The organism is Demequina sp. NBRC 110056 (assembly GCF_002090155.1).
GTDB lineage: Bacteria > Actinomycetota > Actinomycetes > Actinomycetales > Demequinaceae > Demequina.
Map to the genome: position 1 here is coordinate 111,186 of NZ_BBRM01000005.1, position 229,476 is coordinate 340,661.

At 71.2% G+C, this 229,476-nt stretch carries 204 protein-coding genes and 1 tRNA gene (2 of these 205 running past the window's edge); 84 read left to right on the top strand and 121 right to left on the bottom strand.

Annotated features, from left to right (window positions below; translation table 11 throughout):
* On the bottom strand, positions 1–2,108 hold the 5' portion of the coding sequence (locus B7K25_RS08695) for a DUF262 domain-containing protein (protein WP_234988168.1). 127 nt of this gene lie to the left of the window's left edge; only the first 2,108 of its 2,235 coding nucleotides appear in the window; the start codon lies at positions 2,106–2,108; its stop codon lies off the left edge, out of view.
* Between the two features lie 157 nt (positions 2,109–2,265).
* Here B7K25_RS08695 and B7K25_RS08700 point away from each other — a divergent pair, with 157 nt between their 5' ends.
* Positions 2,266–2,709 (top strand): very short patch repair endonuclease, encoded by a 444-nt coding sequence (locus tag B7K25_RS08700; RefSeq protein WP_255376137.1) that lies wholly within the window; start codon positions 2,266–2,268, stop codon positions 2,707–2,709.
* A 9-nt stretch (positions 2,710–2,718) separates the two neighbouring features.
* A complete protein-coding gene (locus tag B7K25_RS08705) occupies positions 2,719–3,282 on the top strand; it encodes a dihydrofolate reductase family protein (RefSeq protein ID WP_084105489.1) in 564 nt (187 codons plus the stop codon).
* Between the two features lie 118 nt (positions 3,283–3,400).
* On the opposite strand, the gene B7K25_RS08710 is transcribed toward B7K25_RS08705, so the two are convergent.
* The 11 genes from B7K25_RS08710 to ilvD all read right to left on the bottom strand — a co-directional run bounded on the left by B7K25_RS08710 (position 3,401) and on the right by ilvD (position 15,498).
* Positions 3,401–3,658, bottom strand: a complete 258-nt coding sequence (locus B7K25_RS08710; protein ID WP_084105490.1) for a hypothetical protein — start codon at positions 3,656–3,658, stop codon at positions 3,401–3,403.
* A gap of 328 nt (positions 3,659–3,986) precedes the next feature.
* On the bottom strand, positions 3,987–4,982 hold the full coding sequence (locus tag B7K25_RS08715; RefSeq protein ID WP_084105491.1) for an alpha/beta fold hydrolase: 996 nt from the start codon (positions 4,980–4,982) through the stop codon (positions 3,987–3,989).
* A gap of 2 nt (positions 4,983–4,984) precedes the next feature.
* Positions 4,985–5,428: a YbhB/YbcL family Raf kinase inhibitor-like protein gene (locus B7K25_RS08720; protein WP_084105493.1), complete on the bottom strand. Its 444-nt coding sequence runs from the start codon at positions 5,426–5,428 to the stop codon at positions 4,985–4,987.
* Between the two features lie 99 nt (positions 5,429–5,527).
* Positions 5,528–6,652, bottom strand: a complete 1,125-nt coding sequence (locus tag B7K25_RS08725) for a branched-chain amino acid aminotransferase (protein ID WP_084105495.1) — start codon at positions 6,650–6,652, stop codon at positions 5,528–5,530.
* An 83-nt stretch (positions 6,653–6,735) separates the two neighbouring features.
* Entirely contained in the window at positions 6,736–7,794 is a 1,059-nt protein-coding gene (locus B7K25_RS08730) for a 3-isopropylmalate dehydrogenase (RefSeq protein WP_084105497.1), read from the bottom strand.
* On the bottom strand, positions 7,791–8,819 hold the full coding sequence (gene ilvC / locus B7K25_RS08735) for a ketol-acid reductoisomerase (protein WP_084105499.1): 1,029 nt from the start codon (positions 8,817–8,819) through the stop codon (positions 7,791–7,793). The genes B7K25_RS08730 and ilvC overlap by 4 nt, the downstream gene beginning before the upstream one ends.
* Positions 8,820–8,927: 108 nt before the next feature.
* Positions 8,928–9,446 carry an acetolactate synthase small subunit gene (gene ilvN / locus B7K25_RS08740; protein ID WP_084105501.1) on the bottom strand — a complete coding sequence of 173 codons (519 nt, stop codon included), beginning with the start codon at positions 9,444–9,446 and terminating at the stop codon, positions 8,928–8,930.
* 3 nt (positions 9,447–9,449) lie between these two features.
* Positions 9,450–11,267, bottom strand: a complete 1,818-nt coding sequence (locus B7K25_RS08745; protein WP_234988144.1) for an acetolactate synthase large subunit — start codon at positions 11,265–11,267, stop codon at positions 9,450–9,452.
* Between the two features lie 442 nt (positions 11,268–11,709).
* On the bottom strand, positions 11,710–12,000 hold the full coding sequence (locus B7K25_RS08750) for a DUF1905 domain-containing protein (RefSeq protein ID WP_084105505.1): 291 nt from the start codon (positions 11,998–12,000) through the stop codon (positions 11,710–11,712).
* A gap of 117 nt (positions 12,001–12,117) precedes the next feature.
* Entirely contained in the window at positions 12,118–13,620 is a 1,503-nt protein-coding gene (locus B7K25_RS08755) for a hypothetical protein (protein WP_144018938.1), read from the bottom strand.
* Positions 13,621–13,800: 180 nt separating this feature from the next.
* Positions 13,801–15,498 carry a dihydroxy-acid dehydratase gene (gene ilvD, locus B7K25_RS08760; protein ID WP_084105509.1) on the bottom strand — a complete coding sequence of 566 codons (1,698 nt, stop codon included), beginning with the start codon at positions 15,496–15,498 and terminating at the stop codon, positions 13,801–13,803.
* Between the two features lie 95 nt (positions 15,499–15,593).
* Here ilvD and B7K25_RS08765 point away from each other — a divergent pair, with 95 nt between their 5' ends.
* From B7K25_RS08765 to B7K25_RS08785, 5 genes are all read left to right on the top strand, one after another.
* On the top strand, positions 15,594–16,361 hold the full coding sequence (locus B7K25_RS08765) for a MerR family transcriptional regulator (RefSeq protein WP_159450168.1): 768 nt from the start codon (positions 15,594–15,596) through the stop codon (positions 16,359–16,361).
* 285 nt (positions 16,362–16,646) lie between these two features.
* Complete coding sequence (locus B7K25_RS08770) at positions 16,647–17,204, top strand: NADPH-dependent FMN reductase (RefSeq protein ID WP_234988145.1); 558 nt, start codon at positions 16,647–16,649, stop codon at positions 17,202–17,204.
* 185 nt (positions 17,205–17,389) lie between these two features.
* Positions 17,390–17,695 carry a hypothetical protein gene (locus B7K25_RS08775; RefSeq protein WP_084105513.1) on the top strand — a complete coding sequence of 102 codons (306 nt, stop codon included), beginning with the start codon at positions 17,390–17,392 and terminating at the stop codon, positions 17,693–17,695.
* A 60-nt stretch (positions 17,696–17,755) separates the two neighbouring features.
* Positions 17,756–19,087, top strand: a complete 1,332-nt coding sequence (locus B7K25_RS08780; RefSeq protein ID WP_084105515.1) for a deoxyribodipyrimidine photo-lyase — start codon at positions 17,756–17,758, stop codon at positions 19,085–19,087.
* A gap of 16 nt (positions 19,088–19,103) precedes the next feature.
* On the top strand, positions 19,104–19,469 hold the full coding sequence (locus tag B7K25_RS08785; RefSeq protein ID WP_084105517.1) for a DUF1801 domain-containing protein: 366 nt from the start codon (positions 19,104–19,106) through the stop codon (positions 19,467–19,469).
* A gap of 27 nt (positions 19,470–19,496) precedes the next feature.
* Here the strand turns inward: B7K25_RS08785 and B7K25_RS08790 are convergent, their stop codons facing one another.
* Positions 19,497–20,447 carry a 2-hydroxyacid dehydrogenase gene (locus B7K25_RS08790; protein ID WP_084105519.1) on the bottom strand — a complete coding sequence of 317 codons (951 nt, stop codon included), beginning with the start codon at positions 20,445–20,447 and terminating at the stop codon, positions 19,497–19,499.
* Positions 20,448–20,597: 150 nt separating this feature from the next.
* On the opposite strand from B7K25_RS08790, the gene B7K25_RS08795 reads away from it, so the two are divergent.
* Positions 20,598–21,773: an AAA family ATPase gene (locus B7K25_RS08795; RefSeq protein WP_084105521.1), complete on the top strand. Its 1,176-nt coding sequence runs from the start codon at positions 20,598–20,600 to the stop codon at positions 21,771–21,773.
* 113 nt (positions 21,774–21,886) lie between these two features.
* Here B7K25_RS08795 and B7K25_RS08800 read toward each other — a convergent pair whose 3' ends face one another.
* Together B7K25_RS08800 and B7K25_RS08805 are read right to left on the bottom strand one after the other, a co-directional pair.
* A complete protein-coding gene (locus B7K25_RS08800; RefSeq protein WP_234988146.1) occupies positions 21,887–22,546 on the bottom strand; it encodes a polysaccharide deacetylase family protein in 660 nt (219 codons plus the stop codon).
* An 11-nt stretch (positions 22,547–22,557) separates the two neighbouring features.
* Positions 22,558–23,607 carry a LacI family DNA-binding transcriptional regulator gene (locus tag B7K25_RS08805; protein ID WP_084105880.1) on the bottom strand — a complete coding sequence of 350 codons (1,050 nt, stop codon included), beginning with the start codon at positions 23,605–23,607 and terminating at the stop codon, positions 22,558–22,560.
* A gap of 125 nt (positions 23,608–23,732) precedes the next feature.
* Between B7K25_RS08805 and B7K25_RS08810 the strand changes: the two genes are divergently transcribed.
* From B7K25_RS08810 to B7K25_RS08840, 7 genes are all read left to right on the top strand, one after another.
* Positions 23,733–25,091: an extracellular solute-binding protein gene (locus B7K25_RS08810; RefSeq protein ID WP_084105525.1), complete on the top strand. Its 1,359-nt coding sequence runs from the start codon at positions 23,733–23,735 to the stop codon at positions 25,089–25,091.
* Positions 25,092–25,134: 43 nt separating this feature from the next.
* Positions 25,135–26,205: a carbohydrate ABC transporter permease gene (locus B7K25_RS08815; protein WP_234988147.1), complete on the top strand. Its 1,071-nt coding sequence runs from the start codon at positions 25,135–25,137 to the stop codon at positions 26,203–26,205.
* Entirely contained in the window at positions 26,202–27,095 is an 894-nt protein-coding gene (locus tag B7K25_RS08820) for a carbohydrate ABC transporter permease (RefSeq protein WP_084105527.1), read from the top strand. The genes B7K25_RS08815 and B7K25_RS08820 overlap by 4 nt, the downstream gene beginning before the upstream one ends.
* Before the next feature lie 3 nt (positions 27,096–27,098).
* Positions 27,099–29,411, top strand: a complete 2,313-nt coding sequence (locus B7K25_RS08825; protein WP_084105529.1) for a glycoside hydrolase family 3 N-terminal domain-containing protein — start codon at positions 27,099–27,101, stop codon at positions 29,409–29,411.
* 65 nt (positions 29,412–29,476) lie between these two features.
* Positions 29,477–30,697 (top strand): endo-1,4-beta-xylanase, encoded by a 1,221-nt coding sequence (locus tag B7K25_RS08830; RefSeq protein WP_144018939.1) that lies wholly within the window; start codon positions 29,477–29,479, stop codon positions 30,695–30,697.
* Between the two features lie 181 nt (positions 30,698–30,878).
* The gene (locus B7K25_RS08835; RefSeq protein WP_084105531.1) at positions 30,879–32,222 is read left to right on the top strand and encodes an anaerobic C4-dicarboxylate transporter family protein; all 1,344 of its coding nucleotides are present in this window, start codon (positions 30,879–30,881) and stop codon (positions 32,220–32,222) included.
* 56 nt (positions 32,223–32,278) lie between these two features.
* Positions 32,279–33,622: a M20/M25/M40 family metallo-hydrolase gene (locus tag B7K25_RS08840; protein WP_084105533.1), complete on the top strand. Its 1,344-nt coding sequence runs from the start codon at positions 32,279–32,281 to the stop codon at positions 33,620–33,622.
* 197 nt (positions 33,623–33,819) lie between these two features.
* Here B7K25_RS08840 and B7K25_RS08845 read toward each other — a convergent pair whose 3' ends face one another.
* From B7K25_RS08845 to ligA, 7 genes are all read right to left on the bottom strand, one after another.
* The gene (locus B7K25_RS08845; protein WP_084105535.1) at positions 33,820–34,629 is read right to left on the bottom strand and encodes a hypothetical protein; all 810 of its coding nucleotides are present in this window, start codon (positions 34,627–34,629) and stop codon (positions 33,820–33,822) included.
* Positions 34,630–34,677: 48 nt separating this feature from the next.
* Positions 34,678–35,088 carry an SHOCT domain-containing protein gene (locus B7K25_RS08850; RefSeq protein ID WP_084105537.1) on the bottom strand — a complete coding sequence of 137 codons (411 nt, stop codon included), beginning with the start codon at positions 35,086–35,088 and terminating at the stop codon, positions 34,678–34,680.
* Between the two features lie 323 nt (positions 35,089–35,411).
* Complete coding sequence (gene gatB / locus B7K25_RS08855) at positions 35,412–36,929, bottom strand: Asp-tRNA(Asn)/Glu-tRNA(Gln) amidotransferase subunit GatB (RefSeq protein ID WP_200807910.1); 1,518 nt, start codon at positions 36,927–36,929, stop codon at positions 35,412–35,414.
* Entirely contained in the window at positions 36,926–38,431 is a 1,506-nt protein-coding gene (gene gatA / locus B7K25_RS08860) for an Asp-tRNA(Asn)/Glu-tRNA(Gln) amidotransferase subunit GatA (RefSeq protein ID WP_084105539.1), read from the bottom strand. The genes gatB and gatA overlap by 4 nt, the downstream gene beginning before the upstream one ends.
* Positions 38,431–38,730, bottom strand: a complete 300-nt coding sequence (gene gatC, locus B7K25_RS08865; protein WP_084105884.1) for an Asp-tRNA(Asn)/Glu-tRNA(Gln) amidotransferase subunit GatC — start codon at positions 38,728–38,730, stop codon at positions 38,431–38,433. The genes gatA and gatC overlap by 1 nt, the downstream gene beginning before the upstream one ends.
* A gap of 222 nt (positions 38,731–38,952) precedes the next feature.
* The gene (locus B7K25_RS08870; RefSeq protein WP_084105541.1) at positions 38,953–39,528 is read right to left on the bottom strand and encodes a GNAT family N-acetyltransferase; all 576 of its coding nucleotides are present in this window, start codon (positions 39,526–39,528) and stop codon (positions 38,953–38,955) included.
* A gap of 70 nt (positions 39,529–39,598) precedes the next feature.
* A complete protein-coding gene (gene ligA / locus B7K25_RS08875) occupies positions 39,599–41,740 on the bottom strand; it encodes an NAD-dependent DNA ligase LigA (RefSeq protein WP_084105543.1) in 2,142 nt (713 codons plus the stop codon).
* A 97-nt stretch (positions 41,741–41,837) separates the two neighbouring features.
* Between ligA and B7K25_RS08880 the strand changes: the two genes are divergently transcribed.
* Both B7K25_RS08880 and B7K25_RS08885 read left to right on the top strand, forming a co-directional pair.
* Positions 41,838–42,719 (top strand): M15 family metallopeptidase, encoded by an 882-nt coding sequence (locus B7K25_RS08880; protein ID WP_084105545.1) that lies wholly within the window; start codon positions 41,838–41,840, stop codon positions 42,717–42,719.
* A 105-nt stretch (positions 42,720–42,824) separates the two neighbouring features.
* Complete coding sequence (locus tag B7K25_RS08885; protein WP_084105547.1) at positions 42,825–44,186, top strand: 8-oxoguanine deaminase; 1,362 nt, start codon at positions 42,825–42,827, stop codon at positions 44,184–44,186.
* 15 nt (positions 44,187–44,201) lie between these two features.
* Here B7K25_RS08885 and B7K25_RS08890 read toward each other — a convergent pair whose 3' ends face one another.
* The 5 genes from B7K25_RS08890 to B7K25_RS08910 are packed head-to-tail and all read right to left on the bottom strand — an operon-like array spanning position 44,202 to position 49,138.
* Entirely contained in the window at positions 44,202–45,494 is a 1,293-nt protein-coding gene (locus B7K25_RS08890) for an aspartate aminotransferase family protein (RefSeq protein ID WP_084105549.1), read from the bottom strand.
* Positions 45,495–45,530: 36 nt separating this feature from the next.
* The gene (locus B7K25_RS08895; RefSeq protein ID WP_144018940.1) at positions 45,531–46,388 is read right to left on the bottom strand and encodes an ABC transporter permease; all 858 of its coding nucleotides are present in this window, start codon (positions 46,386–46,388) and stop codon (positions 45,531–45,533) included.
* A gap of 17 nt (positions 46,389–46,405) precedes the next feature.
* A complete protein-coding gene (locus B7K25_RS08900; protein WP_084105551.1) occupies positions 46,406–47,197 on the bottom strand; it encodes an ABC transporter permease in 792 nt (263 codons plus the stop codon).
* A complete protein-coding gene (locus B7K25_RS08905) occupies positions 47,197–48,018 on the bottom strand; it encodes an ABC transporter ATP-binding protein (protein WP_084105553.1) in 822 nt (273 codons plus the stop codon). The genes B7K25_RS08900 and B7K25_RS08905 overlap by 1 nt, the downstream gene beginning before the upstream one ends.
* Before the next feature lie 19 nt (positions 48,019–48,037).
* Entirely contained in the window at positions 48,038–49,138 is a 1,101-nt protein-coding gene (locus B7K25_RS08910) for an ABC transporter substrate-binding protein (RefSeq protein ID WP_084105555.1), read from the bottom strand.
* A gap of 211 nt (positions 49,139–49,349) precedes the next feature.
* Here B7K25_RS08910 and B7K25_RS08915 point away from each other — a divergent pair, with 211 nt between their 5' ends.
* Together B7K25_RS08915 and B7K25_RS08920 are read left to right on the top strand one after the other, a co-directional pair.
* Positions 49,350–50,216 carry an FAD binding domain-containing protein gene (locus B7K25_RS08915; RefSeq protein WP_234988148.1) on the top strand — a complete coding sequence of 289 codons (867 nt, stop codon included), beginning with the start codon at positions 49,350–49,352 and terminating at the stop codon, positions 50,214–50,216.
* Complete coding sequence (locus tag B7K25_RS08920) at positions 50,213–52,975, top strand: molybdopterin-dependent oxidoreductase (RefSeq protein WP_084105557.1); 2,763 nt, start codon at positions 50,213–50,215, stop codon at positions 52,973–52,975. The genes B7K25_RS08915 and B7K25_RS08920 overlap by 4 nt, the downstream gene beginning before the upstream one ends.
* 181 nt (positions 52,976–53,156) lie before the next feature.
* On the opposite strand, the gene B7K25_RS08925 is transcribed toward B7K25_RS08920, so the two are convergent.
* Positions 53,157–54,161: an XdhC family protein gene (locus tag B7K25_RS08925; RefSeq protein WP_084105559.1), complete on the bottom strand. Its 1,005-nt coding sequence runs from the start codon at positions 54,159–54,161 to the stop codon at positions 53,157–53,159.
* A 104-nt stretch (positions 54,162–54,265) separates the two neighbouring features.
* Here B7K25_RS08925 and allB point away from each other — a divergent pair, with 104 nt between their 5' ends.
* From allB to pgi, 6 genes are all read left to right on the top strand, one after another.
* Positions 54,266–55,627 carry an allantoinase AllB gene (gene allB, locus B7K25_RS08930; RefSeq protein WP_084105561.1) on the top strand — a complete coding sequence of 454 codons (1,362 nt, stop codon included), beginning with the start codon at positions 54,266–54,268 and terminating at the stop codon, positions 55,625–55,627.
* A gap of 64 nt (positions 55,628–55,691) precedes the next feature.
* Positions 55,692–56,627, top strand: coding sequence for a factor-independent urate hydroxylase (pucL, locus tag B7K25_RS08935; RefSeq protein WP_084105563.1), 936 nt, complete (start codon positions 55,692–55,694; stop codon positions 56,625–56,627).
* A 7-nt stretch (positions 56,628–56,634) separates the two neighbouring features.
* Positions 56,635–58,038 (top strand): amidohydrolase family protein, encoded by a 1,404-nt coding sequence (locus tag B7K25_RS08940; RefSeq protein WP_084105565.1) that lies wholly within the window; start codon positions 56,635–56,637, stop codon positions 58,036–58,038.
* 179 nt (positions 58,039–58,217) lie between these two features.
* Complete coding sequence (locus B7K25_RS08945) at positions 58,218–58,505, top strand: hypothetical protein (RefSeq protein WP_084105567.1); 288 nt, start codon at positions 58,218–58,220, stop codon at positions 58,503–58,505.
* A 74-nt stretch (positions 58,506–58,579) separates the two neighbouring features.
* Positions 58,580–58,855 (top strand): hypothetical protein, encoded by a 276-nt coding sequence (locus tag B7K25_RS08950; protein ID WP_084105569.1) that lies wholly within the window; start codon positions 58,580–58,582, stop codon positions 58,853–58,855.
* A 197-nt stretch (positions 58,856–59,052) separates the two neighbouring features.
* Positions 59,053–60,732, top strand: a complete 1,680-nt coding sequence (gene pgi / locus B7K25_RS08955) for a glucose-6-phosphate isomerase (protein ID WP_084105571.1) — start codon at positions 59,053–59,055, stop codon at positions 60,730–60,732.
* A 216-nt stretch (positions 60,733–60,948) separates the two neighbouring features.
* Here the strand turns inward: pgi and deoD are convergent, their stop codons facing one another.
* Genes deoD through B7K25_RS08970 form a run of 3 tightly spaced genes read right to left on the bottom strand, consistent with a single transcriptional unit; the run spans position 60,949 to position 63,171 of the window.
* The gene (gene deoD / locus B7K25_RS08960; RefSeq protein ID WP_084105573.1) at positions 60,949–61,656 is read right to left on the bottom strand and encodes a purine-nucleoside phosphorylase; all 708 of its coding nucleotides are present in this window, start codon (positions 61,654–61,656) and stop codon (positions 60,949–60,951) included.
* 24 nt (positions 61,657–61,680) lie between these two features.
* Positions 61,681–62,517 carry an aldo/keto reductase gene (locus B7K25_RS08965; RefSeq protein ID WP_084105575.1) on the bottom strand — a complete coding sequence of 279 codons (837 nt, stop codon included), beginning with the start codon at positions 62,515–62,517 and terminating at the stop codon, positions 61,681–61,683.
* A 54-nt stretch (positions 62,518–62,571) separates the two neighbouring features.
* Positions 62,572–63,171 (bottom strand): TetR/AcrR family transcriptional regulator, encoded by a 600-nt coding sequence (locus tag B7K25_RS08970; protein WP_084105577.1) that lies wholly within the window; start codon positions 63,169–63,171, stop codon positions 62,572–62,574.
* 90 nt (positions 63,172–63,261) lie between these two features.
* Between B7K25_RS08970 and B7K25_RS08975 the strand changes: the two genes are divergently transcribed.
* Positions 63,262–64,158, top strand: a complete 897-nt coding sequence (locus tag B7K25_RS08975; protein ID WP_084105579.1) for an ABC transporter ATP-binding protein — start codon at positions 63,262–63,264, stop codon at positions 64,156–64,158.
* A complete protein-coding gene (locus tag B7K25_RS08980; RefSeq protein ID WP_084105581.1) occupies positions 64,155–65,795 on the top strand; it encodes an ABC transporter permease in 1,641 nt (546 codons plus the stop codon). The genes B7K25_RS08975 and B7K25_RS08980 overlap by 4 nt, the downstream gene beginning before the upstream one ends.
* 37 nt (positions 65,796–65,832) lie before the next feature.
* On the opposite strand, the gene B7K25_RS08985 is transcribed toward B7K25_RS08980, so the two are convergent.
* Genes B7K25_RS08985 through uraD form a run of 3 tightly spaced genes read right to left on the bottom strand, consistent with a single transcriptional unit; the run spans position 65,833 to position 67,514 of the window.
* Positions 65,833–66,669, bottom strand: coding sequence for an aldo/keto reductase (locus B7K25_RS08985; RefSeq protein WP_084105583.1), 837 nt, complete (start codon positions 66,667–66,669; stop codon positions 65,833–65,835).
* Positions 66,670–66,717: 48 nt separating this feature from the next.
* Positions 66,718–67,050: a hydroxyisourate hydrolase gene (gene uraH, locus B7K25_RS08990; RefSeq protein WP_084105585.1), complete on the bottom strand. Its 333-nt coding sequence runs from the start codon at positions 67,048–67,050 to the stop codon at positions 66,718–66,720.
* Entirely contained in the window at positions 67,047–67,514 is a 468-nt protein-coding gene (uraD, locus tag B7K25_RS08995; RefSeq protein WP_084105586.1) for a 2-oxo-4-hydroxy-4-carboxy-5-ureidoimidazoline decarboxylase, read from the bottom strand. The genes uraH and uraD overlap by 4 nt, the downstream gene beginning before the upstream one ends.
* A 23-nt stretch (positions 67,515–67,537) precedes the next feature.
* On the opposite strand from uraD, the gene B7K25_RS09000 reads away from it, so the two are divergent.
* The gene (locus B7K25_RS09000; protein ID WP_084105587.1) at positions 67,538–68,095 is read left to right on the top strand and encodes an NTP transferase domain-containing protein; all 558 of its coding nucleotides are present in this window, start codon (positions 67,538–67,540) and stop codon (positions 68,093–68,095) included.
* Between the two features lie 115 nt (positions 68,096–68,210).
* Here the strand turns inward: B7K25_RS09000 and B7K25_RS09005 are convergent, their stop codons facing one another.
* The 6 genes from B7K25_RS09005 to B7K25_RS09030 all read right to left on the bottom strand — a co-directional run bounded on the left by B7K25_RS09005 (position 68,211) and on the right by B7K25_RS09030 (position 75,497).
* Positions 68,211–69,167 carry a diacylglycerol kinase family protein gene (locus B7K25_RS09005; protein ID WP_084105589.1) on the bottom strand — a complete coding sequence of 319 codons (957 nt, stop codon included), beginning with the start codon at positions 69,165–69,167 and terminating at the stop codon, positions 68,211–68,213.
* A gap of 103 nt (positions 69,168–69,270) precedes the next feature.
* Complete coding sequence (locus tag B7K25_RS09010; protein ID WP_084105591.1) at positions 69,271–70,110, bottom strand: PhzF family phenazine biosynthesis protein; 840 nt, start codon at positions 70,108–70,110, stop codon at positions 69,271–69,273.
* 128 nt (positions 70,111–70,238) lie between these two features.
* On the bottom strand, positions 70,239–71,474 hold the full coding sequence (locus tag B7K25_RS09015; RefSeq protein WP_084105593.1) for an allantoate amidohydrolase: 1,236 nt from the start codon (positions 71,472–71,474) through the stop codon (positions 70,239–70,241).
* Complete coding sequence (locus tag B7K25_RS09020; RefSeq protein WP_084105595.1) at positions 71,471–72,655, bottom strand: alanine--glyoxylate aminotransferase family protein; 1,185 nt, start codon at positions 72,653–72,655, stop codon at positions 71,471–71,473. The genes B7K25_RS09015 and B7K25_RS09020 overlap by 4 nt, the downstream gene beginning before the upstream one ends.
* A 111-nt stretch (positions 72,656–72,766) precedes the next feature.
* Complete coding sequence (locus B7K25_RS09025) at positions 72,767–74,404, bottom strand: AtzH-like domain-containing protein (protein WP_084105597.1); 1,638 nt, start codon at positions 74,402–74,404, stop codon at positions 72,767–72,769.
* Positions 74,391–75,497 (bottom strand): acetamidase/formamidase family protein, encoded by a 1,107-nt coding sequence (locus B7K25_RS09030; RefSeq protein WP_084105599.1) that lies wholly within the window; start codon positions 75,495–75,497, stop codon positions 74,391–74,393. Before B7K25_RS09030 ends, B7K25_RS09025 begins: the two co-directional genes overlap by 14 nt.
* A gap of 89 nt (positions 75,498–75,586) precedes the next feature.
* Between B7K25_RS09030 and B7K25_RS09035 the strand changes: the two genes are divergently transcribed.
* Positions 75,587–76,288 (top strand): YoaK family protein, encoded by a 702-nt coding sequence (locus B7K25_RS09035; protein WP_234988149.1) that lies wholly within the window; start codon positions 75,587–75,589, stop codon positions 76,286–76,288.
* A gap of 25 nt (positions 76,289–76,313) precedes the next feature.
* On the opposite strand, the gene B7K25_RS09040 is transcribed toward B7K25_RS09035, so the two are convergent.
* Positions 76,314–79,253: a BTAD domain-containing putative transcriptional regulator gene (locus tag B7K25_RS09040; RefSeq protein ID WP_159450169.1), complete on the bottom strand. Its 2,940-nt coding sequence runs from the start codon at positions 79,251–79,253 to the stop codon at positions 76,314–76,316.
* A gap of 159 nt (positions 79,254–79,412) precedes the next feature.
* Positions 79,413–82,541 carry a BTAD domain-containing putative transcriptional regulator gene (locus tag B7K25_RS09045; RefSeq protein ID WP_084105605.1) on the bottom strand — a complete coding sequence of 1,043 codons (3,129 nt, stop codon included), beginning with the start codon at positions 82,539–82,541 and terminating at the stop codon, positions 79,413–79,415.
* A gap of 298 nt (positions 82,542–82,839) precedes the next feature.
* Here B7K25_RS09045 and B7K25_RS13750 point away from each other — a divergent pair, with 298 nt between their 5' ends.
* Together B7K25_RS13750 and B7K25_RS09050 are read left to right on the top strand one after the other, a co-directional pair.
* A complete protein-coding gene (locus B7K25_RS13750; RefSeq protein ID WP_159450170.1) occupies positions 82,840–83,007 on the top strand; it encodes a hypothetical protein in 168 nt (55 codons plus the stop codon).
* Positions 83,008–83,161: 154 nt separating this feature from the next.
* Positions 83,162–83,563, top strand: coding sequence for a hypothetical protein (locus B7K25_RS09050; protein ID WP_084105607.1), 402 nt, complete (start codon positions 83,162–83,164; stop codon positions 83,561–83,563).
* Positions 83,564–83,644: 81 nt separating this feature from the next.
* Here B7K25_RS09050 and B7K25_RS09055 read toward each other — a convergent pair whose 3' ends face one another.
* Together B7K25_RS09055 and B7K25_RS09060 are read right to left on the bottom strand one after the other, a co-directional pair.
* Complete coding sequence (locus B7K25_RS09055) at positions 83,645–84,781, bottom strand: SDR family NAD(P)-dependent oxidoreductase (RefSeq protein WP_234988150.1); 1,137 nt, start codon at positions 84,779–84,781, stop codon at positions 83,645–83,647.
* 17 nt (positions 84,782–84,798) lie between these two features.
* On the bottom strand, positions 84,799–86,487 hold the full coding sequence (locus B7K25_RS09060; protein WP_084105609.1) for an FAD-binding protein: 1,689 nt from the start codon (positions 86,485–86,487) through the stop codon (positions 84,799–84,801).
* 61 nt (positions 86,488–86,548) lie between these two features.
* Here B7K25_RS09060 and B7K25_RS09065 point away from each other — a divergent pair, with 61 nt between their 5' ends.
* Both B7K25_RS09065 and B7K25_RS09070 read left to right on the top strand, forming a co-directional pair.
* Positions 86,549–87,115, top strand: a complete 567-nt coding sequence (locus B7K25_RS09065; protein WP_084105888.1) for a TetR/AcrR family transcriptional regulator — start codon at positions 86,549–86,551, stop codon at positions 87,113–87,115.
* 35 nt (positions 87,116–87,150) lie between these two features.
* Positions 87,151–87,588 carry a hypothetical protein gene (locus B7K25_RS09070; RefSeq protein WP_084105611.1) on the top strand — a complete coding sequence of 146 codons (438 nt, stop codon included), beginning with the start codon at positions 87,151–87,153 and terminating at the stop codon, positions 87,586–87,588.
* 32 nt (positions 87,589–87,620) lie between these two features.
* Here B7K25_RS09070 and mnmA read toward each other — a convergent pair whose 3' ends face one another.
* The 5 genes from mnmA to B7K25_RS09095 all read right to left on the bottom strand — a co-directional run bounded on the left by mnmA (position 87,621) and on the right by B7K25_RS09095 (position 94,533).
* The gene (gene mnmA / locus B7K25_RS09075; protein WP_084105613.1) at positions 87,621–88,706 is read right to left on the bottom strand and encodes a tRNA 2-thiouridine(34) synthase MnmA; all 1,086 of its coding nucleotides are present in this window, start codon (positions 88,704–88,706) and stop codon (positions 87,621–87,623) included.
* Positions 88,707–88,801: 95 nt separating this feature from the next.
* Positions 88,802–89,602 carry a tyrosine-protein phosphatase gene (locus tag B7K25_RS09080; RefSeq protein WP_084105615.1) on the bottom strand — a complete coding sequence of 267 codons (801 nt, stop codon included), beginning with the start codon at positions 89,600–89,602 and terminating at the stop codon, positions 88,802–88,804.
* A 25-nt stretch (positions 89,603–89,627) separates the two neighbouring features.
* A complete protein-coding gene (locus tag B7K25_RS09085) occupies positions 89,628–90,224 on the bottom strand; it encodes an NAD-dependent epimerase/dehydratase family protein (protein WP_084105617.1) in 597 nt (198 codons plus the stop codon).
* Between the two features lie 4 nt (positions 90,225–90,228).
* Complete coding sequence (locus B7K25_RS09090) at positions 90,229–91,425, bottom strand: cysteine desulfurase family protein (RefSeq protein WP_084105619.1); 1,197 nt, start codon at positions 91,423–91,425, stop codon at positions 90,229–90,231.
* Between the two features lie 114 nt (positions 91,426–91,539).
* Positions 91,540–94,533, bottom strand: a complete 2,994-nt coding sequence (locus B7K25_RS09095; protein ID WP_084105621.1) for an ExeM/NucH family extracellular endonuclease — start codon at positions 94,531–94,533, stop codon at positions 91,540–91,542.
* Between the two features lie 174 nt (positions 94,534–94,707).
* Here B7K25_RS09095 and B7K25_RS09100 point away from each other — a divergent pair, with 174 nt between their 5' ends.
* Positions 94,708–95,541, top strand: a complete 834-nt coding sequence (locus tag B7K25_RS09100; protein ID WP_084105623.1) for an oxidoreductase — start codon at positions 94,708–94,710, stop codon at positions 95,539–95,541.
* Positions 95,542–95,549: 8 nt separating this feature from the next.
* Here the strand turns inward: B7K25_RS09100 and B7K25_RS09105 are convergent, their stop codons facing one another.
* The gene (locus tag B7K25_RS09105) at positions 95,550–96,500 is read right to left on the bottom strand and encodes an electron transfer flavoprotein subunit alpha/FixB family protein (protein WP_084105625.1); all 951 of its coding nucleotides are present in this window, start codon (positions 96,498–96,500) and stop codon (positions 95,550–95,552) included.
* Complete coding sequence (locus B7K25_RS09110; protein ID WP_084105627.1) at positions 96,497–97,285, bottom strand: electron transfer flavoprotein subunit beta/FixA family protein; 789 nt, start codon at positions 97,283–97,285, stop codon at positions 96,497–96,499. Before B7K25_RS09110 ends, B7K25_RS09105 begins: the two co-directional genes overlap by 4 nt.
* A 106-nt stretch (positions 97,286–97,391) precedes the next feature.
* Between B7K25_RS09110 and B7K25_RS09115 the strand changes: the two genes are divergently transcribed.
* The gene (locus B7K25_RS09115; RefSeq protein ID WP_084105629.1) at positions 97,392–98,789 is read left to right on the top strand and encodes a glutamate decarboxylase; all 1,398 of its coding nucleotides are present in this window, start codon (positions 97,392–97,394) and stop codon (positions 98,787–98,789) included.
* Here B7K25_RS09115 and B7K25_RS09120 read toward each other — a convergent pair.
* On the bottom strand, positions 98,786–99,433 hold the full coding sequence (locus B7K25_RS09120; protein WP_084105631.1) for a hypothetical protein: 648 nt from the start codon (positions 99,431–99,433) through the stop codon (positions 98,786–98,788). The two genes, B7K25_RS09115 and B7K25_RS09120, sit on opposite strands and share 4 nt — an antisense overlap.
* A 69-nt stretch (positions 99,434–99,502) precedes the next feature.
* On the opposite strand from B7K25_RS09120, the gene B7K25_RS09125 reads away from it, so the two are divergent.
* Both B7K25_RS09125 and glgX read left to right on the top strand, forming a co-directional pair.
* Positions 99,503–100,135, top strand: coding sequence for a DUF5701 family protein (locus B7K25_RS09125; RefSeq protein WP_084105633.1), 633 nt, complete (start codon positions 99,503–99,505; stop codon positions 100,133–100,135).
* Positions 100,136–100,212: 77 nt separating this feature from the next.
* The gene (gene glgX / locus B7K25_RS09130) at positions 100,213–102,345 is read left to right on the top strand and encodes a glycogen debranching protein GlgX (protein WP_084105635.1); all 2,133 of its coding nucleotides are present in this window, start codon (positions 100,213–100,215) and stop codon (positions 102,343–102,345) included.
* Between the two features lie 282 nt (positions 102,346–102,627).
* On the opposite strand, the gene B7K25_RS09135 is transcribed toward glgX, so the two are convergent.
* From B7K25_RS09135 to B7K25_RS09160, 6 genes are all read right to left on the bottom strand, one after another.
* Positions 102,628–106,041, bottom strand: a complete 3,414-nt coding sequence (locus B7K25_RS09135) for a glycosyl hydrolase 53 family protein (protein ID WP_084105637.1) — start codon at positions 106,039–106,041, stop codon at positions 102,628–102,630.
* Positions 106,042–106,176: 135 nt separating this feature from the next.
* The gene (locus B7K25_RS09140; protein WP_159450171.1) at positions 106,177–108,069 is read right to left on the bottom strand and encodes a glycosyl hydrolase 53 family protein; all 1,893 of its coding nucleotides are present in this window, start codon (positions 108,067–108,069) and stop codon (positions 106,177–106,179) included.
* A gap of 66 nt (positions 108,070–108,135) precedes the next feature.
* The gene (locus tag B7K25_RS09145) at positions 108,136–109,029 is read right to left on the bottom strand and encodes a sugar ABC transporter permease (protein WP_084105641.1); all 894 of its coding nucleotides are present in this window, start codon (positions 109,027–109,029) and stop codon (positions 108,136–108,138) included.
* A 2-nt stretch (positions 109,030–109,031) separates the two neighbouring features.
* Complete coding sequence (locus B7K25_RS09150) at positions 109,032–110,651, bottom strand: ABC transporter permease subunit (protein ID WP_084105643.1); 1,620 nt, start codon at positions 110,649–110,651, stop codon at positions 109,032–109,034.
* Between the two features lie 111 nt (positions 110,652–110,762).
* The gene (locus B7K25_RS09155; protein ID WP_084105645.1) at positions 110,763–112,028 is read right to left on the bottom strand and encodes an extracellular solute-binding protein; all 1,266 of its coding nucleotides are present in this window, start codon (positions 112,026–112,028) and stop codon (positions 110,763–110,765) included.
* Positions 112,029–112,183: 155 nt separating this feature from the next.
* Complete coding sequence (locus B7K25_RS09160) at positions 112,184–114,208, bottom strand: beta-galactosidase (protein WP_084105647.1); 2,025 nt, start codon at positions 114,206–114,208, stop codon at positions 112,184–112,186.
* A 281-nt stretch (positions 114,209–114,489) separates the two neighbouring features.
* Between B7K25_RS09160 and B7K25_RS09165 the strand changes: the two genes are divergently transcribed.
* From B7K25_RS09165 to glgB, 3 genes are all read left to right on the top strand, one after another.
* A complete protein-coding gene (locus B7K25_RS09165; protein WP_144018941.1) occupies positions 114,490–115,500 on the top strand; it encodes a LacI family DNA-binding transcriptional regulator in 1,011 nt (336 codons plus the stop codon).
* A gap of 155 nt (positions 115,501–115,655) precedes the next feature.
* A complete protein-coding gene (locus B7K25_RS09170) occupies positions 115,656–117,656 on the top strand; it encodes an alpha-1,4-glucan--maltose-1-phosphate maltosyltransferase (RefSeq protein ID WP_084105649.1) in 2,001 nt (666 codons plus the stop codon).
* A gap of 206 nt (positions 117,657–117,862) precedes the next feature.
* Complete coding sequence (gene glgB, locus B7K25_RS09175) at positions 117,863–120,031, top strand: 1,4-alpha-glucan branching protein GlgB (protein WP_084105651.1); 2,169 nt, start codon at positions 117,863–117,865, stop codon at positions 120,029–120,031.
* Between the two features lie 171 nt (positions 120,032–120,202).
* Here the strand turns inward: glgB and B7K25_RS09180 are convergent, their stop codons facing one another.
* The 3 genes from B7K25_RS09180 to B7K25_RS09190 are packed head-to-tail and all read right to left on the bottom strand — an operon-like array spanning position 120,203 to position 123,147.
* Positions 120,203–121,132: a tetratricopeptide repeat protein gene (locus B7K25_RS09180; protein ID WP_084105653.1), complete on the bottom strand. Its 930-nt coding sequence runs from the start codon at positions 121,130–121,132 to the stop codon at positions 120,203–120,205.
* 6 nt (positions 121,133–121,138) lie between these two features.
* The gene (locus B7K25_RS09185) at positions 121,139–122,125 is read right to left on the bottom strand and encodes a hypothetical protein (RefSeq protein ID WP_084105655.1); all 987 of its coding nucleotides are present in this window, start codon (positions 122,123–122,125) and stop codon (positions 121,139–121,141) included.
* Positions 122,122–123,147: a hypothetical protein gene (locus B7K25_RS09190; protein ID WP_144018942.1), complete on the bottom strand. Its 1,026-nt coding sequence runs from the start codon at positions 123,145–123,147 to the stop codon at positions 122,122–122,124. The genes B7K25_RS09185 and B7K25_RS09190 overlap by 4 nt, the downstream gene beginning before the upstream one ends.
* 139 nt (positions 123,148–123,286) lie before the next feature.
* Here B7K25_RS09190 and B7K25_RS09195 point away from each other — a divergent pair, with 139 nt between their 5' ends.
* Positions 123,287–126,046 (top strand): hypothetical protein, encoded by a 2,760-nt coding sequence (locus B7K25_RS09195; RefSeq protein ID WP_144018943.1) that lies wholly within the window; start codon positions 123,287–123,289, stop codon positions 126,044–126,046.
* A 28-nt stretch (positions 126,047–126,074) separates the two neighbouring features.
* Positions 126,075–126,494 carry a hypothetical protein gene (locus B7K25_RS09200; protein WP_084105661.1) on the top strand — a complete coding sequence of 140 codons (420 nt, stop codon included), beginning with the start codon at positions 126,075–126,077 and terminating at the stop codon, positions 126,492–126,494.
* Positions 126,495–126,699: 205 nt separating this feature from the next.
* On the opposite strand, the gene B7K25_RS09205 is transcribed toward B7K25_RS09200, so the two are convergent.
* The 5 genes from B7K25_RS09205 to B7K25_RS09225 form a co-directional block, all read right to left on the bottom strand.
* Positions 126,700–127,503 (bottom strand): alpha/beta fold hydrolase, encoded by an 804-nt coding sequence (locus tag B7K25_RS09205; protein ID WP_234988152.1) that lies wholly within the window; start codon positions 127,501–127,503, stop codon positions 126,700–126,702.
* Between the two features lie 51 nt (positions 127,504–127,554).
* Positions 127,555–128,280 carry an alpha/beta hydrolase gene (locus B7K25_RS09210; RefSeq protein WP_084105662.1) on the bottom strand — a complete coding sequence of 242 codons (726 nt, stop codon included), beginning with the start codon at positions 128,278–128,280 and terminating at the stop codon, positions 127,555–127,557.
* Between the two features lies 1 nt (position 128,281).
* Positions 128,282–128,593, bottom strand: a complete 312-nt coding sequence (locus B7K25_RS09215; RefSeq protein WP_084105664.1) for a hypothetical protein — start codon at positions 128,591–128,593, stop codon at positions 128,282–128,284.
* Between the two features lie 201 nt (positions 128,594–128,794).
* On the bottom strand, positions 128,795–130,261 hold the full coding sequence (locus tag B7K25_RS09220) for a glycoside hydrolase family 1 protein (RefSeq protein ID WP_084105666.1): 1,467 nt from the start codon (positions 130,259–130,261) through the stop codon (positions 128,795–128,797).
* 101 nt (positions 130,262–130,362) lie between these two features.
* Positions 130,363–130,938, bottom strand: a complete 576-nt coding sequence (locus B7K25_RS09225) for a hypothetical protein (protein WP_084105668.1) — start codon at positions 130,936–130,938, stop codon at positions 130,363–130,365.
* A 37-nt stretch (positions 130,939–130,975) separates the two neighbouring features.
* On the opposite strand from B7K25_RS09225, the gene B7K25_RS09230 reads away from it, so the two are divergent.
* Entirely contained in the window at positions 130,976–131,746 is a 771-nt protein-coding gene (locus B7K25_RS09230) for an alpha/beta hydrolase family protein (RefSeq protein WP_084105670.1), read from the top strand.
* 128 nt (positions 131,747–131,874) lie between these two features.
* On the opposite strand, the gene nucS is transcribed toward B7K25_RS09230, so the two are convergent.
* The 15 genes from nucS to rpmE form a co-directional block, all read right to left on the bottom strand.
* A complete protein-coding gene (gene nucS, locus B7K25_RS09235; RefSeq protein ID WP_084105671.1) occupies positions 131,875–132,570 on the bottom strand; it encodes an endonuclease NucS in 696 nt (231 codons plus the stop codon).
* Positions 132,571–132,576: 6 nt separating this feature from the next.
* Positions 132,577–132,843 (bottom strand): F0F1 ATP synthase subunit epsilon, encoded by a 267-nt coding sequence (locus B7K25_RS09240; RefSeq protein ID WP_084105673.1) that lies wholly within the window; start codon positions 132,841–132,843, stop codon positions 132,577–132,579.
* Between the two features lie 2 nt (positions 132,844–132,845).
* Complete coding sequence (gene atpD / locus B7K25_RS09245) at positions 132,846–134,354, bottom strand: F0F1 ATP synthase subunit beta (protein WP_084105675.1); 1,509 nt, start codon at positions 134,352–134,354, stop codon at positions 132,846–132,848.
* Positions 134,355–134,371: 17 nt separating this feature from the next.
* Positions 134,372–135,265 (bottom strand): F0F1 ATP synthase subunit gamma, encoded by an 894-nt coding sequence (locus B7K25_RS09250; protein WP_084105677.1) that lies wholly within the window; start codon positions 135,263–135,265, stop codon positions 134,372–134,374.
* Between the two features lie 6 nt (positions 135,266–135,271).
* Positions 135,272–136,906 carry a F0F1 ATP synthase subunit alpha gene (gene atpA, locus B7K25_RS09255; RefSeq protein WP_084105679.1) on the bottom strand — a complete coding sequence of 545 codons (1,635 nt, stop codon included), beginning with the start codon at positions 136,904–136,906 and terminating at the stop codon, positions 135,272–135,274.
* A 48-nt stretch (positions 136,907–136,954) separates the two neighbouring features.
* Positions 136,955–137,767, bottom strand: a complete 813-nt coding sequence (locus tag B7K25_RS09260; RefSeq protein WP_084105681.1) for a F0F1 ATP synthase subunit delta — start codon at positions 137,765–137,767, stop codon at positions 136,955–136,957.
* Positions 137,768–137,772: 5 nt separating this feature from the next.
* Positions 137,773–138,348 carry a F0F1 ATP synthase subunit B gene (locus tag B7K25_RS09265; protein WP_084105683.1) on the bottom strand — a complete coding sequence of 192 codons (576 nt, stop codon included), beginning with the start codon at positions 138,346–138,348 and terminating at the stop codon, positions 137,773–137,775.
* Between the two features lie 6 nt (positions 138,349–138,354).
* Positions 138,355–138,585 (bottom strand): ATP synthase F0 subunit C, encoded by a 231-nt coding sequence (gene atpE, locus B7K25_RS09270; protein WP_084101823.1) that lies wholly within the window; start codon positions 138,583–138,585, stop codon positions 138,355–138,357.
* Between the two features lie 55 nt (positions 138,586–138,640).
* Positions 138,641–139,480: a F0F1 ATP synthase subunit A gene (atpB, locus tag B7K25_RS09275; protein ID WP_084105685.1), complete on the bottom strand. Its 840-nt coding sequence runs from the start codon at positions 139,478–139,480 to the stop codon at positions 138,641–138,643.
* Between the two features lie 142 nt (positions 139,481–139,622).
* The gene (locus B7K25_RS09280) at positions 139,623–140,045 is read right to left on the bottom strand and encodes a hypothetical protein (RefSeq protein ID WP_084105687.1); all 423 of its coding nucleotides are present in this window, start codon (positions 140,043–140,045) and stop codon (positions 139,623–139,625) included.
* Entirely contained in the window at positions 140,042–141,316 is a 1,275-nt protein-coding gene (locus B7K25_RS09285; RefSeq protein WP_084105689.1) for an MraY family glycosyltransferase, read from the bottom strand. The genes B7K25_RS09280 and B7K25_RS09285 overlap by 4 nt, the downstream gene beginning before the upstream one ends.
* A complete protein-coding gene (locus tag B7K25_RS09290) occupies positions 141,313–142,098 on the bottom strand; it encodes an L-threonylcarbamoyladenylate synthase (RefSeq protein ID WP_371328297.1) in 786 nt (261 codons plus the stop codon). Before B7K25_RS09290 ends, B7K25_RS09285 begins: the two co-directional genes overlap by 4 nt.
* A gap of 13 nt (positions 142,099–142,111) precedes the next feature.
* On the bottom strand, positions 142,112–143,023 hold the full coding sequence (gene prmC, locus B7K25_RS09295) for a peptide chain release factor N(5)-glutamine methyltransferase (RefSeq protein ID WP_234988153.1): 912 nt from the start codon (positions 143,021–143,023) through the stop codon (positions 142,112–142,114).
* Entirely contained in the window at positions 143,023–144,108 is a 1,086-nt protein-coding gene (gene prfA, locus B7K25_RS09300; RefSeq protein ID WP_084105691.1) for a peptide chain release factor 1, read from the bottom strand. The genes prmC and prfA overlap by 1 nt, the downstream gene beginning before the upstream one ends.
* Positions 144,109–144,138: 30 nt before the next feature.
* A complete protein-coding gene (gene rpmE, locus B7K25_RS09305; protein ID WP_084105693.1) occupies positions 144,139–144,348 on the bottom strand; it encodes a 50S ribosomal protein L31 in 210 nt (69 codons plus the stop codon).
* Positions 144,349–144,628: 280 nt separating this feature from the next.
* Between rpmE and B7K25_RS09310 the strand changes: the two genes are divergently transcribed.
* From B7K25_RS09310 to B7K25_RS13960, 3 genes are all read left to right on the top strand, one after another.
* Positions 144,629–145,561 (top strand): DUF559 domain-containing protein, encoded by a 933-nt coding sequence (locus B7K25_RS09310; RefSeq protein ID WP_159450172.1) that lies wholly within the window; start codon positions 144,629–144,631, stop codon positions 145,559–145,561.
* Between the two features lie 140 nt (positions 145,562–145,701).
* Positions 145,702–146,403: a hypothetical protein gene (locus tag B7K25_RS13955; RefSeq protein ID WP_234988154.1), complete on the top strand. Its 702-nt coding sequence runs from the start codon at positions 145,702–145,704 to the stop codon at positions 146,401–146,403.
* Positions 146,400–146,912 carry an RNA polymerase sigma factor gene (locus B7K25_RS13960; RefSeq protein WP_234988155.1) on the top strand — a complete coding sequence of 171 codons (513 nt, stop codon included), beginning with the start codon at positions 146,400–146,402 and terminating at the stop codon, positions 146,910–146,912. The genes B7K25_RS13955 and B7K25_RS13960 overlap by 4 nt, the downstream gene beginning before the upstream one ends.
* A gap of 177 nt (positions 146,913–147,089) precedes the next feature.
* On the opposite strand, the gene rho is transcribed toward B7K25_RS13960, so the two are convergent.
* Positions 147,090–149,018 carry a transcription termination factor Rho gene (rho, locus tag B7K25_RS09320; RefSeq protein ID WP_200807931.1) on the bottom strand — a complete coding sequence of 643 codons (1,929 nt, stop codon included), beginning with the start codon at positions 149,016–149,018 and terminating at the stop codon, positions 147,090–147,092.
* A 316-nt stretch (positions 149,019–149,334) separates the two neighbouring features.
* On the opposite strand from rho, the gene B7K25_RS09325 reads away from it, so the two are divergent.
* The 4 genes from B7K25_RS09325 (at position 149,335) to B7K25_RS09340 (ending at position 152,567) form a co-directional block, all read left to right on the top strand.
* Entirely contained in the window at positions 149,335–149,775 is a 441-nt protein-coding gene (locus B7K25_RS09325; protein ID WP_084105697.1) for a DUF6325 family protein, read from the top strand.
* A gap of 1 nt (position 149,776) precedes the next feature.
* Positions 149,777–150,133, top strand: a complete 357-nt coding sequence (locus B7K25_RS09330) for an SHOCT domain-containing protein (protein WP_084105699.1) — start codon at positions 149,777–149,779, stop codon at positions 150,131–150,133.
* Positions 150,130–151,170 (top strand): TIGR00341 family protein, encoded by a 1,041-nt coding sequence (locus B7K25_RS13860; RefSeq protein ID WP_084105701.1) that lies wholly within the window; start codon positions 150,130–150,132, stop codon positions 151,168–151,170. Before B7K25_RS09330 ends, B7K25_RS13860 begins: the two co-directional genes overlap by 4 nt.
* Positions 151,171–151,373: 203 nt before the next feature.
* Positions 151,374–152,567: an ROK family transcriptional regulator gene (locus B7K25_RS09340; protein ID WP_084105703.1), complete on the top strand. Its 1,194-nt coding sequence runs from the start codon at positions 151,374–151,376 to the stop codon at positions 152,565–152,567.
* A 237-nt stretch (positions 152,568–152,804) separates the two neighbouring features.
* On the opposite strand, the gene B7K25_RS09345 is transcribed toward B7K25_RS09340, so the two are convergent.
* The 3 genes from B7K25_RS09345 to B7K25_RS09355 all read right to left on the bottom strand — a co-directional run bounded on the left by B7K25_RS09345 (position 152,805) and on the right by B7K25_RS09355 (position 156,172).
* A complete protein-coding gene (locus B7K25_RS09345) occupies positions 152,805–153,806 on the bottom strand; it encodes a sugar phosphate isomerase/epimerase (protein WP_084105704.1) in 1,002 nt (333 codons plus the stop codon).
* Between the two features lie 40 nt (positions 153,807–153,846).
* Positions 153,847–155,013: a Gfo/Idh/MocA family protein gene (locus tag B7K25_RS09350; RefSeq protein WP_234988156.1), complete on the bottom strand. Its 1,167-nt coding sequence runs from the start codon at positions 155,011–155,013 to the stop codon at positions 153,847–153,849.
* A 97-nt stretch (positions 155,014–155,110) separates the two neighbouring features.
* Positions 155,111–156,172: a substrate-binding domain-containing protein gene (locus B7K25_RS09355; protein ID WP_084105706.1), complete on the bottom strand. Its 1,062-nt coding sequence runs from the start codon at positions 156,170–156,172 to the stop codon at positions 155,111–155,113.
* A gap of 273 nt (positions 156,173–156,445) precedes the next feature.
* Between B7K25_RS09355 and B7K25_RS09360 the strand changes: the two genes are divergently transcribed.
* Positions 156,446–157,966 carry a sugar ABC transporter ATP-binding protein gene (locus B7K25_RS09360; protein WP_234988157.1) on the top strand — a complete coding sequence of 507 codons (1,521 nt, stop codon included), beginning with the start codon at positions 156,446–156,448 and terminating at the stop codon, positions 157,964–157,966.
* Positions 157,963–159,024 (top strand): ABC transporter permease, encoded by a 1,062-nt coding sequence (locus tag B7K25_RS09365; protein WP_084105708.1) that lies wholly within the window; start codon positions 157,963–157,965, stop codon positions 159,022–159,024. Before B7K25_RS09360 ends, B7K25_RS09365 begins: the two co-directional genes overlap by 4 nt.
* A 137-nt stretch (positions 159,025–159,161) precedes the next feature.
* On the opposite strand, the gene B7K25_RS09370 is transcribed toward B7K25_RS09365, so the two are convergent.
* From B7K25_RS09370 to B7K25_RS09390, 5 genes are all read right to left on the bottom strand, one after another.
* Complete coding sequence (locus B7K25_RS09370; protein ID WP_084105710.1) at positions 159,162–161,174, bottom strand: ABC transporter ATP-binding protein; 2,013 nt, start codon at positions 161,172–161,174, stop codon at positions 159,162–159,164.
* Entirely contained in the window at positions 161,171–162,904 is a 1,734-nt protein-coding gene (locus tag B7K25_RS09375) for an ABC transporter ATP-binding protein (protein WP_084105712.1), read from the bottom strand. Before B7K25_RS09375 ends, B7K25_RS09370 begins: the two co-directional genes overlap by 4 nt.
* A gap of 2 nt (positions 162,905–162,906) precedes the next feature.
* A complete protein-coding gene (locus tag B7K25_RS09380) occupies positions 162,907–163,500 on the bottom strand; it encodes a TetR/AcrR family transcriptional regulator (RefSeq protein WP_084105714.1) in 594 nt (197 codons plus the stop codon).
* Between the two features lie 145 nt (positions 163,501–163,645).
* Positions 163,646–164,230: a GNAT family N-acetyltransferase gene (locus B7K25_RS09385; RefSeq protein WP_084105716.1), complete on the bottom strand. Its 585-nt coding sequence runs from the start codon at positions 164,228–164,230 to the stop codon at positions 163,646–163,648.
* Positions 164,231–164,246: 16 nt separating this feature from the next.
* Positions 164,247–164,930 carry a ThuA domain-containing protein gene (locus B7K25_RS09390; RefSeq protein WP_234988158.1) on the bottom strand — a complete coding sequence of 228 codons (684 nt, stop codon included), beginning with the start codon at positions 164,928–164,930 and terminating at the stop codon, positions 164,247–164,249.
* 319 nt (positions 164,931–165,249) lie between these two features.
* Here B7K25_RS09390 and B7K25_RS09395 point away from each other — a divergent pair, with 319 nt between their 5' ends.
* The gene (locus B7K25_RS09395) at positions 165,250–166,044 is read left to right on the top strand and encodes an endonuclease domain-containing protein (protein ID WP_159450173.1); all 795 of its coding nucleotides are present in this window, start codon (positions 165,250–165,252) and stop codon (positions 166,042–166,044) included.
* Positions 166,045–166,117: 73 nt separating this feature from the next.
* On the opposite strand, the gene thrB is transcribed toward B7K25_RS09395, so the two are convergent.
* From thrB to B7K25_RS09410, 3 genes are read right to left on the bottom strand one after another with little or no spacing between them, the layout of a single operon-like run.
* Positions 166,118–167,044 (bottom strand): homoserine kinase, encoded by a 927-nt coding sequence (gene thrB, locus B7K25_RS09400; RefSeq protein ID WP_084105720.1) that lies wholly within the window; start codon positions 167,042–167,044, stop codon positions 166,118–166,120.
* 2 nt (positions 167,045–167,046) lie between these two features.
* Entirely contained in the window at positions 167,047–168,105 is a 1,059-nt protein-coding gene (gene thrC / locus B7K25_RS09405) for a threonine synthase (protein WP_084105722.1), read from the bottom strand.
* A 3-nt stretch (positions 168,106–168,108) separates the two neighbouring features.
* Positions 168,109–169,398: a homoserine dehydrogenase gene (locus B7K25_RS09410; protein ID WP_234988159.1), complete on the bottom strand. Its 1,290-nt coding sequence runs from the start codon at positions 169,396–169,398 to the stop codon at positions 168,109–168,111.
* A gap of 76 nt (positions 169,399–169,474) precedes the next feature.
* Between B7K25_RS09410 and B7K25_RS09415 the strand changes: the two genes are divergently transcribed.
* Positions 169,475–170,332, top strand: coding sequence for a DUF817 domain-containing protein (locus B7K25_RS09415; protein ID WP_144018944.1), 858 nt, complete (start codon positions 169,475–169,477; stop codon positions 170,330–170,332).
* 16 nt (positions 170,333–170,348) lie between these two features.
* Positions 170,349–170,921 (top strand): hypothetical protein, encoded by a 573-nt coding sequence (locus B7K25_RS09420; RefSeq protein ID WP_084105724.1) that lies wholly within the window; start codon positions 170,349–170,351, stop codon positions 170,919–170,921.
* 13 nt (positions 170,922–170,934) lie between these two features.
* On the opposite strand, the gene B7K25_RS13755 is transcribed toward B7K25_RS09420, so the two are convergent.
* The 3 genes from B7K25_RS13755 to B7K25_RS09430 form a co-directional block, all read right to left on the bottom strand.
* A complete protein-coding gene (locus B7K25_RS13755; protein ID WP_159450174.1) occupies positions 170,935–171,111 on the bottom strand; it encodes a hypothetical protein in 177 nt (58 codons plus the stop codon).
* A gap of 178 nt (positions 171,112–171,289) precedes the next feature.
* Positions 171,290–171,514, bottom strand: coding sequence for a hypothetical protein (locus B7K25_RS09425; protein ID WP_084105726.1), 225 nt, complete (start codon positions 171,512–171,514; stop codon positions 171,290–171,292).
* Between the two features lie 136 nt (positions 171,515–171,650).
* A complete protein-coding gene (locus B7K25_RS09430; RefSeq protein ID WP_084105728.1) occupies positions 171,651–171,893 on the bottom strand; it encodes a hypothetical protein in 243 nt (80 codons plus the stop codon).
* A gap of 185 nt (positions 171,894–172,078) precedes the next feature.
* Here B7K25_RS09430 and B7K25_RS09435 point away from each other — a divergent pair, with 185 nt between their 5' ends.
* Complete coding sequence (locus tag B7K25_RS09435; RefSeq protein WP_084105730.1) at positions 172,079–173,110, top strand: metalloregulator ArsR/SmtB family transcription factor; 1,032 nt, start codon at positions 172,079–172,081, stop codon at positions 173,108–173,110.
* A 14-nt stretch (positions 173,111–173,124) separates the two neighbouring features.
* Here the strand turns inward: B7K25_RS09435 and lysA are convergent, their stop codons facing one another.
* The 3 genes from lysA to B7K25_RS09450 are packed head-to-tail and all read right to left on the bottom strand — an operon-like array spanning position 173,125 to position 176,561.
* Entirely contained in the window at positions 173,125–174,462 is a 1,338-nt protein-coding gene (gene lysA / locus B7K25_RS09440; RefSeq protein WP_234988160.1) for a diaminopimelate decarboxylase, read from the bottom strand.
* Positions 174,463–174,464: 2 nt separating this feature from the next.
* A complete protein-coding gene (gene argS, locus B7K25_RS09445; RefSeq protein WP_084105734.1) occupies positions 174,465–176,141 on the bottom strand; it encodes an arginine--tRNA ligase in 1,677 nt (558 codons plus the stop codon).
* 48 nt (positions 176,142–176,189) lie between these two features.
* The gene (locus B7K25_RS09450; protein WP_084105736.1) at positions 176,190–176,561 is read right to left on the bottom strand and encodes an MmcQ/YjbR family DNA-binding protein; all 372 of its coding nucleotides are present in this window, start codon (positions 176,559–176,561) and stop codon (positions 176,190–176,192) included.
* Between the two features lie 147 nt (positions 176,562–176,708).
* On the opposite strand from B7K25_RS09450, the gene B7K25_RS09455 reads away from it, so the two are divergent.
* The gene (locus B7K25_RS09455; protein WP_144018946.1) at positions 176,709–177,671 is read left to right on the top strand and encodes a serine hydrolase; all 963 of its coding nucleotides are present in this window, start codon (positions 176,709–176,711) and stop codon (positions 177,669–177,671) included.
* Here the strand turns inward: B7K25_RS09455 and B7K25_RS09460 are convergent, their stop codons facing one another.
* Genes B7K25_RS09460 through B7K25_RS09470 form a run of 3 tightly spaced genes read right to left on the bottom strand, consistent with a single transcriptional unit; the run spans position 177,672 to position 179,783 of the window.
* Positions 177,672–178,427 (bottom strand): MBL fold metallo-hydrolase, encoded by a 756-nt coding sequence (locus B7K25_RS09460; RefSeq protein WP_200807912.1) that lies wholly within the window; start codon positions 178,425–178,427, stop codon positions 177,672–177,674. It lies immediately after the preceding gene.
* Between the two features lie 4 nt (positions 178,428–178,431).
* Positions 178,432–178,764 (bottom strand): hypothetical protein, encoded by a 333-nt coding sequence (locus B7K25_RS09465; protein WP_084105740.1) that lies wholly within the window; start codon positions 178,762–178,764, stop codon positions 178,432–178,434.
* Between the two features lie 8 nt (positions 178,765–178,772).
* Positions 178,773–179,783: a LacI family DNA-binding transcriptional regulator gene (locus B7K25_RS09470; protein ID WP_084105742.1), complete on the bottom strand. Its 1,011-nt coding sequence runs from the start codon at positions 179,781–179,783 to the stop codon at positions 178,773–178,775.
* 248 nt (positions 179,784–180,031) lie between these two features.
* Here B7K25_RS09470 and B7K25_RS09475 point away from each other — a divergent pair, with 248 nt between their 5' ends.
* From B7K25_RS09475 to B7K25_RS09510, 8 genes are all read left to right on the top strand, one after another.
* Entirely contained in the window at positions 180,032–180,388 is a 357-nt protein-coding gene (locus B7K25_RS09475) for an L-rhamnose mutarotase (RefSeq protein ID WP_084105744.1), read from the top strand.
* Positions 180,389–180,564: 176 nt separating this feature from the next.
* Entirely contained in the window at positions 180,565–181,731 is a 1,167-nt protein-coding gene (gene rhaI, locus B7K25_RS09480) for an L-rhamnose isomerase (protein ID WP_084105746.1), read from the top strand.
* Positions 181,732–181,738: 7 nt separating this feature from the next.
* Positions 181,739–182,662, top strand: coding sequence for an alpha/beta hydrolase (locus B7K25_RS09485; protein WP_084105748.1), 924 nt, complete (start codon positions 181,739–181,741; stop codon positions 182,660–182,662).
* Positions 182,659–184,695, top strand: a complete 2,037-nt coding sequence (locus B7K25_RS09490) for a bifunctional rhamnulose-1-phosphate aldolase/short-chain dehydrogenase (RefSeq protein WP_084105749.1) — start codon at positions 182,659–182,661, stop codon at positions 184,693–184,695. Before B7K25_RS09485 ends, B7K25_RS09490 begins: the two co-directional genes overlap by 4 nt.
* Entirely contained in the window at positions 184,692–186,101 is a 1,410-nt protein-coding gene (locus tag B7K25_RS09495) for a rhamnulokinase family protein (RefSeq protein ID WP_084105751.1), read from the top strand. Before B7K25_RS09490 ends, B7K25_RS09495 begins: the two co-directional genes overlap by 4 nt.
* 72 nt (positions 186,102–186,173) lie before the next feature.
* Complete coding sequence (locus B7K25_RS09500) at positions 186,174–187,361, top strand: alpha-hydroxy acid oxidase (protein ID WP_084105900.1); 1,188 nt, start codon at positions 186,174–186,176, stop codon at positions 187,359–187,361.
* A gap of 216 nt (positions 187,362–187,577) precedes the next feature.
* The gene (locus B7K25_RS09505) at positions 187,578–187,865 is read left to right on the top strand and encodes a hypothetical protein (protein WP_084105753.1); all 288 of its coding nucleotides are present in this window, start codon (positions 187,578–187,580) and stop codon (positions 187,863–187,865) included.
* Between the two features lie 27 nt (positions 187,866–187,892).
* Positions 187,893–188,189 carry a type II toxin-antitoxin system PemK/MazF family toxin gene (locus B7K25_RS09510; RefSeq protein WP_255376143.1) on the top strand — a complete coding sequence of 99 codons (297 nt, stop codon included), beginning with the start codon at positions 187,893–187,895 and terminating at the stop codon, positions 188,187–188,189.
* A gap of 72 nt (positions 188,190–188,261) precedes the next feature.
* Here B7K25_RS09510 and B7K25_RS09515 read toward each other — a convergent pair whose 3' ends face one another.
* Positions 188,262–189,536: an NAD(P)-binding domain-containing protein gene (locus B7K25_RS09515; protein ID WP_084105757.1), complete on the bottom strand. Its 1,275-nt coding sequence runs from the start codon at positions 189,534–189,536 to the stop codon at positions 188,262–188,264.
* A gap of 59 nt (positions 189,537–189,595) precedes the next feature.
* Here B7K25_RS09515 and B7K25_RS09520 point away from each other — a divergent pair, with 59 nt between their 5' ends.
* Both B7K25_RS09520 and B7K25_RS09525 read left to right on the top strand, forming a co-directional pair.
* Complete coding sequence (locus tag B7K25_RS09520; RefSeq protein ID WP_084105759.1) at positions 189,596–189,958, top strand: helix-turn-helix transcriptional regulator; 363 nt, start codon at positions 189,596–189,598, stop codon at positions 189,956–189,958.
* Between the two features lie 106 nt (positions 189,959–190,064).
* Positions 190,065–190,478 carry a nitroreductase family deazaflavin-dependent oxidoreductase gene (locus B7K25_RS09525; RefSeq protein ID WP_084105761.1) on the top strand — a complete coding sequence of 138 codons (414 nt, stop codon included), beginning with the start codon at positions 190,065–190,067 and terminating at the stop codon, positions 190,476–190,478.
* Between the two features lie 167 nt (positions 190,479–190,645).
* Here B7K25_RS09525 and B7K25_RS09530 read toward each other — a convergent pair whose 3' ends face one another.
* Genes B7K25_RS09530 through uxaC form a run of 4 tightly spaced genes read right to left on the bottom strand, consistent with a single transcriptional unit; the run spans position 190,646 to position 195,373 of the window.
* A complete protein-coding gene (locus B7K25_RS09530; RefSeq protein WP_084105763.1) occupies positions 190,646–191,749 on the bottom strand; it encodes a sugar kinase in 1,104 nt (367 codons plus the stop codon).
* A gap of 1 nt (position 191,750) precedes the next feature.
* Positions 191,751–192,407, bottom strand: coding sequence for a bifunctional 4-hydroxy-2-oxoglutarate aldolase/2-dehydro-3-deoxy-phosphogluconate aldolase (gene eda, locus B7K25_RS09535; RefSeq protein ID WP_084105765.1), 657 nt, complete (start codon positions 192,405–192,407; stop codon positions 191,751–191,753).
* A complete protein-coding gene (locus B7K25_RS09540; RefSeq protein ID WP_371328298.1) occupies positions 192,404–193,873 on the bottom strand; it encodes a Gfo/Idh/MocA family protein in 1,470 nt (489 codons plus the stop codon). The genes eda and B7K25_RS09540 overlap by 4 nt, the downstream gene beginning before the upstream one ends.
* 60 nt (positions 193,874–193,933) lie before the next feature.
* Positions 193,934–195,373, bottom strand: coding sequence for a glucuronate isomerase (gene uxaC, locus B7K25_RS09545; protein WP_084105769.1), 1,440 nt, complete (start codon positions 195,371–195,373; stop codon positions 193,934–193,936).
* Positions 195,374–195,586: 213 nt separating this feature from the next.
* On the opposite strand from uxaC, the gene B7K25_RS09550 reads away from it, so the two are divergent.
* From B7K25_RS09550 to B7K25_RS09560, 3 genes are read left to right on the top strand one after another with little or no spacing between them, the layout of a single operon-like run.
* Complete coding sequence (locus B7K25_RS09550) at positions 195,587–196,561, top strand: LacI family DNA-binding transcriptional regulator (RefSeq protein ID WP_084105771.1); 975 nt, start codon at positions 195,587–195,589, stop codon at positions 196,559–196,561.
* Positions 196,562–196,578: 17 nt separating this feature from the next.
* Entirely contained in the window at positions 196,579–198,123 is a 1,545-nt protein-coding gene (locus B7K25_RS09555; protein WP_084105773.1) for a mannitol dehydrogenase family protein, read from the top strand.
* Positions 198,120–199,676 (top strand): UxaA family hydrolase, encoded by a 1,557-nt coding sequence (locus tag B7K25_RS09560; RefSeq protein WP_234988162.1) that lies wholly within the window; start codon positions 198,120–198,122, stop codon positions 199,674–199,676. The genes B7K25_RS09555 and B7K25_RS09560 overlap by 4 nt, the downstream gene beginning before the upstream one ends.
* Positions 199,677–199,679: 3 nt before the next feature.
* Here B7K25_RS09560 and B7K25_RS09565 read toward each other — a convergent pair whose 3' ends face one another.
* The 5 genes from B7K25_RS09565 to B7K25_RS09585 form a co-directional block, all read right to left on the bottom strand.
* Positions 199,680–200,183, bottom strand: coding sequence for an asparaginase domain-containing protein (locus B7K25_RS09565; protein WP_084105775.1), 504 nt, complete (start codon positions 200,181–200,183; stop codon positions 199,680–199,682).
* Between the two features lie 85 nt (positions 200,184–200,268).
* On the bottom strand, positions 200,269–201,075 hold the full coding sequence (locus B7K25_RS09570; protein ID WP_084105777.1) for an energy-coupling factor transporter transmembrane protein EcfT: 807 nt from the start codon (positions 201,073–201,075) through the stop codon (positions 200,269–200,271).
* The gene (locus tag B7K25_RS09575) at positions 201,072–202,826 is read right to left on the bottom strand and encodes an ABC transporter ATP-binding protein (protein WP_084105779.1); all 1,755 of its coding nucleotides are present in this window, start codon (positions 202,824–202,826) and stop codon (positions 201,072–201,074) included. Before B7K25_RS09575 ends, B7K25_RS09570 begins: the two co-directional genes overlap by 4 nt.
* A 66-nt stretch (positions 202,827–202,892) precedes the next feature.
* Positions 202,893–203,819, bottom strand: a complete 927-nt coding sequence (locus B7K25_RS09580) for a cell division protein FtsQ (protein WP_084105781.1) — start codon at positions 203,817–203,819, stop codon at positions 202,893–202,895.
* Positions 203,820–203,864: 45 nt separating this feature from the next.
* A complete protein-coding gene (locus tag B7K25_RS09585; RefSeq protein WP_159450175.1) occupies positions 203,865–205,490 on the bottom strand; it encodes an HAD family hydrolase in 1,626 nt (541 codons plus the stop codon).
* Between the two features lie 92 nt (positions 205,491–205,582).
* On the opposite strand from B7K25_RS09585, the gene B7K25_RS09590 reads away from it, so the two are divergent.
* The 5 genes from B7K25_RS09590 to B7K25_RS09610 all read left to right on the top strand — a co-directional run bounded on the left by B7K25_RS09590 (position 205,583) and on the right by B7K25_RS09610 (position 209,493).
* Complete coding sequence (locus B7K25_RS09590) at positions 205,583–206,581, top strand: LacI family DNA-binding transcriptional regulator (protein WP_200807914.1); 999 nt, start codon at positions 205,583–205,585, stop codon at positions 206,579–206,581.
* Positions 206,582–206,610: 29 nt separating this feature from the next.
* Positions 206,611–206,683 (top strand) — tRNA-Arg (locus B7K25_RS09595).
* Positions 206,684–207,037: 354 nt separating this feature from the next.
* A complete protein-coding gene (locus B7K25_RS09600) occupies positions 207,038–207,685 on the top strand; it encodes an NAD(P)-dependent oxidoreductase (RefSeq protein ID WP_084105785.1) in 648 nt (215 codons plus the stop codon).
* Positions 207,686–207,716: 31 nt separating this feature from the next.
* Positions 207,717–208,787 (top strand): hypothetical protein, encoded by a 1,071-nt coding sequence (locus B7K25_RS09605; protein WP_084105787.1) that lies wholly within the window; start codon positions 207,717–207,719, stop codon positions 208,785–208,787.
* A 130-nt stretch (positions 208,788–208,917) separates the two neighbouring features.
* Positions 208,918–209,493: a TetR/AcrR family transcriptional regulator gene (locus B7K25_RS09610; RefSeq protein WP_084105789.1), complete on the top strand. Its 576-nt coding sequence runs from the start codon at positions 208,918–208,920 to the stop codon at positions 209,491–209,493.
* Between the two features lie 65 nt (positions 209,494–209,558).
* On the opposite strand, the gene B7K25_RS09615 is transcribed toward B7K25_RS09610, so the two are convergent.
* The 3 genes from B7K25_RS09615 to B7K25_RS09625 all read right to left on the bottom strand — a co-directional run bounded on the left by B7K25_RS09615 (position 209,559) and on the right by B7K25_RS09625 (position 212,282).
* Positions 209,559–210,608, bottom strand: coding sequence for a family 43 glycosylhydrolase (locus B7K25_RS09615; RefSeq protein ID WP_234988163.1), 1,050 nt, complete (start codon positions 210,606–210,608; stop codon positions 209,559–209,561).
* A complete protein-coding gene (locus tag B7K25_RS09620; RefSeq protein ID WP_159450176.1) occupies positions 210,605–211,873 on the bottom strand; it encodes a Bcr/CflA family efflux MFS transporter in 1,269 nt (422 codons plus the stop codon). Before B7K25_RS09620 ends, B7K25_RS09615 begins: the two co-directional genes overlap by 4 nt.
* 163 nt (positions 211,874–212,036) lie before the next feature.
* On the bottom strand, positions 212,037–212,282 hold the full coding sequence (locus B7K25_RS09625; protein ID WP_084105792.1) for a hypothetical protein: 246 nt from the start codon (positions 212,280–212,282) through the stop codon (positions 212,037–212,039).
* Positions 212,283–212,365: 83 nt separating this feature from the next.
* Here B7K25_RS09625 and B7K25_RS09630 point away from each other — a divergent pair, with 83 nt between their 5' ends.
* A complete protein-coding gene (locus tag B7K25_RS09630) occupies positions 212,366–212,728 on the top strand; it encodes a biopolymer transporter Tol (RefSeq protein WP_144018950.1) in 363 nt (120 codons plus the stop codon).
* On the opposite strand, the gene B7K25_RS09635 is transcribed toward B7K25_RS09630, so the two are convergent.
* Positions 212,725–213,600, bottom strand: coding sequence for an aldo/keto reductase (locus tag B7K25_RS09635; protein WP_084105796.1), 876 nt, complete (start codon positions 213,598–213,600; stop codon positions 212,725–212,727). The two genes, B7K25_RS09630 and B7K25_RS09635, sit on opposite strands and share 4 nt — an antisense overlap.
* A gap of 135 nt (positions 213,601–213,735) precedes the next feature.
* Positions 213,736–214,212 carry a hypothetical protein gene (locus B7K25_RS09640; protein ID WP_084105798.1) on the bottom strand — a complete coding sequence of 159 codons (477 nt, stop codon included), beginning with the start codon at positions 214,210–214,212 and terminating at the stop codon, positions 213,736–213,738.
* A gap of 22 nt (positions 214,213–214,234) precedes the next feature.
* Here B7K25_RS09640 and B7K25_RS09645 point away from each other — a divergent pair, with 22 nt between their 5' ends.
* Positions 214,235–215,083 carry a patatin-like phospholipase family protein gene (locus tag B7K25_RS09645; RefSeq protein ID WP_159450177.1) on the top strand — a complete coding sequence of 283 codons (849 nt, stop codon included), beginning with the start codon at positions 214,235–214,237 and terminating at the stop codon, positions 215,081–215,083.
* Here the strand turns inward: B7K25_RS09645 and ald are convergent.
* Entirely contained in the window at positions 215,013–216,098 is a 1,086-nt protein-coding gene (gene ald / locus B7K25_RS09650; RefSeq protein ID WP_084105802.1) for an alanine dehydrogenase, read from the bottom strand. The two genes, B7K25_RS09645 and ald, sit on opposite strands and share 71 nt — an antisense overlap.
* A 350-nt stretch (positions 216,099–216,448) precedes the next feature.
* Between ald and B7K25_RS09655 the strand changes: the two genes are divergently transcribed.
* Positions 216,449–217,273 (top strand): class II aldolase/adducin family protein, encoded by an 825-nt coding sequence (locus B7K25_RS09655; RefSeq protein WP_084105804.1) that lies wholly within the window; start codon positions 216,449–216,451, stop codon positions 217,271–217,273.
* Here B7K25_RS09655 and B7K25_RS09660 read toward each other — a convergent pair.
* Positions 217,270–218,469 carry a multidrug effflux MFS transporter gene (locus tag B7K25_RS09660; RefSeq protein WP_234988164.1) on the bottom strand — a complete coding sequence of 400 codons (1,200 nt, stop codon included), beginning with the start codon at positions 218,467–218,469 and terminating at the stop codon, positions 217,270–217,272. The genes B7K25_RS09655 and B7K25_RS09660 overlap by 4 nt on opposite strands.
* Positions 218,470–218,766: 297 nt before the next feature.
* Between B7K25_RS09660 and B7K25_RS09665 the strand changes: the two genes are divergently transcribed.
* On the top strand, positions 218,767–219,672 hold the full coding sequence (locus B7K25_RS09665) for a helix-turn-helix transcriptional regulator (protein ID WP_084105808.1): 906 nt from the start codon (positions 218,767–218,769) through the stop codon (positions 219,670–219,672).
* Positions 219,673–220,698 (top strand): zinc-dependent alcohol dehydrogenase family protein, encoded by a 1,026-nt coding sequence (locus tag B7K25_RS09670; RefSeq protein ID WP_084105810.1) that lies wholly within the window; start codon positions 219,673–219,675, stop codon positions 220,696–220,698.
* Positions 220,699–220,713: 15 nt separating this feature from the next.
* Here B7K25_RS09670 and B7K25_RS09675 read toward each other — a convergent pair whose 3' ends face one another.
* Complete coding sequence (locus B7K25_RS09675) at positions 220,714–223,602, bottom strand: family 78 glycoside hydrolase catalytic domain (RefSeq protein WP_084105812.1); 2,889 nt, start codon at positions 223,600–223,602, stop codon at positions 220,714–220,716.
* Positions 223,603–223,674: 72 nt separating this feature from the next.
* A complete protein-coding gene (locus B7K25_RS09680; protein WP_084105813.1) occupies positions 223,675–224,280 on the bottom strand; it encodes a TetR/AcrR family transcriptional regulator in 606 nt (201 codons plus the stop codon).
* A 290-nt stretch (positions 224,281–224,570) separates the two neighbouring features.
* Between B7K25_RS09680 and B7K25_RS09685 the strand changes: the two genes are divergently transcribed.
* The 4 genes from B7K25_RS09685 to B7K25_RS09700 all read left to right on the top strand — a co-directional run.
* The gene (locus B7K25_RS09685; RefSeq protein WP_159450178.1) at positions 224,571–225,977 is read left to right on the top strand and encodes an ABC transporter substrate-binding protein; all 1,407 of its coding nucleotides are present in this window, start codon (positions 224,571–224,573) and stop codon (positions 225,975–225,977) included.
* Between the two features lie 81 nt (positions 225,978–226,058).
* Complete coding sequence (locus tag B7K25_RS09690) at positions 226,059–227,000, top strand: ABC transporter permease (RefSeq protein ID WP_084105817.1); 942 nt, start codon at positions 226,059–226,061, stop codon at positions 226,998–227,000.
* Positions 226,997–228,727: a dipeptide/oligopeptide/nickel ABC transporter permease/ATP-binding protein gene (locus B7K25_RS09695; protein ID WP_084105819.1), complete on the top strand. Its 1,731-nt coding sequence runs from the start codon at positions 226,997–226,999 to the stop codon at positions 228,725–228,727. The genes B7K25_RS09690 and B7K25_RS09695 overlap by 4 nt, the downstream gene beginning before the upstream one ends.
* Positions 228,724–229,476 carry the 5' portion of an ATP-binding cassette domain-containing protein gene (locus B7K25_RS09700; protein WP_084105821.1) on the top strand. 108 nt of this gene lie beyond the right edge of the window, so the window shows 753 of its 861 coding nt (coding positions 1–753); its start codon is at positions 228,724–228,726; its stop codon lies beyond the right edge, outside the window. The genes B7K25_RS09695 and B7K25_RS09700 overlap by 4 nt, the downstream gene beginning before the upstream one ends.

The window sequence follows — 229,476 nt, forward strand, 5'->3', positions numbered from 1 at the left end:
ACCCGTCCAGTGTGCTTCCACTGCTCCTTCGATTGCGTCTTCTTCGGACGCATCCACGCAGCGGAACCGCTGGTTTGCGCGATCTCGTCCAACTTGGCCTCTACAACATCGCTGAGCGACTCCTCGTAGATCGCACGTGCTGCAGCGAGCGCGATCAACGAGCCAACCAACTGCAGCTCCTGCCACTTGGCTTGCTGCTTGAACGAGAGAGACCATGTCTCCTCGGGAATCTCGGCGTGGGCGTCTACGGCGTGATCGAGGAGCAGCATGGCGTCGAGGACTGTCTGCTCCTCACGCAACGCGTGCGACCTGTTCTCGGCGACCCCCTTCAACATGCCACTGATGTGCGCGGCAGTCGACCGCGTGATCTCTGGCGCCTCGTCCTCGACCACGAGCCCCGCGAGGACCCACGACAGCAACTTGGTGCGCTTGTACCCAGCCTTTCCGAAGCCATACCCATCGAGGACCTCTGGCGTCGAGCTCAGGTCGTCCCAATGGGCCGCCAAGAACGGTGCTACTTGGTGGACGCTCGCACTGTCGCCAGCCGTCACCAGCAGCCCGCGCATCAGCGCGAGGTGGTGATAGAGCGCGTTCCTGATCTCCTCGGCATTGAGGTGCTTGCCCTGCTTGTTGTAGAGGCTGAAGACCTCGTGGACCTGCGCTGGCGTGACGGACTCGTAGACGATCACGGGCAACTTGTACTTCGACTGCTGCTCGAAGAGAGAGTCGACCTTCTTCCTCTCTCCCACGACCGTGATGGTGCTCTTGCGAATCTGCGAGTAGTACTTCCCTCTGAGCGCTTCCAGATCACCACTCAAGGACGGGACGTCGCCCTTGCGAAGAGCGAACGGGAAGTAGTGCAGTCGCTCCACCTGAGCGGTGAGACTATCCGGCTCGTACTTCTTCCAGAGTCTGCGGAATTCAGGATAGTCCTCGCGGAACGTGTGCTCGAGGTAGCGCTCGCCCCACTCCTCGGCCTTCGCGCGCACGGTCGCGAGCGCGACCGGGTGGTTGCCGGTGAAGCGGAGCACCGACGTGAGACGTTGCTTTCCATCGACGACCTCGTAAGTGGTTCCTTCGTCGTCCGCGTTCTGCAGGAGGATCACGGAGGGCAATGGGATGCCGCGAAGGACGGACTCGATGAGTTGCTGTGCGTCGGCCGTCGGCCAGACATCTGCACGCTGGTAGGAAGGACTGAGCTCGAGATCGTCATCCTTCGCGAGCTGGACGAACTCGGCGATCGGCCAAGTATCGGCCATCGCCTTGATCGGTCCCCCGCTTTCGCTCCCGTCCTCATCCTCGATGTCCTGCCAGGCGTCTTGCCACACTTGCGTGGCTGAGCCGAGCGTGGCGGCACCCTCGGATTCCGCTTCGAGAGACTCCTCGAACTTCGCGCGCAACGCCGTGGCCTTCTCGAGTCGTTCGAGCAGTCGCGCCGAGACCGTCTCGACGTCTGTGGTCGACGGCCCGAGGCCTAGAGCCACGACGAGACTTCGATCGAACGCATCGGGAGCACTTGTGTCGAGGTCCTCTGCGAAGTTGAGCCAGCCTTGCACTCCGCCGAGGTCGTCGCGCCAAGTGCCGTCGTCGAATCGGACCTCGCTTGCATCAAGCGACGCCGCAGCGAACTCGACGCCCTGCGGAGCCTCTCCCGACTGGCTCAGTGCCGCGAGCAGCTCGGCGATGCTCTTCTGAACATCAGGGGCGATCATCTCCATGCGGAGGTCCTTCCTTCTCTCACTATCGTGACGCGGTGCAGGCTCGAGACCCATCAGATCGACGATCAGCTCACGCTCACCCGAAGGGTTCCGAGAGACGAGGACATCGACCACACCGTCGACGAGACGGTTCATGCCGACGAGGGTGATCGTGTCTCCTGCACTGAAGCACGTCGAATCCCAGGGGACACGTACCGCCTCCGCCAGCGACCGGGCGCACTCGACCTTTCCCTTGGTCGCAGTCAAGTCCATCGCGATCGCACTGGCGAGCGACTCGAGCGCCGAGCGCTTCTCCTTGCTGCCCGGGCCCAGCGGTTCAGGCGTGACGCCGCCTAGCCGATACATGCGCGCGACTGCCTCAGGCTTGCTCGCCGCGCTGGCGTACTGCACCAACAGGTGCCCCCTCTCGCCACGAAGGTCGTTCTCCGCAGTCGTCTGATCCGTCGTTCCGAGGCTACCGGCAGCCGTGCACACCAGCCGCCCAACGCGACCGGGTGTGCTTCACCCCACACGATCCCGACGGACGTTTCGCGGATATGGTCACGGAGTGCGGCAACCACGTTCCTGGGCAAGCTCCCCCGCGGCGCGCGCCGTCATGCGCGGCAACCGGAAGCGTGACACGTCACCCGAGCTCGCCGTCCGGAGGATGGTCCACGCAGCAGGCCTGCGCTACCGTGTCGCGGCTGCGCCAATACCCGGACTGAGGAGGACCGCGGACCTGCTGTTTCGTCCGGCCAGGGTAGCGGTGCCCATCGACGGCTGCTTCTGGCACTCGTGTCCCGAGCATGCATCGAGTCCGAGGGCGAACAGCGAGTATTGGATCCCAAAGCTCGCACGAAACGTCGCGCGAGACGCAGAGACCAACCACCTTCTCGAACGGGCCGGCTGGACGGTTCTGCGCTTCTGGGAGCACGAGGACCCGCGCGACGTCGCAGACACCATCATCCGCACCGTTCGCGCTCGCCGCGCGCATCCGCGCCGAACGCCGTAGCGTCGCCTCATGGGCCGCATCGTCGTGGAGCAACATGTCACCGCTGACGGGTTCGCCGCCGGGCCGGGCGGCGAGCTCGACTGGGTCGACGGGTCGATAACGGACTCGGAGCCGATGGTCAGCCGCATGCTCGCCGAGTTCGAGGAGGCGAGCGCGATCCTGCTCGGCCGGGTGACGTACGAGCTGTTCATCGGCTACTGGCCGACGGCCTCTGCGGACCCGCTGGCGGCGCCCATCAACTCGTTCCCCCGCCACGTGGTGAGCACCACGCTGTCGATGGCGCCGTGGGGCGCACACGAACCGGCGACCCTCGAACCCGGAGACGCGTGCGAGACCGCGGACAGGCTCGCCGCGATGTACGACGGCGACGTCATCGTGTGGGGCAGCCTGACGCTAGCCTCGGCGCTCCTGGACGGCGGTTGCGTGGATCAGGTCCGGCTGCGGGTCGCGCCCGTGATGATTGGCGCCGGACTGCCGCTGTGGTCGGGCCGGTTCGAGCCTCGCGCCGCCCAGCTCGTCGAGAACCTCCGGCTCGAGACCGGCCAGGTGCTGCTCACGTACGACCTGCGCTGACCACGCTCGCCACGCCAAGGCGCGCTGCAGCGACTGACCCAGCACGCGCATCGGCCGCCCGCACCCGGCCGGAGGGGGAACCGGGGATGCGAACGGCCGATGTCTTCGTCAGGGACGTCTAGGTCTCGAGCGCCGTCAGGCGCTCGCGGTACTCGTCGATCTCGATCTCGCCGCGTGCGAGACGCTCGTCAAGGATGGTTCGTGCCGGTGCGACGGGCTCGGCGGCCGGGACACGGTGAGCGTCGCGGCGGTCGAGGATCTGGCGGGCGATGAGGTAGGCAAAGGCCGCGAGCGCGATGATTGCGGCGAGCCAGAACACTCCGGTCCAGATCGATGCTGACGTGTCGGCGCCGGGGCCGCGGGCGATGACGTCCATGCTTCTCCCATTCACGGCCACCCGGTGCGGGCCGCCTCGATGTCTCCACCCTCGTCGGCCGTGCTAAGAGAACCCTGGGACCGGCCCCCGAGTTCACCGTGAGCCCCGGCGAGGCCCCGAAGACCCCGCGAACGTGCGCCGGCCCGCGACATGGCAGGTGTCGCGGGCCGGAGACAGGGGCGACCTGTGGCACCGGTTGATGGGATTGGAGAGGACATCAGCCACCGGCCGCCCGTGATGCGGTGCGAGGGAACCCCTCGTGGTGCATCGGCTCTTCAGTTGTCCGGCGCCCGTGGTGTGGCGCCGAGTACCTCCTACTGTGCGGCCGCTACCTGGGAACTGGCTGAGAGTCGTGCGAGGACTCGCTGAGAGTTCTTCGCGGCTCGTCCCAGAACGCCTCGAGCAACCGAGCGTGCTGCTCCGGGCCGTCGAGCCACGGCTGGTGGCCGGCGCCCTCGATCACGTGCACCCGGGAGCCGGGCGCGTGCCGCGCCCACCGGCGCACGCGCTCGGGCGCAGCGAAGGGGTCCCTGTCCCCCACGACCCACAAGGACCGCACCGCCAGCGATCCCACCTCGCTGGGGCCGGGAACCCACGTGCGCTTGAGCCCGCGCCAGCTCGCGGCGAGGCGCAGCAGCGCGAGGTCGTTGCGCACGGTGTCGGTGTGCGCGGTGAGCGCCGCACGCCACGCGAGCTCGGGCTGTGACAGGCCGCCGGCGGCCAGCAGGCTGGTGTGGCCCATCGCGCGCAGGGACCGCCGCATGTCGGACGCGGTGACGGTGCGGCGCGCGGCGGCGCTGGCGACGACACGCGTGGTGGCAGCGCGCATCGACGCCGGCAGGCGCATGCCGCTGACGGCCGGCACGCCATCGAGCGTGAGGCTGCGGACCAGCTCGGGCCGCCTGGCAGCCATCATGATCGACGCCATCCCTCCTGCTGAGTTGCCCACGAGGTCGACCGGGCCTCCGCCAATCTGCTCGGCGACAGCGCCGAGCCACGCCGCATTGACCTCGCGCATCGACTCCGGCGTGAACCCGCCAAGGTCGAGCGGATCGCTCAGCCCGCAGCCCGGGCGGTCGACGACGATCACGCGCACTCCGCGGAGCCGCGCCACGAGGGGCGCCCACGCTCCCCCGGCGGTCGGCGTGCCGTGCACGAGCACCACGGCAGGCGCATCGGCCTCTCCCACGACCTGCGCCCGGACACGCATGCCATTCCCCGGCACCTCCGCCCAGCGCTCCGCGGGCTCCACCCCGAAGTGCTCCCACAGCGCCGCCTCCGCGGGGCGGTAGCGCGCCGCGTCCGTGCGTGAGCCCCTCGCCATCGCTACCTCGAGAACGTGGCCACCAGCCGCGCCTGCGCGACCACCGCATCGGCGTAGCGGGCGAGGAAGTCCGCGCGGCTCGGCTCACCCTCGACCGGGCGCGACAGGGCGTAGACCCAGAAGTAGTACCGGTGGTCGCCGTGGCCGTGCGGCGGGAACGGCCCCACGTACCCCACGCCGCCATCGTCGTTGGGGCCCGGACGGCCGGCCGATGCGGTCACCGGCCCGTCCGTCGCATCCAGTCCGTAGAGGGTCCAGTGGGTGAAGCCGTGCGGAAGGGGCGCGTCCGGGTCGTGGCACACGAGCGCAAGCTCGACCGCCTCGGGCGGTACGCCGGTCACGGCGAGCTCCGGCGTGGAAGCCCCGTGTTGCCCGGCGAACACATCGGCGATGCGCTCGCCATCGGCGAGGTCGGGGCTCGTGAGAGTGAGGTCCTTGACGGCCATGAGCGCTCCTGATCGACGATGGGACGGGATCCCCACCATCGTCGCGCGGGCGACATGCGAGCGCCACCCGGCCCGCGCATCGGCGCTGCGGACGCCTGCTCAGGCGATGCGGCGCATCCAGCCGTAGACGTCCTCGGCGCGGCCGTACTGGATGTCGGTGAGGCGCGTGCGGATGCCCATCGTGACGTCTCCGGGCTCGCCGCCGTTGATGGTGACGTCGAAGCTGGGCGAGGCGAGGCGGCCCACCGGCGTGACGACGGCGGCGGTGCCGCACGCGAAGACCTCGGCGATGTCGCCGGACTCGATGCCGGTGCGCACCTCGTCGAGGGTGATGTCCTTCTCGACCACCTTGCGGCCGTCGTCCTCGAGCAGCTGGATGACGCTGTAGCGCGTGATGCCCTCGAGGATGGTGCCGGTGAGGCGCGGGGTCTCGATGGTGCCGTCGGCGCGCACGACGAACACGTTCATGCCGCCGAGCTCCTCGAGGTATCGGTCGTCCTTGGCGTCGAGGAACAGCACCTGTTGGCAGCCGTTCTCGTACGCCTGCTGCTGCGGCAGGAGGCTCGCGGCGTAGTTGCCGCCGCACTTCGCGTCGCCGGTGCCGCCCGGTCCGGACCGGTGGTAGCCCTGCGCGACCCAGATGCTCACCGGCTTGACGCCGCCCGCGAAGTACGGGCCCACCGGCGAGGCGATGAGCAGGTAGTCGATGACGTGGGCCGGTCGCACGCCCAGGAACGCCTCGGAGGCGAACATGTAGGGGCGCAGGTACAGGCTCGACTCCTCGACGCCCGGCACCCACGCCTCGTCGACCGCGACGAGCGCCTCGATCGAGCCGATGAAGTCCTCGACCGGCAGCTGCGGCAGCGCGAGCCGGTGCGCGGAGCGGTTGAAGCGCTCGGCGTTGGCCTGCGGGCGGAACAGGTGCACCGAGCCGTCGGCCCAGCGGTAGGCCTTGAGCCCCTCGAAGATCTCCTGCGCGTAGTGGAGCACCGCGGCCGCGGGGTCCAACTGCAGCGGGCCGTACGCTTCGACGCGGCGGTCACCCCAGCCCTCGCCGCTCACCCACTGGGCGCGGGCCATGTGATCCGTGAACTGCGTGCCGAACTTGAGGTCCGCGAGGGCCTCGTCGCGCGCCTCGACGCTCAGCGGCGCCTGATTGGGGCGCACCTCGAACGCGGCGGCGTTGGAGGGGGCGTCGCTGGCCGGTGCGGTGGTGTCCGTCACGTCAGTTCCTTCTGTGTGTGCTTCCTGGAAGGCACTGAGTGTCGGAATCCGGGCGGATTCGGCACTCAGTGCCTTCCAGCGTGCTAGTTCTTGATGCGAGCCGCGAGGGCGTCGCCCACCTCGGACGTGGAGCGCTGGCCCCAGCCCTCGGCGGACTTGGCTGCCGCATCGGCCGCGACGGCGCCCTCGACCTTCGCCGCGAGCTCCGGGTATCCCAGGAAGTCGAGCATGAGGCCCACCGACAGGACGGTCGCGGACGGGTCCGCGATCCCCTGGCCGGCGATGTCGGGCGCCGAGCCGTGCACGGGCTCGAACATCGACGGAGCGGTCTTGTCAGGGTTGACGTTGCCGCTCGCCGCGAGGCCGATGCCTCCGGAGATCGCCGCCGCCTGGTCCGTGAGGATGTCACCGAACAGGTTGTCCGTCACGATGACGTCGAACCGCTGCGGGTTGGTCGTCATCACGATGGTCGCGGCGTCGATGTGCAGGTAGTCCCACGTCACGTCCGGGAACTCGGGCGCGACGGCCTCGACCGTACGGCGCCACAGGTGCCCCGCGTGCACCAGCACGTTGTGCTTGTGCACCAGCGTGAGCTGCTTGCGCTCGCGCTTCGACGCCACCTCGAACGCGTAGCGGACCACGCGCTCCACGCCGTGACGGGTGTTGACCGACACCTCGGTCGCGATCTCGTGAGGCGTGTCGACGCGCAGCGCGCCGCCGTTGCCCACGTACGGGCCCTCGGTGCCCTCGCGCACCACCACGAAGTCGACCTCGTCGACGTCGCGCAGCGGCGAGACCTCGCCCGGGTACAGCCGGGACGGGCGCAGGTTGACGTACTGGTCGAGCGCGAAGCGCAGCGGCAGCAGCACGCCGCGCTCGAGCACGCCGGACGGCACCGACGGGTCGCCGATCGCGCCCAGCAGGATGACGTCGTGGCCCTTGATGGCCGCGAGGTCGTCCTCGGTGAGCGTGTCGCCCGTGGCGTGCCAGCGCTGCGCACCCAGGTTGAACTCGGTGGTCTCGAACGCGATGCCGGTGCCCGCGGTCGCGGCGGCGAGGCACTTGAGCCCCTCCGCGACGACCTCGGGACCGATGCCGTCGCCCGCGACGACCGCGAGCTTGTAGGTGGCGCCCTCGGTCATCGCGCGGTCTGGCCGTCCACGTAGTCGGCGTCCACGTCGTCCTTCCAGGCGAACAGCTTGCGCAGCTCGCGACCGGTGGCCTCGATCGGGTGGCCCTCGCCCTTGGCGCGGAGCTCGGCGAACTCGGTGCCGCCGTTGTCCTGGTCGCCGATGAAGCGCTCGGCGAACGCGCCGGACTGGATGTCAGCGAGCACGGCCTTCATGTTCTCCTTGACGTCGGGCGTGATGACGCGGGGGCCGGACACGTAGTCGCCGTACTCGGCGGTGTCGGACACCGACCAACGCTGCTTGGTGATGCCGCCCTCCCACATGAGGTCGACGATGAGCTTGAGCTCGTGCAGCACCTCGAAGTAGGCGATCTCGGGCTGGTAGCCGGCCTCGGTGAGGGTCTCGAAGCCGTACTGGATCAGCTGGCTGGTGCCGCCGCACAGGACGGTCTGCTCGCCGAACAGGTCGGTCTCGGTCTCCTCGGTGAAGGTGGTCTTGATGACGCCGGCGCGGGTGCCGCCGATGCCCTTCGCGTACGACTTCGCGAGGTCCCAGGCCTGGCCCGAGGCGTCCTTCTCCACGGCGATGATGTCCGGGATCCCGCGGCCCGCGACGTACTCGCGGCGCACGGTGTGGCCGGGTGCCTTGGGGGCGACGAGGATGACGTCGACGCCCTCGGGCGCCTCGATGTAGCCGAAGCGGATGTTGAAGCCGTGCGCGAAGGCGAGGGTCTTGCCCTCGGTCAGGTTCGGCTTGATCTCGTCGTTGTAGATGCCGCGCTGGTGCTGGTCGGGCGCGAGGATCATGATGACGTCGGCCCAGGCCGCGGCGTCGGCGACGGACTGGACGGTGAAGCCGTCGTCCTCGGCCTTGGCGGTCGAGCGCGAGCCGTCACGCAGCGCGACGCGGACCTCGACGCCGGAGTCGCGCAGGTTCTGCGCGTGGGCGTGGCCCTGCGAGCCGTAGCCGACGATCGCGACCTTCTTGCCCTGGATGAGCGAGAGGTCGGCGTCCTGGTCGTAGTACATCTCTGCCATGGTTCCTTGATCTCCTTCAGATGGACGTGCTGGTGAAGTTCGGGTTCGCGGGCTGAGCCCGCGCAGGGCCGATGCGCTCGCTGGGCTGGCCGCGGGCGCTCGGCGAGGTCAGGCGCTGACGCGCTCGAAGGCTCGCTCGGTGATGGAGCGGGCGCCGCGGCCGATCGCGACGGTGCCGGACTGGACGATCTCGCGGACGTCGTGAGGCTGAAGCGCCGCGAGGAGCGCCTCGAGCTTGTCGGGGGTGCCGACGGCCTCGATGACGAGCGAGTCCGTCGCGACGTCGACCACGTGGGCGCGGAACAGGTCCACGATCTGCAGGACGTCGGTGCGCTGGCGCGCATCGGCCCTGACCTTGACGAGGATGAGGTCGCGCTGGACCGACTTGTCACGCTCGAGCTCGACGATCTTGAGCACGTGCACCAGCTTGTTGAGCTGCTTGGTGACCTGCTCGAGCGGCAGCTCGTCGACGTCGACGACCACCGTGATGCGCGAGATCTCGGGGTGCTCGGTCTGGCCCACCGCGAGCGAGTGGATGTTGAAGGCGCGGCGGCTGAACAGGCCCGCGACGCGCGCGAGCACGCCGGGCTTGTTCTCGACGAGCACCGAGAGGGTGTGGGTGGTCATCTCTTACTCCTCCTCGCCGCGGTCCCACTCGGGGGCGATGCCGCGGGCGTACTGGATCTCGTCGTTGCTCGTGCCTGCCGCCACCATGGGCCACACCATCGCGTCGCGCGACACGGTGAAGTCCACGACCACGGGCTGGTCGTCGATCTCCATCGCGCGCTTGATGGTGGCGTCCACGTCCGCGTCGGTCTCGCATCGCAGGCCGGCGCAGCCCATGGCCTCCGCGAGCTTCACGAAGTCAGGGATGCGGCGGGTGCCGTGGCCGGTGTGCAGGTCGGTGTTCGAGTAGCGCTCGTTGTAGAACAGCGTCTGCCACTGGCGCACCATGCCGAGGGACGAGTTGTTGATGATCGCGACCTTGATGGGGATCTCGTTGATCGCGCAGGTGACGAGCTCCTGGTTGGTCATCTGGAAGCAGCCGTCGCCGTCGATCGCCCACACGGTGCGGTCGGGCTCGCCCACCTTGGCGCCCATCGCGGCGGGCACCGAGAAGCCCATGGTGCCGAGGCCACCCGAGTTGATCCACGTGTTGGGACGCTCGTACTTGATGAACTGGCTGGCCCACATCTGGTGCTGGCCCACGCCGGCGGTGTAGATGGTGTCGGGGCCGGCGATCTCGCCCAGGCGCTGGATGACGTGCTGCGGGCTCGAGTGGCCGTCGTCGGTGGGCGTGTAGCCCAGGCCGTAGGTCGAGCGCCAGTCGTCGAGCTGTGCCCACCAGGCCTCGAGGTCCGGCTTGCCGTGGCGCTCGTGCTCGGCCTCGAGGGCGGGCACCAGCGCGGCGAAGACGTCCTTGAGGTCGCCCACGATCGGCACGTCCACCGCGCGGTTCTTGCCGATCTCCGCGGGGTCGATGTCCGCGTGCACGATGGTCGCGTGCGGCGCGAAGGACTCGAGCTTGCCCGTCACACGGTCGTCGAAGCGAGCGCCCAGGGCGACGATCAGGTCCGCCTTCTGGAGCGCCGCGACCGCGGACACGGTGCCGTGCATGCCGGGCATGCCCACGTGCTGCGGGTGCGAGTCGGGCAGGGCGCCGCGGGCCATGAGGGTGGTCACCACCGCCGCGCCGGACAGGTCGGTGAGCTTGCGCAGGCCCGCGCTCGCGCCGGAGCGGATCACGCCGCCGCCCACGTACAGCACGGGGCGCCGAGCCGTCGCCAGCAGGCGCGCGGCCTCCTGGATGGTCTTCGCGTGCGGGCGCGCGCCCGAGTTGAAGCCGGGCAGCTCGATGCGCTCGGGCCAGTGGAACGTGGTCTGCGACTGGAGCGCGGACTTCGCGACGTCCACCAGCACCGGACCGGGACGGCCGTGGGTGGCGATGTAGAACGCCTCGGCGACAGCCTTGGGGATCTCCGCGGGGTCCGTCACGAGCACGTTGTGCTTGGTGATGGGCTGCGTGATGCCCACGATGTCCGCCTCCTGGAAGGCGTCCGTGCCGATCATGCCCGCGGCCACCTGGCCCGTGATCGCGACCATGGGGATCGAGTCCATGTTCGCGTCAGCGATGGGCGTGACGAGGTTGGTCGCACCCGGGCCCGAGGTGGCGATGCACACGCCCGGCTTGCCGGTCGCGTGGGCATAGCCCTGGGCCGCGTGGCCTGCGCCCTGCTCGTGGCGCACGAGGATGTGGCGCAGCTGCGTCGAGTCGAACAGCGGGTCGTACGCCGGCAGGATCGCCCCGCCGGGAAGGCCGAAGATGTCCGTGACGCCAGCCGACTCGAGCGAACGGATGAGCGACTGCGCGCCCGTCATCGTCTGACCCGCGTGCAGGGCGGCCGCCGAGGTGGCGGTCGCGCGGGTGCTCGCCGGAGCCGGGCTCATCAGAGCCGAAGGCTTCGGAGCCCTCACCTGTCCCATCGTCTCTCCCGTTGAGTTGAAGGTTGCTCGGCGGCTCTCGCATCCGCCTCACATGAGAAAACCCCTCGGCCTGGTGGCTGTCGGGGTGTGCGCGCGGACGTTGCCTGGCTGGGACTAGATGTCCGCGCGCCCGGTAACTACGAGAATCGCCTGCATGAGTAGGACTCTACGCCCGCTCTGGCGCACGTGTCACCATCTGGACAAACAATCTCACATTGTGGTTCACCATCTTGAATAATGAGACGCGCGAGTCATGCCGCTGAGCTCCTCCGCCCTGCCACCCGGACCGCTCTCTTCACCACCCCGCCGCCGCACCCCTCGCCCCCACCTCTCCGCCTTAGCATCCAGATGGTGGATGGCGGCCGGTTCCCGGAGTCCGCTGTCACGAGATGGTGGCTGAGCGTCGCTACGTCCGCCGTCGTGTGAGGCGCACCTCGACCGTGTCACCCAGGTCCTTGCCCAGCTGCTTACGGAGCTTGGCGTTCAGCGACAGCATGTGCCCTCCGGTGCCGGTCACCATGAGCCCGACGTTCTCGAGTGGGACACCGTCGACGGTCGCGTCGACGCGCACCGCCTTGCCGGTCCCGAAGAAGTCGGCAGAGCCCGGCATCTCGACGCAGGGCCACCGCTCTCCCTTGACATCAACACCGATGGGCGCGACGAACGTGTGGTCGAGGGGTCCGATGTCGTGGCTCACCTAAGCCACTGTGCCAGCCCCGCCGCCCGGGCGCACGGCGGCGCCGACGCCGGCGCGCGCATCGGCCCTCCGTCGACTTCTCGGCCGATCCACGTCGCGCGGGATGAGCACGCGCGGTCAGGGGCGCGTGAGGTACAGCGCGGTACCGGAACCGTCGACGTGCGCGAGGGCGCGCAGCGTCGCCGAGCCGTCCGGCGCCGTGTGCGGCAGGCCCGCGTCGACCCAGCCCGCGGCGGTCGGGACGGCGCCCACGCTGGCCAGGTCCGCCGAGAACGACAACGACCGCTCGACGCTCTCGCCGCACAGCGCGGCACGCCACACGAACGTCGATCCCTCCGCCGCGATCGGCCCACGCGCGGCGGGCGGCACTGTGCGGGTGACTCGACCGTCACGGTCGATCGCGGCGCTCGTGAAGCCGTCCGTCGCTGCGACCGCGGCCGAGTTCGCTGTCCACGCCGGGCGGTAGAGCGCAGTCACTCCTTCGACGGCCAGCACGTCGCCGTTCGCCGCGGCGAGCACGACCTGCGTGTGCTTGCGGTTCGCCTCGATGCCCGTCACCCCCGCCACGCGGCTTCCGTCCGGCGACCACGAGGCTGTGTGCCGGTCGAAGTAGCTGGTGAGGTAGCCGTCGTACGGAACGTCGGGGCCCACAGGCGTGAGCGTGCCCGTCTCGAGATCGATCAGCGTCGCACCCACCGCACCGTCCCGGTCCGCGTCCCCGAAAACCGCGAGCGTCGCGCCATCCGGCGACACCGAGGGAAAGGCCGCACCCGCGACGAACGACTCCGCGCCGTTCGGTGAGTCGATCCGCATCAGCGACGCGGGCTCGGCGGCCATCCGGTGCCGACCGGTCGCCCACGCGACGTAGATGTCACCATTCGGCGCGATGTCGTAGCCCGCGGCACGGTTGCCGCGCGCGATCTCGAACGCTGTCCCCTCGCCGGTGTCGACCCACTGCAGCGCATGGTCGCCGCCGTCGGTCACGGCGACGAAGAGCATCCCGCTGCCGTCGGGCGCCCAACGAACGGGACTCAGTTCCTCGACCGCCAGCCCCTCCGAGACGTGGACCGCGGTCCCGTCCGGTTCGACGAGCCAGACCTTCGTCTCCCGCTGCCGGGTCACGACTGCGGCCGTGGACGAGTCCGGCGACCACGCGACGTCGAGCACCTCGTATGCCGGGATGCGGCCCAGGTCTCCCGCGATGCGGATGTGGTCCGCGTCGCCTGCGTGGTTCGAGGCGCCCCGCAGGTACGGCGACGCGATGTCGGTGTAGCTCCCGTCGCCGCCGGCCGTGCACTCGACGGACTCCGTCCTGCTCAGCGCCAGGAAGGGGTCACCGCTCGTGTCGAGCTCGGTGGGCTCGTCCTCGACCTGCGAAGAGGTGGGTTGTGGGGTCGGCGACGGCTCCGACGAAGCGCTCGGCGCTGCCGTGGGGATCTCGCTCGGCGAGGCCGATGCCGTCAACGGCGGCTCGGGGGTTGGGCTCGCGGCGGGCTCGGCGGAGGCTTCTGCCGCCGGATCCGTCGCCGCGATCGCGGCGACACCGAAGCCGCCGCCGATCACGACGAGCACCGCGGTGACGGCGACAAGCCCCTTGAGCCATGTCGGCCACGCAGCCACGGCGCCCCTCAGCGTCGCCCACATCGGTCATCCCCTCCGCCTGGTTGCGATTCAACGTAGCAACCGTGCGGAGGGATGCGGCCGACGTTCAGGTAACGATCGGGCGAACTCTCGGCGGCACGCGAAGGGCGGCGCGCTCGAGCACCAGCGGCGGCCGCACGACGGCCGGCCAGGCGACGATCAGCCGAGGACCGCGCCCTTCGACGCGGAGCCGACGAGCTTGGTGTACTTCGCGAGCACGCCGCGCGTGTAGACGGGAGGCAGCGGCTTCCAGCCGGTCTTGCGCGCCTCCATCTCGTCGGCGGAGACGTGCACGTCGAGCGTGCCGTTCGCGACGTCGAGCGTGATCTTGTCGCCGTCCTGGACGTAGGCGATGGGGCCGCCGTCGACGGCCTCGGGGGCGATGTGGCCCACGCACAGTCCCGTCGTGCCGCCAGAGAACCGGCCGTCCGTGACGAGCAGCACATCCTTGCCGAGCCCCGCACCCTTGATCGCCGCGGTGATGGCGAGCATCTCACGCATGCCGGGCCCGCCCTTGGGGCCCTCGTAGCGGATCACCACGCAGTCGCCGGCCTGGATGGTGCCATCGGCGAGGGCGTCCAGGGCCGCACGCTCGCGGTCGAAGACCCGCGCGGTCGCCTCGAACACGTCGTCGTCGAAGCCAGCGGACTTCACGACGGCGCCGTCGGGCGCGAGCGAGCCCTTGAGGATCGTGATGCCGCCGGACTTGTGGATCGGGTTGTTGAGCGCGCGCACCACGCGGCCGTCGATGGTGGCCGGCTTGAGCTCGGCCATGTTCTCGGCAAGCGTCTTGCCGGTCACGGTGAGGCAGTCGCCGTGCATGAGGCCCGCCTCGAGCAGCGTGTTCATCACGGCCGGCACGCCGCCCACACGGTCGACGTCGTTCATGACGAACTGGCCGAAGGGCTTCAGGTCGCCCAGGTGCGGCACGTTCGCGGCGACGCGGGCGAAGTCGTCGAGGGTGAGGTCGACCTCGGCCTCGTGGGCGATCGCGAGCAGGTGCAGCACCGCGTTGGTCGAGCCGCCGAACGCCATGACGACGGCGATGGCGTTCTCGAACGCCTCCTTGGTCATGATGTCGCGCGCCGTGATGCCCTGGCGCAGCATTTTGACGACCGCCTCGCCGGACTTGTGGGCGTAGTAGTCGCGGCGGCGGTCGGGGCTGGGCGGGGAGGCCGAGCCGGGGATCGACATGCCGAGGGCCTCGCCCACGGACGCCATCGTGTTCGCGGTGTACATGCCGCCGCACGCGCCCTCGCCGGGGCAGATCGCCTTCTCGATGCGGAGGCGGTCCTCCTCGCTCATCAGCCCACGAGCGCACGCGCCCACGGCCTCGAACGCGTCGATGATGGTGACGTCCTTGGACGTGCCGTCGGTCAGCGTGACGTGACCCGGCATGATCGAGCCCGCGTAGAGGAAGACGCTCGCGAGGTCGAGACGGGCCGCGGCCATGAGCATGCCCGGCAGCGACTTGTCGCAGCCGGCGAGCAGCACCGAGCCGTCGAGGCGCTCGGCGCACATCACGGTCTCGACCGAGTCCGCGATGACGTCGCGCGAGACGAGCGAGAAGTGCATGCCCTCGTGGCCCATCGAGATGCCGTCCGACACCGAGATGGTGCCGAACTCGAGCGGGTAGCCGCCGCCGGCGTGCACGCCCTCCTTGGCGCCCTGAGCGAGGCGCTGCAGCGACAGGTTGCACGGCGTGATCTCGTTCCACGAGCTCGCGATGCCGATCTGCGGCTTGGCGAAGTCCTCGTCGCCCAGCCCGACGGCGCGGAGCATGCCGCGCGCGGCGGTCGCCTCCAGTCCGTCGGTGACCTGGCGGGAGCGGGGCTTGATATCGGGCGTCGACGTCATAGTCGGGAGTCTAGGACGGGCCGATGCGCCCCGGCGGCATCCGCGCGAAATCGCGGCTTGACGTTGACGCGGCGTCAACTTCTACCATCGAAGACATGGACACGACATCACTCGGCGACACCGTCGACATCGCCCGCGCGGCGCGCCTCGCCGGGGTGAGCAGCCGGACCCTGCGCCACTACGACCAGGTGGGCCTGCTCTCCCCCGCCTGGACCGGGGACGACGGGCGCCGGCACTACGGCCGCCCCGAGCTGCTCCGACTGCAGCACATCCTCGTGCTGCGCGAGCTGGGGGCGTCGCTCGACACGATCGGCGCGATCGTCGACGCCGAGGACCCCGCCGTGACCGTCGCGCACCTCCGCGACCACCTCACGGGCCTCACGGCCGAGCGCGACCGCTACGCGCGGCTCGCGGCGACCGTGGCCCGCACCATCGACTCACTCGAGAAGGGAAGAACCATGACCAACGAGGAGATCCTCGACGGCTTCGAGCACACCAAGTACGAGCCCGAGGCTCGCGAGCGCTGGGGCGACCAGGCGGTCGACACCTCCAACGAGCGCTGGGCGAGCCTGGGCAAGGAGGGCCAGCAGCGGCACCTCGACACCCACCGTGAGATCGTCGAGGCGCTGGGCGCCGCGATCCGCGTAGGCTTCGCACCCGACAGTGCCGAGGTGCAGGAGATCGTCGCCAAGCACTACGCCTGGGTGTCGCTGTTCTGGACGCCGAACGCGGAGACCTACCGCGGCCTCACGCAGATGTACGTGGACGACGAGCGCTTCCGCCGCAACTACGACGAGGTCGCCCCCGGCGCCGCGGCCCTGCTGCGCGACGCGGCGGACCTCTACGCGGAGTCCCAGCTCTAGCGACTGCGCCCTGGAAGGCACTGAGTGCCGAGAATCGCCCGGATTCGGCACTCAGTGCCTTCCAGCGCGGGGCGGGAGCGCTGAAGAGCGGGCGGGGCGGGCTCGCGCCGGGAGCGGACGCTGAAGTCCGGCAGGCGGGCAGGATGCGGACACCCAGCCGGCGCATCGGCGTCCCGAGCACCAGATTCGTTGAATTGGGAATAGTTGACGCGTCACGTATTGTTGCCCGTGCAGTCGGCAGCGCGGTCGACGCGACACCCCCACTCCCACTCGGAAGGAATCACCATGCCCCGCATCGGCATCATCGTCGGCTCGGTCGCCCAGGCGTCCATCAACCGCAAGGTCGCCAGCATCCTGCCCTCGCTCGCGAACGACACCGAGTTCGTGACCATCGACATCGCCCAGCTGCCGCTGTACGACTACAGCCTCGACGGCAACTGGCCCGAGGTCGCCACCGACTTCAAGAACGCGGTCGAGTCCGTCGACGGCATCATCATCGTGACCCCCGAGTACTCGCGCTCGATCCCCGGCGCGCTCAAGAACGCCCTCGACTGGGCGTCGCGTCCGTGGGGCCAGAACTCCTTCAACGGCAAGCCGGTCGCCGTCATGGGCGCCTCGATCTCGCCCGTCGGCACCGCGATGGCGCAGCAGCACCTGCGCAACATCCTCGCGCACTTCAACGCCCCCACCCTGGGCCAGCCCGAGACCTTCTTCCACTTCCGCGCGGACTCGTTCGGCTCGGACGGCTCGCTGCAGGACGAGGCGCAGGTCGCCCAGCTGACCGGCTTCCTCGAGGCCGCGATCGCGCACATCGAGCACAACGCCCCGGTGTCGGTCGCCTGACGCACCGAGAGCTCCCAGGGCCCCGTCCGGCACGTCGCCGGGCGGGGCCCTCGTCGTGTGCGGGACGGCTCCGCATGCACGGCTCCGCGCCCTGGGGCCGTGCACAATGGATGCCTACCCCGCCCCGATCCCGACCGCTCTCACAGCCCTCGGCTCCGCGGCCCGAACTTGCCGGGAGGCCCCCGTTGAACCGAGCCGTCACCATCGCCGCCCTCGCCGTTCCCGCCGCCCTGGCCGGGTGCAGCAGCGCGGGCGTCCTCTCCATCACCAACGACAGTGGACTGGCAGTGGACGTGTCCACAGGCGACGAGCGGTTGCCCATCGACCCCTACGGCGGGGTGGCGCTCTTCGACTACGGCTGCACCCCTGGCGACGTGACGCTTACGTTCTCTGACGACACGGTGGTCTCCGTCCCCGGGCCGGTGTGCCCTCCGGACGAGATTCGCATCGCGTCCGCCAGCCATGTCACCGTCGTGACCGCTGACGCCTGACCGGCCGCCCGGCTGTCCCCCACGGGAACAGGCGGGCGGCCGTCTCGCGTTGTGCCTGGCATGACGCACCTGTGGTGGGCCCGGCGCGACCTGCGCCTGCACGACAACCCCGCGCTGCTCGAGGCGCAGGCCGACGGACCGTTCGCGGCCGTGGCCGCCTGGACGCCGCCGCTGCACTTCTGGTCAGGGCGCCGGCGAGCGCACCTGGCGCGCTCGCTGTGGTCGCTCCGCGAGGACACCGGTGGCGCGCTCGCCGTGCGCCGCGGGGACGCGGCGGACGTGGTCGTGGGCGCCGCCCGGGAGGCCGATGCGCGGGTCGTCTGGGCAACCCGGGAGTTCAGCCCGTCCGGGGTCGCCGAGCAGGACGCGGTGGCCGCGGCGCTCGAGGACGACGGCCGCGAGCTGCGGCTGCACGGGTCCCCGTACGCCGTGGCGCCCGGGCGCGTCGTCAAGGGCGACGGCACCCCGTACAAGGTCTACACGCCGTTCCTCGACGCCTGGCGCCAGCACGGGTGGCGCCGGCCTGCCGATCCCGCCGACCCTGCGGGGTTCACGGCGCTTGACTCGAAGGACGACGTAGCCGTCGATCTTGACCAGATCGCCGCCCACGGCGACGCCGAGGACGCGATCGAGCCGCGCCACGAGTTCCGCGAGGAGCGCCTGATCGCGGCGCTTGAGGACTTCATCGACGGCGACGTCGGCTCGTACGCCGAGGACAGGGACCGGCCCGATCTCGACGCCACCTCCCACCTGTCGACGGCGCTCGCGTTCGGCCAGATCCATGCGCGGACGGTCCTCGCGCTCCTCGCGCCGCTGCGCTCCGACGGCTCGCGCGTGTTCCAGGCCGAGCTCGCATGGCGCGAGTTCCACGCCGACACGCTGTGGAACGCCCCACAGGCGCGACGGGAGTCCCTCACTCCCGTGCTCGACGAGAAGGACTGGGAGACCGGTCGCGACGCCGACGACGCCTTCAAGGCGTGGCGGGACGGGCGCACCGGCTTCCCGCTCGTGGACGCCGGGATGAGGCAGCTGGCGCAGACCGGCTGGATGCACAACCGCGTGCGGATGGTCGTCGCGAGCTTCCTCGTCAAGGATCTGCGCCTGCCGTGGCAGCGCGGTGCGGACCACTTCCGGCGCACGCTCGTGGACTACGACCACGCGCAGAATCAGCTGAACTGGCAATGGGTCGCCGGCACAGGCCGCGACGCCTCGCCGTTCTTCCGCATCTTCAACCCTCACGCGCAGCTCGAGCGATTCGACCCGCATCAGCGATACGTCCAGCGCTGGATCCCCGAGCTCGACACCCCGGAGTATCCCGAGCCGATGCTCGACCACAAGGCTGAACGAGAGACGACCCTCCGACTGCACAAGCAGGCGAAAGCCCGCAGGTAGCGGTACGGTCGGGGTCATGGCCAGTGACGAGGTCGACCGGTGGATGAGTCACTACGACAACCCCATGAAGGATGTCGTGCAGCGCATCCGGCAGATCATCCTGGCCAGCGACGACCGGATCGGCGAGTGCATCAAGTGGGCCACTCCGACCTTCACCTATGAGGGCAACCTCGCCAGCTTCTTCCCCAAGTCGACGCACCACGCGACGTTGATGTTCCACCACGGCGCGCAGATCCCCGGCACCTTCAAGCACCTCGAGGGCTCCGGCAAGGAGGGCCGCGTGATGCGCATCGTCTCGATCGCGGAGGCCGAGGAGCGTCGCGACGAGCTCAACGCGATCGTGCAGGCGTGGATCGCGTGGCGGGACGCTGCGAAGGCCTGACGGCGGCCACACGCCACCCCTGATCGCTCAGGCGGGGAAGGCACCCATCATCACGAAGTTGACGGGGTCGTCGCCGTGGCGAACCGCCTCGACCTGCTTCCGGACAAGGTCGACGTAGCGCCTGTCGGTCATCTTCGCGTTGCCGGCGATGTGCGGGACCACGATGCAGCCAGGAGCGGACCACAGTGGGTGCCCGTCCGGCAGCGGTTCCGGGTCTGTCACGTCGAGCGCCGCGCGGATGCGGCCCGCCTGAAGCTCCGCGAGCAGCGCGTCCGCGTCGACCACCCTGCCGCGTGACACGTTGATGAGCAGGGCGTCGTCGGGCAGCGCCGCGAGGAACGCGGCGTCGACGAGGCCCTCGGTCTCGTCCGTGAGCGGGGTGACCAGGAAGACTACCTCGGCGTCGGGCAGGAGCGACGGCAGGGAGGACATCGCGTGGACCTCGGTGCCGTCGGGGTCCGTGCGCGCCGAGCGGGCGACGCCCACCACCTCGGCCTCGCAGGCCCGCAGGCGCTCCCCGAGCGCGGAGCCGATCGATCCGTACCCGACCACGAGGCACCGCCGGTCGGCGAGCGAGGGCGAGAACTGGGACGCATCCCACGTCTCGCGGCGCTGTGCGTCCCAGTAGAACGGCAACCGCCGCTGGCTCGCGAGAGCGAGGGCGAGCGCCATCTCCGCGGTCCGGGAGTCGTGCACGCCACGGGCGTTCGCGAGCTTCTTGCCTGCGGGCACGAAGGGCGCCGCGTGCTCGTACCCGGCCGACGGGATCTGGATCACGCGCAGGTCGGGGCACTCGGCGAGCCGCCCGTACACCTCGCGTCCGCCACTCGCGTGGGGGACGCACGCGATGGTGATGCGCTCGCGCTCGTCCTCAGGTGCGGAGCCCTCCCGGGGGTCCCACACGATCACTCGCGCGTCCTCCCCCAGGTCTCCCAGCGCATCGGCGATCTTCGGATGGGGCACGGAGACGGTGATCACCGGGCCAGTCTGTCACCCCTCACCACCCACCACGAAAGTGGGCCCTCTTTCCTCCTCCGGGCCCGGTTCGAGATGAAACTGGGCCCACTTTCGCTGAGGGAGGGGCATCAGAGTATGCGGGAAAGCGCATAATCGCGTATACGTTGAGCCATGCACCCCAATGCGAACCCGTTCAACCCCGGCGCCGGCACTCCCCCGCACACGCTCGCCGGCCGCGACGCCGAGGTCGCCGCCATCACCACAGCGATCGAGCGCTCGGAGCTCCGGCGCGGCGCGAACGGCATCGTGCTGCACGGCCTGCGCGGCACCGGCAAGACCGTGCTGCTCGGCCGGTTCTGCGAGATCGCGTCCGACCGCGGCTGGATCGCCGTGCGGGTCGAGGCGGCCGCGTCCACCAGCGCGACCTTCGCCGAGCAACTCGTGACGCGCCTCACGCCGCACATGCTGCGCCTGGACCGCCCCAGCGCGGGCGACCGCGTCAAGCGCGCGCTCGGCGCCTTCAAGTCGTTCTCGATCTCCGTGGGCCTGCAGGACGTGTCCGCCGGCATCGAGGTCGACCCCCGCCACCTGCTCAGCTACGGAACCTCGATCGAGCACTCGCTGCCCGACATGCTGCGCACCCTTGCGGAGGCGTGCGCCGAGGAGCGCACGGGCGTGCTCATCGCGGTCGACGAGATGCACGACCTGTCGCGCCCCGACCTGCGCGCCCTGCTCGCCGTCGGCCAAGAGGCGAACGAGTCGCTCGCGCCGCTGCTGCTGTGCGGCGCGGGCCTGCCCGCCCTGCCGCGCCTCCTGTCCGAGGCCCGCACCTACGCCGAGCGATTCTTCGAGTTCCGCGCGGTCACCTGGCTCGACAAGGCCGATGCGCGCCGTGCCCTGGTCGCGCCCGTCGAGGCGCTCGGCGAGTCGTGGACCGAGGATGGGCTCGACGTCATCCTCACCGCCGCGGGCGGCTACCCGTACTTCCTCCAGCACTTCGGGCGCGCGGCGTGGAACGTGGCCGCCTACTCCCCGATCTCCGCGAATGACGCCGTCGCGGCCCGCCGCCTCGGGTACGCGGAGCTGGACCAGGGCTTCTTCCACATCCGCTGGGAGCGCGCCACCGGCGCCGAGCGGTCGTACCTCCGCGCCATGGCCGTCGACGGCGACGGGCCGAGCCGTTCGGGCGACGTCGCCGAACGCCTCGGCAAGCCCGCCTCCGCGCTCAGCGCGATCCGCACCCGCCTCATCGACAAGGGGATCATCTACGCCCCGGCGCGCGGCCGCATCGGCTTCACGGTGCCGGGCATGGCGACCTTCATCCGCAGGCACGACGAGCAGGGCTGACGCCCCGCCCGGACGGAGCGCCGATGCGCGCGCCGGCTCGTGCGTCCCCACCACCTGGGTACGCCTCGCCGCGCGTGCGCAGGGCTCAACGGGCAGGACTTGGCGGGCAGTGCTCAGCGCTCCGGCAGGACAAACGACCACCCCTGCGCGAGCCGCTCGTCCACGACCCGAACGACCGCCTCGACGGCGCCCGCCCGGTCGCCGCCTCCATCGTGGGCGAGCGCCATGGAGCCGGGCGTCATCACGGCCCGCAGGCGCTCGGCCAGCACGTCGGGATCCTGCTCGGCCCAGTCGCCGATGTGGCCCTCGACACCGAGGGGCTGCATGCCCAGCTCGACGGCGACCTCGCGCGTGACGCCCCAGGACCCGTTGGGCGCGCGCCAGTACGGGACCGGATGACGATCGCCCAGGACGCCGCGGATGATCGCGAGGTTCTCGGCGAGGTCGGAGCGCACCCGCTCGGCGTCCCACTCGCCCATGTCCGCGAAGGACGTCGAGTGGTTGGCCAGGACATGCCCGTCGTCGGCGACGCGGCGCAGCACCTCTGCGCCGCCCGGCCTCTGGATCTCCTGCCCGACCACGCAGAACACGGCACGAACGCCGCGCGCAGAAAGCGCGTCCAGCAGTCGCAACGTGTCCGCGCCGTTGGGCCCGTCGTCGAAGGTGAGCGCGCAGACCAGGCCCTCGCCCTGTGCCCGCTCGACCGGCTCGGGGCGAGGGTCGGGGTGGCCGCCCGAGGGCGCATCGGCGCTGCCCGGGGTGACGCCGTGCACGGCCGCGACCGTCAGGCGTCGGCCGGGGCGGACGCCTCGACCGCGGGAGGCGTGGCCCGGCGCAGGACCGTGGGAGGCGCGGCCGACGTGCCGCGCACAACGAGCTCGGTCGACATGCGCACGTGGTGCTCGCGCTCGACCCCGTTGATGAGGTCGAGCAGCATCGTCATGGCCGCGGCACCCATGGCCTGCATGGGCTGGCGCACGGTGGTGAGGGCGGGCGAGGCGAGCGCCGCGTCAGGCACGTCGTCGAAGCCGACCACCGACAGGTCCTCGGGAACGCGCAGGCCGAACTCGTGCGCGACCTCGACGGCGCGGATCGCGGTCACGTCGTTCGCGGCGAAGATCGCTGTGGGGCGGTCCTCCAGCGACAGCAGCTCGCGCGCGACGGCGGAGGCGCGGTCGGGGACGTAGCGGGTCTCGCGCACCAGCGCGGGATCGACCGGGATGCCCGCCTCCGCCATGGCGTTGCGGAAGCCGGCCTCGCGCAGGTGAGCCGAGTCGAGCTCCGAACGGCCGCCCAGGAAGGCGATGCGCGTGTGGCCGAGCGAGATGAGGTGATCGGTCGCCTGCTCCGCGCCGGTGAAGCTGTCCGCGTCGATGGTCGGCAGCCGGTTGGGGCCGTAGTGGGGATCGACCGCGACCACCGGCACCACGGTGCGGGCGTCGAGCACGGTGGGAGTGACGATCACGGCGCCTGCGATGAGCGTGCCGCCGAGTCGCGCGAGGGACCGGCGCTCCCACCCGTGGGTGTCGCCGCCGGAGTGCGCGAGCAGCTCGTACCCCGAGCCTTCTGCCGCGGCGGCGGCACCCTTGATCAGCTCGGCGCTGAAGGGCTCGAAGCTCGCCACCAGGATGCCCAGCACGTTGGTCTGCTGCATGCGCAGGCTCGAGGCGCTGAGGTTGCCTGCGTAGCCCATCTCCTCGATGACGCCCTGGACCAGCTCGACGGTCTCCTTGGCAACGCCGTAGCGGCCGTTGACGACCTTCGAGACGGTCGCGACAGAGACGCCCGCCTTGGCGGCGACGTCGGCCATCTTCACCCTTGGAGCTGGTTCCATGACGGCCATGCTACAGCCGCACCCCCACGTGACGAAATCGTTATCGAAAACGTTTGACACCGTGTCGCGGCCGCTGACAGACTGCCGGTGTTCGGCTGGTCAACGAGGACTGAAAGGACCTGAACATGGCATCCATGCGCAAGACGAGTGCCGCAGTGGCATTCGCGGCGTCCGCCGCTCTGCTGCTCGCGGCGTGCAGCAGCGACGGAACCGAGACCGACCCCACCGAGTCCGCCACCGGCGGCGAGACCTCGGATGCGGGCGGCGAGCCGGTGACCCTCACGTGGTGGCACAACGCCGTCGCGGGAGACAACGGACAGAACGACCTGGGCGACTACTGGCAGAGCCTGGCCGACGCGTACACGGCTGAGAACCCCAACGTCACCATCGAGATCGAGCAGATCCAGAACGAGGACCTGCAGCGCACGCGCATCCCGCTCGCGCTGCAGTCGGGCGACGCGCCCGACCTGTTCCAGGCGTGGGGCGGCGGCGAGCTCGCCACCCAGGTCGAGTCGGGCTACCTCATGGACCTCACCGACACCCTCGCGGACGACATCTCCCGCCTGGGCGGCGGCGTGGCTCCGTGGCAGTACGAGGGCTCCACCTACGGCCTCCCCTTCCAGTTCGGCGTCGAGGGCGTGTGGTACCGCGAGTCGCTGTTCGAGGAGGCGGGCATCACCGAGGAGCCGGCCACCATGGCTGACCTGGGCGACGCGGTGCAGAAGCTCAAGGACGCCGGCATCACCCCCATCGCGGTGGGCGCTGCCGACGGCTGGCCCGCGGCGCACTGGTGGTACAACTTCGCCCTCCGCTCCTGCTCGCAGGACGTGATCCAGTCGGCCGGCACCTCGCTGGACTTCTCCGACCAGTGCTGGATCGACGCGGGCGAGCAGCTCGAGGAGTTCCTCGGCACCGAGCCCTTCCAGGACCAGTTCATCTCCACGGTCGCGCAGACCGGCGCAACCTCGTCCGCGGGCCTCGTGGCCACCGGTGAGGCTGCGATGGAGCTCATGGGCCACTGGAACGTGTTCGTCTACGAGGGCTTCACCGACGGCTCGGAGGAGGCGATCGACGCGCTTCACGACGACCTCGGCTGGTTCCCGATGCCCGCCACCGACGGCGGAGCCGGCGACCCCACCGCTGCCCTCGGCGGCGGCGACGGATTCGCGTGCTACGTGGACGCCCCGCCGGAGTGCGCGGACTTCCTCGCCTTCATCGTGAGCGATGAGAACCAGGCCGGTGCAGCCGAGGCTGCGGGCATCCTGCCCGTCGCTCCCGCGGCAGCGGAGGCCGTCACCAACCCCGTGCTGGTCGAGCTGTCGCAGGTGGCCGGAAACGCCGCCTACGTGCAGCTGTGGCTCGACACCACCTTCGGCACCAACGTCGGTGGCGCGATGAACGACGGCATCGTCGGCATCTTCGCCGGCACCGGTGACGCCCAGGACGTCGTCGACCTGATGACGGCCGCAGCGCTCACGCAGTAATCACCCGCCCGTCCCCCTGATTCACAGAAAGCGAGGCTCCCTGGTGACTGCACTGGAGGCCTCGGGTACGGGCAAGGCCCCCGCCGTCGACGCGAAGGCGTCGGCGGCGGGGGACCACCCGGTCACGCCCGCCACGAGCAACCCCCGCCGCGATGCGCGGCGCAAGCGCCTCGAGATCGCGATCTTCGTCGGTCCGGCGCTCCTGATCTTCTTCACGTTCGTCGTCTTCCCCATGGTGATGGCGGCGCGCTACAGCCTCTACAAGTGGGACTCTCGCCAGCCGTTCGAGCTGGCCGAGTTCATCGGCCTGGACAACTACACGCGAGCCCTCATCGGCGGCACCGACCCCGAGACCCAGGAGATCTTCTGGAAGGCGTACGCGGAGCCGTTCTGGAACGCCGTGGGCAACAACGGCCAGATCATCGTCCTGTCGATGCTGATCCAGCTGCCGGTCGCGATGATCGTGGCGCTGGTGCTCAACCGCAAGTTCGCGGGGCGCTCGTCCGTGCGCCTCATCATCTTCGCGCCCTACGTCCTCGCCGAGGTCACCGCCGGCCTCATGTGGATGATGCTCCTGGACCCGCGCGGCCCGGTGACGCAGATGATCCAAGGGCTGGGGCTGCCGACGCCCTCGCAAGGCTGGCTCGAGGACCCGACGTGGGGCTTCTGGACCTTCTTCTTCATCGTGTCGTGGAAGTACATCGGCCTCGCGATCATCCTGTTCCTCGCTGGCCTCGCGGGCGTCCCGCAGGAGCTCCAGGAGGCGGCGTCGATCGACGGCGCGAGCTGGTGGCAGGTCCAGTGGCGCATCAACATCCCGCTCATCGGCCCCACGGTGCGTGTGTGGGCGTTCCTGTCGATCATCGGATCCATCCAACTGTTCGACATGGCCTGGGTGCTCAACAAGGGCGGCTCGACGGGCCAGTACTCCACCATCGCGACGCTGATGGTCGACATCGGCACGCAGCGCAACGACGGCGGCTACGCCTCGGCGCTCGCGATCATCATGTTCATCTTCTCGATGTCCGCCGCCCTCGCCTACATGGCGCTCATCATGCGCCGCGACACCGCGAACGGCCGCACGCGCAAGGCCAAGAAGGGGGTCAAGGCATGACCACCGCGACCACCACCGGGGCGACCGTCTCCCCCACCCGCAAGGGCGCGTCGCGCGCCCGCGCACAGCTCACGGGCGACTCGTCGATCTATATCACGATCTTCGTCGCGCTCGTCGCCGTCGCCCTCACGCTCGGCCCGATCATCTACCTTGGCCTCGGCGGCTTCCGCTCGAACGGCCAGATCGCCGCCGACCCCACCGGCCTGCCCGACCCGTGGGTGTGGCAGAACTACTGGAACATCCTCACCAACTCGACCTTCTGGCGCTACACGCTCAACTCCCTCATCGTGGCCGGCGCCACGACGCTCGGGGTCGTCGTGTTCGGCACCATGGCCGCCTACCCGCTCGCCCGCTACCAGTTCCGCGGCCGCGAGGGCGTGTTCATCATCTTCACCGCCGGGCTCATGTTCCCCCTGACCGTGGCGATCTTCCCGCTGTTCCTGCTGCTGCAGGACCTGGGGCTCAAGGGCATGTGGGGACTCGTGGTCCCGCAGGTGGCGTTCGCGCTGCCCGTGACCGTGATCATCATGCGGCCCTTCCTCGCGGCGCTGCCTGACGAGCTCGAGGAGGCGGCCTTCATGGACGGCCTCACCCGCGTCGGCTTCTTCTTCCGCATGATCCTGCCGCTCGCCAAGCCCGGCATGGTCACCGTGGGCGTGCTCGCGTTCCTCGGCTCGTGGAACGCGTACCTGCTGCCGCTCGTGATCCTCACCGGCCGCGACGCCCCGAAGACGCTGCCCCTGGGCGTGACGGAGTTCCAGGGCCAGAACGCCTCGGACTTCGCCGGCATCATGGCGTACACGTTCCTGGCGATGATCCCTGCGCTCGTGTTCTTCCTCATGATGGAGCGTCGCATCGTCGACGGCCTGTCCGGAGCGGTGAAGGGGTAGGCGATGATCGACGAGACCATCAGCCCGCGCGTCCGGGCCATCCTCGCTGACCTCTCGCTCGACGAGAAGCTCGCGCAGATCGTCGGCTTCTGGGAGGGAGAGGAGGGCGACTCCGTCGCGCCTCTCCAGGGCGAGCTCTCGAGCACCGGCCGCCTGGACGATGCGATGGAGCACGGCCTCGGCCACCTCACCCGGGTCTACGGCACCAACCCTCACGACCCCGACGAGCGCGCCGAGTACCTGTGGCGGCGCCAGCGCGCCCTCATCACGGGCACCCGCGCCGGCATCCCCGCCCTCGTGCACGAGGAGTGCCTCACGGGCCTGTCCGCCTGGAAGGCCGCGACGTTCCCCGCTCCCCTGGCGTGGGGCGCGACGTTCGACCACTGCCTGGTCGAGGAGATGGGCGCGCTCATCGGCGAGTCGATGTCGGCGCTCGGCATCCACCAGGGACTCGCCCCCGTCCTCGACGTCGTCCGCGACCCTCGCTGGGGCCGCGTCGAGGAGTGCATCGCCGAGGACCCGTACCTGGTCGGTGCGGTCGGCACCGCGTACGTGCGCGGGCTGCAGTCGCGCGGCGTGGACGCCACCCTCAAGCACTTCGTCGGCTACTCCGCCTCGCAGTCGGGCCGCAACTTCGGACCCGTGCACATGGGCCCGCGTGAGCTGCGCGACGTCATGCTGATCCCGTTCGAGATGGCCGTCATCGACGGCCAGGTGAGCTCCGTGATGCACTCCTATGCGGAGATCGACGGGGTCCCCGTCGCCGCCGACCCCACGCTGCTCACGGACCTGCTGCGCGGCGAGTGGGGCTTCGACGGCACCGTCGTCGCCGACTACTTCGGGGTCGCGTTCCTGCATCTGCTGCACCACGTCGCCGCCGACCACGGCGAGGCCGCAGCCCAGGCGCTCGCCGCCGGCGTGGACGTCGAGCTGCCCACCGGCGACGCGTACCTCGCGCCGCTCAAGGCCGCCATCGAGGCCGGCACGGTCGACGTCGCGCTCGTGGACAGGGCCGCGGCGCGCATCCTCGCTCAGAAGGAACGGCACGGACTCCTCGACGCGACGTTCGAGGAGGCGCCGCCGACCGGCGTCGACCTCGACTCCCCCGCCCACCGGGACGTCGCGCGCCGCATCGCCGAGGAGTCGATCGTGCTGGTCTCCAACGACGGCACGCTGCCCCTCGCGGCTGCGGACTCGTCGCGCACCACGGCGGTCATCGGCCCCAACGCGGACCGCGTCGCCGCGCTGTTCGGCTGCTACTCGTTCGCCAACCACGTGCTCGCGCAGCGTCCGGGCGTCGAGCTCGGCTTCGAGGCTCCGACCGTGCTGGACGCCCTGCGCGGAGAGCTGGCCGGATCGGTGACGTACGCCCGCGGCAGCGCCGTCGACGACGACGACCGCAGCGGCTTCGACGAGGCCGTGGCCACCGCGGCCGCGGCCGACACCGCCGTCGTGGTGGTCGGCGACCACGCCGGGCTGTTCGGCCGGGGGACGTCCGGCGAGGGATGCGACCGGGACGACCTCGAGCTTCCCGGGGTCCAGCGCGCGCTCGTCGAGGCGATCCTCGACACCGGCACGCCCGTCGTCCTCGTGCTCGTGACCGGACGCCCGTATGCCGTGTCCTGGGCACTCGAGCGCTGTGCCGCCGTCGTGCAGACGTTCTTCCCCGGCGAGGAGGGCGCACCGGCGATCGCCGGCGTGCTGTCGGGCCGCGTCAACCCTTCCGGGCGCCTCCCGGTGTCGTTGCCGCGGCCGGCCGGCGCGCAGCCGTACACGTACCTGCACCCCGCGCTCGGCGGCGACGGCGAGGTGACCAACCTGTCCTCTCGCCCCGCCGCAGAGTTCGGCCACGGCCTGTCGTACACGTCCTTCGAGCACGGCTCGCTCAGCGCGGCCGATGCGCCCACCGACGGAGCGCTCACCGTCTCCGTCACGGTCACCAACACGGGCGATCTCGCCGGCGAGGAGGTGGTGCAGCTCTACGGCCGCGACCTCGTCGGATCCGTCACCCGTCCCGTCGCCCAGCTGCTCGGCTACCGGCGCCTGCACCTCGAGCCGGGCGCCACCGCCACCGTCGAGCTGACGGTGCCCACCGCGCGCCTCGCGTTCACCGACCGCAGCCTCACGCGCATCGTGGAGCCGGGAACGGTGGAGCTGTGGACCGGCACGTCCGCCGCCCGCCTGAGCGAGACCTCGATCGAGCTCACCGGACCGACGCACCCGGTGACGTCGGCATCGGCGCGCCTCACCACGACGCACGTCGCGACCTCCGCCCTCGCGGCGACGGCCTCGACCTCGGCGCCGGCAGCCACGTGATCGGGGCCGCTCCCGCGAGCTCCTCGGCGGTCGACTCCCTCGACCACCGACGGGGCCGCGCGAGCGTGCGCGTGCAGCGGCCGGACGGCGCCCCTGTCGCCGATGCGGTCGTCAGCGTGGAGCAGGTGCGGCACGCCTTCGGGTTCGGCAACCTGGGGTTCGCCCGCGCCCACGGCACGTCGGACCCGCGCCTTGAGGGCCTGTTCCTCGACCTGTTCAACGCCGCGACCCTGCCGTTCTACTGGCGCGAGTTCGAGCCGGTGGCGGGCGAGCCCCACACCGCGCGCCTGCGCGACGCCGCACGGTGGTTCGCGGACCGCGGCGTGCGCCTCAAGGGCCACCCGCTGCTGTGGCACACGCTCGCGCCGGCCTGGCTGCTCGACCTCGACGACACGAGCGCCGAGGCCGCCATGCGCGCGCGCATCGCCCGCGAGACCAGCGCCTTCGCGGGGCTGGTGGACCAGTGGGACGCGATCAACGAGGCCGTCATCCTTCCCGTGTTCACCGCGGAGGACAACGCCGTCACTCGCCTCGCTCGGCGCAAGGGGCGGGTCGAGATGGTGCGGCTAGCCTTCGACGCTGCCCGCGAGGGCGATCCTGGCGCGGGACTGGTCCTCAACGACTTCGACCTGAGCCCCGCGTACGAGCACCTCATCGAGGAGTGCCTGGACGCGGGTATCACCCTGGACGCCATCGGCCTCCAGACCCACATGCACCAAGGGTTCCGCGGCGAGGACGAGCTCGCGGGGATCGTCGAGCGCTTCTCGCGGTTCGGCCTGCCCCTGCAGCTCACGGAGGTGAGCCTGGTGTCGGGCGAGCTCATGCCCGGCCACGTCGTCGATCTCAACGACCACCAGGTCGAGGAGTGGCCGACGACACCCGAGGGCGAGGCGCGCCAGGCCGACGAGCTCGAGCGATTCCACCGGCAGATGCTCGCCGAACCCGCCGTCGAGTCCATCACCCTGTGGGGCCTGTCGGACGCCGACGCGTGGCTCGGGGCCCCCTCCGGCCTCGTGCGTGCGGACGGCAGCCTCAAGCCGGCCTATCGCGCGCTTCACCGGCTGATCAAGGATGAGTGGTGGCTCGCGCCCACCGAGGTCCGCACCGACGCCTCGGGTTCGTTCGAGCTGCACGGCTTCGCCGGCGAGTACCGCGTGTCTGCCGGTGCCGCGACGGCGGCCCTGACGCTGCCCGCGGTGCGCGGCTGCTCGGCGACGGTGACGCTCGACCCGGCGCGCGCATCGGCCGTCCCGACCACCTCCCCGGAGGTGCCCGACTCGGACTGAGACGCGCTGTGAGCACATGGGTGGCGAGGCCAGCCGAACACCCTTTCCATCCATGTGCTCTCAGGGCGGCTCACGCCCCCACGGGACGCCTCACCAAGGCTCCCCACGCTTCCCGCGCGCCGGCGCAGGGCCCGGCGTACTGTCAGCATGAGGGCCGAGGGCGCCCCGACGGGGGGCTCGCATGGACCTCATCTTCGTGCTCGAGGCGGCCGTCGTGCTCGGTGCCATCGTCATGGGCACGCGCTCGAGCGGCGCCGGCGTGGGCGTGTGGGGCGGCGTCGGCGTGTTCATCCTCGTCTTCGTGTTCGGCGAGGCGCCTGGCGAGCCACCGGTCGCGGCCATCGGCATCATCCTCGGCGTCGTGACCGCCGCCGCGCTCATGCAGGCCGCGGGCGGCATCGACTGGATGGTCGCGATGGCGGCCAAGGTGATCGAGCGACGGCCGCGGCAGATCACCGTGATCGCGCCCCTCACGGCGTTCGCCTTCTGCGCCGGCGCCGGGACCGGCAACATCGTCTATCCCCTGCTGCCGGTGATCTACGACGTGAGCTATCGCAACGGGATCCGGCCATCGCGGCCGCTGACGGTCACCGTGGTGCAGTCGGGCATCGCGCTCGCCGCGTCGCCGGTGTCCGCGGCGATGGCCGCGATGCTGACCCTCACGGACGTCGCCCCCTACGACCTCGGCCTCGCGCAGATCCTGGCGATCACGATCCCCGCGTGCGTGATCGGCATCGTCGTCACCGCCGTCATCATGAACCGCGTGGGCCGCGAGCTCGCCGACGACCCGGAGGTCCAGGCGCGGATCGCCTCCGGCGAGCTCGCCGCGCCGCGCACCGGCGGGGCCGCCGCCTCCGCGGCGCTCACCTACACCTCTCGCGGCCGCAACTCCGCGCTCACGTTCCTGCTGGGGGTGCTCGCGATCGTCGCCTTCGGCCTCTTCCCCGACCTGCGGCCCTCCTTCACGCTCGACGGCGAGACCTCGCAGGTCGACATGACCACGACCATCATCCTGGTGATGTTCGTGGTCGGCGCCATCATCATCGCCGTGGGCCGTCCGAAGGTGGGCGAGGTGCCGTCGCAGTCGGTGTTCAAGGCCGGCATGATCTCCGCGATCGCGCTGTTCGGCATCGCGTGGCTCACCGCGACGTTCATCGCCGCGCACGAGGAGCTCATCGTGTCGACGGTCGGCAGCTGGGTCGACTCGTTCACCTTCGTGTTCGCGATCGCGGTGTTCCTGGTCGCGGCGATGACGACCAGCCAGTCGACCGCGACGCGCACCATCGTGCCGATCGGCCTCGCCGCGGGGCTGCCGGCGGGCGTCGCGACGGGCATGTGGGCTGGCGCCCTCGGCGGCGTCTACACGCTGCCCGCGAACGGCCCGCAGATCGCGGCGGCAAACTTCGACCTCACCGGCACCACCAAGCTCGGCACCAAGCTGCTCGACCACAGCTTCTTCGTACCCATGCTCATCATGTCGGTCACCACCGTCGTCGTGGGCGCCGCCATCGGCGCCTTCTTCTAGCCTGGTAGGCAGACCCGTCCAGCGCCGTCACCCGGCCGCACTCGAAAGGCATACCCATGACCGCATCGTCCCTCTCCCAGAAGGTCGCTCGCCTCATGCCCGGCGTGATCGCCGACCTCAAGGAGCTCGTCGCCATCCCCTCGATCGCGTTCCCCGGCTACCCCGCCGAGCCCGTGAACGCGATGGCGGCCCGGACCGTCGAGCTGCTGCAGGCCGCGGGCGTCGCCAACGCCCGAGCGATGGACGTGCCGTGGGGCTACCCGCCCATCTACGGCGAGATCCCCGGCCCGCCCGGCTCCCCCACCGTCGTGCTCTACGCCCACTACGACGTGCAGCCCGCGCCGGAGTCTCAGGGCTGGAGCTCGGACCCGTTCACCCCCACCCATCGGGACGGTCGCATCTTCGGTCGCGGCGCGTCCGACGACAAGGGTGGGCTCGTCACCCACCTCGGCACGCTGCGCGCGTTCGACGGCGAGCCGCCCTGCACGGTGCGCGTGATCGTCGAGGGCATGGAGGAGACCGAGTCGAACCTCGAGGAGTTCGTCGAGGCGCATTCCGAGCTGTTCGAGTGCGACATGTTCGTCATCTGCGACATGGGCAACCTGCGCGTGGGCGAGCCCGTGGTCACGACGGCGCTGCGCGGCGATGTGTCCTGCATCGTCACCGTGTCGACGCTCGACCATCCCCTGCACTCGGGCGTCTTCGGCGGCGCGGCTCCCGACGCCCTGATGTCGCTCGCGAGGCTGCTGTCGTCGCTCGTGGACGATGCGGGCGACGTGGCCGTCGAGGGCGTCACCGGCGGGTCGTGGGAGGGCGCGACCCAGTCGGAGGAGGAGTTCCTCGCCGGTGCGGAGCTGCTGCCCGGCGTCTCCCTGCTGGGGACCGGCACCATCGCCGACCGCCTCTGGGCGAAGCCGTCGATCAACGCGATCGGCCTTGACACCACGTCGATCGCCGGCTCGTCGAACGTCATCCTGCCGTCAGCGCGAGCGAAGATCTCGATGCGCATCGTCCCTGGCACATCCCCCGCGGCCGAGCTCGACGCGCTGGTCGCGCACCTCGAGTCGCACGCCCCGTGGGGAGCGCAGGTCTCGGTCGAGCGGATCAAGTCGGCGCCGGCGTTCCACGTCCCGACCGGCGGGCCCGGCGACACGGCCGCCCGGGCGGCGCTCGCCGAGGCCTTCGGGTCCGAGCCGTCGGAGGTCGGCTCGGGCGGGTCGATCCCGCTGCTGCAGACCCTCCACGAGGCGTGCCCGTCCGCGGAGTTCGTCCTGTGGGGCCCGGAGGACATGGACCTCGCGCGCATCCACGCGTCCGACGAGTCCGTGGACGCCGCTGAGATCGAGCGGATGGTGCTCGCGCAGGCGCTGCTGCTCGAGAGGCTCGCGGCGCGCGGCTGACGCGCGCGCCCGACGCCGCTGCCGTACCGCTCAACACACGGCTGGTGCTGGTGCGACTGGAGTGACGCAGGAGCATGCGCACCATACGCTTGCGCCCCACCTGTCCCAGGTGTGTGTTGAGCGGCACGGACGGCGGAGCCTGGGCGCGCCGCGCCGCGCCGGAGGGCCGATGCGCTTGCCGGCTCGGGGTGGCGCGCTCAGGGCCCGTTCGCACCGTCGGCCGCGCGAGCGAAGTGCTCCAGCGCCGTGCGCGTCTTGGTCGCCTGGGGCGCGCCGAGGTCCACTCCGCGCGCCGACAGGAACGATCGCAGCTCGTCCGCGACCACGAACGCTTCGCCCGGGTCGCACTTCGCGGACAGCTCCAGGACCTGCTCTCCCGACGGATAGGCCCACAGCTCGGCGACCAAGGAGCGCGACAGAGCGCGCGGAGAGAACTTCAGCTTCAGCACGGTCACCGGGCCGAGAGGGACGAGGTCATCGAGGCCGACGCCTTGTGGCCCGTAGCGTGCGTAGAGGTCGCGCTGGTCACGGCTGAAGGCCCGGCGCGGCGGGCGCTTGCCGCGGCACACGCTGCGCGCCCTCGCGTCTGCCACATCCGCCTTGAGGCTCGCCGAGCACACGAACCCTCCCGGCATCGCATCGACCTCGATCCCGAAGCCCCGGAGCTTCCGAGCGGGATCCACGAGCGCGGAAGGCGGGAGCGGGCGCAGCTTCACCACGCTGTCGCCGCCCCGCCCCTGCCGTCGTCGCACTCTGACCACGACGCCCGCGGCATACGCCGCGAGCGCCGGCGTGTCGAAGAACGTCACCTGGCGCAGCTCCGCCCTCATCACGTCCAGGTCGAGCGCCTCGACGACGGACCGGCGCGAGGGAGACGGCACCGTCGCCTTCAGCTCGACGGAGTCGGCCAGCGGGAGGTGCGCGAGGACGCCGAGCACCTGGTCACGTGTGAGCGCACCGGCCCCCGCATCGACCGGCAGGGCTTGCTCCGCTCCGGGATCCACCATGGGCCACCTCCGGTGACCTCTTCGCCCGCGGTGGGCGCGGCCCTCCTGTCAGGACAGCGCCTTGGCCTTGAGCTGCTCGAACTCCGCCTGGGTGATGGCGCCGGAGTCGAGCAGCTCCTTCGCCTTCGCGACCTGGCCCACGGGGTCAGGCATGGCGCTCGCGGACAGACCTGCCATGTACTCCGCGTGCACGTCACGCTCGGGGACGACCCCACCGCGCGAGGCGCGGATGGCCATCGACTTGCCGCGCGCGATGATGTAGATGATCGCGCCGAGCCACGGGATGAAGATCAGGAAGATGATCCACCCGGCCTTCGCCCAGCCGCCCAGCGAGTGGTCGCTGAAGAGGTCCCACACGCATCGGAACCAGATGACGACCGCCGTGACCCAGATGAAGATCCACAGCGACCACCACAGCACGTCCCAAAAGCTATCCACGTCCGCTCCCCTGCTCGTCATGCCTGCTCAGCGGGCGACCACGATGCCGTCCCGGTTCCCAGAATGGCCCTACTTCGAGCCTCGCGCCACCCCAAACCTCCCGACAGTCACGAACATCTGCGCGGCGACACGCCGCCCAGGAGGGCCGATGCGCGCGCTGGCTCGGGGTGTCGCGCTCGGCGACGTTCGGGAGTGTCGGGCGGCGGGGCGGGCGGGCCGGCGACAGGCGGCGCGGCGGCGGTGGGCGCAGCGTCCTCACCTGATCGACCCGGACGCGCGAGGGCCCCTGTCCCGCATGGAGACAGGGGCCCTCGCGCCGAGCGCGGGTGAGGCTAGCCCTCGACCTACCCCTCAACTCCAGCGCGCTGGAGGATGATCTCGCGCACGCGACCCGCGTCGGCCTGACCGCGCGTGGCCTTCATGACCGCACCCACGATCGCGCCCGCGGCCTGGACCTTGCCGTCCTGGATCTTCGCGAGCACGTCGGGCTGCGCGGCGAGCGCCTCGTCCACGGCGGCCTCGAGCGCGGAGTCGTCCGACACGACCTCGAGACCGCGGCTCTCGACCACCTCGCGCGGCGAGCCCTCGCCCGCGAGCACGCCCTCGAGCGCCTGGCGAGCGAGCTTGTCGTTGATGGTCCCCGCGTCGACGAGGCCCTGCAGCTCCGCGACGTCGGCCGGCGTGACGGGCAGCTCGGCAAGCGCGACCTCGCGGTCGTTGGCCGTGCGGGCCAGCTCGCCCATCCACCACTTGCGCGCGGACTGGGGTGCCGCGCCGGCGGCGACGGTGTCGGCGATCAGGGACAGCGCATCGGCGTTGACCGCGTCGCGCATGTCGGTGTCGCTGAACCCCCACTCCTCCTTGAGGCGCGCGCGCATCTTGGCGGGGTGCTCGGGCAGCGTGCCGCGCAGCTCCTCGACCCACTCGCGGCTGGGCTCGACGGGCAGCAGGTCCGGCTCCGGGAAGTAGCGGTAGTCCTCCGCCTCCTCCTTGGAGCGGCCCGGCGTGGTCGAGCCGGTGTCCTCGTGCCAGTGGCGCGTCTCCTGCACCACGGGCTTGCCCGCGAGCAGCAGTCCGGCCTGGCGGGACGCCTCGTGGTGGATGGCCCGCTCGATCGCGCGCAACGAGTTCACGTTCTTGGTCTCCGAGCGCTTGCCGAAGGGCACCGCGTCCTGGTCCTCGCCCGCGGCGGCCTTGGGCCGCAGCGACAGGTTGACGTCGGCGCGCACGGAGCCCTGCTCCATGCGGCCGTCGGAGATGTCCAGCGCCTTGACGATGTCGCGGATGGTCGCCACATACGCCCGTGCCACCTCGGCGGTGCGGGCACCGGCGCCGGTGATGGGCTTGGTGACGATCTCGACCAGCGGCACGCCGCCGCGGTTGTAGTCCACGAGCGAGTAGTCCGCGCCCTGGATGCCGCCGGTGCCACCCTTGTGGGTGTTCTTGCCGGCGTCCTCCTCCATGTGCGCGCGCTCGATGCCCACGGTGAAGACCTCGCCGTCGTCGAGCACGACGTCCAGCGAGCCCTCGAAGCAGGTGGGCTCGTCGTACTGCGAGATCTGGTAGTCCTTCGCGAGGTCCGGGTAGAAGTAGTTCTTCCTGGCGAAGCGCGACGACTCGCGGATCTCGCAGCCGAGCGACAGGCCCAGGCGGATCGCGGACTCGACGGCCTTCTCGTTGGTCACGGGCATCGCGCCCGGCAGTCCCAGGCACACCGGGCACACCTGCGTGTTGGGCTCGGCGCCGAACTCGTTGGCGCAGCCGCAGAACATCTTGGTCGCGGTGTTGAGCTCGACGTGCACCTCGATGCCGAAGACCGGGTCGAACTGCTCCATGGCCTGCTCGTACGTCAGCGCCTTCACTTCGCCACCTCCAGCTCGGGGGCCTGCGCAGTCAAGTGGCCGCCCCACTGCTCGGCGAGCGCCTTCTCGAGAGCCGCGCCGATGCGGTACATCCGGGCGTCCTCGTGCGCCGGGGCGAGGATCTGGAAGCCCGTGGGAAGCCCGTCCTCGGGTGCGGTGCCGGACGGCAGCGACATCCCGGGGATGCCGGCGAGGTTGGCCGGGATGGTGGCGACGTCGTTGAGGTACATCGCCAGCGGGTCGTCCAGGCGCTCGCCGAGCTTGAACGGCGTGGTGGGCGTCGTGGGGCTCACGAGCACGTCCGCCTGCTCGAAGGCGGCGGCGAAGTCGCGCTGGATCAGCGTGCGCACCTTCTGCGCGGAGCCGTAGTAGGCGTCGTAGTAACCAGCGCTGAGCGCGTACGTGCCGAGGATGATACGGCGCTTGACCTCGTCGCCGAAGCCCTCCGCGCGGGTCGCGCCCATGGTCTTCTCGACCGTGGCCTTCTCGACGCGCAGGCCGAAGCGCACGGAGTCGAACTTCGCGAGGTTGCTCGACGCCTCGGACGGAAGGATCAGGTAGTACGCGGCAAGCGCGTACTCGAACGACGGGCAGGACACCTCGACCACCTCGGCGCCGCGCGCCTTCAGCAGCTCGAGGCTCTCCTCGAAGCGCTGCTCGACGCCGGCCTGGTAGCCCTCGCCCGAAAGCTCCTTGATGACGCCGATGCGCACGCCGGCGAGGTCCTCCTCGCGGCCCTGGCGGGCGGCATCGACGCAGGACGGCACGGGCTCGTCGAGGCTCGTGGCGTCCATCGGGTCGTGTCCGCCCATGACCTCGTGGAGGTAGGCGGCGTCCTCGACGGTGCGCGCGCACGGCCCGAGCTGGTCGAGGGACGAGGCGAGGGCGATCGCGCCGTAGCGGCTCACCCCGCCGTAGGTGGGCTTGACGCCCACGGTGCCGGTGACCGACGCGGGCTGGCGGATCGAGCCACCCGTGTCGGAGCCGATCGCGAGCGGCGCCTCCCACGCGGCGAGCGAAGCGGCGGAGCCGCCGCCCGAGCCGCCGGGGATGCGGTCGAGGTCCCAGGGGTTGCGCGTCGGGCCGTAGCCCGAGTGCTCGGTCGAGGAGCCCATCGCGAACTCGTCCATGTTGGTCTTGCCGAGGATCGGCATGCGCGCCTCGCGGATCTTGCGAGTCACGGTCGCGTCGTACGGCGGCTCCCAGCCCTCGAGGATGCGCGAGCCGGCCGTGGTGGGCATACCCTGGGTCACGAGGATGTCCTTGACCGCGATCGGGACTCCGGCCAGCGCCGGCAGCTCCTCGCCCGCGGCGCGGGCCTCGTCGACCTCTCGGGCGGTCGCGAGCGCGCCCTCGGCGTCGACGTGCAGGAAGGCGTGGACGTCGGCGTCGACTGCGGCGATGCGGTCGAGGTGGGCCTGGGTGAGCTCGACGGAGGTCACCTCGCCGGCCTTCATGGCGGCGGCCATCTGAGCGGCCGAGGCACGGGTCCAGTCAGTCATCAGGCCTCCTCCCCCAGGATTTGGGGGACGCGGAAGCGGCCGTCCTCCGCCTCGGGGGCGCCGGACAGCGCGGCGTCCTGCGCCAGCGAGGGGCGGACCTCGTCCGCGCGGTGCACGTTGCTCATCGGGATCGGGTGGCTCGTCGCGGGCACGTCCTGCCCGGCGACCTCGGCCACCTTGGCGACCGAGTCCACGATCGCCGCGAGCTGGCCGGACAGCCGGTCCAGATCCTCGTCGGTCATGTCGATGCGGGCGAGCGCCGCGAGGCGCGCCACGTCTGCGCGTTCAAGGGAAGACATGGGCAGAAGTCTAGTGGCGGCCACACCCCGCCGGTTCGTGTCGATCTCGCCCACTCTGACGGAGTCCACGCCTCCAGCGCGTCCCTCAGGGTTCGCTGCCGAGGTCGCCGCGGGTGCCTCAGAACCCTCAGCGACACGCAGCGCTCACTGGACTCGCGGATGTGGGCGACGTCTACACGAACCGCAGGGGGCGAGGGGGAGGACCGGGACCGCCGGTCCCGGTCAGGGCTCCCAGGAGTAGCCCAGCAGGTGGATGGCCGTGCCGGCCCTCTCGGCCTGCTCCGCGTCGGCTCGCGACAGCCGTGAGACGGATCCGTCCGCGTTGTCCACGACCGTCCAGTCGAGGTCCTCGCGGCGCGTGAAGCCCATCCGCTCATAGAGGCGGTGGGCGACGTGCATCGACTCCATGGTCGACAGCACGATGCGCGAGGCGCCCCGCTCGACGGCCATGTCCATTGCCGTCTGGGTCAGCTTCGCGCCGATGCCGCGGCCGCGCTCGATGGGCGACACGGCGAGCATGCGCAACTCGTACTCGTCGTCGCGGGCGAGCTCGACGAAGCTGGAGCCCGGCGGGACCAGCGTGATGGTGCCGACGACGGGCCCGCTGCCGTCCTCGCCGTCGACCATCATCAGCAGGTCGGCGTCCTGGGCGCGGGCGTGCGCGTCCTTGAGCTGGGGGATGTACGGGTGCGCCTGGTCCACCAGGCCGTCGGCCAGGTACGCCAGCGCGGTGAGCTGGCCGATCTCCGTGAGGCGGCTGCCCTCACTCGGATCGACGATGCGGATGGTCTCGGCCATGGCTCTCCTTAGGGTTCCCACGGTCGCAGGTGCGTTCCAATCTAACCCAGGCGGCTCGCGCCGCGCCGGGTCAGCCGTCGACCGCCGCCGGCCCACCCGCCAGCAGCGCCTCGAACTGCTCCTCGGTCAGCATGGGCACGCCGAGCGACTCGGCCTTGGCGGCCTTGGATCCGGCGTTGGCGCCCACGACGACGTAGTCCGTGTTCTTCGACACGGACGACGCTGCCTTGCCGCCGCGCGAGATGATCGCCTCCTTGACCGAGTCGCGGGTGAACCCCTCGAGGGATCCTGTCGCGACGACCGTGAGACCCTCGAGGGTGCGCTCGACGGTCTCGTCGCGCTCGTCGGCCATGCGCACGCCCGCGGCCGCCCAGGTGTCGACGATCTCGACGTGCCAGTCCTCCTCGAACCACCGCAGGACCGACTCGGCGATGACGGGGCCGACGCCCTCGACCGCGGCCAGCTCCTCCTCGGAGGCGGCGCGGATCGCGTCCATCGACTCGAACGCCGTCGCGAGGGCGCGTGAGGCCGTGGGCCCCACGTGACGGATCGACAGCGACACGAGCACGCGCCACAAAGGCTGCGCCTTCGCCGCGTCAAGGTTGGCGATCAGCTTGCGGCCGTTCTCGGCGACATCGCCGGCCTTGCGCCCGACGACGCCCTCCCCGACCTGCTTCTTGGTGAGCTTCTCGTCCACCTCGTAGACGAGCATCGGCACGCGCCGCAGGTCCTCCTCGGTGAGGTCGAACAGCCGCGCCTCGTTCACGAGCACGCCGGACTCCACCAGCGCCGCGGCGGCCTTCTCGCCGAGCACCTCGACGTCGAGCGCGCCGCGCGATCCGATGAACGCGATGCGGTCCACGATCTGCGCGGGGCACGCCTGCGCGTTGGGGCAGCGCAGGTCCTTGTCCCCCTCCTTCTGCTCCACGAGGGGAGTCCCGCACGAGGGGCAGGCCTCGGGCATCTCCCACTCGCGCTCGTCGCCGGTGCGCGCCGCGACCACGGGCCCCACGATCTCCGGGATGACGTCGCCCGCCTTGCGCAGCACGACGGTGTCGCCGATGCGCACGCCCTTGCGCTTGACCTCGTGACGGTTGTGCAGCGTCGCGTACGTGACGGTGGAGCCCGCGACGAGCACCGGCGTCATGACGCCATAGGGCGTCACGCGGCCCGTGCGGCCCACGTCGACGCGGATGTCCTCGAGGATCGTGTGAACCTCCTCGGGTGGGAACTTGTAGGCGATCGCCCAGCGCGGGGCACGCGAGGTCGAGCCCAGCTCGGCCTGCACCGCGCGGTCGTCCACCTTGAGCACCGCGCCGTCGATCTCGTGGACGAGGTCGTGGCGCTTGGCCTCGAGGTCGGACAGGTACTCCTCGATGGGCTCGAGACCCCGGAGCACCGTCGAGAACGCGCTCACCGGCAGGCCCCACTCGGCAAGCACCTCGTAGATGCCCGACTGCGACCCGATGCGCGGGTGCGGCTCCCGGTCTCCCCACTCGAGGGCGCCCAGCGCGTAGGTGGTCACGGCGAGCGGCCGCGTCGCCGTCACGGACGGGTCCTTCTGCCTGAGCGAGCCGGCCGCCGTGTTGCGCGGGTTCGCGTACGGCGCCTTGCCCTCCGCGAGCAGCGCCTCGTTGAGGCGCTCGAAGGCCTCCACGGGCAGGTACACCTCGCCGCGGATCTCCACGAGCTCGGGCACGTGGTCGCCCGCGAGCGTGAAGGGCAGCCCGGCGATGGTCCGCACGTTGTCGGTGACGTCCTCGCCCGTGGTGCCGTCCCCGCGGGTCACGCCGCGCACGAGCTCGCCGCGCTCGTAGGTCAGGGAGATCGACAGCCCGTCGATCTTGGGCTCGCACACGATCTGGTGGTCGCCCGCCTCGCGCCCGATGCGTGCGAGCCATGCGGCAACATCCTCGAGGGAGAAGGCGTTGTCGAGGCTCATCATCCGCTCGCGGTGCTGCACGGACGCGAAGCCGGTCTCCCCTCGCGCGGAGCCCACGAGCTGCGTGGGCGAGTCGGGCTCGACGAGCTCGGGGTGGGCCTCCTCGAGGTCGCGCAGCTCCCGCTCGAGCGCGTCGTACGCGGCGTCCGAGATGGTGGGGGCGTCGTCGCCGTAGTAGCGCGCGCGATGCTCCTCGACCTGCTGGACGAGGTCCTGGTGGCGGGCGCGCGGGTCGGCCGACGGCGACGGGGATGCGGAAGTCTCGCTCACCCCCCTATCTCACCACGCGGGACCGACACGTCCCGTGCCGAACCCAGCGAGCGCATCGGCCCTACCCAGGCCCGACGCGGCCCCCTATCCTTGTCCGATGCGCTCCCTGCCTGTCGTCGCCGTCGCGAGCGCCGCGCTGCTCGCCGGCTGCTCCCTCATCTCGTCCGACGCCTCCCCGACCGTGACGGTCACGGCGACCACGACCGAGACCGCCCAGCCGCAGCCGGGTCCCACGGTGACGGTGGAGGCGGAGCCCGAGGACGACCCGACGTACGACCGGCCGCTGTGGCTCGGGCAGATCCCCCTCGAGGTGCAGGAGGACAACCTCGGCGAGCGCGGTCCCACGCCGCCGGAGCTCGAGGACCGCCAGCTCGAGCCCGCGCCGTGGCTGCCCGATCCCGCGACCGACGACTGGTTCGCGACCGTCGAGCTCGACATCCCCGCCGACGTCGCCGAGCGCTCGTCCTGGGAGCCCGGCTGCCCGGTGCACATCGACGACCTCGCCTACATCCAGATGCCGTACTGGGGCTTCGACCAGCAGGTCCACACCGGCGAGATGATCGTCCACGACGACCACGCCGAGGAGATCGCGGGCGTGTTCGAGAAGATCTTCGCCGCCCAGTTCCCCATCGAGGAGATGCGCGTGATCTCCCGCGAGGACCGGGACTCTCCCCCGACCGGCGACCACAACATCACCTCGGCGTTCACGTGCCGGCAGATCGTGGGGGCCGTCGAGGTCTGGTCCCAGCACGCCTACGGCAAGGCCATCGACATCAACCCGTTCCACAACCCGTTCTACCGTGGCGACGAGCTGTTCCCCGAGCTGTCGGAGGCGTACCTCGACCGCGACTGGATCCGTCGCGGCATGATCGACGAGGCGTCCGCCGTCTACTCCGCCTTCGCGGACATCGGCTGGGGCTGGGGAGGCCACTGGACGGGCCGCGAGGACTGGATGCACTTCTCGGTCACCGGCGGCTGACCCGCCTCGAGCAGCGCCGATGCGCGGGCTGGGTCCCGCGGAGGGGCGCACCTACGATGGGACTCGGCGCGCTGCGGCGCCTCTCATGACACAGGAGGTGACGCGGTGACGCGAACGGTGATCGACGGCGCGTACGTGGCGACCGTGGACGGCGAGGGCACGGAGCTCGCGTCGGGCTACGTGGTGATCCGCGACGCGCGCATCGAGGCGGTGGGCGCCGGTCGGGCCCCGAGCGAGGTGATCGACGGCGCGCGCGAGGTGATCCCCGGCGAGGGCCTGCTCGTCACGCCGGGCCTGGTGAACACCCACCACCACCTGTACCAGTGGCTCACCCGCGGGTACGCGCAGGACTCGATCCTCTTCGACTGGCTGGTGTCCCTGTACCCCGCGTGGTCCCGGATCGACGCGGACCTCGTGGGCGACGGCGCCCTGGGCGCGATGGCGGTGCTCGCGCGCTCCGGATGCTCGACCGTGGGCGATCACCACTACGTCTTCCCCCAGGGAGGCGGGGACATCGTCGGCTCGATCGTCGACGCCGCCCAGACGCTCGGCGTGCGCCTGCACGCGACCCGCGGCTCGATGGACCTGGGGGCGTCGGACGGCGGGCTGCCGCCGGACTTCGCCGTCGAGACCACCGCCGCCGCCCTGGAGGCGAGCGCCGCGGCCGTCCACCGCTACGACGACCCGTCCTTCGACTCGATGGTGCGCGTCGCGATCGCGCCGTGCTCGCCCTTCTCCGTCACCGCCGACCTCCTGCGCGAGTCCGCCGCGCTCGCCCGCGACCTGGGGGTGCGCCTGCACACCCACGGCGCCGAGACCGTCGAGGAGGAGGCCTTCTGCCGCGAGCGCTTCGGCATGAGCCCCACCGACTACCTCGAGTCGGTGGGCTGGATCGGCGACGACGTGTGGATGGCGCACTGCGTGCACCTGTCCGCCGGCGACATCGCGCGGTTCGCGGCCTCCGGCACCGGGGTCGCGCACTGCCCCTCCTCCAACGCCCGCCTCGCCGCCGGCATCGCCCCGGTGCGCGACATGCTGCGCGCTGGCGTGCCCGTCGGGCTCGGCGTCGACGGCGCCGCGTCCAACGAGTCGGGCCAGCTGGGGACCGAGGTGCGCGCGGCCGTGCTCGCCGCACGGCTCCGGGACGGCGCCGATGCGCTGAGCGGGCGGGACGCGCTGCGCGTCGCCACGATGGGCGGGGCTCGGGTGCTGGGTCGCCAGGACGAGATCGGCTCGGTCGAGCCCGGCAAGTTGGCCGACCTTGCGCTGTGGCGGGTCGACGGGGTCGAGCATGCGGGCATCGCGGACCCGGTCGCGGCCCTCGCGCTGGGCGCCATGCCGCCGCTCGCGCGCCTCATCGTCCAGGGTGAGACGGTCGTCGACGACGGCGAGCTGACGCGCGCCGACTCCGGCGACGTCGCGCGTCGGGTCGCGCGCGCATCGGCCGCGCTGGCCGAGCGTCTCTGAGGACGCCGGACCGGGCTAGACGGACGCGAGCAGGGCGTCCTCGAGGATGTCCAGCCCGCGGTGCAGCTCGCCCTCGCTGATCGTGAGCGGCGGAGCGATGCGGAAGATCCCTCCCATGCCGGGGATCTGGACGATGTTCATGTGCAGGCCGCGCTCGAGGCACGCGGCCGTCACCGCCCGGCCCAGTCCGTCCGCCGGCTCCTTGGACGCCTTGGACGCGACGAGCTCGATGCCCTGCAGCAGCCCGCGCCCGCGGACGTCGCCCACTTGCTCGATGCTGTCGCGCAGGCCCGTGAGCCGCGCCGTGAGGACCGAGCCGAGCGCCGCTGCGCGCTCGACCAGGCCGTCGCGCTCGATCACGTCGAGGACGGTGACCGCGACGGCGGCGGGCAGCGGGTCGGAGACGTGGGTGGTGAAGAACAGGAAGCCGCGCTCGTGCGCCTCGGCCTCGATCTCGCGGCTGGTGACGAGGGCGCTCACGGGCAGGCCGGCGCCGAGCGTCTTCGACAGCGTGATCATGTCGGGCGCCACGCCGTCCCGCTCGAACGCGTACATGAGGCCGGTACGACCCACGCCGGTCTGCGCCTCGTCGAGGATCAGCAGCATGCCGCGCTCGCGGCACTTGTCGCGCAGCCGCGCGAGGTATCCGGGCGGCAGCTCGATGATGCCTCCCGACGACAGGATCGGCTCGACCAGGCACGCGGCGAGGGCGCCCGACGACTGGCGATCGACGAGGTCGAAGCCGAACTCGAGCTCCGCCTCCCAGTCGTGCCCTCCGTCAGGCGTGCGGAACGGCGACCGGTAGGCGTTCGGCGTGGGCAGGGTGAGGCTGCCGGGCATCGCGGGACCGTAGCCGCGCCGGCCGGCGGAGTACGTCGCCGACGCGGCGCCCGACGTCATGCCGTGCCACGACACGTCGAAGGACACGATCTCGTGGCCTCCCGTCACGAGCTTGGCCATCTTGATGGCGGCCTCGTTCGCCTCGGCGCCCGTGCTCAGCAGCATGACCGTGTCGAGCCCGTCCGGCAGGGTCCCGGCGATGCGCGCGCACGCGTCCACCACCGGGCGGCTCAGCATCCCGCTGAACAGGTGGTCGAGCTCCGACACCTGCCGGGTCACCGTCGCGACCACGTCCGGGTGCGAGTGGCCGAGGATCGCGCTCATCTGCCCCGAGGTGAAGTCGAGGATGGCGTTGCCCTCGGCGTCGTGGACGTACGCGCCCTCGGCACGCTCGATCACGCGCGGCGTGAACGGGGACCCATAGCGGATCACGTGCGCGTCGACGCGCTCCCAGAACTCGGCATCCACGGCTGGCACTCTCCTCACACGGGGGACGGGGCCACGCTACATCCGACGCTCGGGATGCATGCCCATCCGCGCGAGCACCGTGTTCTCGACGATCGCGACCACGTTGTAGAGGATCAGCGACACCGCCGTGACGACCACGACGGACGCCCACATGTCGTTGAACCGCGCCTGCGCGTAGTAGCCGTTGATGACGCCGCCGATGCCGCCGCCGGTCGCCAGCCACTCCGCGAGCAGCGCGCCGGTGATGGCGCCCGGCACGGAGATGCGGACCGCCGCGAAGAACGCGGGCAGGGAGGCCGGGAACGAGACCTTCCTCAGCGCCGTGACGTTGCCGCCGCCGTAGACCTTCACGACGTCGAGCATCTGCGGGGACGCCGATTTCAGCCCGTACGCGATGTTCACCAGCGCCGGGAACAGCACCACGATCCCGCCCATGACGGCCGTGGTCCAGAACCCGCGGCCGAAGATGAGGATGATCACCGGCGCGAACGCGATGAGCGGCACGGTGCGCAGCAGCAGGGCGATGGGCATGAGCGCCGCCTCGACGCCCTTGGACAGTTGGAACACGACCGCGATGAGCACCGCGGCGACCAGGCCGGCGACGAAGCCGACGGTCGCGTCGCGCATGGTGACCGCGAGGTTCTCGCCGAGCTCCGACCGGTGCGCCGCGGCCTCCGGGTCGGACACGAGGAAGCGCCACACGTCGACGGGGCCCTTGGCCACGTACGGGGACAGGTCGAACACGATGATCGCGCCCTGCCAGATCACCAGGACGGTGACGAGCGTGCCCAGGAACGTGCCGAGCGATGTCAGCAGCGCGCGCCGGGTCGCGCGCCGCGACTCCTTGCGCATGGCGGCGGCGAGGTCGGTGGTCTGGCGAGGATCGGTCGCCATCGCAGGTACGGTCTCCATCACGCGGCCACCCCTCGAGCCCAGGGCGCGCTGAGCCGCGTCAGCAGCCCCACGAGCAGGTAGGCCACGAGCGCGACCACGCCCGAGGCGATCGCCAGCGCCCACAGGCGCGGCGCGTTGAGCGACTGCTGCGCGATGACCATCGCGGGTCCGACGCCCACCTCGACCTTGCCGAGGTACTCGCCCAGGATCGCGCCCAGGAACGCCGCGGGCACCGCGATCTGCAGCGCCGTCAGCACGGCCGGGAGGGCCGACACGATGCGCACCTTGCGCAGCTGCGTGAAGCGTCCGCCGCCGTAGACGCTGACGACGTCGAGCGCCGCCTTGTCGGCGGACTTCAGGCCCAGCAGCGAGCCCACGACGGTGGTGAAGAACACGCAGATCGCCGCGAGGAAGGCCGCGGTCGAGGACGGCTCGCCAGGCGTCGGGATGCCGAGGATCAGCAGCAGCAGCGGCCCGATCGCCACGATCGGGATGCAGTAGGACACGACCGCGAGCTGCATGACCACGCCCTCCAGGCGCGGCACGACGAGCACCAGCGCGGACAGCGCGAGCGCGAGCCCGTTGCCCCATAGGTAGCCCTGGGCGGCCTCCGCGAGCGTGACCGAGAAGTTGTTCCAGTAGAACGCGAAGCCGGACTCGCCGTAGCTCGCGACGACTTGAGCGGGCGTCGGGATGCCCGCCGCGGCGCCGTTGCTCGCCTGCGCGACGACGGCGGCGAGCCACCACAGCGCGATGAGGGCGATGGCGCCCGCGAGCGCCGACGCCCAGGTGGGAAGGGGCCGCGGCATCAGTCGTCCTCGGCGGCGGCGCCACCCGCGCCGAAGAGCAGGTCGGAGGCGTGGTCGACGTACGCGTGGAACTCCGGCGTGCGCTGGATGTCGGGAGTGCGCGGACGCGGCAGGTCGATGTCGATGATCTCCTTGACCCGACCGGGGCGCGGGCTCATCACGGCCACCTGGTCGGCGAGGAAGATCGCTTCGGTGATGCCGTGCGTCACCAGCAGCGTGGTGGCGGGCTTGGCCGCGAGGATGCGCATCAGCTCCATGTTGAGCTTCTGGCGGGTCATGTCGTCGAGAGCGCCGAAGGGCTCGTCGAGGAGCAGCACCGAGGGCTTGAGCACCAGCGAGCGTGCGATCGACACGCGCTGGCGCATGCCGCCCGACAGCTGCGCGGGCTTGGCCTTCTCGAAGCCGCCCAGTCCGACGAGCTCGATGAGCTCCTTGACGTAGTCGTCGTCGACGGGCACGCCGGCGACCTCGAACGGCAGCTTGATGTTCTTGTAGACGGAGCGCCACGGCAGCAGCGCGGAGTCCTGGAACGCGATGCCCAGCTCGTTGTACGCGCGCAGGTCCTCAGGGGTGCGGCCGTCGACGCGGATGGTGCCGCTGGTGGGCTCCTCGAGGCCCGCGAGGATGCGCAGGATGGTCGACTTTCCGCAGCCCGACGGGCCCAGCAGCGCCAGCAGCGAACCCTGCTCGGTCTGGATGGACGCGTCCTGCAGCGCCACCACCGAGCCGGAGCGGGTGGAGAAGACCTTGGACAGGTTCTCGATGTGGAGGCCGGTGCCCAGGGTCTCGCCCTGGGCACCGGCCTCGGTCACAGCAGTCACGCGCTAGATCCGTCCTGGATCAGCCCGCGTAGTCCACGAGCTCGGGGTACATCTCGTACACCTCGGCCAGCAGCGACATGTCGAACAGGTCCTCCGCGGTCACGGTGATGCCAGCGCCCTCAAGCGAGGTGATGGTCTCCGCCTGCAGCGCCTCGGAGATGGTGAATAGGCCGTTCTCCGCGGTCTCGTCGGACACGACGAGCTCCTCGGACTGGGTGGTCGAGCCGAGCGCCGACACCTCCGGGTTGAGACCCAGGTCCACGCCGTACTCCTCGACCGCGAGGCGCGAGCCCTCGGCCGGGTCCAGCACCGCGTCGGTCCAGCCCTTGATCTCGGCCACGAGGAACGCCTTGAGCATCTCGCGGTCGTTGGCGATCGCGTCGTCGGTGACCGTGAAGGTCTCCGCCACGAACGGCAGGCCGTTGTCCGCGAACGGCAGGTTCACGGTGTCGTAGCCCTCGTGCTCGAGGATCAGCGACTCGTTGGTGAGGTAGGCGATGAAGCCGTCGACCTCGCCGGCGACCAGCGGCGCGGGGTCGTACTGCACCGGCACGATCTCGACGTCGTCCGAGGTGAGCCCGTTGGCCGCGAGCAGCGCGGTGAACAGGGCCGTGTTGGAGTCCTGGACGCCGATGCGCTTGCCGACCATGTCGTCGACCGTCGCGATGTTGCCGCCGTCAGCCAGCGACAGCACCGTGAAGGGGTTCTTCTGGTAGGTGGCGCCGATGATCTTCAGCGGCGCGCCCTCGTTGCCGACGCCCGAGCCGATGGACACGGCATCCGACAGCGCGACGTCGACCTGGCCCGAGACGAGCTCGGCGACGCCGGTCGACGGTCCTGGCACCAGGTTGACGGTGTCGAAGCCGGCCTCGGTGTAGTAGCCCTTCGAGTCCGCGAAGAACTCGCCCGCGAACTCCTCGTTCTTGATCCACGACAGCTGGACGGTGAGGTCGCCGTACGAGGCCTCCTCCATCGTCTCCGTCGAGCTCTCCTCGGCCGAGGGCTCCTCGTCGGAGGTGCCGGACGAGCATGCCGCGAGCGTCAGCGCGGCGGCGGTGGCCGCGGCGGCAGCCACGACGGTCCTGGTCTTCGTCCCGAAGACCTCAGCAAGCAGGGACATGGGTTCTCCTCCCGTGGATGTGCACGCACCGGCCATCCCGGAGCGCCGCGAACGCGCTCGTCGTCCTCGCCGAGCTCACCCCTCAGCGGGGCGTCACCCGCTGGACACTATGAGCACCGTGTTTCGCCCACGTCGCCCCTGGTGTTTCCACGGCGTTAATTTCTTCACGGTTGGTGCAGTGCACGTGTGAGGGCGTGGCAGATTCGTGGGGATGGCCGATGCGCTGGCCGGGTTCGACACGGACAGGGAGAGTGGAGACGTGGACCTCACGGCGGTGGAGACGATGCGCGTGGCGCGCTCGCGCGCCGACCTCGCCCTCGCGCCGGGCGAGACCTTCCTCGCGGGCGGCACCTGGCTGTACTCCGAGGCGCAGCCCGACGTCACGGGGCTCGTCGACCTGTCCTCGCTCGGCTGGGACGAGCTGGAGGTCACCGCCGACGGCGACCTGCGCATCGGCGCCCTGACCCCGATCGCCGCGCTCGAGGCGTACGGGCGCACCGAGCCGTTCCGCGCATCGGCGCTGCTCGCCCAGTGCGCGGACTCGCTGCTCGCGAGCTTCAAGGTCCGCGCGTCGGCGACGGTGGGCGGCAACATCGCGAAGGGCTACGCCGCGGGCGCGATGATCGCGCTCGCCGCGACCCTCGACGGCGAGGCCCTGATCTGGCGCGCGGACGGCACCGACGACAGCGTCCCCGTGGCGGCGCTGCCGACGGGCAACGGCTCGACGTCCCTGGCCCCCGGGGACGCGCTGCGCGAGGTAGTCGTGCCGGCCCGGGCGCTCGCCGCCCGCACCGCCCACCGGCGCATCGCGCTCGCCGAGCACGGCCGCTCCGGCGCGCTCGTCACCGGCCGGCGCGACGAGGACGGCACGCACGTCATCGTCATCACCGCCGCGACGCTCACCCCCGTGGTGCTCCGTTACGCAGACGCGCCGAGCGCCGATGCGGTGGTCGCCGACGCGCTCGCGGCGCCGGGGCACTACACGGATCCCCTGGGCTCGGAGGACTGGCGCCGCCACGTGTCGAGCGTGCTCGCGCGCGAGGTGGCCGAGGAGCTCGCCTCGGGAGATGGCGCATGAGGGTCGACGGCCGCGACGTCGCCGGCTCCCCCGGGGCCGGCCAGTGCCTGCGCACCTTCCTGCGCGAGGCGGGCGCGACCGAGGTCAAGAAGGGGTGCGACTCGGGCGACTGCGGCGCGTGCTCCGTGCTCGTGGACGGCAGCCCCGTGCACTCGTGCATCACCCCCGCGCAGCGGGCCGTCGGCCGCGAGGTGACGACGGCCGCCGGCCTCGCGGACGGCGAGGGTCTGCACCCGGTGCAGGAGGCGCTCGTCGACCACTTCGGCTTCCAGTGCGGGTTCTGCACGCCCGGCATGGCCGTCACGGCGTCGGCCCTCACGCCCGAGCAGCTCGCCGACCTCCCGCGTGCCATGCGCGGCAACCTGTGCCGCTGCACCGGGTACCGGCCGGTCGAGCAGGCGATCCGCCACGGCATCTGCGGCTCCGACGGCGGCTGCGGCGGGTGCGTTCGCGGGCTCGCGCGCGCTGCCGACGCGTCGCCAGCGGCTGAGGCCGGCGCGGAGGGGGTGGGGTCCTCCGCCTCACCGGCCCCGGCGCGACGCGTGGTGCAGGGCCGCGAGCCGTTCACCCTCGACGAGCCGCCCACGGATCTCGCGTACCTGGCCGTCGTCGGCTCGCCGCACCCGCATGCGCGAGTGCTCGGGGTCGACGCGACGGCGGCGCTCGCGCTCGACGGCGTCCTCGCGGTCCTCACGCACGAGGACGTGCCCGACGCGCTCTTCTCCACGGCCCGGCACGAGCACCGCGAGGACGATCCCGACGACACCCGCGTCATCGACTCCGTGATGCGCTTCGTGGGACAGCGGGTCGCCGTCGTCGTCGCAGAGAACCAGCGCATCGCGGACCGCGCGGCGGCGTTGGTCGCCGTCGAGTACGAGGTGCTGCCCGCGGTGCTCGATCCGGAGCTGGCGCGCTCCCCCGGCGCGACGGTGATCCACCCCGATCGCACCGTCGAGGACCGCGTCGCGGACGCGAGCCGGAACGTGGTCGCCGCCACCCACGAGGGCGGGGACGTCGACGAGGCCCTCGCCGCATCGGCCGTCACCACGTCCGGAACGTGGCGCACCGCGCGCGTCACGCACGCCCAGCTCGAGACTCACGCGTCCATGGCATGGGTCGCCGAGGACGGGCGGCTCACCGTCCGGACCAGCTCGCAGGTGCCGTTCCTCGTGCGCGACGAGCTCGCACGGATCCTCGGCCGGCCGCGCGACTCGGTCCGGGTGCTCACCGCGCGCGTCGGCGGCGGCTTCGGCGGCAAGCAGGAGATGTTCACCGAGGACGTCACCGCGCTCGCGACGCTCGCGGTCGGCAGGCCCGTCGTGTACGAGATGACGCGCGAGGAGGAGTTCGTGCGCACCTCCGTGCGCCACCCGTTCCGGGTCTCCGTGCGTGCCGGGGCCGACGCCGACGGCCGCCTCACGGCGCTTGGCGTCGACGTGCTGAGCGACACCGGCGCGTACGGCAACCACGCGATCGGCGTGATGTTCCACGGCTGCTCCGAGTCGATGGCCGTGTACCGCGCCCCCGTCAAGCGCCTCGACGCGGAGGCGGTCTACACGACCACCGTTCCCTCGGGCGCGTTCCGCGGCTACGGGCTGGGCCAGGTGATCTTCGCCATCGAGTCCGCGCTCGACGACCTCGCGCTGCAGCTCGACATGGACCCGTTCGAGATGCGCCGGCTCAACGCCGTGCGCCCCGGCGACCCCCTCGTGGTCGCCGGCCACACCGAGGACGACCTCATCTTCGGCTCGTACGGCCTGGACCAGTGCCTCGACCTCGCCCAGGATGCGCTCGCGGGTCCGGACGACGTGCCCGCGCCCGCCGGATGGGCCGTCGGCGAGGGCATGGCGACGTCGATGATCGCCACCGTGCCGCCGCGCGGCCACCAGGCGAGCGCCTCCGTGGCGCTGCACCCGGACGGGAGCGTGTCGGTCGGGGTCGGCACCGCGGAGTTCGGCAACGGGTCCGTGACCGTCCACGCCCAGATCGTCGCGACCGTGCTCGGGGTGGCGCGCTCGCGCGTGACCGTCGCGCACGGCGACACCGACGCCACCTCCTACGACACCGGCGCCTTCGGGTCGACCGGCATCACGGTCGCGGGCAAGGCCGTCCACGCCGCCTGCGAGACGCTGCGCGACGCGCTGCTCGCCGCAGGTGCGCGGGCGCTCGGCGTCGACGCCAGCGGGTGCGCCCTCACCCCCGAGGGAGTGGCGTCCACCAAGGACGCCGCGCCGTGGGCGACCGTGATCGACCTGCTCGACCCCGCGCATCGGCGCGGCGACGCCGCGTGGGCGGACAGCGGCCTCGACCAGCGCGTCCGCTCCGTCGCCTTCAACGTCCAGGCCTTCCGCGTGGCCGTACGCGCGGAGACCGGGGAGGTGCGCATCCTGCGCTCGGTGCACGCGGCGGACGCAGGCGTGGTGATGAACCCCGAGCAGTGCCGGGGTCAGATCGAGGGCGGCGTCGCGCAGGGCATCGGCTCGTCGCTGTACGAGGAGGTCCTCATCGGCGAGTCCGGCGAGGTGCTGAACCCCGCGTTCCGCCAGTACCGAGTCCCGCAGATGGCCGACGTGCCGCTCACCCACGTGATGTTCGCGGACACCTCGGACGAGCTGGGGCCGCTGGGCGCGAAGTCGATGTCCGAGTCCCCCTACAACCCCGTCGCGCCGGCGCTCGCGAACGCGATCCGGCGCGCGACCGGCGTGCGGCCCCACGAGCTGCCGATGTCCCGCGACAGAGTCTGGCGCCTCCTCGCCTGACCTCTGATCCGATCGTCCACCTGGACCAGTGGGGCCCCATTGGTGCATCGACGCCTACTCATGCGCGAGTTGGGCCCCACTGGTGCATCTACGCCTGTTGACGCGCGACGTGGGCCCAACTGGCGCATCGAGGGTCTCGGGCGCATGAGGATCGGCCGCCGGGCCGATGCGGGTGCCGGGTCTAGCTGGTCCGTGCGCCATCACGGGCGTGGAGGGGGCCCGCCGTCTCGCTGAGGCGCGGCGGCGCCTGGGCTGCGCGGGCGTCCGCGACGATCTCGGCGACGATCGAGATCGCCGTCTCCGCTGGCGTCACCGCCCCCACGTCGATGCCGATGGGGCTGCGCAACCGTGCCAGCGCCTGCTCGCCCACGCCCGCCTCGCGCAGCAGCTCGCGGCGCCGCGCGTCCGTGCGGCGCGAGCCCATCGCCCCCACGTATGCGGCTTCCGTCGAGAGAGCCGCGACGATCGCCGGGATGTCGAAGCGTTCCTCGTGCGTGAGCACGCAGATGGCGTCGCGCGGGCCGATCGTGGTCGCGGCGAGGTACTCCCCCGGCCACGCGCGGATCACCTCGTGTGCGTCGGGGTGGCGCTCGGCCGTCGCGAACGCGGGGCGGGCGTCGACCACCGTGACGCGGTAGCCGAGCGGCCTCGCAGCCGTGGCGAGCGCGGCGGAGAAGTCGACGGCGCCGACGATGACGAGGCGCGGGGCCGGCGCCCGGCGCAGGCGAAGAACGTCGCCGTCGAGCTCCGTCGCCGCAGGGGCGGCCGCCGCGCGCGGCGGCGCGGACAGCGAGCCATCGGCGACCACCACGTCGAGCGCGGCGGCGCGCCCCTCGGAGGCGAGCCTCAGCTGCTCGCGCACGGGCGCATCGGCCGGTTGCACGACCGTGGCGACCACCGTCAGGTGGCCGCCGCACGCGAGGCCCGCGAGCAGCGCGTCCTCGTCGGACAGGCCCAGGGTGGTCGCGCGCGTGCCGTCGCCGCGCAATGCGGCGAGGGCGAGCTCGTGGGCCTCGGACTCGACGCAGCCACCCGAGATCGCGCCGATCACCCGGCCGTCGTCGATCACAGCCATCGCGGAGCCCACGGCGCGCGGCGCGGAGCCGTGCACGGCCGCGACCGTCACGACGCCGACGCGGTGTCCGGCCTCGAGCGCTCGCTCGAGCTCGGCGGCGATGTCCAGCATCCTCGCAGTGTACGAGCGTGCTGTTTCTCCTGCGTTGCGCCTGGTGTCCCAGCACGTCACGGGCCCGACACGCGCGCGCAACATCCGCGCCGTACCCTCGCCGCATGAGCGACTTCGACCTGGTGATCCGCGCGGATCGCGTGCTGATCGGCGGCCGGTGGCGCGGTCACGCGATCGGTGTGAAGGACGGCGTGATCACCCGCATCGGCCCCCGTCACGCCGAGTGGAGCGCGCGCGAGATCGTCTCGATCCCCAGCGATCAGGTGCTGATCCCCGGCGTGGTCGACACCCACGTGCACGTCAACGAGCCCGGCCGCACCTCGTGGGAGGGGTTCGCGAGCGCGACCCGGGCCGCCGCCGCAGGTGGCGTCACGACGATCATCGACATGCCCCTCAACTCGATCCCGCCCACCACCACCGTGGAGGCGCTCGAGGCGAAGCGGTCCGTGGCGGCGAGCCAGGCCAGCGTGGACGTGGGCTTCTGGGGCGGCGCGATCCCCGCGAGCCTGGGCGCGCTGCGCCCGCTCCACGACGAGGGCGTCTTCGGCTTCAAAGCCTTCCTGTCGCCGTCCGGCGTCGACGAGTTCCCGCACCTCAGCGCCGCCCAGCTGCGTGAGGCCCTCGCCGAGACTGGGCAGTTCGGCGGCGTGGTCATCATCCACGCCGAGGACCCCGACCGCCTCGAGCCGTTCAGCGGCGGGCGCTACTACGAGGACTTCCTCGCCTCGCGTCCCGACGCCTCGGAGACGAGCGCGATCGCCACGATCATCTCCGCGCTGCGTGCGACCGGCGGCCGGGCGCACATCCTCCACCTCAGCTCCGCGAAGGCGCTCAACGCCATCCGCGGCGCGAAGGCCGAGGGGCTCCACCTCACGGTCGAGACCTGCCCGCACTACCTGGTCCTCGACGCCGGCACCATCGACGACGGCGCGACGCAGTTCAAGTGCTGCCCGCCGGTACGCGACAGCGCCAACCGCGAGGCCCTGTGGGACGCGCTGCTCGACGGGACCATCGACTTCGTCGCCTCCGACCACTCCCCCGCAACGGCCGAGCTCAAGCTCGACGGCGACTTCGGGCGCGCGTGGGGCGGCATCTCCGGGCTGCAGGTCATGCTGGCCGCGATCGCCAACGGTGCCCGAGAGCGCGAGATCCCGCTCGCCACGGCGCTGTCGTGGCTGACCGAGAAGCCGGCGGCCTTCGCCGGGCTTGAGAACAAGGGCACGATCCGCGAAGGCGCGCGCGCCGATCTCGTCGCCTTCGCCCCCGACCGTGCGTGGACCGTCGACCCGAGCGCGCTCGAGCACCGCAACCCGGTGTCGGCCTTCGGCGGCCGCACCCTCACGGGGCAGGCGGTCCACACCTGGGTGGGTGGCAAGCAGGCCCATCCGCACATCGACGAGGAGCCGCCGCCCGGCACGCTGCTGCGACGCAGCACGGTGGCGCCCGAGCACCCCGCGCTCACGTAGCACCGACCCTGCCCGCTGGTCCACGATGGAGCCAGCGGGCGCTCGATCCAAGGAAGAGGACGCCATGGGCATCAGGCTGGGAGACCACCAGTACGGCAAGGCCGAGAACCGGATCGTGCGCATCGTGCGCGACACCGCGCGCCACGAGATTCGCGACCTCAACGTGTCGACGTGCCTGCGCGGCGCGTTCGACGACGCCCACCTCACCGGCGATCAGGGCGCCGTGCTGCCCACCGACACCCAGAAGCAGACGGCGTACGCCTACGCCAAGAAGGTGGGGCTCGCCTCGATCGAGCGGTACGCGCTCGCGCTCGCGACGCACTTCGTCACCGACGTCGAGCCGGTCGCGAGCGCCCGCGTCGAGGTCGAGGAGTACCCGTGGGTGCGCGTCACCGTCCCCGCCCCCGGTGCTAGCAGCGCCGATGCGGTCGCCGAGGTGGAGCACAACCACACCTGGGTGAGGTCGGGCCAGGAGGTGCGGATCGCCTCGGTCACGGTCGAGGACGGGCACGTGTGGATCACGGGCGGCCTCAAGGACCTCACCGTCCTCAAGTCGACCGGCTCCGAGTTCCACGGCTTCCTCAAGGACGAGTACACCGTGCTCGAGCCCACCTCGGACCGCATCATGGCGACGTCGCTGGTGGCGCGCTGGCGCTTCGGCGACGTCGACGCTGAGGCCCTCGACTTCGACGAGGTCTACGCACGGGTCAAGGCGATCCTCGTCTCGACGTTCGCGAACCACCACTCGCTCGCGCTCCAGCAGACCCTCTACGAGATGGGCACCGCGGTGCTCGAGGCCGTTCCCGAGCTGGTCGAGGTGCGCCTGTCGGCCCCCAACAAGCATCACTTCCTGTACGACCTGGGCCGCTTCGGCCTCGAGAACAACGGCGAGGTCTTCCACGCCGACGACCGCCCGTACGGGCTGATCCAGGCCTCCGTCATCCGCGACGAGGGCCCCGCCGCCGGTCCGGCGTGGGAGCAGTACACGGGACTCGTGTGAGGCGTCCATGACGCGGGTCTATCGCGCGCACATCTTCCACATCGCCGGCTCCCCCGAGCAGACGGACGTCGCGGCGCACCTGGTGTCGCTGCCGGACGGCGCGATGGCCGTCGACGACGAGGGTCGGATCGCGTGGATCGGCGACCACTCGGCGCTGCCCGCGGAGTACGGCGACGCGCCCGTCGCGGACGCCGACTACCTGCTCCCGGGCTTCGTCGACAGCCACGTGCACTACCCGCAGGCCTACGCCACCGCGGCGCACGGCGGCGGCCAGCTGCTCGAGTGGCTCGACCACTGCATCTTCCCCACAGAGGCCCAGTACGCGGATCCGGAGTTCGCCGCGAGCGCGGCGCGGTACTTCACCCGCCGCCGCATCGCCGCCGGCACGACGGCCGCGATGGTGTTCGGGTCCGCGTTCCCGGTTGCCCAGGACGCGCTCTACCGCGAGACCCTCGCCGCGGGCCTGCGGGTCGTGTCCGGGAGGGGCGTGCAGACGGTCGGCCCGGCGGCCGCATCGGCCCTCATCACCGGCGAGCGCGAGGCGATCGACCTGGTGGCCGACGAGATCGACAGGTGGCACGCGGTGGACACGGGCGACCCGCGGACCGCGAAGGTGCAGGTCGCCGTGGTGCCGCGGTTCTCGCTGTCCGTGACCCGCGAGACGTTGCACGCGATGGGCGAGCTGTACGAGGACGCCCGCATGCGCGGCGTGTACTTCCACAGCCACCTCAACGAGAACAACCGCAAGGGCGACGGCGAGATCGCCGCCGTGCTCGGCACGTACGGCGTGGACTCCTACCTCGACACCTACGACGGCCGCTTCCTCGAAGGCTCTCGCACGGGCGGGCACTCGCTGCTCGGGCGGCGCTCGACGCTCGCGCACGCGGTGCACTCCCAGCCGGGTGAGCTCGCGCGCATGGCGGAGACCGGCACCTCGATCGCCCACTGCCCCACGTCGCAGCTGTTCCTCGGCTCGGGCACCATGCCGTGGCGAGCGACCGTCGCCGCGGGCGTGAACATCGCGCTCGGGACGGACATCGGCGCGGGCGACGAGTGGCTCATCTCGCGCGTGGCGGGCGACTGCTACAAGGTGCACATCTCCGAGGAGGGCGACTCCGGCACGGCGCTGCACCCGGCCGAGCTCTTGTTCGCCGCGACGCTCGCGGGCGCGCGGGCGCTCGACATGGAGCACGCGTTCGGCAACCTCGACGTGGGCAAGGACGCGGACTTCCTGCTGATCGACACGTCGCTGTGGGAGCCGCTCGACGGCATGCTGGCGATGGGAATCCGCTCGGACGACGAGGAGCAGTCGACCCTCGAGGAGCTGTTCACGCTGCTCATGGGCCTGCGCCAACCGGCGATCGCCGGCGTGTACGTGCAGGGAGCGAAGGCCGCGGCCCCGCCGCTGTGACGCTCGTCCCCACCAAGTCCTAGCCCTACTCCCCGTCCCCGTCCCAATCTCCCGCTCTCCCGCGCCTTGGCGTCCAGATGGTGCGCGGCTGTCGCTTCTGCGGGGCGCGCGTCTCCAGTTGGTGGCTGAGTGTCGCGGGCCCCGATAGCGTGAGAGCAGCCGATCGAAGGAGACCCGCCATGCATCCCGTCGCCAAGCGCTGCTTGACCTGGGCGATCGTGCTGGTCGTCGTCGGCGTGCTGGCCATCGTCTACGGACCCAACGTCGTCTGGTGGTTCGACGAGCTCCTCGGAGCCAACGCGGAGGTCGGCAGCTCGATCTTCTACGTCGTCATGCAGATCATCCGCAGCTTCGCCCTGCCCCTCGCCGCGGGTCTCGTCACCGCGACCATCATCGTCCAGACCCTCGCGCCCCGACCCGTCGTGGCGTCGGCGCAAGAGGACGAGGACCACGACCGCGCGGCCTGAGCCCCTTCGGCAGGCTCCTCCAGGGACGCGCCCCGCGCGATCCGAGGGCACTCCAGCGTGAGAGGATTCCGGCCATGGCCCTCGTCACCGACCGCGTCCGCGAGCGCGCCGTGGAGGACTTCGGCACCGCCTCGACGCGCGTGCTGAGCACCCTCGAGAAGCTCCCCATCGCCTCGGGCGTCGACCCGGAGCGCGTCCACGCCGCGGTCGTGATGTCGGCGCGCGGCAGCATCGGCCTGTTCGACGATGCCGCGGAGCACGCCGCCGAGGACTGGCGCGACCTGCTCGATCGCGCGGGGCTGGCGGACAGCGACTGGCCCGAGCGCGTCCGCGACCACTTCGGCCTCTAGGCCACGCCGCCCCGGCGCCGATCGCTCCAGCAGGCACTGAGTGCCGTTTCCGGGCGATTCTCGGCACTCAGTGCCTTCCGAGAGCCGAGCCGCGTGAAGGCGACACGGCGCCGGAGCCAGCCCGCGCATCGGCGCTGCGCCTGGCGCCGCGCAAGGTCCCGGTGACGGACCGGCCCCACCCGGCTAGCCTGGGGGACGTGAACGCACCCATCGACTGCACCGCCACGTCCGCCTGGGCCGAGCTCGAGGCCCACCAGAGCTCCTTCTCCCCCGATCTGCGCGGCTGGTTCGCCGCCGATCCGGGCCGCGTCGACCGCCTCAGCCTGCCGCTGGGCGACCTCCACGTCGACCTGTCGAAGAACCTCGTCACCGACGAGATCCTCGCGAGCCTCGTGAAGCTCGCCGAGCAGACCGGCGTCGCCGAGCGCTACCAGGCGATGCTCGCCGGCGATCACATCAACACCACCGAGGACCGCGCCGTCCTGCACACCGCGCTGCGCCGTCCCGCAGGCGCCGAGCCCGCTCTCGAGGTCGACGGCCAGGACGTCGACGGCGACGTCCAGGAGGTGCTGGGCCGCATCGCCGAGTTCTCGGAGCGTGTCCGCTCCGGCGAGTGGAAGGGCGTCACCGGCAAGGCCGTGCAGACGGTCGTCAACATCGGCATCGGCGGCTCGGACCTGGGCCCCGTCATGGTCTACGAGGCGCTCGAGCCGTACGCCAACGCCGGCATCTCGGCGCGCTTCGTCTCCAACATCGACCCGACGGACATGGCGCAGAAGGTCAAGGGCCTCGACCCCGAGACCACGCTGTTCATCGTCGCCTCCAAGACGTTCACGACGCTCGAGACGCTCACCAACGCCCGCCTCGCGCGCGCCTGGCTGTGGGACGCGCTCGCCGAGGCCGGCGTCTCCGTCGGCACCGACGAGCAGAGGGCCGATGCGGTCGCTCACCACTTCGTGGCCGTCTCCACCGCGCTCGACAAGGTCGAGGCCTTCGGCATCGACCCGACCAACGCGTTCGGCTTCTGGGACTGGGTGGGCGGCCGGTACTCGGTCGACAGCGCCATCGGGCTGTCTCTCGCGATCGCGCTCGGTCCGGACGTGTTCGGCGAGCTCCTCGAGGGCTTCCACACCGTCGACCAGCACGTCGCCGAGACCCCGATCGAACAGAACGTGCCCGTCCTCATGGGCCTGCTCAACGTCTGGTACGTCAACTTCCTGGGCTCGCAGTCGCACGCCGTGCTGCCGTACGCCCAGCAGCTGCACCGGTTCGCCGCGTACCTCCAGCAGCTCACCATGGAGTCCAACGGCAAGTCCGTGCGCTGGGATGGGTCGCCCGTGGCGACCGAGACCGGCGAGATCTTCTGGGGCGAGCCCGGCACCAACGGCCAGCACGCCTTCTACCAGCTCATCCACCAGGGCACCAAGCTGATCCCGGCGGACTTCATCGCCGTCGTGAACCCCGCGTACGGCCTCAAGGACGGAGACCAGGACGTCCACGCGCTGTTCCTCGCGAACTTCCTCGCGCAGACCAAGGCCCTCGCGTTCGGCAAGACTGCGGAGGAGGTCGAGGCCGAAGGCACCACCGGCGCGCTGGTGGCCGCGCGCACGTTCGCCGGCAACAGGCCCACGACGTCGATCTTCGCCCCCGCGCTCACCCCGTCCGTGCTCGGTCAGCTCATCGCGCTGTACGAGCACATCACCTTCACGCAGGGTGTGATCTGGGGCATCAACTCGTTCGACCAGTGGGGCGTCGAGCTCGGCAAGAAGCTCGCGCTCGAGATCGCGCCGGCGATCGAGGGAGACGACGCGGCGCTGGAGGCCCAGGACGCCTCGACGCAGGCGCTCATCGCCTACTACCGGGCCAACCGCACGTAGCGCGCGCTCGCACGCCACGAGGGGCGCCCGGTCGTGACGGCCGCGGCGCCCCTCGTGCGTGTTGCCGCCGTGCCGTCGCCGTGCCGTGTCGCCGCCCGACACTTCCGAACATTGCGCGACGGGCGTTCCGCGTGTCGTGCCGCCCGGAGCGCCAGGCGCCGGCGTGTCGCGCTCCAGATGTTCGGAACTGTCGGAGGTGAGGGGCGTGCGTCCTGATCAGCGCGCCAACGCCCCCAGCGCCACCGACACCATCGCCTGGAAGGTCGTCTCGCGCATGTCGGAGCTGAGCGAGTCGCCGCGCACGACGTGATCGGAGATGGTCGCGATCATGAGCGCCTCGACGCCCTCGGCCGCGGCGACGGCGTACAGGCCAGCGGCCTCCATCTCGACGGCGAGCGTGCCGTAGGCCGCCAGGCGCGGCACGAGCGTCGGGTCCGGGTGGTAGAACGCGTCAGAGGTGAGCACCGGGCCCACGGTGAGCGGCGCGCCGACGGCGTCAGCGTGGTCCGCCGCGGCGCGCACCAGCGCGAAGGACGGCGCGTGCGAGTAGTGCACCCCGGGCAGCCGATGCGCGGTCATGGACGAGTCGGTGTGCGCCGCCGACGCGGCGATCACGTCCCCGAGCTGCAGCTCGGGGTGGATGCCGCCGGCGGTGCCCACGCGCACCAGGCGCTTGGCGCCGTAGTGGCGGATGAGCTCCGTCGCGTAGATGGTCGCGGACGGCATCCCCATGCCGGTCGCCATGACCGACAGCGGGCGACCGTCGACCGTTCCCGTGTAGCCGAGGATGCCGCGCACGTCGGTGACCAGCGACGCATCGTCGAGGAACGTCTCGGCGATCAGCTTCGCACGCCGAGGGTCGCCGGGCAGCAGGATGTCAGCAGCGAAGGCGCCGTCTGGCGCGGAGATGTGCGGTGTGGGCATGCGCCCGAGCGTAGCCGTCCGGGATCAGACGGCGTCGAACGTGTCCGGGTTGGGGCCCTGGCGTCCCGCCTCGCCCCGGTCGAGCGCGTCGATGCGCGCCATGTGCTCGTCCGACAGCCCGAAGTCGAAGATCTGGAAGTTCTGCTCCATGCGCTCGCGGTGCATGGACTTGGGGAAGATGATGTCCCCGCGCTGCACGTGCCAGCGCAGCACCACCTGCGAGGGCTCGCGTCCCAGGTCCGCCGCGATCGCCTGGATCTCCGAGTCCTTCACGGCCTCGCCCTTGGCCAGCGGGCCCCACGCCTCGACCGCGATGGCGTGCTCGTGCGAGGCCGCCCGGGCGGCCTCGTTGCGGAAGAACGGGTGCGCCTCGATCTGGTTGACCACGGGAGCCACGCCCGTCTCGTCGATGATCCTCTCGAGGTGGTCGGGCTGGAAGTTCGAGACGCCTACCGAGGTGACGCGGCCCGCCTCAAGGAGCTCGAGCATCACCTTCCAGGTCGACACGAAGTCGCCGTCGTACCTGGTGGGCAGGGGCCAGTGGATGAGGAACAGGTCCAGACGGTCCAGGCCCAGCTTCGCCATGGTCTCGTCGAACGACCGCAGCGCATCGTCGCGCTCGTGCATCGAGTTGGTGAGCTTCGAGGTCACGTACACCTCGTCGCGAGGCAGCCCCGAGGCCGCGATCGCCTGACCCACTCCCTCCTCGTTGTGGTAGCCCTGCGCGGTGTCGATGTGGCGGTAGCCCACGTCGAGCGCGGTCGCGACCGTGGCCGCGGTCTCCTCGGGCGGCACCTGGAAGGTGCCGAAGCCCAGCTGGGGGATGGTGGTGCCGTCGTTGAGCGTCACTGTTGCCGTCATGGTCAGGCCAACCCGCCTGCGGGCGGGTTCATTCCAGAGGGCCGATGCGCTCGCTCAGTCTCGGTCGAGGTACCGGTCGAGCGTGGGGCCGAGGTGGGCGATCAGCACGTCGCGGGGCATGGTCGCGAGGGCCGGGAGCTCCACGATGTACCGCGCCACGGCGACGCCAAGCATGTGCGAGCCCACGAGCGCCAGCCCGGTGTCGTTGGGGTCCCCGGAGAACTCGCGGTCCATCACTCCCCCGCCGATCGCGCGACGCACGGCAGCCGGCACGGCGGAGTCGCTGATGCTCGAGCGCACGAGCGCACGGAGGATGGGCCCCGACTCGGGGTCCTCCCAGAGGTCGAGGTACGCGGACGCGAGGCGGAGCCCGCGTCCGGGCGACCGGTCCGCCAGCACGCCGGACAGGCGACTCACGACCGGCGTCCGGTCCAGCACCGTCGCCGCGAACAACCCCTGCTTGTCACCGAACCAGTGACGGATCATTCCCGTGTCGACCCCGGCAGATTGGGCGATCGACCGCATGGACGCGCCGTCATAGCCGCGCTCGGCGAACGCCGCACGCGCCGCATCCAGGACCGCATCGCGCGTATCGGCGTCACCAGGACGGCGCCCGCGTCGCGCTGGCGGCTGCTCCTGCGACGACGTGTCCATTCCGGCATGCTAGCCGTAGCGGTTGCATATTTCCACAGGTGTGGAGTTAACTGGGACTCGTCGCACCGTCCCGCCAGGAGAGGCCACCCCATGACCGAGCAGCCCGCCGTCATCGACGTCGAGGGACTGACCAAGTCCTACGGCAAGTTCAAGGCCCTCGACGGTGTGGACCTCACGGTCGCGAAGGGCGAGGTGCACGGCTTCCTGGGCCCCAACGGCGCAGGCAAGTCGACGACCATCCGCGTGCTGCTGGGGCTGCTCAAGGCGGACCGCGGCACAGTCTCGCTGCTCGGCGGCGACCCCTGGAAGGACGTCGTGGAGCTCCACCGGCGCCTGGCCTACGTCCCGGGCGACGTGTCGCTGTGGCCGGGCATGACCGGAGGCGAGGCCATCGACCTGCTCGGCAACCTGCGCGGCAGCCTCGACGAGGGACGCCGCAAGGACCTGGTCGAGCGGTTCGAGCTCGACACCTCCAAGCGCGGCCGCCAGTACTCCAAGGGCAACCGTCAGAAGGTCGCGCTGGTCGCCGCCCTCGCCTCCGACGCGGAGCTGCTGATCCTCGATGAGCCCACCTCGGGACTCGACCCGCTCATGGAGCAGGTGTTCCAGGAGACGGTCCGCGAGGCGAAGGAGCGCGGCGTCTCCGTGCTGCTCAGCAGCCACATCATGTCGGAGGTCGAGACTCTGACCGATCGCCTCAGCATCATCCGCGACGGAGTCATCGTGCAGACCGGGACGCTCGACGACCTGCGCACGGACACCCAGACCTCGATCGACGTGGTGCTGGAGCGCGTCCCCGACACGACTGACCTCGCGCCGCTCGAGAGCATCTCGATCAACGGCCACCATCTGACCGCGACCGTCGACCCCGACAAGGTGGGCGAGGCGATGGCGACGCTCGCTCCCTACGGCATGTCCAAGCTCTCCGTCGAACCCGCAAGCCTCGAGAGCCTCTTCCTCAAGCTCTACGAGGAGACGCGCGCGTGACGACGGCCCCGGCCACCGCATCGGCCCCTCGTACAGGTCGCCGCGAGAGCGCGACCACCGGGACGCGCCTGCTGCTGCGCACGTCCCTCAAGCACGACGGACGCCTGATGGCGCCGTGGATCCTGCTCATCACCGTGCTGTCGGTGTCGTCGGTGCTCGTGTACCCGTGGGTGTTCCCCGACCAGGCCGACCGCGAGGGCCTGCAGCAGGCCGTGGAGGCGAACCCGGCCATCGGGCTGATCTTCGGCCCGCCCACCGACCTCCTCACCACGGACGGCTTCAACGCGTGGCGCACGCTCGCTCTCGGCGGGTTCCTCGCCGCGATGGGCGCGATCTTCACGGTCACCCGTGCGACCCGCGGTCAGGAGGACTCCGGCCAGGCGGAGCTGCTCGCCTCCGGCGTGCTGGGGCGCTCGTCGCGCCTGCTCACCGGCGTGGCGATGGCGCTCATCGCGGGCATCGCGACCGGCGTGATCGCTGGCGGCCTCACGGTGCTGTGTGGCGGAGGCGCCGAGGCTTCGTGGCTGCTGGCGTGCACGTGGACGGTCACAGGCTGGATGTTCGCCGGAGTGGCGGCGGTCACGGCCCAAATCGGCGCCGACGCGCGCACCTCGACCGCCATCTCGATCTCGGCCCTCGGCACCCTGTTCATCCTGCGCGGCTTCGCGTACTCGATCGAGGCGCCGGAGTGGACCATCTGGATCAACCCCCTCGGATGGATGCAGGAGACGCAGCCGGCCGGCGACAACCTATGGTGGCCCCTCGCCCTGGGCGTCGCGCTGACCGGGATCCTTCTGGCCGTCGCATTCAGGCTCGAGGGATCGCGCGACTTCGGCCAGGGCCTCGTCAAGCCCGGCCCCGGTCCCGACCGCGGCCGCGCCCGCAGCCCGTGGGGGCTCGCGTGGCGTCTGTCGAAGGGCTCGGCCCTGACGTGGACCGTGGCATTCGTGCTGCTCGGCTTCGTGTTCGGCTACTTCGCGACCTCGATCGTCGACCTCATCGATCCCGACAGCCCCATGGCCGCAGCGCTCGCGGGAGGCGCGGCCTCCGCCGACGCCCTGGTCGCGTCCTTCCTCGTCATGATCCTGTCGATGATCGGCATCTTCGCGGCGATCCCCAGCGTCCAGGTGATGCTGCGGGTGCGCTCCGAGGAGATGGAGGACCGCGTCGAACCGATCATGGCGACCGCCGTGGCCCGACCGCGCTACTACGGGGCGAACGTGCTGCTCGCCTTCGCCCTGCCCGTCCTCTACATGGCCGTCGCGGGCGCCATCGTCGCCTTCCTCGCGTCGCGCTCGGATCTGGGCGTCGAGTTCGGGGAGGTGTGGCTCCAGGCGCTGACCATCGTGCCGGCGACCTGGACCATCGTCGCGGTGTCGGTGTTCGTGGTCGGCGCGAGGCCGAAGGTCGCCGTCGCCGCGTGGGCCGGCGTGGCCGCATCGTTCATCCTCACGCTCCTGGGCCCGTCGTTCGGCCTGCCGGACTGGGCGCTCGGCATCAGCCCCGTGTGGCACGTGCCGGACATCCTGTTGCCCGACCCCGACTGGACGGGCCTCATGTGGGTGTCGCTGTTCACGCTCGGCTTCACCGTGATCGGCTTCGCAGGCTTCCGCCGCCGCGACCTGGCGGTCGAGTGACCCTGCGGTCGAGGAGGCGGCGGTTGCCGCCAGCGAGTCACAGCCCGGCGTAGGTGACCGGGTGCGGGCCGCCGCGCCCCGCCTCGCCCATCGAGATCCCGTCGATACGCGCCATCTGCCCGCCAGCGAGCTCGAAGTCGAAGACCTGCAGGTTCTCGACGATCCGATCGCCGCTCATGGACTTGGGGAAGACGATGTCGCCGCGCTGCAGGTGCCAGCGCAGCACGACCTGGGAGGGCTCACGGCCCGCCTCGGCAGCGATCTCCCGGACCACGTCGTTGCGCACGGCGCGCCCCTTCGCGAGCGGCGCCCACGCCTCGACGGCGATCCCGTGCGCGCGCGATGCCGCGCGCGCCTCCTCATTCGGGAAGAAGGGATGCACCTCGATCTGGTTCACGACGGGCGCGACCCCGGTCTCGCCGATGATGCGGCTCAGGTGCTCGGGTTCGAAGTTGGACACGCCAGCGGACGTCAGCCGACCATCGGCCACCAGCTCAAGGAGCGCCGTCCACGTCGACACGAAGTCGCCTCCGTGCCGCGTCGGCAGGGGCCAGTGGATGAGGAACAGGTCGAGGCGCTCGAACCGGAGCTGGGCGAGAGACTGGTCGAACGACCGCAGCACGTCATCGCGCGCGTGATGGCCGTCGGCGAGCTTCGACGCCACGTACAGCTCCTCGCGCGGCACGCCCGAGCGTGCGATCGCCTCGCCGACCCCGGCCTCGTTGCCGTACCGCTGCGCCGTGTCGATGTGCCGGTAGCCGGCATCGAGCGCGCGGGAGACGACCGCCGCCGCATCCTCCTGAGGCACGCCGCCGGTCCCGAAGCCGAGCTGCGGGATGGCGGTCCCATCGTTGAGCGTGACCGTGGGGATCATGGTGAGGCGAACCGTCGCGGCAGTCGGGCCATTCCAGCCGATGCGCGCTCAGCTTCCCCTGTACGTCGAGTACGCGAAGGGGCTGAGGAGCAGGGGCACGTGATAGTGATCGCCTCCGGCCACCTCGAACGTGATGACGACCTCGGGATAGAACGTCGCGACGTCGCGCGTCGAGAAGTACATGCCCGTGTCGAAGCGCACCTGATACACCCCGTCGTCGAGGTGATCGGGGCCGAGCTCGGGGATGCGGCCGTCCGCATTGGTGACGCCCGAGGCGAGCGGCTCCCACCCCTCTCCTCCCCGCTCGGAGAGCGTGACGGCGATGCCGGCCGCGGGCGTGCCGCTCACGGCGTCCAGCACGTGCGTGGTGACGTGGCTCATGCGTCCTCCCAGATCTGGCGCAGCCTCAGCCCGGCGATCTGCCGCAGCTGCTCCCCCACCTCATCGGTCTCGACCGCCGGATCGTTGAGCAGCCTGCGGTCGAGCTCCTCGAGGATGTCCGCGCGCGTACGGCCCGCCGCGCGGATGAGGAACACGCGCCCGAACTGCGCCTCGTAGCGCTCGTTTCCCTCGTGCAGGCGCTCGGCGAGCTGCTCGTCCGGGTCCTGGCTCGAGGACTGCTCGGCACGTGAGAATCGAGCCTCCGCGCCCTCGCCGGCAGCGCGTTCGCCGATGCGCGGGTGGGCGGCCAGCGCCTCGTCCACCTCGGCCTCGCTCAAGGGGGTCGCGACGTCCGTCGCCGCGGCGACGAGCGCATCGGCGCTGCCGAAGTCCTGAGCGGCCAGCGCATCGGCCACTCGCTCGACCCGCAGACACTCGAGAAGCTGCTCTCGCTCGAACCTCATGCGCCCATCGTAGGGTGAGGCGCATGGATGTCACGGGAGTGGTGCTCGCGGCCGGCGCGGGCTCGCGTTCGGGCGGGGCGAAGGCCCTCCGGAGCGCCCCGGACGGGACGCCGTGGCTCGCGATCGCGAGCGAGGCGCTGCGCGACGCCGGGTGCCGCGAGGTGATCGCGGTGCTAGGCGCGGAGGCCGAGGACGCCCTCGCGCTGGTGCCCCGCGGGGTCCTGCCGGTGGTGGCGACGGACTGGCACGAGGGCCAGTCCGCCTCGCTCAAGGTTGGCCTCGCCGCGGCGGCGACCTCGAGCGCCGACGCCGTCCTGCTGACGCTCGTCGACCTGCCGGGCCAGACCGCGGCCGCCGGGCGCCGGGTCATCGACGCCGGCAGCGACGACCCGCGCGGCTCGCTGGCGCGCGCCCACTACGACGACGCCCCCGGGCACCCGGTCCTGCTGGGGCGCGACCACTGGGCCGAGATCGCCGAGTCCGCCACGGGCGACCGAGGCGCCCGGGACTACCTGCGCAGCCACCTGGTCTTCGAGGTCGACTGCTCGGACCTCGGCGGCGGCGCGGACGGCGACCACTAGCCCGGCGGGTTCCCCGTCCCGCCCCCACCGGGTTCGTGTAGACATCGTCCACACACGCGGGTTCGGTGCGCGCTGCGTGTAGCCCTGAGTCGCGCGACGTCGTGACGCCTGCGCCTCAGTCGCGCGGCACCCGCACCTGGAGGGCGCCCGGCTGAAGGGAGAACTCGACGTGATCGGACTCCCCCACCTCGTCGCCGTCCAGCTCGAGCACGCGAGGCTCCTCGAGATCGAGCGCCACCGCCGTCGCCCGCCGGTGCTCGACCGAGTCGCTGCTGGCGGCCTCATCGGACGCGCCCACCATCCGCTTGAGCCCGTTGTCCCAGACCATCGAGCGCAGGGTATCGAGCCATCCGCCCACGTCCTCGGCGCTGAGCACGAGCATGTCGAGCTCGCCATCCGCGGGGTCCGCGTCGGGCAGCAGGGTGACGCCGCCGGTGAGGATGCCGCAGTTGCCGACGATGAGCGTGTGCGCCTCGCGCCGCTGGACCTCCTCGCCATCGACCGTGAGGTCCATGTGGATGATGTCGCTCGCCGAGACGGCACGGCCCAAGGACTCGACGTACGCGAGCCATCCGACCTTGCCCTTGAGGTCCTCATCCGTCTCCGTGATCATGTGGGCGTCGATGCCGACACCTGCCATCACGGTGAACGCGAACCGGCAGCGGCCGGACTCGACCTCCGCGTCGGCCCACCCAAGGTCGATGGTGCGCGTGTCGCCGCCGAGCGCCACCTCGAACGCGGCGCCTTTGCTGCGCAGGGGGAGGCCGAGGTTGCGAGCGAGCAGGTTGCCCGTACCCATGGGCACGACGCCGAGTGCGGCCTCCGTGTCGGCGTCCGCCAGGCACTCCGCCACCGCCCGCACGGTTCCGTCGCCGCCCGCTGCGATCACCAGATCCGCGCCGGCATCGAGTGCCTCGCGCGCCTGGCCGCGACCCGGGTCGTCGACGCTGGTCTCGAACCACGACACTGCGGGGAGCTCGCCGTCACCGACTCCGTCGGCGAGAGCGGCCTCCAGATCATCCTTGCTGGTCTTGGACGGGTTCCAGACGATCGCCACGTGGTTCGAGCCCACCCGGTGCCTCCTTCGATCGATGGTCGTGGGCTCATCGTCGCTCGCGCGGACCCGTCGGTCAACGACCGCGACGTCCCGACCCCGTGCCCGCGCGGGTCGGCGCTCAGGCGTCGATGGTCCCCGTGACCGCGACGTGGGTGCGGCCGCCGATCCAGAGCTCGCCGTCGCCCGCGGTGACGACCACGCGACCCTGCCGTCCGAGCGCCGTGCCCTGACGCGCGACGTACGGCTCAGCGAGCCGGCCAGACTCCGTCAGCCACTGCGCGAGCGCGGCGTTGAAGCTGCCCGTGATGGGGTCCTCGCGCAGCGGCCCGTCCGTGTCGTTGAAGAAGGTCCGCACCTCGACGTCGGCGCCCTCACCGCCGAGCCCGGCCACCCCCACCATGACGAGCCCGCGCTGAGGCGACAGGTCGGGGTCCACGGCGAGGACCGCATCGGCGCTGCCCAGGAGCAACCCCACCCAACCCGGCCCGTTGTCGCACCAGGCGGCGTCCACGACGTCGCTGGGGCCGACGCGCAGCACCCGGCACGCCGCCTCGACGTCCGCCGCGTCCACCGGCCCCAACCGTCGACGTTCGGGTGCGGCGAAGGCGAGCTCGTCGCCGTCGACGCGCACCGGCACCAGGCCGGCGCCGCACTCCTGCACCACGACTCCGGGCTCGCGCGACACGCCGCCGGCGTCGAGCCACGCGCGCGCCGTGCCGAGCGTGGGGTGACCAGCGAACGGCAGCTCGTTGGTGAGCGAGAAGATCCGCACGCGGTAGTCGGCTTCGGGGGTCGTCGGCTCGAGCACGAAGGTGCACTCGGACAGGTTGGTCCAGTCGGAGATGCGGGCCATCTGCTCGGCGGTGAGGCCATCAGCGCCGAGCACCACGGCGACGGGGTTGCCGGTGTAGGGATCGGTGCCGAACACGTCGACCTGGCGGAAGTCTCGAGCGGTCATGATTCGACCGTAGCGCCGATGCGCGGGTCCAGTCCGGCGGCGACCGGCGCCTGTGTCTCCTGTGAGGACATGAGTGCCGGAAAACGACGAAAAGCAGCACTCATGTCCTGCTGGGACGCAGCGGCAGGTCAGCCGTGGGCGTCGGCCACGGCGAGCACCGCCGCCTCGAACGCGTCCAGCGCGAGCTCGACGTCGTCCGCGCGCACGTCCTCGTCGCGGTGGTGCGAGATGCCGTCCTTGCAGCGGATGAACAGCATCGCGTAGTCGCAGAGGTCGGCGATCGCCATCGCGTCGTGGCCGGCCTTCGACATGAGTCGCATCGGCGCCGGGTCGCCCGTCGCGCGGATGCCCGCCTCGACCGCGGAGGCGAGCGTGGGCGCGACCGCCGTGGCGCGCGCGGCGTGCAGCTCGCTCACCTCGAAGGCGAGGTTGCGGGCGGCGGCCGCCTTGAGCGCCGTCTCCTCGATCTCGTCCCAGACCTGGTCGCGCAGCTGGTCCGTCTCGGCGCGCAGGTCGAGCGAGAACTCGACGCGACCGGGGATGACGTTCATGGCCCCGGGGAACGCGCGCAGGCGGCCTACGGTGCCGATGGCGCCCGCGCCGCGCGCGAGCTCCTCCACGGCGCCCACCACCTCGGACGCGCCCAGCAGCGCGTCGCGTCGGCGGCCGTACGGCATGCCGCCCGCGTGGCCCGCCTCGCCGATCATCTCGAGCTCGAACCGCCGCGCCCCCATGATCCCCTCGACGACGCCGAGTGCGCGTCCCGCATCCTGCAGCAGGGGGCCCTGCTCGATGTGCGCCTCGAGATAGCCGACGACGCGGGACGGATCGAGGGCGGCGTCGCCCACGCGCTCGGGGTCGAGCCCGAAGGCGACGAACGCGTCGCGGAGCGTGACGCCGTGCGGGTCGCGCAGGGACCACCACGACTCCTGCCAGGTCCCCGCGACAGCGCACGAGCCCAAAAGCGTGCGGCCGAAGCGCGTGCCCTCCTCGTCGGCGAAGCCGATCACCTCGATGCCGAACGGCAGCGCGGCGCCGCGCGCGCGCAGGCGCCCGACGACGGCGATGGCCATGAGCGTGCCGAGGATCCCGTCGTACCGTCCGGCGCCGGGCACAGTGTCGAGGTGCGACCCGAGGATCAACACGGGGGCCTCGGGGCTGGGTCCCTTAAGAGATCCCCGCTGGTTGCCGGCGGCGTCCTGCCAGGCCGTCAGGCCCGCCTCGTCCATCCACTCGCCCACGGTCCAGTTGGCGCGGGCGTGCTCGGGCGTGAGGTACGAGCGCTCGATGCCGTCCGTCGCGGCCGTGATGGTCGCGAGCACGTCACATCGCGCCAGCACCTCGCCGGCGGAGAACGGCGTCACGCGGCCGCCCCGTAGACCTCGTACGCGGCGTCGACGCCCGCTCCAGGCGAGCAGGGGTGGCCCGCGCGACGCAGGACCGCCTCGAGCGCCGCGAGCGTCGTCAGCACGGCGTCCGTGCGAGCGTTGTAGCCCATGGTGCCGATGCGCCAGATGCGCCCGTGCAGCGGCCCGAAGGACGTGCCGATCTCGATGCCGAAGTCCTCGAGCATGGCGCCGCGCACCGCGTCCCCGTTCACGCCGTCAGGGATCTCGACGCCCACCACGTTGGTCATCTTGTACGCGAGCGCACCGAAGGGTGGCAGGCCCAGCGCCGAGGCGCCCGCGAGCATCGCGCGACCGTGCAGCTGGTGGCGTGACCAGGACTCGGCGAGCCCCTCCTCGAGGAGGATCCGCGCGCACTCGCGCGCCCCGAACAGCATCGTCGTGGCCTCGGTGTGGTGGTTGAGCCGGCGCTCGGACCAGTAGTCGAAGATCTGGCCCATGTCGAGGTAGTTCGAGCGGATGGGCTCGGCGGCGACGGGGTCGCCCTCGTCGCGGATTCCCTCCTCGACGGACTTCCTTGCCTCGATCACGGCGACGGCGCGCTCGGAGAAGGTCACGGGGGCGGAGCCCGACGGCCCGCCGAGACACTTCTGCAGCCCGGCCGTCGCGACGTCGATGCGCCACTCGTCGGTGCGGAACTCGTTGCCGCCGAGCGTCGCGGTCGCGTCGACGTACAGCAGGGCGCCGTGGCGCTCGCACAGCTCGCCCAGACCCTCGAGCGGCTGCGCGACGGTGGTCGAGGTGTCGCCGTGGACGACGGCGAGGACCTTGGGCTGCACGTCGCTCAGCGCCGCCTCGATCGCGTCCTCGGTGAAGACCTGACCCCACTCGGTCTCGATGGTGTGGACGTCGGCGCCCGCGCGGCGGCAGATCTCGGCAAGCAGGTGGCCGAAGCGCCCGAAGATGGGCACCAGCACCCGGTCGCCAGGCGCGAGGAGCGACACCAGCGCCGCCTCGATGCCGGCGCGCGACGTGCCGTCCACCAGCATGGTCTGTTGGTTCTCGGTGATGAACACCTCGCGGTACAGCCCCATGACCTCGTTCATGGTGCCAGTCATCCACGGGTCGTACTGGCCGACCAGCTGCGCGGACATCGCGCGCAGCACGCGCGGGTCAGCCGTGATGGGCCCCGGGCCCATGAGGAGCCGCGGCGGAGGGTTCACTGGTCCGGGAACGGTCACGTTCACATCATGCCGTGCCCGTGTTTCGCGGGCATGTCGCCGCGTCGGTCCGGAGGGCCGATGCGCCCGTCAGGACAGCGCGTCCACCCAGGTCAGGGCGGTCTCGACGAGGGCGACGTCGCTTCCGCGCGGCCCGACCAGGCACAGTCCCGCAGGCCCGCCGTCGAGCTCGAGCAGGGGCACCGACAGCGCGGGGCGTCCGGTGATGCCGGCGACGGCGGTCAGACCGAGCGTCGCCTCGCGCACCGACTGGAGGCGGTAGCCGCTCGCGTCGAGCGGCGGCGCCACCGAGCTCGCGGACGGCAGCAGCAGGATCCGGTCGCCGAGCGCCTCGTCGATCGCCTCCCTCGCGATCGCCTTGTCGGCGAGCGCGCGCTGCTCGTCCTCGGCCGTGACGGACGCCGCCCAGGCGAAGCGTTCGGCGATGTCGTCGCTCAGCGCGTCCGGATGCGCGGCGATCCACTCGGACCAATGCCGCGCGGCCTCGGCCGACTGCGTGTAACGGAAGATGCGGAACAGGTCTGCCGGTGCCGGCACGTCGATGGGCTCGAGCGAGTCGAACACGCCGCGGTCCGCGAGCGCGTCGACCACGCCGGCCAGGCCGGTCCTCACGTCCGCGTCGGCGGCCTCGAACAGCCGAGCGCTGACGACCGCGTGACGCGGGTCGACGCCGCGCTGATCGCTCTCGCGCAGCGAGGCGCGTGCTGCCTCGAGCAGGGTGCGGCCATCGCGGGCCAGCCAGCCGGGGGTGTCGTACGCGGGAGCGAGCGGCAGCGCGCCCTCGAGCGAGACGGCGCCGTGGGTCGGCCGGAGCCCCCAGAGCCCCTGGTAGGACGCGGGGACGCGGATGGAGCCCGCGGTGTCGGTGCCGAGGCCGAGCGTGGCCTGGCCGCTCGCGACGGCGCTCGCGGGGCCCGAGCTCGAGCCGCCGGGGATCGCGCCAGGCGCCGCGACGTTGGGCGGGGTGCCGTACGCGCCGTTGCGGCCGGCGATCGAGTACGCGAACTGGTCCGTCTGGGCGATGCCCGCGACGCTCGCGCCGGCACCGAGCAGCAGCGCCAACGCGTCGGCCGGCAGGCGCGAGGACCGAGACTCGGCGAGGTAGGCGGGGACGCCGGCGCCGATGCGGTGGCCGGGGACGGCGAACACGTCCTTGACGGCGACGGTCGCCCCGGCGAGGGGCCCGGCGGCCGCGCCCGCGACGAGCGGCGAGCCCAGCGCTCGCCAGATGCGCGTGTCCATCGCAGGCGGCGGCGCGGACACATGGGCGGCGACGATGACCCATCCGCCTGGCGTCGCCTCGGAGTCTCCCGCGCGCTCCCACAGCTGGGTGACGAGGCCGCGGCCGCCCTTGTCGGGCGCGTTGACGCTCGTCACGTACGCGTGCGTCTCCGTGAGGGGGCGCACCTGGATCTCCGTGACGGTGCGCGCGGGCGCTCCGCCGCGGCCCGTGCGGAAGCGGTCGATCCTGTCGCGGCCCACCAGCAGGCCGTTCGCGTCGCCACGCATGACGTCGGGGCCCTCGGCGAAGAAGGCGCCGAGCGCCGCGAGGTCGTCGGACATCAGCGCGGCCTCGTACGCCCAGAAGGCGTCGAGGAGCTGCGGCGGCGGCTCGACGCCCTCGGGCAGCTGGAGGAACGCCTGCAGGTCGCGCGCGGTGTCGGACGCGGGGTCCTCGGCGAGGTCGGGCTGGTCAGGCACGGTCATGCGGCACCGCCTCGAAGTCGGAGGTACGGATGGTGGCGTGGACGCCTTGGACGAGGTCCACCACCTGCGAGATGCGGAAGTCGGTCGCCGCGGACAGGTACGCGTAGGCGAGGTGGGCATCCATCCCGTAGCGCGCGGCGAGGATCGCGACCGCCTGGCGGACGCACGCCCGCATCGCCTCGTCGAGGTCCTCGTCCATGCCCGTCGGGATCAGATGGTCAGCCGTCTCGCCGAGCGGTCCGGCGAGCTCGCCGAAGGCGCGGATCACCTCGCGTTCGGGAACCACGGTGAGCCGCAGGGTGGCGCGCAGCGATGCCTCGAGAGCGGTGAGCGCGACCTCGCCGTCGCCCTGGGCGAAGTGCGGGTCGCCGGCGTAGAACAGCGCGTCGGGCACCTGCACCGGCAGGTAGAGGCGCGTCCCCGCGACGAGCTCCTTGATGTCGATGTTGCCGCCGTGGGGACCCGGCGGCACGGAGTGGGCGCGCTCGTCGGTGGCGGTCGCGACGCCCATGATCCCGAGGAACGGGGCGAGGTGGAATCCCACCGAGGCCGGGCCGCCCTCGCGCGTGGGGAGCCATCCGCGCCAAGCTCCTTCCGCGTCGCGGCCGATGCCGCAGAACACGCTGACGTTGTCGGGACCGGCGGGCATCTCCCCCGGCAGCGCTCCCCTGCCGTGCCGGTTCGAGATCACGCCGTACGGGACGCGTGGGGTCAGGTCGAGCACGTCGACGGCGAGCAGGTCGCCCGGTCGCGCGCCGGTCACGGCGATCGGGCCGGTGACCACGTGCGGACCATCGGACTCAGGGTCTCGCGCCCCCGCGGAGGCGAGCTCCGCGGCCTCGGTGAGCACCGCATCGGCGCTCACCCCGTGCCCCGAGAAGAACGCGACAGGGTCGCTGCCCTGGTCCGGCAGGATGCCCTCGTGCGAGAGCGTGTCCACCACGACCGAGGTGCCGGACGCGACGGTCAGGACGGGCGCATCGGCGCTGCAGGGAAGCCTGCCCCACAGCACGGTGCGGTCCTCGACGGGAAGGTAGTCGACGCCCTCCGGGACGCGCTCGCCGCGACGCAGGATCCCGCCGTACTCGCCCATGCAGCCTCGACCTCCCTGGTGTGTGCCCTACTCTGAGTCGAGACTACCGGCGGACCCCGCCGTCGGAGCCGAGGCCGCCAGGAGGACGCGTGCGCGAGCGACTGCGACGGGACGTAGGCCGTACCCATCTGGGCCTGATGCTCGCCCTGACGTTCTCGACCGGCGTCATCGACGCCGTCGGCTACCTCGGTCTCGACCGCGTCTTCACGGGCAACATGACCGGCAACGTCGTGATCCTCGGCATGGGACTCACGGGCGTCGACGGGCTGCCGGTGCTGGGGCCCATCCTCGCGCTCGTCGGCTTCATGGCCGGCGCCGCCGTCGGGGGCCGCACCCTGCGGACCTTCGACGCGGGCTGGTCCCACAAGACGACCGTGCTGTTCTCGGTGGTCGCGGCCGTGCTGATCGCGTCGGCCATCATCGCCCTGTTCGAGACCGAGCCGCCGCACCCGCTCGCGCTGGCGATCACCACGGCGCTGGGAGCCGCGATGGGCCTGCAGGCCGCCGTCGCCCGCCACATCGCGGTCAAGGACGTCACGACCGTGGTGGTCACCTCCACGATCACGGGCCTCGCGGCGGACTCCGCCGCGGGCGGCGAGGGCCTCAACTTCTGGCGTCGCCGCATGGGCGCGATCCTGCTCATCGGCGCGGGAGCCTGCGCGGGAGCGCTGCTGCTGCAGGTGCACATCGCCGCCGGGATGCTGCTGAGCGCGGCGATCACCGTGGCGGTGACGATCGTGGGCCACCACTCGCGGCCCCAACCTGACCTCGTCGAGGCGACCGGGCTGTAGGGTCGCGCCGCGCCGCTCGCTCGCGTCAGAGCGCTCCCAACGCGTCGCGCAGCCGGGCGACGACGTCGGAGAGCTCGCCGGGCCACGCCACCTGCTCGCCTCGCGGCCTCGGGGCCGCGCCCTCGAGGTGGGACGCGCGGAACGCCCATCGATGCGTCGACGGGAGGCGCCCTGCCACGGCGGCCAGCTCGCGCGTCTGGCTCTCGTCCGCTGCCAGCCACGCCGCCACCTCCGCGACGCCGCGCATCGGGACCCACCAGCCCAGGCCGTCGGCGATCCCGAGCGCCTCGAGCGCGAAGGAGCGGGCGCGGTCGCGGTCGCCGTCGGCCGCCGCGACCCTCGCGGCGAGCACGAGTGCGAGGCCCAGCCGTAGCGTCCGTCCGGCGTCGCGCCATGCCGCGACGACGGGGTCGATGGCGGCGTGGGCGCCGCTCACGTCTCCGCGCGCGGCACGGACCACCACCTCCACGGACCGGGCTCGCGCGACGAGCTCCGCGAGTCCGGCCGCCTCGCCCAGCGCCGCGGACTCCTGCGAGTGCGCCTGCGCCTGCGCGAGCCGTGCCTCGCTGGCCGCCGCCCCGCGGGCGTCGGCGGGCGGTCGGCCCCCGATGGCCAGAGCGGCGAGCGACTCCGCGAGGGCGGCCTGCAAGGCGGCGACGACGATCAGGTCCGTGGGGTCCGCCGACTCCCGGGCTCGCCTGCCCGCCGCAGCGAGGGCTCGGCGGCCACGAGCGACCGCACGCGAGGGCCGTCCGGCCTCGGTGTCCGTGGCCATCCACCAGTAGTCGCACCACCACGCTCCCGCGAGCCGTTCGGTGCGCTCGTAGTGCTCGCGCACGCGAGAGAGCAGCGCCGTGGCCTTCCCGTCGTCGCGGTCGAGCCCCGCGAGAGCGCCCGCGGTGAGCAGCGCCTGCGCCTCCAGGTCGCTCTCCGGCTCCCTGTCGCCGACGATCTCGACCGCCCACTGGCTCCACCGTCGTTGCAAGCGCATCCGGCCGGCTGAGATCACGTCCCACGCGGGCCCTGCGGCGAGCGCGAGAACCGTCGCCGCGTCCCCGCGCGCGTGGGCGGACTCCCCTGCCGCCTCGGCGTCCAGCAGGACAGGGACGAGCGCGTCGCGGCACCGTGCCGGATCCGCGAACGCGAGGCGACCGGCGGCGCGCACGCGGTCGATCACCCAAGCGGCGTGGCGCGCGGCGACCTCACCGCTCGCGTCGGGTCCCCCGGCGAAGGCGCGCATCGTCGTCGACAGCCGGAAGCGATCGGGCGCGACCCGCTCGACCAGCGACGCGTCGACGAGGTCGGCGAGCGTCGCGGCCATCGCCCCTGCGCCACCGGCCCGCGGCGCGGCCACCGCAGCTGCATCCTCGACACCGAACGTCGCCGCGAACGCGGCGAGGCTCTCGAGGTCGTCGCGCACGGGCGCGGGCAGCAGCGCGTGGCTCCACTCGAGCGCGGCGCGCAGGCTGCGGTGCTGAGGCTCGACGTCAGCACGTCCCGTGGTGAGGATGTCGAAGCGAGACTCGAGCCCCCGCTCGACCACGTCGACCCCGAGGGCGGAGGCCCGCGCGGCCGCGAGGGTGATCGCCAGGGGGTTGCCGTCGAGAAGCGCACAGACCCGGCGCGCGCGCTCCCGCTCGGCGTCGTCGAGCTCCGCGGCGCCGAGGTGCCGCTCGAAGAGGGCGACGGCGTCCGGCACCGACCCCACGGACGCATCGCGGTCGAGCGGCCCGACCTGCACCGCGAGCTCTCCAGCCAGTCGCAACCTCGAACGACAGGTGACGATGACGGCGAGCATCGGGGCCCTCTCCGCGAGGAGCGCGCAGATGCGAACCGCCGCGTCCAGGTGCAGGTCGCAGCCGTCGAGCACGAGCAGGTCGACGCCCACGAGGGCATCGACGATGCCGTCGGCCGACGAGCGATCCACCTGGTCCTGCCCGCCGAGCGCGCGCAGCACGGAGGTCTCGAGGCTTGGGCCCGGCGCTGAGCCCGAGACCCGCACCCATCTCACACGACTCAGGGCCGCCTCCGCTCGTGCCGCGGCGAGGGCGACTCGCGTCTTGCCGACGCCGGCCGCGCCGACGACGGTGATGCGTGCCCCCGGAACCACCGCCGCGCGCACCGCGGCCACCTCGCGCGCCCGGCCGATGAGGCGATCCTGCTCGCGTGGCGGCGGCGCCGGACGGGACGCCTGCGCCGGCCTCAGGACTCTCAGCAGCGCCTCGCCGAGCGCCTCACCGGGGTCGACGCCGAGGTCGTCCGCGAGCGCGCGCCGGGTCGCGGCGTGCACGCGGAGCGCGTCCGCGGTGCGGTCGGTCCGGCGGTAGGCGTCGACGAGCGCGCACGCGACGCGCTCGTCGCACGGGTCGGAGGCATGCAGGGCCTCAAGCTCAAGGACGACGGTGCTCGCGTCGCCGTGAGCTGCCGTCGACGTCAGCCGCCGCAGTCGCGTCTCGGCGTGCGCGACCTCGAGGCGACGCACCACGGCCGCCGCGAACTCCCGGTCGATCCCTGTGAGCGGGTCGCCGCCCCACAATCCGAGCGCGCCGGCGAGCGCGCCGTCGAGCGCATCGTCGCCCTCACCGCCGTCGGCGCGACAGGCGAGCGTCGCGGCCGCCTCGAAGGCGAGCACGTCGATCGCTTCCGGCGGCAGGTCGAGGACGTAGCCCGATGGCGTGGAGCGGAGCACGCTCCACCCAGCATCGACGCCCGGCTCGAGGATCCGGCGCAGCCGCGAGATGTGCATCTGCGCGACCTTGGCGTAGCGAGCGGGACGCGTGGCCGGCCACAGCGCGGCGTGGATCGCGTCGACCGAGGTGACGCGGCCGGGAGTCACCGCCAGCAGCGCGAGCACCAGTCGCTGGCCCGGTGACGTCACGGGCTCCGCGAGGTCCCCGCGCACCACGGCCACGTCGCCGAACAGGCGCACGGCGACGTCGCGCGCGCCGCCTTCCCGACCGTCCACGTGCCGACCCCTCCGCCGCCCGTGCCCGGGGAGGATCCTCGAGGACCTCCACCCTGGGTCGTTCTCAGGGTACGCCCGCACATCGTCGCGCGGAAGGTCGAAGCGTCCCTGGTACGGGCAGGCACGTGACGCGGAGCGAACCCCGGGCACCTGGCTACGCTAGCTCCACGCGTCGGCGGCGCTCGCTCCTCGCCCTCCGGCAGCGATGTCCGCCGGCATGCCCACGTCCGTCGCGAGTTGGGCAGCGGCGGCGAACGTCAGCAGCGCGCCGCGACCGCGAGCGGCGTCCGCCTCCCCGGGGCCGAGCGCCGCGGCGGTGCGTGCCGCCACGCCGTCGATGGCACACGGGAAGCGCCAGCGATGCGTCGGTGGCACGGTCGGCAGCGCCCCGATGAGGGCCTGCGCGGAGGCCGGGTCGCGCTCGCCGTCCGTGACGAGGAGCACCTCGATGGCGGACCCGAGCGCGCCCTTCCAGCCGAGCGCGCTGCAGGCGGCGATGCCTTCGAGCGCGTGCGCCCGGGCGACGTCAGGACGCTCTGCGGCGAGCGCGATGCGGGCGGTCACCACCACCCCAAGCGCGAGCCGCGCGCCTCGGCCGATGGCGCGCCAGCGCCGGAGTTGACGCTCGCACGCGTCGTGCCCTCCCGCGACGTCTCCGCCGAGCGCGACGAGCACGGCCTCGGTTGTCTCCGCGCGCGCGAGCAGCTCCTCGAGCCCGTGCTCGGCGGCGATGCGCGCGGCGTCGCGCTCGGCCGCGATCGCAGCCGCCTCCACGGCCGGCCAGGGAGCCCCGCCGTCGACGTGGGAGGCGATGAGCACCTCGCCGAGCATCGTCTGGAGGCCCGCCCGGGTCGCGGGTCCGCCGGCCTCGGTGGACAGCGCTACCTGGAGCCTCGACACGGCCGCGTCGTGCTCGCCCGCGTCGGCGAGCGCCCCCGCGGACCAGTAGTCGCACATCAGCGCGCCGTCGGCGTCGCCGGCCGCCTCGAAAGGCCCGCGTGCCTGATCGAGCGCGTCGAGCGCATCGGCCACACGGTGATCCATGCCGGCGAATGCCCCCGCCATGATGAGCGCGCGTGACTTCGTGACGCTGGGCGGCGACGTGGCCGCGCGAGCGAGGGCCTCGTCGAGCCAGCCTGCCTGCAGCGCGTACCGCCCGGCGTTGATCGGCGCCCAGCCGGCCCCACCGGCGACGCGCAGCAGGGTCGTGACGTCTCCCGCAGCCCGGGCGCAGTCGAAAGCCGCCTGGGAGTCGAGCACCCGCCCGGTCAGCTCGCGGTACCAGCGCGCAGTGTCACGGTCGTGGTTGGCGCCGATGCGCTCGATGACGCCGCAGATCCACGCCGTGTGGCGCTCCTCGACGGCGGGGGCGCTGTCCGCGAGCGACTCGCGCGCGAAGTCCCTCACGGTCTCGAGGAGCCGGTACCACCCGTCGCCCTCGTGCTCGAGGACCGAGTGGTCGACGAGGTCGCCCAGCGTGGCCGCGATGCTGGCGTCGGTGAGCGGCGCGCCCGCGCACACCTCCTGAGCATCGGCCACCCTGAACGCTCCCGCGAAGACGGCGACGCGCTCGAGGAGAGCACGTTGCGGTGCGGTCAGCAGCGAGAAGCTCCAGGCAGTCGTCGCCCGGAGGGTTCGGTGGCGCGGGTCCTCGTCGCGGCTCGGGGCGGCGAGCAGGTCGAAGCGCGCGGACAAGCCGTCATCGATGTCGTCCAGGCTCAGCGACCCCGCGCGGCCCGCCGCGAGCTCGAGCGCGAGCGGCATGCCGTCCAATCGCGTGCAGATCCGTGCGATGGTCGCGGCGTCGGCGTCGCCCCACGCGAGCCACGGCGCAACCTGGCCCGCGCGCTCGACGAACAGCGCACCGGCGTCGCTCGCGATCACGGCGTCCCACGTGTGCTCGACGGGGACGCCCAGCGGCGGGATGCGCCACCGCTGCTCCCGCGCGACGCGCAGAGGCAAGCGACTGGTGACGAGGGTGCGCAGCTGCGGACAGCGGTCGAGCAGCGTCTCCACGAGCGTCGCGACGTCGCCCACGAGGTGCTCGCCGTTGTCGAGGACGAGCAGCGACTCCCTGTCGCCGAGCCGCGCGACGAGCGCCTCGAGCTCCGAGCGGCTGATCTGGTCCATCCCGCCCATCGCGCGCAGGCAGTGCGCCGCGAGCGCTCCGCCGTCCGTGAACCCCTGTAGGGGCACCCAGCGCACGGGCATCTCACCGCTCATCGACCACGCGACACGGAGCGCGAGCCGCGTCTTGCCGGCGCCGCCGGCGCCCGTGACCACCACGAGGCGCTCGCGCTCGACAAGCGACCTGAGGTCCGCGGTCTCCCCCTCCCGTCCGACCAGGCGCGTGCGCTCCACGGGCAGCGCCGAGCCGTTTGGGCCACGCGCCGCTCCTTCGAGACCCGCGGATGGCAGCCGCGCCGAGCCATCTGCGCCGCCTCCGGCAGTCGCCGCTGGCGTCGCCTCCACCACGGACGTGACCTTGGAAGGTGGGCCGTCGCGGTGCCCACCCTCGTCGCGCAGCATGTACTCCAGGAGCGCCGCGAGCGCCGCTCCCGGGTCGACACCGAGCTCGTCGGCGAGCTGCTCGCGCACGCGTGCATGCAACCGCAGGGCCGCAGCACGCGCTCCCGTGTCCCAGAGCGCCTCGATCGCGAGCGCCGCCACCCTCTCGTCGCACAGGTCGCGTTCGCACCACGCAACGAGCTCGCCGACGAACTCGGCGCGCCGGTCCCGCGCGGCCTCCCCTGCGAAGGCCCGCAGCCGCAGCTCGTCGCGCACCACCTCGAGTCGTGCCACCTCGTCGCGCGCGAACGGCCGGTCGATGCCGGCGTACGGCTCCCTGTCCCACCGAGCGAGCACGTCGCGGGCGCGGCGCCACTGTGCTTCGTCGTCCACGGCTCCGAGAGCCGCCGCGTCCCGCTCGAAGGCATGCACGTCGATCGCGTCGACCGGCAGGTCGAGCACGTATCCCGTGCCCGTCGTGCGGAGCACGGCCCACGCGCCATCGTGGGCGCGCTCAGGCTCGAGCATGCGGCGCAGCTGAGAGACGTAGGTCTGGATCACCTTGGGCGCCGACGGCGGGCCGGCGTCGTCCCACAGCGCGTCGTGCAGCTCCTGCAGGCCCACCGTGGAGCCACGTCGGGCGACGAGCAGCGCGAGGAGCGCGCGACGCCCGCTCCCAGGAACACCCGTCGGCACGCCGTCGAGCACCACCGCGACCTCGCCGAAGACCCGCACTCCCGGTCCGGCGTGCGGGACACCCGTTGACTGCGCGTTGACCACCGGTCGACTCCCCCCGGAGACACTCCACGGGACCGAAGCAACCGGAGGCGACGATGACCACCAGCGACCTCAACCCGCCGCGTGGAACTGCCAGTGGCACCACTGTAGCCACGCACCGGGACGGCCGTCAGGGGCAGCGACCCGCCATCGGGGTCATCTGGAGGCTGATGCTGCCCCCGATCGTGCACAGCGGGACGGGCTTCGCCCGCCTTGCCGTCGCCAAGGTCGGCACGTCACCGCGGGCCCCAGCGCCCGCGTCGGCTCTGCCCAGGTCGACACCCCACCCTCAGGAGGAATCATGACTCTCTCGACCCGCACGCGCGCATGGCTCGCCCTCGCGCTCGCCGTCGTGGCCGCCGCCGGCGCGGCGACCGTCTCGGCTGCCCTTCCCGACGAGGGCCAGATCCTGGCGCCCGTCCACGACGTCCTGTCGCCCATCGGCGGGCACGTCGTCATCCCGCACTGAGCGGGTCGGGGGCGGCGCGCCCGGCTCGCGCCCGCGCAACGGCCCTCCGGCCGTGCGCGCCGCCCCGACCTCAGCTCCCACGCGCGTCCCGCGAGCCGCGGCCGCGCAAGCCCACGCCGCGCGCGCATGCGCCCGCTCCAGCATGATGGGTCGCATGAGACGGCTCGGCGCGGCGCTCGCCGCCATGGCGCTGGTGACGGCTGGGTGCGCCAGCTCGTCGGAGGACGGCGGAGGCGAGGGTGGCGTGGACCCGGTGATCTGGTACGACTGGGACCCCAACGGGCCCGCGATGCTCGCGCTCATCTCCGGCACGCTCGTGCTCGACGATGGGTGCCTGACCATCGACGGTCAGCCCATCGCGTTGCCGCGCGACCTCGGCACGTGGGACGCGTCGACCGTGCAGCTCGTCTACGGCGATGTCACATACGCGCCGGGCGACGCCGTGTCCGCTGGCGGGGGCGGCGGCTCCATCACCGAGGAGATGACGGTGCCGGAAGGCTGCGGCCTGGCACCGGGCGACGGCGTGTTCTTCGTGCAAGATCGCTCGCTGGGCTGACGCCGCGACGTTCGAGGGCTGAGGACGGCGACGGCCGGGCGCTCCCGTGGGAGCGCCCGGCCGTCTCAGCTCTCGGGGCGGTCAGACCGCGGACCAGCCTCCGTCGGACGGAAGGATCACGCCGTTGACGTTGTGCCCGTCGTCGGACAGCAGGAACGTGATCGACGCCGCGAGCGACTCCGGCCCCACGGGCGTGGGAAGCACCGCCATGGCCTTCTGGATACGGGCCGCCGCCATGGGCGAGTCGAAGCTGGCCTCGATGCCCGTGATGACCGGGCCGGGTGCGACGGCGTTGATGCGCAGCCCCTGCGGGCCGTACATGAAGGCGCTCGACTTCGTGATGCCGACGACCGCGTGCTTGGACGCCGTGTACGCGAGACCCGCGGCCGAGCCGCGGATGCCCGCCTCCGACGTGATGTTGACGATCGCGCCGGCGTTGACGTCGAGCATCTTCGGGATCACCGCACGCGAGAGCTTGAACAGTCCCGTCGCGTTGACCGCCATGACGCGGTCCCAGATCTCGTCCGTGACCTCGTGCAGCGGGGTCATGTTGTCCATGATCCCGGCGATGTTGGCGAGCCCGTCGATGCGGTCGCCGGCGGCGGCGACCACGGCGTCCACGTCCTCCTGCTTCGTCACGTTGGCGACGACCTTCACGATGTCGCCGCCCGCGTGCTCACCGATGAACTCGTCGAGGCCGGTCTCGTTGATGTCGACCGCGACCACGCGTCCGCCCTCACGCACGATGCGCGAGGCGGTGGCCCGGCCGATGCCCGAGCCCGCTCCGGTGACGATGACGGTCTTGCCCGCGAAGCGGCCGTCGGTGACCTTCTCGACGAACTCAGGAAGCTCGATCTCGTCGTCCTCGGGCGCCGATGCGGCGGCGGGCGCAGCCGAGGCGTCACCTTCCGCGGCGGTCGAGGGGTCGTACGCCTCGGCCTTGGCGACCAGCTCGGCGATCTTCTCCTCGGTGAACTGACCCTTCGACATGGGGATGAGCCTCTTCATCGAGAAGTTCATCACGGGCTTGAGTCGCGACGGGTCTTGGCCCGCCTCGGCGAGCATCTGGCGCAGGACGGGTCCGCCCTGCGGGTGGGCGAGCCAGTCCTTCATCTTGGTGTCGCCGGACAAGCCGGTCGATCCGGGCCCTCCGGGCACGGCCGATGCGGTGGCCGCCTCGGTCGCGGGTGCTTCCTGGTCCTTCTTCTTGCCGAACACGGTCGTGTCTCCTCCTTCTAGGCGGCCGCGACGGCCGCATCCTTCTGCACTCGAGTCGCGGCGTGCTTGCCCGCGAGGTAGCCGAACACCAGCGCGGGTCCGAGCGTGGCGCCCGCTCCAGGGTAGGTGCGCCCGGCCACGGCCGCCGAGCAGTTGCCCGCGGCATACAGACCCTCGATGACCTGACCGTCGGTGTCGAGCACACGCGCGTTCTCGTCGGTGAGCAGGCCGCCCTTGGTGCCGAGGTCGCCCAGCACGATCTTCATCGCGGTGAAGGGCCCCTTGGCGATCTCGCCCAAGTTGGGGTTGGGCTTCACGCCGGGGTCCCCGTAGTAGTTGTCGTACGCGTCGTGACCGCGGTCGAAGTCCTCGTCCTTGCCCGAGCGGGCGAAGCCGTTGAACCGCTGGATGGTCGCCTTGAAGGCGTCCTGATCGACTCCGATCTTCTCCGCCAGCTCCTTGAGCGTGTCCGCCTGGACGGCGACGCCCTCCGCAAGCAGAGCCTTCTTGCCCGCGAGGAACGCGTTGTTGAGGTACTTCCGCCCGAACCGCGCGTCGAGGATCATCCACGAGTGATTGGTGCGCTCGAGGCCATGCTCGAGCATCGCGTGGCCGAAGTCGACATAGGACGTCGACTCGTCGACGTAGCGGTTGCCCTCCTGGTCGACGATGATCGAATGCGGCATCGAGCGCTCCGACACGATGAACGTCGTGGGCGTCTTCGAGGTAGGAGCCACGGAGGGGCCCCACCACGCGTCGTCCATGAGGGCGACGTCGGCGCCGTGACGCCGGCCGATCTCGATGACGCTGCCGGTGTTGTACGGGTTGCCGGACGAGTACTCGACGTCAAGCCCCTGGTACTTCTCGCGCCACTCGAGGTTGTGGTCGAAGCCACCGGCACCCAGGTGGACGCCGTGGCGGATGCGGATGCGACGCTCTCCGTGCGGGCCGTCCACGACCGCCCCGACGCAGACGCCGTCCTCGACGACGAGGTCCGTGAGGGGCGTGCTGAGCCGGACCTCGGTGCCCTGCTCCTCCTTGGCGATCCACATGAGGCGCGCAGACAGCGAGGCTCCCAACCCGGTGAGGCGCCGGCCGCTGACAGCGCCGCCGAGCGCGCGGAACACGAAGCGCGCACCGCCGACCATGCCGGACGGCGTCGACCATGCGCGCGCCAAGAGGTAGGTGTCACCAGCGAAGAGCGGGACACCCGGAGGCATGGAGTAGCGAGCGCTCTTGTAGAAGTCTCCGAACTTCTTGGCGTTGAACGGGGCGGGCTCGACCGTCCGGCCACCGGAGCGCGCGCCGGGGAGGTCCGGGTAGTAGTCGGGGTACTTCTTGGCGGTCTTCCACACCATGCCGTGACCCTCGAGCCACGAGTGCACGACCGGTGCGGTGCGCACGAAGGCCTGGCGCCGCTCGAGCGACGAGGCGGGACCCACCTCCTCAGGAGTGCCGACGCACTGGTCGAGGTACGTGAGCACGTCTTGCTCGGAGTCGGGAACTCCGATCTCCTTCATTCCGGGGTGCGTTGGCAGCCAGCAGCCACCGCCGCTCATGCCGGTCGAGCCGCCCCACTTGTCGGAGCCCTCGACGACGAGCACGCTCAGCCCCTCATCCGCTCCAGCGATCGCGGCACTCATCGCCGCCGCTCCCGTGCCGACGACCAGAAGGTCGACTTCCTCGTCCCACTTCTGCTGTGCCATCTGTGCGCCTCCCTGTTGCACTCGATACCGGACAACCTTGTCCGGTCTCTAGTCTATGACCATGAGCACGCGCGCCAGGACCAACCGCGGGCCGAGCGCCGGACCCGAGAACCGGGCCGCCCTCATCGCGGCTGCGCGCACCGTCTTCGAGGAGCGCGGCATCGACGCCCCGCTGTCCGCCGTCGCCAAGCGCGCCGGAGTGGGCCAGGGAAGCCTCTACCGCCACTTCCCCGACCGGATCTCGCTCGCCGTCGCCGTGTTCGAGGAGAACCTCGCCGAGATCGAGGCCCTCGCCTCGCGCCCTGGATCCACCCTGCGAGACGTCGTCGATCTGGTGACCTACCAGGCGGAGGCCGCTGCCGCCTTCATCGAGACCATCGCGGTCGCACGCGCAGATGCGCGCGTCAGCCAGTTCGACGCTCGCCTCCGCGCAGTGTTGGCATCCAAGTGGACGGAGGCGGAGGCCTCCGGCGCGGTACGGCCCGGAACCACGGCTGACGACCTCATGCTCGCGGTCGGCATGGTCTCGGCGAGCATCAGCCACGCCCCTCGCGACCAGCGTCACGCGGTGGCCGAACGCGCGTGGGCGCTGCTCGGTCCGGGGCTCGGGCGCATCGACGCCGGCTGACTGCGCGGCGCCTCGCCCTCACCTATCGTGGGGTCATGGATCTCCGAGCCTCCACCGGCCGCGCCGTGGTCGCGCTGCTGGGAGCCGCGGGCCTCGCTCTCGCGGGGTGCACCTCGCAGACCGGCGACCTCGAGAGCGTCGACAGCCCGCTGGCACGCTACGACTGGGACGCGACCAGCGGCATGTCGGCCCTGCTTGAGGGCACTCTGACGCTTCACGACCAGTGCATCTACGTCGCGAGCGACACGGGCGAGGTCGTGGCCGCGTTCCCCCGCTCGCTCACGCGCTGGGACGCCGACGCACAGACGCTCTTCTTCGACGAGACCCCCTACGCGATCGGCTCGCCCATCGCCGCGGGCGGCGGCTTCATCCAGCCCTCGGACGACATCGAAGGGCTGTCGATCCCGACGGCGTGCGACCTCGGCGAGTACGGCGAAGTCTTCCTCGTCCAGGACACGGACCTCGCGCCGTAGGCGCGACGAGACGGCCAGCGCCACAGGCGCGGCTAGAGGGCGCGAGAGGCGATCGTCGCCTGCCCCAGCACCCGGGTGCCGTCGTAGACCACGAGCGACTGGCCGGCCGCGACCCCACGCATCGGCTCGTCGAGCACGACGGTGAGGCGCGCATCGGCCCTCACCACGGTGCCCTGCACCGGGGTGCCGTGGGCGCGCACCTGCGCCTCGCAGCGCACGGGAGCGTCGGCCGAGACGTCGGGCGCGAGCCAGACGACGTCCTCGCCAGTGAGGGTCGAGACGGACAGCAGGGTCTCGGGGCCGACGGTGACGATGTTGCGGGCGGTGTCGACGCCGGTGACGTAGCGCGGGGCGCCGTCCGCGGCGGGACGGCCGATCCCGAGGCCGCGCCGCTGACCCACGGTGTACGCATAGGCGCCCTGGTGCTCGCCCACGACGGCGCCCGACTCGTCGACGATCTCGCCGGTGCGCTCACCGAGCGAGCGCTGCAGGAAGCCCTTGGTGTCACCATCCGCGACGAAGCAGATGTCGTACGAGTCCGGCTTGTTGGACACTCCGAGCCCGCGGGCGGCGGCCTCGGCACGCACGTGCGACTTCGATGGCGCGGTGCCGAGCGGGAACATGGACCGCGCGAGCTTGTCCGGCCCCATCACGGCCAGGACGTACGACTGGTCCTTGTCGGAGTCGGCGGCACGGTGCAGCTCGCGCACGCCGTCCTCCCGGATCTCGATGCGGGCGTAGTGGCCCGTCACGACGGCGTCGAAGCCGAGCGCCTGCGCGCGCTCGAGCAACGTGTCGAACTTGATGTGCTCGTTGCAGCGCACGCACGGGTTGGGCGTCCTGCCGGCGGCGTACTCGTCGAGGAAGTCCTTCACGACGGTGTCGTGGAACTCGTCGGACAGGTCCCAGACGTAGTACGGGATGCCGAGCTTGTCGGCGGCGCGGCGGGCGTCGTTGCTGTCCTCGATGGAGCAGCAGCCGCGCGAGCCGGAGCGGAACTCGTCGCGGTTGCGGCTGAGCGCCATGTGCACGCCCACGACATCGTGACCTGCCTCGAGGGCGCGCGCGGCCGCGACGGCGGAGTCGACTCCGCCGGACAGGGCTGCCAGGACGCGCATGTGTCACCTCTCGCTAGGACCCGACCATGGTACGCGGCGCTCGGCACTCGCCCGCCGAGGCCCGATGCGCGCGCTCGGCACGCGCGCCCGTGCGGCTAGGTCAGGAGTCGGCCGCGCAGCGCGGCGAGCGTCTCGGCGTCGCCGCCGTGCGCGAGGTACCAGCCCTCGACGCCGCCGTCGAAGGCGTCCCAGACGTCCAGGACGGTCTCGATCGCCGCGGCCGGGGCCTCGAGCACCTCGCGCGGGACCGAGGCGAGCGGCGTGTCGCCCACGTGCTTGGGCGCTCCGGCGAGCATGCGGCCGATGACGTCCGGCATGTGCCCCTGGGTGGCGTGGTAGTCGGCGACGATGAGGTCGCGGTCGACGCCCAGCAGGCTCAGGATGAGTGCCGCGGACACCCCGGTGCGGTCCTTGCCGGCCGAGCAGTGGAAGAGCACGGGGGCGTCTTCGCGCGCGACCTCGCGCACGACCTGGGTGAGGCCCGGCGCGGCTCCCGGGGCGATCATCAGCGCGTAGAGGTCCGCGAGCGAGCGGATCCGCGCCATCTCGGCGCCCGTGGGGTCGGCAGCGGCGAGGATGTCGATCTCCACCACCCGCACGCCCTCGCCCAACGGATGAGAGCCGTCCTTCTCCCCCGGCCCCCGCAGGTCCACGAGCGTCGCGGGCGGCCACGCGGCTACCGTCGTGGGGGCCGCATCGCCCGCGATGGGAGCGTCGGATCGATAGGCGATGCCCGACCTCACTCCGGGAGCGGCGTCGGCGAGGTCGCGCAGGTTGGCGAGGCGGTCGAGGGGCGGGCGCATGACCCGATGCTTCCAGACGAACGGCGCCCACGCGAGGGCGTGGCGCACTCGCATCCACACGGCGGACGCGGTCGTGCGTGAAGCTCGCACCATGGCTACACGATCCGGAGGATGCGGTTCACGCGACGCGGGTCACGCCGGAGTCGAGGACCTCGAGGATCCCGCTGGGCTCGACCATCGCGTCCACGGTCATGCGGGCGGCCGCGTCCACGTGCAGGGCCTGGCCCGCCTTCGGCGGCTCCTCGCTCCACGTGCCCGGCCCGTAGAACCTGCCGTAGCGCAGCACGAGACCGTCCGCGTCCAGGACGGCGTGCTCGAGGTACTCGAGGGGTCGACGCGCCGGGCCAGGAGTCGCGAACGCGACCGATTGGGCGAGGACGCGGGCGCCCGCGGCACTCGCCGCTGCGATCAGGCTGTCCGTGCCGAGCGTCCGCACGCGCCCGAGCGCGCGCACCTTGAACAGCAGTCCCGCCTGCCGGTCGGGCAGGTCGGTCACCTGATGCATCACGAGATCCGGCCCCGCGGCCATGATCGCGTCTCGGGTCGCCGTCGGGTCGAGGATGTCCACCGCGACGCCCATGGCGCCCGCCGCCTCGATGGCGGCGACGTTCGAAGGCGTCCGTGTCAGCCCGACGACGTCGTGCCCGTCCGCGAGCAGCAGGGGCACGAGCCTTGCACCGATGACGCCCGTCGCGCCTGCGAGGACGATGCGCATCGGCTCAGCCGAAGACCGCGGAGTCGAAGGTGCCTGCCACCATGCGCGCGCGTTGCACGGCCTCCGGAAGCACCGCGACGAGAGCGTCGAGATCGTCCTGGGTCGTGGTGTGGCCTAGGGAGAAGCGCATGGTCGACGCCGCGTCGCGCTCGCTGCGCCCCATCGCGATGAGCACGTGACTCGCCTGAGCGACGCCGGCGGAGCATGCGGACCCGTTCGACGCCTCGACGCCGTGAGAGTCGAGCACGAACATCATCGCCTCCGCGGCGCAGCCGGGGAAGACGAAGTGCACGTTGCCCGGCAGCCGGGACGGGCCGGGCTCGGGCCCCGACAGCCGTGCGTCGGGGATCGCGTGGCGGATCCGGTCGATGAGCTGGCGCTGCAGCGCTCCGAGCCGCTCGGCCTCGGCGTCGAGGGTCGCGACCGCCTCCTCGGCGGCGACGGAGGCGGCGTGGAAGCCCGCGGCGTTGAGGGTGCCCGAGCGCACCTTGCGCTCCTGTCCCCCGCCGTGGGTGAGCGGCGTGATGCGCAGGTCGCGCCTCGCGACCAGCGCTCCCACGCCCACGGGGCCGCCGAACTTGTGAGCACTGACGGCCATGGTCGCCAGCCCTGATCCCTTGAAGTCGACCGGGACGTGACCGACCGCCTGAACCGCGTCGGCGTGCACGGGGATGTCGTGCTCGGTCGCGATGTTGACGATGTCGCGCAGCGGCTGGATCGCCCCGACCTCGTTGTTCGCCCACATGACGGAGATGAGCGCGATCTGGTCGAAGTTCGCCGCCACCTCCGCGCGTAGAGCGTCGAGGTCGACGAGCCCCTCCTCGTCCACGGGCAGCACGACCGCCGTCGCGCCGTGCTCCGCCTCGAGCCAGTGCGCCGGATCCAGGCCCGCGTGGTGCTCGATCGCGGTGGTGACGATGCGCGTGCGCCGAGGGTCCGCCTTGTGCCGCGCCCAGAACAAGCCCTTGAGCGCGATGTTGTCCGCCTCGGTGCCGCCCGACGTCCAGATCACCTCGGTCGGGTGGGCGCCGAGCGCCCGTGCCATCCGCTCGCGGGCGTCCTCGACCACGGACCGCGCCAGCCGGCCCGACTTGTGCAGCGCAGACGGGTTGCCGACCCTCGCGAGCTCCTCGACGTACGCCATGCGCGCGCTGTCCAGCATCGGCGTCGTCGCGGCGTGGTCGAGGTAGTGCGTGGCCATGAGGTCAGTCTAGGGACCCCTCCAACGCGAACGTGGGCCCACCTTCATCGTCGCGCTGAGCGAGCGAGGGAAGGTGGGCCCACGGTCATCGGACGTGACGGGGCAGTTCCGCTGCTACGACACCGTGCACGCAGCGCCGTCGAGGGTGAACTGGTCGACATCGCCGGCACCCTCGGCGGTCGAGCCGAGGAAGCCGAACGTGAGGGAGCGCCCGGGCTGGATGGTCGCGTTCCACGGCATGTTGCTGACGGTGACCGTGGATCCGGCCTGGGACGCCTGGCCGCTCCACAACTGCGTGATCTCCTCGTCGCCCGCGAACTCCCACGCCAGCTCCCAGCCGTTGATCGGCTCATCGGAGGTGTTGGTGATCCACACCTGGGAGATGAAGCCACCGGGCCACTGCCCGTTCACGGTGTACTCGACCTCGCAGATCGGCTGAGGCGTGAACAGGTCCAGGCCCACGAGCACGGGGTCGTGGTCCGAGGTCCGGTACATGTCCGGCGAATAGAGGTAGTCGAGCTGGGCGACCGACTTGTAGTCGATGTTGTAGTCCAGCACGGACACCTCGTCGGCGTTGATGTGCAGGTGCGCGGAGTCTGTGACCTGCTCGGCGAGCGATGCGGACGCGAAGACGTAGTCCAGCGATCCCCACTGCCCGTCGAACACGTACGAGTAGTCCTCCGCGAGGTCGACGTAGCCGGCGTCGCGCAGGACGTCGATCGGGTCCTCCTGCGCGTACGAGTTGAGGTCGCCGATGATCATCACATCGTCGTCCTCGACGCCGGTCGGGTACGTGCCGACCCAGTCGACGAGCGCCTCGGCGCCGAGCGTGCGGGTGGCGTTCCAGCAGCTCGCGCCGTCGCCCTGGTCGCTTTCCGGGCCCGTCGAGGCGCACGATCCCTTCGACTTCCAGTGGTTGACGACCACCGTGAAGGTCTCGCCTGTGCCGGCCTCCTCGAAGGTCTGGGCGATCGACGGCCGGTTGCGCTCGTCGTCGAAGCGCTCGTCGACGCTCGAGTCGAGGATCGCGATGTCACCAGCCTCGGTCACCGCGGCGGAGTCGTAGAGCATCCCCACCCGGATCACGTCGGTGCCGACGACGCCCGTGTCGACGAAGGTCCACGTGTCCGTGCCCTCGGCGGCGTTGAGCTCCTCGGCGAGGCGCGCGAGCGGCTCGACGCCGGGGGTGTTCTCCATCTCCATGATGCCGATCACGTCGGCGTCGAGCTCGAGCAGCGCGTCGACGAGCTTGTCGGTCTGGCGCGTCACCTCGATGTCGACGGGGAGACCCTGGTCCTCGAACGGCGCGTCCGCGCCGCGGCAGTCCTGCTCGAACCCGACCGGGCCGCACACGTCGTCGGTGTACTGGATCGACAGGAAGTAGTTGAGGACGTTGAAGCTCGCGACCTTGAGGTCGCCTCCGACCCCGGGGGCCGATGCGGGACGAGGGTTGTTCGACACGAACTCACCCGGGTGCGTCTCCGGGCTCGTGGGCCGCACGCGCCACATGTTCGAGTCGCTGTAGTAGCCGTCATACGTCCACGTCAGGACGCCGGTCATCCCGGTGATCGAGTCGCCGCCGCGCAGCGGGTTGTCCGCCGTGAGGGGCTCCGTCCCGCCGCCGTAGACGATCGGGTCGGGGTTCTGGGCGTACGTCGCGTCGTCGAGCTGGATGCGCGCGAGGTCGTTCGCGGCCTGCAGCGCGTTCGCCTCCGCCCCCGGCTCCACGACCGCGGTGGGCTGGTCGAGCTTCCCGTCGACCGACAGCGAGATCTCGCCGAAGCGGCCGAGCTCGTAGAACTCGGTGACGAACAGCTCCTGCGGGAACGTCACGAGCATGCTCTCGTAGCGCTCGAGGTCCGACTGGCTGGACAGCGGCAGCTCGACCTCCGCCGGCGTGACGGACTCTCCGGTCGCTATGACCTCGAGCGAGGCGGGGTAGCCGAGCTGCGTCTGGCCGAAGCGCTCCGCGACCTCTGCGGTCACCACGACGCGATCTCCCAGCGACACGGAGTCGTTCGAGCCGTTGAAGACGAAGATGCCGTCGGAGGTCGCCGGGTCGCCGTCGGTCTCGCCATCCGGGGACTGGATCGCGAAGCCGCGCAGGGCGGGCGCCGGGCCCTCGTAGTCGCCGACCACGATGCCCTCAACCGTCACGGTCCGAGAGACGTACTCAGACTCAGCGCCCGCTCCTTGGATCACGCCGATGGGCTCGGCGATCTCTTCGAACACGGAGAACGTGGAGACCACGTCGGCGGCCATCGTGTCAGGGGTCGCGTCGACGTCCGTGACGGCCGATGCGGTCACGGTCACCGTGCACTCCTCGCCCTCGGCGAGGGGTGCGGCCGGGGTCAGGGTGTAGGAGGCCGGACCTCCCGCGAGCGCAGCGTCGACCGCGCCCGTCTCGGAGCACTCGAGGGTGATCGCGCCCTCGCCGAGATCGACGTCCTCCGAGAAGGTGACGGTGACCGCCGCATCGGCGCTCACGTCCACCGCGCCGTCGGCGGGCGCGATCGAGGACACGGTGGGCGCGACGTCGACCACGGGCCCGCCGTCGCACGAAGCCTCGTGGGACCCGAGACCGTCGTGCACCATGTCTCCCGCATCGGTCCACTCGGAGGCGTCGTACGTCGTCACGCCGGAGCACACGTCCGCGTTGCGGCGCAGCGACACGTCGACACCGAAGTTCACGCCGGCGCCCGGCTCGCCGAGGACGTCGATGCGCGAGCCGTCGTGCAGCAGCACCAACGCGTCGTTGCCGTTGAAGCTCGTCACCCCGCTGGTGATGTCGGACACGTCGGTGATCGCGTCGTTCGCCTGCGAGTTTCCGATGACGAAGACGTCGCCGTCGGCCAGCTCGCCCGAGAGGGTGACGGTGCTGTTCGGCGTGGTGTTCGCGTTCGAATAGAGCTGGACGCTGTACGCGGACAGATCGACCGTTGCGCCCGTCCCGTTGTAGATCTCGAGAGCCTTGTTGTTGCCCGTACCGCCCTCCACGTACTCGGAGAAGAACAGGTCGGTGGGGGTCTCGGCGGCGACCGGCAACGCTGAAGCCGCGGTCACCCCCAAGGCAAGAGCTACGGCGGAGGCGGTGACGCGACGATGCATGGATTCTCCCTGGTTGTCCGGTTCATCACCACGCTATGGACTCTTGTCTGAGACCGCACTCCGGGCAGGAAAACTCTGGGTGAAACCTGTGTGACAGCGATGTTGCACGGGACCTGAGACCCCCGACGCAACGCTTCGACGGGTTACCGTGACGGCAGAGGCGAAGGAGGACCCATGGCGACCTGGTTCATCACCGGATGCTCGACCGGCATCGGGCGGGCGACGGCCGCGGCAGCCGCGAGCGCCGGGCATACCGTGATCGCGACGGCGCGCCGGCCCGAGACGCTCGAGGACCTCGTCGCCGAGCACCCGCAGCGCGTCACCGCGCTCGCGCTGGACGTCACCGATCGCGCGCAGATCGCGTCAGCCGTGGAACTCGCGGAGAGGCTCACGGGCGGCGTCGACGTGGTCGTGAACAACGCGGGCGTGGGCTACTTCGCCACCATCGAGGACTCCGACCCCGGAGACGTTCGTTCGATGATGGACGCGAACTTCTGGGGGGTCGCGGACGTCACGACGGCCTTCCTGCCCCACCTGCGCGAGCGCCGCGCCGGGCACATCATCACGGTGTCCTCGATCGCGGGCGTGCGGGGCTCGGCCGGGCTCGGCTACTACTGCGCCTCGAAGTGGGCGGCCTCCGGGTTCATGGAGGCGCTGTGCAAGGAGGTGGGCCACCTGGGGATCCAGGTGACCACCGTCGAGCCGGGGCCAGTGCTGTCGCAGTGGATCCCCTCCGGCGGCAAGGTGCACGACATCCAGCCGGACTACGCCGAGGTGATGGAGCCGTACTGGGAGCGCATCGACGGGCTGCCGGGCAAGCAGCCGGGCGATCCCGATGCCCTCGCGCGCGCGATGCTCGAGGTCGCCGCCATGGAGCACCCGCCGCTGCACCTGCTCGCCGGACGCCACGCGATCACCCAGGGCCGAGCGAAGGCGGAGGCCCTGTCTGCGGAGATCGAGCAGTGGGAGGAGCTCGGGCTGTCGATCGACACCCGCGCCGCCTCGTAGCAGCGGGGTCAGCCCGCGCGGCGCGCCTTGATGCGCTCGATCGCCTGCGGGATCACGTCGAACAGCGAGCCCACGACGCCGAAGTCGCTGATCTCGAAGATCGGCGCGTCCGGGTCCATGTTGATGCACACGATCGTGCCCGAGGCCTGCATGCCGCCGCGATGGTGGACCGCGCCGGAGATGCCGCACGCGACGTAGAGCGCAGGCGTCACCGTCGTGCCGGTCTGTCCCACCATGTGCTCGTGGCTGATCCAACCCTCGTCGGTGGCGTCGCGAGACGCGCCGACGGCGCCGCCCAGCAGCTCGGCGAACTCGGCCACGAGCGTGTAGTCACCTCCGGTGCCGCGGCCTCCGGACACGACGACCGGCGCCTCGGACAGCGGCACGCCATCCTCCTGAGGGACGGGCTCGACGGAGACGATGCGCTCGCGCGCCTCGGGAAGCTCGACCGCCACCGCGACGACGGTCGCGGCGCCGGGCGCCTCGGCCGGCGAGGCCTGGGTGGTGTTGGGGCGCACGCCGACGATCGCACGCTCGGCGTCGATCCGCGTGCGGACGTTCCAGGTCGCGGCGAACACGGTCTGGAAGGTCTCGACCTTGCCATCCACGAGCTCGGCGCCGGCCGCGTCGACCACCACTCCGGCTCCGGTGAGCACCGCGAGACGCGTGACGATCTCCTTGGTGACGAACGTCGAGATCACGATGACGACCGAGGAGTCCTCGGTGGCCGTGGCGATGGCCGCGGCGGCCTTCGCAGGGTGACGAGCTTCGTCGCCGACCTCGGCGACCCGCACCTCAGCCGCGCCGTACTCCCCGAGCTGCGCGACCGCATCGGCGCTGGGAGCGTCGCCGAGCCAGACGGCGACGGGCGACCCGAGCCCACGGGCGAGCGTGAGCGCCTCGAGCGACGGGCGCGTGACGTCGCCGGAACGGTGGTCGATCAGAACGGCGACGCTCATGCGAGTCCCTTCTCGATGAGGAAGTCCGCGAGCTGCGTGCCCGCGTCCCCGGTGTCGGTGACCGTGACGCGGTTCTCGCGCGGCGGCCGCTCGGAGGCGTCGACCACGGTCGTGCGGGAGGCCGATGCGCCCACCGCCGAGGCGTCGACGCCCAGGTCAGCGAGGGTCCACACAGGGATCTCGGCCTTGCGCGCGGCCATGATGAGCTTGAAGTTGGGGTAGCGAGGCTTGTTCGCCTCGTCCGTCACCGAGACGACCGCGGGCAGCGGCGCGGAGACGGTCTCGTGGGCATCGGGCAGGTGACGCTCGATGGTCGCCTCACCATCCCCGACGGTGAGCGCCGAGGCGAGCGTCAGCTGCGACCAGTCCAGCTCGGCCGCGAGCGCGGTCGGCAGCATCGACGTGAGCCCGTCGAGCGCTGCCATGCCGGTGATCACGAGGTCGACCTGCTGCTCCTCAGCCACCTTGCGGACCGCCGCGGCGATGACGGTGGCAGTGCCGAAGACATCGGAGCCAGCGATCGCCTCGTCGCTCACGTGGACGCCCTTGTGGGCTCCCAGCTGGAGCGCCTTGCGGACCGCGGCGACGGCGTCGGGCCCGCCGACGGTGAGGGCGACGACCTCTCCCTCGCCAGCGGCCTCGACGATCTGCAGCGCCGCCTCGACGGCGTTCTCGTCGAGCTCGTTCATGGTGCCGTCGTCCGCGGTGCGGGTGACGGTGCCGTCGGTGAACGAGCGCTGGGACTGGAGGTCAGGCGTGTGCTTGACGGTGACCAGGATGCGCATAGGCCCAGCCTAGCGGTGGGAGGCCCTCCGCCGACCTCGCTCCCGCGCGCGGCATGTGCCATTGGTACGTTCGGTGCAGGTCCCCCCAGCTGAGAGGAAACGCCCCATGAGCTCCGCACCGACGCCGCGCGATCGCGAGCCGCAGAACGTCGATCTCAACCCCATGTTCGCTCGCCCGGGCGAGCGCACCGAGATCCCGCTGTACGAGCTGCCCGACGGCGAGCTGCTCCCGGACGAGGCGTACCAGCTGGTGCACGACGAGGCGATGCTCGACGGCAACGCGCGGCTCAACCTCGCCACGTTCGTCACGACCTGGATGGACGAGCGTGCACAGAAGCTCTACGCCGAGACCGTCGACAAGAACATGATCGACAAGGACGAGTACCCCAAGACCGCGGAGATCGAGGAGCGCTGCTGGCGCATCCTCGCGGACCTGTGGAACGCCCCCGACCCCGAGCGGGCGATCGGCACCTCGACGGTGGGCTCGTCCGAGGCCGCGATGCTCGCGGGCCTCGCCCTGCTCCGTCGGTGGCGCACAGCGCGGCGCGAGGCCGGGCTGCCCACCGATCGACCCAACCTCGTCATGAGCTCCGCTGTCCAGGTGTGCTGGGAGAAGTTCTGCAACTACTGGGACATCGAGATGCGGCTGGTGCCGGTGTCGGTGGAGCACCCCGTGCTCGACGGCGAGACGGTGCTCACCGCCGTCGACGACAGCACCATCGGGGTGGTCGCGATCATGGGCGTGACCTACACCGGCCTCTACGAGCCCGTCGAGGAGATCTGCGAGGCGCTGGACGGCCTCGCCGCAGACGGCGGGCCCGACGTGCCCGTCCACGTCGACGGCGCGTCGGGCGGCATGATCGCGCCGTTCGTCCAGCCTGATCTGGCGTGGGACTTCCGGCTCGAGCGGGTGGCGTCGATCAACACGTCCGGCCACAAGTACGGGCTCGTCTACCCCGGGCTCGGCTGGGCGGTGTGGCGCGATCGCGACGTGCTGCCGGAGGACATGATCTTCCGAGTCTCGTACCTCGGCGGGGACATGCCGACGCTGGCGCTCAACTTCTCGCGCCCCGGTGCCCAGGTGCTCCTGCAGTACTACCTGTTCATGCGGCTCGGACGTCAGGGGTACACGGCGGTGCAGTCGGCGACCCGCGATGTCGCTCTGTATCTGTCCTCGCACATCGGCGCGATGGATCCGTTCGAGCTGGTCTCGGACGGCTCGGACATCCCGGTGTTCGCGTGGCGCCTCAAGGAGCCCACGCGCAACGGCTGGACGCTGTACAACCTGTCCGATCGCCTGCGCGGCAAGGGGTGGCTGATCCCCGCCTACCCCATGCCCGAGGACCTCCAGGAGACGGTGGTGCAGCGCATCGTGGTGCGCAACGGGATGGGCTTCAACCTCGCGCGGGACCTCCTGAAGGACATCGAGGACTGCGTCCGGTGGCTCGACCAGTTCGAGATGCCCCTTCCGGCGGAGCACGACGCGCCGGGGTTCACGCACTAGGACCCCGAACGCGCGCCCTCGAGCGTCATCGCTGGCCTCGAGACGACCGCGGCCACGAAGAAGCACGCCGCGCCCACGATGGTGCCGGCGTTCACCCACCACAGGCTGAGCAGCTCATCGGTGCTCGGCACCACAAAGGCCCCCACGGCTGAGCCGGCGAACGCGACCGAGCCCGCCACGTTGAGCCACACGGCGCCCGGCGTGCGAGCGAAGACGTCCCACAGCTCGTGGCGGCGCCGCAGCGCGCCAAGAGCGAGGCCGGAAGAGACGAGGAACGCGAGGGAGCCCCAGGCGTCGGACGTCCACCCCGCACCGACCTCCGCGGGATCCCGCATCGCCGCGACGAGCGCGACCGCGGTGCTCACGTTGAACAGGAGCGTTCCCCCGAGCTGCACCGCGGCGGACCACCAGTCGAGCACGTCGCCTCGCGAGGCCGCGTGGCGCGGCGGGCGCCGGCCGTCGAGGAGCAGCTGCAGCGTCGCCGCAGTGGTGAAGAACAGCGAGCCCACGAAGAAGGTGGCGTTGGCGGCGACCACGCCGACCGCATCGGCGTACCAGGGCCACGGGCCCAGGAAGAAGAACAGCGAGCCCACCGCGAAGCCCACCACCTCGCGCCGCATGCGCAGGAACTGCCGACTTCGCATGACGCCAGCGTAGGGGGAACTCCGCCGCCGGCTGAGGCGTTCATCCCGAGCCTCGACGGAAGGAAGCCCATGACCGCTCTCGCCCTCGACCACCAGATCGACGCCTACGTCGCCGCCGGTCTCCCCACCCCCGCCGGGCTCCCCGAGCCCGAGTTCCGCGCGCTGTTCGAGCCCCTCCGCGAGAGCGCATCGGCCCTCCCCCAGGAGCACGCCGCCGACACGGGACTCGTGCCGTACCTCGCCGTCGTGTCCGATGCGCTCGTCGACCCGGCCTCACGGGTGACCGGGATGCGGCTCCCGGGCTCGACCCGCGAGGGCATCCTCGACCGCAACCACGGGGACGAGGGCCTCGCACCCTACCGACCGACCCCCGAGCTGGAGGTGCCGGCGGCTCCCGTGTACCTGCTCGTCGGCATCGACCGCGGGGACGAGTTCCGCGACGTCGCGCCGCGCGACGCGCTTCCCGTCATCGCGGAGCGCTCCCGTACGCCCCTCACGATCGCCGAAGGCCTGTCGCTCATGGCGGTGTACCCCGAGCTCCTGGTCAAGAACCACTGCTTCATGCTCGCCGGCTCGTCGCGCGGCGACAAGCGCGTGCCGGCGATCTGGATCTCCCAGAAGGCCCCCAAGCTCGGATGGTGCTTCCAGGGCGTGCCCCACACGTGGCTCGGGGTCGCGTCGGCGTCGTCGCGCGTCGGCTGACCGGGAGCGCACGGGAACGTTCGCCGCCGACACGCGGTTGACATGGCGCGGACACACGCGCGCGGCAAGATAGGAGCATGTCCTTGGATGGCGTCACCCCTTCCCTCACGCCCCACCGTCTGGGCGTCCACCTCGTCGACGGCGGAGCGGTGGTCGGCGTGTACGCGGGCCACGCCACGGCCGTCGACCTGTGCCTGTTCGACGACGCCGACGTCGAGACGCGAGTGCCACTGTTCGGGCCCAAGGCCGGCGTGTGGCATGCGTTCGTCCCGGGCATCGGCGAGGGACAGCGCTACGGCTTCCGCGCCGCGGGGCCGTGGCAGCCCAAGAAGGGGCACCGCTACAATCCCGCGAAGCTCCTCATGGACCCCTACGCGCGAGGCATCGTCGGCGATGTGACGCCCATGAACGCCGAGGGCTCCAGCGCGCTGCTGTCCAACCGCGACGGCACCGACACGGCGCCCATGATGCCGCGGTCCGTGGTGACGGCGGAGCCCGGCGGCTCGTGGCAGACGCCCCACCCGCGCATCCCGTGGGAGGACACTGTCGTCTACGAGATGCACGTCAAGGGCTTCACGCAGCAGATGGAGGCCGTGCCCGCGGAGTTGCGCGGCACCTATGCGGGACTCGCGCACCCAGCGGCCATCGAGTACCTCACCTCGCTCGGCGTCACCACCGTCGAGCTGCTGCCCGTCCACGCGTTCGCGTCCGAGCCCCACCTCGACCACGGCGGCCTGTCGAACTACTGGGGCTACTCGACCATGGGCTTCTTCGCGCCGCACGCCCCCTACGCGACCGAGGCCGCCCAGGCCAAGGGTGCGCAGGGCGTGCTCGACGAGTTCGTGGGCATGGTGGACCTGCTCCACCAGGCAGGCCTCGAGGTCATCCTCGACGTGGTCTACAACCACACCGCCGAGGCCGGCTGGGGTGACCGCGTGCTGAACTTCCGCGGCCTCGACAACCACTCGTACTACCGGCACCAGCCGTCCAACCCGGGCCACTACGACGACAGCACGGGCACCGGCAACACCATGGACTTCGCCCACCCGCGGGTGGTGCAGCTCGCGCTCGACTCGCTGCGGTACTGGACCGAGGAGGTGGGCGTCGACGGCTTCCGCTTCGACCTCGCCGTCACCCTGGGCCGCACCGGCCACGGCTACTCGATCCGCCACCCGTTCCTCGTCGGGCTCACCATGGACCCGCTGCTGGGCGGAGTGAAGCTCATCGCGGAGCCGTGGGACGTCGGGCTCGGCGGCTGGCAGGTGGGCAACTTCCCCGCCCCCATGGCCGAGTGGAACGACCGGTTCCGCGACCGCATCCGCTCGTACTGGCTGACCGACACGGCCCGAGGCGGGCGCCACCACCCCACCGCGCCCGAGCTCGCGACGCGCCTGGCAGGATCGTCCGACCTCTTCGGGCACACGGAGCCGCCGCTCATGCGTGGTCCGATCGCATCGGTCAACTTCGTCACGGCGCACGACGGCTTCACCGCGCACGACCTCACGGCGTACAACGGCAAGCACAACGAGGCCAACGGCGAGGACAACCGCGACGGCACGGACAACAACCGGTCGTGGAACCACGGCTACGAGGGCGACACGGACGAGCCGGAGATCCTCGCGCTCCGGCGCCGCTCGATCCGCAACCTGCTGGGCACCACCCTGCTCGCCGCGGGCACCCCGATGCTGCTGTCCGGCGACGAGTACGGCAACAGCCAGGGCGGCAACAACAACGCGTACTGCCAGGACAACGAGATCGGCTGGGTGGACTGGTCGCAGGCCGAGTGGAAGGACCAGCTGCGGGCCACCGTCGCCCACCTGGTCCACATCCGTCGGGCGCACCGGGTGCTGCGCCCCGCCGAGTTCTACGACGGCCAGGACCACAACCTCCACGACGGCAATCCGCGCGCCGACTCGGCGTGGTTCACGGCCTCGGGCGCCCCGGAGTCCGAGGACTGGTGGGAGGACCCCGGCACGCGCGTGGTGCAGTTCATGCGCTCGCTGGGCGACGAGGACGAGGCCGATGCTCTCGTGGTGATCAACGGCTCCCGCAACGAGGTCGAGATCTCGCTTCCCACGGACGACGGCCCGCCTTGGCGGCTCGCGTGGGACTCGTCTTGGGAGACGCCCGAAGGGGTCGACGAAGAGATCCTGCGGCCCGGCGAGACCACCACCATCGAGCCGACCTCGATCCAGCTCTACCTGACCTGAGTCGCCCGAGCCGAGCGCGCATCGGCCCTCTCGCTGACAGTCTGAACCAACTCCGGGCGCGACGCGCCGTCGCGGCGCGCGTGAGGGCGCCCTCCTCGGCGAGTCGCCGTCGGTTCTGGTTCGAACTGTCGGGGCCGCGTCGTGCCGCGGCGGTCCAGGTCGGGCCGCGAAGGTGGAGGGAGGGCCGATGCGCGGGCTGAGGCAGCGCACATCAGCCCTCCCCGTGGGGTATCCGCGGCACGGCGCCTGCGCAAGAGAGCACCGTGCCGCGGACGGCTGCGGTCAGTCAGCGAGCACGCAGGGCTGACCGTTCATCGTGAAGGCGTCGATCGGCAGCGCCCCGTCCGCCGTCGAGCCCAGGTAGCCGAACGTGATGCGCTTGCCCGGCTTGATCTGCGCGTTCCATGCGAGGTTCTCGACCGTCACGTCGGCACCCTCCTGGGTGAGGTCTCCACTCCACAGCTGCGTGATCTGCTCGTCACCGGCGAAGGTCCACGACAGCTCCCAGCCGTCGATCGCCTCGTCGGAGATGTTGGAGATCCACACCTGGGAGATGAAGCCTCCGGGCCACTGGCCGTTGACGAAGGAGTCGATCTCGCAGATCGGCTCCGGGATCTCCTCGAGCGCCGCGATCGCGGCGTCGATGTCCGCGGCCGCGGCGTCGACCGAGCCCTGCGTCGAGAGCGACCCTGCGGCGACCACACGTCCCCGCTCGACGGAGAGGTCAAGGGCCGCGAGCGACTCCTCGGTGTACGGCGCGCGGTCCACGGCCTCGGCTCGCTGGATCGCGGCCTCGAGCCCGGCGAGATCGGCGTCGACGTCGTCGGCGGCCACGAGCGAGAACGCGTCGAGGAAGCCCCAGTCTCCGTCGTCCGCGCTGCCGCGCGCTCCGACCGTGATGGTCGCGGCCTCGTCGAGGTCAAGCTCGATCGTGGGTGCGTCCCACGTCTGCCAGCCCGTGAGCGCGAAGCGCTCCGTCCGCTCGACTCCGCCGACGCTCGCGACGAGGTCGATCACGGCGGGGTCGGATGAGTCGCTGCCGCCCATCGCCGCCCCGGTGAGGACGTAGGTGCCCGACGGCACCTCGACCTCCTGGAGCGCCGTAAACGAGTACGGCTGCGCCTGGACGTAGTAGTTCAGCGCGAAGTCGCCCTCGTCGCCGTCCGACCCGGGCGCGGCCGTCACCCAGTAGCTGCCGTCGTCCGTCGGCCACGGGCTTGCCTCGAGCGACCACGGCGCGACTGCGTCGACACCGTTCTCGAAGCCGCCGTTGTCGATCCAGTTGCGCTCGACGACGGTGATGCTCGCCGTCGCGGCCCACCCGTTCTCGGTGACTCCCGTCACGGTGTACGAGCCGGGCCCGGCGATGGCGTCGAGGACGTCGTTCCAGGCGACCGCCTCGGTCGTGGTCGAGTCGTCGTAGGCGACGACCGTGACCTCGCTGGGCAGCTCGATCGGGTCGCCGTCGACGACCGTGAGCTCGACGGTCCGCACGGTGGGGTCGGGGATGGTTCCGTCGCCCTCCTCGAGGCCGTCGATGGCCGCGCGCAGCGCAGCCTCGGCAGCGTCGACGGACGCCTGGCTCGGCGCCGACGCACCGAGGATGACCTCGGCACGGGTCATCGCGCGGTCGAATGCCAGCAGCGACACGGCGGTCCACCCGTCGCGATCGACGGCGCTGCCCTCGGCGTGGATGGCCTCGAGAGCGGCCGTGTCGGCCTCGACCACCGGGACCACCTCGAGGAGCTCGAACTCGTCGATGGTGCCCCAAGCCTCGCTGGTGAGCGAGAAGGTCGCAGAGACGGTCACGGTCTGACCCTCGGCCACGGTCACGATGGGCGTGCGAGGGTTCTGCCACCCTTCGTACCCCGCGAGCGTGAACGGCGCGGACGCGCTCTCGATGCCGGAGGCAAGCGAGATCGAGGTCGACTCCCCTGCGACGGCCGCGCGCCCCTGCGCCTGCGCGGAGAGGCGGTAGTCACCGGCCGGGACCCCGCTGATCTCCTGCGAGATCGTGAACGAGAACGCATCACCCGCGCGGTACCAGTGGGTCGATCGGGAGCCGTCTCCGTACGGGTCGTCCGACGCGGAGATGGTGTAGCCCGTGCCCGTTCCGGTCCACGGAGCGACGCCGTCCTCGAAGCTGCCGTTGGCCACCCAGTTCTGGCCGGAGGTCGCGGAGTCGATGATGGTGACGGTGGCCTGCGCCTCAAGCCCGCTCTCGGTCGTGCCAGGGATCTCGTAGGTGCCGGCACCCACGATCCACGCGGGCTGCGCCTGCCACGTCACGGACTGCTGCTCCGTGGTGCCGTCGGTGTAGGACACGGCGACCGTGCTCGGAAGCGTCCAGGTCTCGCCGTCGACGACGGTGACCTGCGGCGAGCCGACGGCGTCGACGTCGCGCGGGCCCACCGTGCCGTAGCGCACGTAGTCCCATACCCGCAGCGACTCGAGCGGGTTGCCCTCGAAGTCGAACAGCGCCTGGTTGTCCCAGCCGGAGCCGCCGTAGTTGGCGGCCGCATCCGCGCTGTACTCCGCGGCGTGCGACGATGCCCAGCCCGAACCGAACTCCTCCCACAGGAGCTCGTTGGTCGCCAGCTCCTCGGGCGGGCCCACCGGCAGCCAGGCCGGCTCCCAGTAGAAGACGCCGAGCCCGGCGTCGCCGACGTTGGCCACGGCCTCGATCACGTCGCGCACCGCGAGCGCCTGGCCCTGGACCGAGGTGGAGTACTGGTCGTAGCTGGTGCGGATGTTGTTGGGGTAGCCGTCGCCGTCCTCGAGCGTGTACGCCCACGAGGTCTCCGCCACGATGACGTCCTTGCCGTAGACCCGAGCGACCTCGGCGAGCTGCTCGGTGAGGTAGTCGAGCTCGCCGTGCCAGTAGGCGTAGTACGACGACGCGAAGACGTCGTAGTCGATGACCTGGACACCGTCGGTCGCGGGGTCGGTGTCGTACGTCGCGAGGCTGTTCGCGAGCGACGTGTAGTTGCCGCGCTCGGGGTTGGTGAAGTGGATCGCGATCTTGACGTCGTCGCCAAGCGCGTCACGCACGCCCCGGGACGCCGCGTCGAACAGCTGACCCGAGTTGGGCCATGTGGTCTCGGCGAGCAGCAGGCCGGAGTTCTCGTTGCCGATCTGGACCATGCCGACGTCGACGCCAGCCTCATCCATCATCGTCAGAGTGTCGACCGTGTACTCGTACATCGCGTCGGCACGCTCGGCGAGCGTCATGCCCTCCCACGCCTTGGGCAGCGGCTGCTGGCCGGGGTGTGCCCAGAAGTCGGCGTAGTGGAAGTCGACGAACACGCGCATGCCTGCCGCGGTGGAGCGCAGGCCGATCTCGGTCGCACGCTCGGCGTCGACGGTGCCGCCGCCGTAGCCGTTGCCTTCCGCGTCGTACGGGTCGTTCCACACGCGGATGCGCGAGTAGTTGACGCCGGCCTCAGCCATGACATCGAACACGTCAGCCTCTTCGCCGTCGAAGTCACGGAACGTGACGCCCGACTCCTCGAGCGACAGGATCGACGAGGCGTCGACCCCGTTCATGAAGTCCTCTGCCAGGCCGTCCACCACGGGAACGGTGATGCCCGCCTCGACAGGCTCGTCCGCTGCAGCGGCGGACGTCGTGAGGCCCGCGCCGAGCGCGGCCATCGCCGAGGCGGCCGTGACCGCTCCCAGTCTCCGTCGAACCATCATGTGATGCTCCTTCTCGATCCTCGTTGATCTCTCGGCACGCCGCCGGGTGCGACGCCCCGTCCGCTCAGGTCCGCAACGGCCCCGAGCCCGCGTGCGCCATCTGCCCGGCACGCGAACGGGTGTCCCTCAGACGCCTCATGCGTCGCCCTCCGGGATGAGAGCGACGTCGTCGATGAAGCCCCAGTCCTCGGCGCCCATGGCGCCCACGACGGAGACCGTCGCCTGGCCGTCCGAGCCCACCACCGCATCGGCGATGCTGCCCGTGAACCAGGCTTGCCAGCCGTTCAGCTCGAGCGGCGTCGACCACTCGCCCTCGGAGGTCGTCACGACCAGGGCGAGCTCGTAGCCGTCCCCGCCGAAGTCCTCTCCGTGCACAGCGACCTGGGCCGTGTACGCGCCCGCATCGAGCCCGGTGGCGACCTGCGAGGCCGTCAGCGCATAGTCGGCGTCCGACCAGAAGTTGAGCACGCGCTCACCGACGGCCGCCTGCGGGTTGTCCGAGACGACCGCGAAGGTGGCGGCATCGGAGTCGAGCGCCCACATCGACAGGTCATCGTCCTCGAACGAGCCGTTGACCAGGTCGTTGAGCGGCCGCACGGTGACGAACGCGAGCACCGCGTCGCCATCGGCCGTCTCGCCGGGCACCTCGAACGTGCCGAGCTCGCCGTCCGGGATCACCGTGGTGTCCCACGTCACGTCCACGGACTCCTCGGAGCCGTCGTTGTACCGCACGGCGACCTGCGTCGGCATGTCGAGCTCGGCTCCGGCCTGGGCGTCGACCTGCGGCGAGGCGATCTCGAGCACGGCCAGCGGCGCGTCAGCTCCCGTGCTCACGTAGGTGAACATCCACAGCGAGTCGAGCGGCGTGCCGTCGGCGGCGAAGAGCGCCTGGTTGTCCCAGCCCGAGCCGCCCCAGAACTGACCGGCGTCCTCGGGGTCATACTCCCCCGCGTAGCTGGTGGCCCAGCCGGAGCCGTCGCGCTCCCACAGCTGAGTGTTGGCGTCGACCGCATCGGCTGGCCCCACGGGCAGCCACGCGGGCTCCCAGTAGTAGACGCCGATGCCGGCGCCGTCCGGCACCTCGGTCACGGCCTGCACGACGTCGCGGAAGGCGAGCGCCTGGCCCTGCGCGCTCACCGGGTAGGCGGTCGCATCCCCGGGCTCGGCGATGACGTTCGCGGATCCGTCGAGGTCCTCGAGCGTGTATGCCCAGGACGTCTCCGCGACCATGACCTGCTTGTCGTAGGTCGTGGCGATCCCGGTCAGCACCGTCGTGAGGTTCTCGAGGGACCCGTGCCAGAACGGGTAGTACGAGCTCGCGAAGACGTCGTAGTCGACCTCATAGTTGTCGAGGATCTGGGCGTAGCGCTCGTACTCCTCCGCGCGCTGCGGGTCTGTGAAGTGGACGGCCACGTAGGCGTCGGGAAGCACCTCCCGCACGGCCGATGCGCCCGCCGAGAAGATCGCGGCCATGGACGGCCACGCGGTCACGCCAGCGACGCCGTTGTTGGTCTCGTTGCCCACCTGCACGCCCACGACGTCGACGTTCGCGTCGGCGTAGGCGGTCAGCGTCTCGCGGGTGAAGTCGCCTGCCGCGGCGGCACGGTCCTCGTCGGAGAGCTCCTCCCAACCCTTGGGAGCCTGCTGCTTGGCAGGGTCGGCCCAGAAGTCCGAGTAGTGGAGGTCGACGAGGACCCCCATGCCGGCGTCCGTGGCTCGGCGCCCGATCTCGACCGCGCGCTCGGGGTCGACGGTGCCGCCGCCGTATCCCTCGCCCGCGGAGTCATAGGGGTCGTTCCACACCCGCACGCGCACGTCGGTGACGCCCGCACCGGCAAGGATCTCGAACAGGTCGCCCGGCTCCCCCGTCGCGTCGCGGAACACCACGCCCGAAGCCTCGAGCGACAGCACGGAGGAGACGTCCGCGCCCAGCTGGAAGTCCTCGTCGAGGCCGTCCACGGCCTCGACGACGACAGCGGCGTCCTCCGGAACCGCGGGATCGCTCGAGCACGCGGCGATCGCGGACACTGTGACCGCTCCCAGCGCAACGAGCGCGAGATTCCGTCGACGTCGACGCAGCATGCGAGGTGTCGCCTAGCCCTTCACGGAGCCGGCCGACAGGCCGCCCACGATGTACTTCTGCAGGGACAGGAACAGGATCAGCACTGGGATGGCCGCGATCACCGCTCCGGCGGCGAACAGGCCCCAGTTGGCGCTGAGCTGGTTGGACACCCACTGATACATGCCGACGGCAAGAGTCCACTGATCGTCCGAGACGAGCACGATCTTGGCGAGGATGAAGTCGCCGAACGCCGAGATGAAGGCGAGCAGACCCACCACCGCGAGGATGGGCGTCACGAGCGGCATGATGAGCCGCCAGTAGATCTGCGCGTGCGTCGCCCCGTCGATCTTGGCCGCCTCGTCGATCTCCGTGGGGATCGAGTTGAAGAAGCCGTACATGAGGAACGTGTTTGCTCCGAGCGCGCCGCCCAGGTACACGCAGATGAGCGCGAGCTTCGAGTTGATGCCGAGCGCTGGCGCGACGTTGCCGAGCGCCGTGAGCAGCAGGAACACCGAGATGAACGCGACGGTCTGGGGGAACATCTGGATGATGAGCAGCGCCGTCAGGCCGGGCCGGCGGCCCTTGAAGCGGAAGCGGGAGAACGCGTACGCCGCGGCCGCACCCATGAGCACGGCGCCGAACGACGACGCGATGCCCACGATGAGGGTGTTGGCGACCCAGGTCCAGTACTTGGTGTCTCCCAGCGCCTCGTAGTTCGCCGTGGACAGGCTCGAGAACAGCGAGCCGGCGCTCGACAGGGTTCCGGTGTCCGACAGCGACGCCGAGAACACGTACACGAGCGGGAAGATCGAGTAGAAGATGATCACCGCGGCGACGGGATACTTCCAGCCGACCTCGCCCCACCAGCGGGTGCGGCGCGTGGGCGACTTGCGGACGGTGGTGCGCGTGGCAGTCTGCTCGGTCATCGCTAGATCTCCTCCAGCTTCCGTGTCTGGCGGAACGCGATCGCGGAGATCACGCCGACCACGACGAAGACGACGATGGACAGTGCGGAGGCGAGGCCGTAGTCAGCCGTGCCGCCCGCGACGCCCGAGATGTTGTAGATCGCGGAGATGAGGATGTCCGTGGATCCGAGCCCACTGGTGCCTGGGAACGGTGGACCACCCTCGGTGAGCATGTAGATGATCGTGAAGTTGTTGAAGTTGAAGGCGAAGGACGCGATCGCGAGCGGCGCCGTCGAGACCATGAGCATCGGCAGCGTGATCGAGCGGAACTGGCGCCAGCGCCCGGCGCCGTCGACCTTCGCCGCCTCCATGGTCTCCCCCGGCAGCGCCTGGAGGGCGCCCGTGCAGACCAGGAACCAGTACGGGTAGCTCAGCCAGAGGTTCACCCACAGCACCGCGAACTTCGCGAGCCACGGGTCGCCCAGCCAGTTGATGTCGGCGCCGAAGAAGAACCAGTCGTTGATGATGCCGAACTCGCGGTTGAACATGCCTCGCCACAGCAGGGCGGACATGAACGCCGGGAACGCGTACGGGAGGATGAAGAGCGTGCGCAGCGTCCTCCTGGCGCGGATGCGCGGGTCGTTGTAGATGATCGCGAACAGCAGACCCAGGCCGAAGCTCGTGAGCACGGTGAGGATCGCGAACGCGAAGGTCCACAGCGTGACCTTCAGCAGCGGGCCCGACAGCGTCGTGTCGGTCACCGCGCGGACGAAGTTGTCGAAGCCGACGGTCACGACCCAGCCGGTGGGCAGCTGCGAGCCGTCCTCGGCGACGAAGTTGCCCGTGTCGGACGCCTCGTAGACCACGCCGGTCTCGGTGTCGGTCAGCGTCTGCGCCTCGGGGTCCCACTCGAGGGACGAGGTGTAGATGGCCGCGGTCGAGCCGTCGCGAGTGCGCAGGGAGCCGTCCTCGGCGTCGTCGGAGACGGGGACGCGGATGTCGATGACGTCCTGCTGAAGGTCAGGGTCGCTGAAGAGCTGCGCGCGGCTGACGATCTCCCAGCCGGGCACCTCCGAAGGGGCGCCGTTCTCGCCGACGGCTCCTCCGTCGACGGGCTCGAGCGGGTCCTCGGCGGTGCCGACCTCGACGAAGCCCTCCTCGTCGACGATCGCGAAGCCGAGCTCGTCGCCGTTCTGCACGATCGCGAGCGGGTAGCTCGGCGAGTCCTCGACGCGGCGCTCGTCCTGGATCATGGCGGCATCGACCGCCTGCTCCATCGAGCCCGCGTGGCCCGTGCCGTAGTTGGTGAACGCCACGTAGCCCGTGTAGGCGAGGGTGAAGACCTGGAACACGGCCAGGAAGACCAGTCCGGGGTAGATGTACTTCAGCGGAAGCGTGCGCTTCATGAAGTACACGACGTCCGCGATGACCAGCAGCGCGGTCGACGCGGCGAGGATGCCCCACGCCTCGGCGTTGATCGCCGACAGGATGATGGACAGGCCCAGCGCGTTGACGAGGGCCATCAGCAGGAGCTTGGCGATGAAGCCCCAGCCCAGTCCGCGCCACGATCGCGCGTGCGACTCCGCTCGCTGCGACCCGGGCTGCTGCGGGTCCTGGCGCGGGGCGCCCGTCTCGACGGTCATCTGTGCTCCTGTTCGGCGGACACGGGGTTGAGGGGGGTGAAGCGAAGGGGTGAGGGGTGGGTCCGTGGGGGCGGGGTCTGCCGCCCCCACGGACCTCCCTCAGGGGTGGCGTCAGCCGCCGATGCGGCCCTCGAGCTCGGTCACCATGGTGTTCCAGGTGCCGACCGGGTCGTCGGTCGCGCCGGTGATGATCTGGATCTCAGCGGCGTTCCAGAGGTCCCACACGTCGCCCATCTCGGGGATCGACGGCATCGGGACGCCCTGCGAGGCGGACTCGACGAAGCCGGCCGTGATCGGGTCGGAGGAGAACTCCTCGGCCAGAGCCGACAGCGCGGGGAGGCGGGGGTCCGCCTCGTACAGGGTGCGCTGCGCGTCCTCGGTGGCCATGTAGTTCACGAGGAACTCGTTCGCGAGGAGGGTGTTCTCCGACTGCGAGGACAGGTAGAAGCCCTGCACGCCCACGAACGGAGCGCCCGGCTCGCCGCCGGCCGACGGGAAGGCCGAGACCTTGAGGTTCATCTCGCCACCGTCGAAGAACGGCATCCAGGGGCCCTGGAGGATGAAGGGCGACTCACCGGTCGAGAACAGCTCGTTCGAGGTGTCGTAGTCGATCGTGTCGGAGAAGATCCCCGAGCCGGCCTGGCCGTTGTCGTACAGGAACTGCGCGAAGGCCTCGCCGGCCTCGCCGCCCATGCCGACCTCGGAGGTGTACGAGCCCGTGTCGTCCTGGACGAACACCGGCGCGCCGAAGGAGGTCTGCAGCGGGTAGGCGCTGTAGCCGTCACCGGCGGTGCCGTTGGTGAACAGGATGAAGGGGCGGTCCTCGAAGCCAGCGTCGTTCGACATCTGGATCATCTCGTCCCACGTGGTGGGGGCGGTGTCGCCCACGAGGTCCACGTTCTGGATGAGGGCGATCGCCTCGGTCGAGTAGGGCAGGCCGTAGAGCTGACCGTCGTAGGTCATGGCGTCGACGGCGACCTGCTGGAAGTCAGCGGCCTTGTCGCCGAGGTCGAGGGTGTTCACGACACCGGCGGTGACGAGAGCGCCCAGCCAGTCGTGCGCGCCGACGGTGATGTCGGGGCCCTCGCCGGTCGGCACCTGCGCGATGAAGTCGTTGCGCAGGTCCTCGAAGTTCTTCTGGACGAGCTCGACGGTCGCGCCGGTGTCGGCCTCGAACTGCTCGGCCGCGGTCGCGAGGGCGCCCTCGCGCTCAGCGTCGGTCCAGACGGTCAGGGTGACGCCCTCGCCTGCGGGGGCCTCGGTGGTCTCCTCGGGGCTCGACGACGTCGTCGCTGCCGGCTCCGGGTCGCTGCTGCACGCTGCGAGGAGTGCGGCGGTCGCCACGAATGCGGCTCCCATGCCAATCTGCTTGCGCATCTTCTCTTCCTTCCAGAGATGGGCCGCACCACGCCTCTCGAGGCGAGATCGCGTCGGTGCGACCGTGTGTTCCTTCCAGCCTAGGTGGCGGGAAAGTCTTGTGTGGAGTTGTGATGAATTCGTTGCCTGCACGGCCTCAGCCGTTCGGGCGGCGATCAGCTGCGGTCGCCTCCCTGCCGGGCGGAGGCGGTGCGAACGACGGCGACGTCGCCTCCCGCCAGCCCGAGCGTTCCGTCGATCGCGGCACCGGTCAGCAGATCGGTTCCCGTGATCTCCAGCTCCGCGTCACCGTCGCCATGGTTGACGGCGATGACGAAGTCGTGTGCGTCCCCGCGGCGAGTGACCACCTCGAGGCCCTCGGCGTGCGCGACGGGGGCGATCCCCGCGTCGGCGTACACGCCGGTCATGACGGCCGACAGCTCGGCCGCGCTCAGGCGCGTGCCGACGTACCAGCCCGTGCCCGCACCGTGCTCGTGGCGGGTGATCGCCGGCAGGCCCGCGCCGGGTCCGTCGACGAACGTGCCGCGCACGTGAGCACCCGCGAGGGTGATCTGCTCGGCCCAGACGTCGGCGCCCAGCTGCTCGCCGTCGAGCTCGACGGACATGGTCCGTCCCTCGCGCAGCGGCAGGAACTCCTCGATCGTGAGACCGAGGGCGTCCTTGAGAGGGGCGCCGAAGCCACCCGCGTGGACGGCGTCGTTCTCATCCACGATCCCCGAGAAGCAGCCGACGAGCAGCGTGCCGCCACCCTCGACGTAGCGTCCGAGGTTCTCGCCCGCCGCGGCGGTGAGCAGGTAGGAGGTCGGCGCGACCACGAGACGGTAGCCCGACAGGTCGTCCTCGGGGTGCGCGAAGTCGACGGTGACGTTGTCGCGCCACAGCCGCTCGTAGTAGGCGCGCATCCGCTCACGGAACTGCAGGTCGTCCGAGGGGCGCCACTCGAGGTCGTGCGCCCACAGCGACTCCCAGTCGTAGAGGACCGCGACGTCGGCGACCACACGTGAGCCCTTGACCTCGGCCGCGTCCTTGAGATGTGCGCCCAGCTGGACGACCTCGCGGAACACGCGCGACTCGGTGCCGGCGTGAGGCACCATCGCGGAGTGGAACTTCTCGGCGCCTGAGCGAGAGGCGCGCCACTGGAAGAACATGATCGCGTCGGCGCCCCGGCCGAGGTGTGACAGCGCGTTGCGGCGCATCTCCCCCGGGCGCTTCGCGGTGTTGCGTCCCTGCCAGTTGACGGCGGACGTCGAGTGCTCGAGCAGCATCCAGGGGTTGCCGCGCGCGACCGAGCGGGTGAGGTCGGCGGACAGGGCCAGGCCGATGTGCGCGTCCTCGTCGGGAGACCACAGGTAGTGGTCGTCGGCGACGACGTCGACCTCCTGAGCCCACTTCCACAGGTCGGTGTTCCACGACTGGTGGGCCATGAAGTTGGTGGTGATCGGCTGCGGGGCGTGCGCGCGGATCGCGTCGCGCTCGATGCGGAAGCACTCGCGGAGCTGATCGTCGGTGAAGCGCTGCCAGTCGAGCTTCATCGCGGGGTTCACGATGGTGGGCGTCGCGGCCGGAGCGACGACGTGCTCCCAGTCGTCGTAGCGCTGACCCCAGAACGCGGTGCCCCAGGCGGAGTTGAGGCCGTCGAGGGTCTCGTAGCGGTTCTGCAGCCACCGCTGCCACGACGCGACGGCGCGCGGTCCGAAGTCCTCCGCGACGGGCACGCCGTACTCGTTGTGGACGTGCCACAGCACGACGGCCGGGTGCGAGGCGTAGCGCTTCGCGAGCTCGGTGGCCATGCGCTCGATCGCGCCGCGGTACTCGGTGGAGGCGTGCGAGGCCATGCCGCGCGAGCCGAATCCCATGACGGTGCCGTCCTTCAGCGTGACGCGCGACTCCGGGTACTGGTGGAAGAACCAGGCGGGCGGCGAAACCGAGGGCGTGCCCAGGTCGGCGGCGATCCCGTTCGCGTGAAGGAGGTCGAGGAGGTCGTCGAGCCAGGCGAAGTCGTACAGCCCCTCCTTGGGCTCCAGCAGGGCCCACGAGAAGATCCCGACCGAGACGAGGTTGACCCCTGCCTCGCGCATGAGGCGCACGTCCTCGTCCCAGACCTCGCGCGGCCACTGCTCGGGGTTGTAGTCCCCGCCATAGGCCAGACCGCTCAGCGCGGGAAAGGCATCTGCCGTCATGACACTCCGTCGAGTCGGGCGGCGTGTGAGCCGCGGCTTCGGGTCACCGGGAGGTGGGGACTGTGACCGGTCACAGTTTTACGTGATGGAAACATTCCGATGCAAATCGAGCGGGCTCTTGTTACCAAACTGTGACCGGTCTCCGTTGTCCGAGTGGAAGCGCTTACATAGTGGCTTCCCGTTGCAGAGTTGGCAAATCCCGCGCCGTTTCGTCACCGAATTGTTACCGCTTGCATCGCCGTTGAACGGGAGCGAGCGTGTCGAGGGCTAGGCTCTGCTCCGTGACCATCGAAGGCACCCGCAAGCCCACGATCCGCGACGTCGCCGCAGCCGCCGGCGTGTCTCGCGGCACCGTGTCGCGCGTGATCAACGGTGGCCACTGGGTCTCCCCCACGGCGCGCGAGGCCGTCGAGCGAGCCATCGAGAGCACCGGCTACTACGCCAACCACCACGCCCGATCGCTCGCGACCGGGCGCACCGACTCGATCGCGTTCCTCCTCACCGAGCCCACCCAGCTGCTGTTCGACGACCCGACGTTCTCGATCCTCCTGCGCGGGGCCGCCGAGGCTGCAGCGAAGCGCCACAAGACCCTCGTGCTCCTACTAGCGGGCACGGCCGAGGAGCGCGCGAACGTCGCGCACTTCGTCGGGGCCCGCCACGTCGACGGCGTCCTGCTGATCTCCTCGCACGAGCGCGACCCCATGATCGAGGACTTGATCGCCGCCGGCGTCCCCACCGTGGCGTGCGGCCTCCCGCTCGGCCATCAGGACGACGTCGTCACCGTGTCCATCGACGAGATCGGCGCCGCGCGCGCCGCGGTGCGCCACCTGACCGAGACGGGACGCTCGCGAATCGCGATGATCTCCGGCCCGTCCGACACCCCCGGAGGCAAGTATCGCCTCGTCGGGTACCAGGAGGAGCTCGGCGACGCGTACGACACGGACCTCGTCGACGAGGGCGACTACTCAGCAGCCTCCGGCGCCGCCGCGATGGAGCGCATCCTCGAGCGCGAGCCTGACGTCGACGCCGTCTTCGCCGCCTCCGACCGCATGGCGGCCGGCGCGATCCAGACGCTGCGCCGCCGCGGCAAGGCCGTCCCGACGGACGTGGCTGTGGTCGGCTTCGACGACGCAGGGTTCGCGGAGCGCATCGATCCCCCGCTGACGACCATGCGCCAGCCCTTCGACGAGATCAGCGAGCAGATGGTGGAGCTGGTCACCCGGCTCGCCGCGGGCAAGGAGGCTGCCTCCAGCACCCTCCCCGCCACCCTGGTGCGGCGCGAGTCCACCTAGCGAGCGCATCGGCCCTGCGGCGGTCGACTCCCCTGCGCCTCCCTCCGTTCGTGCGCGGCCGGACCCCGCTCGCCCGCTCGAAGGTCGGCTCGGCCTGCAGCGGCCGATGCGCGGGTCGGGTGTGGCACGGCAGCGAATCCGGGTAGGTTCGAGGCATGGCGTTCCCAGGTGAGCTGTCCGTCGGTCGCATCCCCGTCGTGGGCGTAGGGCCATCGCTCGAGGAGGGTCGCTGGGCGGCCCGCGCGGTGGTGGGCGAGGCGGTCCCCATCTGGGCCACGATCTTCCGCGAGGGCCACGACGCGGAGGGCGCCACCGTGGTGGTGACGCGCCCCGACGGCAAGCACGACGTGCTCCCGATGCCCTGCAAGGACTGGGGCAACTCGCTCTACGAGGCCATCTACATCCCCAAGCTCGAAGGCCAGCACACGTTCCGCGTCGAGGCGTGGTCGGACCCCTACGGGACCTGGGCGCACGCCGCCGAGGTCAAGGTCAAGGCGGGCGTGGACGTCCAGCTCATGCTCGACGAGGGGGTCACGGTACTGCGCCGCGCCGTCAAGGCGGTGCGACGCAAGGCGGCCCGCAAGGAACTGCTCGAGGACGCGATCGCCGCGCTGCAGGACACCGACCTCACCCCCGAAGCCCGTCTCGCCCCGGCGATCTCGACCGCGGTCCGCGACGAGCTCACCGAGCGTCCCCTGCGGGAGTGGGTGAGCCCGTCGCGCGAGTATCCGCTGCTCATCCAGCGCGAGAAGGCCCTGGTATCGGCGTGGTACGAGATCTTCCCACGGTCGGAGGGCGCGCGCTTCAACAAGCGCACCGGCGAGTGGCGGCCCGGCACCTTCACCACCGCCTCCAAGCGTCTGCCCGAGATCGCCGCGATGGGCTTCGACGTCGTCTACCTCACGCCCATCCACCCCATCGGCCTCACCCACCGCAAGGGCCGCAACAACTCGCTGAAGGCCGAGGCGGGCGACCCCGGCAGCCCGTACGCGATCGGCGGCGCCGACGGCGGCCACGACGCGATCCACCCCGAGCTCGGCACGCTCCGCCAGTTCAAGAACTTCGTGGGGCACGCACGCGACGAAGGCCTCGAGGTCGCGCTCGACATCGCGCTCCAGTGCTCCCCCGACCACCCGTGGGTGACCGAGCACCCCGAGTGGTTCACGCAGCGCGCGGACGGCACGATCGCGTACGCGGAGAATCCTCCCAAGAAGTACCAGGACATCTACCCGCTCAACTTCGACAACGATCCCGAGGGCATCTACCAAGCCATCCGCGACATGCTGCAGGTGTGGATCGATGCCGGCGTGACGCTGTTCCGTGTCGACAACCCGCACACCAAGCCGCTCACCTTCTGGGAGCGGCTGCTCGCGGACGTGGCGCGCACGCACCCGGATGTGATCTTCCTCGCCGAGGCCTTCACGCGGCCCGCGATGATGCACACCCTCGCGCGCATCGGCTTCCACCAGTCGTACACATACTTCACGTGGCGCCAGAACGCCAAGGAGATGGCGGAGTACCTCGAGGAGCTCGCGGGCGAGTCCTCGTACTACATGCGCCCCAACTTCTGGCCCACCACGCACGACATCCTCACGCCCGACGTCCAGGCCGGCGGGGCTCCCCTGCACCAGGCGCGGGCGGTCATGGCGGCCACCGGGTCGCCCTCGTACGGGATCTACACCGGGTACGAGCTGGTCGAGAGCGTCCCGCGCCCCGGCGTCGAGGAGCACATCGACAACGAGAAGTACGAGTACAAGCAGCGCGACTGGACCCGCGCCGCCGAGCTCGGAGTCAAGGATGTGCTCGAGCGCCTCAACGCCGCACGCGCTCGCCACGTGGCGCTGAGGCGCCTGCGAGGCCTGACGGTGCACCGGAGCTCGAACCCCAAGATCCTGTGCTTCTCCCGCCACGTGCCGGCCGAGGAGTCGCCGACGGGCCGCGCCGACACCGTGATCGTCGCGGTCAGCTTCGACCCCCACGTCGTGCACGACGCGATCATCACGCTCGACATGGAGGCGATCGGCCTGGCGGACGACGCCCGTCTGGTCGTCGACGACGCGCTCACGGACGCGACGTACACGTGGGGCAAGGAGTTCTACGTGCGCTTCGATCCCGCCGTGACCATGGCTCACGTGGCGGGCGTGCGGGCGCTGTGAGGGGCCGCAGAGGAACCAGGAGCGCCGATGCGCGGGCTGGTTCCCGCGTCCGTCCCGGACACGCCGCTGAGCACCTCGGGACTCCCGGGTGGACTGTGACCGTGCACCGCACGCTAGGGTCGGAGAATACGACGTCCTATGGCGCGCTCGACCGATCGGATTCGGCCGCGCACGCGCCATCCGGCCCGACAGGCAGGCGGTGAACGGTGGCACCCAGGGAGTTCGACGCGAGCGTCCTCGCGGACGTGGCGGCGGGAACGCACCACGAGCCCCACGCGGTCCTCGGACCGCACGTCGAGGCCGGCGCGGTCACCGTCCGGGTCCTGCGGCCGATGGCCGCGGCCGTCAGCATCGAGACCCTCGAGGGGACCTTCGACGCCGAGCACGAGCACGCGGGCATCTGGCGCGCGATCGTTCCCGGCGACGAGGCGCCCGACTACCGCGTCCACGTCACCTACGAGGGCGACGCGCAGGTGCAGGACGACCCCTACCGCTTCCTTCCCTCGCTCGGCGAGCTCGACCTTCACCTGATCCGTGAGGGCCGCCACGAGAAGCTGTGGGAGGCGCTCGGCGCGAACGTGAGGCACTACCCGTCGGTGCTGGGCGACGTCACGGGCACCGCGTTCGCCGTCTGGGCGCCCAACGCCCGCGCGGTCCGCGTGGTCGGCGACTTCAACCACTGGCAGGGCGCCACGCACGCGATGCGGTCGCTGGGCTCGTCCGGCGTGTGGGAGCTGTTCGTTCCCGGGGTCGGCGATGGCTCCGCGTACAAGTTCGAGATCCTCGGCAAGGACGGCCACTGGAAGCAGAAGGCCGACCCGATGGCGCGCCGCACCGAGGTCCCGCCGCAGACGGCGTCGATCGTCACCGAGACCGCCTACGAGTGGCGCGACGGCGAGTGGATGACGCGCCGCGAGAGCGCCGAGCCGCACCGCTCCCCCATGTCCGTCTACGAGGTTCACCTGGGCTCGTGGAAGCAGGGCCTGTCCTACCGCGAGCTCGCGAAGGAGCTCGTCGCGTACGTGACCGAGCTGGGCTTCACCCACGTCGAGCTCATGCCCGTCATGGAGCACCCCTTCGGCGGTTCGTGGGGCTACCAGGTGACCTCGTACTACGCGCCTACCTCGCGCTTCGGCTCCCCCGACGACCTGCGGTACCTCATCGACGAGCTGCACCAGGCCGGCATCGGGGTCCTGCTCGACTGGGTGCCGGGCCACTTCCCCAAGGACGAGTGGGCGCTCGGACGCTTCGACGGCACGCCGCTGTACGAGCACCCGGACCCGCTGCGCGGCGAGCAGCCGGACTGGGGCACGTTCATCTTCGACTTCGGTCGCCGAGAGGTGCGCAACTTCCTGGTCGCCAACGCGGTCTACTGGCTCAAGGAGTTCCACGCTGACGGCCTGCGCGTCGACGCCGTCGCGTCGATGCTCTACCTCGACTATTCGCGTCAGGCGGGCCAGTGGCGCCCCAACATCCACGGCGGCCGCGAGAACCTCGACGCGATCGCGTTCCTCCAGGAGGCCAACGCCACGGCGTACCGCAACTGCCCCGGCATCGTCATGGTCGCCGAGGAGTCGACCGCGTGGCCTGGAGTCACGGCTCCGACCAACGGCGGCGGGCTCGGCTTCGGGCTCAAGTGGAACATGGGCTGGATGAACGACACCCTGCGCTACCTGGGCGAGGAGCCCGTCAACCGCTCCCACCACCACCACACGGTGACGTTCTCGCTGATGTACGCCTTCTCTGAGCAGTTCATCCTGCCCCTCAGCCACGACGAGGTGGTCCACGGCAAGGGCTCGCTGCTGAGCCGCATGCCGGGCGATCACTGGCAGCAGGTGGCCGGCGTCCGCGCGCTCCTCGCGTACCAGTGGACGCACCCCGGCAAGCAGCTGTTGTTCATGGGCGGCGAGATCGGCCAGGAGGCCGAGTGGTCCGAGGGTCGCTCGCTCGACTGGTGGCACCTCGACGACTCGCTCCACGCGGGTCTCAAGGACATGGTCCGCGACCTGAACGCGCTGTACACGGCGACCCCCGCGCTGTGGGAGCGCGACGCGGACCCGCAGGGCTTCACCTGGATCGACGCCGAGGACTCGGCGCGCAACGTGCTGAGCTTCCTGCGCTGGGACAGCCAGGGCGAGGCCGTGGCTGTCGCCATCAACTTCGCGGGCGTGCCCCACGAGGGCTACCGCCTCGCGCTTCCCTCGGGCGGCGCGTGGGACGAGGTGCTCAACACGGACGCGCACGCCTACGGCGGATCCGGCGTCGGCAACCTCGGCCAGGTCCAGGCGACCAAGCGCGCGGAGGGCCCGTGGGACTTCAGCGCTCAGGTGCGCCTTCCGCCGCTCGGCGCCGTGGTCTTCCGCCAGCACCGCTGACACGGCTCGGCCGAGCCCAGCGCGCGCATCGGCCGTCCGTCAGCCGCACGCACGCGGTCAGCCACGCGTGAATCGATGAAGACGGGCCCACTTTCGTCGTCGACGGCGTGCTGACGATGAAGGTGGGCCCACTTTCGCGTTCGCGAGCGGTAGCGCGCCGCGGACCGGTGGCTAGAAGAGCGCCGAGGCCAGCGACTGGCGCGCCTGCGCCACGCGCGGGTCTGCCGGGCCCACGACTTCGAAGAGCTCGACGAGGCGCGTGCGGATGCGCTCGCGGTCGTCGCCGAAGGTGCGCCGCACGAGGTCGATGAGCCGCCCGAAGGCGTCCTCGACCTGGCCGCCCATGATGTCCATGTCCGCGACGGCGAGCTGGGCGTCGACGTCGTCCGGGTTGTCCGCCGCGGCACGCCGCACCGCGTCGAGGTCGGCCAGTCGCGAGCGCTCCATGAGGCTCACCTGCGCGCGGCCGGCACGGGCATCGGCGTCCTTGGGGTTCTCGCGCAGCGCGCGGTCGTACGCGTCGATCGCCGCGGCGTAGTCCTCGCGCTCGATCGCGTCGTACGCCTCCTGGTGCAGCGGCGGCAGCGGCTCGGGCTCGGGCTCCCCCGCCGCATCCTGGGGCGCGGCGTCGACGCGGCCCGTCACGCCGTTCTGACGGGCGACCTCGAGCACCTGGTCCAGCACGCCCGCGATCTGCTCGTCGTCGGCGTTGCCCTGGAACAGCGGCGCGGGGCGTGCGGCGATCAGCGCCATCACCGTCGGCACCGCGTTGACCTGGAACGCCTGCGCGATGCCGCCCTGGACGTCGATGTCGCACGTGCCGAGCAGGAACTGGCCGTCGTAGCGGGCGATGATCGTCCGCATCCTCTCGACGAGCTCCTTGGACGCCGGAGAGGCGCTCGACAGGAACACGATGAGGATGGGCACCTGGGTCGACTGCTGCGCCAGCTCCTGCAGCGACTGCTCGGTCACCTGGACAGGTGCGGGCAGGGCCGATGCGGGTGCCGCCTCCGCGGCCTCGCTCGGCTGGGGCTGCCCGCCGAGGAGCTGGGAAAGGTCCACGGAGCCACGCAGGGGCGCCTCGGGGTTCTCGCTGGTCATGCTCGCCTAACTGTCGGAGACCTTGATCAGGTTGTGCTCGGCCGCGACCACGCCAGGGAGGGCGTCGCCGTCGGCGGCGGGCACGTGGATGACGATGAAGTCGCGGTAGGTGTGGGTCACGGCATCGTCGAGCTCGCCGTCCAGGAGGGGCTCGTCCTCGTCCGCGATCGACACCGTGGCGCCCTCGACGGTGAACGACGAGGTGATCGACAGCGGCGCGAACACGAGCGCTCCTCCGTCGGCCGTCGCCATCGCGAAGGAGGCGTCCAAGTCCGGCTGGACCTTCTCGACGTAGTCGCCGTCCGCCTCGTTGGCCGCGTCGACGTACGTCTCCCGCGCGGCGAAGAGTCGCTCGCGGTAGGTGTCCGGCGCGAAGGCGTCGTTGAGGTCGGAACCCTCGCCGGCGAGCAGCAGCTCGACGTACTGCTCGATCGCCTCCTGAGCCGTGGGCGTGATCGAGGAGTCCTCGAGCCCGAGCTGCGCGGCTCCCGTGGACGGACCCGGCATCGCCGGCAGCGTCGCGCCGGGGATCATGTGCGCCCACTCGCGCAGCTGGTAGTCGTCGTCGATGCCCTCCTGCACCCACAGCATCACGATGGGGGTGTCGTCGTCGGAGGGCTGCACGGACACGGTCGCCATGGTGCGCGGCCAGGTGTCGGCGGCCGACACGTAGACGGCCTGCATCTCGTCCGGCAGGACGGTGGGCGCGGGTCCGTCGTCGGCGTTCGCGAGCGTGTACTCGGCGCCGCGGATGGTGATGACGTCGCCACCCACGCGGTCCGTCATGAGGCCCGTGTCGCGCTCGTCGTCGGCCGCGCCGAGCTCCGCCATGGTCTCATCGATGATGCGCGAGCTCTGGGCATCGAGCAGCGAGCCCGAGGCCTCGAGCGGCGGCGCGGAGGTCACGGGTGCGGGGACGTCGGCGACGCAGCCCGCGAGGGCGAGCGCGGCGACGCCGGTGACGCCGGCGACGCGGAGGATCCGGTGGCTCATGAGCGCTCCTCCTCTCCGTCGGGTCCGGGGTGGTCGTCGGCATCGGCGTCCGTGTTCGCGGCGTCCTCCGTCGAGGACACCGACGACGCCGAGGGAGCCGAACTCGATGGAGCCGACGCAGCGGCCACGGAGGCAGCGGACGCGGCGGTCGCCGCGCGACGCGGCGAGGACTCGGCGCTCGGCGCGGGGGCGGAGTCCTCATCCTCGAGGGTGGCCTCGGGAAGGTGCTCACCGGCGGCGCGGCGCGCGCGCCGGCTGCCCGGAGTGGGCTCGTCGTCCTCGCCGACGCGCTGACGGTCGGCGATCCACTTCTCGCCCTTCGCCTGCGCGGGCCTGAGGTCGATGAAGCGCAGCACGAGCGCGATCACGCCAACGGCGGTGAGGAACGCGCCCCACCAGATGAGCGGCGTGATCCAGCCGTCCTGGACGTCGCGGGTGAGCGCAAGGTCCGCGGACGTCAGCGGCGTCCCGTCCTGGCTCACGACCACGAGCACCTCGCCGGCCGGAACCTCGGACGCGACGATCGAGAGCCGGCCCGAGCCTCGCCAGTCCTGGCGCCAGTGGTCCTGCGAGCCCTCGGCGAGCAGGTCGACCGGCTCCGCCTCCTCGGCGGACTCCCCCTCCGACGCGGAAGGAGACGGGGACGGCTCCGGCTCGCTGGGCGAGGCGGACGCCGACGGCGACACGGTCGGGCTGGGCGACGGCGCCGGCTCGGCGACGTCGGTCGACAGGGTCTCCCAGTCGGGCACGCCCGTCACATAGGTCGCGTCGTGCTCGGCCAGCCAGGCCTCAGCGTCCGCGGGACGCGCGGTGAGGCCGACGATGGCGCCGTCTCCGGAGAAGCCGATGCGGTTGTCGGCGGCGAAGGCGATCATCTCGGGCTCGTACACCACCACGGCGGTGTCGACGCTCGCGGTCGGCGTCACGTCGCGGGGCGGGCGCTGAGCGTCGGCGATGAGGCCGGCGGCGAGCAGCAGCACGCCGATCACCCCTGCGACCAGCGCAGTCGTCCTTAGGCTCACGTTTCCTCCAGGTTTCCACCGTCCACTCTAGGAGATGACGGTCCAGGGCCGCACCAGGCGGCTTTGTCTGACCCTCGCGCGCGCATTACCCTGGTGGACGGATCGAGCGGCGTCCCGAGGTGCCGCCAAAGGAGACAGCATGCCCGAAGAGACCCTCCCGTTTCCAGTAGCGATGCGGGGCTACGACCGCGAGGCGGTCGCCGCCCACGTCGCTCAGCTGGAGGACGCGCTGCGCGCGTCGAAGGCCGCGGCGCAGCGCGCCGAGGAGGAGTCCACGCAGGTGCGCGGCAAGCTCGACGAGGCGCAGAAGACCCTGCGCGAGGCCGAGCAGCCCACGTACAAGGGCCTGGGTGCCCGCGTCGAGCAGCTGCTGCGCTCCGCCGAGGAGCAGTCCTCCGACGTCGTCCAGCGCGCGAACACGCACGCCCAGGACACGGTGGCGCGCGCCAACGTGGCCGCCCAGCAGCTGCGTGCGCGCGCGGACAACGAGGTCGCCGAGATCCTCGCCCAGAGCCGCCGCGAGGCCGACGAGATCCGCACCGCTGCCGAGTCCGACGCGGGCAGCGCACGCGAGTCGGCGCAGCGCCAGGCGACCGAGATCGTCGAGCGGGCGCGCCGCGACGCGCAGCGCGAGGCCGGAGCGATCGAGGCCTCGGCGACGGAGCTCCGCGCGAACGCCGAGCGCGAGGCGCACACGACCCGCGCGGTCGCCGAGCGCGAGACCACCGAGATGCGCGTGGCCGCCCAGCGCGAGGCGACCGAGCTGACGGAGAAGGCGCGTGATGAGGCCGAGGCCGCCGTCGCCGCCGCTCGCGAGCAGGCCGAGCAGATCGGCGCAGAGGCGGACCAGGCGCTCGCCGCGGCCCGTGAGGAGGCCAAGGGCATCCTCGCGGAGGCGGGCGAGGCGCGCTCCGCCGCGGACGCCGAGGCGTCCGATGTGCGATCGACCGCCGAGGCGGACGCCGCCAACCTCCGCAACGAGGCGCAGACGTTCCTGACCCAGGCGAACCGCGACGCCGAGGCGCTGCGCGCCGAGGCCGCGACCGAGGCCCGCGACGTGCGCGCGGCTGCCGAGCGCGAGGCGCAGGCCCTGCGCACCGAGACGGACGAGTACGACGAGCTCACCCGCGGCGACGCCGAGCAGTACGCCGCGGCCACCACCCGCGAGGCGGACGACTACGCCACCGCCGAGCGCTCCGCCGCCGACGAGTACCGCGCGTCCACCGAGGACGCCGGACGCGCGGCCGCGGCTGCGCTCGTCGCCGAGGCGGAGGCCGCTGCCGCAGCGCTGCGCGCGTCCGCCGACGCGTACGACCGCGACACGCGTGCCACCGCGGACTCCGAGACGTCCGAGCTGCGAGCGCAGACGGATGACTACGACGCTTCCACCCGAGCAGCGGCCGACGACTACGCGGCGACGACGCGCGCCGAGGCCGACGACTACGCGGCGACCACCCGCGCCGCGGCGGACGAGTACGACACCGCCACGCGCACCGCGGCCGACGAGTACCACCGCGCGACCCGCGCCTCGGCCGACTCGTACGACCAGGCCACCCGTACGGGTGCGGACGAGCACCTCGCCCGCATCCGCATGGAGGCGAACGAGCTCAACCGCACGGTCCGCGCCGAGGCCGACGAGATCGCCGCCTCGGTGCGCGCGGCCGCCGACGACTACGACGCCACCACCCGCGCGGACGCCGACGCCCACGACGAGGCCACGCGCGCATCGGCCGCGTCCCACCTGGCGGAGGTGCAGGCGCAGGCCGCCGCGCACCTCGCCGAGGTCCAGGGTCAGGCGGACGACTACGACGCGACCACCCGCGCCGCGGCGGACGAGTACGACACCGCCACGCGCGCCGGAGCGGACGACTACGACGCTCAGACCCGCAAGGCCGCCGAGGACCACGACGCCGCCGTGCGCGCCGAGGTGGGCGCCTTCGACGCTCAGACCCGCAAGGCCGCCGAGGAGTTCGCCGGCGCGACCCGCACCGCCGGCGAGAGCTACGCGCGTGGGGTGCGCAAGGACGCCGACGCGTACGACGCGAACACCCGCCGCGGTGCCGACGAGCACGCGGAGACCACCAAGCGGGAGGCCGACGACCACGCCGCCCGCGTGCGCCGCGAGGCCGAGGACTTCGACGCGCATCAGCGCAACGAGACGGCCGCCTACGTCGAGACCACCCGACGCGAGGCCGACACCTACGCGACGCAGACCCGCGAGGGCGCGGACCGTGACGCCGCGCGCGCCGCACAGGCGGCCGAGGACGCCGCCGAGCAGCGGCTGTCCGACGCGCAGCAGGAGGCGAAGGCCATCCTCGCCGCCGCGCGCAAGGAGGCGGAGGCCGAGCGCACCGCCGCCCACGAGGACGCCGAGGCGGCGACCGAGGAGGCCCGCCGCACCCGCGAGGACCTGCAGGTGGAGATCGCGCAGAAGCGCGAGGCCGCCGAGCAGGAGCTCAGCCAGCGCCACGAGGAGGCCCAGGCCGAGTCCGCCGAGATGGTCGCCGACGCCCGCAAGCGCGCCGACGAGGCGGAGGAGCGGCTGTCCGCCGCCCTCGAGCGCGCGGAGACCGTGCGCCGGGAGGCGGAGACGCATTCGCAGACGCTGCTGTCCAACGCCCGCAACAACGCGGACGAGATCGTCACCGGCGCGCGCGAGCACGCCGAGTCGATCATCTCGGAGGCCGTGTCCGACGCCGAGCGCGAGCGCACCAACGCCGCGCGCGAGGTCGAGGACCTGCACCAGCAGCGCGAGTCGATCACGGGCTACCTGGACGACCTGCGCGGTCTGCTCGGCACCGACCCGGTCGCCGGCCTGCAGCGCGCAGCCGGCATGGCGCCGGCGTCGCCCGCCTCGGCGCAGTCCGCGCCGTCGGCGGAGCCCGCAGAGAAGCGCTGACCGCCTCCTTCGCGAGCACCACGGCACCATGACCACCGACGAGCCCGAGGTCTCCCCTCACCTGCGTCGCGCGAACGCCCTGGAGCGTCAGCGCCAGGCGGAGAGCCGTCAGGCCGCGGAGCTGGTGCGCCAGTTCGCGGCCGATGCGGTCGCGGCGGGCATCGAGCCCGTGCGCTTCACGGCCCGGCCGTACGGCGGCGGGTCGCGCTACCGGACCGGCGTCGAGGGCTGGTACCTCAAGCGGGACCAGTCCGTCGGGGTGGGCACGGACGGGCACTTCTACGTGATGTCGGTCGCGCCGAGCCTCATGGCCCGCGTCACGGGGGCGCACCTCGAGCCAGCCGAGCCGCCGCTCGAGCTCGGCAAGGGAGGCCGCGACGGCGAGTCGATGCCCATGGCCGAGGCGCTCGCGAAGCGGCTCGCGGGCGGCAACGCCTGGGGACGCTAGCGAGCAACTCCGGCCCCGATCAGGCTCGCGCGAGACTCGCCTCGGCCGTGGCCGGCTCTGTCGCGACCAGGTCCGTTCGCGACCAGGTCCGTGCGCGACCAGGTCCGTGCGCGACCGGCTCGATCACGACCGGCTAGCTCAAGGTTGGGCCTCTTGCGGCCGGTGCTGTCGCGGCCGCCGCGGTGCGCGACCGCCCGAACCGCGCTCAGTCGAGCAGCGGCAGCAGCGCCCGCGCGACCTCGACGGGCGCCTCGACGGCCGCCAGGTGGCCGACGCCGGCGAGCACCACGGCCTCGACGCCCGCCGCCTCGGCCATCGCGGCGCCGTCCTCGCGGCGCAGGATCGAGTCCTGGTCGCCGATGACCACCACGACCGGTGCGTCGACGCCGCGGAGCACCTCGGTGCGGTCCGGCCGGGCAGCCATCGCCCGCTGGCCCCAGGCGACGCCGTCCCCTCCCTGGCGCGCGACGTTCGCGGTCGCCCACTCGACCAGCTCCTCGCGCGCGGCGCCCTGGGTGCCGATGAGGCCCTCGGCGGTCGCGCGCGGGTCGGGCAGTCCGTCCGCGTGCTCGACGGAGTCGGCGAGCGTCAGCCGCTTGTCGCGCGCCGCATCGTCGTCCGCCGTCGCCTTGGTGCACACCAGGCCGAGCCCGGCGACCGCATCGGGCCACCGTTCCGCGACCGCGAGCGCCACGTAGCCGCCCATCGAGCACCCGATCCAGACGGCCGCGTCCGCTCCGGTGGCCTCCCGCATCGCGAGCACCGCGGCGTCGGCGATGAGCTCGAGGCCGGGCTCCTCGTCGGTGAGCGGCATCTCGCCGATGCCCGGCATGTCGAAGGTGATGACGTCGCCCTCGACCTGGTCGCCCCAGGCGGCGATGAGCGGCTCCCACTGGGCGCGGTCGGCAGGGAACGCGTTGAGCAGCACCACGGGCGTCGCGGTGGGCTCGGGGACGGCGGGGTCGGCGTCGGAGGGTTCGGTCTCGGCGGACACGTCGGTCTGGCTCACGGTGACTCCCTGCTGAGGGGGGGCGGGCTGTCCCACCCATTGCACCACGTCCTAGTCGACGATGTCGGCAGGCACCTCGGTGGGCAGCGGAGCGCTGTCCGGCGCCACCCGCTCCACGATCGCGTCCAGCACGATCCGCACGTACGGCTCCCCCACCCATAGGTGCTTGGCGCCCTCGACCGGGATCAGCTCGAGCTGCGTCAGCGGCGCGAAGCGCTCCCGCGCCTCGTCGGGCTTCAGGAAGTCGTCGTGCTCGGGCACGAGCGCCGTCACCGGCTTGCCCGTCGCCGCCCAGGCCTCCAGGTCGGACGGCTGCGCGCGGTGCAGCGGGGGCGACAGCAGGATCGCTCCCTCGACGTCGAGCTCGCTGCCGTGCATGAGCGCGAGCTCGGTGCCGAAGCTCCACCCCACCAGCCACCGGTGAGGGAGCCCACGGGCGACGGCGAACTCCACGGCCGCGCGCGCATCGGCCCTCTCCCCCACACCCTCCTCGAACTGGCCCTCCGAGGTGCCCCGAGGCGAGGTGGTGCCGCGGGTGTTGAAGCGGATCACCGCGACGTTGGCGAGGTGCGGCAGGCGCCACGCGGCCTTGCGGAACACGTGCGAGTCCATGAAGCCGCCGTGGGTCGGCAGCGGGTGGAGCGTGATGAGCGTGGCCGTCACCTCCCCCGAGGCCGGCAGGGCGAGCTCCCCCACGAGCTCGAGGCCATCCTCGGTGGTCAGCACGATGTCCTCGCGGACGGCGGGCAGCACCGTCATCGAGCGGATCTCGGTCATCTCAGCCACGGGTCCTCCCGAACGTGGTCCAGCAGTTCGTATGCCAGTGGCGGCGCTGGGCCGCGGCGGCCTCCGCGCCGAACAGGCCGTCGGCGGGCCACGCCACGAGGTGCTGGGTCGCGCCGTCGATGTCCTGGCCGCAGCCCGGGCACACGTAGGTCTTCTCCGAGGGCCGCGGCGTCACCACGATGTGCTCCTCGCCGCCGGGGCCCATCTCGCGCCGCCCGCCCGTCGCGTTCGCGAGGCGGTCGACGTCCAGCTCCTGATGCGGCTGCCCGTACGGCCGCTTCGAGGACCGGCGCTTGGAGGGCATGGGAGCCAGTTTACGGGCGGCTTCCGCTCCCCTCCCGACAGTTCCGAACATCTGCGGCGACGACACCCCGACTGCGGCCCGTTTCGAGCCGTTCTCGGCCGCGTGTCGCTGCCGCGACGTTCGGGACTGTCGGCGCGGAAGGGTCAGAGTGGACGTCAGACTTCGGAGGGCCGATGCGCTCGCCGGCCTCCCCGCCCGCGCTCAGAAGGTGCGGGGCGGCGTGGCGGCGAGGGCGTCGGCTTCCTCGGCCGGCACCAGCTCGCGACGACGCACGACCTCGCGGTAGTAGTACGCCGAGTCCTTCCAGCGGCGCTCGAGCGTGTCGTAGTCGACCCGCACGATGCCGAAGCGCTTGGCGTAGCCCTGCGCCCACTCGAAGTTGTCCATGAGCGACCACGCCATGTAGCCGCGCACGTCGGCGCCCTCGGCGATCGCCTTGAGGACCGCGTCGAGGTGTCCGTGCAGGTAGTCGATGCGGTCGGCGTCGCGCACGCGGCCGTCCTCGTCCACGACGTCGTCCCACGCGGAGCCGTTCTCGGTGACGTACAGCGGCTTGCCGGTCTCTCGGTGGGTCTTGAGGATGTGCGCGTGGAACGCCGAGGGGTCGACGTTCCAGCCCATCGCCGTCACCTTGCCGGTGGGCGGCATGAACTCGATCTCCTCGTCGCCGGGCCAGCAGGTGTTCGCGCCGGCCTTGTGACCGTCCGCGAGGGTCGCGAGCTCCGAGACCTCGACGCCCTTGTTCGGGTTGTGGCGCACCACGTGCGAGGCGTAGTAGTTGATGCCGAACCAGTCGACGGCGCCGTGCATCTCCTCGAGGTCGCCGTCGTGGACGAACGACCAGTCGGTGATGTGCGCCGTGTTCGGCTTCAGGACCTCCGGGTAGGTGCCGAGCGTGAACGGCTGGTGGAACATCGTGTTCGCGAGCGCGTCGATGTGCGCGGCGGCGGCGCGGTCGCCCTCGCTCGACGGGTCCCACGGCCGCGGCACGTGGCAGTTGTTGACCATGCCCACCTGGGCGTTCGGCGCCACGGCCTTGATGGCCTTGTACGCGCGGGCGTGGGCGAGGTTGAGGTGGTGGGCGGCGGTGAGCGCCTCGGCGTCGTCCGCGTGGCCGGGGGCGTGCGCGCCCGCGCCGTAGCCCACGAACGAGCTCACCCACGGCTCGTTGAAGGTGGTCCACATGTCGACGTCGGCGCCGAACTCCTGCGCCATGCGGGTCGCGTAGACCACGAAAGCGTCGACCGTGTCGCGGCTGAGCCAGCCGCCCTCGTCGTCGAGCTCCTGGGGCAGGTCCCAGTGGTAGAGGGTGATGAGGGGCTTGATGCCCTCGGCGAGGAGGCGGTCGACGAGGCCGCGGTAGAAGGCAATGCCCTCAGCGTTGAACTCTCCGGTGCCGCCCGGCTGCACGCGCGGCCACGCGATCGAGAAGCGGTAGGCCTCGAGGCCCAGCTCGACCATCATGTCGACGTCCTCGGACCAGCGGTGGAAGTGGTCGCACGCGACGTCGCCGTTGTCGCCGCCGACCACCTTGCCCGGCGTCGCGCAGAAGGTGTCCCAGATGGACGGGCCGCGCCCGCCCTCCTTCGCGCCGCCCTCGATCTGGTAGGAGGCGGTCGCGGCACCGAGCAGGAAGCCGTCGGGGAAGCGTGCAGGCGTCGTCGTCATGCGCACCAGGGTATCCGAACGTTTCGACATTTTCTACCAGTCGGTCAGTCGACCTCCTGGGCTGTAGCGCCGATGCGCGCGCCGGGCCGCGCTCGGCCCGCTCACATCCGCTCGAAGTCGTCCTTGTCGTGCTTGCCCTCGACGAACACGAGCGCGTCCGGCAGCGGCTCGCGCTCGAGCCAGCGGTGCCACTGGATGGACGGGGCGAGCGCCCACCGCCCCAGCGCCGCACCGGCCGCACCGAGCAACGGGGCCGTGAGCATCACCGTGCCGAACGAGCTGACGTTCCACACGTCCGCTGTGCCCTCGACGCCGAGCCTCACCAGCGTGAGGATGCCGGCCAGGAGCGCGGTGAGAGCCACCGCTCCCGCGAGCGCCCACGTCAGGAAGTGGCGCAGGCGGGACTGGCTGAACCGCAGCAGGTGCAGCAGCGCGACGGAGCCGGCCGCCCACCCGCACGCGTAGACCACGATCAGCACGGGCGCGACGGTGTAGCCGCCGGCTCCGAGCGACCCCATCGCCTCGTCGAGCGGCTGGACCACGAAGTACAGGATGACGAACGGCACGAGGCTCGCGAGCCCCGCCTTCACGTGGCCCCAGTACGGCGCGTACAGGTGCGCGCCGTCCTCGTGACGGCTCAGCGGCTGGCGCACCCTCTTCGGGGCCTTGCGGGTCATGGCGACCAGGGTAACCCCGCCCCCTAGGCTGTCCCGCATGGCGCTCATCACCGTCCGATGGTTCTCCGACGTGCTCGGCCTGTCGACCACGACCACCGTGATCCTTCCCCAGGCCGCGTATGAGGCGGGAGTCGAGGGCGCATCGGCCATCCCCGACCGCCTGCCGACGCTGTACCTCCTCCACGGGCTGTCACAGGACGACGCGAGCTGGACCCGCCACACGTCGCTCGAGCGCTACGTCGCCGGCATGCCGCTCGCCGTGGTCATGCCCGCGGTGCACCGCTCGTACTACGCGAACCAGGCGGACGGGTTCCGGTACTTCGAGCATCTTGCCGAGGAGCTGCCCGCCGTCATGCGCGGCTTCTTCCCGCTGTCGGACCGCCGCGAGGACACGTTCGTCGCCGGGCTCTCGATGGGCGGCTACGGCGCCATGAAGCTCGCGCTGCGCAGGCCCGAGCGCTTCGCCGCCGCCGCGAGCATGTCCGGCGGGCTGGACGTGACAGCGCGCCCCAACTCCTACCCCGAGGAGTGGCGGCGCACCTTCGGCTCGCCGGAGATCGCCCGCGAGGCATCGGAGGACGTCATCGACCTCGTGCGACGCGCCGACCCCGGCGCTCTCCCCCGCCTGTGGGCATGGTGCGGGACCGAGGACTTCCTGCTCGAGGAGAGCCGCACCTTCCGCGACACGTGCGCCTCCTCCGGGGTGGCGCTCGAGTACTCGGAGTCGGCGGGCGCGCACGACTGGCCCGCGTGGGACGAGCAGATCCCCCGCGTCCTCGAGTGGCTACCCCTGACCCAGCCGGGCTGACGCACCCCACCCGGCGCGTGCATCGTCCCCACTGACGCTCAGCCGGGCGTCAGTCGTGGCGGTACCCGCGCACCAGGGCTGCATGTGCGACGACGGCCGCGGAGGGCCGATGCGCGGGCTGGCTCCCGCTAGAACAGGCGGGTGGTGGGGTCGTCGGCCCCGCGCATGGCGTCGTAGTCGAGGATGAGGCAGCGGATGCCCCGATCCTGTGCCAGGACGCGCGCCTGCGGCTTGATCTCCTGCGCCGCGAACACGCCCTCGACCGGGCTGAGCAGCGGGTCGCGGTTCATGAGCTCGAGGTAGCGCGTGAGCTGCTCGACGCCGTCGATCTCGCCGCGGCGCTTGATCTCCACCGCGACCGAGCCGCCCGTGGGCGACTTCGCGAGGATGTCGACCGGGCCGATCGCCGTCATGTACTCGCGACGCACCAGCGTGTGGCCGTCGCCGAGCAGGACGATCTGATCCGCGAGCAGCTCCTGCAGGTGCGCCTCGACGCCGTCCTTGATGAGACCCGGGTCGACGCCGAGCTCGTGCTCGGTGTCCGCCAGGACCTCGTGCACCTCGATCTCGAGGCGGTCGTCCGTCTTGTCGTGCTGGACCGTCCACACCTGCGTCACGCCGGACTCGGCCTGCTCAGGGGTCGGCTCGACCTCGCGGGTGGTGCACGGCGGGCTCATCCAGTTGAGCGGCTTGTACGAGCCGCCGTCGGAGTGCAGCAGCACCGAGCCATCGGCCTTGACCATGATGGCCCGGGTCGCAAGAGGCAGATGCGCGCTGAGCCGCCCGGAGTACCGGGCGGCGCAGCGCGCGATCACGACGCGCATCGGCGGTCAGTCCTCGTGGGGCTCCGCCGGCGTGCAGCCGATGGTGATGACGTTGTGGTCGAACGACAGGAATCCCTGCTCGATCGCGAACTCGTGGGTCTCGGCCTCGCTGCGCACGCGCACCGTGCCCTCCTTGAGGAGCGCCAGCACGGGCTCGTGGTTGGCGAGCAGACCGATCTCCCCCTCCACGGAGGGGGCGATCACGCGATCCGCCGTCCCGGACCACAGGGTGCGGTCCTGGGCGACGACGTCGACGGTCAGGGGGCCGGCCATGATCAGCCGATCTCCTTCTGGATGCGGTTCCAGTTCTTCTCGAGGTCCTCAAGACCACCGATGTTGAAGAACGCCTGCTCGGCGATGTGGTCGTAGGCGCCGTTGACCAGACCCGAGAAGCCCTCGATGGTCTCGTCGAGCGGAACCGTCGAACCGGGAACGCTGGTGAACTGCGTCGCCATGTAGGTGTTCTGCGACAGGAACTGCTGGATCTTGCGCGCACGGGCGACGATGATCTTGTCCTCCTCGGACAGCTCGTCGACACCGAGGATCGCGATGATGTCCTGCAGCTCCTTGTTGCGCTGGAGGATCGACTTCACGTCGTTCGCGGTCTCGTAGTGCTTCTGGCCCACGTAGCGCGGGTCGAGGATGCGCGAGGTCGAGGCCAGCGGGTCGATCGCGGGGTACAGACCACGCGAGGCGATCTCACGCGACAGCTCGGTGGTCGCGTCGAGGTGCGCGAACGTCGTCGCAGGCGCCGGGTCGGTGTAGTCGTCCGCGGGGACGTAGATCGCCTGCAGCGAGGTGATCGAGTGGCCGCGCGTCGACGTGATGCGCTCCTGGAGCTGACCCATCTCGTCCGCCAGGTTGGGCTGGTAGCCCACCGCCGAGGGCATGCGGCCCAGCAGGGTCGACACCTCGGAGCCCGCCTGGGTGAAGCGGAAGATGTTGTCGATGAACAGCAGCACGTCCTGCTTCTGCACGTCGCGGAAGTACTCCGCCATCGTCAGGGCGGACAGGGCGACGCGCAGACGCGTGCCCGGCGGCTCGTCCATCTGGCCGAAGACCAGGGCGGTCTGGTTGATGACGCCCGACTCGGTCATCTCGTCGATGAGGTCGTTGCCCTCACGGGTGCGCTCGCCGACGCCGGCGAACACCGACACACCGTTGTGGTTGTTGGCGACGCGGTAGATCATCTCCTGGATGAGGACCGTCTTGCCGACGCCCGCACCACCGAAGAGGCCGATCTTTCCACCCTGCACGTAGGGCGTGAGGAGGTCGATCGACTTGATGCCGGTCTCGAACATCTCGGTCTTGGACTCGAGCTGGTCGAAGGCCGGGGGCTTGCGGTGGATGGGCCAACGCTCGGTGATCTCGAGCGTCTCGCCCTCCTTGGCGTTGAGCACCTCGCCGGTCACGTTGAACACGTGGCCGGTGGTGACGTCGCCGACGGGCACCGAGATCGGGGCGCCGGTGTCGGCGACGATCGCGCCGCGCACCAGGCCGTCGGTGGGCTTCAGGGCGACGGCGCGCACCATGTTGTCGCCGAGGTGCTGAGCGACCTCGAGCGTCATGTGCAGGATGCCCTCGTCCTCACCCTGCGCCGACAGGTCGATGTCGACCGTGAGCGCGTGGTAGATGTCGGGGATCGCGTCCGCCGGGAACTCGATGTCGACGACGGGGCCGATCACTCGAGCGACGCGGCCGGTCACGGGGGTGGCGGGAGCGTCCTTGGCCTCGGCCGGGGTCGCGTCCGCGGGCTTGTTCGCGGTCTTCGCGGTGGGGGTCATGGGTGTCTCGCTTCCGATCACGAGGCCGCGAGCGCATCGGCGCCCGAGACGATCTCGCTGATTTCCTGGGTGATCTCGGCCTGGCGCGCCGAGTTGGCGAGCCGGGTGTACTGACGAATGATGTCCTCGGCGTTCGAGACCGCGGTGTTCATCGCGCGCTGGCGGTTGGCCAGCTCCGATGCCGCGGACTGCAGCAGGCAGTTGTAGACACGAACCTCGATGTAGCGCGGCAGTGCCGCGTCGAGCACGGCCTCAGGAGACGGCTCGAACTCGTACAGCGGCTCGACGTCCTCGCCCGGCTCCGCCACGCCCTCGACGATCTCCAGGGGCAGCAGGCGGATGACCCGCGGCTCCTGGGAGACCATCGACGTGAAGTGCGTGTAGACGATGTGCAGCTCGGAGACGCCGCCCTCGTCCGCGGGAGCGATGAAGGCCTCGTACAGCGCCTCACCGATCTCACGCGCGGTCTCGAGGGACGGGGCGTCGGAGCCGCCCGTCCACTGGCCCGCCATCTCGCGGTGACGGAAGTTGAAGTACGACACGGCACGACGGCCCACGGCGTACTGCACCACTTCCTTGCCCTCGCGCTGAAGACGCTCACGCAGGCGCTCGGCCTCGCGGATGGCGTTCGCCGAGTAGGCGCCCGCCATGCCGCGGTCGGCGCTCACCACGAGCACCGCGACACGGTTGGTGTCGGTGCGCTCGCTCGTCAGCGGGTGGTCGACGCTGGAGTGCGTCGCCACTGCGCTGATCGCGCGGGTGAGAGCCTTCGCGTACGGGGCCGCCGCGGTCACACGGTCGCGAGCCTTGCCGATGCGTGAGGCAGCAATGAGCTCCATCGCACGGAAGATCTTCTTCAGCGACTGTGTCGACTTGATGCGCGCCTTGTAGACGCGCTGCTGGCCTGCCATGCGTCCCTACTTCTTCTTCTTCGCGACGATCTGCTCCTGCTCGGACTCGGCGTCGCCGCCGCCCTCGATCGCCGCGTCGGTCGACAGCTCCGTGCCCTCAGAGGCAAGGAAGGTCGACAGGTAGTCGTCGACGGCCGCCTCGAGCGCGGCCTCGGTCTCGTCCGACAGCTGGCCGGAGTCGGCGATGTCGGTCAGCACCGACGTCGAGCGACGCAGGTGGTCGAGCAGCTCGCGCTCGAAGCGCAGCACGTCGGCCACCTGGACCTTGTCCAGCTTGCCCTTGGTGCCGGCCCAGATCGAGACGACCTGCTCCTCCACGGGGTACGGCGAGTACTGGGGCTGCTTGAGCAGCTCCATGAGGCGGGCACCACGCGTCAGCTGCTGGCGCGACGCCGCGTCGAGGTCGGACGCGAACATCGCGAACGCCTCGAGCGAGCGGTACTGGGCGAGGTCGATCTTCAGCGTTCCGGAGACCTTCTTCATCGCCTTCACCTGCGCGGAGCCACCGACGCGCGACACCGAGATGCCGACGTCGATCGCGGGACGCTGGTTGGCGTTGAACAGGTCGGACTGCAGGAAGATCTGGCCGTCCGTGATGGAGATGACGTTGGTCGGGATGTACGCCGACACGTCGTTCGCCTTGGTCTCGATGACCGGCAGACCCGTCATCGAGCCGGCGCCCATCTCGTCCGACAGCTTCGCGCAACGCTCGAGCAGGCGGGAGTGCAGGTAGAACACGTCGCCGGGGTACGCCTCGCGGCCCGGCGGGCGACGCAGCAGCAGCGACACGGCACGGTAGGCCTCGGCCTGCTTCGACAGGTCGTCGAAGATGATGAGGACGTGCTTGCCGTCGTACATCCAGTGCTGGCCGATGGCCGAGCCGGTGTACGGGGCGAGGTACTTGAAGCCCGCGGGGTCGGAGGCGGGAGCCGCGACGATCGTCGTGTACTCGAGCGCACCGGCCTCCTCGAGGGCGCCACGCACCGAGGCGATGGTCGAGCCCTTCTGGCCGATGGCGACGTAGATGCAGCGGACCTGCTTGGTCGGGTCGCCGGTCTCCCAGTTCGCCTTCTGGTTGATGATCGTGTCGATCGCGATGGCGGTCTTGCCCGTCTGGCGGTCGCCGATGATCAGCTGGCGCTGGCCGCGGCCGATCGGGATCATCGCGTCGATGGACTTGAGACCCGTCTGCAGGGGCTCGTGCACCGACTTGCGCTGCATGACGCCGGGGGCCTGGAGCTCGAGGGCGCGGCGCGCCTCCGTCTCGATGTCGCCGAGGCCGTCGACCGGGTTGCCCAGCGGGTCCACGACGCGACCGAGGTAGCCGTCGCCGACCGCGACCGAGAGGACCTCGCCCGTGCGGTGGACCTCCTGGCCCTCCTCGATGCCGGTGAACTCACCGAGGACCACGACGCCGATCTCGCGGACGTCGAGGTTCAGCGCGAGGCCGAGCGTCCCGTCCTCGAAGCGCAGCAGCTCGTTCGCCATGCAGCCCGGCAGGCCCTCGACCTGCGCGATGCCGTCGGCAGCGAGGACCACGCGGCCCGTCTCCTCGCGCACGACGCCCGAGGGCTCGTACGACTTCACGTAGCTGTCGAGCGCATCCCGGATTGCCTCGGGACTGATCGTCAGGTCAGCCATGTCTCTTCTCTCCTGTCACTTCCGCGTAGGCGCGGGTGTTGGTCTTCGCTAGCCGACGAGTCGTCGTCGTGCCTCGTCGAGCCGGCCGAGGACGGTGCCGTCCACCACCTCTGACCCGACCTGAACTCGGATGCCGCCCAGGACCTCGGGGTCCACGGCGACGTTGATCTGCATGTCGCGGCCGTACGCGTCCTTCAGGATGCCCGCGAGGCGCTGGCGCTGGGCGGCGCTCAGCTCGACCGCGGCGGTCACGTTCGCGACGGAGCGTCCGCGGCGATCCGCGGCGAGCTCCAGCAGCGTGTTGATCGCGGGGATGAGCCGGCGACCGCGCGGCATCCCGACCACGCGCGTCAGCAGCGCGTAGGTGGTGGGGTGCAGCTTGCCGCCGAGCGTCGCCTCGAGCAGGCCGAGGCGCTGCTCCTTGGACGCCGAGCGGTTGCTCATCGCGACCAGCAGGTCGCGCTCGGCCGAGAGGATCCGCTCGACGCGGAACAGCTCCTCCTCGACCGACTCGAGCGTGCCGGCGTTCTCCGCGTGGGCGAAGAGGGCGAGCTCGCCCGCGTCGTCGATCGACTCCGCGAGGTCCGCCTCGTCCGACCAGCGAGCCGCGGAGAACGCGGCCACCGCGTCGACCGTGCGCGGGTCGAGCGAGCCGAACAGCTGCTTCACCAGCGAGGCCTTGTCCGTCCCCGGTCGCGCCGGATCCGTCAGGGCTCGCCGCAGCGATCCCGACGAGTCCAGGGCGTCGACCACAGCGAACAGCTGCTCGGCGATCACGATGCCGTCCTTGCCCGCCGCCGTGGCGACCGGGTCGAACTCACGCATCGCGGCATCGCGCGATGCCTGGCTGGTTCCGCGCATCGGCTCTATCCCTTCGCCTTGTCAGACGACACCTGGGCCTCGAGGTCGTCGAGGAAGGAGTCGATGATCCGCTGCTGGCGCGCGTCATCCTTGAGGGACTCGCCCACGATGCGGGACGCGAGCTCGGATGCGAGCGCGCCCACCTCGGTGCGCAGCGACACGATCGCCTGCTGGCGCTCGGCGTCGATCTGCTTCTGGGCGGTCTCGACCAGGCGCTGAGCGTCGCCGGCCGCGGACTCGCGGGTCTCGGAGACGATCTGTCCGGCCTCGGAGCGCGCGTCCTCGCGGATGCGTGCGGCCTCGGCGCGTGCCTCGGTCAGCTGCGCGGTGTACTCCTCGAGCGCCGCGGCGGCCTCGGACTGGGCCTCCTCCGCCTTGCGGATGCCGCCCTCGATCTTCTCCGCGCGCTCGTCGAGCACTGCCTGAAGCTTCGGCAGGATCTTCCACATGAAGACCCCGACGATGATCAGGAAGATGATCGTCGACCACAGGATGTCGTAGTTGGCGGGGATGAGCGGGTTCGGAGTGGACTCCGAGTGCTCGTCCGCCGCCAGCACGACGATCTGGCTGAGTGCAGTCATGGTGGCTTAGGTGAAGAGGAAGCCGGTGACCAGACCGAGCAGCGCGAGCACCTCGACGAACGCGACACCGATGAACATGGTGGCGCGCAGCTGGCCCGCAACCTCGGGCTGGCGCGACATGCCCTCGATGGTCTTGCCGATCAGGATGCCGAGGCCGATGCCGGGGCCGGTGGCGGCGAGACCGTAACCGATGGTCGCGACGTTGCCGGAGACCTCCGCGAGAGTGGTGGTGTCCACTGTGTTTTCCTTCCGTTGGAGCGACGTCGCTCGACGCCGCACATCTGTGTGGGGTTTAGTGCTCTTCCTCGATAGCCATGTTGATGTACACGGCGGACAGCATGACGAAGACGTAGGCCTGCAGCGCTGCGACGAAGATCTCGAACAGCGTGAAGGCGAAGCCAGCGGCGAAGGTGACGGTGCCCATCGCCTTCATGGCGCCGGCGGCCTCGAAGAAGAAGTACTGCGTGGCGGCGAAGCACAGCACCAGCAGCAGGTGGCCGGCCATCATGTTCGCGGCGAGTCGCAGCGCGAGCGTGGCGGGTCGCAGGATGAAGACCTGCAGGAACTCGATGGGGGTCAGCAGGACGTAGATGCCCTTGGGCACGCCCGGCGGGAAGAGCGACAGCTTGAGGTAGCCACCCAGCCCGTGCTGCTTGACGCCGACGCCGAGGTACAGCACGTACACCCACAGCGCCATGATGATCGGCAGGCCGATCAGCGACGTACCCGCGATGTTGATGAACGGGATCACACCTGTGATGTTGAACGCGAGGATCGCGAGGAACAGCGTGGTGAGGAACGGCAGGAAGCGCTTGGCGTTGTGCTTGTCCATCACCTGCTCGACGATCTGCGTGCGCACGAAGTCGAGCAGCATCTCCACCACGGACTGACCGCGGGTGGGGACGACCTTCGCCTTGCGGGCGACGAGCCAGAAGATCAGGATCAGCACCGCGGCGGCGATGACGCGCGCCAGCATGATGCGGTTGAACTCGAAGATCGTTCCCTCGCCGAAGATGGCCGGAGGGAAGAACTCCTCGACGGTCGGGGCGTGGAAGCCGTCGGAGTAGAAGAGCCACCCGAAGAAGCCGGTGGTGTCGCCGTCGTCGGCCGCGAGCTCGGTCGTGGCCGTCATGGCCGCGCCCAGGGCTAGATTCGCCACAGAAGTCTCTCCAGGGGTAGAAGCTGGCGCGGGGCGAAGAGGCCCGGCGCGCCGTTACCGTGATGCCCCAGAATCGTAACGTAGATACGGGGGTCTGACGACCGCGAGAGGCGAATTATTCGCCGTTCTTGCGGGCGCCCGGGTCGACGTACGGAATGCGTGCGGATCGGATGACCCAGAAGTCCACCGCAAGGGTTCCGAGGACCCCTGCGACGGCGAAGCCTGCGAAGAGTCCCTTGTGGAATCCGTCGACGCCCTGGAGCACCAGCAGCGCCACGATGATGATGAGCATCTTGAGCAGCCAGGAGCCGCCCATGATGGCCGCCATGATGTGCGGCTCGCGGTCGTGGCCGATGACCATCGCGACCTGGGTCGTGATGCCCGACAAGGCGGCGACCAGCACGCCGATCTCCGCCGCGACCAGGCCGGCGGTGCCGCCCACGAGCAGCCCGACCGGCACCGCGATGACCGCCAGCCCGATGACCAGGATCGCGGTGACGCGCAGCGCCTTGCGGTAGGTGGTGGACTCGGCGGTCATGGACGCTCCTTGGTGGGCAGTGCGGTGGTGGGGGCCGATGCGCTCGCCGGCCCCTCGTGGGCCGCGCCAGCGGGTGCGTGGTCGGCGAGCGCGCCGTCGTCGTCGTGCTCGCGGTGGTGGCCCTCGGGAGTGATGCGCTGAAGCGGGCGGGCCTTGTCGCCGGCTGCGCGCCAGCTCTTCGACAGGCGCCGGCGCAGCGCGGGCGAGAAGGTGATGAGCGCCGCGATGGTGAGCCCCACGCCCACGAGCACGAGGGACTGCTCCCACGGCAGGAACACGAGCGACACCGTGCCGAACGACAGCACCGCGGTCCACACGTAGAGGACGCCCACGGCCCATCGGTGCGAGTGGCCCGCGCGCAGCAGCACGTGGTGCAGATGGTGCGCGTCGGGCATGAAGGGCGACTGGCCCTTGAGCAGGCGCCTGACGACCGCGAGGGTCATGTCGATGAGCGGCACCGCGACCACCATGAGCGGCAGCACGATGGGGATGAAGGCGGGGATTCGCTCACGCTCGGACACCACCGTCGGGTCGATCTGGCCGGTGACCACGATCGCGGCTCCCGCGATCGTGAGGCCCAGCACCATCGAGCCCGAGTCGCCCATGAAGATGCGCGCCGGATGGAGGTTGTGCGGCAGGAACCCCAGGCACGCGCCCACGAGGACCGCGAGGATGAGCGACGCGAGCGACGAGTAGTCACCCGGCGAGGCCGATCTCGCGAGCACGTAGGTGTAGGTGAGGAACGCCGCGCCGCCGATCGCGACCATGCCCGCGGCGAGGCCGTCGAGGCCGTCGACGAAGTTCACGGCGTTCATCGCCACCACGACCACGATGACGGTCGCGGCCAGCGACAGGTACGAGCTGCCGATCGTGAGGCCCGCGATGGGCACGGTGACGAGCTGCACGCCGCCCCATGCCATGACGAGCGCGGCGAGCACCTGGCCCGCGAGCTTGGCCATCCAGTCGAGGTCCCAGATGTCGTCGGCCATGCCGAGCGCGCACACGATCGCGGCGCCGCCGAGCACACCCCAGACGGCGCCGGACGCCTCGAACACGGGCGCGAGGAACGGGATGTTCTGCGCGATCACGATGCCCGCCGCGATCCCCAGGAAGATCGCGATGCCGCCCAGCCGAGCCGTCGGCAGCTTGTGCACGTCGCGGTCGCGCACCGCGGTGACGGCGCCGGCGCGGAACGCGAGGTGGCGCATCGCTGGCGTCGCGGCGTACGCCATGAGGGCGGCCACCACGAGCAGCGTCAGATAGACCTTCACCCGGTGGGCTCCGCGGAGGGATCGGCGGGCCCGTCCGGGGCGGATGCCGCGCCGGAGCCGGTGTCACCAGGGCGGGAGTCGCCCGGGCGAGCGTCGCCCGCCCCGCCGGCGACCGCATCGGCGCTCATGTCGCCCGGCTCGGCCGCGAAGGCGGCCGCTCCGACGATCTCGACCAGCCGCTCGCGGGTCACTCCCCCGTCGCGCACCACGCGCAGTCCCTCGGGGTCGGTCGCGTCGACGATGGTGGACGCGGTGCCGAGCGGGCTGTCGCCGCCGTCGAGGTAGACCGCGACGGCGTCGCCGAGCTGCTCGCGCGCGCCGTCGGCAGTCGTCGCCGCCGGTTGCCCGGTGAGGTTCGCGCTGGTGACGGCGAGCGGGCCGGTGCGGCGCAGCAGCGCGAGAGCGGCCTCGTGGTCGGGCATGCGCAGCGCGACGGTGCCGTGGGTGTCGCCCAGGTCCCACGCGAGCGACGGCTGCGCGTGCACGATCACCGTGAGCGCACCCGGCCACAGCTCCTCCATCAGCGCGCGCGCGGGCGCGGGCACGTCGCGCGCGAGGCCATCGACCGTGCGGATGTCCGGGATGAGCACGGGCGGAGGCATCTGACGTCCCCTGCCCTTCGCAGCGAGAACCGCCGCGACGGCCTTGGCATCGAACGCATCGGCGCCCACGCCGTAGACCGTGTCGGTCGGCAGGACCACGACGGCGCCGCGCCTCACCGCGTCGACCGCGGCGTCGAGGCTCGGGCCCCAGGTGGCGGGGTCGAAGCACGGGTAGATCACGAGGACAAGTGTGTCAGACGCCCACACGCGTCACGATCAGCATGCGATCGCGCCCGGTGAGGTCCTGCTCCGTCCGGGCGTCCGCCCAGAACTCGGAGCGCTCGACGAAGGCGCGCAGCGCGGGGCCCTGGTTGTCCGCGTGCTCCATGATCAGCGTGCCGCCGACGCGCAGCAGCCGCGCCGCCTCGTCGATGATCGCGCGCGGGATCGCGAGGCCGTCCTCGCCCATCCCGTACAGCGCCTCCGGCGGGTCGTAGTCGCGCACCTCGGGGTCGCGCGGCACGCCGTCCGGCGGGATGTAGGGAGGGTTGGTGACGACCACGTCGGCGCACCCCTCGAACAGGTGCAGGCAGCGACGAGCGTCGCCGAGCACCGGGCGCACCCGCTGACGCACGCCGTCCGGCAACGACCGGGCGTTGAGGCGCAGGTAGACCTGCGCGCCCTCGCTGGCCTCGACCAGCGTCACCTCGGCGTTGTCGACCTCGCTCGCGACGGACAGGCCGATCGCCCCCGAGCCCGCGCACAGGTCGGTGACCCGCACCTTGCCGTCGCGACCGGGCCCCGATGCGCGGGCCGCGTCGATCGCCGCCTGCGCCACGGTCTCGGTCTCGGGACGCGGCACGAAGACGCCGTCGCCCACCTGGAGGGTGAGCTCGCGGAAGTAGGCCTTGCCGGTGATGTGTTGGAGCGGCTCGCGCCCGATGCGGCGCTCGACGCGGGCCTCGAGCAGGTCGAGGTCCAGGGGGTGCAGGTCGTCGCCATCGCCCGGCCAGTGGTCGTCGCGGGCGGCCGCGGTGCGGACCTCGCCCGGCTCCCAGCCGAACGTGTGCGCCATGAGCACGACCGCATCGGCCTCGGGCGAGGGGACGCCCGCCTCAGCCAGCCTGCGGGTGATCTCTCGCAGGCGTGCACCGACGGTGGGCACTAGTCGCCGTGCGCTTCGAGTCGGGCGGCCTCGTCGGCGTCGATCGCGGACTGGACGACGGGACCCAGGTCGCCCGCGAGGACGTGGTCGAGGTTGTACGCCTTGTAACCGGTGCGGTGATCCGCGATCCGGTTCTCGGGGAAGTTGTAGGTGCGGATCCGCTCGGAGCGGTCCACGGTGCGCACCTGGGACTTGCGCAGGTCCTGCGCTTCTGCGGCGGCGGCCTCGCGCTGCGCCGCGAGCAGGCGCGCACGCAGGATGCGCATGGCCGACTCCTTGTTCTGGAGCTGGCTCTTCTCGTTCTGGCAGCTCACCACGATGCCCGTGGGCAGGTGCGTGAGGCGGACGGCGGAGTCCGTGGTGTTGACGGACTGGCCTCCGGGGCCGGACGAGCGGTACACGTCGACGCGGACGTCGTTCATGTCGAGCTCGACGTCCTCGACCTCCTCGGCCTCGGGGTACACGAGCACGCCCGCCGCGGAGGTGTGGATGCGGCCCTGCGACTCGGTCGCGGGAACACGCTGGACGCGGTGGACGCCGCCCTCGTACTTGAGGTGCGCCCAGACGCCGTCCTCGGGCTCGACGGAGCCCTTCGCCTTCACGGCGACGGAGATGTCCTTGAACCCGCCCATGTCGGTGGGCGTCGCCTCGAGGACCTCGGCCTTCCAGCCCTTGCCCTCGGCGAACTTGAGGTACATCTTCAGCAGGTCGCCGGCGAACAGCGCGGACTCCTCGCCGCCCTCGCCGGACTTGATCTCGAGGATCACGTCGCGGGCGTCGTCGGGGTCGCGCGGGATGAGGATGCGGCGCAGGTCCTCGGTCGCCTGCTCGGCGGCCTGCTCGAGCGCCGGCACCTCGTCCGCGAACTCGGGGTCCGCATCGGCCATCTCGCGCGCGGCCTCGAGGTCGTCCTGGGCGGTCTCCCAGGCACGATGCGCAGCGACGACGCGGCCGAGCTCCGCGAACCGACGGCCCAGCTGTCGCGACCGGCCGGCGTCAGAGTGGACGTCGGGGTCGGCGAGCTGGCGCTCGATGTCGGCGTACTCGTCCAGCAGCGGCTGGACGGCGGCGAAGGCTTCGGCCACGTCGTCGTCGCGTGAAGTGTGGGGTTCGGCTTACTTCTGGTTGCCGTAGCGCTTCTGGAAGCGCGCGACGCGACCGCCGGTGTCCATGATCTTCTGCTTGCCCGTGTAGAACGGGTGGCACGCGGAGCAGACCTCGGCGTGGATCGAGCCCTCGGTCACGGTGGACTTGGTCTCGAAGGTGTTGCCGCAGGTGCACGTGACAGTGGTGGTCACGTACTCGGGGTGGATGTCCTTCTTCATGATCTCCCTTTAAGGTGCCTCCGGGTCCGTCATGCAGATCTTGCGCGCGGTGAACCGGATGGCCAGCGGTCCATTCTGCCAGATTCGCCCCTCGTTGGCGAGTCGGGCTGCCCTCCCAGACCACGCATCGGCCCGGCGCGTCTCTCCTTCCCTCGTGGAAGGCACTGAGTGCCGGTTTCGGCCCAATTCCAACACTGAGTGCCTTCCAGGACGAGGCCCTTGTCCACAGAAGCGTCGTCTGGACTTCCCCTGGGCATCGCACGGCCGGTTCCCTGGGCGCATGCGGCCGATCCCGGGACTCACTGACCTCCGCGGCAGCCCGCCCGCATTCCTCGCCGCCAACGCCCACGCCTTCACTCGCACCGACCTGATGGGCGCATGGTCTCGCCACGCGCTGGATGCCGCACTGCGGCGGGGTCAGGCGCTGCGGCTCCTGCCCGGTGTCTACTGCGCGCCGGCCCACGCCATGGAGGCCTTGGTGCGCGCCGAGGGCGCGGTGCTGTGGAATCCGCGCACAGCACTCACCGGGGCAGCCGCTCTTCACCTCTACGCCGAACGTCTGGCGGCGCCCGCAACCGTGGACCTCGTCGCCGCGAGCAGCGACCACGTGCGCCCGCCCGCCTGGATCAGGCTCCACCAGACGGGCCCGCTGCGCACCCTCGCGAGCCCTCACGGCATCCCGTGCGCAGTGCCCGAGCGGGCGCTGCTCGACTCGTGGAGGTACGCGTCCACGGGCGAGCGGCGGACCGTGCTCTGGGAGGCGCTGTGGGCGCGCGTGTGCACCTGGCGGGAACTGCGGCGCGAGCTTGACCGCGCTCCTCGGGTCGCCAAGCGGCGCGATCTCGAGCGGGTGCTGGACTGGTTCGCCGAGGGAGCGACCTCCCCACTCGAGGTGCGGGCCAAGCACGAGACCTTCGCCGATGCCCGCTTCCGCGAGTTCGAGTGGCAGGTTCCCGTCGCGCTGCCCATGCGTCGGCCGACGCTGGACATGCTGCACAGGCGCGCGCTGGTGGCCGTCGAGCTCGACGGAGACGCGTACCACTCGACGAGGAGCGCGCGCGATGTCGACCGCGAGCGCCAGACCGACCTCACGGCGGCCGGCTACACCGTGATCCGGTTCGGATGGACCGACATCACCCAGCGTCCCGAGTGGTGCCGCCAGCGACTGTTGGCCACCGTCGCGGGTCGCCTCGCGCGCCTTGGAAGGCACTGAGTGCCGGTTTCGGGCCGATTTCGGCACTCAGTGCCTTCCAGGGCGCGGGCACCACGGAGAGCCGATGCGCGCGCCGGGTTCGACATCGCCGTGGACGTTTCGCTTGGCTCCCGGCATGTGGGGGTATGAATGCATCACAGATGAGTGAACTCGACCGCCTGCTCGCCCGTTCGGCACCTCCGTCCGCCTCCGACGGTCCCGCGCTAGACGCCGCGATCGGCGCGCTCGTGGAGGAGGCGCGCACGGCCACCGCGACACGGCGCCCGCGTCGGAGGTGGGCGGTCGCAGGAATCGTGGTGGGCGCGACGGCACTCGTCGGCGGCGCTGCATACGGCGCGGCGACGCTGTCCGACGCCAGCGACGCATGGATGAGCCTGACCGCGGACGCCGAGAGCGCGGCGACGCGCTTCGAGTGGCAGACGACCCTGCCGGATGGCACCCGATGCGTCGAGCGCATCACGGCGCTCGACCTCACCGCGGAGCAGACGGCCATCGTCGAGGCGGCGCTGTCCGATCCCCACGTGCTGCTCGACCTCGACGCCGGCTCCGTCCGCGCCGAGTTCCTCGCCCACTACGACGCGTCGGAGGCACAGCAGGAGATCGCCGATCGCGAGACCTGGGAGTCCTGGATCGATGCCGGCTACGCGGCGGTCGCCGCGATCGACCTGGAGGCGGGTCGAGGCGATCTGACCGAGGAGGAGCTCGACGTCATCCCTGGCAGCGCGGCGAACGAGGTGTTCCTGCACTCGTCGATGAGGGTCGTCCTCGACGGCATGACCGCACAGGGCGTCGACGCGATGGCGCACCTCACCCCCGAGACGGCCTGCGAGGTGGGCGAGTGAGCGCCGCGGGTCGCGCCCGTCGCGAGGACGCCCTCGCCGACGCCATGCGCGAGCACGGCGCCGATGTCCTGCGCTACCTGCAGCGCCGCTCCCCCGATGCGGCCGCAGACCTGCTCGGCGAGACCATGCTCATCGCTTGGCGGCGCAAGGCGGACGCCCCCGGCGAGTCGGAGCAGCTCAGGCCATGGTTGTTCGGCATCGCGCGCATGTGCCTGCGAGGCCACCGCCGCGACGAGTCGCGCCGGCTGAGGCTCACGGAGAGGATCGCGGCGCTCGCGCCGATCCCCCTCGACACGGATGAGGCGCTCGCGCTCGATGTGCGCGCCGCCATCGCCGCGCTCCCGGAGCCTCAGCGCGAGCTCGTCGAGCTCGTGCACTGGGAGGGCCTGTCGATCGCCGATGCCGCCGCGGTGGTCGACACCAAGGCCTCGACCGCCCGGTCCCGGTACGCGAAGGCGCGGGCGACGCTCGAGGAGGCGCTCGCATCGGCCGTGTGCGAGGTGCCCTGACACCCGGGCTCACCCTGGCGGGACTTGGGGGTCACTTCTGAGCGAAAGTTGACCCTCATGTCCCGCCCGGGCGCGATGGGAGTCCGACGGAAGGCCGATGCGCGCACTGGGTTCCCCCTAGGACGCAGCAAGGCCCCGGAAGCTGCGCTTCCGGGGCCCGCGTGCTGGGAGGACTGACTACTTGGCGAAGCCCTCGTCGTCGTCCTTGCCCGGCGTGGTCTTCGCGACCTGCATGAGGAACTCCGCGTTGGAGCGGTTCTCCTTCAGCTTGCCCAGGAGCAACTCGGTCGCGGCCTGCGGCTCGAGCGCAGTGAGCACCCGGCGCAGCTTCCACATGACCTTGAGCTCCTCGGTCGACACCAGGATCTCCTCGCGGCGCGTGCCGGACGAGTTGACGTCCACGGCCGGGAAGATGCGGCGGTCGGCGAGCTGGCGCGACAGGCGCAGCTCCATGTTGCCGGTGCCCTTGAACTCCTCGAAGATGACCTCGTCCATCTTGGAGCCGGTCTCGACCAGGGCGGTCGCGAGGATGGTCAGCGAGCCGCCGTTCTCGATGTTGCGCGCGGCTCCGAAGAACTTCTTGGGCGGGTACAGCGCGGACGAGTCGACGCCACCGGACAAGATGCGGCCCGAGGCGGGCGCGGCCAGGTTGTAGGCGCGGCCCAGGCGGGTGATGCCGTCGAGCAGCACGACGACGTCCTGGCCCAGCTCGACCAGGCGCTTGGCGCGCTCGATCGCGAGCTCGGCGACCTGGGTGTGGTCCACGGCCGGACGGTCGAACGTCGACGCGATGACCTCTCCCTTGACGGAGCGCTGGAAGTCGGTGACCTCCTCGGGACGCTCGTCGACGAGGACGACCATGAGGTGGACCTCGGGGTTGTTGGCGGTGATCGCGTTGGCGATCGACTGCATGACGAGCGTCTTGCCGGCCTTGGGAGGCGACACGATGAGGCCGCGCTGGCCCTTGCCGATGGGCGCGACGATGTCGATCACCCGGTTGGTGAGGTTGCGCGGCTCGGTCTCGAGGTGGAGGCGCTCCTGCGGGTACAGCGGGGTGAGGTCGCCGAACTCCTTGCGGCTCTTGGCCTCCTCGGGGTTCATGCCGTTGACCGTCTCGACCGTCGCGAGCGCGTTGAACTTCTGGCGCTGGCCGCGCTCGCCCGGTCGCGGCGGGCGCACGGCGCCGGTGATGGCGTCGCCCTTGCGCAGGCCGTACTTGCGGACCTGGTTCATCGACACGTAGACGTCGGACTTGCCGGACAGGTAGCCGGTGGTGCGGATGAAGGCGTAGTTGTCGAGCACGTCGACGATGCCGCCGACAGGGCTCAGCTCCTCGTCGTCGCGGACCTCGTCCTCGTCCTGGCGGACCTGGCTGGGGCCCTGCGTGGCGCCCTGCTGCTCGTCGCGCTCGCGTCCACGGTTGCGACCGCGTCCACGGCCGCGGCGGCGGCGGCCACCGCGCTCGTCGTCGTCATCGTTCGCGCCGTTGCCGCGGTTGTCGCCCTGGCCGGAGCCGGCGTCCTTCGACTCGTTCGAGCCGGCGGACTGCACGGCCTCCGCGGCCCGGCGGGCGCGGTCGTCGCGGTCGTCGTTCGAGCCGCGGCCCGAGCGCTCGCCCTGCTGGCGGTCGTTCTGGCGGTCGCCCTTGTCCTGCTGGCGGTCGTTCTGGCGGTCGCCCTTGTCCTGCTGGCCGCCGGAGCGGGACTCACCCTGCTGGGCGTCCTCGGCGCCGGAGCCGGAGGCGGCCCCGGCGGGAGCGCCCTGGCCGGAGCTGGCGCGGCGCGAGCGGCCGCGCTGGGGTGCGTCGTCGGAGGAGCCGGCGGGCGCATCGGCCTTCGCGGACGCTGCAGGCGCGTCGGGCGCGTCCGTGGCGGCGGCATCGGCCGCGGGGGCCTTGGCCTTGGCCGGCACGACGCCGCCGTTCTTGATGGCCTCGACGAGGTCGCCCTTGCGCATCTTCTTGACGCCGGAGACTCCGAGCTCGGAGGCGAGGGCCTGCAGCTGCGGGAGCTTCATGGCGGTGAGGGCCGCGCTGCTATCAGCTGCGGCCACGGGGGTGTCAGTCACTGGGTAGTCCTTTTCTTCGCACGGGCCCGACGGGCCCATCACGGTGCGAGCTGTCCCAGGCGTTCGGGTATGCGCGTACGCCATCGTCCGCGGACGCCTGAAAGCATGGGAGTCGCGATCCGCCGCGGCTGGCTGCCGGCTGGGGGATGCGCTGTCAGGCTACCACCGCGGCCCTGGTGCTCCCAAACAGCGTGGGCAAGATGCCTGGAACGCGCCGATGCGCGGGCTGGCCGTCGCTGTCACGGCACCGGAGCCCGCGACACGGCCTCCGAGATGTTGCCGGGGCACGCCCACGGCCCTAGATTCTGAGGAGGCGCGGCGCCCGCCGCGCATGCCGACGAGTGAGGAGAGCGCCATGACGCTGGGACCCATCGAGGTCGTGACGATCGGATTCGAGTCCGGTCAGTTCCGAGGAGAGATCATCCCCGAGCTCGAGAGGCTCGTCGAGGCCGGCGTCATCAGCGTCGCGGACGGCGTCTTCGTGCAGCGCACGAGCGAGGACGAGACCGAGATCGTCGAGTTCGGCCAGGACGACGAGGGCAGCGACATCGCTCGCGTGGGCGCGCTCATCGGCGAGGCGCTCGAGCTCATCACCGACGAGGACGTCGAGATGCTGACCGACCAGCTGCCCGTGGGCGCGTCGGCGGCGATCCTCGTGTTCGAGCACACGTGGGTCAAGCCCCTGCGCGACGCGATCGCGAACGCCGGCGGCGAGCTCATCGACTCCATCCGGGTCCCCGGACTGGTGGTGCAGGAGGTCCTGGACGCGCTCCAGGCCGAGGAAGAGGAGAACTGACATGCGTGGACGAGTGGGACGCCCCGGCCTGATCGGCACGATGGCCCGCACGGCCGTGATCTCTGGCACGGCCACCGCCGTGTCAGGCAACGTCGCCCGCCGCCAGGCCGGCCGCGCGCAGGCCAAGCAGGAGCAGCAGTACGTCGAGCAGCAGCAGGCCTACCAGGTGCAGGCCAACCAGGCCGAGCTGGCATCGATGCAGGCGCAGCTCGCGGCGGCGCAGGCGGCCCCGGCGGTCACGCCGAGCGCCGGCGACGACCTCATGGCGCAGCTGTCCAAGCTCGCCGACATGAAGAATGCAGGAATCCTGAGCGACAGCGAGTTCGCCGCGGCCAAGGCCAAGCTGCTCGGAGCATGACCGGGTATGGCGCCCTCGTGCGTCATACCCGCTTCGGCGCGAAGCTCAACACGGTCGAGTACATGCGCTCGGCCGCGCTCTTCGAGGGCGAGACCGTCCGCTCGCAGTACACGCGCTTCTGGCTGCTGCTGATCCTCGCGTCCTCGATCGCCACGGCGGGCATCGTGGCGAACTCGACGGCCACCGTGATCGGCGCGATGATCGTCGCGCCGCTCATGCGCCCGATCCAGGGCACGATGCTCGCGACGGTGCTCGGCGACCGGCGCCAGCTGCTGCGCTCGATCGGCCTCATGGTCGCCGGCGCCGCCGCCGCGATGGGCGTGGGCTTCGTGCTCGGGCTCATCGTGGTCCAGGAGGTCACGGCGCAGACCAACGACCAGATCGCCTCCCGCGTCTCCCCCGGCGTGGTCGACCTGTTCGCCGCTCTCGCGACGGGCGCCGTCGGCTCGATCGCGCTGGTGCGCTCGGACATCTCCGACACCCTGCCGGGCGTCGCGATCGCCATCTCCCTGGTGCCGCCGCTGTGCGCCGCGGGGCTGGCGCTCGAGTCGGGCGAGCCCGGGCAGGCGTTCGGTGCGGTGCTGCTGTTCGTCACCAACGTCGCCGCGATCCTCGCGACCGGTGCGCTCATCATGGCGATCTACGGCTACTCCAAGCTGAGGCTGCTGGAGTCGGAGGATCAGGAGGCGGAGCGCCGTCGCCGCGCCCGCGCCTACATCACCATGGCGGCGCTGATCCTCATCGTGTCTGGCCCGCTCGCCTACTCGACCGCGAAGGCCATCGAGGACCGGTCGCGGATGGCGACCATCACGGACTACGTCGAGCAGGTCACCGACGGGACGCCGTGGGCGATCGTCAGCATCACGCCGCGCGAGGAGGGGATGATCCACGTGCTCCTCAAGGGCACTCCCCCGCTGCCCGACATGGACGTCGCGTTCGACCGGCTGGCCGCGGCCGGCCTCGACGCCGACAAGGTCATCGTGGAGTTCGTGCCGAGCTATACGTTCGACAGCGCTGGGGAGCGCGACTCGTTCTAGCGGCTGTCCGGCCAGGGTTCGATGCGGGCCCTGGAAGGCACTGGGTGCCGGATTCGGCGTGAATCCGGCACTGAGTGCCTTCCAGGGCGCGGTAGCCGCGGAGGGCCGATGCGCGGGCTGGCTTTTGCTTTCCCCCGACGAAAGTCGGGGCAACAGTCGCCAAAAACGGCCAATCGAACGTTGATCTCCGATAGAATCGCCGCATGATCGACCCTCGCGGACAGGAGACCCTGACCGGGTCCGCCCAGTCCGAGGTCTTCCAGATCCTGCGCGACGGTCAGCCCCGCACCCGTTCGGAGCTCGCGACGCTCACCGGCCTCGCCCGCTCGACCGTCGCCGCTCGCGTCGACTCGCTGCTGCGCGCGGGGCTCGTGCGCCCGGTCGCGGACGCCGCATCGACCGGCGGCCGGCCCTCCCGTCAGTTCGCGTTCGACGGCGGCGGCCTCGGCGTCCTCGGCGTGGACGTGGGCGCGACCCACGTGCACATCGGCCTGTCCGACCTGCGCGGCCGCCTCCTCACGGACACGGCCACCTCGCTCGCCGTCTCCGAGGGTCCCGACAAGGTCCTCGGGTGGGTGGTGGACGAGGGCCGGCGCCTCCTCGCCGACCACGGCAACGGGGAGTTCCTCCGCGGCGTCGGCGTCGGCCTCCCCGGCCCCGTCGAGCACACGACAGGACGGCCGGTCGACCCGCCGATCATGCCCGGCTGGGACCGCTTCGACGTGACCGGCCTGCTCACGGACGCGTTCGCCGTGCCCGTGCTCGTCGACAACGACGTCAACGTGATGGCGCTCGGCGAGCGCATCGACCACTGGCCCGACGTCGACGACCTGCTCTTCGTCAAGGTCTCCACCGGTATCGGCGCCGGCGTCATCAGCTCGGGACGCCTGCAGCGCGGCGCCCAGGGCATCGCGGGCGACATCGGCCACGTCTACGTGCCCGGCCGCGAGGACGTCCAGTGCCGGTGCGGCAACAGCGGCTGCCTCGAGGCCGTGGCGGCGGGCCCGGCGATCGCCGCGGCGCTGCGAGGCGAGGGCCTCGACGTGCACACCGTCCAGGACGTCGCGACCGCGGTGACCCAGGGCGACGTCGCGGCCGTCCGCGCCGTGCGCGAGGCCGGCCGCGTGCTCGGCCAGGTCCTCACCGCGTGCGTGAGCCTCGTGAACCCTGCCGTGATCGTGCTCGGCGGGCCCATCGCGAGCGCTGGTGACCACCTGCTCGCCGGCGCCCGCGAGGTGATCTACACGCGGTCCACGCCCATCGCCACCGGCAGCCTCCAGATCGTCCGCTCTCGCGGCACCGACAAGGCGGCCGTGTCCGGCGCCTCGTCGATGGCGATCCAGCACGTGCTGTCCGTCGACGGCGTCGAGGCGCTCCTGCGCGAGGCGACCGCGTAACCCAGCGAGCGCATCGGCCCTCCGTCGACCGCGAGGCGCGGCGGTCTGCCTCGACCCCGGGGCCCTGCCCTCACGAGCGCGATGGGTCCCGCTCGTGCGTCCACGCACGTCGATGAGCGAATCGGGCCCATCTCACGCCGGTGCACGACGCCGGCGCGAGCGCAGGCAGCGCGCACGGAAGTGCGGCGCGGCCCCGAGAGAGCGGGGCCACGCCGCGAGGACGCCGATGGCGGGGCGTCAGTCCTTGGTGCTGAACGCCGCGTCGAAGGCGGCGTCGGGGGCGTCGAACGCGTAGCGGCGCACGAAGCCGATGGCCTCGGCCGCTCCCACGAGCCGGTCCATCCCGGCGTCCTCCCACTCGACAGAGAGCGGGCCGTCGTACTTGATGGCGTTGAGCATGCGGAACGCGTCCTCCCACGGCACGTCGCCGTGGCCGGTGGAGATGAAGTCCCAGCCGCGTCGCGGGTCCGCCCACGCGAGGTGCGAGGACAGGCGGCCGTTGCGACCATTGAGGCGGCGCCGGGTGTCCTTGCAGTGCACGTGGTAGATCCGGTCCTGGAAGTCCCACAGGAACCCGACCGGGTCCACGTCCTGCCAGACCATGTGGCTCGGGTCCCAGTTGAGGCCGAACGACTCCCGGTGCTCCATCGCCTCGAGCGTGCGCTTCGCGGTCCAGTAGTCGTAGGCGATCTCGCTGGGGTGGACCTCGAGCGCGAAGCGGACGCCCACCTCCTCGAAGACGTCCATGATCGGGTTCCACCGGTCGGCGAAGTCCTGGTAGCCGTCCTCGACCATGTCGGCGGGAACGGGCGGGAACATCGCCACGGTCTTCCAGATCGCGGAGCCGGTGAAGCCGACGACCGTCCTCACTCCCAGCTTCGCCGCCATGCGGGCGGTGTCCTTCATCGCCTCGGCGGCGCGCTGGCGCACGCCCTCGGGATCGCCGTCGCCCCACACGGCCGGCGGCAGGATCTCCTGGTGGCGGCGGTCGATGGGGTCGTCGCACACCGCCTGGCCGGTGAGGTGGTTGGAGATCGCCACGATCGCCAAGCCGTGCCTGGCCATGAGGTCGAGGCGGCCCTGGACGTACTCATCGTCGTCCCAGCGGCTGACGTCGAGGTGGTCGCCCCAGCACGCGAGCTCGAGGCCGTCGTAGCCCCAGCTCGCCGCGTGCCCCGCGACCTCCTCGAGCGGCAGGTCGGCCCACTGGCCGGTGAACAGCGAGATCTGTCGCGCCATTGCTGCAGTCCTTGTCTCTCGGTTGTCTACGTCTGTCGTATCACGCCGCGGTGGAGGTCCACGCGCTCGCGCCGGCGGCGCTGCGCTCGACCGCGTCGAGCACCCGCTGCACCTGATAGCCGTCGGCGAACGACGGCGTCGGCTGGACGCCGGCCACGACGGCCTCTACCAGGTCCTTCACCTGGTGCGAGAAGCCGTGCTCGTAGCCCAGCAGGTGGCCCGGCGGCCACCACGCGTCGAGGTAGGGGTGACCCGCCTCGGTCACGAAGATGCGCTTGAAGCCCTGCTCGGTGGCCTCGTCGGTGGCGTCGTAGTACTGGACGGCGTTCATGTCCTCGAGGTCGAACAGCACGGCGCCCTTGTCGCCGGCGACCTCGACGCGCAGCGCGTTCTTGCGGCCGGTCGCGAAGCGAGTGGCCTCGAACACGCCCAGCGCTCCGGAGTCGAAGCGGCCGTGGAACGACGCGTAGTCGTCGACCGTGACAGGGCCGCGCTCGGCGCCGGCGGTGCCCGACAGCCCGTGGCCGTCCGCGAGCACCGGGCGGTCCTTCACGAAGGTCTCCATGACCCCGGACACGTCGGTGAGGCTCGAGCCGGTGATGAACTGCGCCATGTCGATCGCGTGGGCGCCGATGTCGCCGAGCGCACCCGAGCCGGCCTTGGACTTGTCCATGCGCCAGGTCAGCGGCGCCTCGGGGTCGGCCAGCCAGTCCTGCAGGTACTGCGCGCGCACCTGGCGCACGGTGCCGACGGCGCCGCGGGCGACGAGGTCGCGGGCGAAGCTCGCGGCGGGAACGCGTCGGTAGGTGAAGCCCACCATCGCGAGCGCACCACCGGGGGCGGAAGCGGCTGCGTCCGCCATCGCGCGCGCCTCGTCGACGGTGTTCGCCAGCGGCTTCTCGCACAGCACGTGCTTGCCTGCGGCGAGCGCGGCGAGCGCCATGTCGTGGTGAAGGTGGCCCGGGGTGACGATGTCGACGATGTCGATGTCGTCACGGGCGAGCACGGCCTCGAAGTCCTCGGAAGCCTCGGCCCATCCCCACTTCTGGGCGAGCGCGGCGTTCTTGACGGGGTCGCGACCCACCATCACCGTCATCTCGACGGGTGCGGGAAGGTCGAAGAATCGGGGGGCGGTCCTCCACCCCTGGGAGTGAGCGGCGCCCATGAATCCATTGCCGATCATGGCGACGCGCAGCGGCGCGGGCATCTGGCTCTCGCTTTCTTTCGGTGGTGCGCTGTCGCCAGCGCGGCGGCGGGGTCGGTGAGGCGACCGCCCTCGGGGGACGGCCGCCTCACCGTTGACGTCAGGACTCGAAGCCGATGTCCATGTAGTCGTCGACGTTGTCCGCCGTCACCACCGGTGCGTCGAGCACGATGCGGTGGGGAACACCGGGCGACGCGAGGTCGCCCATGTTGCCGCCCTGAGCCACGAGACGGGCCAGCGCGATGCCGTCCGCGGCCTGCGTGGACGGGTAGATGACGGTCGCCTCGAGCACCGAGTCGCCTGCGGCGATCGCGTTCATCGCGTTGAGCGAGCCCGCGCCTCCGACCATGAAGAACTCGTCGCGGCCGGCCTCGTCGATCGCCGCGAGGACGCCGATGCCCTGGTCGTCATCGTGGTTCCAGATGGCGTCGATCTCCGGGTTGGCCGAGAGCAGCTGCGCCGTGACCTCCTGGCCGCCGGCGATGGTGAAGTCTGCTGCGACACGAGCCGACACCGACAGTCCGCACTCGGCGAGCGCGTCGTTGAAGCCGGCAGTGCGGTCCTGCGTGAGCGGCAGCGAGTCGATGCCCGCGATCTCCGCGACCACCGCGTCGGACTGCCCCTCGAGCTGCTCGCAGATGTAGGTGCCAGCGCTCACGCCCATGCCGTAGTTGTCACCCAGGATGGTGACGCGCGCGGCCTCGGTGGACGAGAACTCACGGTCGACGTTGATCACGGGGATGCCCGCGTTCATCGCGTTGATGGCCGCCTCGGTGAGCGCGGCTCCGTCGGTGGGAAGCAGCACGATGGCGTCGACGCCCTCGTTGACGAACTGCTCGACCTGGCTGATCTGCAGCGCGGCGTCGTTGGTGCCCTCCGCCACGCGCAGGTCCACGTCGTCGTACATGTCGGCCTGCGCGAGCGCCGCCGAGTTGATGGCGCCGAGCCAGCCGTGGTCGGCCGCGGGGCCCGAGAAGCCGATGACGACCGTCTCGCCGCTGCCACCGTTGTCGCCGGGTGCCGCGGTGCTCTCGCCGCCCTCGTCGGTGCCGCCGTCGCTGTCGCCGTCGTCTGAGCTGCAGCCGGCCAGCAGGGCGATGCCTGCGAGCGCTGCGCCGGTGCCGGCCAGCATGCGCTGTCGGCGAGTCCGGAATGCGTACATGGGTTCCTCCTCTATGGATCACTGTCCTCATTGCCAGTGAGCTGAGTCACGCCGTGCCGGGGATCGCGCTGCGAGTCGGCTCGTTGTCCACACTGACACGGTCAACGTAACAGAACCCGACGATACGCGCACGACTTTTGCACGCGACTCGTCATAACGGTTTGGCAACGAAATCGCTCCTCTCGCGCGCGCGTAGAGAACCCTGTGCAGCCGCGCGTCGGCCCCGTCCAGCCGCCCTTTCGACGACTTTCGACGGTGTGTTATGTTCATCGCGTGATCGAAGACGACCACCCCGTGTCATTACTCGAGGTCCGGGGCCTCACGAAGAGCTTTGGCAGCGCCCGCGCACTGAAGGGCGTCGATCTGGACGTGCGCGCCGGCGAGGTGCACTGCGTGCTCGGCCAGAACGGCGCCGGCAAGTCCACCCTCATCAAGACGCTCTCCGGCGCGCATCAGCCCGACGAGGGCGAGATCCGCTGGAACGGCGAGCAGGTGACCATCGAGAACCCGGTCGCGGCTCTCGAGCTGGGCATCGCGACCATGTACCAGGAGCTCGACGTGGTCGACGGCCTGTCGATCGCCGAGAACATCTACCTGGGACACGAGCTCGCCCGCGGCGGCGTGCTGAGCCGGCGCGAGGCCGCCAAGCGCACCCGCGAGCTGATGAAGCGCCTGGGCCACCCGGACCTCTCCCCCGGCCGCGAGGTGGGCTCGCTGTCCCCCGCGAACCAGCAGATCGTGTCGATGGCGCGCGCCCTCTCGCACGACATCAAGCTGATGATCATGGACGAGCCGAGCGCCGTGCTGGACTCGGAGGAGGTGGGCAATCTCTTCCGCGTCGTCGAGGAGCTCACCAGCCAGGGCATCGCCGTCATCTACATCTCGCACCGGCTCGAGGAGATCGAGCGCATCGGCGACCGCATCACGGTCCTCAAGGACGGCGCCAGCCAGGCGTCCAACCTGCCCGTCGAGGGCACCCCCACGCGCGAGCTGATCTCGCTCATGACGGGCACCGACATCGAGCACGCGTTCCCTGAGCGCGGCGAGGTCTCGGCCGACGCGCCGGTGGTCCTCGAGGTCACCGATCTCGCGCTCGGCAAGCACTTCCAGGACGTCAGCCTCTCGGTGCGCGCCGGCGAGATCGTCGGCCTCGCGGGCCTGGTCGGCTCGGGCCGCTCTGAGATCCTCGAGACGGTCTACGGCCACCGCAAGGCCACCAACGGCACGGTGACCGTGGACGGCAAGCGGCTGCGACCCGGGCACGTGACCGATGCGGTCGACGCGGGCGTCGGCCTGTCTCCCGAGGAGCGCAAGAGCCAGGGCCTGCTGCTCGAGGAGCCCATCTACCGCAACGCGACCCTCGCGACCTTCACCCGCTTCGCCAAGGGTCCGCTCCTCGACGAGGCCGCCGAGCGCAAGGCCACCGAGGAGCAGATGAAGGCCCTCGAGCTGCGCCCGGCGGAGCCCAACCGGATCACCCGCACCCTGTCGGGCGGCAACCAGCAGAAGATCATGCTCGCGCGGTGGCTCATCCACGGCACCCGCGTGCTGCTGCTGGACGAGCCCACGCGTGGCGTCGACGTCGGCGCGCGCATGGAGATCTACCGCCTCATCCGCAACCTCGCGGACGCCGGCACCGCGATCCTCATCGTCTCCTCGGAGATCGAGGAGGTCCTCGGGCTCGCCGACCGCATCCATGTCATCGCCGACGGCCGCTTCCTGGCCGAGCGGCCCGCCACCGAGATCGACGAGCACGGCGTGCTCGACCTCGTCATGAAGGGAAGTGCCGCGTGAGCGAGCAGGACACCACCGCGAAGGCGGGCGACATCGCCCCTGAGCCAGATGCAGCGGCGCCCGCCGCATCGGCCCCAGCAGCCAGCCCGCTCAGGAGGTTCTTCTCCTCCCCCGCGGGCCGCAGCATCGGCCTCGTGATCGCCCTCGGGCTGCTGCTCGTGATCGGCACGGTCACGGCGGGCGACAACTTCGCGAGCATCGACAACATGCTCGTCATCCTCCGGCTCGCCTCCGTGATCGGCGTGGTCGCGATCGGCGTGACGTTCGTCATCACCGCGGGGGGCATCGACCTGTCCGTCGGCTCCGTGCTCGGGCTGTCGTCCGTCGTCGCCAGCCTCGGCGCCATCCAGACCGCCTCGAGCGGGTTCTGGCCGCTCATGGTGTTCGTCGCCCTGGCGGTTGGCATCGTCGCCGGCCTCACCAACGGCCTGATCATCGCGTACGGCAAGGTGGTCGCGTTCATGGCCACGCTCGCGATGCTCGTCGCCGCCCGCGGTCTCGCGGAGCTGATCTCGCAGCGCCAGACCCAGGTGGTCAACAACCAGGGCTTCCTCGACTTCTTCCGCGGAGACCTGCTGGGGATCTCGTGGGTCGTGTGGATCTTCGGCCTCGTCGCGATCGGCGGCTGGTTCCTGCTCAACCGCACCACGTTCGGACGCCGCACGGTCGCGATCGGCGGCAACGCGACGGCCGCCCGCCTCGCCGGTGTGAACGTCAAGCGCCACACGATGTACCTCTACATGCTCGCCGGAGCGTGCGCGGGCATCGCCGGCACGATGATGCTGTCGCGCACCACCGCGGGCACCTCGACGCACGGCCTGCTCTACGAGCTCGACGCGATCGCGGCGGTCGTCGTCGGTGGAACGCTCCTGGTGGGTGGCCGCGGCACGATCGGCGGCACCGTGCTGGGTGTGCTGCTGTTCGCGACGCTCACCAACGTGTTCACGCAGAACAACCTCTCGTCATCGGTGCAGCTGGTGGCGAAGGGCATCATCATCGTGGTCGCGGTGATGCTGCAGCAGCGCTTCGCGAACCGCGAGGCGACCACGTCGACCTGACCTCCTCCCGGAGCCGCCGAGGGCCGCCTTCCCACGCTGGGGAAGGCGGCCCTCGGTGCGTTGTGGGGGCCGATGCGTGTGCCGGGTCAGACGGCCCGCTCGGCTCGAGCGGTCGGAGCGCCGATGCGCGGGCCGGGTCAGGCGCGGCGCTCGTCCCCCTCGATGGGGGCGTCGGGGCCGTCGTGGGCGGCGACGGTCGGGTCCAAGGCGACGGGCGCATCGGCCGGCACGACCGGGATCGCCCCGGACGGCGGCGCGTGCAGGTCCTCCGGCTGGTCCACCTCGTCGATCGGGGCGGCGAACTGCGCCTCGTAGAGACGCGCGTAGGCCCCCTTCGCCGCGAGCAGCTGGCTGTGGTTGCCCTGCTCGACGATGGACCCGTTCTCCATCACGAGGATGAGGTCGGCGTCGCGGATGGTGGACAGTCGGTGGGCGATGACGAAGGCCGTGCGGTCCTTGCGCAGCTCGGCCATGGCGCGCTGGACCAGCAGCTCGGTACGGGTGTCGACGGAGCTGGTCGCCTCGTCGAGGATGAGCACCTGGGGCTGGGCCACGAAGGCGCGCGCGATCGTGATGAGCTGGCGCTCTCCCGCGGAGATGTTGGTCGCATCGTCGTCGAGCACGGTGTCGTAGCCGTCGGGCAACGAGTGCACGAAGCGGTCGACGTACGCCGCCTTCGCAGCGCCGAGGATCTCGTCCTCGGTCGCATCCGTGCGGCCGTACGCGATGTTGTCGCGGATGGTGCCGCCGAACAGCCACGTGTCCTGAAGCACCATGCCGGTGCGCGAGCGCAGGTCGGCGCGGGTCATCGTCGCGATGTCCGTCCCGTCGAGCGTGATGCGTCCGGCGTTCAGCTCGTAGAACCGCATGATGAGGTTCACGAGCGTGGTCTTGCCCGCTCCGGTCGGGCCCACGATCGCGACCGTGCGGCCGGGCTCGACCGCGAGGTCGAGGTCCTCGATGAGGGGCTTGTCCTCGACGTACCGGAAGGACACGTCCTCGAACACCAGGCGGCCGTGGTCGTCGGCGGGCGTCTGGGCGGGCTCGGCGTCGGGCTCCTGGTCCTCGGCGTCCAGCAGCTCGAACACTCGCTCGGCCGACGCGACGCCGGACTGCAGCAGGTTGGCCATCGAGCCCAGCTGGCTGATGGGCTGCTGGAACTGGCGCGAGTACTGGATGAACGCCTGCACGTCGCCGAGCGTCATGGTGCCGCTCGCGACCTTGAGGCCGCCCACGATCGCGATGACGACGTAGACGAGGTTCCCGATGAACATCGCCGACGGCATGATGATCCCGGAGATGAACTGGGCGCCGAAGCTCGCCTCGTACAGCTCCTCGTTCTTGGCGGCGAACTCCTTGGCGGTCTGCTCCTGGCGGCCGAAGACCTTCACCAGCGCGTGGCCGGTGTAGCCCTCCTCGATCTGAGAGTTGAGATCGCCCGTGTGCTTCCATTGCGCGACGAACTTGGGCTGCGAGCGCTTGGCGATCTGCGCGACCACCACGGCCGTCAGCGGGATCGAGACGAGCGCGACGAGCGCGAGCTGCCACGAGATCGAGAACATCATGATGAGGATGCCGATCACGGTGAGCACCGAGATGAAGACCTGGCTCAGCGTCTGCTGGAGGGTCTGCGAGATGTTGTCGATGTCGTTGGTGACGCGGCTGAGCAGGTCGCCGCGCTGGTGGCTGTCGAAGTAGCTCAGCGGCAGGCGGTGGACCTTGTCCTCGACGCTCTCGCGCAGGCGGAAGATCGTCCGCTGCGTGACGCCGTTGAGGATCAGGCCTTGCGCGAGCCCCAGAACCGCGGAGCCGATGTAGATGATGACGACCCACAGCAGGATGCGGTGCAGCTCGGGGAAGTCGATCGCGCCCGCGAGGAAGCCCTCGAAGATCACCGTGGTCGCGTTGCCCAGGATCTTCGGACCGACGACCGACAGCGCCACCGACCCCGCGCCGAGGATCACGACGAGCCACACCAGCCACCGCTCGGGCCCGAGCAGCTTGACGAGGCGGATGCCCGACTCCTTGAAGTGGTCCGCCTTCTCCGACGGCGCGCCCATGCCGGGTCCGCCCGGTCCGTGCTGGCGCTGCTGCGGAGGGCGCGGCTGCTCGGCCGCCGTGGATTCCTGGGTCTCGGTCGCCTCGGTCATCCCGCCACCTCCTCGGCCCGCAGCTGGGTACTGACGATCTCCTGGTAGGTGTCCGAGCTCTCGAGGAGCTCCGCGTGCGTGCCGCGCGCCACGATGCGCCCGTCCTCCATCACGAGGATCTGGTCGGCGTCGACGATGCTCGACACGCGCTGGGCCACGACGATCACGGTCGCATCCTTGACCTCGCGGCCGAGCGCCGCGCGCAGGCGCGCGTCCGTGGCGGTGTCGAGAGCGCTGAACGAGTCGTCGAAGATCAACACGTCGGGCTGGCGCACCAGCGCCCGGGCAATCGACAGGCGCTGACGCTGCCCGCCGGACACCGTGGTGCCACCCTGGGCGACCGCGGTGGCGAGCTGCTCCGGCATCGCGCGAACGAAGTCCTCACCCTGCGCGATGCGCAGCGCCTCCCACAGCTCCTCGTCGGTCGCGGCCTCCCGGCCGTAGCGAAGGTTCGTGGCGACCGTGCCGGCGAAGAGGTACGGACGCTGCGGGACCACGCCGATACGCGCCCACAGGGACTCCGGGTTCGCGTCCCGCACGTCGACGCCGCCCACGCGAACCTCGCCCTCGGTCGCGTCGTACAGGCGCGGGATGAGGTTCACCAGCGTGGACTTGCCCGCGCCCGTGGACCCGATGATCGCGGTCGTCGTGCCGCGGCGGGCGGTGAAGCTGATCTCCGCGAGGACGGGCTGCTCCGCGCCCGGGTAGGTGAACGTGACGCGGTCGAAGACCACCTCACCGGTGCCCGGCACCTCGACGGACGAGGCCTCGCGACGGACGGTGGACTCGGTGTCGAGCACCTCGGAGATGCGGTCCGCCGAGACCGCGGCGCGGGGCACCAGCACGAACAGGAACGTCGCCATCATCACCGAGAAGAGGATCTGGATGAGGTAGGCCAGGAACGCCGTGAGCGCGCCCACCTGCATCTCGCCCGACTCGATGCGGTACGCGCCGAACCAGATCACCGCGGCCGAGCTGAGGTTCACGATGAGCAGCACCAGGGGGAACATCGCGGACATGAGTCGACCCGCCTTGAGCGCGGACTCCGTGACGAGGGCGTTCGCGTCGCCGAAGCGCGCGTCCTCGACGCCCTCGCGCACGAAGGCGCGCACGACGCGGATTCCGGTGAGCTGCTCGCGGAGGACGCGGTTGATGCCGTCGATGCGCACCTGCATGCGGCGGAAGTGCGGCACCATGCGCCACACGATGAGCATCACGATGACGATGAGCACGGGGATGGCCACCGCCATGATCGCCGACAGCTCGACGTCCTGCTCAAGCGCTAGGATCACGCCTCCGATCAGCGTGAACGGCGTGGTGATGAGCAGGGTGCACGTCATGAGCACGAGCATCTGCACCTGCTGGACGTCGTTCGTGGTGCGGGTGATGAGCGACGGCGCCCCGAACTTCTGCACCTCGGCCTCGGAGAAGGTCGCGACGCGGCCGAAGATCCCCGAGCGCAGGTCGCGCCCCACGCGCATGGCGATCTTGGCGCCGAAGTAGACCGCGGTGATCGTGCACGCGATGCCCACGAAGGACAGCACGAGCATCCAGCCGCCCATCCTCCAGATGTAGCCGGTGTCGCCGGTCGCGACGCCGTTGTCGATGATGTCGGCGTTGAGCGTCGGCAGGTACAGGTTGACGATGGCCTGGGCGGCCTGGAACACGATCACGCCGATCAGCAGGCGCCAGTAGGGCTTGATCGAGCTGACGAGCAGCTTCCAGAGCATGATCACTCCCCTTCTGCGGCGATGCCGCGCAGGATGAAGTCGGACAGCTGATGCGCGTCGGTCGGGGTGGCCGAGCGCAGGAACGGCATCGCGGTGCCGAAGATGAGGACGCGGATGTAGTCCACTGCCGTGGAGACCGGGATGCGCAGCGCGCCCCGGTGGGGCTCGAGCAATGCCTCGACGAGGTCGGTCGCCTCGCCGAGCGGCGCGTGACCGCGTCCGTGGTCAGGCTTGTGTCGGGCGTGGTCGCGCGGGCCGAGCGCCCCCATGAACGCGACCACGGCGCTGACGCGCGCGTGGAGGATCACGACGATCTGGTCGAGCAGCTCCTCCAGCGCCAAGGAGCGGTCGATCCCGGCGAGCGCGTCGAGCACCTCGGTCGAGTCCATGACCCGCTCGATGGCCGCGTCGATGAGCTCGGTCTTGTCCGCGAACGCGCGGTACACGGTGCCCTCGGCGATGCCCGCGGCGTCCGCGATCTGGCGCGTCGTGACCTCGGCGCCGTGCGCGAGGATCAACGGGATGACGGCGTCGACGATCGACGCGCGGCGCTCGTCCGGTGTCATCGGACGGGCGCGGGAGGACTTGACGGTCACAGCGCCACCCTAAGTGAGTGAGCACTCACTCCGCAAATGGAGGGGCGAGGTCGCACCGCCCCGCCTGCAGCCACCCCCACTCGCCCCCAAGGGGTTCGTGTAGACGTCGCCCACTTTCCGCGGCTCTCAGCCTCCACCGTGTCGATCAGGGTGCGAGGCGCCGCGCGAACGTCACAGATCCACCCTCGGTGGCGAGCGCCTCGAAGCCCACGCGCGGGTAGAACGCCTGCGCGCCGGCGTTCGCCTGGGACGCCTCAAGGTGGACGCCCGGACTGCCGCGCTCCGCGAGCAGCGCGCATGCAGCCTCGATGAGCGCCCGGCCCGCGCCGCGGCCCTGGGCCTCCGGCAGGAGGTCGATGTGCAGGTGCGCCGGGTAGGCGTCGACGGCGGCGTTGATCATGCGGTCAGGATCCGCCGCCGAGGGCAGCAGCCACCGGTCGCCCTCGGTGGTCTGCTCCCTCCCGGGCCGCGACGGCCACCACTGCCCGGTGAACCACCGCTGGAAGGCAGGCGTGTCGTCCGTGCCCAGCACGTAGCCCACCGCACCCGCGCCCTCGTCCCAGACCAGGCAGAAGCCGCCCGGTCCGGTCAGGTAGGGCAACGCGTACACGTCGGCGAGGACCGCATCGTCGCAGAACAGCCCTGTCGCGTCGGTGCCGTTGTCGCCGGTGAGGAGGCAGATGCGCTCGATGGCGTGCGCATCGGCCGCGGTGGCAGGACGGACTGCCATCAGGTGGGCACGCCCGTCATCGCGCCGCCCAGTCCATCCCCCGCTTGATGAGCCGAGAGACGTCGGGGCGCTGCAGGACGTCCACCGTGTGCCCGAGCGACGTCGCGAAGATTCGTCCGGCGCCCCACTGGCGCGTCCACGCCACCGGCATGGTCACCGGCTTGGCCCACTCGTCGCCGTCGCCGGGGACGAGCTCGCAGTCGGCGAGCACCTCGTTGAGTCCGTCGGCGAGCACCCAGTACTGCTCCGTGCGGATGTCGAAGTCGGAGATGCCATCCATGATGGGGTGCTCGGGCTGGCGAACGTGCACGGTGTAGTCGCGGTAGGGCTCGACGTCGAGATGTCCCCGGTCCTGGGGCGCGTGGGGGTGCGCCGCGAACTGGACGCCGACCATCTGCAGGTAGTCCGTGGCGTTGCGGAAGGAGTCGATGATGCCGCCGTGCCAGCCGGCGAAGCCGATGCCCGAGGCGACCGCGCGCCTGAGCCCGTCGACCTCGTCGACGGTCGCGGATCCCATCGTGATGCACTGCACGATGAGGTCGTACCGCGCCATGGTGGACTCGTCCGAGTAGACCTCGGGGGTCTCCTCGACGTCGACGACGAAGCCCTGGCGCCTCAAGGACGGGATGAAGAGCTCCGTGGCGCCCACCGGGTCATGACCCGGCCAGCCGCCACGCACGATCAGGCACTGTCGAGACACGGGCAACCCTTCGCATCGGTGCGGTGGTACCGCCATGATACGGGCGCATCGGCCCTCCACCAGCGAGTTCGTGTAGACGTCGCCCACTTGTGACCTGCCTGCGTCTGCTGTGTGTCCCAGAGGGTTCCACGGCTCTCCACAGATCGTCGTCGCCTCTGGCCAGCACCCGCTCCCACGGCATAGAAACGGGCACATGGACCCCACCGGGATCGTCCCCACCATGAGGCGCGACGCGCGGTCGTTTCGCGTGGACGAGATCTACCGCCGGTGGTCACGTGGCGCCCTCAGGGCCGCAGTCCGCGCCGGCGACGTCGCGACCGTGCTGCCCGGCTTCTATTGCGCGGCGGAGCACATCGATTCGTTCGCAGTCCGCGCGCACGCAGCCGTCGCGTGGGCGCATCCTGAGGCTGCGCTCATCGGCGCGAGCGCCGTCGCGAAGTGGGGATTGGGCGAGCCTGCCGAGTCGGTCTGCGTCGCCGTTCCTTGGGGTACCCAACGCGTGTGCCCGCCGTGGCTGCGGCTGCGGCGGATCGAGCGCGTGCCTCGCTCGGTGTTCATCGACGATGTCCGCACGGTCGACGCACCGTGGGCCATCGCGACGGCGTACGGAGACCTTGCGGCCGATGCGCGTGACGCGCCGGTCTACCGAGCCGTGCAGACCCGACTCGTCGCGCCCGACGAACTCCTGGCTCCGGCCCAGACCTTGGCGCGCATGCGGCACCGCAGGAGCTACCTGCGACTGGTGGCGGCGGTCCGGGCCGGGTCCGAGTCCCACCTTGAAACGCTCGGGCTCAGGGACGTCTTCACCGGAACCGGCTTCGATGCGTTCATCCGGCAGCACTGCCTGAGGCTCGACGGGCAGCGGTTCCGGCTCGACATGTACCATCCCACGACCCGCACCGCGGTCGAGCTCGACGGAAGGACGCATGCGGACCCGCGTCAGCGAGAGCGCGATATCGCACGCGACGCGATCCTTCTCGCCCACGGGATAGCCACCGTGAGGTTCTCCTATCGCGACATCACCGAACGCCGTCGATGGTGTCGGGACGTCGTGCGGCGCGTGCTCGCCACGCGCTCGAACCCTGCGTTACACGCAGCGAGCAACGCAGCGTGAGAACTGGGCGCCATCTACACGAACCCAGCGGGAGGGGTTCGCGAGGCGCTCGAGGGCAGGGCGGTACGCGGGCTCAGACGCGCGTGGAGGTGGCGCCGGGGACGCGTTCGACGGTGTGGACGCAGCGCCACGACTCGCCTCCGATCCCCTCGGCCCAGTGCACCGCCCCAGTTCCCAGTCCGTGCGACGCAAGGTCGGTCCCCAGCACGAGCACCGACGGGCCGGCTCCGGACACGACGGCGCCGAGCCCTTGCGCGCGCAAGTGCGCGATCATCGCGGGCGCGGCCACCATCACCTCGGCTCGATACCCCTGGTGGAGCCGGTCCTCGGTCGCGGCGAACAGGTCCTCGGGACGGCCCGCGAGGGCGTTCACCAGGAGCGCGGCGCGCCCAGCGTTGAAGGCGGCGTCCTTGTGCGGCACCAGCGCCGGCAGGACGGACCTCGCCTGCTGGGTGGGCAGCACCGAGCGCGGGATGAGCACGGCCGTCTCGATCTCGGCGGCCACCTGCAGCGGCACGGCGTGAGCCCCGGAGCCGTCCGTCCACGCGGCGGTCGCGCCGCCGTAGATCGCGGGGGCGGCGTTGTCGGGGTGGCCCTCGAACCGGGTGGCGATGTCCAGCGCCACCTCGGCGGACAGCGCCTCGGGCTCGGCGATCAGTCCCCGCGCGGCAGAGATGCCCGCGACCACGGCCGCGGCCGACGACCCCAGTCCGCGGCCGTGCGGGATGCGGTTCACGGCGCGGATCGCCAGTCCCACCTGGGAGGCGCCCACGTGGTCGAGCGCCTCGCGCAGCGCGCGGACGACGAGGTGGGTCTCGTCGCGCGGCAGGGTGTCGGCACCCTCGCCCTCGATCTCCATCGTCACGGACGACGTCGCGACGGCGCGCACCTCGATCTCGTCCGAGACGCCCAACGCCATGCCGAGCGCGTCGAAGCCGGGGCCGAGGTTGCCGGCGGTCGCCGGGACCGAGACGCGGACGGCGTCGGCCGCAAGTCGCATGGCTACAGCCCCAGCACCTTCGCCGCCGCGGCGACGTCGACGGGGATCACGGTGGGCTCGACCTCGTGGCCGGACAGCGCGGTCGCGGTGTCCTTGAGTCCGTTGCCGGTGACGGTGCACGTGATGGTCGCGCCCTCAGGAACCTCGCCGAGCGCGGCGGCTGCGAGCAGGCCCGCGATGGGCGCAGCGGAGGCCGGCTCCACGAACACCCCGACGTCCGCCGCGAGGCGCGCCTGGGCGCTGAGGATCTGCACGTCGGACACGGCGCGGATCCAGCCGCCGGACTCGTCGCGCGCGGCGACGGCGAGGTCCCACGACGCGGGCTTGCCGATGCGGATGGCGGTGGCGACGGTCTCGGGGTCCTTGATGGGGTGCCCCGCGACGAACGGCGCGGCGCCGGCGGCCTGGACGCCCCAGATCCTGGGCGCGCGCGTGGCATCACCGGCGGCGAGAGCCTCCTGGAAGCCCATCCAGTACGCGGAGATGTTGCCGGCGTTGCCCACGGGAAGCATGTGGATGTCGGGCGCGTCGCCCAGCTGGTCGACGATCTCGAAGGCAGCCGTCTTCTGGCCCTGCAGGCGGTACGGGTTGACCGAGTTCACGAGAGCGACCGGGTAGTCCTCGGACAGCGAGCGGACGATGTCGAGGCACTCGTCGAAGTTGCCGTCCACCTGGACCAGGCGGGCGCCGTGGACGATCGCCTGCGCCATCTTGCCGGCGGCGATCTTGCCCTGCGGGATCATGACGACGCACTGCAGCCCGGCGTGGGCGGCGTAGGCCGCCGCCGAGGCGGAGGTGTTGCCGGTCGACGCGCACACGACCGTGTGGTCGCCGTCCTTGACCACCTGCGTGATCGCGGACGTCATGCCACGGTCCTTGAAGGACCCCGTCGGGTTCATGCCCTCGACCTTGACGTAGACGTTCGCGCCCACCTCGCGCGAGATGCCGGGCGCATGCACGAGCGGCGTGCCGCCCTCGCCCAGCGAGATGATGCGGTCCTCCTCCGAGAACGGCATCCGGTCCAGGTACTCGCGGATGATCCCGCGCCACACGTGCGCCACGCCTTACGCCTCTCCCTCGATCCGCAGCACGGACCACACATCGTTGACAGCATCGGTCTCGCGCAGCTCCTGCACGGTGGCGCGCAGCGCCGCCTCGGTCGCGCGATGGGTCGACAGGATCAGGCCCGCGTGTCCGCGTCCGGCCATCTGGCGGACGGACTCGATGCCCACCTCGTGCGTCGCGAAGATCGACGCCACCGCGGCGAGGACACCGGGGCGGTCGGGGACGGACATGCGCACCGCGTAGCGCGTCATGGCGGCGTCCATCGGCAGCACCTCGTGGCGCGCATAGTTGGACTCGAGCGGGCCCTTGCCACCGTTGGCCTTGTGCCGGGCCACGGAGACCACGTCGCCCAGGACGGCCGATGCGGTGGGGGCGCCGCCGGCGCCCTGGCCGTAGAACATGAGCTCGCCGGCGGCCTCGGCCTCGACGAAGACGGCGTTGAACGCGCCCCGCACGCCCGCGAGGGGGTGGTCGGCAGAGATCAAGGTGGGGTGCACGCGCACGGTGACACCCGCATCGGCCTGCTCGGCGACGGCGAGCAGCTTGATGACCCGTCCCGTCTCCTTGGCCGCGGCGATGTCATCCGGCGTGATCGCCGTGATGCCCTCGCAGTACACGTCGTCCAGCGAGACCCGCTGGTGGAACGCGAGCGAGGCCAGGATCGCGGCCTTCGCGGCAGCGTCGTGACCGCCCACGTCCGCGGTCGGGTCCGCCTCGGCGTACCCGAGGCGCTGAGCCTCGGCGACGACGTCCTCGTAGGACAGGCCCTTGGTGGTCATCTCGTCGAGCACGTAGTTGGTCGTGCCGTTGACGATGCCGAGGATGCGGGTCACCCGGTCGCCCGCGAGCGACTCGCGCACCGGCCGCACCAGCGGGATCGCGCCGGCGACGGCGGCCTCGTAGTAGAGGTCCGCGCCGGCGGCATCGGCCGCCTCGTAGAGCTCGGCCCCGTGGGTCGCGAGCAGCGCCTTGTTGGCGGTGACGACGGCGGCGCCCTGCGCCAGCGCTCGCAGGATCAGCGAGCGCGCCGGCTCGACGCCTCCCATGAGCTCGACGACCACATCGGCGCTGTCGACCAGCGCCTCGGCATCCGAGGTGAGGGCCTCCACGGGCACCACGGCGTCGCGCGGCACCGTGGTGTCGCGCACGTACACGCCGGCGAGCGTGACGGGCGCGCCCACACGGGCGGCGAGGTCGTCGGCCTGCTCGAGGAGCAGCCGCACCACCTGGGTGCCGACGGTCCCGCAGCCGAGCACGGCGATCTTCACGGAGTCGGTGGGGTCAGACACGGCCCCAACTCTATCGGAGGGCCACGCAGGCCCGGACGTCCCCACCAGAGCCGCCGCGATGGGTGAGGATGGCCCCATGACCGCCCCCACGACCACCGGCCTCGGTGCTCGCATCGGCGGCGGCGCGCGGCTGCTGTGGATCTTCGGCATCACCCAGCTGAAGTGCCTCGCGTTCGCGATCGCGCTGTTCGTGGCGATGGCCGTCACCGACGTCGTCGACACCCCCATCGGCCGCTACGACCTGCTGCTGATCGCGGGCCTGACCATCACCGCCGTCCTGTGGTGGACCGGGTACGAGACGGCCCGCGAGGTGGGCGTCATCGCCGCGTTCCACCTCCTGGGCCTGACGCTCGAGATCTTCAAGGTCGCGCAGGGCTCGTGGACGTACCCCGACGATGGGATCACGATGGTCGCCGGCGTCCCGCTGTACTCGGGTTTCATGTACGCGGCGGTGGGCTCGTACCTGTGCCAGGCGTGGCGGCGCTTCGACCTGCGCATCACCCGGTACCGCACCGTGCCCATGGCGATCCTCGCCGTCGCGGCCTACCTCAACTTCTTCACCCACCACTGGATCTGGGACCTCCGGTGGGCGATCGCCGCGGCCTTCGTCGCAGCGATGTGGGGCACGTTCGTCCACTACTCCGTCGCCGAGCGCCGCCTGCGTATGCCGCTCGCCGTCGCGTTCGTGCTCATCGGGTTCTTCCTCTGGGCAGCGGAGAACGTGGGCACGTTCCTCGGCGCGTGGCAGTACCCCGACCAGGCGGACCTGTGGCGGGCCGTCCACGTGGGCAAGCTGGGGTCGTGGGCGCTGCTGGTGACGCTGAGCTTCGTGATCATCGCGACGCTCAAGCAGTACGAGGGCACCTTCTACGGCCACCCGGGCGACCGCCCGTCCGTGGGCGCAGGAGACGACCCCGAGGCGCAGCCCTCCTGACGTAGGCTCGCGAGCCATGAGCGAGCACAGCGAGAACACCCGTCCCGCCCGCGTCACCATGGTCTGCACCGGCAACATCTGCCGCTCCCCCGCCATGCACTACCTCGCACAGCGCGAGTGGGGCGACGCCGCGGAGGTCACGAGCGCTGGCATCTACGCCGAGATCGGCTTGGACGCCACGCGCGAGATGCGTCAGACCGCCGCGCGTCACGGGCTCACTTTCCCGCGCCACCGGCCGACGCAGCTCGACCGCGCCATCCTGTCGCGCGCCGACCTCGTGCTCGTCGCCACGCAGCAGCACGCGCGCTGGATCGAGCGCGAGTGGGGCGGCGTCGCGCCGCACGCCTTCGGCATCAAGGAGGCGGCCGAGCTCGCCCAGAGGGCCGATGCGCCCGCCGGGGACACGCCGTCCGCTCGCCTCGCGGCGGCGGCCGCCGCGCTGCACGCAGCACGGCTGGAGGACCCCGCGCCAGTGCGCAGCCTCGACGACCCCTGGGCTCGCGACCAGGCGACCTACGACCGCGTGATGGACGAGATCGTCGAGGACATCGCGGTGCTCACCGCGTGGGCGGACCTGGCGCCTCGCTAAGAACTGCGGCCCGCTAGAAGCCGGGTCCGTTCCCGTCCATCGCGGGCGGGAACGTGTGGCTCATGGGAAGACGGGACACGCGGTCGACGGCGCTGCGCGGCTCGTCGGCCTCGTCGTCCTCGGATGCGATCGCCGGGAGCTGGAAGTCCTCGGCGATCTCGGCCAGGTCGGGCTTGTCGTCGTCGGTCATGGTCAGCAACTCCCACTGCTCCGGCGGCGTCGTCGCCGCCTGTCGACCCTGTGTCGTCCTCGGCCCAGTGTGCGCTCCCAAGCCAGCGCGCGCATCGTCCCTCCGAAGGACTTTCGTGCGGACACGACAACGGCGGCCCGGGTGCTGAGGGGGTGACCCGGACCGCCGTTGCGCTGGCCTACAAGCCGGGAGTGCGAGGCTGCCCCGTGTAGCCGATGGTCTCGGCCGGGGTCACCTCGTCATCCGACGAGGCCTCCCTCCCCTGCGCGTCCTCGCGGGTGCTGTGCTCACCCTCGGACTCGGGGATGTCATCGAAGGGGGTGTGGCCCTTCGTCTTGCGCTCCTGCTCCACCTCGTCCGCGAGGTGCTGCAGGGCCTCGGTGCCTTCGTGATCGAATGCCATGACGGTCTCCTTCCGTCCACCGGGAACGCCTCTCGGCGAGCCGAGCGGTCGACGGGGTCGTCGTCCGCATGCCTACGTCAACGTCCGCACCTCTCTCAGATACTTCACAGGTCTGAGGGCCGCGTGGTCCGAGCCATCAGGGCCGGGCGGCCCCACCGGTCGCCTCCGTGGCGATGAACGAGCCTGGTGGCACCTCTCCCGCCGGGTCGTCCTCGTGGTCCTCGCGGGTCTCGCCGTCGTCCTCGGGGGTGTCGTCGTCAGGGACGCTCATCTTCCGCCCGGCCTGCTCGCGCTCGGCCTCGACGTCGTCGGCGATCGCCTGCAGGGTCTCGGTGCCCTCGCGGATCTCCTGCTGGGTCTGGTCGTCGGGGTTCGGCATGGCCCTCTCCCTTCGTCTCGGATCCATGTCTGGGACGGCTCTTTGCCGTCACTTGGGGCAACCGAGAGGTGACGGCGGTTGTTCCGCAGTTGGCCCGATCGGCCGATGCGCTGGGGGCTTGCGCTTTGATTCGAGATTCGTCAAAATAGATGAAGATCGAAACAAGCCGCACGAAGGAGCCCTCGATGTCCACCACGCACCCCGACCGCGAGACCTGCATCTCGAGCATCGAGGCCCACACCATCGACCCCGCCCTGGCCGACTCCGCGGCCGCCGTCCTCAAGGCTGTCGCCGATCCCCTGCGGCTGCGTATGCTGGCGCTGACAGCGTCAGCCCCTGGCGGCGAGGCGTGCGTGTGCGACCTCAGCGAGCTCGCCGACGTCTCCGGCCCCACCGTGTCCCACCACCTCAAGACGCTCAAGGACGCCGGCGTCGTGACGTCGGCCCGTCGCGGCACGTGGGTCTACTACCGCGTCGCCGAGGACTTCGTGCCGACAGTCCGCGCGCTCATGGAGACCCTCGTCCCCGCGGTCTCGCACCGCGGTGCCGCGACCGAGGACGATGCCCGGGGCGTGCCCGAGCTCGAGAACGTGGACCGCGCCCTCGCCAAGGTCGAGAAGGACCTCATCGGGCGCTTCCCCGAGCTCGACCGGGGCACCGTGGAGCGGGTGGTGCGCGAGTCGCACGCCGCCCTGTCGCGGCGCGCCGCGATCAAGCAGCACCTCGTGCCGCTCACCCGCCACTTCGCACGCCAGCGCCTGGCCGACCTGCGCAAGGTCGCCTCTCCCGACGTCGAGCACGCACCCCAAGTGCTGTTCGTCTGCGTGCAGAACGCCGGCCGGTCGCAGCTCGCCGCTGCGCTGCTGCACCGGTACGCGGGAGATCTCGTCACCGTCCGCTCCGCCGGATCGATGCCGGCGGCTTCGGTGCACGCCGCCGTCCGTCCGCACCTCGACGCGATCGGAGCGGCCGATGCGGCCTTCCCCAAGCCGCTCACGGACGACGCGGTGCGCGCATCGGACGTCGTCATCACCATGGGCTGTGGCGACGTCTGCCCCATCTACCCCGGCACGCGGTACGAGGACTGGCAGGTGGGCGACCCGGCGGTCGCCTCGGCGGCGGGGGTCGAGGCCATCGTCGACGACATCGACGCGCGCGTGCGGGGGCTCCTCGGCGAGCTCCTGCCGGACCTGGAGCTGCCCGCGACACGCCGCTGAGGGCCGATGCGCGCTCAGCTGGGAGCGACGTCCCAGCTGAGGAGGTCGTCGAGAGTCTCGCGCCGGATCAGCACCTGCGCGGCACCGTCGCGGACGGCGACCACCGGCGGGCGCAGCACCGCGTTGTAGTTCGAGGCCATCGAGCGTCCGTAGGCGCCCGTCGCCGCGACGGCGAGCAGGTCGCCGCGCGCGGTGTCCGCCGGCAGCTCGACGTCACGCACGACGATGTCGCCGGACTCGCAGTGCTTGCCGACCACGCGCGACAGCGCCGGGGCCGCCTGGGACTGGCGACCCGCGAGCTCGGCCGAGTACTCCGCGCCGTACATGATGGTGCGGGGGTTGTCGCTCATGCCGCCGTCGACGGCGACGTACTGCCGCTCCCCGCCATCCTCGAGCGACACGTGCTTCACCACTCCCACCGTGTACAGCGTGATGCCGGCGGGACCGGCGATCGAGCGGCCCGGCTCGATCGAGAGCGCGGGCCACGACCCGCCTGCAGTCGCGAGGGCCGCCGCGACCGCATCGGCGATCTCCTGGGCGGCGACCGCCGGATCGAGCGCCTCGGCGTCGGCCGTGTAGGCGATGGCGTACCCGCCGCCGAGATCCACCTCAGGGACCTCGACGCCCGTCTCCGCGGCGAACGCCGCGCGCAGGCCGAGCATGCGCTCCGCTGACTCCCGGAAGGCGTCGATCGACAGGATCTGGCTCCCGATGTGCGTGTGGATGCCGCGGAGCTCGAGCCCGGGGGCCGCGTGGACGGCGCGCAGCGCGTCGAGCGCGGCGCCGGACGCTAGCGACAGACCGAACTTCTGGTCCTCGTGACTGGTCGCGATGTACTCATGGCCGCCTGCGTGCACGCCAGTCGTGACCCGCACCAGCACGGGAGCCACGCGGCCGAGCGAGACGGCGAGCGTCGAGAGGACCTCGATCTCCGTCGTCGAGTCGACAACGATGTGCCCGACGCCCACCTCGAGGGCGCGGGTGAGCTCGGCGTCGGACTTGTTGTTGCCGTGCAAGGTGATCCGATGGGCCGGCATCCCGCCGCGCAGCGCGAGCTCGAGCTCGCCTCCGCTCGCCACGTCGATGCCGAGGCCGTCCTCCTCCATCCAACCGGCGATGCGGGACGCGAGCAGCGCCTTGGACGCGTAATAGACGTCACACGTCGCGCCGTGCGCTGCGAAGGCATCCGCGAAGTGGGTGGCGAACGCGCGCGCCCGCGAGCGCAGGTCCTCCTCGTCGACGACGAACAGCGGCGTGCCGAACTCGGCCGCGAGCGCGCGGACGTCGAGGCCGCCCACCGTCATCGCGCCCTCGTCGCCGCGCGTGTGAGTGACGGGCCAGACCGCTCCCACGACTACATCCGCTCCGGTGCCGAGACGCCGAGCAGGCCGAGGCCGTTCGCGAGCACCTGGCGCGCGGCGTCGTTTAGCCACAGGCGGGTGCGATGGAGGTCGGTGACCTCCTCCTCCCCCTGAGGGGTGACGCGGGTGCGGTCGTACCAGCCGTGGTAGACCGAAGCGAGCTCCTCGAGGTAACGAGCGATGCGGTGCTGCTCGCGGAACTCGACAGCCTGGGTGACGACGCGCGGGAACTCGCCGAGGACGCCGAGGAGCTTGGACTCCCACTCGTGCTCGAGCAGCGCGGCGTCGAATCCGTCCTCGCGTCGGATACCGTACTCGGCGGCGTTGCGCGCGACCGAGGTCGAGCGCGCGTGCGCGTATTGGACGTAGAAGACGGGGTTGGCGTTGGTCTTCGATGCGAGCAGGTCCAGGTCGATGTCGATGGACTGATCGGCGCTGGAGCGCGCGAGCGAATAGCGCGCGGCGTCCACGCCCACCGCGTCGACGAGGTCCTCCATCGTCACGACCGTGCCAGCACGCTTGGACATGCGCACCGGCTGGCCGTCCTTCACGAGGTTGACCATCTGGCCGATGATGACCTCGATGATCTCGGGCGAGTGGCCCAGCGCGGCGGCCGCAGCCTTGAGGCGCGCGATGTAGCCGTGGTGGTCGGCCCCGAGCAAGTAGATGCACAGGTCGGCCCCGCGCTCGTACTTGTCGCGGATGTACGCGATGTCTCCCGCGATGTACGCGGCGTTGCCGTCCGACTTGATGACCACGCGGTCCTTCTCGTCACCGTGATCGGTGCTGCGCAGCCACCAGGCACCCTCGGACTCGTAGAGAGCACCGGACGCCTTGAGCTCGTCGAGAGCGCGGCCCACCTTGCCGGACTCGTGCAGCGAGTCCTCGTGGAAGTACACGTCGAAGTCGACGCCAAAGTCGTGGAGCGACTGCTTGATCTCGCCGAACATGAGCTTCACACCGCGCTCGCGGAAGAACTCGAGGCCCTCCTCGCGCGGCCGCTCCATGGGGTTCTTGTCCCCTGCGGCCATCGCCTCGATCATGACCTCGTCGGCGACGTCCTGGATGTACTGGCCGCCGTAGCCGTTCTCCGGGGCGTCCTCGCCCGCGACGACGGCGTAGAGCGACGCGGCGAAGTTGTCGATCTGGCTGCCGTGGTCGTTGAAGTAGTACTCACGGATCACGCGCGCGCCGTGGAACTCGAGCAGCCGCGCGAGCGAGTCACCGACCGCGGCCCACCGAGTGCCGCCGAGGTGGATGGGGCCGGTCGGGTTCGCCGAGACGAACTCGACGTTGACGGTCTTGCCCGTGAGCGACTCGCCGCGACCGTAGTCAGCGCCGAGCTCGAGGATCCCGCGCGCGAGCTCACCGGCAGCCGAGGCGGCGACGCGGATGTTGATGAAGCCCGGCCCCGCGACCTCCGCCGAGTCGATGCCGTCGATGCTCGCGAGACGCTCGACGAGGGTGTCCGCGAACTCACGAGGGTTCGTGCCGGCCTTCTTCGCCAGCTGCATCGCGATGTTGGTCGCCCAGTCTCCGTGCTCACGCTGACGGGGGCGCTCCACCCGCACCTCGTCGGGAACATCGAACGGCGACAGCTGGAAGTCGCTGTCGTCGATGCCCTGCAGGAGGGCGGCGCGAATCTGGGCAGAGAGCTCTTCGGGGGTCACCGGGAAAGTCTATCGGCGACGGCAGCGCCAGTGCGCGGGTCCGCCGGTTCAGCCCAACTCGGCCTGGACCCGCTTGGGCAGCGACGCCCGCACGATCGCATACGCGGTCTCGAGGCACTCGAGTTGTACGTCGCGCGGGCAGTCGCCATCCACAGCGATCGAGATCCAGAGCCGCTTGTTCGCGTAGTGCCCGGGAGTGACCGCGTCGTACTGCTCGCGTAGCGCGGCGTTCTCCTCGGGGTCGCCCTTGAGCGTCAGCCCCGACGAGCCGTCGGGCAGCAGCGCGAAGCGGCCGAAGTGCTTGCCGCCCACCTGGAACGTCTGCGCTCCCCAGTCGGGGTACGGCACGACCTCCGCGCCGGGCCAGCCGCTCACGGCATCGGCGATCCATCTGGGCAGGTCGGGCACGTCGTACGGCATGCGTCCACGCTAGGCGGGGGGTCTGACGCGCGCACACCGAGGGGCCGAGCCCTGGATACGATGCGAGCGCGACGAAGTACCCGCACGCGCCCGCCCGCGCCGCCGCAAGGCCGCCGCCCACCGCCACACGACACCCGAGGAGCCCGCATGCCGAACCTGGACGCCGCCACCCGATGGGTCGCCGCGCACGTCGACAGCGGACTGCTTCCCGGCGCCGTCCTGGGCGTCGCGAGCCGTGACGGCGTCATCGCGGTCGAGGCGTTCGGCGACGCCCGGGCCGAGGACCGCTACCCCATCTTCTCGATCACCAAGCCCCTGGTCGGCATGCTCGCGGCCCGGCACATCGATGCGGGCCGGCTCAGCCTCGACACTCCTCTGACGGACGCGGTCCCGGGCTTCGGCGCGGGCCGCGACGACGTGGTGCGCCTGCGCCATCTCGGGAGCCACTCGTCGGGGATCGTCGAGCCCGAGCTCGACGACGCGACTCCGCTCGACGAGGCCCTCCTCGTGCCGGGACGCACCTTCGAGGTCGGCACGGCCGTCCAGTACAGCTCTCTCGCGTTCCACGGCATCGCGCGCCTGGTCGAGCACGCCGGCGGCAGGCCCTGGGAGGACCAGCTCGAGACCATGCTCGACGGTGCCGGCGCGGCGGGTCTCACGATGGACGCCGGCCACACGTCGCATGTGCCCGTGATGAGCGACCAGGCGCGCATCGACTGGGAGCGCTTCTGCGCCATCCGCCACCCGGGTGCGGGTGCCAGCGCGGCGATGGAGGACATGCTCGCGATCGCGCGCTCGCTGCTCGCGGACGACGGACGGCTCCTGTCCCCCGGCGCGCTCGCCGTGATGCGCGAGCCCCTCAGCCTCGGGCTCCCGGACTTCGACCAGGAGGCCGAGCCTCGGCGCTCCGAGTGGGGGTTCACCTGGAACCTGCGCCGCTCCGTGCCCGGACTGGCCGCCTCGGACGGCTTCGGCCACGCGGGCTGGGACGGCACGGAGCTGTGGATGCACCCCGACCACGACGTCGCGTTCGTGCTGCTCACGAACGTGCTCGGCGCACAGGACCGCGGGCTCGACCCGATCACCCTCGCGAGCGCGCTGACGTCCTGATCAGACGAGCTCTCGGCGCTGTCCGCGCTCGATCATCGTGAGCCGGTCCGCCGCTCCGGCCTGGTCGAACCACGCGAGGAGGTCCTGTCGCGGCTGCGAGAAGTGCGCCCAGTCGTCGATGTGCACCGGCACGAGCGTGGCCTGCGGCCACAGAGCGCCGATGCGTGCGGTGCGTTCCGCGTCGACCGTCAAGAGCATCTCCCCCAGGCGCTCCACCTTGGCGCCTCCCGCGAAGACGATCGCCACAGCAACGTCGGGGAACCGCTCGGCGACCCTGGTGACCTTCTTGACCGACGAGTTGTCCCCCGAGATGTACACCGTGGGCCAGCCCTCGGCCTCGAGCACGAAGCCCGTGACCTGCCCCGTGATCTGCTTGATCACGGACGGCCCGTGGCGCGCGGGCACGGCGGTGATGGTGACAGGCGCGTCGCCGCCCGGGATGATCGCCTGATCCCACCTACGCATCCCCTGGGCGTGCTCGAGACGCTCCCCGCCTGTCGGGGTGGTGAGCACGTGGCGGACGTCGTCGAGCATCGCCCGGCCTGAGACGTCGAGGTTGTCCTCATGCTCATCGTGGCTGAGCAGCACGACGTCGACGGGTCCCACGTCCTCGCGCGAGAGAGCAGGGCCGTCGAGCTTGGTGAGGTTGCCGACGGGTCCCGGAGGATCGAACGTCGGGTCGGTCAGCAGACGCAGACCGGCATACTCGATCAGGACGGTGGGTCCCCCGACGAGGGTGACGGAGACGCGCGACATGGCGCTAGTCAAGCACCCGCACGCCCACGACGTCGCACTGGACCGGGAACGACTCCGCGCACGGGCCGGTCCACACCTCGAGCCGGTCGCCTTCGGCGATGTCGCGGCGGTCCGCGACCCCCTCGAGCGGAGTCGAGTCGTCGAGCGTGAAGGCCGTCTGATCGAAGTACTCGTAGCCGGCGTCGGGCAGGAACACCACGGCGGTCACCGGGTCCTCTTGCATGACGACGGCGGCGGCGCCCACGGCTTCCGGGTCGCGGTCAGGCAGGCCCGGAGCGCCGCATCCGGCGAGAGCGACGACTGACAGCGCGGCCGCGGCGGTCGCAGTGGTGAACACGGAAGGCCTCATGCGCCGCTCGACTCCCTGACCACGAGATCCGGTGCGAAGACCACCTGCCGTGCGGGCGCATCGGCCTCCCGGCGCTGCTCCTCGAGCAACAGCTCGACCGCGGTGGCGCCGATGAGCTCGCGGGGCTGACGAATCGAGCTGATGGGCACCACGGCGGACGCGGCGAAGGAGATGTCGTCGTACCCGACGAGGCCCACCTGCTCGGGCATGCGCAGCGGGTCGTCGCCGAACAGCAGCGCGCGCTCCACGCCGATGGCGAGAAGGTCGTTCGCGGCGATGATTCCGTCGATCTCGCCCGCCCGAACCCTCTCCTTCAGGGCCAGGCCGACGCGCTGGCCCTCCTCGAGCGACATCTCATCCGTCTCGACGAGCTCGAGCGAGGCCTCGGGATGCGAAGCGACGGCCGAGGTAGCCCCCTCGTGACGGTCGGCGACCTGCCCGATGCGCAGCGGGCCACCCACGAAGGCCAGCCTGCGCCTGCCGGTCTCGATGAGGTGCGACGCCGCGAGCGACCCGCCCGCGACGTCGTCGACGGAGACCGAGGCGTACTCGGCTTGATCGGCACCGCGGTCGACGAGCACGACAGGGATGCCGTGGCCGCGGAGCTCGGCGAGCCGGTCGAGGTCGGCGCCGACGGGCGACACCAGCACACCCGCGACCCGCTGGCGCTCGAACTGGTCCAGGTGGGCGGTCTCTCGCGCGGCCGACTCATCGGAGTTGGCGAGCAGCAGCGTGAGCCCCTCCTTCTCCGCGCGGTCCTCGGCACCCCGGGCGACGTCGGTGAAGAACGGGTTCCCGACGTCGAGCACCACGAGCGCGATCGTCGTGGACTGGCCGGCGCGCAGCTGGCGCGCCGCGGCGTTGGGGACGTAACCGAGCTCGCGGATCGCGGACTGGACGCGCTCGACGGTGGTCGGCCGCACCGCGTCGGGCCTGTTGAGGACGTTCGAGACGGTGCCCACGGACACGCCCGCGAGCGCTGCCACCTCGCGCACGCTCACCGACATGTCCACTCTCCTTTGAAACGTTCAGTCAGGATCTTGCCACAGCGCCCGCCGCCCACGGCCGGACCGTCCGGGCGCGGCGCCGTCCGGGGCTGTCGCACCGCGCCGTGCCGCGCTAGGCTGGCAAGCGGAAAGCGCTTGCCCCGCGATGGAACCCAGCATCGTCAGGCGGGCGCCCACCGTCAAGCCTCGGCGCGCGTCCCCCGGCCGGCTCGCGCCGCACCCCACACCACGGCCGGATGGAGGCGACGATGCCCCGCGTGTGCTTCACCTTGCAGATCAAGCCCGAGCTGATCGACGAGTACGTCGAGCGCCACCGGGCGGTGTGGCCCCAGATGCTCGAGGCGATCCGAGACTCGGGCCGGCGCAACTACTCGATCTTCCTCGAGCCCGACGGCCGGCTCGTCGGCTACTACGAGACCGACGACGATGCCGCATCGGCGCGGCGGCTCGCGGAAGACCCCAGGACCGCGGACTGGGAGCGCGAGTCGGCACGCTTCTTCGTCGCGCTGGACGGCCGCCCTGACCAGGGCGCGCCACAGCTGACGGAGGTGTTCCACCTGGAGGACCAGCTCGACGCCGCCGGGCTCGCTCACCACCCGAGTTGACGCCGAGAGCGAGACGGACGTAGCATGAATGCCGGTTCTTGAATCGTTTCACTTACGATCGAGAAGCACAGAACGAGAAGCACACGGCGACTCGGGACGCTGCACCGCCGCATCGCCCCGGATCGCACCACCGAGACCGTCCGACACCGAGAGCATCCGACTCAAAGGAGAGCACCATGGCGACCTTCGCCGACATCGCGCCCCGCCTCGACGAGCAGGCCATCGAGCTGCCGTCCTGGGCCTTCGGCAACTCCGGCACCCGCTTCCGGGTGTTCGGTCAGCCGGGCGTCCCGCGCGACCCCTTCGAGAAGATCGCGGACGCCGCCCAGGTGCACAAGGTCACCGGCCTGTCGCCCACCGTCGCGCTCCACATCCCGTGGGACAAGGTCGACGACTACGGCCAGCTCGCTCAGCACGCCGCGGACAACGGCGTCGCCCTCGGCACCATCAACTCGAACACGTTCCAGGACGAGGACTACAAGCTGGGCTCGCTCGCGCACCGCGACGACCGGATCCGGCGCAAGGCGATCGACCACCACCTCGAGTGCATCGACATCATGGACGCGACGGGCTCGCGCGACCTGAAGATCTGGCTCGCGGACGGCACCAACTACGCCGGGCAGGACGACATGCGCGGCCGCCAGGACCGCATGGGCGAGGCGCTTCAGGAGATCTACGAGCGCATCGGCGAGCACCAGCGCCTGGTCCTCGAGTACAAGATCTTCGAGCCGGCGTTCTATCACATGGACGTCCCCGACTGGGGTACCAGCTACGCCCAGGTGGCCGCGCTGGGCGAGCGCGCCGTCGTGTGTCTCGACACCGGCCACCACGCCCCCAGCACCAACATCGAGTTCATCGTCATGCAGCTCCTGCGCCTGGGCAAGCTTGGCTCGTTCGACTTCAACTCGCGCAACTACGCCGACGACGACCTCATCGTGGGCGCCGCGGACCCGTTCCAGCTGTTCCGCATCATCGTCGAGGTCATCCGCGGCGGCGGCTACGGCAAGGACGGCGACACCGCCTTCATGCTCGACCAGTGCCACAACATCGAGGACAAGATCCCCGGTCAGATCCGCTCCGTCCTGAACGTCCAGGAGATGACGGCACGCGCGCTGCTGCTCGACCGCGACGCGCTCGACGCCGCGCAGGCCGAGGGCGACGTGCTGAAGGCCCACGGCATCCTCATGGACGCGTTCTACACGGACGTGCGCCCCGCGCTCGCCGAGTACCGCGAGGCCAAGGGGCTGCCCGCCGACCCCATGGCCGCGTACGCCGCGTCCGGCTACAAGGAGCAGATCGTGGCCGAGCGCGTGGGCGGCGCCCAGGCAGGCTGGGGCGCCTGAGCCAGTCATGAGCACGGACCTGACCACGGTCGAGGACGTCACGGTCCCGGCCTCGGGCCTCACCGAGCTCGACGCCGGAGCACAGCGTGTCGATGTCCCCGCGCGCCTGTACCGCCCGAGCAGCGCCGATGCGCGCGCTGGCTCCCGCGGCATCGTGTGGGTTCACGGCGGTGGGTTCGTGTGGGGTGACCTCGACATGCCCGAGGCGGACTGGGTCGCGCGCCGCCTCTCGGCGGCGGGTCACACCGTCCTGTCCGTCGACTACCGACTCGTGACCGGCGGCGACATCGACCGTCGCGTCTTCGCGGACGACGCCCAGCACCGCTTCCCCGCGGCCCACGACGACGTCCGTGCCGCGCTGTCGTGGATGGCAGCCAACGCGGCGCGCCTGGGCTTCGATCCCAATGCGATCGCGCTCGGCGGCGCGTCCGCAGGCGGCAACCTCGCCGCGGGCGTGGCGCTGCGGACGGCGCGGGACCCACGGGGCGCCGCGCCGGCCCGCCTCGTCCTCGCCTACCCCGTCGCCCACGCCGCGCTGCCCGAGCTGGACCCAGCGACAGCATCGGCCGTGCAGGGCCTCGACGAGGCCCAGCGCTTCCGCCCGGAGGCGGTCGCCGCGATGAACCTCAACTACGTGGGCGACGAGGCGCTGCTCACCCACCCGTTCGCCTTCCCCGGCGGCCAGGACCTCACCGGCATGCCGCCCACGCTCATCGTCAACTCCGAGGCGGACGATCTGCGCGCCACGGGTGAGGCCTTCGCCCGCGAGCTCGAGGCCGCCGGCATCGACACCACCTGCACCTACGAGCCGGGCACCACGCACGGCCACCTCAACCGACCCGAGGAGCCCCACGCGGAGCGCTCCCTCACCACCATCCTCGACTGGCTCGCCGACGGCGAGCACGACGACTCCCGAAAGGACCTGTCATGACGAACCCCGTCGTCTCCGACCTCATCGCGCGCTCGAACCGCCTGGGCTCGGACCCTAAGAACACCAACTACGCCGGCGGCAACACCTCCGCGAAGGGCTCCGAGACCGACCCGGTGACCGGCGAGCTCACCGAGCTCGTGTGGGTCAAGGGCTCGGGCGGCGACCTGGGCACCCTCAAGGAGGCCGGCCTCGCGGCGCTGCGCCTGGACCGCATGCGCGCCCTCGTCGACGTCTACCCGGGCGTCGAGCGCGAGGACGAGATGGTCGCGGCCTTCGACTTCTGTCTCCACGGCAAGGGCGGCGCCGCGCCGTCGATCGACACGGCGATGCACGGCCTCGTCGACGCCGCGCACGTGGACCACCTCCACCCCGACGCCGGCATCGCGATCGCGACCGCCGCGGACGGCGAGGAGCTGACCAAGGCGATCTTCGGCGACGCCGTGGTGTGGGTTCCCTGGCGCCGCCCCGGCTTCCAGCTGGGTCTCGACATCGCCGAGATCAAGGAGGCCAACCCGCAGGCGATCGGCTGCATCCTGGGCGGCCACGGCATCACCGCGTGGGGCGACACCTCCGAGGAGTGCGAGGCACGCTCGCTGCAGATCATCGACACCGCCGCGGCCTACATCGCCGAGCACGGCAAGGCGGACCCCTTCGGCGCCGAGCTCGCCGGCTACGGCGCCCTCGATGCCGACGCGCGCCGCGCCAAGGCCGCCGCGCTCGCCCCGACCATCCGCGGGCTCGCCTCGACCGACAAGCCGATGGTGGGCCACTTCACCGACGCCGACGTGGTGCTGGACTTCCTCGCGTCCGCGGAGCACCCGCGCCTGGCCGCTCTCGGCACGTCCTGCCCCGACCACTTCCTGCGCACCAAGGTCAAGCCCTTGGTGCTCGACCTTCCCGCCGACGCGCCCGTCGAGGACGCCAAGGCGCGCCTGAAGGAGCTGCACGAGGCGTACCGCGCCGACTACCAGGCCTACTACGACGCCCACGCGACCGAGGACTCCCCCGCCATTCGTGGCGCGGACCCCCTCATCGTGCTCGTGCCCGGCGTCGGCATGTTCTCGTTCGGCGCGAACAAGCAGACCGCCCGCGTGGCCTCCGAGTTCTACATCAACGCCATCAACGTGATGCGCGGCGCGGAGGCGCTGTCGACCTACACCCCCATCTCGGACCACGAGAAGTTCCGCATCGAGTACTGGGCCCTCGAGGAGGCCAAGCTCCAGCGGATGCCCAAGCCCAAGTCCCACGCCACCCGCGTCGCCTTCGTCACCGGCGCCGCCTCCGGCATCGGCAAGGCCATCGCCACCCGCCTGGCCGCCGAGGGCGCCTGCGTCGTCATCGCCGACCTCGACCTGGAGAAGGCCGTCGCGGCGGCAGCGGAGCTGGGCAGCACCGACGTCGCCGTGGGCGTGCAGATCGATGTCAGCAGCGCCAATGCGGTCGCGGCGGCCCTGAACGAGGCCGTGCTCGCGTTCGGCGGCGTGGACCTCATCGTCAACAACGCCGGCCTGTCGCTGTCCAAGCCGCTGCTGGAGACCACCGAGAAGGACTGGGACCTCCAGCACGACGTCATGGCCAAGGGCTCGTTCCTGGTGAGCCAGGGCGCCGCGCGCGCCATGATCGACCAGGAGATGGGCGGCGACATCCTCTACATCGCCTCCAAGAACTCGGTGTTCGCCGGACCCAACAACATCGCCTACTCCGCCACCAAGGCCGACCAGGCCCACCAGGTGCGCCTGCTGGCCGTCGAGCTCGGCGAGCACGGCATCAAGGTCAACGGCATCAACCCCGACGGCGTGGTCCGCGGCTCCGGCATCTTCGCCGGCGGCTGGGGCGCGAACCGCGCCAAGACGTACGGCATCGCGGAGGACGACCTGGGCAAGTTCTACGCGCAGCGCACCATCCTCAAGCGCGAGGTCCTGCCCGAGCACGTCGCCAACGCCGCCGCGGTCCTCACCGGCCCCGACATGACCCACACCACCGGCCTGCACGTCCCGGTCGACGCGGGCGTGGCGGCGGCATTCCTGCGATGACCGCCGCGGTCGCCGCCGTCGACCTGGGCGCCACGAGCGGCCGGGTCATGGTGGGCCACGTGGGCCCCGGCGAGCTGCGCATCCGTCAGGTCGCGCGCTTCGCCAACGGCCCCGTGGCCCTGCCGGACGGCCTGCACTGGAACGTCCAGGGCCTGTACCGCGCGGCACTCGACGGACTGCGGGACGCCCGCACGTGGGAGAAGGACGTCGCCTCGATCGGCATCGACTCGTGGGCCGTGGACTACGCGCTGCTGCGCGGCGGACGCACCCTCGGCGAGCCGTTCCACTACCGCGATGCCCGCAACGAGGCGGCGGTCGAGCGGGTCCACACCCGCGTGGACTTCCACGACCTCTACGCCCGCAACGGCCTGCAGTTCCTGCCGTTCAACACGGTGTACCAGCTCGGCGCGGAGGATCCCGCCGTGCTCGCCGCCGCGGACGCGATGCTGCTGGTGCCGGACCTGCTCGCCTACTGGCTCACGGGCCGCCAGGTCGCCGAGCGCACCAACGCGTCGACCACCGGGTTGCTCGATGTCGCCACCCGCGCGTGGGACCTGCCCCTGCTCGCCGCGCTCGACCTTCCCCACGCCCTCCTGCCGGAGCTCGTGGAGGCTGGCACGCGCATCGGCCCTCTGCTGTCCCCCGCCGCCGAGCACACGGGGCTGACCGACGCCCAGGTGGTCGCCGTGGGCAGCCACGACACGGCCTCGGCCGTGGTCGCCGCGCCGATGCGCGAGTCCGGTGGCGCGTACATCTCGTGCGGCACGTGGGGCCTGGTGGGCGTGGAGACCGAGCGTCCCGTGCTCACCGACGCCGCGCGGGAGGCGAACTTCACGAACGAGGGCGGCGTCGACGGCCGCACCCGGTTCCTGCACAACGTGATGGGGCTGTGGCTGCTGAGCGAGTCGATCCGCACGTGGGAGCGCGACGGGTCGCCGGTCGAGCTCGAGCGGCTGCTCGCCGAGGCCGACGCCGTGGGCCCCGACGTGCCGATCTTCGACGCGAACGACTCGATGTTCATGGCGCCGGGCGACATGCCGGCGCGCATCGCCCAGTGGTGCGAGGAAGCGGGCGTGCGCGCACCGTCGTCGCGCGCAGAGTTCGCGCGCTCCATCATCGAGAGCCTCGCCCAGGCGTTCGCCGATGCGGTCGCCCGTGCGTCCTCGCTGTCGGGCCAGGCGGTCGACACCATCCACATGGTGGGCGGCGGCGCGCTCAACGAGCTGCTGTGCCAGCGCACCGCGGACCGCGCCGGCGTGCCGGTCGTCGCAGGGCCCGTCGAGGCGACGGCGCTGGGCAACGTGCTCGTCCAGGGACGTGCGCTCGGGGCGATCGATGGCACGCTGGAGTCGATGCGCTCCCTCGTGCGCGAGACCTTCGCACCCCGCACGTACGATCCCCGCTAGTCACTAGGTCACCAGGAGTCTGACGTGAAGCAGGACCGGCACTTCCCCCGGCCCAGCGAGCTCGCGCCGCTGATGAAGTTCAAGGGCTTCGAGCCCGACGGTCGCGCGCGTCGCCTCGCGAAGGCGCACACCATCGCGGACCTGAGGGCGATCGCGAAGCGCCGCACCCCCAAGGGCGCGTTCGACTACACCGACGGTGCCGCGGAGGCCGAGCTGTCGCTGGCCCGTGCCCGTCAGGCGTTCCTCGACATCGAGTTCCACCCGGCCATCCTGCGCGACGTGTCCCAGGTCGACACCTCGGTGTCCATCGCGGGCGGACGCTCGGCGCTGCCGTTCGGCATCGCCCCCACCGGCTTCGCCCGGATGATGCACTCCGAGGGCGAGCGCGCCGGAGCCTCCGCCGCCGGTGCCGCGGGGATCCCGTTCTCCCTGTCGACGGTCGGCACCACGTCGCCAGAGGGCGTGGCCGAGGCCAACCCCGAGGGCCGCAACTGGTTCCAGCTGTACATGCAGAAGGACCGCGACAAGTCGATGCAGCTCGTGTCGCGCGCGGCGGCCGCGGGCTTCGACACGCTGCTGGTGACGGTCGACGTGCCCGTCGCCGGCGCGCGCCTGCGCGACAGCTACAACGGCTTCACCATCCCGCCGGCGCTCACGCCGTCCACGGTGCTCAACGCCATCCCGCGGCCCGAGTGGTGGATCAACTTCCTCACCACCGAGCCGCTCACGTTCGCCTCGCTGTCCGAGTGGCAGGGCACCATCGGCGAGCTCCTCGACGCGCTGTTCGACCCCACGGTCGACTTCGAGGACCTCGCCTGGATCCGCGACCAGTGGCCCGGGCAGGTGTTCGTCAAGGGCATCCAGACCGTCGCCGACGCTCGCGCGGTGATGGACGTGGGCGTCGACGGCATTGTGCTGTCCAATCACGGCGGCCGCCAGCTCGATCGGGCCCCGATCCCCTTCCACCTCCTGCCCTCGGTGCGGGCCGAGCTGGGAGAGGACGCGCAGATCATCCTCGACACCGGCATCATGTCCGGCGCGGACATCGTCGCCGCCCTCGCCATGGGAGCCGACTTCACCCTCGTGGGCCGCGCCTACCTGTATGGCCTCATGGCCGGCGGCCGCGAGGGCGTGGACCGCACCATCGAGATCCTGTCCAAGGAGATCGTGCGCACCATGAAGCTCCTGGGCGTGGCTTCGGTGGCCGAGCTGAACCCCGGCCACGTCACCCAGCTGCAGCGACTCGTGCCGCGGGGCTGACGCCTGCCCGCGGGAGCCCAGCTCGCGCATCGGCGCTCCGCCCGGTTGAGCTGCACCCGGGGAGTGCAGCAGCGGCGGCCTCACGCGTCTGCCTCGACTCGTGCGCTCCTCGCGAGGCTTGACCGCCGGATTGCCACGGCTCGATGCAGCACAGGGTGCAGCACTTTGTGCATCATGGGCGTATTCTGGGGCTCGGATCATTTCAGGAGGCGCCCCATGGCCATCGCCGACAGACGCACCGTGCGGCGTGCGTCGCTGCCGCTCACGTACCAGGACGACGTCGACCTCTCCGCCCTACGGTCCTCCCCGGAGTTGGCTGCCGCACTGGGGATCGACGCCTCGAGCGCGTCCGAGGCGAGCGTGCTGCAGGCGCTGGTGCGCAAGGCGCTCGACCAGATCGCCGAGGATCAGCAGGCCGCGATGTACGCGCAGCTCGCCACGACCGAGGAGCAGCGCGAGCACGAACGCGTCGCCCGTTCACGACGCGGAGCGGTGGGCCTGTAGCCCGTGGGCGCGTACGTGCGCGGCCAGGTGTATCGCATGACGCTCGACGAGGCGGCCGGAAGACGGCCCTACGTCATCGTCTCCGCGAATGCTCGCAACCGCGGCCTCGACAGCGCGCTCGCCGCGCCAGTGACGACCACGGACCGCTCTCACCTCGCGTCCGCGGCCACCGTGCCGCACGGTGAGTGCATCACGGGCCACGTGATGTGCGACAACATCGTCGCGGTGTACGACGATGACCCGCGCGACCTGGCAGGAGCGCTGTCACCCGCAGCGATGCGGCAGGTGAACGAGGCACTCGCGGCTGCGCTTGGGCTGCGGTAGCGAGCCCGGTCGGCGCGCGTCGTCAGGCACCTGGCCACGGCCACGCGCGCGCAGCCGGGCGGAAGCGGACGCTCAGCAGCCACCGGCTCCGGCGGTCGCACAGCACACGCCAGTCGCGGGCAGCAGCAGGTCCACGCGAGCGGCACTGGCGGCATCGCCCGTCATCGCGGCCACCACGGAGCGCACCTGCTCGTACCCGGTGGCCAGCAGGAAGGTCGGCGCGCGGCCGTAGCTCTTCATGCCCACGACGTACACCTCGGACTCCGGGTGCGCGAGCAAGTCGGCACCATGCGGCTCGACCGTGCTGCAGCTGTGGACGGTCGGGTCGATCAGCGGGCCCAGCGCGCGAGGGCACTCGAGCGCAGGGTCGAGGTCGAGGCGAACCTCGCGCAGCATATCGAGGTCGGGGCGGAAGCCCGTCGCCGCCGCCAATCGGTCGACGACCAGCACCTGGCCGTCTCGGGCGCCGTGTACCGCCAGGCGCCCGTCGTCCGTCGGCTCGAGCCGGGACACCGAGAAGTCGGTCACCAGCCGGATGCGCCCTGCGTCGACCGCCTCTCGCAGACGCGTGCCGATGGCGCCGCGCGCGGGAAGCTCGTCGGACTCGGCGCCACCGTAGAGGCGACGCGGCGAGCGTCCGCGGATCGCCCAGACGATCTCCGTGCCCGGAGACCCGCTCGCGAGCTCGTCGAGCGCGAGCAGCGTGTTGGCAGCGGAGTGGCCCATGCCGATCACGAGGGTTGCGCGGCCTGCGTGCGCCTCGCGGTCCCGGCCGAGCACGTCCGGCAGCGGCCCTGCCAACCAGTGTGCCGCCCCTTCCTCGCCCTGCGCGGGCAGTCCGCCTGCGCCCACGGGATTGGGTGTACGCCAGGTGCCGGAGGCGTCGATGACGCCTGCGACCTCGATGTCCTCGACACCGCTGTCGGACTGCACCCGCACCACGAGGGGCCGACGGCCGCGCCCCACGGAGCGCACCTTGTCCATGTCGCGCCGGGCGACGCCGATGACGCGGGCGGCGTAGCGGATGTGTGGCGCGAGCCCACGATGCGCCGCCAGCGGCGCGAGGTACTCGCGCACCAGGTCGCCGCCGGTGGGGATCGACTCGAGGTCCGGCTCCATCCAGCCCTCGGCTTCGAGGAGCCGGCGCGAGGCGACATCGACCGTGTAGCGCCACGGCGAGAACAGCGGCACGTGCGCCCATTCGAGGATGGCGGCGCCGGCCTGTGCGCCCGACTCCAGGACGAGCGGCGTGCGTCCGCGCTCGAGGAGGTGCGCGGCGGCGGCGAGGCCCACAGGACCGGCGCCGATCACGGCGATGGGCAGCTCAGGGAATGCGTTCGAGGTCATGGAAGAAGTATTAACAGTGATCGCTGTTGATAGCAACAAGGAGTGGCATACTGGAGCGCATGACCCGCACCATGGACGTCGCACTCCTGCCGCACTCCCCCGTTGAGACCGCGAGGCTGGACGCCGAGCGTCTCGCGCCGCTGCTCAAGGCACTGGGCGACCCCACGCGACTCCACCTCGTCCTGCTCCTCGCACAGCAGCCCCACACGGTGCGCGAGCTGACCGACGCCACGGGACTGTCGCAGACCCTCGTGAGCCATCACCTCGCACCGCTGCGAGACCAGGGCCTGGTGACCGTCACGCCGCGCGGCCGCTCGAACGTCTACTCGCTGTGCTGCGAGGCGCTCGGCGAGCCGGTCCGCGCACTCGCGACCGTCGCGAGCACGACTCCCGCCGGCCAGGACGCGTGCTGCAGGCCGTAGGCCATCGCTCAACTCGCAGTCGAGGCTGGCGAGCGATCCAACAACTGGAACGGAATGCTCCCCGTCTGCGCGCGGTTGGGCACTGTAGGCAACCGAGGAGGCACCCATGAGCGGCTACACGGATTTCAACGCGGCGATCATCGACGAGTTTCGCACCCACGACGGCAACACCCAGCAGTTCGGTGATCGCCTGGTGCTCGTGCATCACCTCGGCGCCAAGAGCGGCACCGAGCGCGTGACGCCCGTCATGACGTTCCCCGGCGAGGACGGCGCGTGGCTCATCGCCGCGTCGAAGGCCGGCGCTCCCGACAATCCCGCCTGGTATCACAACCTCAAGGCGCACCCCGAGGTGACCATCGAGGTGCCGCGCGAGGGCAGCGTCGAGGTGCGTGTCGAGGAGCTGACCGGCGACGCACGCGACGCCGCCTGGGCACAGTTCACCTCGTCGAGCCCCGGGTTCGCCGAGTACGAGCGGCGCACCTCGCGCACCATCCCCGTGCTCGCGCTGCACCGCCGCTGATCCAGGCCCCCCATGACGCTCATCCCGGCGCACGCTAGAAGGCACTGAGTGCCGATTTCCGCCCATTTCCGGCACTCATTGCCTCCCAGGGCGCAGAGGAGACACAGACGCGCCCGGCGAGCGGCATCCAATCGCTCGCCGGGCGCGGGTCTGACCGCGTTCGCGACCTAGCGGTCGACGCGGGCGCCGCCGCCGGCGGCGAGCTTGTGGACCTCGGCCTTGGTGGCCATGGTGGTGTCGCCCGGGGTCGTCATCGCGAGGGCTCCGTGTGCCGCGCCGAGGTTGACGGCACGCTCGAGGCTCTCGCCTTCGACCAGGCCGTGGATCAGTCCGGAGGCGAAGGAGTCTCCGCCGCCCACGCGGTCCAGGATCTCCAACCCGTCGCGCTGAGTCGACCGGACCACGCCGTCGGCATTGGACCATGCCAGGGCGCCCCAGTCGTTCACGGTCGCGGTCTTCACGCCTCGCATGGTGGTCGCGATGACCTGGAAGTTGGGGAACGCTGCCGCGGCGGATTGGATCATCTGGGCGAAGCCGGCCACGTCCAGGTCCTCGAGATCCTCATCGACGCCGGGGACCTCGAAGCCGAGCGAGGCGGTGAAGTCCTCCTCGTTGCCGATCATCACGTCCACGTGCGGGGCGATGGCCCGGTTGACCTCCTGGGCACGGTCCTTGCCACCGATGGCCTTCCACAGGCTCGGCCGATAGTTCAGGTCGTACGACACGACTGTGCCGTGCCGGTGGGCTGCCTCCACCGCAGCAATGACGGTCTCGGCGGCCGTGTCCGACAAGGCGGCGTAGATGCCGCCGGTGTGCAGCCAGCGCACCCCGAGCTCACCGAACAGGTGATCGAAGTCGACATCATCTGCCGTGAGCTGGCTGGCGGCGGTGTGGCCACGGTCGGACACCCCGACCGCTCCGCGGACCCCGAAGCCACGCTCGGTGAAGTTCAGGCCATTGCGCACCTGCCGGCCGATGCCGTCGTAGTCCTTCCAGACAAGGTTGGAGGTGTCGACGCCGCCGGCGAGGATCAGGTTCTCCACCAGGTGACCGACTTCGTTGTCCGCCAACGCCGTCACAATGCCGGTGCGGTAGCCGAACGCGCGGGCCAGGCCGCGGGACACGTTGTACTCCCCGCCGCCCTCCCACGCGGTGAAGGACCTCGCGGTGCGGATGCGACCCTCACCAGGGTCCAGGCGCAGCATCACCTCACCCAGCGACACCGCATCGAAACGGCACTCATCGGCACCCTTGACGTCGATCACAGCCATGTCAGACCTCCTTGCCTCCACTGTCACTGCCTGTCAGCGCCACAGCCTCAGCCACCAGCGCCGTCACCTCATCGAACTTGCCTGCAGAGACCAGGTCCCTGGGCACCATCCACGACCCACCCACCGCGTGCACCGCAGGGATGCTCAGGTACTCGTGGAGGTTCGCCGGCCCGATCCCACCGGTGGGCACGAACCGCACCCCACCGAACGGAGCCGCGAGAGCCTTCACCGCCGCGGCACCACCAGACGTGCCCGCGGGGAAGAACTTCACCGTCGACACCCCCAGCTCCAGGGCAGCCATCACCTCCGAGGCGGTGACGGCACCGGGAAGGGCGAGGACGCCGCGCTCACCGCAGCGCTCCACGACCGCACGGCTCAGCCCCGGCGAGACCACATAGGCCGCGCCCGCATCGGCCGCCTGATCGACCTGATCGGGCGTCAGCACCGTGCCCGCACCCACGAGCACGTCGCCACGCGACGCCATGATCCGGATCGACTCCGCCGCCGCAGCCGTACGGAACGTCACCTCAGCCACCGGCAAACCACCAGCCACCAACGCACCAGCAAGCCCATCCGCCGCCGCCGCATCATCAAGCACGACGACGGGCACCAACCGATGCGCACCGAGCTGGGCGAGGACGTCGCCGGCGGGGCTCACAGCGCCTCCCCCAGGTCGAGGTCGGCGATGTCGACGGGCGCTCCGGTCGCGAGCGACTGGTTCGCGGCGATGCCCACCGCGACGGCGCGCAGGCCGTCCCGGTAGCCGGCGGCTCGCTTCAAGGGATCCTCGCCCACCAGCAGGTCGCGGCGGAAGACCTCCATGAGCAGGATCGCGTCGCCGCCGCCGTGCCCGCCGATCCCCTCGGGGATGTCGACCACCTGGGGAGCCTCCCAGTGGCGCTGCACGATGAGCCGGTCCCCGTGGGGACGCAGCTCGTCGGCGGCGACGCCCTCCGGCGTGGCCGACGGGTCCAGGGTCACCTTGCCGTCCTCGCCAGCGATGACGGCGCCGCGCTCGATCACCTCGAGCTCGGCGCGACCCTCGGTGCCGTTCACGGTGACCCGGTAGCCCTCCCACGGCGCGTGGGCGTTGAGCGAGTAGGTCAGCAGCGCGCCCGAGCGGTAGTCGACCACGAGCGCGAGGTTGTCCTCGATGTCGATGCCCTCGTCGAACACGTCGCGGTCGCGCAGGTAGCCGTCGTGGTGCTCGGCGTTGAGGTAGAGCTTCTCGAGCCGCGGGTCGTCACGCAGGTCCAGGGCGAAGGGGTCGCCCTCGGCGCCGGTGCCGCGTTCGGGGCGCTCGCCGAGGCCGCGAGCGCGGGCGTTGTCGGCTCCGTAGAACTTCAGGCCGCCGCGCGCGTACACGCGCTCCGGCACGTCCCCGAGCCACCAGTTCACGAGGTCGAAGTGGTGGCTGGACTTGTGGATCACGAGTCCGCCCGAGTTGGCCTTGTTGCGGTGCCAGCGACGGAAGTAGTCCGCGCCGTGGACGGTGTCGAGCGCCCACTCGAAGTGCACGCTGGTGACGGCGCCAATGCGCCCGGAGGCGATCACCTCGCGCAAGGTCGAGTTGCGCGGCGCGTAACGGTAGTTGAACGTCATCACGAGGTCGCGTGCGGTCTCCGCGACCGCCGCGGTGATGGTGCGGCAGCCCGCCGCGGTGGTCGTCAGCGGCTTCTCGACCACGACGTTCGCGCCGGCGCGCATCGCGCGGTCGATCATCTCCGCATGGGTGGCGTCGATGGTGGTGACGATGACGGTGTCGACCTGGCAGTCGGCGATCATCTGCTCGAGCCCATCCGCGTCGTAGCGCGGCAGGCCGGCGGGCCCCTCGAGCCCGCGGGCCTCGCCCACAAGCGCGTCGTAGTACTCGACGCGTCCGGGGTTGCGGTCGAGCCACGCGACCACCTCGGCGACGTCCGCGTGGGGACCGTTGATGGCGTCGACGTACATGCCGGCGCGGTGTCCCGTGCCGATGACGGCGCAGCGGGTGCGGGGCCGGTCGGCGGCGGGCTCGTCGAAGACGGGCAGCACGAGCGGGCTCGGGCCCGATGCGCTCTCGCGTCGCGCAGGGGCTGTCGGATTCTGGTCATGCACGGGGTTTTGGTCCTGGACGTCGGTCACGTGCGGGCTTCCCATCGGGTCGGGGCGGGGGCGGTCGGACACTTCATGCGGGCGGCTGCCTCAGGACGAGCGCAGCGGCGGGTAGACGGCGCGGGGGATCTCGTAGGCGAGGTCGACGGCGGTCTCGCTCGCCTCGTCGAGGGAGAGCCGATGCTCGGCGACCAGGCGCGCGAGGTGGCCGGCGTCGATGCGGCGGGAGACGTCGTGACGGGCGGGAATCGACAGGAACGCGCGGGTGTCGTCCACGAAGCCGGCCGTGTTGTAGAAGCCGGCCGTGTCCGTGACCGTGTCACGGAAGCGGCGCATCGCGTCGGGAGTGTCGAGGAACCACCACGGAGCGCCCAGCCGGACGGCCGGGAACACCCCCGCCAGGGGCGCGAGCTCCCGCCCGAACACGTCCTCGTCGACGGTGAACAGCACCAGCGTCAGGCGAGGGTCGTGGCCGTAGCGCGTCAGCAGCGGCTGCAGGGCGCGGGCGTGGTCGATGGGGATGGGGATGTCGTAGCCGACGTCCGGACCGCGCTCGGCGAACACCCGCGGGTCGTAGTCGCGCAGCACCCCGGGGTGGAGCTGCATGACGAGGCCGTCCTCGCAGGACATGCGCGCCATCTCGGTGAGCATGTGGCCGGCGAAGGCCCGCGCCGATGCGCTCGTCGCCTCTCCCTTGAGCGCGGCCTGGAAGACGCGCTCGGCCTCTGCGGGCTCGAGGGGCTCGGTATCCGCGTAGAGGTGGCCGTGGTCGGTCGCGCGGGTGCCCGCCGCGACGAACGCCTGGCGGCGGGACTCGAGGGCGCGGATGTAGCTCGGGTAGTCGACGACGTCGATGCCGGCACGCTCCCCCATCGAGCGCACGTTCGCCGCCCAGTCGGGGCGGTCGAGATTCACGACCGCGTCGGGGCGGAAGGTGGGGACCACGCGCTCGCCGTAGCCCATCCCCGCGAGGCGTGCGTGGCTGTCGAGCGGGTCGTCGGCGGCGTCGGTCGTCGCAAGGATCTCGATGCGGAGGGAGTCGAGGAGCTCGAGCGGGCGGAAGGCGGGCTCGGCGAGGCGCTCGGCGATCGCGTCGTAGATCTCGTCGGCGGTGTCGGCGGACAGCGCCGAGGAGACGCCCAGCACCGCCTCGAGCACGTGCTCCATCCACAGCCGGGTGGGGGTGCCGCGGAACAGCTTCCAGCGTGTGGCGAAGGCACGCCAGATCTCGCGGGGGTCGGTCTCGACCGCGCCACCGTCGCGCCGCGGCACGCCGAGCGCATCGTGGGGTACACCCTGCGAAAGCAGCATTCGGACCAGGTAGTGGTCGGGAATGACGAGCAGCTGGGCGGGGTTCGGGAACGCCTCGTTGGACGCGAGCATCCAGGCGTCGACATGCCCGTGCATGGACACCAGCGGCAGATCCTTGGTGGCGCCGTAGAGCTCGCGAGCGATCGCGCGCTCCTCCGTCTGGGTCGGCAGCAGCCTGTCGTCGTGCAGAGCCGTGGTGAGCGCGGGTGACGTGGCCACGGGGACCTCCTCGTCCTCGTCGAGATGAAACAGATGAATGCGCTTTCAACGCGATGCCTCCACTATCCCACGGACCCGCCGGCACGGCAAGCCCTGTTGGGATGGAGGCTTGGTGTGGCATGATGGGAAGCCAAGCCGTCTCGGCCACGTGTGCGCAGAATGAAACAGTGAAATCGCAATCACGGTCCGGGACATCACCAGGAGGAGGCACGGATGGCCACGCTGCGCGACGTCGCGATCGCCGCCGGCGTCTCCCCCGCGACCGCCTCGCGCGCGCTCAGTGCGCCGGACAGCGTCTCCACCGCTCGGCGTCACCGCGTGATCGAGGCCGCGGAGCGTCTCGGATACCAGCCCAATCGTTCCGCCCAAGCTCTGGCGTCGGGCCAGTCAGGGCACGTCGGCCTGGTCCTGCCCGACCTTGCGAACCCGTCCTTCGCCGCCATCGCCAAAGGTGTCCAGGCCCAGGCACGAGGCTCGCGCCACTCCGTGCTGGTCGCAGACACCGACGAGGACCCGCGCGCCGAGCTCGCGATCGTGCGCGATCTCCAGGCCAACGTGGACGGCCTGGTGCTGTGCTCGCCTCGTATGCCCGAGGAGCAGATCCGCGAGTGCGCCGCCGCCGGCCCGCTCGTGCTCGTCAACCGCGAGGTCGACGGGCTGCCATCGGTGACGTTCGACTCCGCGAGCGGCGTGACCCAGGCCTTGCAGCACCTGCGCGCTCTCGGCCACCGGCACATCGCGTACATCGGTGGCCCCACCTCGTCGTGGTCGGACGCCCACCGGCGCCGCGCGCTCGGGTCCGTCGACGGGATCGAGGTCACGGACGTCGGCAGCCACCGCCCCATCCATCAGGGCGGCGTGGCCGCGGCGGACCTCGCGCTCGAGACCGGCGCCACCGCCTTCCTCTGCTACAACGACCTCATCGCGCTGGGCGTCATGTTCCGCTTGCGCGCGCGCGGCGTGCGCGTCCCCGACGACGTCTCCGTGGTCGGCTTCGACGACATCGGCGCCGCCTCGTACGTGTCTCCCCTGCTGACCACCGTCGCCATCCCGCTCACCCGCGCCGGGCACGAGGCGACGACGATGCTCGAGCGCCTGCGACTCGACGGCTGGGACGGCCACGCCGTCCGGCTGCCCGTCGAGCTGCTGGTGCGCGAGTCCACCCGCCCCGTTCCCACCCCGGCGTGACCTCAGGAAGGACGACGATGACCTCACTGCCCCGCCTCTCCCCCGACACCCTCGGCCGTCTCGCTCCGGGCCTCGGCGCCGAGGTGAGCCTTCCTGCCGAGTTTGACCGCGCAGCGGCTCCCGGCATCGTGCACCTCGGCATCGGCGCCTTCCACCGCGCCCACCAGGCGGTCTACACCGAGCGCGCCGCAGCGCACGCGGGCGACGAGCGCTGGGGCATCCTCGGCGTGACGCAGCGCTCCGCGACGGTGCGCGAGCAGCTGCGACCCCAGGGCGGCCTCTACGGGGTGCTCGAACTGTCCGAGGGCGCCACGGCGCTCGACCTGATCGGCTCGGTCCGCGACGTCGCGTTCCCCGGCGAGGAGACTGCGCGCGTGTTGTCGACCGTCGCTGCGCCGACCACGCACATCGTGTCGCTCACGGTGACCGAGAAGGGCTACCGGCGCGCCGACGGCGGCGGACCCAACCTCGCTGACCCCGCGCTCGCCTACGACCTCGACGTGCTCGCCGCGGAGATCGACGGGCGTCCGAGCGACGACAACGAGCCCTCGCGCAGCGCGAGCGGCCTGCTGCTGCGCGGCCTCGCACGCCGCCACCGCGCGGGCGGCACGCCGCTCACGGTGCTCGTGTGCGACAACCTCATGGACAACGGCCCCACGGTCGAGCGGCTCGTGCATCGGATCCTCGAGGTATCGCCCGCGGCGGGCGCGACGAGCCTGCTCGACTGGATCCGCACCTCGGTGACGTTCCCCGCGACCATGGTCGACCGCATCGTCCCGGCGACGGCGGACGCTCATCGCCGGGTCGCCGAGTCCGTCCTCGGCGCGACGGACGCGGGCCTCGTCGTCGCCGAGCCCTTCACCCAGTGGGTCATCGAGGACCGCTTCGCCGGGCCCCGCCCGGCATGGGAGGCCGCCGGCGCCACGCTCACCGACCACGTCGCGCCGTACGAGCACGTCAAGCTGCGCATCCTCAACGGCACGCACTCGGCCCTGGCGTACGGCGGCGCGCTGCGCGGCTACGCCACCATCGCCGAGGCTGTCGCGGATCCCGAGCTGAACGACTTCGCGCGCGCGCTCATCGACGAGGACGCGATCCCCTCGCTCGCGGACACCGGCGACATCGACCTCGAGGAGTACCGCGAGTCGGTGCTCGAGCGCTTCGCCAACGGCGCGATCGGCCACACCACGGTCCAGATCGCGATGGACGGCTCGCAGAAGCTGCCCATCCGCATGCTCGCGACCGCGCGCGACCGCCTCGGCTCCGGCCACACGCCGTTCGCGATCGCCCGCGCCGTCGCCTCGTGGATGCTCTACGTCCACGCGACCTCCGAGGGCACGTTGGAGGTCGCCGGCCGCACCGTCGAGCTCGACGACCCCGCCGCGGACCGCCTCGCGCTGGCCGCCCGCGGCCCGCTCGACGGCCTCGCCGCGCGCATGCTCGACCAGTCCGGCGTGTTCCCCGAGGACCTCGCCGAGAACCTGGTCTGGCGCGCGGCCGTCGGCGCGGCCGTGCGCGACCTGCGCGCGGGGGCCCCGGCCCTCGCGGGGGCGACGTCGTGACCGAGCCGGCGAGCGCATCGGCCCTGCCCCTGTCCGACGTCGCGCTCGTGCTGTCGCCGCAGGACGACGTCGCGGTCGCGACCCGCGACCTCGCGCACGACACCGTGCTGACCGGCGGGCCGGACGGCGACATCACGGTGGGCTCGAACATCGGCCGCGGCCACAAGGTCGCGCTGCGCGCCGTCGAGGCCGGAGCGCCGGTGCGCAAGTACGGCCAGGTGATCGGCCTCGCCAAGGTCCCGATCAAGCCCGGCGCGCACGTGCACGCCCACAACCTCGGCATGGACGACGGCGACCGCGAGATCGAGGTAGGCGTCGACCGTCGCCCCACCGTGCCCGCGTCCGAGCGCCGCACGTGGCAGGGCTACCGCCGCTCCGATGGCTCGTGGGGCACCCGCAACTACATCGGCATCGTGACCTCGGTGAACTGCTCGGCGTCCACGGCACGCATGATCGCGGACCAGTTCCGCGGCCCCGTGCTGGACGCCTACCCGCACGTGGACGGCGTGGTGGCGCTGACGCACGACACCGGCTGCGGCCTGGTGCCCACCTCCGAGGGCGCCCAGGTCACGCGGCGCACGCTGCAGGGATACGCCTCGCACCCGAACATGGCGGGGCTCTTGGTCCTGGGGCTGGGCTGCGAGATGCTGCCGGCCGCGACCATCCTCGACGGGCTCGCGCTGCGCGAGGACCTGCCCGTCACCGAGCTCACCATCCAGGACACCGGCGGCATCCGCGCCACCGTCCGCGCAGGAGTCGCGGCCATCGAGTCGATGCTGCCCGGCGTCGAGGCGCTTCGCCGCGAGGAGGCGCCCGCGAGCGCGCTCGTGCTGGGCACCAACTGCGGCGGCTCGGACGGCTACTCCGGCATCACCGCCAACCCGGCCCTCGGGTTCGCCGGCGACCTGCTCATCGCGCAGGGAGGCGCCTCGGCCCTCGCGGAGACCCCCGAGGTCTACGGCGCCGAGCATCTGCTGCTGCGCCGCGCCGTCTCGCAAGACGTCGCCGACAAGCTGTTGGGCCGGCTGCGCTGGTGGGAGAAGTACGCCGCGGACGGCGGCGGCACGCTCGACAACAACCCCTCTCCCGGCAACAAGGCCGGCGGGCTGACGACGATCCTCGAGAAGTCCCTCGGAGCGGTCGCGAAGTCAGGATCGTCGGAGCTCGTCGCCGTGCGCGAGTATGCGGAGAAGATCGATCTGCCCGGCCTGACCTTCATGGACACCCCGGGCTACGACCCGGTGTCCGTGACGGGTCTCGTGGCGGGCGGCGCGACCGTCGTGGTGTTCACCACGGGCCGCGGATCCGTCCTGGGCTGCAAGCCGTCGCCGTCGATCAAGGTCGCCACCAACACCGAGACCTACGACCGCATGACCGAGGACATGGACCTCAACGCGGGGCGCATCGTCGACGGCACCGCGACCCTCGAGGAGGTTGGCCGGGAGATCTTCGAGAAGATCCTGTCCGTCGCCTCGGGCGAGCAGACCGTGTCCGAGGAGCTGGACCTGGGCGCGGACGAGTTCGTGCCGTGGCAGCTGGGGACGGTGACCTGAGGCTCAGCCCTCGAGCTCGACGAACTCCCCCGTCGCGGTGTCCTTGCGGACGGTGCCCGCGGCGAAGAGTCGCGCGCCCATCGCGACGTGCACGCCAGGCGCGGCCAGCTGCGCGGCTGCGAGCGCGAAGCCGAGGTTCAGCTGGGCGTCCGAGCCGCTGACGGACTCTGGGCGCAGCGCTCCGGTGAGCACGACGGTCACGCCGTCAGGGATGCGCTCTGCCAGGTAGGAGGCCGTCTCCGCCATGGTGTCGGTGCCGTGCGTGATGACGATGGCGCGCTCGGGGCTCGCCGCGACGGCCTGCGCGAGGAGCTCGCGGTCCGCGTCGGTCATGTCGAGGCTGTCCTTGGCGAGCACGCGCGTCACCCGGATCGCGATCGACGGCACCACGGTGGCGAGCGTCCGCGCGACGGCGGGCTCCCCCACGCCCAGCTCGCCGCTGAGCAGGTACTCCTTGTCGATGGTCCCGCCCGCGGTCAGCACCGCGAGGTGAGTGGTCGTGCTCATGGCGCCCCTTTCCGTGCCGGCCAGCCCGGCAAGGATACGGGCCCGGACGGAGGGCCGATGCGCTCGCCGCGTGCCCGCTCGACCCTCACCCAAGCGTGACGACGGCTCCCAGCTCGAACGCACCCACCACGGCGACGACGGTGACGGCCACCACGGCGACGTCGAGCACACCGATGCGCAGCTGCGAGATCCGCAGCTCGCGACCCTGGTTCGCGGTGAAGCCGCGGGTCTCGAGGGACTCGACGGTGGTGCGCACGCTCTTGGCGGTGTTGAGGAAGATCGGATAGAACGCCTGCACCGCCCAGGTGCCCCACCGCAGCAGCGCCCGCCACCCCAGGAACCCTCGCGGCCCGGGCGCGCTGCGCAGCCGCAGCCCCGTGAACACGACCCCGAACTCCTCGAACAGGATGGGCATCATCCGGTAGCCGTACGAGACGCCGAAGGCGAGCAGCTCGGGCGCGCGCCATGCCAGCAGACCTGTCGACAGGCTCTCCGGATCGAGCGACACGAAGGCCGCGATCGACGCCAGCGACACCGTCGCGAGCTTGAGGTTCAGCTCGACCAGCGCGAGGGCCGTGCCCGCGTCGCCGCCGAAGAGCCACGCGGCGGCGAAGGCCCAAAAGAAGTCGCCCACGAAGCCGATGATGAACAGGCCGAGCACGAGCGGCCCCACCCGGGCGAGCGCCGCGGACGCCGCCGTGATGACGAACAGCCCGATGACGGTGACGAGGTTGTGCGTGAACCACGGGACGATCGCCAGCAGCAGGTACCAGGCGAGCACCATGCGCGGGTCCATCCGCGCGAACAGCCCGCCACGCGTGGCATACGCCGTGCGGATCAGCTCGAGCTTCACCCACTCGACCGACAGGACGTCGCGCTGCTTGCGGCTCATGCCCGCACCTCCGTCTCGGTGAGCACCACGGCCTCCCGCCACTGGGCCACCGACAGCGGGGCGGGCACGATGCCGAGCGCGCGCCCGAGGGCGGTGACCTGCGGAGGCACCACGTGCGCACCCGCGAGCAGGTCGTCCGAGGCAAAGAGCTCGGTGGGCGTGACGTCGGCGAGAACCCCTCCCCCGCCCAGGACGATCACGCGGGTGGCCCACTCGGCGACCAGGTGCATGTCGTGGGTGGCGACGACCGCGGCGTCGATCGCGCCGCGCAGCTCCTCGAGCATGTCGATCACCGAGTTCCGGCTCGCGACGTCGAGGCTCGCCGTGGGCTCGTCCGCGAGCAGCAGCGACGGGGTCATGGCGAGCCCGATGGCCAGGGTCGCACGGCGCTGCTGGCCGCCCGACAGGGTGCGTCCGTCGCGGTCGGCTAGATCCGCGAGCCGCACGCGGTCGAGCACGCGGTCGACGAGCGCGTCCGCGTCGGCGCGCTTGCGACCCGCGGGGAACATCCGCACGTCGGAGCGGATCGAGTCCTTGAGGAACATCTGCTCGGGACGCTGGAACAGGTAGGCCGCGTGGTCGGCAAGCTTGGTCGCCGAGGACCGACGAGTGTCGATGCCGTCGAGGGTGATGGTCCCGGCTCTCGGCACCTGGAGGCCGCACAGCAGCCGCATGAGCGTGGACTTGCCGGCGCCGTTGCCGCCCACGAGCGCGACGCGGTCGCCCGCGCGCACGGTGAGGTCGATCCCGTCCAGCACCGGCAGCAGCTCGCCGGAGACGGACTTGTAGCCGTGCGAGACGCCGCGAGCGACGGCCACGACGCGCCCCTCGGGCGCATCGGAGCTGGCCGATGCGATGGGTGGCCACGTCGTGCGCTGCTCGGCTCCGGCGGTGCGCAGCACCGCCGCGGCCTCGTCGACGGTGCGAGGCGCGGCTTGGAGGTCGAGGCCCTCGCAGGCCTCGACGATCTGCGGCGCGGGGATGCCGTGCGCCGCCAGCTCGGCGGCACGGGCCGCGGCCTGCGGCGCGGGCAGATGCCACACGGGAGCGCCGTCGTCCATGAGCACCACGGACTTGGCGTACTGGGCGATGAACTCGGCGTGGTGCTCGATCACCACGACCGTGATGCCGTGGCGCTCGTTGAGCTCCGTGAGCCGCTCGTACAACGCGTGGGCGCCGGCGGGGTCCACCTCGGCGACCGGCTCATCCACCACGATCACTCGCGGGCGCATCGCGAGCACCGACGCGAGGGCGACCAGGTGCGCCTGGCCGCCGGACAGCTGCCACACGAACCGGTCCGCGAGGTGGTCGATGCCCAGAGTGTGCATCGCCTCGAGCGCGCGCTCCGCGTAGTCGGCCATGCCGAAGTTCACGGGCCCGAACTCGACCTCGTCGCGCACCCGGGGACGCACCAGTTGGTTCTGGAAGTCCTGGTAGACGTAGCCGACGGTGGCCGACAGCGCGGCCACCGAGGACTCGTAGGTGTCGATGCCGGCGACGGTGGCCTCGCCAGCGAACTCGCCCTCCCAGAAGTGCGGGACCAGTCCGTTGAAGGTCTTGCACAGCGTGGTCTTGCCGGAGCCGTTGCCGCCGATCACGGCGACGAAGTCGCCCTCGTCGATGCGCAGGCATACGTTGCGCAGGCTGTCGCGCTCGGCGCCCGGGTAGCGGAAGCTCACGCGGTCGAGCTCGATGATCGGGGTCGCGCCACTCGGAGGCTGGGTGGGCGGGATCTGGTGGTGCGAGGCCATGGGGTGGTGGCTCCTGGGAGTCGGTGGGTGGGCGCCGGCTCGGCCGACGCCCACCCGGGGACGGGATCAGTCGCGCGTGGTGTCCGCGTCCTCGCGGTCGCGGCTGCGGCGGCTGAGCTGGACGAGCGCGACGCCCACGAGGAAGGCGATCGCGGCGGCACCGATGCCCACCCAGATGAAGCCCGGGCCGTAGGTGTCGAGCCACTCGGGCTCGAACACGCCGAACTCGACCTCCCACACCTCGAGGAAGGCGAAGAGGAACGAGGCGACCGCGAGCGCGAGGGCGACGGCGACGAAAAGCCCGGTGCGCGGCGCCGAGCCCTGGATCGGCTCCCCTGGCACGCGAGGACGCATGCCCAGCAGCGGCTCGATCCTGCCGTGGAGGGCAGGGATGAGCCAGATGGCCGGGATGACGCCGAAGAGCACGCCGCTGATGAGGATGTCGACGCCGAACCCGATGCCCTCAAGCAGCAGGATCGACTCGGGCAGGCCCTCGACGTACTCGGCGTCCTCGACCCCGATCCACACCTTCGACAGGTCGACGATCGCGGACAGGGCCTTGTCGATGACGACGACGGTCACGGCGGCGATCGCGATCTGGATCCTGTTGCGCGGGTTGCGGATCAGCGAGCCGGCGATGTACAGCGCGAGGAACATCTGGATGACGCCCTCGACCTCGGCGAGCCCAGAGAAGTCGCCCATGAGGAGGTCGACGAAGATGACCTCGCCGATGGGCGCTCCGAGCGCCGCCCAGAACGGATTGAGCAGCGCGACGAGCGTCAGCGGGACGAACACGAAGTAGCTGACGGACACGTCCACGGGGCCGATGGTGACGTCGGGAACGATCTCGAGGACGAGGTTGGCGACGCCGGACAGCGCCATGGACAGCACGAACACCATGAGCTTCTGCGAGCCCGTGAGGTTGCGCGGCAGCCCGGCGGCTGCCCCTCGCAGGCGCCCGGCGCGCTCGTCGGGGACGGTGGTCTGAGACATCAGTTCTCCTTGATGGTGGGGGTTCTCAGGCGGATGGGTGACGGGTCAGGCGGGTTCTGCGGGTGACAGCGTGGGCAGGGCCGATGCGCCCTGGAGGAGCGCGAGGAGACCGTGGGCGTCCTCGACGGCGTGGGTGGCCAGGCCGTCGGCGACCGCCCGGTCGATGGCCTCGTCGTCGATGGCGCCGCCGCGCACGACGACGCGGCGGGCGATGCCCGCGGCCTGGGCGCCGGCAGCGTCGGCGTGGGGCTTGTCGCCGTAGAACCAGCTGGCCTCGGGAGCGGCATCGGCGATCGCAAGGGCCTCGGCGACGATGCTCGCGTGCGGCTTGCGCAGGCCCAGCTCGTCGGAGCAGACGTACGCGCCGATGAGGTCGGACAGGCCGTGCTCGGCGCACGCGTCGCGCACGGCGCGGCCCGACAGCGTGTTGGACACGACCACCACGGGCATGCCGGCCGCGCGGCAGTACGCGAGCGCGTCGGCCACGCCGGGGCGCAGCACGCGGCGGCTCTTCGCGCGGCCGTAGCGGTGCATGAGGTCCACGGCCTCGGCGCGCAGCACGGCGCGCGAGCGGTCGTCCATGCCGTGGCCGAAGTGCTCGACCCAGAACTCGAGCGGGCTGGTCTCGGCGAGGCCGTCGCCCTTCGCCGCCGCGCGGCGGTCGCGGGCGGCACGGATCAGCGCGATCGCGTCGCCGGGCTCGACCGGCGCATCCGGCGTCGACAATAGGTCGGACAGTCGCTCGCCGAGTGCGAGCATCTCCTCGGGGTTGGGCTCCGACAGCGAGATGACGCCGCCGTGGTCGATCAGCAGGGCGCCGCGGGCGCCGCTGCCAGACTCGTCGGCGCGTGCCGCCCCAGCCGCAGCGTGGCCGCCGTCACGGAGGGCCGCGACCAGCGCATCGGCGAGCTGCTCCGGGGAGTCCAGGACCGCATCGGCGCTCTCCCCCACCTCGAACGGCGGGCGATCCGTGTGCTTGTCCCGGGTGATGATGACCGTGCCGACGCCCGCGCGGCGGCCGGCCACCACGTCGCGGTCCTGGGTGTCGCCCACGTACCAGCAGTCCTCGACCGCCACGCCGACGGCGGTCGCCGCGAGGTGCAGCATGCCGGGGTGCGGCTTGCGGATCCCGACCTCGTCGGAGTACACCTGCACCGCGAAGCGGTCGTGGATCCCGAGGGCGCTGAGGATGCGGCGGTGGCTGCGGCCCGAGTGCGCGTTGGAGACGATCCCGACGGGGATGCCGGAGTCGCGGGCGGCGTCGAGCGTGCGCATGATCCCTGGGCGCAGGTGATGGTCGGTGGTGATGGTCGCGATCGCGTCGAGCAGCTCGGCGGCCTCGGCCACGAGGAGCCTGCGTGCGGGCTCCGGCAGGTCGGACGCGAGGAAGTCGCCCACGATCTCGCGCGGCGAGAGCTCGCGCGGCTCGCGTCGGCGGCTCGACGCGTGCTTCCAGTGAGTGAGCGCGGTCAGTCCCGACGCCAGGGACCGGGCGACGTCCTCGGCGGGCACCGAGACGAGTCCGCGCTCGAGCAGCCCGTGCACGTAGGTCGCGGCCTCGTCGACCCCGCCGTCCCGCTTGACGGTGGTGATGATGACGCCGCCGAAGTCGAGCAGCAGGGCGCGCGGCGAGGGCAGTGGAGAGGGGACGGAGGCGGTCGATGCGGTCACGATCTGGACGGTACTGGAGCGTTCCAGTCGGGTTGCCGGATGTTTCCCGAAGTTCCCCGATCGTTCACCGAGAGTTCTGATAGAAACAGGACGTGGCATCCCCCGACCGCGCGGCCCCGACCATCGTCGACGTCGCGCATGCCGCCGGCGTCTCGAAGTCTCTGGTGTCGCTCGCGATCCGCGGCGACGCCGGCGTGTCCGAGGCCACGCGGGAGCGCATCCTCGCGGTCGCGGCGGCCCTGGGCTACCGCTCCAACACGCTCGCGCGCGGGCTCGCGCGAGGCCGCACGCAGGTCATCGGCGTCGTGGTCTCCGACCTGCGCAACCCGTACCACGCGGACGTCGTCACCGGCATCGAGACCGCGGCGCAGGCCTCCGGATTCGGCACCATCATCGGCCACGGCCAGGCCTCACCCGAAATCCTCGCCCAGCGCCTCGACCAGATGCTCGACTTGGGAGTCGATGGCGTCATCGTCGCCTCGGCGATGCTGCCGCCCGAGGCGCTCGACGTGGTCGCGGAGCGCCGGCCGCTCGTCATGGTGGGGCGCCCCTTCGAGCAGCCGCGCCAGGTGAGCGTCGTGCGCAACCACGACGAGCGCGGGGCGGCCCTCGCCGTCGAGCACCTGCTGTCTCTCGGCCACGAGCGCATCGTCCACCTCGCGTCCTCCCAGCGCGCCGCCGCCCAAGCGCGGCGCGCGGCCTACGGCGAGGCCGTCACCAAGGCCGGCCTCCAGGCGACGACGCTCGCGGTCGGCGAGGGAGGCGTGGCCGAGCTCGTGGCTTCGCTCGAGGGCCCCGCGGCCCCGACGGCGTGCTTCGCCGGCAACGACCGCGCGGCCGTGGCGCTGCTGCACGACGCCCTCGACGCCGGCATCGGGGTGCCCGACCGGCTCAGCATCGTCGGCTACGACAACGCGGAGGTGGGCCGCCAGGTGCGACCAGCGCTCACGACGGTCGAGCAGCCTCGCGAGGCGATGGGGCGCGAGGCCACCCGGCTGCTCCTGGACCGCATCGACGGCGACGGAGAGACGGTCGAAGTGACGCTCGAGCCCCACCTCATCGTGCGAGGCTCCACCAGCGCGCCCTGGTAACCTTGACCGTCGCGGGGTCAGCCCCGCAGGCCCCCGTAGCTCAGCGGATAGAGCGCCGGTTTCCGGTACCGAAGGTCGCAGGTTCGATTCCTGTCGGGGGCGCGTCGTATGCTCGCGACACATGAGCCGCAGGGCACGCTGAAAGGCGTGGCTCCCTGCGGCTCTGTCGTTTCCGGCCGCCTCCCGCGACCCATCGCAGCTCGTGGAGCCGTCGCCCACGTGCGGCCTCACACGGCGCCGAGCGACCTTCACCAGGCTCGACACCCCGAGGACCGCGACCCCTCCCCCGTCACCAGCGCCGAGCCGCTCGCGCACACGGCGCAACGGCTACCCGTCTCGTTGGACGCTGAGCCTTCTGTTGCACAAACGGATAGCTGTCCGCTACTCTGAAGTCAATCGGACACTTGTCCGTTTAGACTCGTGCGAGGTCCGAACCCCTCGCGAAGGGAGCACGCCATGCGTGTCGCAGTCCTCGGCGCCACCGGTCGCACCGGTAGCCGCCTCACCACCCTGGCGCTCGGTGCGCAGCACGATGTCGTCGCCTATGCGCGGCGCCCCGATGCCATCACGCCGCAGCCAGGTCTCGCCGTCGTCGGCGGCGAGCTCGACGATCTCGACGGGATGACGTCGGCCCTCAGCGGGTGCGATGCCGTCGTGGTCGCGCTCGGTCCCAAGGTCAGCCAGGCGCACGCCCCGATCATGCAGACCGCCATGCCCACCGTCATCGCGGCGGCGCGCGCCGCGGGCGTGCGGCGGATCGTCGTGCTCTCCGCGCTCGGCGTGGGCGAGACGTTCGCCAACACCCGCTACCCCTATCGCTTCGGCTGCCGGACGTTCCTCGCAGGGAACTTCCGCGACCACCTCGCTGGGGAGAGCCTGCTCGAGGACAGCGGCCTCGAATGGACCACGCTCCACCCAGGTCCACTGGGCGACGGCGCTGCGACGCCCAAGCCCACGATCATCGAGGCGACGCCCGACTACGCGATGCCTCGCGCCCCTCGAACGCAGCGCTCCGACGTCGCGGCCGCGATGCTACGGATGCTCGACGACCCGACCACGTACGGCAAGCGGATGCTCATCACGTCCGCGCGCCAGATGCCCTAGACCCCACCTCCCCTGCGAAGGACCCATCCCCATGTCTCAGACCACCGCCGAGCAACAGCCGCCGGCAACCTCGTCCCCCACCTCCCTCCGCCGCACACTCGCGCTGTCGACCGGTCTCACCGCGATCATCGCGATCGTGCTGCTCGCGTTCTCGTGGCCCGCGCTGACGTCCGAACCCCGGGGGATCGACCTCGCGCTCGTCGGTCCGGAAGCCGCGGTGGAGGCCGTCCAGCCGCTGCTGACCGAGCAAGCCGGTGAGACGTTCGAGATCACCGTGGTCGCCGACCGCGAAGCAGCGGTGACCGGAATCGAAGAGCGCGACTACACGGGCGCCATCGTGCTCGGCCCCGAGCCTGAGCTGCTCACGGCCTCGGCGAGCGGCACCGTCAACCAGGCGATCGTGGGGCTCGCCGAGCCCTTGGAAGCCGCGCTCGCCGCTGAGTCGCCCGACGGTGTCGAAGCCACCCTTACCGTCACCGACGTCGTTCCGCTGTCCGCCGACGATCCGAACGGCGCGTTGCTGACCTCGGCGTTCTTCCCCATTCTCTTCGGCGGCATGATCGGCGGCATCGCCTTGTCCATCGCCGTCGCCGGATCCCACCGTCGCGTCATCGGCGTCACCGTCTACTCCGTCGTCGGCGGACTCGTGCTGACCGGGATCCTCCAGGGCTGGTTCGGCGCCATCCAGGGCGACTTCCTCACCAACTGGGCCGCGTTCTCGCTCGCGATCGGGGCGATCGCTGCGCCGATCATCGGGTGCGTCGCCCTCATCGGCCGCGCCGGCATCGCCGTCGGACCGGTGGTGATGATGCTGTTCGCCAACCCCATCTCCGGGGCGGCGCTCCCCACCCAGTTCCTCCCGGGCGCGTGGGGCACCATCGGCCAGTGGTTCCCGCCGGGCGCCTCCGCCACGTTGATCCGCGAGCTGTCGTACTTCCCCAACGCCGCCATGGCGCAGTCGTGGCTCGTGCTCGCGGCATGGTTCGTCGGCGGCATCGCCCTCGCTCTGGTCGGGCACGCCCGTGACTCGCGCACGACGGCAGACCTGGAGCCGGCCGCATCGGTGCCCGGCGACGCGATGCCGGTCGACGCCGCCCGTTGAACCGCGGTCGCGGGCGAGCCGAGCGCTCCGGCTCGCCCGCGACCATCACGCCAGTGCGTCAGAGAGCCGGAGATAGGGTGGGGGCGCGTTCGGATCGCGAGCGCGCCGCCAGCCGGACAAGGAATCGGTCGTGAGTCACAGCATCGAGCCGCCGCGCCAGCGCTCCGACGCGCAGCGCAATCGCGAGAGCATCCTCGAGGCTGCCGTTCTTGAGTTGGAGCGCGACCCCGACGTCTCGCTGAGCAGCATCGGCAAGCGCGCGGGAGTCGGTCAGGGAACGCTCTACCGTCACTTCCCCGACCGCGAGGCGCTGCTGTGGGCCGTCTACGGAGGTGAGGTCACGGCCCTCGCCGACCGCGCCGCCACCCTCCTCGAGAGCGAAGAGCCCGTTGATGCGCTCAGGGCCTGGCTCAGCGCGCTGGGCCAGTTCGCTCTGTCGAAGGCCGGCGTAGGCGGCGGAATGCGCACCCACGCCCTCCCCGCGGAGAAGTCAGTCCGGCCCGGCTACGCAGAGGTGGTGCGCGCCATCGACGAGCTGATCGATGCCAACCACCGTGCGGGCTCGGTGCGCCCCGACGTCACAAGCAGTGACCTCATCCTGCTCATCGCGGCCATCTGGCAGATGCAGCCCGGCCACGGCAGCGAGGAGCGCATCGAGCGACTCTTCGATCTCGCCGTGCTCGCCATCGCGACGCCGGTGCGCTGAGCCGCCGGCGCGGCCGCTGCGGGGCGCCTGCGGGGCGTGGCGGCTGCGCGCCAACGGCCCGTCCGCTAGTCGAAGTCCTCAAGACTCCACTCGTCGCGCCAGTCGATGACGACCCGCTCCCCCTCGAAGCGCAGCGGCAGCCAGACGTACCGAGCGTTGGCGGTGTCCGGCACCGTCAGCCGCGGCATCGGCCCCGGGTCCTCACCGGCCTCGAGGCGCGCGAAGTGCTCCTCGAAGGCGTCGACGGCGACGTGGCCGGGCTCCGTGTAATGCGGGAGCCACCGGTCGCCGATCGCCACATAGAGGTCTTCCTTGCCCGGGACCTTCAGCACCGAGCTGATCTGCGACCCGAACGAGGTGCCTGTCGCGTCGCCGGGATGCGGGTCGCCGACCACCGTCCAGGGTCCGTGGATGTCGTCCGCGACGGCGACCTCGGAGGGATTGGGGTAGTACCCGGTGGTGCCCGAGGTGATGAGGTAGTGGCGTCCGTGGCGGCGGAAGTACGCGGGAGCCTCGCGCACGTGCGGCGGACGCCCGTGGCGGAAGTGCACCGAGTGATCGCCGGTGATCCCCGTGAGCGCCACGTCGAGGTCGGCGACGATCAGCTCCGAGTGGACGCGCTCGAAGATGTAGTGCCCGCGACCCGTGTCGGCATCGACGGTGAGGTCGAAATCGCCGGCGTCCATGCCCAGGGGGCGCACGTCGACGTGGACCGGCCGGTACGGCCCCAGCAACCTGTCCGCAACGAACGTGCTGGTGAGCTGCGTGAAGCCGTCCTTCACCTTCACGTAGCAGACGTAGCGTCCGGTGGAGGGGTGCCGGACGATGTGAGGACGCTCCATCTCGCGGTGCGGGTGCAGCGGCGATCGCGGATCGTCCAGGTCTGGTGGCAGGATCAGGCCTTCGTCGGTCCACGAGCACAGGTCGGTCGACGAGTAGCAGCGCACGCCCCAGTGCCAGACGTCGCCGCCGGGCACCGTCCTCTCCTTGTTCTCGCCGTACCAGTAGTAGGTGCCATCCTCGAACAGCACGGAGCCTCCGTGCGCCTGGATGGGCCGCCCGTTGGTGTCCAGCCATTCCTCACCGGGTCGGATGACCCCACCGTGCTCCGTCACCGTTGCCTGCCTTCCGTGTGAACCGGGACCCGTTCGTCATCCCGTGGATCTGCATGGACGCGCACGCGAGCGCCGGCGATGTAGAGCGCCAAGGCGAGCGTCGCCGCGATCGCCATCGCGCCGCCGACGAGTCCCGGCGTGGCCACGCCGAGTGCGCCCACGACGGGCGCCGCGGCGGCGCCGCTGAGCATCTTCGACGCACCCTGGAGCGATGCGGCGCTGCCCGCACGCTCGCCGTGCGGCTGGAGCGCGACGGCCTGCAACGCCGGGCCGATCGCCCCGAAGGCCGCGGTGAAGACGTACAGGGGAGCGACGAAGGCGATCAGGGAGTCGGGGAGCACGAGCTCCAGCACCGCGGCGCTCACGGCGGCCGCGAGCAGCACGCTCGCGCCGCTGACGATCACGGCCATGGGCCGGGCGCGCGTCGCGAGCCGTGCGCTCACCTGCGCGCCGGCGATCATCAGCAGCCCGTGGCCGCCGAAGATCAACGCGTAGGTCGACTCGGTCAGCCCGTAGTGATCGAGGAACAGGAAGGCCGAGGAGGCCATGTAGGACATCATCGCGGCGAACATCAGGCCGCCGCCGATGGTGAGCAGCACGTAGCGGCGGTCGCGCAGCAGCGGACCGTACAGCCGCGCCCGTGGGGCCTCGGCGGCGCCCTCCTGAGCGGATGCTGCGCCCGCGCGGCCCAGCACGGTCACGGTCAGCACGGTGAGCAGCACGCCCACGCCGCCAAGCAGCCAGAACAGCCCGCGCCAGGGCATCACGTGCAGCAGGTACGCGCCCATCGACGGCGCGAGCACCACGAAGGATCCGTTCACGAGCTGGAGGCGTGCGAGTGCGCGCACCATCTGCGAGCCCTCGGAGGCGTCGCGCACCACCGCCACCGTGATGACGGCGGCCGATGCCGCACCCAGCCCCTGGACGGCGCGCGCGCCGACCAGCACGGCTGCGCTCGGCGCCAGCGCGCACACCACCGAGGCGATGGTGTAGAGCGCGAGCGCGACGAGCAGTGGCCGCAGCCGCCCGATCCGATCGGACCACGGCCCGGCGATGAGCTGACCGACCGCCATGCCGGCGAAGGCCGCGGTCAGCGTGGCCTGCACGGCCGCAGCGGACGTGTCGAGTTGCGCGACGATCGCCGGGAACGCCGGGAGGTAGAGGTCCATCGTCAGCGGCCAGATGGCCTGGATGAGACCGAGCGTCAGGAAGACGCCGACGGTGAGCTGCAGGGGTGCGGTGCGGACAGGTCGATGACCGGACACGGGGCGGGGCTCCATCCCGGCACGGCGGGGGCGGAAGGTCACCGTGCCACGTCAGCAGGCTAGAACGGAAAGCCCTTTCCCACAACGTTTCAGAAGCGATGGACCGAACCCGATGCGCGCATCGGCGCTGCCCTCATCGAGGCAGAGCGCAGGGCCAGGACGGCTAGCGACGCCCGATGACGCGCGGCAGGATCCAGATGATGGCGGCGCCCACGGCGATCTCCGCGACGGCGAAGGCGCGAGAGTCGTACGACTCCCCCACCACGCGCCGGACGCCGCGGCGCCAGAGCCCTCGTGGCTTCTCCCAGCGCTCGGCGTGCTGCGCTGGCACGGCGAGACCCACGACGCCGTCGCTGATGAGCGCGAGCCCCGCGCCCTGCGAGACGCGCCTGACGAGCGCACCGGCCATGAGGAACTCCTCGCACGTGGATGGTCTGCCGCAACTGCGGCGTTCACATCATGCGCCATTTCTCCCCGGCGCGCACTCCCCCGATGGGCGAACGACAGGAGGCCCGCGTGACCGACGACAGCGAGCGCTGGCTCACCATCGATGGCAGACGGTGGCGGCGCACGGACCCGTCGCTGCCCGACGACGTGGTCGCCGCGCTCACATCGCATCTGGGGCGAGCGCGGTCGGCCGTGGGCGCCGCCAAGCGCTCGGGCGACGACGCGGCCGTCGCCGCCGCGCGCGCGAGGGTCGACCTCGCCAAGCGGGGCCTGGGCGAGCGCGGTCCGTACTGGTGGGACGAGGCCGAGGACGCTCGGCTCGCTCGTGCGCGCGAGGCCCTGCACGAGCTCGACCGCCTCGCCCCACCGGCAGCGAGCGAGCGCGGAGCCGCCGGGACGGGCTCCTAGCCCTCGAGCGTGACCGCGAGCGCGGCCATCTCGGCCTCGCTCAGCTCGATCTCTCCCGCCGCCGCGGAGTCGAGGATCGAGCTCGGGCGGGACGCGCCCGGGATGGGGATCACCACCGGCGCGAGGGCGAGCTCCCACGCCAGCACCACCTGCTGCGCCGAGACGCCGCGCGCATCGGCGACGGCCTGGAACGGCGCGTGCAGGGTGCCGACGTCAGCCGCCGAACGGATGCCGCCCAGCGGGCTCCACGGCAGGAACGCGACGCCCATCTGAGCGCACAGCTTGAGCTCGGGGTACGACGAGACGAACTTGGGCGAGAACTGGTTCTGCACGCTCGTGAGACGGCCGCCCAGGACCTCGTTGGCCTCGCGGATCTGGTCCGGGTTGGCGTTCGAGATGCCCGCCATCCGGATGACGCCCTCGTCGAGCAGCTCCGCGAGCGCGCCGATCGAGTCCGCGTACGGGACCTTCGGGTCCGGGCGGTGGTGCTGATGCAGGCCGATCGCCTCCACACCCAGGCGCAGCGCCGATGCCTTGGCGGCCTCCTTGATGTAGGCGGGGTCGCCGTTCTGGTACCACGTGCCGTCGCCGGGCCGCAGGGAGCCCGCCTTGGTCGCGATGAGCACCGAGTCGCGCACGGCGGCGTCGGGATAGGCCGCGACGGCGCGGGCGATGAGCCGCTCGTTGTGGCCCACCTCGCCGGGGTCGCGGTGGTACGCGTCCGCCGTGTCGATGAGCGTGACGCCGGCGTCCAGGGCGGCGTGGATGGTCGCGACCGAGCGGGCCTCGTCCGGCCGGCCCTCGATCGACATGGGCATGCCGCCCAGCCCGATCGCGCTGACCGTCGTGTCTCCCAGCGTGCGCTGCTGCATGGCTCTCCCTGCGTCCTTCCGATCGCCGTCCGCGCGCTCGGGCGCGTCGGCCTTCCTGGCCTCGACCGTATCGGCTGCCCGTGTCAACGCAAGTCTCGAGCGAGACCTGCCCGCGCATCGGCGCTGCTGGAGGGACTAGTCCCCAGAGTCCTCGGACGCGATGACGAGGTCGCCGGAGGCGGCGGCCGAGCCGTCGACCACCCCGTCCGCGACCGGCACGACGCACTGCAGGTAGCTGTCGTCCTCGAAGCGCCACACGACGGCGAGTGCGCCGGTGCCCGTCTCCTCGTAGGACGCCGCCGCGGCCTCCCAGGTCTCGACCGACGCGTCATCGAGGTCCGCGAGCGGGACGTCCGCCTCGCCGTGTGTCTCGACGACGCCGTAGTAGTCGCGCCACTCGCCGGGCTCGTAGACCTCGCCGCCCAGGATCTCGCCCAGCTGAGCCTCCGTCAGCGTCGCCTCGCATGCGGCGATCGCGGACTCCTCGACCGGGCTCGCGCCCCCGCCGATCGCGCTCCACACCACGGCGCCACCCACCACCACGAGCGCCACGGCACCCGCCCCGGCGATGGGCAGCCACGTGCGCCGCTGCGGCTGACTCTCCTCAGACATGCGCTCAGCCTACGATGGCGACATGGACGCCTGGGACGACCTCCGCAGCAGCCCGAAGCTCGGCCTTGCCCTCGGCGGCGGCGGGGCCCTGGGAGCGGCCCACGTGGGAGTGCTCCAGGTGCTTCACGAGCGCGGACTCACGCCCACGGTGATCGCGGGCACGTCCGCCGGATCCATCATGGGCGGCGCCTACGCGATCGGCCTCGACCCGTACGACCTCGAGGAGCGCACCGTGCGCGCCGGCTGGGGTACGTTCGGCTCGTTCTCGGCCAAGCCCGGGCTGGGCCTGCTGACGGCCGATGCGCTCCGCGAGACCGTGCACCGTGTCGCCGGAGACGCGGTCATCGAGGACCTCCCGGTCACGTTCGCGGCCGTCGCCACCGACGTCGAGACGCGCGAGGCAGTCGTGCTCAAGTCGGGGTCGCTGGCGGACGCGATCGCCGCGTCCATCGCCGTGCCCGGCATCTTCCGACCCGTGCGGGTCAACGGGCGGATGCTCATCGACGGCGGAGTCGTGCAGAACCTTCCGGTCGAGACGGCGTTCGAGCTCGGCGCGGACCACGTCATCGCCGTCCGCCTGGCCCCCGAGTGGGACGGCATGGGCGTCGAGCACACCGCGCTCCAGGTGCACGAGTGGGTCATCCACCCCGACGTCACGCTCATCCGGCCCGTCCTCGAGCACAGGTCGCAGTGGATGCCCCGCGACCTGCCGGGGATGATCGAGCTGGGCCGGCAGGCCGCGGAGAGAGCGCTCGCCGACTACCCGGTCGTGCACGAGCGCCCGCCGCGGCCGGAGCCGATCACGCCGCCGGAAGATGAGGAAATGCCTGAGCAACCGCGGGGTATCGCACGGTTCCTGCATCGACATTGACCCCGCGTGCGAGCGCCGGGTCCGCAGCGAGCGCCTCCCCCACGCCGTCCGCGAGCGCCACGACGTACGGCAGCGTGAGGTGGGTGAGCGCCGCTGTCGCCGTCGCGCCCACCGCTCCCGGCATGTTCGCGACGCAGTACAGCAACGACTCCGCGACTCGATAGACCGGGTCGTCGTGCGTCGTCGGGCGCGAGTCCTCGAAGCATCCGCCCTGGTCGATGGCGATGTCGACGAGCACCGAGCCGGGCTTCATCCGCTCGACAGTCGCGCGGCTCACCACCTTGGGTGCCGGCCGGCCCGGCACGAGCACCGCCCCCACCACCAGGTCCGCCTCGAGCACCTCGCGCTCGACGGCCTCAGGCGTCGAGACGACCGTGCGCAGCCGGTCGCCGTGCTCGGCCTGCAGCGCGGCCAGGCGAGCCTCGTCGAGGTCCAGCACGACCGCATCGGCCCCCATGGAGACCACCTGGGCGAGCGCGGCCGAGCCGGCGACTCCCCCGCCGATGACCACCACGCGCGCGCCGGGCACCCCCGGGGCGCCCGGGAGCAGCACGCCGCGGCCACCCTGCGGGCTGAGCAGGTGGTGCGCGCCCTCGGTCGCGGCGAGGCGCCCCGCGATGATGCTCATGGGCGTCAGCAGCGGCAGCGAGCCGTCCTCGAGCTGGACCGTGTCGTACGAGATCGCGGTGGTGCCGGCATCCACGAGAGCCTGGGCGAGCGGCTCGTTGGCCGCGAGGTGGAGGAACGTGAAGAGCACGTTGGCGCGCAGCAGCGGGTACTCGCTGGGCAGCGGCTCCTTGACCTTGAGGACCAGGTCGGCGGCCCAGGCCTGCTCGGCGTCGCCGATGGCCGCGCCGGCGGCCACGTAGTCCGCGTCGGCGAGGAAGGCGGCGGCACCCGCGCCGGTCTCGACGAGCACCTCGTGGCCGGCGGCTGTCAGGCGGGCCGCCCCCTCCGGGGTGAGGGCCACCCGGGTCTCGCGGTTCTTGATCTCCTTCGGCACGCCGATGCGCATGTCAGCTCCTCTCGCCCGCGCGGCTGGCGGCCGTGGGGCGTCCGGTGGGCGCGGCTGTCGGGATCGGCGCGCCGCGTGCTTCCAGCCTGCTACAGCGCGGCCACGCGCGCTCGCTGAGGGCCCGCGACACGCCGCGCGGTGTTCCCTCCGCCTCGCTCCCGTTCCCCACGGTTCGTTCCCTCGCCGACACTTCCGAACATCGCGGCTCCCGACACCCCGGCGCAGGACGCGAATCGGCTGCTCGTCGCGGCGTGTCGCATCAGGGATGTTCGGAAGTGTCGCGGGGTGGCGACGGTCGCCTAGGACCTTTGGCCCGTCATCGGCGCCGCGCGCTCTGATTGAATCGTTTCATGACGAACGATCACCCCAAGCCCACGCTCGACGAGCTCATCGACCAGATCGGCGAGGCCGGCGCGCGCATCTGCGACATCGACGCCTCGGAGGCCGGCGCCGGCAACATCTCGGTCTACATGGGCTGGGACGTCGAGGTCCGCCGCCACTTCCCCAACGCCGAGGAGATCGAGCTCCCTGTCCCCGCGCCGGCGCTCGCCGGAGGCACCGTGCTCGCCACGGGCTCGGGTCGCCGCCTTCGGCAGATCGAGAAGGATCCCCTCGCGTCGATCGGCGCCGTCAAGGTCCACGAGGGCGGCGCCACCGGCACCCTCTACACCTCCAACACCCGCCGCTTCCAGCGCCTGACCTCGGAGTTCAACTCGCACCTGGCTGTGCACCAGGACCAGGTCGCGGCGCGCGGCATCGACTTCCAGGCAGTCGTCCACGCTCAGCCGCCGCACCTGACGTACCTCAGCCACATCCCCGCCTACCGCGACACCGAGCGGATGAACCGCGCGATCCTGCGGTGGGAGCCCGAGACCATCGTGTCGCTGTCCCAGGGCATCGGAGTGCTCGAGTTCATGATCCCGGGCTCGGACGAGATGGGGAACGCGAACGTCGCGGGCCTACGCGAGTTCGAGATCACGCTGTGGTCCAAGCACGGCACCATGTCGCGATCGGACATCTCCGTCTATCGCGCCGTGGACCGCGTCGAGTACGCCGAGACCGGCGCCAAGTACGAGTACATGGACCTCGTCGCCGGGTCGCGCGCCGAGGGGCTGTCGCGCGAGGAGATCTCGACGGTCGCGTCGACCTTCTCCATCGAGTCGCGCTGGCTCTAGGTCGCGCCCTCGGGATCGAGAGCCTGAGCGGTCGCGCGGCGTTCGGCCAGCCAGATGCGGTAGACCGCCGAGGCGAGCACAGCCGCTACCAGCACGGTCGTCGCGAGCGGCAGCATGGTCGTCGGGCCGAGGATGCCCGCGAGCGGCGCCGCCGCCGCACCTGCGGCGAAGCGCGACATACCCAGGATCGACGATGCGGTCCCGGCGAAGTGCGGGTACCCGACCAGTGCCAGCGTCGTTGCCGGCGGCGACACGATCGCGGCTCCCGCGGCGACGAGGACGAACGCCACGACCGTCGGCGCCAGCGCGTCCACCCACAGCGCGCATGCCAGCAGGACACCACCCGCAAGCACCAGCACGGCGAGGCCGACAACGTAGACCGCTCGATCACCCCAGCGCTCGGTAGCGCGCCCGGCGCCGAAGCCCGCTGCGGCGAACGCCGCCGCGTTGACGCCGAACACGAGCGCATACGAGCTGGGCGACAGTCCGTGCATCTCCTGCAGCACGAAGGGTGCGCCAGCAAGGTAGACGAAGTACGCCGCCGCGGTGAGCGAGCTCGAGACCGTCGCGCCGACGTACAGCCGGTCTCGCGCGAGGATCGCTAGCTGGCTCGCTGTGCGCCGAAGGCCCCCGCTCACGCGCGCATCGTGCGCCAAAGTCTCGGGTAGCCAAAAGAGAACGACGAGCGTCGCGACGACGCCGACGCCCGTGAGGATGACGAAGAAGCCACGCCACGACACCACGTCTGCGAGGAACCCACCGAGCACCGGCGCCACGATGGCCGCGAGGCCCGAGATCACGACGATGCGCGCGTAGTAGCGCGTCAGCCGGGCACCTTCGTAGAGGTCACGGCCCACAGTCTGGGCGACGACGAGGCCCACGCCGCCCGCGAGCCCCTGGGCGAGCCGCATGCCGATCAGCATCTCCATCGACACGCTTACGGCGCACAGAGCCGAGGCGAGCGTGTAGACGAGGAGGCCACTCAGCACGGGCCTCCGACGCCCGTAGCGGTCCGAGAGCGGGCCCGCGATGACCTGTCCCGCGGCGAGGCCGACGAGGCACGCCGTCATGGTGAGCTGCGCGGCCGAAGCCGTGCTGGCGAGATCGCTCGCGAGCGACGGGAGGACGGGCAGGTAGAGGTCCATCGACAGCGGACCGAAGACGGTGAGCATGCCGAGCGTGACGGCCGTCAGCACGCCAGCCTCGCTCCGCCGCCTCTGCCGGCGACGGAGACCACCGAGCCTGCTCGTCGCCGCGCTCATGGCCGCCCCCACCACGCGGGGCACCCTGCGAAGTCATCGCTCTGCCGCGGCCCGCGGTCCGGCGCATCGTCGCCACTTCCCACGAGCCAGGCGCCCGAGAGCGCCAGCATCCATCCACCGAGGTTCTCCATGCGCCTATCTCAACGGCGCTCACACGAGCGCGGGAGTCCCGGTCGAGGCGTGCCCTGAGAGGGCACCCCACAGTCCCTCGCCCGCTCCTATCCTGACCACATGGACAGCCGCGATGAGGTGCGAGAGTTCCTGATGTCTCGCCGCGCGCGCGTCGAGCCGGAGGACGTGGGCCTCCCTCGCGGCGTCAACCGGAGAGTGCCGGGTCTGCGTCGCGGCGAGGTCGCAGCGCTCGCCGGCGTGAGCGTCGAGTACTACTCGCGCCTCGAACGCGGGGCGATCGCCGGCGCTTCGGATGCCGTCCTAGACGGCTTGTCCAAGGCACTCCAGCTCGCGCCGGCGGAACGCGATCATCTGTACCGGCTCGCCCAACGCGGCGCCGGCTCCAGCAAGGCGTCCCGTACCCGCCGCGCCGCACGCGACGTGTGGTCCCCGTCGCCCAGCATGCAGTGGCTGCTCGACTCGATGGACCACGCAGCGGCGTTGGTGGGCAATGGCCGCACCGATCTGCTGGCATGGAACCGGCTCGGCGGCGCCCTGGTCTCGGACATGATCGAGTCCTCGACGACACCGACACCCAACTTCGCGCGCTACATCTTCCTCGAGCCGAGCGCGCGGCAGTTCTACCGCGAGTGGGACGTCGCGGCCGCGGTGAACGTCGCACAGCTGCGGACCGAGGCTGGCCGCGATCCCCACAGCAAGCCGCTGCACGACCTGGTGGGCGAGCTCTCGACCCGCAGCGACCACTTCCGCGCGTTGTGGGGAAGCCACGACGTGTGGGAGCACGAGTCCGGGACCAAGGCGCTGCGTCACCCCGTCGTCGGCGAGCTGGACCTCCACTTCAACGGGCTGGACCTCGTGGGCCACGAGTCGATCCAGATGACCGTCTTCACCGCCGAGCCGGGCACCGCCGCTGACGATGGCTTGCGGCTCCTCGCGAGCTGGGAAGCGGCCCCCGACCCCGCACCTCGCCGGCAGCCCACGCAACAGAACCTCGGAGGTCAGTGAATGCTCGGCGCGCTGATGTATGGGCCCGGCGACGTCCGGGTCGAGGCTCGGGACGAACCACAGATCCTGCGGCCGACGGACGCCATCGTCCAGCTGGCGGCATCTTGCATCTGCGGCTCGGACCTGTGGGCGTACCGCGGCCTCGAGCCACTCGCGTCACCGCCGACCCCGATGGGCCACGAGTATGCGGGAACCGTGGTCGCCGTCGGCGCCGACGTCACGACCGTCAAGGTTGGCGACTTCGTCGTCGGATCGTTCTTCGCCTCCGACAACACCTGCGAGATCTGCCGTTCCGGGTATCACACGCACTGCGTCAACCGGGAGCCCGCCGCGTCGGGAGGCGCTCAGGCTGAGCTCCTGCGGGTACCGCTGGCAGATGGCACGCTCGTCGCCACGCCGGCACCGCCAGAGCGCGATCTTCTGCCCTCGGTCCTCGCTGCGTCGGACGTGCTCGGCACGGGATGGTTCGCGGCCGTCGCGGCCCAGGTTCGACCCGGAGCGTCGGTTGCGGTCGTCGGCGACGGAGCAGTGGGGCTGCTGGGCGTGCTCGCGGCACGCGAGCTCGGCGCGGAGCGCATCATCGCGATGAGCCGCAACCCCGCGCGCCAGGCGCTCGCACGCGACTTCGGCGCGACCGACATCGTCGAGGAGCGTGGCAGGGACGGCGCGGCGCACATCAAGGACCTCACCGACGGGCTGGGCGCGCACAGCACCATCGAGGCAGTGGGCACGCAGGAGTCGATGATGCAGGCGCTCTCCGCCACCCGGGCGGGCGGCCACCTGGGCTTCGTCGGCGTGACGCACGACGTGTCGATCGATGGGCTGGCCTTGTTCTTCTCAGGCGTGCACGTCCACGGTGGCCCCGCACCAGTACGGCACTTCCTGCCAGACCTGCTGGATCGGATCTGGCGTCGGCAGATCGAGCCAGGCAAGGTCTTCGACCGTTCGCTTCCGCTCTCCGAGGCCGCCGAGGGCTACCGTGCGATGGACCAGCGCGAGGCGATCAAGGTGCTGCTCACGATCTGAAGGTCTGGCAACTCGCTACATCCCGGGCAGCTCCCACTCCCCCTCGACCGCGTGGAAGCCTCGCGAGGCATTGAGGCCCGTCAGCGCACCGGCGAGCGCCTCGTGCTGGTGCGGCTTGAGCATCGGCAGCCCGTTGCGCAGCGAGAAGTCCGGCCGCCACTTGCCGCCATCGGTCCAGCCGAGCCCGATGAAGTAGCCGGTCTGCGCGAACACGCCCATGAGCGTTCCGACGGCCTGGCCATCGTGGACCAGCACGGACAACGGGGTGTCGAGGGTGATGCGCGCCGGCCCCTCGTCGGTCGCGCTCCACGGCACCGTCCGCTGGTGTACGCCGCTGCCCACCTCCTCGACGTCCGCACCGGGCAGGTCGATGACGGCCACAGTGTTGGGCGGGACCTCGGCCGAGACCGTGAGCTCACCGCTCTCGATGCGCCACGCGCACGACACCCGCCCATACGGCGAGGCGATCGAGGCCTCAGCGGACGTGAGCCCTCCTCCAGGCCGTGGGGCGATCCGAACTCGCGAGTACGCCGGCGCGAGCGGCTCGATGCCGCCGATCTCCCGGTGCATCCAGTCGGCGACGGCACCCAGCGCGTAGTGGTTGAACGAGGTCATCTCGCCGGGGTTGACCGAGCCGTCGGGCTGCAGGGAGTCCCATCGCTCCCAGATGGTGGTCGCACCCATCGTGACGGGGTAGAGCCACGACGGGCACCCCTCCTCGAGCAGGAGGCGGTAGGCGACGTCACGGTGCCCCGTGAGGGTGAGGGCGTCGCAGATCAGAGGCGTCCCGACGAAGCCCGTGCGGATGCGGTAGGCGTGAGCGGTCACGAGCTGCGCGAGGCGCGCGCCGGCGGCGTGACGTCGCGGGTCCCCCTCGAGCAGCCCGAACGTGATCGCGATCGCATACGCCGTGTGGGCGTCGGAGACGATACGCCCATCGGGCGAGACGTAGGCATCCAGGAAGGCCTCGCGCGAGCGGTCGGCGAGCGCCGCGTAGCGCTGCGCATCGTCCTCGCGGCCCAGGAGGTCCGCAGCGGCGGCCACCGCCGTGAGCGAGCGGAACAGGTAGGCGCTCGCCACGACGTCGGGGCTCGTCTTCGCGTCCGCGGGATTGAAGGGCGGCGCCGTGGGGTCGAGCCAGTCGCCGAACTGGAAGCCGCCCTCCCACAGGCCGCCGTCACCTGCAGCCGCCAGCACGGCCTCGACCCACTCCACCATCGGCTCGTACCGCGCCTCGAGGGCCTCGGCGTCGCCGAAGGCGCGGTACAGAGCCTCAGGCACGAGGGTCGCGGCGTCTCCCCATGCCGCTGCCGGCAGAGCGGGTCCGGCGGCGACAGGCGCAGGCACGATCGGAGGGACCACCCCGTCGAGGCGGCGCTGCTCATGACCGAGGTCGACCAGCCACGACTCGAGCATCGATGCGCAGTCGTACAGGTAAGCGGCGGTGGGCGCGAAGACCTGGATGTCACCGGTCCACCCCAGACGTTCGTCGCGTTGCGGGCAGTCCGTCGGGATCGACAGGAAGTTCGAACGCATGCCCCACACCACGTTGGAGTGCAGCTGGTTGAGCAGATCGTTCGAGCTCGACCAGGTGCCGGTGCGCTCCATGTCGGTGTGGACGACGACGGCCTCGATGGACACGAGGTCGCTCTCGGAGGCGAGCCCCGCGATCTCGACGTAGCGGAACCCGTGGAACGTGAAGCGCGGCGCGAATTCCACCTCGCCCGACTCCCCGACGATCACGGTGTCCGTCGCCGCGGCGTGACGCAGCGGCCGGGTAGCGAGCACTCCGTCGTCGAGGACCTCCGCGTGGCGCAGTGTGACCTCGGTGCCCGGCTCCGCGGTGGCACGCAGCCGCACCCACCCCACCAGATTCTGGCCGAGGTCGACGACGGCATTGCCGCCCGACCAGTCGATTCCGACGGGCTCGACCGTCTCGATGCGTCGCACCGGCGGCGCGATGGCGGGCTCGAGCGACCCCACGCCGGGCGCCACCTGGACGGCACGCCTCACCGCCCCGACCGCCTTCGCATCGCCGCGCGTCAGCCACTCATCCGCCGCACGGTCGTCGCGCCGCTCGCCTTGGTAGATCGAGGCCGACACGGTGGGTCCGTCCCACGTGGTCTCCCACGTGCCGTCGGTGCCGATCCACTCGATCGAACCGTCGCGGTACTCGAGGCGCAGCTGCGCCAGGACCGCGAGGGGTCCGTCGTAGCCGCGGGCGAACTGCCCATCGAAGCCGTAGCGCTCCCCGTACCAACCCTCGGCGACCTCGGCGCCCAGCACGTGCACGCCGGGCGCCAGCGCAGCCGTGACGTCTGAGGTCTGGAACAGGACACGATCGTCGTACGACGTCCAGCCCGGGGCAAGCACCTCGTCGGACACCGGCGTCCCGTCGATTACCGCGTCGTAGACGCCGAGCGCGGTGGTCGTGAGCGACGCCGACACCAGGCCCTCGCGAACCACCACCGTCGTCCGCGCCCGGAAGGTCGGGCGCGGGGCGGCGAGATCGGGCTCGGCAGCCGGACTGTCCGGAGCCGTGACGAACTCGTACCTCAGGTCAGCGCCCGACAACGGCCCGGTGCGAACGGCCACCGCGTCGCTCCAGGGGCCCCACCGCGCGGAGGCTCCCTGGACGCGAACGGCGATCGTCACCGAGTCGTACGCCGCTAGAGGTTCGAACGGCCAGGCGACCGCCACGGATGAAGCGCCATCGAGCGCGGCGACCGTCACGGCGCCGTCGCGCTCGAGTCGAATCTCCGCTCGCGCCTGGCGCCAGCCGACCTCGTCGGTCTCGACGCGCCACGTCAGCGCGGGCCGCGCCGAACCGAGGTGGGAGCGCCCACGACTGCCAGCGATGGTCAGGATCGCGCGCGGAAGTGCGTCGACGGCGACGGAGTTCATACTTCGAGTCCTTCAGTTTTCGAGAGAAATGTCACACGATGCGGCGGCCAGAGGACACCGTCGAGCCGCCGATCACAGGGGCACGGTGATGAGGGACTGCAGGTGCGCGCGCACATCCGCGACCAGGTCCATGCCGCTGCGGTCATACAGCCACTGGAGCTGCATCCCGTCGACGATCGCGAGCATCGAACGGGCGGCATGCGCCGGCTCGACGCCGGCGCGCAGCGTCCCCTCCTCGCGCATGGTGATGAACGACTGCTGAGCCTCGGAACGGATCCAGTCGTAGCGGCCTCGGAAGAACTCGTGGGCCGGATGGCCCTCGACCGTCGCCTCCGCCGTGAGGATCGTGTAGAGCTCGATCATCCCTGGTTCTTCACAGTTTCGCCGGACGACCTCGACAAACGCACGCAGCTGCTCGAGCCCCGGCTCGGTCACGGTCGCGAAGTACTCGCGACTGCGCTGGTCGCGCTTCTCCAGCACGGCCGCGAGGAGCTCTGTCTTGGACTTGAAGTGGAAGAGGATGCCCGCCTGCGTGATCCCCACGCGGTCCGCGACATCGCGCAGCGAGCCGTTGGTGTAGCCGCTCGTCGAGAACACCTCGAACGCCGCGTCGAGGATCTCTCGGCGCCGCTCGGCGGTCTTGGCGTAGGTCCCGCGGGACGTCGTCGATGTCGTCATGGCACGCCACGGTAGCACCCCAAGCCAGGGCATTGCGGGACCCGAATCGAAAACTAACTACCCATTCAGTTTCTGTGTTACGGTGCAGCGGTGCCGGTCAGCTCGATCGGTCCACAACCAACGGAGATTGAGGAACAATGAAGTTTTCGTATCGAGCAGCCGCGCTCGGCGCGATCGGCGCCCTGACGCTGGCGGCATGCAGCTCCACTGACACCCCTTCCGACGCTGAGTCGACCTCACCGACCGGCGACTCAAGCGCGGCGGCGAATGCCCCGCTACTGAACCTCGGCATGGTCGACGCGCCCGGACAGGGCGGCTTCGTCGCAGCGGACATGTCCTTCGCCACCAAGGCGCCGTATGGCCAGGCCGTCTACGACACCCTGATCCGCGCGACTCCGGACAACCAGCTCGAGCCGAGCCTCGCGACTGCGTGGGAGTACGACGAGACCGGCCTCGTCCTTTCGCTGGGGATCCGCGACGACGTCGTGTTCACCGACGGCACGCCCTTCGACGCCGACGTGGCCGCTCAGAACATCCTCCGGTTCCGTGACGGCGCCGCGGAGAACGCCAACTGGCTGGCGAACGTCGCCGACGCCGTCGCCACGGACCCCACCACGCTCGAGATCACGCTGAGCGCGCCGGACCCCGCCCTGCTGCTCAACCTGTCCCGCGCCGCCGGCTACCAGGAGTCGCCGGCGTCGTTCGACGACCCGGCGCCGGTCGGCACCGGCCCGTACGTCCTCGACGAGGCGCGCACGGTCACCGACGCGACCTACACGTTCACCGCGAACGCGGACTACTGGGCTCCCGAGTACCAGCACTACGACGAGATCGTCATGACCGTCTTCGAGGACCCGGTATCGATGCAGAACGCGCTGCTGGGCAACCAGCTCGACGCCGCCCTGTACTCGGGCTACGACGGCTTCGACCAGATCGTCGGCGCTGGCTACACCGCACACGAGTACGCCCAGGACTGGGAGGGCCTGCTGCTGTTCGACCGCGGCGGCCAGCTGTCCGAGCCGCTCGCCGACGTTCGCGTCCGTCAGGCCATCAACCACGCGATCGACAAGGAGGGTCTGCTGCAGGCCCTGGCCGGCGGTCGCGGCGAGGTCACCACGCAGATCTTCGGCAAGAACACCGAGGGCTTCAGCGAGGAGCTCGAGAGCCGCTACCCGTACGACCCCGAGCTGGCTCGCGAACTGCTCGACGAGGCGGGCTACGGCGACGGCTTCACCATCGAGTTCCCCACGGTGAGCTTCGTGCCGCCGGCGACGTTCGACCTGGTGGGCCAGCAGCTCGCTGACGTCGGCATCACCGCGTCCTTCTACGAGGTGGCTCCGCAGGACTACTTCGGAGTGATGCTCGGCGGGCAGACGCCGATCGCCTCGATGCGCCTCGAGCAGCCCGCGACGGCCTGGGAGACGTACAACCTCGAGCTCGCGGTGTCGGCGCCGTGGAACGCGTTCCACGAGTTCGATGAGACCGTCGCGAGCTACGGCGAGCTGCTGCAGTCGAGCGTCCCCGAGGAGGCGACGCTCGCCGCCTCGGAGCTCAACGCTCACATCGTCGAGGAGGCGTGGTTCAACCCCTGGTACCGCACCGTCACGACCTTCTACACCGACGCCGAGACCGACGTCACCCCGCAGGTGGGCAACATCTACCCCTACCTGTGGAACATCGTCCCGACCGAGGGCTGATGACCCCACCCGGGGAGCGCCTTCCGGCGCTCCCCGGGTGACAACCCCCTTCTTCACCGCACGACCCGTCTGGAGCCCAACGTGGGACGCTTCATCACCCGGCGAGTGATCAGCGGCATCAGCCTGCTGTTCGTCATCTCGAGCGCCGCCTACCTGCTGCTGTACATCAGCAGCGGCGACGTCGCGCGCAACCTGCTCGGCCCGACGGCCACGGATGAGCAGGTCGCGGCGAAGGCCGCCGAGCTTGGCCTCGACCAGCCGCTCCTCACGCGCTACTGGGACTGGCTGACGGGCGCCCTGACCGGCGACTTCGGCACCTCGTGGGCCTCGCGTGCCCCCGTGACGGAGGTGCTGGGTGGACGTGTCTCGGTGACGCTCACCCTCGTCATCGCCGCCGTCATCGTGTCGGCGCTCGGAGCGATCGTGCTCGGGACGCTCGCCGCCAGCCGTGGCGGGTGGTCCGATCGCACCATCCAGGTGGTCTCGCTCATCGGCGCGGCCGTGCCCGGCTTCCTCATCGCGATGCTGCTCGTGCTGTTCGTCGCGATCGACCTCGGCTGGTTCGCCGCCACGGGCTACGTCCGTCCCACAGAATCGTTCTCCGGCTGGATCCAGACGGCGGTGCTTCCCATCACCGCGCTCGCCGTCGCCGGAGTAGCTGCCGTCACCCAACAGGTGCGCGGATCGATGCTCGACGAGCAGCGCAAGGACTACGTGCGCACCCTCGAGTGCCGCGGGCTGTCACGCCGCTCCATCGTCTTCCGCCACGTGCTGCGCAACGCCGCCACACCGGCCCTCAACGTCCTCGCCCTGATGTTCATCGCGCTGCTCGGCGGCGCGGTGGTGGTCGAGCAGGTGTTCGCGATTCCGGGGCTCGGCAAGCTCACGGTCTCGTCGACGCTGACCGGAGACGTGCCCGTCATCATGGGCATCGTCGTCGTGACCGTCATGCTCGTCGTCGCCGTCAACCTGCTCATCGACCTCATCCAGGCCTGGCTCAACCCGAAGGTGCGTCTGTCATGACCCACGCCACGACCCCCCGTCGTCCCTCCCTCGCGCGCGCCGTGCTGCGCCAGCCGTTGGGGCTCATCGCGGTGCTGACGATCACGCTCTACCTCGTGATCGCGGTGATCGGCGCCTGGATCGCCCCGCACGACCCGTATCAGACCTCGCTGCAGGACATCCTCCTGCCGCCCGGCGGCGAGCACCTGCTCGGCACCGACCCCTCCGGCCGCGACGTGCTGTCGCGCCTCCTGGTCGCCACCCGCTATTCCATGTTAGGCGCCGGCATCGCGTTGGTGGTCGCGGGCGTGATCGGCATCAGCGGCGGCCTCATCGCCGGGTACTACCGCGGCTGGTTCGAGGCGGTCTTCTCCTACGGCGCCTCGCTGTTCCTCGCGCTGCCGTCGATGGTCGTGCTGCTCGCCGCGCGCACCGTGATCGGCCCCAGTCTCTGGTGGTCCATGGTGATCTTCGGCGTGATCGTGTCCCCTGCCTTCTACCGCCTGACCTTCGCGGTGGTGTCCGGAGTGCGCCACGAGCTCTACGTCGACGCCGCCCGCACCTCCGGACTCTCGGACGCCCGCATCATCGGACGGCACATCCTGTCGGTCGTCCGTGCGCCCGTCATCATCCAGGCGGCGGGCATCGCAGGCGTCGCCATCGGCATCCAGGCGGGTCTCGAGTTCCTCGGACTCGGCGACCGGGAGCTGATCACCTGGGGAGGCATGCTCAACGATGGCTTCCAGGCCATCTACCGCCAGCCGTGGCTGCTCGTGTGGCCCACGCTCGCGATCGTCATCATCTCCGTCGCCCTGACGCTGTTCGCCAACGCTCTGCGCGACGTGCTGGAGCGCTCGTCGACCGCTCGCCGCTCGAAGGCGACGGCTCCCGCCACGGCGGCGGCCGACCACCACGATGGCCAGGCAGCGCTGTCCGTGCGGGGCCTCGAGGTCTCGTACGGCGATCGCGCCAAGGACCGCACCGTCGTGGTACACGACGTGTCGTTCGACATCCGCGCCGGCGAGGTGCTCGGCCTCGTCGGGGAGTCGGGCTCGGGCAAGACTCAGACCGCGTTCTCCATCCTCGACGTGCTTCCCGGCGGCGGGCGCGTGTCCGCGGGCTCCATCGCCTTCCACGGGAAGGTCACCACGCAGTCCCAGCGGGCCGCTGCGCGGGGAAGGTCGATCGCCTACATCCCCCAGGAGCCGATGTCGAACCTCGACCCGACCTTCACCATCGGGTTCCAGCTCATCGAGCCGATCCGCGCTGTCGCCGGCGCCTCGAAGTCCGAGGCGCGCACCCGGGCGCTGACCCTGCTCGAGCGAGTCGGCATCCCCGACCCCGAGCGGGTCATGGGCCTCTACCCGCACCAGATCTCGGGCGGCATGGCCCAGCGCGTGCTCATCGCCGGCGCCATCGCCACGGAGCCCGAGGTCCTCATCGCGGACGAGCCCACCACCGCCCTCGACGTCACCGTGCAGGCGGACGTGCTGGACCTGCTGCGCGACCTGCAGCGCGACCTCGGCATGGCCATGGTCATCGTGACGCACAACTTCGGCGTCGTGGCCGACATCTGCGACCGGGTGGCCGTCATGCAACAGGGCCGCATCGTCGAGCAGGGCGATGTCGAGACCGTGTTCGACGCGCCACAGCACCCCTACACGCAGGCGCTGCTGGGCGCCATCCTCGACGACGACACCGTGCGCCCGAGCCTCGACGAGGGCGTGCAGACGGGAGGCCCCCGATGACCGAGTCACTGCTGCGTGTGGACGACCTCGAGGTCGCCTACCCCGGGCGCGGGATGCGCGCGGAGCCCACCCGCATCCTCCATGGGGTGTCGCTCGACATCCGGCCCGGCGAGACCGTAGGACTCGTGGGCGAGTCGGGCTCGGGCAAGACCACGCTCGGACGTGCGATCCTCGGCCTCGCGCCCGTCACGGGCGGCACTGTTACGTACCGCGGCGAGGACATCTCGCACCCGACGCGCCAGCGCCGCCGCGAGCTCACGCGCGACATCCAGGTGGTGTTCCAGGACCCGTACACGTCGATGAACCCCAACCTCACCATCGAGCAGACGCTCACGGAGCCTCTCCGCGTGAACGGCACGAAGGGATCGGAGGCTCGCGACCGCGTGGCCTCGCTGCTCGAGGCGGTCCACATGCCCGTCGACTCGATGACGCGGTTCCCCAACGAGTTCTCGGGTGGCCAGCGCCAGCGGATCGCCATCGCAAGGGCGCTCGCGCTCGACCCCGCGCTGATCGTGTGCGACGAGCCCGTCTCCGCTCTCGACCTGAGCAACCAGCGTCGCGTGCTCGACCTCTTCATCGAGATCCAGGAGCGCACCGGAGTCGCGTACCTCTTCGTCTCGCACGACCTCGCGGTGGTGCGTCACCTCAGCCACCGCGTCGCCGTGCTGTACCGGGGCGAGATCGTCGAGTGGGGCGACTGCGACCAGGTCACCGCGCGCCCCGAGCACCCCTACACGCAGCGCCTGCTG

Bases quoted from the DNA above. Each gene is read 5' to 3' on its own strand.
- B7K25_RS08785 (WP_084105517.1), top strand. From the start codon at position 19,104: ATGGCCAGTGACGAGGTCGACCGGTGGATGAGTCACTACGACAACCCC.
- gatC (WP_084105884.1), bottom strand. From the start codon at position 38,730: ATGTCTTCCCTTGAACGCGCAGACGTGGCGCGCCTCGCGGCGCTCGCC.
- uraH (WP_084105585.1), bottom strand. From the start codon at position 67,050: ATGAGCCACGTCACCACGCACGTGCTGGACGCCGTGAGCGGCACGCCC.
- B7K25_RS09340 (WP_084105703.1), top strand. From the start codon at position 151,374: ATGATCGACCCTCGCGGACAGGAGACCCTGACCGGGTCCGCCCAGTCC.
- B7K25_RS08950 (WP_084105569.1), top strand. From the start codon at position 58,580: ATGGCCCTCGTCACCGACCGCGTCCGCGAGCGCGCCGTGGAGGACTTC.
- B7K25_RS08780 (WP_084105515.1), top strand. From the start codon at position 17,756: ATGACGCACCTGTGGTGGGCCCGGCGCGACCTGCGCCTGCACGACAAC.
- atpB (WP_084105685.1), bottom strand. From the start codon at position 139,480: ATGACGGCCACGACCGAGCTCGCGGCCGACGACGGCGACACCACCGGC.
- B7K25_RS09185 (WP_084105655.1), bottom strand. From the start codon at position 122,125: ATGAGCCACCGGATCCTCCGCGTCGCCGGCGTCACCGGCGTCGCCGCG.
- B7K25_RS09685 (WP_159450178.1), top strand. From the start codon at position 224,571: ATGGTCGACGCGCCCGGACAGGGCGGCTTCGTCGCAGCGGACATGTCC.
- B7K25_RS09495 (WP_084105751.1), top strand. From the start codon at position 184,692: ATGACCGCCGCGGTCGCCGCCGTCGACCTGGGCGCCACGAGCGGCCGG.
- B7K25_RS09555 (WP_084105773.1), top strand. From the start codon at position 196,579: ATGACCTCACTGCCCCGCCTCTCCCCCGACACCCTCGGCCGTCTCGCT.
- B7K25_RS09230 (WP_084105670.1), top strand. From the start codon at position 130,976: ATGGCGCTCATCACCGTCCGATGGTTCTCCGACGTGCTCGGCCTGTCG.
- B7K25_RS09630 (WP_144018950.1), top strand. From the start codon at position 212,366: ATGGGCGAACGACAGGAGGCCCGCGTGACCGACGACAGCGAGCGCTGG.
- B7K25_RS08720 (WP_084105493.1), bottom strand. From the start codon at position 5,428: ATGGCCGTCAAGGACCTCACTCTCACGAGCCCCGACCTCGCCGATGGC.
- B7K25_RS09420 (WP_084105724.1), top strand. From the start codon at position 170,349: ATGAGCGAGCACAGCGAGAACACCCGTCCCGCCCGCGTCACCATGGTC.
- B7K25_RS09655 (WP_084105804.1), top strand. From the start codon at position 216,449: ATGACGAACGATCACCCCAAGCCCACGCTCGACGAGCTCATCGACCAG.
- B7K25_RS08845 (WP_084105535.1), bottom strand. From the start codon at position 34,629: ATGGTGGATCCCGGAGCGGAGCAAGCCCTGCCGGTCGATGCGGGGGCC.
- B7K25_RS08915 (WP_234988148.1), top strand. From the start codon at position 49,350: ATGGCCGATGCGCTGGCCGGGTTCGACACGGACAGGGAGAGTGGAGAC.
- thrB (WP_084105720.1), bottom strand. From the start codon at position 167,044: ATGCGACTTGCGGCCGACGCCGTCCGCGTCTCGGTCCCGGCGACCGCC.
- B7K25_RS09600 (WP_084105785.1), top strand. From the start codon at position 207,038: ATGCGTGTCGCAGTCCTCGGCGCCACCGGTCGCACCGGTAGCCGCCTC.
- atpD (WP_084105675.1), bottom strand. From the start codon at position 134,354: ATGACCCCCACCGCGAAGACCGCGAACAAGCCCGCGGACGCGACCCCG.
- B7K25_RS08805 (WP_084105880.1), bottom strand. From the start codon at position 23,607: ATGGAACCAGCTCCAAGGGTGAAGATGGCCGACGTCGCCGCCAAGGCG.
- B7K25_RS09435 (WP_084105730.1), top strand. From the start codon at position 172,079: ATGTCCACCACGCACCCCGACCGCGAGACCTGCATCTCGAGCATCGAG.
- B7K25_RS09225 (WP_084105668.1), bottom strand. From the start codon at position 130,938: ATGACCCGCAAGGCCCCGAAGAGGGTGCGCCAGCCGCTGAGCCGTCAC.
- B7K25_RS09125 (WP_084105633.1), top strand. From the start codon at position 99,503: ATGACCGCTCTCGCCCTCGACCACCAGATCGACGCCTACGTCGCCGCC.
- B7K25_RS08920 (WP_084105557.1), top strand. From the start codon at position 50,213: ATGAGGGTCGACGGCCGCGACGTCGCCGGCTCCCCCGGGGCCGGCCAG.
- pucL (WP_084105563.1), top strand. From the start codon at position 55,692: ATGGGCATCAGGCTGGGAGACCACCAGTACGGCAAGGCCGAGAACCGG.
- B7K25_RS09680 (WP_084105813.1), bottom strand. From the start codon at position 224,280: ATGACGACATCGACGACGTCCCGCGGGACCTACGCCAAGACCGCCGAG.
- B7K25_RS09030 (WP_084105599.1), bottom strand. From the start codon at position 75,497: ATGGGCGAGTACGGCGGGATCCTGCGTCGCGGCGAGCGCGTCCCGGAG.
- B7K25_RS09640 (WP_084105798.1), bottom strand. From the start codon at position 214,212: ATGTCTGAGGAGAGTCAGCCGCAGCGGCGCACGTGGCTGCCCATCGCC.
- B7K25_RS08910 (WP_084105555.1), bottom strand. From the start codon at position 49,138: ATGTCCCTGCTTGCTGAGGTCTTCGGGACGAAGACCAGGACCGTCGTG.
- B7K25_RS09050 (WP_084105607.1), top strand. From the start codon at position 83,162: ATGAGACGGCTCGGCGCGGCGCTCGCCGCCATGGCGCTGGTGACGGCT.
- B7K25_RS09605 (WP_084105787.1), top strand. From the start codon at position 207,717: ATGTCTCAGACCACCGCCGAGCAACAGCCGCCGGCAACCTCGTCCCCC.
- B7K25_RS09635 (WP_084105796.1), bottom strand. From the start codon at position 213,600: ATGCAGCAGCGCACGCTGGGAGACACGACGGTCAGCGCGATCGGGCTG.
- B7K25_RS09430 (WP_084105728.1), bottom strand. From the start codon at position 171,893: ATGCCGAACCCCGACGACCAGACCCAGCAGGAGATCCGCGAGGGCACC.
- B7K25_RS08835 (WP_084105531.1), top strand. From the start codon at position 30,879: ATGGACCTCATCTTCGTGCTCGAGGCGGCCGTCGTGCTCGGTGCCATC.
- B7K25_RS09645 (WP_159450177.1), top strand. From the start codon at position 214,235: ATGGACGCCTGGGACGACCTCCGCAGCAGCCCGAAGCTCGGCCTTGCC.
- B7K25_RS08795 (WP_084105521.1), top strand. From the start codon at position 20,598: ATGCACCCCAATGCGAACCCGTTCAACCCCGGCGCCGGCACTCCCCCG.
- deoD (WP_084105573.1), bottom strand. From the start codon at position 61,656: ATGCCCACACCGCACATCTCCGCGCCAGACGGCGCCTTCGCTGCTGAC.
- B7K25_RS09095 (WP_084105621.1), bottom strand. From the start codon at position 94,533: ATGCATCGTCGCGTCACCGCCTCCGCCGTAGCTCTTGCCTTGGGGGTG.
- B7K25_RS09580 (WP_084105781.1), bottom strand. From the start codon at position 203,819: ATGTCTCAGACCACCGTCCCCGACGAGCGCGCCGGGCGCCTGCGAGGG.
- B7K25_RS09000 (WP_084105587.1), top strand. From the start codon at position 67,538: ATGGATGTCACGGGAGTGGTGCTCGCGGCCGGCGCGGGCTCGCGTTCG.
- B7K25_RS09180 (WP_084105653.1), bottom strand. From the start codon at position 121,132: ATGACCAGCGAGAACCCCGAGGCGCCCCTGCGTGGCTCCGTGGACCTT.
- B7K25_RS09010 (WP_084105591.1), bottom strand. From the start codon at position 70,110: ATGACCGCTCGAGACTTCCGCCAGGTCGACGTGTTCGGCACCGATCCC.
- uraD (WP_084105586.1), bottom strand. From the start codon at position 67,514: ATGAGGTTCGAGCGAGAGCAGCTTCTCGAGTGTCTGCGGGTCGAGCGA.
- B7K25_RS09310 (WP_159450172.1), top strand. From the start codon at position 144,629: ATGCGGCCGATCCCGGGACTCACTGACCTCCGCGGCAGCCCGCCCGCA.
- B7K25_RS09500 (WP_084105900.1), top strand. From the start codon at position 186,174: ATGAAGTTCAAGGGCTTCGAGCCCGACGGTCGCGCGCGTCGCCTCGCG.
- B7K25_RS08710 (WP_084105490.1), bottom strand. From the start codon at position 3,658: ATGGACGTCATCGCCCGCGGCCCCGGCGCCGACACGTCAGCATCGATC.
- B7K25_RS09170 (WP_084105649.1), top strand. From the start codon at position 115,656: ATGGCGTTCCCAGGTGAGCTGTCCGTCGGTCGCATCCCCGTCGTGGGC.
- B7K25_RS09325 (WP_084105697.1), top strand. From the start codon at position 149,335: ATGACGCTGGGACCCATCGAGGTCGTGACGATCGGATTCGAGTCCGGT.
- B7K25_RS09110 (WP_084105627.1), bottom strand. From the start codon at position 97,285: ATGCGCATCCTGGTCACCGTCAAGCACACGCCTGACCTCCAGTCCCAG.
- B7K25_RS08820 (WP_084105527.1), top strand. From the start codon at position 26,202: ATGACCACCGCGACCACCACCGGGGCGACCGTCTCCCCCACCCGCAAG.
- B7K25_RS09505 (WP_084105753.1), top strand. From the start codon at position 187,578: ATGGCCATCGCCGACAGACGCACCGTGCGGCGTGCGTCGCTGCCGCTC.
- B7K25_RS09345 (WP_084105704.1), bottom strand. From the start codon at position 153,806: ATGGCGCGACAGATCTCGCTGTTCACCGGCCAGTGGGCCGACCTGCCG.
- gatA (WP_084105539.1), bottom strand. From the start codon at position 38,431: ATGACTGACTGGACCCGTGCCTCGGCCGCTCAGATGGCCGCCGCCATG.
- B7K25_RS08810 (WP_084105525.1), top strand. From the start codon at position 23,733: ATGGCATCCATGCGCAAGACGAGTGCCGCAGTGGCATTCGCGGCGTCC.
- rhaI (WP_084105746.1), top strand. From the start codon at position 180,565: ATGGCGACCTTCGCCGACATCGCGCCCCGCCTCGACGAGCAGGCCATC.
- B7K25_RS09135 (WP_084105637.1), bottom strand. From the start codon at position 106,041: ATGATGGTTCGACGGAGACTGGGAGCGGTCACGGCCGCCTCGGCGATG.
- B7K25_RS09065 (WP_084105888.1), top strand. From the start codon at position 86,549: ATGAGCACGCGCGCCAGGACCAACCGCGGGCCGAGCGCCGGACCCGAG.
- allB (WP_084105561.1), top strand. From the start codon at position 54,266: ATGAGCGACTTCGACCTGGTGATCCGCGCGGATCGCGTGCTGATCGGC.
- B7K25_RS09215 (WP_084105664.1), bottom strand. From the start codon at position 128,593: ATGCCCTCCAAGCGCCGGTCCTCGAAGCGGCCGTACGGGCAGCCGCAT.
- B7K25_RS09475 (WP_084105744.1), top strand. From the start codon at position 180,032: ATGCCCCGCGTGTGCTTCACCTTGCAGATCAAGCCCGAGCTGATCGAC.
- B7K25_RS09375 (WP_084105712.1), bottom strand. From the start codon at position 162,904: ATGCTCTGGAAGCTGCTCGTCAGCTCGATCAAGCCCTACTGGCGCCTG.
- B7K25_RS09385 (WP_084105716.1), bottom strand. From the start codon at position 164,230: ATGGCAGTCCGTCCTGCCACCGCGGCCGATGCGCACGCCATCGAGCGC.
- B7K25_RS09355 (WP_084105706.1), bottom strand. From the start codon at position 156,172: ATGTACGCATTCCGGACTCGCCGACAGCGCATGCTGGCCGGCACCGGC.
- glgX (WP_084105635.1), top strand. From the start codon at position 100,213: ATGTCCTTGGATGGCGTCACCCCTTCCCTCACGCCCCACCGTCTGGGC.
- ilvD (WP_084105509.1), bottom strand. From the start codon at position 15,498: ATGACGTCGACGCCCGATATCAAGCCCCGCTCCCGCCAGGTCACCGAC.
- rpmE (WP_084105693.1), bottom strand. From the start codon at position 144,348: ATGAAGAAGGACATCCACCCCGAGTACGTGACCACCACTGTCACGTGC.
- B7K25_RS09070 (WP_084105611.1), top strand. From the start codon at position 87,151: ATGGATCTCCGAGCCTCCACCGGCCGCGCCGTGGTCGCGCTGCTGGGA.
- B7K25_RS09485 (WP_084105748.1), top strand. From the start codon at position 181,739: ATGAGCACGGACCTGACCACGGTCGAGGACGTCACGGTCCCGGCCTCG.
- B7K25_RS09455 (WP_144018946.1), top strand. From the start codon at position 176,709: ATGCCGAACCTGGACGCCGCCACCCGATGGGTCGCCGCGCACGTCGAC.
- B7K25_RS09160 (WP_084105647.1), bottom strand. From the start codon at position 114,208: ATGACGGCAGATGCCTTTCCCGCGCTGAGCGGTCTGGCCTATGGCGGG.
- B7K25_RS08765 (WP_159450168.1), top strand. From the start codon at position 15,594: ATGGACACGACATCACTCGGCGACACCGTCGACATCGCCCGCGCGGCG.
- B7K25_RS09520 (WP_084105759.1), top strand. From the start codon at position 189,596: ATGACCCGCACCATGGACGTCGCACTCCTGCCGCACTCCCCCGTTGAG.
- B7K25_RS08715 (WP_084105491.1), bottom strand. From the start codon at position 4,982: ATGGCGAGGGGCTCACGCACGGACGCGGCGCGCTACCGCCCCGCGGAG.
- B7K25_RS09150 (WP_084105643.1), bottom strand. From the start codon at position 110,651: ATGACCGTCGAGACGGGCGCCCCGCGCCAGGACCCGCAGCAGCCCGGG.
- B7K25_RS13860 (WP_084105701.1), top strand. From the start codon at position 150,130: ATGACCGGGTATGGCGCCCTCGTGCGTCATACCCGCTTCGGCGCGAAG.
- B7K25_RS09025 (WP_084105597.1), bottom strand. From the start codon at position 74,404: ATGACCGTGCCTGACCAGCCCGACCTCGCCGAGGACCCCGCGTCCGAC.
- B7K25_RS08850 (WP_084105537.1), bottom strand. From the start codon at position 35,088: ATGACGAGCAGGGGAGCGGACGTGGATAGCTTTTGGGACGTGCTGTGG.
- B7K25_RS08985 (WP_084105583.1), bottom strand. From the start codon at position 66,669: ATGATCCCCACGGTCACGCTCAACGATGGGACCGCCATCCCGCAGCTC.
- mnmA (WP_084105613.1), bottom strand. From the start codon at position 88,706: ATGCGCGTCCTGGCAGCCCTGTCCGGCGGAGTCGACTCCGCCGTCGCG.
- B7K25_RS09020 (WP_084105595.1), bottom strand. From the start codon at position 72,655: ATGGGCCCGGGGCCCATCACGGCTGACCCGCGCGTGCTGCGCGCGATG.
- B7K25_RS09115 (WP_084105629.1), top strand. From the start codon at position 97,392: ATGAGCTCCGCACCGACGCCGCGCGATCGCGAGCCGCAGAACGTCGAT.
- B7K25_RS09415 (WP_144018944.1), top strand. From the start codon at position 169,475: ATGACCGCCCCCACGACCACCGGCCTCGGTGCTCGCATCGGCGGCGGC.
- B7K25_RS09665 (WP_084105808.1), top strand. From the start codon at position 218,767: ATGGACAGCCGCGATGAGGTGCGAGAGTTCCTGATGTCTCGCCGCGCG.
- B7K25_RS09260 (WP_084105681.1), bottom strand. From the start codon at position 137,767: ATGCGCGGAACCAGCCAGGCATCGCGCGATGCCGCGATGCGTGAGTTC.
- B7K25_RS08870 (WP_084105541.1), bottom strand. From the start codon at position 39,528: ATGGCCGAGACCATCCGCATCGTCGATCCGAGTGAGGGCAGCCGCCTC.
- B7K25_RS08770 (WP_234988145.1), top strand. From the start codon at position 16,647: ATGCCCCGCATCGGCATCATCGTCGGCTCGGTCGCCCAGGCGTCCATC.
- B7K25_RS09425 (WP_084105726.1), bottom strand. From the start codon at position 171,514: ATGGCATTCGATCACGAAGGCACCGAGGCCCTGCAGCACCTCGCGGAC.
- B7K25_RS13755 (WP_159450174.1), bottom strand. From the start codon at position 171,111: ATGACCGACGACGACAAGCCCGACCTGGCCGAGATCGCCGAGGACTTC.
- rho (WP_200807931.1), bottom strand. From the start codon at position 149,018: ATGGGCCCGTCGGGCCCGTGCGAAGAAAAGGACTACCCAGTGACTGAC.
- B7K25_RS09155 (WP_084105645.1), bottom strand. From the start codon at position 112,028: ATGCGCAAGCAGATTGGCATGGGAGCCGCATTCGTGGCGACCGCCGCA.
- B7K25_RS09525 (WP_084105761.1), top strand. From the start codon at position 190,065: ATGAGCGGCTACACGGATTTCAACGCGGCGATCATCGACGAGTTTCGC.
- B7K25_RS08925 (WP_084105559.1), bottom strand. From the start codon at position 54,161: ATGCTGGACATCGCCGCCGAGCTCGAGCGAGCGCTCGAGGCCGGACAC.
- B7K25_RS08745 (WP_234988144.1), bottom strand. From the start codon at position 11,267: ATGAGCCCGGCTCCGGCGAGCACCCGCGCGACCGCCACCTCGGCGGCC.
- ilvN (WP_084105501.1), bottom strand. From the start codon at position 9,446: ATGACCACCCACACCCTCTCGGTGCTCGTCGAGAACAAGCCCGGCGTG.
- B7K25_RS09625 (WP_084105792.1), bottom strand. From the start codon at position 212,282: ATGGCCGGTGCGCTCGTCAGGCGCGTCTCGCAGGGCGCGGGGCTCGCG.
- ilvC (WP_084105499.1), bottom strand. From the start codon at position 8,819: ATGGCAGAGATGTACTACGACCAGGACGCCGACCTCTCGCTCATCCAG.
- B7K25_RS09550 (WP_084105771.1), top strand. From the start codon at position 195,587: ATGGCCACGCTGCGCGACGTCGCGATCGCCGCCGGCGTCTCCCCCGCG.
- B7K25_RS08945 (WP_084105567.1), top strand. From the start codon at position 58,218: ATGCATCCCGTCGCCAAGCGCTGCTTGACCTGGGCGATCGTGCTGGTC.
- atpA (WP_084105679.1), bottom strand. From the start codon at position 136,906: ATGGCTGACCTGACGATCAGTCCCGAGGCAATCCGGGATGCGCTCGAC.
- B7K25_RS13955 (WP_234988154.1), top strand. From the start codon at position 145,702: ATGAGTGAACTCGACCGCCTGCTCGCCCGTTCGGCACCTCCGTCCGCC.
- B7K25_RS09240 (WP_084105673.1), bottom strand. From the start codon at position 132,843: ATGGCCGGCCCCCTGACCGTCGACGTCGTCGCCCAGGACCGCACCCTG.
- B7K25_RS08940 (WP_084105565.1), top strand. From the start codon at position 56,635: ATGACGCGGGTCTATCGCGCGCACATCTTCCACATCGCCGGCTCCCCC.
- B7K25_RS09195 (WP_144018943.1), top strand. From the start codon at position 123,287: ATGCCCGAAGAGACCCTCCCGTTTCCAGTAGCGATGCGGGGCTACGAC.
- B7K25_RS09085 (WP_084105617.1), bottom strand. From the start codon at position 90,224: ATGCGCATCGTCCTCGCAGGCGCGACGGGCGTCATCGGTGCAAGGCTC.
- B7K25_RS09220 (WP_084105666.1), bottom strand. From the start codon at position 130,261: ATGACGACGACGCCTGCACGCTTCCCCGACGGCTTCCTGCTCGGTGCC.
- B7K25_RS09280 (WP_084105687.1), bottom strand. From the start codon at position 140,045: ATGACCGCCGAGTCCACCACCTACCGCAAGGCGCTGCGCGTCACCGCG.
- B7K25_RS09330 (WP_084105699.1), top strand. From the start codon at position 149,777: ATGCGTGGACGAGTGGGACGCCCCGGCCTGATCGGCACGATGGCCCGC.
- B7K25_RS09565 (WP_084105775.1), bottom strand. From the start codon at position 200,183: ATGAGCACGACCACTCACCTCGCGGTGCTGACCGCGGGCGGGACCATC.
- B7K25_RS09370 (WP_084105710.1), bottom strand. From the start codon at position 161,174: ATGACCGAGGCGACCGAGACCCAGGAATCCACGGCGGCCGAGCAGCCG.
- B7K25_RS09265 (WP_084105683.1), bottom strand. From the start codon at position 138,348: ATGACTGCACTCAGCCAGATCGTCGTGCTGGCGGCGGACGAGCACTCG.
- nucS (WP_084105671.1), bottom strand. From the start codon at position 132,570: ATGCGCGTCGTGATCGCGCGCTGCGCCGCCCGGTACTCCGGGCGGCTC.
- B7K25_RS09090 (WP_084105619.1), bottom strand. From the start codon at position 91,425: ATGGCCACGCACTACCTCGACCACGCCGCGACGACGCCGATGCTGGAC.
- B7K25_RS09250 (WP_084105677.1), bottom strand. From the start codon at position 135,265: ATGGCAGGCCAGCAGCGCGTCTACAAGGCGCGCATCAAGTCGACACAG.
- B7K25_RS09105 (WP_084105625.1), bottom strand. From the start codon at position 96,500: ATGAGCGTCGCCGTTCTGATCGACCACCGTTCCGGCGACGTCACGCGC.
- B7K25_RS08705 (WP_084105489.1), top strand. From the start codon at position 2,719: ATGGGCCGCATCGTCGTGGAGCAACATGTCACCGCTGACGGGTTCGCC.
- B7K25_RS09670 (WP_084105810.1), top strand. From the start codon at position 219,673: ATGCTCGGCGCGCTGATGTATGGGCCCGGCGACGTCCGGGTCGAGGCT.
- ald (WP_084105802.1), bottom strand. From the start codon at position 216,098: ATGCGCATCGGCGTGCCGAAGGAGATCAAGAACCGCGAGACCCGGGTG.
- B7K25_RS09695 (WP_084105819.1), top strand. From the start codon at position 226,997: ATGACCCACGCCACGACCCCCCGTCGTCCCTCCCTCGCGCGCGCCGTG.
- B7K25_RS09145 (WP_084105641.1), bottom strand. From the start codon at position 109,029: ATGACCGAGCAGACTGCCACGCGCACCACCGTCCGCAAGTCGCCCACG.
- B7K25_RS09450 (WP_084105736.1), bottom strand. From the start codon at position 176,561: ATGCCGTACGACGTGCCCGACCTGCCCAGATGGATCGCCGATGCCGTG.
- B7K25_RS09470 (WP_084105742.1), bottom strand. From the start codon at position 179,783: ATGTCGGTGAGCGTGCGCGAGGTGGCAGCGCTCGCGGGCGTGTCCGTG.
- B7K25_RS09350 (WP_234988156.1), bottom strand. From the start codon at position 155,013: ATGCCCGCGCCGCTGCGCGTCGCCATGATCGGCAATGGATTCATGGGC.
- B7K25_RS08825 (WP_084105529.1), top strand. From the start codon at position 27,099: ATGATCGACGAGACCATCAGCCCGCGCGTCCGGGCCATCCTCGCTGAC.
- B7K25_RS09460 (WP_200807912.1), bottom strand. From the start codon at position 178,427: ATGTCGCGCGTCTCCGTCACCCTCGTCGGGGGACCCACCGTCCTGATC.
- B7K25_RS09060 (WP_084105609.1), bottom strand. From the start codon at position 86,487: ATGGCACAGCAGAAGTGGGACGAGGAAGTCGACCTTCTGGTCGTCGGC.
- B7K25_RS08895 (WP_144018940.1), bottom strand. From the start codon at position 46,388: ATGGCGACCGATCCTCGCCAGACCACCGACCTCGCCGCCGCCATGCGC.
- B7K25_RS08970 (WP_084105577.1), bottom strand. From the start codon at position 63,171: ATGGACACGTCGTCGCAGGAGCAGCCGCCAGCGCGACGCGGGCGCCGT.
- B7K25_RS08880 (WP_084105545.1), top strand. From the start codon at position 41,838: ATGCGCTCCCTGCCTGTCGTCGCCGTCGCGAGCGCCGCGCTGCTCGCC.
- B7K25_RS09120 (WP_084105631.1), bottom strand. From the start codon at position 99,433: ATGCGAAGTCGGCAGTTCCTGCGCATGCGGCGCGAGGTGGTGGGCTTC.
- B7K25_RS09570 (WP_084105777.1), bottom strand. From the start codon at position 201,075: ATGAGCCGCAAGCAGCGCGACGTCCTGTCGGTCGAGTGGGTGAAGCTC.
- B7K25_RS09100 (WP_084105623.1), top strand. From the start codon at position 94,708: ATGGCGACCTGGTTCATCACCGGATGCTCGACCGGCATCGGGCGGGCG.
- B7K25_RS08840 (WP_084105533.1), top strand. From the start codon at position 32,279: ATGACCGCATCGTCCCTCTCCCAGAAGGTCGCTCGCCTCATGCCCGGC.
- B7K25_RS08965 (WP_084105575.1), bottom strand. From the start codon at position 62,517: ATGACGGCAACAGTGACGCTCAACGACGGCACCACCATCCCCCAGCTG.
- B7K25_RS09675 (WP_084105812.1), bottom strand. From the start codon at position 223,602: ATGAACTCCGTCGCCGTCGACGCACTTCCGCGCGCGATCCTGACCATC.
- B7K25_RS09080 (WP_084105615.1), bottom strand. From the start codon at position 89,602: ATGGTGCGAGCTTCACGCACGACCGCGTCCGCCGTGTGGATGCGAGTG.
- B7K25_RS09200 (WP_084105661.1), top strand. From the start codon at position 126,075: ATGACCACCGACGAGCCCGAGGTCTCCCCTCACCTGCGTCGCGCGAAC.
- B7K25_RS13750 (WP_159450170.1), top strand. From the start codon at position 82,840: ATGACTCTCTCGACCCGCACGCGCGCATGGCTCGCCCTCGCGCTCGCC.
- B7K25_RS09490 (WP_084105749.1), top strand. From the start codon at position 182,659: ATGACGAACCCCGTCGTCTCCGACCTCATCGCGCGCTCGAACCGCCTG.
- B7K25_RS09575 (WP_084105779.1), bottom strand. From the start codon at position 202,826: ATGGCCTCGCACCACCAGATCCCGCCCACCCAGCCTCCGAGTGGCGCG.
- B7K25_RS09210 (WP_084105662.1), bottom strand. From the start codon at position 128,280: ATGACCGAGATCCGCTCGATGACGGTGCTGCCCGCCGTCCGCGAGGAC.
- B7K25_RS09515 (WP_084105757.1), bottom strand. From the start codon at position 189,536: ATGACCTCGAACGCATTCCCTGAGCTGCCCATCGCCGTGATCGGCGCC.
- B7K25_RS08900 (WP_084105551.1), bottom strand. From the start codon at position 47,197: ATGCCGCGGCCCCTTCCCACCTGGGCGTCGGCGCTCGCGGGCGCCATC.
- B7K25_RS08975 (WP_084105579.1), top strand. From the start codon at position 63,262: ATGACCGAGCAGCCCGCCGTCATCGACGTCGAGGGACTGACCAAGTCC.
- B7K25_RS08730 (WP_084105497.1), bottom strand. From the start codon at position 7,794: ATGACCGAGGGCGCCACCTACAAGCTCGCGGTCGTCGCGGGCGACGGC.
- B7K25_RS09530 (WP_084105763.1), bottom strand. From the start codon at position 191,749: ATGGCTGTGATCGACGTCAAGGGTGCCGATGAGTGCCGTTTCGATGCG.